Below are 230686 nucleotides of genomic sequence, written 5' to 3' on the forward strand. Positions count from 1 at the left end.
GGAGACTTCCTGGGTGAGGATGATCTTCATTGTGCGGTCACCCTTCCCTTATCGCGCGGTGGACGTGTAGGGCAGCAGCGCCATCTCACGGCTGTTCTTCACGGCCGTGGCGACGTCACGCTGGTGCTGCGTGCAGTTGCCGGTAACGCGGCGGGCACGGATCTTGCCGCGGTCGGAAATGTACTTCCGCAGCATGTTCGTGTCCTTGTAGTCCACGTACACGGTCTTGTCCTTGCAGAACGCGCAGACCTTCTTCTTCGGCTTGCGCACAGGCGGCTTCGCCATGGTGTATCTCCTGTGTGATCAAGAATGGGGAGTAACGAGCACCCCTGGTGTCCCGGCGCGGGACGCCTAGAAGGGGGGCTCGTCCGAGTAGCCGCCGCCGGAGTTGCCGGAAGCGTTGGAGCCGCCGGAGTTTCCACCCCAGTTGCCTCCGCCGCCCTGCTGACCGCCGCCGGAGGGAGCACCGGTGGCCCAGGGGTCGTCGGCGGGAGCCCCACCGCCCTGCTGGCCGCCGGGGCCGGAGCCCCAGTTGCCGCCACCCTGCTGGCCACCGCCGTAGCCACCACCCTGACCACCCTGACCACCGCGACCGGCGGTCTTGGTGACCTTGGCCGTGGCGTTCCGGAGGCTGGGGCCGACTTCCTCGACATCCAGCTCGAAGACCGTGCGCTTCACACCTTCGCGGTCCTCGTAGGACCGCTGCTTCAGCCGGCCCTGCACGACGACACGCATGCCGCGCTGGAGCGACTCGGCGACGTTCTCCGCCGCCTGCCGCCAGACCGAGCAGGTCAGGAACAGGCTCTCGCCGTCCTTCCACTCATTGGTCTGACGGTCGAAGGTGCGCGGGGTGGACGCGACACGGAACTTCGCGACCGCCGCACCGGAGTTGGTGAAGCGCAGCTCGGGGTCGTCGACGAGATTGCCGACGACCGTGATGACGGTCTCGCCTGCCATGGGTGAACCTCTCGGCGGGGATTGCTTGGCTGCTTGCTGCTACTCGAACCCTTTGACCTCTGAGCGGATGCTCAGTGGGTCTCGGGGCGGAGGACCTTGGTCCGGAGGACCGACTCGTTCAGGTTCATCTGGCGGTCGAGCTCCTTGACGACCGCAGGCTCGGCCTGCAGGTCGATGACCGAGTAGATGCCCTCGGGCTTCTTCTTGATCTCGTACGAGAGACGACGACGGCCCCAGGTGTCGACCTTCTCGACCTTTCCGTTGCCCTCACGGACGACGGAGAGGAAGTTCTCGATCAGGGGGGCGACAGCGCGCTCCTCCAGATCGGGGTCGAGGATGACCATCACCTCGTAGTGACGCATGTGGAACCCACCTCCTTTGGACTCAGCGGCCACGGTCGTTCCGTGGCAGGAGGGTCGTGATGCGTTGTTGCAACGGTGTCGAGTAAAGCAGGGCCCACTGACACTCACCGGCCGTCTATGCCGGATCGGTCGGCAGCCTGGGCCGACACCGCGCAGACCGTTCAGAGTACCCGGAGAGGTGCTTGCGGTTGAAATCCGGCGGCCGGGGGGCGCAATCTGTACACATCGGGTGTGCGCGGCACTACGAAGCGCCGCGCTCGGCAACGCCAGGAGGTGCCGCATGGCACAGGCAGTGCGACGTCAGACATCCCTCTTCGCCACGGACGGCAAGCCTCATCCCCTTCAGGACACCCTGGCCGGGGTGACCCTGGTCCTGGGCGTGCTGGCCTTTGTGTCGTCGTGGTTCCCCTCCCTCCATCTGCTCAGCTCATGGACGGGCCTGATCGGCACCCTCACGGGCGGCTACGGACAGTTCATCTCCGCGACGACCCGTGAACGTTTCATCCTGATCCTGGGGCTCGGGGCATCCGCCGCGGGCTTCTTCCTGGGCATGGCGCACGGCGGCCTCTTCGGCGGTCTCATCGGCTGACCGCCGCCGGGCGCCACCACGGCCGGGGTACCGGTGATCCACCGGCACCCCGGCCCCCCGTCCGTTCACAGCCCGGACCGCCGGCGCCCCGCGTTCCCCCGGCGGCCCCGCGCCCGCGGGCACGCAAGATCCAACAAGAGCCGGGCCGGGCGGGTCCGGCGTCCAGTGGATCACCCCAACGGCCGACGGGCCACGTCGAACAGCGACATCGAACGTGCCCATTCGGGGCGCTCCTCCAGCCCAGTAGGCTTCGGCGCGAGAGCCGGAGCCCCTGACCCATGGGGACACACCTGCCGAGGAGCGCCCCATATGAGCCTGACACTGAGGACCATCAGCCGAGAGCAGCATCTGGCGTACATCCAGTCTCTGCCGTCGGCAAGCCACTGCCAGGTCCCCGCGTGGTCGGACGTGAAGACCGAGTGGCGCTCGGAGAACCTGGGCTGGTTCGACAAGCACGGTCAGCTCGTGGGTGCCGGACTGGTTCTCTACCGCCAGCTGCCCAAGATCAAGCGGTACCTCGCGTATCTCCCCGAGGGTCCGGTCATCAACTGGTACGCCCCCAATCTGGACGACTGGCTGCAGCCGATGCTCGCCCACCTCAAGCAGCAGGGCGCCTTCTCCGTGAAGATGGGCCCGCCGGTCGTCATCCGCCGCTGGGACGCCCCCGCCATCAAGGCCGGTATCCAGGACCCCGATGTCAAGCGGCTGCGGGACGTCGAGGCGACGCATATCGAGCCCCGCGCCTTCGAGGTCGCCGACCGGCTGCGCAAGATGGGCTGGCAGCAGGGCGAGGACGGCGGTGCCGGCTTCGGTGACGTCCAGCCCCGCTACGTCTACCAGGTGCCGCTGGCCAACCGCTCCCTCGACGACGTCCTCAAGGGCTTCAACCAGCTCTGGCGCCGGAACATCAAGAAGGCCGAGAAGGCCGGGGTCGAGGTCGTCCAGGGCGGCTACTACGACCTGGAGGAGTGGCAGCGGCTGTACGAGATCACCGCGGTGCGCGACCGGTTCCGCCCGCGCCCGCTCTCGTACTTCCAGCGGATGTGGACCGTCCTCAACAACGAGGACCCCAACCGCATGCGCCTCTATTTCGCGCGGCACAACGGCGTCAACCTGTCCGCGGCGACGATGCTCGTCGTCGGCGGCCACGTCTGGTACTCCTACGGGGCTTCCGACAACATCGGCCGTGAGGTCCGGCCCTCGAACGCGATGCAGTGGCGGATGCTCCGCGACGCCTATGCCATGGGCGCCACCGTCTACGACCTGCGCGGCATCAGCGACTCCCTCGACGAGACCGACCATCTCTTCGGCCTCATCCAGTTCAAGGTCGGCACCGGCGGCGAGGCCGTCGAGTACGTCGGGGAGTGGGACTTCCCGCTCAACAAGCTGCTGCACAAGGCCCTGGACATGTATATGTCGCGCCGCTGATCCCGGCGGGACCACCGGCGCCCCGGGCGCTTCCGCCGCCGGTGGTCCCCACCCCGTAACCTCGTAGATCACGCGATCCCCCCGTTTCTGTCCACACCTTCGATACACCGCAGCCACCAGAAAGGTTCCGGGCCGGCCATGGCGCTCTCCCTGTACGTCGACACCAACCGCTGGCGGATGCACCAGAAGTCGGTGACCGACCAGTTCCCCGGGCTCGTACCGGTCTGCAAGGGCAATGGATACGGCTTCGGACACGAGCGGCTGGCGGAGGAGGCGACCCGCTTCGGGTCCGACATGCTGGCCGTCGGCACGACGTACGAGGCCGCCCGCATCAAGGACTGGTTCAGCGGCGATCTGCTGGTCCTCACGCCCTTCCGCCGTGGTGAGGAGCCGGTGCCGCTGCCGGACCGGGTGATCCGCTCCGTATCGTCGGTCGACGGGGTGCACGCCCTGGTCGGCGCCCGCGTGGTCATCGAGTGCATGAGCACCATGAAGCGCCACGGCGTCTCCGAGCAGGATCTGGCCCGGCTGACGACCGCCATCGACGATGTGCGGCTGGAGGGCTTCGCGCTCCATCTCCCGCTCGACCGCACCGACGGCTCCGACGCCGTCGAGGAGGTCATCACCTGGATGGACCGGCTGCGGTCCGCGCGGCTGCCCCTGCACACCATGTTCGTCAGCCATCTGCGCGCCGAGGAGCTGGCCAGGCTGCGCCAGCAGTTCCCCCAGACCCGGTTCCGGGCCCGGATCGGCACCCGCCTCTGGCTGGGCGACCACGATTCCACCGAATACCGCGGCTCCGTCCTCGACGTCACCCCCGTCGCCAAGGGCGACCGGTTCGGCTACCGCCAGCAGAAGGCCGCGTCCGACGGCTGGCTGGTGGTCGTCGCCGGGGGTACGTCCCACGGCGTCGGCCTGGAGGCGCCCAAGGCGCTGCACGGGATGATGCCGCGGGCCAAGGGGGTCGCCCGGGCCGGTCTGGCGACCGTGAACCGCAATCTGTCGCCCTTCGTCTGGGCGGGCAAGCAGCGCTGGTTCGCCGAGCCGCCGCATATGCAGGTGTCGATTCTGTTCGTCCCGGCGGACGCGCAGGAGCCGCGGGTCGGCGACGAGCTGGTGGCGCATCTGCGGCACACCACGACCCAGTTCGACCGCATCGTAGAGCGCTGACCGGCATCCCCTGACGAAGCCGCCCCGGGAGCCGCGTACGGCAGCTCCCGGGGCGTCTCTTATGAGCCGCTCGGCGGCACCGTACGGCCTTCGGGGTCCGCGGAGCCCCAGGCCACCTTCGGCCCCTCCGTATCGCCGTGGCCGGTTCCGTAGGCTCCTTCCCGCCCCAGCACGAAGACGTCGTCCGCCCGGTCGAGCACCCCGCCCGAGGGGTCGTCCGCCCCGTCCTGGCGCACGACGTCCCGCTCGGGCCGCAGGATGTCCCGTACGACGACCGCGCACAGATACAGCGTCCCCAGCAGATGCAGGGCGATCGCGAAGTGGTACCCCTCGGGCGGCAGGCCCTGCCGCTGGTTGCCGCTGGTGGTGTAGGCCAGGTACATCCAGATGCCGAGGTAGTACGCCACTTCGCAGGCCTGCCAGATCAGGAAGTCCCGCCAGCGCGGCCGGGCCAGCACCGCCAGGGGGATCAGCCAGAGCACGTACTGCGGTGAGTACACCTTGTTGGTCAGGATGAACGCGGCCACGACCAGAAAGGCGACCTGCGCGAACCGCGGCCGCCGGGGTGCGCTCAGGGTCAGCCAGGCGATGCCCGCGCAGGCCAGCACCGCCAGGAACAGGGAGTAGCGGTTGACCTCCTCGGCCGTGATCGCGATATCGAAGCGCTGGACGGCGATCAGCCAGACGGACCCGAAGTCGATGTCCCGTTCCTGGTTGAAGGTGTAGAACTTCCGCCAGCCCTCGGGCGCCGCCAGCATCACGTACAGATTGGCCAGCAGCCAGGAGCCCGCGGCGCCCAGGACCGCCAGTCCGTACTCCCGCCACTTCCCGGCCCGCCAGCAGAGCACCAGCAGCGGTCCGAGCAGGAAGAGCGCATAGAGCTTGGCGGCGGTCGCCAGACCGATCAGCACCCCGAAGGCGAGCGGCCGGCTGCGGGACCACATCAGCATCGCCGCGGCGGTCAGGGCGACGGCGAGCAGGTCCCAGTTGATGGTGGCGTTCAGGGCGAAGGCGGGGGCCAGGGCGACCAGGAGGGCGTCCCAGGGGCGGCGGGCGTGGGTCCGCGAGACACAGACCGCGATGATCACGGCGCAGACCATCAGCATGCCCGCGTTGACCATCCAGTAGAGCTGCTGCTGGTCCTGGATCGGTCCGCCCGAGGGGGTGAGCCAGGCGGCGATCTGCATGAAGAGCCCGGTCAGTACGGGGTACTCCAGGTACTCCATATCGCCGGGGAGCCGGTCGAAGTACGGAATCAGCCCGTCCGAGAAGCCGCGCCCGACGAAGAGGTGCGGAATGTCGGAGTAGCAGGCGTGGGTGTACTGGGAGCTGGCGCCGCGGAACCAGGCCCAGTCGTAGCACGGCATCTTCTGGACCATGCCCAGGGCGAACATCCCGATGGCGGTCAGCGCCACCACGCGTACGGGGGTCGGATAGCCGCCGCGGACGCGCAGGGCCCAGCGGCCGGCCGGGCCGCCGATCAGCTCACTGCCGGCCGCCGCGACGGAATCGCGCCGGGTGGGCCGTACATCCGGCCGGTCGTCCGGGGGCACGGTCGTCTTCTCTGCGCTGGGCATGGTGCACATCCTGCCGTACGGGTGGGGGTACGCCGCGAGGGCCGTGGAATCCGGTGCGGCCGGGTACGGGACACGGAACCGCGGGTGCCGGATGCCACGGCCCTCGCAGGGCGCGGACGGGCCGGAGGGCTACTCCTCCTGAGGCCCGCCGATCACGAGACCGTTGCTGTTGCCACCGTTGTTGTTGGAGTTGCCGCCGTTATTGGAGTTGCCACCGTTGTTGGCAGTGCCGCCGTTATTGGCGCTACCGCCGTTGTCGGCGCTGCCGTCGGTGCCCCCGTTGTTGTTGCCGCCGTCGGTGCCCCCGTTGTTGTTGCCGCCGTTGTTGGTACCGCAGCTCCAGTTGTCCCAGGGCTTGCAGGAGTTACTGGGGTCGGGGGAGTTGCCGGTGGCCGGCGGGGACTTCGACTCCTTCTGGGTCTGCTGGTTCGTCGAGGGCGGATTCGTCGAGGGCGTGTTCGACGGCTCCTCGGACTTCGACGGCGGGGGGCTGGAGGCGCCGCCGCCCCAGTACGCCTCGCCGATCGGCTCGGGCTCGGGGAACTTCAGCACCTTGGTGCCCTTGAGCGCCTTCCCCATGTAGTCCGCGAAGATGTCGGACGGGAACGACGAACCGTGGATCTTGTCCTGGCCACCGGTGCCGAACATCTCCAGGAACGCGCGCTTGGTGTTCTTCTCGTCGTCGTCGAGGCGGTACATGTCGATCGCGGTCGACAGCTGCGGGGTGTAGCCGACGAACCACGCCGACTTGTTGCCGTCGGTGGTGCCCGTCTTGCCGGCCACCTGGCGGCCCGGGACCTTGGCGTTCGTGCCGGTGCCCTTCTCGACGACGTCGACCAGCACATCGGTGACGTTGTTGGCGACGGCGGGGGAGAAACCGTCGGTCGGCTTGTCCTCGTGGCGGTAGATCTCCCGGCCGCCCTTCTTCACGTACTCCACCGAGTACGGGTCGCGCTGCTGGCCCTCGGCGGCGAAGGTGCCGTAGGAGCTGGCCATGCGGATGGCGCTCGGGGTGGAGATGCCGATGGAGAAGGAGGGCACATCGGACTTGTTGAGCGAGCTCTCCAGCAGTCCGGCCTTGACGGCGGCCTTGCGGACCTCCGAAACGCCGATGTCCATACCGAGCTGCACGAACGGGCTGTTCGCCGAGTCGATCATCGCCTCGCGGAGGTTGATGTTCTTGTAGTCCGTGTCACCGTCGTTGACCTGGAGCCACTCCTTGCCCTCCTCGTTGCGCCAGATCGACCCGTCGTAATTTTTGATCTTGAGCTTGTTCTTGCCGTTGTAGACCGTCTTGTCGGGGTCGATCTTGGTGCGCTGGGACGCCGTCTGGACCCGGCCGCCCTCCGGATCGCGCACCCCGACCTCCATCGCGGAGGCGAGGACGAACGGTTTGAAGGTCGAGCCGACCTGGGCACCGGTGTTGTCGGCGTTGTTGGTGAAGTGCTTGGTCGCGTCGGATCCGCCGTAGATCGCGACGATCTTCCCGGTCTTCGGTTCGATCGAAGCGCCGCCGAACTGGACGTGGGTGTCCTTGTCGGGACGCTTCTTCGGGTCGATGTTCTTCTTGTAGACCTTGTTGACGGACTCTTCGAGCAGCTTGACCTGGTTCTTGTTGAAGGTCGTGTGGATCTCGTAGCCGCCGAGGGAGAGGTCCGCGGCGGTGAGCTGCTTGTTGTTCGAGAGGAAGTTCGCCTTGGCGAGGTCCACGAGATAGCCGACCTGGCCGCCGAGCTTGGCCTGCTTGGCGGGGTCGAGGACCTTGGGGAAGACGGTCTTGTCCCGCTCCGCCTTGTCGAGGTGGCCGTCCTTGACCATCTCGTCGAGGACCCAGTTCCAGCGCTCGGTCACCCGCTTGGTATTGGCTTCCGCCGTGGCCGCCTCGTCGAAGTCGGTGGCTCCGGCCGGGTCGTAGTAGGTCGCGCCCTTGAGCAGGGTGGTCAGGAAGGCGGACTGGGCGACGGTCAGCTTCTTGGCGTCGACACCGAAGTAGGTACGCGCCGCGGCCTGGATCCCGTAGGAGTTCCGGCCGTAGAAGGAGGTGTTCAGATAGCCGGCCATGATCTCCGGCTTCTTCATCTCCGTGCCGACCTTTATGGAGATGAAGAGTTCCTTGAACTTACGGCTGATGGTCTGCGACTGGTCGCCGAGCCGGGCGTTCTTCACATACTGCTGGGTGATCGTGGAGCCACCCTGGGTCTGCTGGCCGCGGGCCATGTTCACCAGGGCGCGGCTGATGCCCTTGGGGTCGATGCCGGAGTCCGAGTCGAAGGTCTTGTTCTCCGCGGACTTCACGGCGTTCTGCAGATGTACGGGGATCTGCTCGATGCCCACGTTCTGCCGGTTGACCTCACCGCCGGTCGCGGCCATCTGGGAGCCGTCGGACCAGTAGTAGACGTTGTTCTCGGCCTCCGCCTGCTTACGGGGGTCGGGGACGTCCACCCAGGCGTACGCCAGCGTCGCAGCGCCCATCAGGGTGCCGAAGAAGGCCAGCGCCAGCCCGGTCACCAGCTTCCAGGAGGGCGTCCAGCGGCGCCAGCCGTCCTTGTCGTACCGCGGGTAGTCGATCAGTCGCCGTTTGCGAGGGCCGCCACCGCCCGGATCGTGGTGGCCGGCCCCGCCGGCGCGGCGCCCGCCGCGCCCGCCCCGGCCGCCTCCGGCGGCAGCGGGATCCACCCGGCGGCGGCCGCCGCGCTGGGCGGCCCGCCGGGCCTCGGCGCGGCCGCCGTAAGGACGCTCCTCGCCGTGGGAGGCGGAAGGGGAGACGGAGCCGGTGTCCCCGGTGGGGGCGGCACGGCGGCCGGATGGCTGCTGGGCATCGCGCCTGGCAGCCGCCCGTCCGCCGGTCTGCGGCGGTTTGCGACGGTGCTCGCTCATCGAACGACTACTCCTCGGGCAGGCGAAACGCCTGGAAGCGGCAGTTGACTTCCGGTCCCCCCGGCATGGATGCAGACCGGCCTCGTGAAGGGCTCGTCCGCAGTGCACCCACGGCGATGACGACTGGGGCCGTCATGTGGTTCCCGGCGGTCTGCATCCGCACAGACTACGCACGAACAAATCCATCCCGACGCTGAAGTTCATCCCAAAACAGGCAAGTTGGCCAGAACGATTTGGCGATGTGACCCCGTTCACCATGACCCCCCTTGTCGCAGGAGCCTCGCCGTCCTATCGTGCTGATGTATCGAGTCGATACATCAGCACGTCATAGAGAGTCGGGGCAGTACGAAGGGAGGCCAGGGTGAGCAGGCGCTCGGGAATTCTTGAGTTCGCTGTGCTCGGTCTCCTCCGTGAAGCCCCGATGCACGGGTACGAGCTGCGGAAACGGCTCAACACTTCGTTGGGGATCTTCCGGGCCTTCAGTTACGGGACCCTGTATCCCTGCCTCAAGACGCTGGTCGCCAACGGCTGGTTGATCGAGGAACCGGGAAATGCTCCCGACGACGCCCTGGCCGCTCCACTCTCAGGGCGCCGCGCCAAGATCGTCTACCGGTTGACGGCGGAAGGGAAAGAACACTTCGAGGAGCTGCTTGCGCACACCGGCCCCGACAGCTGGGAGGACGAGCACTTCGCGGCTCGCTTCGCCTTCTTCGGGCAGACGGAGCGCGAGGTGCGGATGCGGGTGCTGGAAGGCCGCCGCAGTCGGCTGGAGGAGCGTCTGGAGAAGATGCGCGCCTCCCTCGCCCGCACCCGGGAGCGGCTCGACGACTACACGCTGGAGCTCCAGCGCCACGGAATGGAGTCCGTGGAGCGCGAAGTGCGCTGGCTGAACGAGCTCATCGAGAGCGAGCGGGCGGGACGGGATCAGCGACGCTCCTCCCCCGGCTCCGCAGCACAGCAGCAGAACACCGCGGGGCCCGGGGACGGCCTGCCCCGGCGTGGGGACGCGGAGACCTCCGGGCCCGCCACCCCGCCGGATCCGTCCGACGGCACCGCCAACTGAGACCCCGCGGTCCGCAGGGTCTCATCCGGAATACCGAAATCACACAGGGAGCAACCGGAATGGGTTCGGTTCGCGTAGCCATCGTCGGCGTGGGCAACTGCGCCGCCTCGCTGGTGCAGGGCGTCGAGTACTACAAGGACGCCGACCCGGCCGGCAAGGTGCCGGGTCTGATGCACGTCCAGTTCGGGGAGTACCACGTCCGGGACGTCGAGTTCGTGGCGGCCTTCGACGTGGACGCCAAGAAGGTCGGCCTGGACCTGGCGGACGCCATCGGCGCCAGCGAGAACAACACCATCAAGATCTGCGACGTGCCGAACAGCGGTGTCACGGTGCAGCGCGGCCACACCCTCGACGGTCTGGGCAAGTACTACCGCGAGACCATCGAGGAGTCGCCGGAGGCCCCGGTCGACGTCGTCCAGGTCCTCAAGGACAAGCAGGTCGACGTTCTGGTCTGCTACCTCCCCGTCGGCTCCGAGGCCGCTGCGAAGTTCTACGCGCAGTGCGCCATCGACGCCAAGGTCGGCTTCGTCAACGCGCTCCCCGTCTTCATCGCGGGCACCAAGGAGTGGGCGGACAAGTTCACCGAGGCCGGCGTCCCGATCGTCGGTGACGACATCAAGTCGCAGGTCGGCGCCACCATCACGCACCGTGTGATGGCGAAGCTCTTCGAGGACCGGGGCGTCGTCCTGGACCGCACGATGCAGCTGAACGTCGGCGGCAACATGGACTTCAAGAACATGCTGGAGCGCGACCGGCTGGAGTCCAAGAAGATCTCGAAGACGCAGGCCGTCACCTCGCAGATCCCCGACCGCGAGCTGGGCGAGAAGAACGTCCACATCGGCCCGTCCGACTACGTCGCGTGGCTCGACGACCGCAAGTGGGCGTACGTCCGCCTGGAGGGCCGTGCCTTCGGTGACGTCCCGCTGAACCTGGAGTACAAGCTGGAGGTCTGGGACTCCCCGAACTCGGCCGGCGTCATCATCGACGCCCTGCGCGCCGCGAAGATCGCCAAGGACCGCGGTATCGGCGGCCCGATCCTCTCGGCCAGCAGCTACTTCATGAAGAGCCCGCCGGTCCAGTACTTCGACGACGAGGCCCGCGAGAACGTCGAGAAGTTCATCAAGGGCGAGACCGAGCGCTGATCCCCGCCCGCGAGGGCAGTGGCGCAAGGCTACGGAGGGTCCCCGGTGGTTCACCGGGGACCCTCCGCATCTGTGCCGGGCCGGTGTGTGACGCTTGACCCCATGCCCGTCGTAGGTGATCTGCGCGTACTCCTGCGCCTGACGAACTTCCGCCGACTGCTGACGGTCCGGTTGCTGTCCCAGACAGCGGACGGCGTCTACCAGGTCGCGCTCGCCACGTACGTGGTGTTCTCACCGGAGAAGCAGACCTCGCCCGCGGCCATCGCCTCGGCCATGGCCGTTCTTCTGCTGCCGTACTCCCTGATCGGCCCCTTCGCCGGGGTACTGCTGGACCGCTGGCGCCGCCGTCAGGTGCTGCTCTACGGCAATCTGCTGCGGGCCCTGCTCGCCTGCGGCACCGCCCTGCTGATCCTGGCCTCCGTACCCGACTGGCTGTTCTATGTCTCGGCCTTGTCGGTCACCGCCATCAACCGCTTCGTCCTCGCCGGGCTCTCCGCCGCACTGCCCCGGGTGGTCGACGAAGAGCGGCTGGTCATCGCGAACGCCCTCTCGCCCACGGCCGGCACCCTGGCCGCGACCGCGGGCGGCGGGCTCGCCTTCGTCGTACGGCTGGTCGTCGCCGACTCCGATGCGGCGGTGGTCCTCCTGGGGGCCGCCCTCTACCTCTGCGCCGGACTGGCCTCCCTGCGGATGGGGCGCGACCTCCTCGGCCCCGATCCGGAGCGGGTCCAGCCCCGTCTGGGGGCCGCTCTCGTCTCCACGGCCCGCGGTCTGACGGACGGGCTGCGCCATCTGGCCCGGCGGCCGGCCGCGGCCCGGGTCCTGACCGCGGTCACGCTGATGCGCTTCTGCTACGGCGCCCTGCTGGTGACCGTGCTGATGCTCTGCCGGTACGCCTGGTACGCGGACGAGCGGGACGGTCTGGCGCTCCTCGGGGTGGCCGTCGCCGTATCGGGGGCCGGCTTCTTCGTCGCCGCCGTGATCACCCCCTGGACCATCGGACGGTTCGGCCCGTACCGCTGGATGATCTTCTGTGCCGCGACCGCGGCCGTACTCGTCCCGGCGCTCGGGCTCCCCTTCGCGAAGGCGCCGATACTCGTCGCCGCCTTCGTGCTGGGCCTGGTCACCCAGGGCGTGAAGATCACCACCGATACCGTCGTCCAGATCTCGGTGGACGACGCCTATCGGGGCCGGATCTTCTCCCTCTACGACGTGCTGTTCAATGTCTCGTTCGTCGCGGCGGCGGCCGTCGCCGCGCTGATACTGCCGCCCGACGGCCGCTCGGCCCTGCTCGTGGTACTGATCGGCGCGATCTACGCCGGGATCGCCCTGATGCTCCTGCGCTGGAGCAGAACCACCCCCGCGCTTCCCCGGTCGACCGGCCGGAACGGCCGGACCGACTGAGTGGCGCGGCGCGGCGGGCGATGTTTCACGTGAAACATCGCCCGCCGCCGGACCCGGTTTCCCGCGACGGTCCCCCCATGGAAGCGGGGCATGTTTCACGTGAAACATGCCCCGCACCCGGTCAACGATCGGATCGTCATTCGCTAGCTCTGGGCGGCCCACCACTCGGTGAGCGCCTTGACCGCGTCGTCGCGCTCCATCGGCCCGTGCTCCAGCCGCAGCTCCAGCAGATGCGCATACGCCTTGCCGATCATCGGTCCCGGACCGATGCCGAGGATCTGCTGAATCTCGTTGCCGTTGAGGTCGGGCCGGATGGCGTCCAGCTGTTCCTGCTCCTGCAGCTGTGCAATGCGCTCCTCCAGTCCGTCGTAGGTCCGGGAGAGGGCAGCCGCCTTCCGCTTGTTCCGGGTGGTGCAGTCCGAGCGGGTCAGCTTGTGCAGCCGGGTGAGCAGCGGTCCGGCATCGCGCACATAGCGGCGTACCGCCGAGTCGGTCCACTCTCCGTCCCCGTAGCCGTGGAAGCGCAGATGCAGCTCCACGAGCCGGGAGACGTCCTTCACCAGTTCGTTGGAGTACTTGAGCTCGGTCATCCGCTTCTTGGTCATCTTCGCGCCCACCACTTCGTGGTGGTGGAAGGAGACCCGGCCGTCCTTCTCGAAGCGGCGGGTGCGCGGCTTGCCGATGTCATGGAGCAGTGCGGCGAGCCGGAGGACCAGATCCGGACCTTCTTCCTCCAGGGCGATGGCCTGTTCCAGCACGGTCAGGGAGTGCTCGTACACATCCTTGTGCCGGTGGTGCTCGTCGCTCTCCAGCCGCAGGGCGGGCAGCTCCGGAAGCACCCGGGCGGCCAGTCCGGAGTCGACGAGGAGGGCCAGCCCCGTCCGGGGGTGGTGGGAGAGCAGCAGCTTGTTCAGCTCGTCCCTGACCCGCTCGGCGGAGACGATGTCGATGCGCTCCGACATCTCCGTCATGGCACGGACAACCTCGGGCGCCACCTCGAAGTCGAGCTGGGCCGAGAAGCGGGCGGCCCGCATCATCCGCAGCGGATCGTCCGAGAAGGAGGCCTCGGGGGTGCCCGGGGTCCGGAGCACCTTCGCCGCGAGGTCCTCCAGACCGTTGTGCGGGTCGATGAACTCCTTCTCCGGCAGGGCGACGGCCATCGCGTTCACCGTGAAGTCCCGGCGGACGAGATCGTCCTCGATGGAATCGCCGTAGGAGACCTCGGGCTTGCGGGAGGTGCGGTCGTAGGCCTCGGAGCGGTAGGTGGTGATTTCGATCTGGTAGCCGCTCTTCTGCGCCCCCACGGTGCCAAAGGCAATTCCGACGTCCCATACCGAATCAGCCCAAGGGCGGACAATCTTCAGGATGTCCTGGGGGCGGGCGTCCGTGGTGAAGTCGAGGTCGTTGCCGAGCCGGCCGAGGAGCGCGTCCCGTACCGAGCCGCCGACCAGGGCGAGACGGAAGCCCGCTTCCTGGAAGCGGCGGGCGAGATCGTCCGCGACGGGGGCTACCCGCAGTAGCTCCGTCACCGCGAGGCGTTGCACCTGGTTCAGTGCGGAGGGAGTGTCTTCATTGGCGTTCGGCACAACAGAGAAGGGTACGTCCCCCGGGCCCGCAGGGGTCCCCCGAAGGCCGTGACGATCATGTACGGCAGTCCGCGGCACTTCCGCCCGGCGCACCTCGTTACCATGCGTGGACGCAATGAGCGACAGCGACCTGACGACAGCAGACGACGAGGGACGGACGAGCGCGTGGCCGAGGCGGCAGACTTCCGGAGGATGACCCCCGCGCCTGCCCGTCGATGGCTCCGCAGGGCCGTCTGCGTGCTCGCCGTCGCCCCCATGATCGTGGGGCTCATCGGGTCGTCAGCGCCCGCCGCCGGGGCCGCTCCGGCCGCCTCGGGCCCGAGCACGGTGGATGTGAGTCTCACCACAGTCACCCCGAGCGTGCCGGAGGAGGACGGAACGCTCACCGTATCCGGCACGGTGGTCAACAAGACCAAGGGGCCGGTGACGAGCCCCGAGGTCGACCTCCATGTGGGACCGCCGGTCAACGGCCGCACCGGCATAGACCGGGCCGCGAAGCGCACGGGGTACGACAGGGCTGCCGACGGTCCGGCCGTGGGCGGCAAGTACACCGTGAAGCTGCCCTCCCTGGCTCCGGGCATCAGCCGGGACTTCACCGTGTCGGTGCCCGTCGAGGAGCTCGGGTTCGGCGAGGCGGGCGTCTACCAGCTCGGGGTCAGCCTCTCGGGGCGGAGCCGCGGCTCGTCCTACCGGCAGGTCCTGGGCATCGAGCGGACCTTTCTGCCCTGGCAGCCCGACACCCTGGAGAAGCGCACCCGCCTCACCTACCTCTGGCCGCTGATCTCGTCGACCCATCTGACGTCCGAGGTCGGCTCCGACGAGCAGCGCACCCCGGTCTTCGAGGACGAGTCGCTGGCCAAGGAGATCGCCCCCGAGGGCCGGCTGGGACAGATGGTGGCCCTCGGCCGCGGGCTGCCGGTCACCTGGGTCATCGACCCCGACCTGCTGGCCACCGTGGACGCCATGACCCGGAACTACCGGGTGAAGGACGGCAAGGGCGGCGAGGAGACCGTTCCGGGCCGTAACCAGGCAGTTGCCAAGCAGTGGCTCAGCTCCCTGGAGACCGCGGTCCAGAACCGCAAGGTGATCGCCCTCCCCTATGCGGACCCGGATCTGGCGTCCCTGGCCCACCGCGGGACGGGCACTCTCGGGCGGCTGGCGGACGCCACCGAGGTGGCGAGCCTGACCGTGGAGACGATCCTGCACATCAAGCCGTCCGTGGACTTCGCCTGGCCCGTCGACGGGGCGATCGACTCGTCGATCGTGAAGGTCGCCACCTCCGCGGGCGCCGACCATGTGATCGCCCGCAGCGACAGCCTCCGTGACGATCTTCCGTACACGGCCTCCGCGGCCCGGCCGATCGGCGGGGGCACCACCGCGGTGGTCGCCGACGCCCGGCTGTCGAAGGCGTTCGAAGGGAACATGCTGGACAGCGGCGAGTCCACCCTCGCCGTGCAGCGGTTCCTGGCCCAGACCCTGGCAGTGGCGCTCCAGGACGAGGCCCCCGCGGGCCGCAGCATCGTCGTGGCTCCCCAGCGAATGCCCACCACATCGCAGGCGCAGAGCATGGCACGCGCCCTCCAGGGGCTCGCCGGACAGCGCTGGACGCAGCAGATCGACCTGCTCGCGGCAGCGGACGCCAGGCCGGACAGCGGGGCCAACCGCAGGACTCCCTCGGTGTCGCAGTACCCCGAGAAGCTGCGCAAGCGCGAGCTGCCCGACCGGGCCTTCGAGGAGATCCGGGACACCCAGGAGACCCTCGACAACTTCACGCTCATCCTGACCGCCCGGGACCGGGTGGAGACACCGTTCTCCCGTGCGATCGACCGGGAGATGTCCACGTCGTGGCGGGGCCAGCAGCAGGCCGCCGAGGCCTACCGCGCCGGTGTGCGCACGACCCTCGGGCGGCTCGTCGGCGAAGTCCAGCTCATCGAGAAGTCGCAGATCACCCTCTCGGGCCGCAGCGCCACCATCCCGGTGACCGTCCAGAACCGGCTGGTCCAGGACGTCGACCGGCTGGTGCTGCGGCTCAGCTCGGACAACGGAGCCCGGCTCAGCCTCGACGGCGGCAAGGGGACCGCAGAGCGCCCCATCGAGATCAAGGGCGGCCACAGCCAGTCGGTGAAGTTCGACGCCAAGGCCAACGCCAACGGCCAGGTCCGGATGACGGCGCAGCTCTACACCGAGGACGGCAAGCTCTACGGCCCTGCCATGCAGTTCACCGTGAAGGTCTCCGAGGCCACCCCCACCGTGCTGCTGGTCATCGCGGGCGGCGTTCTGCTCCTGGTGCTCGCCGGGGTCCGGATGTACTCCCAGCGCAAGCGGGCGGCCGCCCGCAACACCCCCGCCGACGGCCCCGGCACCGAGCCCGGTGGCGACGGTGACCCCGACGGTACGGAACCCCCCGGGGACGGCGGCGACGGCACCGATCACGGGCAGCCGAGTGACCCGACACCGGACACCCGTCGGGAAAGCGGCGACGGATCGCGCGCGGGTGAGAAAGTGGACCGTTGAGCGATGTCGTGGCCACCGGCCGGGGACGATGAGGTGGGGTAGCAATGAACGCGCCGTACGACGGTGACCGCGGTCAGGGCGCCGGGACGAACCCGGCGGACCAGCCGCCACCGCCGCAGCCCCCGTATGCCCACGACCCGGCCCAGCACCCCTATGCCCACGACGCGGGCACACAGCCCTACGCCTACGATCCCGCCCAGTACCAGCAGCAGGCCCCGTACCCGTACGACCAGACGGTGCAGCAGCCCTACGACCCCGGCCATGATCCGTATCTGCGGGACGCCTACGCCCAGGACCCCTACCGGGCCCAGGACCTGTCCGCCCAGGACCCGGTGGCCGAGGCGCTGTACGACCGCGCCTCCCACCCTCCGCCGCCGCCCGGCACCTACCCCGACCAGCAGCCGCTCTACCAGCAGCCCCCGCCCTCGGAGTACGCGCCGGACCCCCGGGTCTGGGCCCACACCCCGCCGCCCGAGCCCTCGGGCCCCTCCCGTCATCTCCCGTACGGCGACGACGCACGGACGACGCAGTACACGGGCGTGGACGACCTGGTCAGCAACGCGGCCGACGAACGGCCGCAGCAGGACGCCTTCGCCCATCTCTTCCGGGACCAGCAGAGCACCGGCAGGTCCGTCCCGGCCCCCGCACCCGAACCGCTCCCGGCACCGGCCGCCCCCCAGCGGTCCGGAGGACGGGTGGCCAGTCTGGCGAAGTCGAGCGCGGTGATGGCCGCGGGCACGATCGTCTCCCGCCTCACCGGCTTCCTGCGCAATCTCGTGATGGCCGCGGCGATCGGTGTCGGCGTCCTCAGCGACACCTACCAGGTCGCCAATGTCCTGCCCACGATGATCTACGTCCTGGTCGGCGGCGGTGCCCTGAACGCGGTCTTCATCCCGCAGCTCGTGCGGGCGATGAAGAACGACGACGACGGGGGCGAGGCCTATGCCAACCGGCTGCTCACCCTCGTGGTCGTGCTGCTGGCGGGCGTCACCGTGTTCTGTGTGGTGGCGGCTCCGCTGCTCGTGACCATGATGTCGCCGACGATCGCCTCCGACCCGCAGAAGAAGGAGGTGGCTGTCGCCTTCGCCCGCTACTGCCTGCCCACCATCTTCTTCATGGGCATCCATGTGGTGCTCGGGCAGATCCTCAACGCCCGTGGCCGCTTCGGCGCGATGATGTGGACCCCGGTTCTCAACAACGTGGTGATCATCGCCTCGTTCGCCGCTTTCATCTGGGCCTTCGGCGGCTTCACCACGTCGGGCGTCAACACCGCCACGATCACCCCGGAGGGTGTCCGGCTCCTCGGTATCGGGACCATGCTCGGACTGGTGGTCCAGGCACTGGCCATGCTCCCGTATCTCCGGGACGCGGGCTTCCGGATGAAGCTGCGGTTCGACTGGCGGGGCCAGGGGCTCGGCAAGGCCGCCGGACTCGCGAAGTGGACGCTGTTCTTCGTCCTCGCCAACCAGCTCGGCATGATCGTCGTCACCCAGCTCGCCACCTCGGCGGGAGCGACCGCCGAGAAGCACGGCTTCACCGGCACCGGTATCACCGCCTACAACTACGCGCTGCTGCTGTGGCAGCTCCCCCAGGCCATCATCACGGTCTCCGTGATGACCGCCGTCCTGCCGCGTATCTCCCGTTCCGCCCACGACGGCGACGCCGCCGCGGTCCGCGACGACATCTCCTACGGGCTCCGTACCTCCGCCGTCGCGATCGTGCCCTCGGCCTTCGCCTTCTTCGCCCTCGGTGTCCCGATGGCGGGTCTGATGTACGCGGGGTCGGGCGCGGAAGGCGCCCGGAACATCGGATTCACTCTGATGGCCTTCGGGCTCGGACTGATTCCGTACTCCGTGCAGTACGTCGTCCTCCGTGGCTTCTACGCCTACGAGGACACCCGGACACCCTTCTACAACACCGTCATCGTCGCCCTGATCAACGCGGGTGCGGCAGGTCTCAGCTTCCTCCTGCTGCCCGCCCGCTGGGCGGTCGTCGGCATGGCCGCCTCGTACGGCCTGGCCTACATGATCGGAGTCGGAGTGGCCTGGAGCCGGCTGCGAAAGCGGCTGGGGGGCGATCTCGACGGGGCGCACATCATGCGTACGTACACCCGGCTGTGCATCGCGTCGGTGCCCGCCGCACTCCTGGGCGGGGCCGCGGCCTTCGGCATCATCAAGCTCCTCGGCAGCGGTGCCCTCGCCTCCCTGGCAGCGCTCACCGGTGGCGGTGTCGTCCTCCTCGGGGTGTTCTTCCTCGCGGCCCGCCGGATGCGGATCGAGGAACTGAACTCCATGGTCGGCATGGTCCGCGGCCGGCTCGGCCGCTGAGACACGAGCCGGGGCGCATTTGCGCCGCGGCCGCACAACCATCGCCAGGGGCCGTGTGTCGTGCATAGCAGTGGACTGTGGGCACAATTGGCATGGCTGTTGGTTGTGCGCAACGGATGGGGAGGCAGGAACGACGGTGGCGGAACGTAGCACGGCTGCCGTCGACGTGGCCGACAACGGCGGGAACGAACCGCCGACCGCGCAGGCGGACAAGGCCACGGCCGACGGCTCTGCCGGACCCGAGAAGACCGCGGAACTGCCCGTCCCCGGCGACCAGGATGTCCCGGACGAGGCCGGCGCGGCGGAGAAGGGCGAGGAGCCCGTCCCCGCCGTCCCCGCCGTCCCCGCTGTCATCGCGGTGCCCGAACTGCACAGCGGCCACAAACTCGCCAAGCGCTACCGCCTCGAAGAGTGCATCACCCGACTGGACGGTTTCAGCAGCTGGCGTGCCGTGGACGAGAAGCTGCGCCGGGCCGTCGGGGTCCATCTGCTCCCCGCCGGCCATGCCCGGGCGCGCTCCGTCCTGGCAGCCGCCCGCTCCGCCGCCCTTCTGGGCGACCCCCGGTTCGTCATGGTGCTGGACGCGGTCGAGGAGAACGATCTCGTCTACGTCGTCCACGAATGGCTGCCGGACGCCACCGAGCTGACCACCCTGCTGGCCATGGGCCCCCTGGAACCGCACGAGGCCTACCGCCTCGTCGACCAGCTCTCCCAGGCCATGGCCGCGGCCCACCGCGAGGGCCTCTCCCATCTCAAGCTGACTCCCGGCGCCGTCCTGCGGACCTCCAGCGGCCAGTACCGGATCCGCGGCCTCGCCGTGAACGCCGCACTGCGCGGCATCACCGCCGACCACCCGCAGCGCACCGACACCGAGGCGATCGGCGCACTGCTCTACGCCGCCCTTACCCAGCGCTGGCCGTACGAGAACGACGCCCACGGCCTCTCGGGGCTGCCCAAGGGCGTCGGGCTGCTCCCGCCCGACCAGGTCCGGGCCGGTGTCCACCGCGGGCTCTCCGAGCTCTCCATGCGGGCCCTGGTCAACAACGGCGCCACGGCATCCCGCCAGGACCCGCCCTGCACCACTCCGGAGGAGCTGGTGAAGGCCGTTGCGGACATGCCTCGTATCAAGCCGCCGGAGCCGGCGTTCGCCGCCCCGCCTGAGTATCAGCGCACCACCTACCAGCAGGGCAACTACGGGCGTCCCGGTGCCGTCCGGCCCGGTGGCGCCATGCCTCCGCATGCGGTTCCGGTCCCGCCTCCGCCGCTGGAGAGCCGGGCCGGCAAGGCACTGAAGTGGACGGTCGCCGCACTGCTGATCGCCGCACTGGGACTGGGAAGCTGGCAGATCTCGGAGGAGCTGCTCGACCGCGACAAGGGTTCCGGCTCCACCCCCGAGGCTCCGCCCCAAGGCGGGGACGAGAAGCCCAAGGCGCCCGCCGAGCCGCTCACCGTCGACCACGCCTCGGAGTTCAAGCCGGGCGGCTCCGGCATACAGCAGCACGAGGCTCCCCTCACCATCGACGGTGACCCCAGGACGTCCTGGGTGACCCCCGAGTACCGGAACTACCCGAACTTCGGGAACTACCCCAACCGCCGCCAGGGCAGCGGAATCATCGTCGACCTCGGCACCGTACGAGAGGTCGCCGGAGTCGATATCGACCTGTACCGAGCGGGCCACAAGGCGGAGGTACTGGCGGCCGCCGAGAACGCCTCGGATCCGAGTTCGCTCACGGACTTCGACCGGCGGCTCACCCCCGAGCAGACGGTGGGGAAGCAGCTCAAGGCCTCCTTCGACACACCCACCCGCACCCGTTACGTGCTCGTCCGGATCACCGAACTCCCGCCCGCCGCCATGGCGAACCGCTACCGGGGCGGCATCTCGGAGATCCGGATCCTCGGGCGCTGACTCCGCTCCGGCGAACTCGTGCCCGCCGTCAGGGGGCGCCCGGGGATTCCCCGGGCGCTCTGCCTTTCCCCGGGGGAATCGTGATAGACAGACCGGGCCGGAGCTGATGCTTCCAGGCGCCGAACGGGACCGACCAGAGGGTGGAGGCCGTGACGACGGGGGCGTCCCACACAGCCAGCGACTCCGAGCTTCTCGCCCGCCATGTCGCTGGGCACCCCGACGCCTTCGGTGAACTGGTCCGGCGGCACCGCGACCGGCTCTGGGCCGTCGCCCTGCGCACCCTGGGGGACCGTGAGGAGGCCGCGGACGCGGTACAGGACGCCCTGGTCTCCGCCTTCAGAGCCGCCCACACCTTCCGGGGCCAGTCCGCCGTCACCACCTGGCTGCACCGCATTACGGTCAATGCCTGTCTCGACCGGGCGCGTAAGACCGCATCCCGGAGAACCGCACCCGTCGAGGACACCGAACGACTGGAGCAACTGCTCGAACCCCATGAGTCCGCGGAAGCACCAGCAGAACGCCGCGACCTCAACCGCGAGCTACTGGCCGCCCTGGGCAAACTCGCGCCGGAGCAGCGGGCGGCCCTGATCCTGGTGGATATGCAGGGCTACTCCGTCGCGGAGGCTGCGGAGGTGCTCGAAGTGCCCCCGGGAACGGTGAAGAGCCGCTGTGCACGGGGGCGAGCAAAGCTACTCCCCTTGGTCACCCATCTGCGCGGTACCTCCGGGGATAGCGAGGATCCCGGCCGGGGAAGGAACCGGACGCCGGGGACAGCCGTCCCACCGGCAACGGACCGAAGGAACGCAGGGCCGACCGATCCTGCTGCTGTGAAGGGCGGAGGTGGACGCACGTGACATCCACGGCCGACATGACTCAGCATCCGGATGTCTCCGAGATCTCCGATCTCACGGAGGGGCTGCTCTCCCCCGCCCGGAGTGCTCCACTGCGGCAGCATCTGGCCGACTGCGAACTCTGCGCCGATGTCCGGGCGTCTCTGGAGGAGATCCGCACACTGCTGGGGGTCGTCCCCGGCACACCACGGATGCCGACCGATGTCGCTGAACGGATCGACGCCGCACTGGCCGCCGAGGCACTACTGGATGCCGGGCGCCCCGAGCATGTTTCACGTGAAACAACGGCTGCCTTCGGGCCCGCCGAACCGGGGCCGACTGCCGGCGCCGGCACCGCGACCCGTCCGGCGGGTCATGCCCGCGGCGCCACCGGCCCCGGCCGGACCGGCGCACAGCGTCGCAGGCGCCGGAACTCGGTTCTGAGCGCCATCGTCGGCATGACCGCCGTGGGAGTGGGCGCTTTCCTCTTCCAGAGCGGGGACTCCGGCAGCACTCCGGCGAACCGAGCCATCGCCTCGCCCTCGGACCGGCCGGGAGAGTTCTCCGCATCGACACTGGAGACCCGGGTACGGAATCTGCTCGAACGTCCTGCCTCTCAGGGGGACCGGGGGAGCGCCATGACCAGCGGTGACCAGCCCGGCTCACCGACCGGCGCGGTACCGGGCACGGAGCTGGAAGGACCCACCGGCACCGGCACCGAGGTTCCTCTCTGTGTTCAGCAGGGCACCGGCCGTGCCACGACTCCCATCGCGGTCGAGCGGGGCCGGTACCGGGGCACGGACGCCTATCTCCTGGTCCTCCCGGTCATCGGGAACATCCAGCAGGTCGAGGCGTTCGTCGTCGATGCCGGTTGTACCGGCAGCTCGCCCTCGGACACCGGAGAGCTCCTGCTGACGGACTCCTTCTCCCGACGCTGACCCTTCCGAGCGCGCTGCGTGACAGTACGGGAATGCATCCCCCGTAGGATCCGTTGGGTGGGGTGAGAGCCATTGCCCCGGCCGAACAGTCAGCAGGCTGCCTGCAGAGACGAGGAAGAGACCCGTGAGCGACGTCCGAAACGTGATCATCATCGGCTCCGGACCCGCCGGTTATACGGCGGCGCTCTACACCGCACGGGCCTCCCTGAAGCCGCTGGTCTTCGAAGGCGCCGTGACCGCCGGTGGTGCACTGATGAACACCACCGACGTCGAAAACTTCCCCGGCTTCCGTGACGGCATCATGGGGCCGGACCTCATGGACAACATGCGGGCCCAGGCCGAGCGCTTCGGCGCCGAGCTGATCCCGGACGATGTGGTCTCCGTCGATCTCAGCGGTGAGATCAAGACGGTCACCGACACCGCGGGCACCGTTCACCGGGCCAAGGCGGTCATCGTCACCACCGGGTCCCAGCACCGCAAGCTCGGCCTTCCGAACGAGGACGCTCTCTCCGGCCGCGGGGTCTCCTGGTGCGCCACGTGCGACGGCTTCTTCTTCAAGGACCAGGACATCGCCGTGGTCGGCGGTGGCGACACCGCGATGGAGGAGGCCACCTTCCTCTCCCGGTTCGCCAAGTCCGTGACGATCGTCCACCGCCGGGACAGCCTGCGGGCCTCGAAGGCCATGCAGGACCGTGCCTTCGCCGACCCGAAGATCGCGTTCGCCTGGGACAGTGAGGTGGCCGAGGTCCACGGCGACCAGAAGCTCACCGGACTGACCCTGCGGAACACCAAGACGGGGGAGACCTCCGAGCTGCCGGTCACGGGTCTGTTCATCGCCGTGGGCCACGACCCGCGGACCGAACTGTTCAAGGGCCAGCTGGACCTGGACGACGAGGGGTACCTCAAGGTCGAGGCGCCTTCCACTCGCACCAACCTCACCGGCGTCTTCGCCGCGGGCGATGTCGTCGACCACACCTACCGCCAGGCCATCACGGCCGCCGGCACCGGCTGCTCCGCGGCGCTGGACGCCGAGCGTTTCCTGGCCGCACTGGCCGACGCCGAGAAGTCCAACTGACCCGAGCAACCCCCCCAGGGTCTGCTCGGGCCGCTCCCCTCACCCCACCCCAGATTGATCAAAGGAGGCCCGCCGTGGCCGGCGCGCTGAAGAACGTAACGGATGCCACCTTCGAAGAAGAGGTCCTCAAGAGCGAGAAGCCCGTTCTGGTGGACTTCTGGGCGGCCTGGTGCGGCCCGTGCCGTCAGATCGCGCCGTCCCTTGAGGCCATCGCTGCCGAGCACGGCGACAAGATCGAGGTCGTCAAGCTCAACATCGACGAGAACCCGGCCACCGCTGCCAAGTACGGGGTGATGTCGATCCCGACCCTGAACGTCTACAAGGACGGCGAGGTCGCGCAGACGATCGTCGGTGCCAAGCCGAAGGCCGCCATCGTCCGCGACCTGGAGAACTTCCTCGGCTAGTGAGCGGCGCCCACGCGCCCATGTTTCACGTGAAACATGACGGAGGGCCGCCACCCGATCGGGTGGCGGCCCTCCGTTGTTGTCCGGTCAGAGCGGCCGTAGTACCGGCTCCTTCTGCACCGCACCGAGCAGCCGGTCCAGAGCCTGCTCGACGTCCTCCTTCCAGGAGAGCGTGTTTCTCAGCTCCAGCCTCAGTCGCGGATACGAGAAGTGCGGTCGGACCGTCTTGAATCCCACCGCGGTCAGATGGTCGGCCGGGAGAAGGCAGGCGGGCTCCTGCCAGCGGGCATCGCCGAAGGCTTCGACAGCCTTGAAGCCCCGCCGCAGTACGTCCTTGGCAACGGTCTGCACCAGGACCCGGCCCAGCCCCTGCCCCTGGTAACCCGGGTTGATCCAGGACGTCATCAGCTGAACGGCGTCAGCGGATACCGGGCTGGTCGGAAAGGCCAGGGAACGCGGCACATAGGCCGGTGGGGCGTAGAGAACGAAGCCGACCGCTACCTCGTCGACATAGACGACCCGGCCACAGGATCCCCACTCCAGCAGGACCGCTGAAATCCAGGCTTCCTTCTCCAACTCGGGCCGGCCCGCCCTGACAGCGGCATCACCGCTGACCGGGTCCAGCTCCCAGAAGACACAGGAGCGGCAGCGCTTGGGGAGGTCCGACAGATTGTCCAGGGTGAGAGGTACCAGCCGACGCCCCATAGAGACCGCTCCTCCGTTCCGTCCCCGTCCGCCCGGCCGGCGGCAGCCTCAGTCGTCGGTGTCCTGTCCGCCCTGGATGAGCCCCCGCTCCAGGGCACGGTCCTCACCGGGTGCAAGGGTTCCGAGAATGCGCTCCAGATCCTCCATCGAAGCGAACTCGACGACGATCTTGCCGCGCTTCTGGCCCAGGTCGACCTTGACCCTGGTCTCGAAGCGGTCGGAGAGCCGGGAGGCGAGATCGGTCAGCGCGGGGGAGACCCGGGCACCGGCACGGGGGCCCTTCTTCGGCTTGACCGTGCTCTTGGGGTCGGACCCGAGCAGAGTGACGATCTCTTCAACCGAACGCACCGACAGTCCTTCGGCGACGATCCGGCGCGCCAGCCGGTCCTGCTCCTCGTGGTCCTCCACCGACAACAGCGCGCGAGCGTGCCCGGCCGTCAGTACTCCCGCGGCCACCCGCCGCTGGACCGTGGGCGCCAGTTTCAGCAGCCGCAGGGTGTTGGAGACCTGAGGGCGCGACCGTCCGATCCGGTCGGCGAGCTGATCGTGGGTGCAGTTGAAGTCCCGCAGCAACTGGTCGTAGGCGGCAGCCTCTTCCAGTGGATTGAGCTGGGCGCGATGGAGGTTCTCCAACAGCGCGTCCAGCAGCAGCTTCTCGTCCTCCGTCTCCCGGACGATTGCGGGGATCCGCTCCAGACCGGCCTCACGGCAGGCTCGCCAGCGACGCTCACCCATGATGAGCTCAAAGCGCTCCGGGCCGGTCTGCCGGACGACGACCGGCTGAAGCAGGCCGACCTCCTTGATGGAGGTGACCAGTTCTGCCAGGGCGTCCTCGTCGAAGATCTCACGAGGCTGCTGCGGATTGGGCGTAATCGCGTCCAGCAGCACTTCGGCGAAGTGAGCGCCGGAAGGCGTCATCAGTGCGGAAGTCTCATCCGCTCCGGTGGAGTCGATGGTGGTGTCGAGGGGGACGGCCGCCGACGGCAGGGTGGCGACCTTGGCCGCTGCGACACCACGCTGCTCGGTCAGCACCGGAATCGCCCCGGGTGAGCTCAGCGTTGCGCCGGAGGAGGCCGGCCTTTCCTGGGGAGCGCCAGGGATCAGGGCACCGAGCCCACGCCCCAACCCTCTACGTCGCTCGCTCACTGGATACCCTCCGAAATGTTCTGCCGGCTGTTCTCTGTGCCCACATGGGCATGGTGCGGGTCGTACTGAAGGCCCACCCCGCGCAGGGCAATCTCACGGGCCGCCTCCAGATAGGACAGGGCGCCGCTGGAACCCGGGTCGTAGGTCAGCACCGTCTGCCCATAGCTCGGGGCCTCCGAGATCCGGACGGACCGCGGAATGTTGGTCCGCAGTACCTCCTCACCGAAGTGGCTGCGGACTTCGTCGGCCACCTGGGAGGCAAGCCGGGTCCGGCCGTCGTACATGGTGAGAAGAATCGTCGACACATGGAGCGCGGGATTGAGATGTCCCCGCACCAGATCCACGTTCCGCAGCAGTTGGCCCAGGCCCTCCAGTGCGTAGTACTCGCACTGGATGGGGATCAGCACCTCGGCCCCGGCGACCAGGGCATTGACCGTCAGCAGGCCGAGCGACGGCGGACAGTCGATAAGGACGTAGTCCAGCGGCTGCTCATAGGCCTGGATCGCCCGCTGAAGTCTGCTCTCCCGCGCCACCAGCGACACCAGCTCGATCTCCGCACCGGCGAGATCAATCGTGGCGGGGGCGCAGAAGAGTCCTTCGACGTCCGGAACGGGCTGGACCACCTCGGAGAGCGGCTTGCTCTCCACCAGGACGTCGTAAATCGAGGGAACCTCGGCGTGATGGTCGATGCCCAGTGCCGTGGAGGCATTGCCCTGGGGGTCGAGGTCGACCACCAGCACACGGGCACCGTGCAAGGCGAGGGAGGCGGCCAGATTGACCGTGGTCGTGGTCTTGCCCACCCCGCCCTTCTGGTTGGCGACCACCATGATCCGGGTCTGCTCGGGCCGGGGAAGACCTTCACCGGCCCGCCCCAGTGCCTGGACGGCAAGCTGGGCAGCTCGGCCGATGGGGGTGTCATCCATCGGGGCCGGTGTTTCACGTGAAACATCGTCTCCGGGCGACTCGGTACGGGGACCGGGGACCGGATCGGTCATCGGTCCCGCGATGTTGGCGTCGGACCGCAAGGATTCACTCTCCTCGACTTCAGGCTCGCGATGAACAGAGCCTGCCATGCTTTCAGGGTCATGAACCAGCGAGGCCCGTGCTTCTGTGGATGAATCCAGCTCTGTGGACAACTTCGTGACCCCTCCGAGGGGCCTCCGGTTCCGAATCGGGGCGGCGGCACGCCCGCGGCTGATGATTCCGTGCAGCAGTGAGCGACGTTTCACGTGAAACACGATGCCCGGACCATGGAGCGGCGCCCGCACGACACTCCGGCATACGTACGTACGGGAGCCCTCAGCGGCGGCGTCGGGTGCGGCTGGTACGGGCGGCCTTGGCGCGCTTCGCCGCGAATCGCACACCGCCGGGGCTCTCTCCGACCTCTACCCGGACCACGGTGGAGAGGGGGTCGACCAGACCCTCACCGACCTGGAGGACTGACGTCTCCACCACACCGAGCTTGCTCAGCGCGGCTCGGGCTCCCCGCAGCTCCTCCTCGGCGGTATCCCCCTTGAGCGCCAGCATCTCGCCGTAGGGACGGAGCAGCGGAACGCCCCAGCCGGCCAGCCGGTCGAGAGGAGCCACGGCCCGGGCCGTCACCACATGAACCGGGGGTACCGTCCCGAGGACTTCTTCGGCCCGGCCCCGGACCACGGTCACATGGTCGAGCCCCAGCAGTTCGACGACTTCCTGGAGGAAGTTGGTACGCCGCAGCAGCGGCTCCAGCAGGGTGATCTTCAGATCAGGACGGACCAGGGCCAGCGGGATACCGGGCAGACCCGCACCGGAACCCACATCGCAGACCGTGACGCCCTCGGGCACCACCTCGGAGAGCACCGCGCAGTTCAGCAGATGGCGCTCCCACAGCCGGGGCACCTCGCGGGGGCCGATCAGACCGCGCTTGACCCCGGCGTCGGCAAGCAGTTCCGCATAGCGCACGGCTTCCGGAAAGTACTCTCCGAAGACCGTCCGCGCCGCTTCGGGCGCCTGGGGAAGCTCCGCTGCCTCCGTCACGGGAACCGTCCTTCCGTACCGCACTATCGCTTCATGGACCGTGGTGGCTGACTATCAGGCTGACAAAGATCGGCCCCGTCTGCGCTACAGACGGGGCCGAGGGAACGATCGGGGTCAGGCGGGGAGGACGACGACGAAGCGCTGCGGCTCCTCGCCCTCCGACTCACTGCGCAGACCCGCCGCGGCGACCGCGTCGTGCACGACCTTGCGCTCGAAGGGCGTCATCGGCTGGAGCTTCACCGGCTCACCGGTGTTCTTCACCTCGTCGGCGGCCTTGGCGCCCAGCTCGGCCAGCTCGGTGCGCTTCTTCGCCCGGAAGCCCGCGATGTCCAGCATCAGCCGACTGCGGTCCCCGGTCTCGCGGTGCACGGCGAGACGGGTCAGCTCCTGCAGAGCTTCCAGAACCTCGCCGTCGCGTCCCACCAGCTTTTGAAGGTCGCGACCGCCCGATTCACTGATGATCGAGACAGCGGCCCGGTCGGCCTCGACGTCCATGTCGATGTCGCCGTCGAGATCGGCGATGTCGAGCAGACCCTCAAGGTAGTCGGCGGCGATCTCCCCCTCCTGCTCAAGGCGGGTCAGGGTGTCGCCTTCCTCCGCGGCAGCGGAGATGGTGCCTTCCGTCACGGATGGACTCCTTCTACTACTTCTTGGACGACGGGTGCTTGGGGCGCTGCGGGCCCTTGCGCTGTCCGGACTTGGGCTGCTGACGGCCCGAGTTGGCCCGGGGCTGCTTGGACTTGGCGCTCTGGGACGAATCCTTGCGGAGCGACGGCTTCGACTCGGTGTCGTCGGAGCCGGACTCGTCCTCGGCCGCCTTGCTCGTGGGCTGCTGTGCAGCGGTGGACTGCCGCTGGGACTTGCTCTGCCGCTTCGGCTGCTGGCGCCTGGTGGTGCCGCCCTCGGCCTCGGTCTCGACGGTCTCGCTCTTCACGATCGAGCCGTCCGCCTGGGCCGCGAATCCGGCCTTGGCCAGACCGGTGATGAACTTGCGCTCGTTGTCGTTGCGGTCCGCTCCCTTGGCGACAACCGCCTGGACGACCTTGCGACGACGGCGGGAACCGATCTCGCCACGCTGCGTGGCGGACTTCAGCAGCCGGGTCAGGTAATGGTCCTGGGCCTTGCTGCCCGGCGTCGGGTTCTGGTTGATCACGTACATCTGCTGACCCATGGTCCAGACGTTGGTGGTCAGCCAGTAGACGAGGACGCCGACGGGGAAGTTGATGCCCATGACCGCGAAGATCACCGGGAAGATGTACATCAGCATCTTCTGCTGCTGCATGTACGGGGTCTTCACCGTCAGGTCGACGTTCTTCTGCATGAGCTGGCGCTGCGTGTAGAACTGCGACGCCGACATCAGAATGATCATGATTGCGGTGACGACGCGGACATCCGTCAGCGAGGCGTCCAGAGCCTGGACCTTCTCGGGGCTGTCCGTGAACTTGGCCGCCAGCGGGGCGCCGAAGATATGCGCCTGCCGGGCACTGGCCAGCAGCGGCTCGTTGATGACACCGACGACATCACCGGATGCGATCTTGGAGAGCACGTAGTAGAGCGCGAAGAAGAACGGCGACTGCGCGAGGATGGGCAGACACGAGGAGAGCGGGTTGGTACCCGTCTCCTTGTACAGCTTCATCATCTCTTCGGACTGACGCTGCCGGTCGTTCTTGTAGCGCTCCTGGATCGCCTTCATCTTCGGCTGGAGCGCCTGCATGTTCCGCATCGACTTGATCTGCTTCACGAAGAGCGGGATCAGGCAGATACGGATGAGGACCACCAGCGACACGATGGACAGTCCCCAGGCCCAGCCCGTGTCGGGGCCGAAGATCGCCCCGTAGAGCTTGTGGAACTGGACGATGATCCACGAGACGGGCGTGGTGATAAAACTGAAGAGACTGGCAATCGTGTCCACTAATCAGGCTCCTTGAGCTTTGGGCGAGGTCTCTGCGGCCGGACTCGGGGGTGCGGAATCCCCTCCCGACGGCACCGAAGGCTCTCCGGAACCGTGCCCGCCCTCTGTGCCGGCATGGCCGTCCTTGCCCCGCAGGGCATTGCGCAGCATCTCGTGCCACCGTGGACGCTTCCGCGGAGGCACATGATCCACTCCGCCCGGTGACCACGGATTGCACCGCAGGATCCGCCAGGCGGTGAGCACCGTGCCTTTCACCGCACCGTGCCGGTCGATGGCCGTGTATCCGTAGTGGGAACACGACGGGTAGTACCGGCAGACGGGCCCCAGCATGGGGCTGATCGTCCACTGGTACAGCTTGATCAGAGCCAGCAGCGGGTACTTCATCGCGCGCCCCCTCCCAGGAGCCGCTGAAATGCGGCGTCCAGGTCCCGGGCCAACTGTGCGTGATCGGCGTCGCCCGCTCCGGGCAGCGCCCGTACGACCACCAGGCTACCGGCGGGAAGCTCGGCGAGCCGGTCGCGTATCAGATGCCGCAGTCTGCGCTTGACCTTGTTGCGCACGACCGCACCACCCACTGCCTTGCTCACGACGAAACCCGCACACGTCGGGGGAGCGCTCTCCCCAGGCGCGTGCGGGTCCGGTGAACCGCTGCGTAGATGGACGACGAGAAGGGGGCGTCCGGCCCTGCGTCCCCGTCGTACCGCGGCCGCGAAGTCCTCGCGCCGCCTCAGCCGATTCTCGGTAGGCAGCACGTCATGACCTGTACGCGATCAGGCGGACAGGCTCGCGCGACCCTTGCTGCGGCGAGACGCGAGAATCGCGCGGCCGGCACGGGTACGCATGCGCAGACGGAAACCGTGGGTCTTCGCCCGGCGACGGTTGTTCGGCTGGAAGGTGCGCTTGCTCACTCGGGGGCTCCAGATGAAGATTCGTAGGTGGCGGGATATCGCCTGGCTGTCACCGTGCGCCCACGAGAAGCTCGCGTTTCGCCCGAGTGCACCGCTTCACAACCACGGAAAGTGGTCTTTGCCCATCGGAGGCAGGCGGCAGCAGCCATCGACAACTCGACCTGGTTACGGTACGCGCGGCTACGCCATCCGGTCAAACCAGCCTTCGGCCGCCCCCCGCTCACCCCGCCGCACAGGGCCCTCTGTGCACAGCCTGTGGACAACAACTTGAACCACCCGGGTCGCGCTGACTACCTTGGCTGAACTCCGAATCTTTCCTTTCTGTCCTTGACTGTCCTTCCCCCACCACCCGGACCACCCCTTCGGCAGCGTGCGGGACCTTCGAGAGAGCGTGGCTCGTGGCTGACGTACCTGCCGATCTTGCCGCAGTGTGGCCACGAGTGCTGGAACAGCTCCTCGCCGAGGGCCAGCAGGGCATCGAGCCCAAGGACAAGCAGTGGGTCGAGCGCTGCCAGCCACTGGCGCTGGTCGCCGACACCGCACTGCTTGCCGTCCCCAACGAGTGGGGCAAGCGGGTGCTCGAAGGCCGGCTGGCGCCGCTGATCAGCGAGACGCTCAGCCGGGAGTGCGGCCGTCCGATCCGGATCGCGATCACGGTCGACGATTCGGCGGCCGAGCCCGCGGCCCCGCACCAGCCGCCCCCGCCCGCCGGGCCGCTCTACGACGAACCCGGCGAGCCGGGCCCCGAGCGCTACCGCCAGAGCGATCCCTACGGGGGTTACGGCCACCGTCCCGCCGAGGACGGGCTGCCGGAGATCCGCCCCGCCTACCCCGAGTACCAGCAGCAGCGCCCCGAGCCTGGCGCCTGGCCGCGTACCCCGGAGGACCTGTCGTGGCAGCAGCCGCGCCTCGGCGGGTTCCAGGACCGGGATCCGTACGCCACGCCGGGCCGGCACCGGATGCCGCACGAATACCGCGGCCCGCAGCAGTCCGAGCGCCCGGCCTACGAGCAGCAGCGCCAGGACCGGCGGGATGCCGAGCCCCCGCAGCAGCCGCACCGGACCGGGCCGGCAGGTCTCCAGGGACCGGGGCGGCCGTCGGGCGGCGATGCTCTCGGCGGGCCGGGCGGGTCGGGGGCGTCGTCGCCCTCACCCGGCGGGCCCGGGGAGCCGCACGCCCGGCTGAACCCCAAGTACCTCTTCGACACCTTCGTCATCGGCGCTTCCAACCGGTTCGCCCACGCGGCCGCCGTCGCGGTGGCGGAGGCCCCCGCCAAGGCGTACAACCCCCTTTTCATCTACGGGGAGTCCGGCCTCGGCAAGACCCATCTGCTGCACGCCATCGGGCACTACGCGCGCAGCCTCTACCCCGGCACGCGGGTGCGGTACGTGAGCTCCGAGGAGTTCACCAACGAGTTCATCAACTCCATCCGCGACGGCAAGGGCGACACCTTCCGCAAGCGCTACCGCGATGTGGACATCCTGCTCGTCGACGACATCCAGTTCCTGGCGAGCAAGGAGTCGACGCAGGAGGAGTTCTTCCACACCTTCAACACGCTCCACAACGCCAACAAGCAGATCGTGCTCTCCTCCGACCGGCCGCCCAAGCAGCTGATGACCCTGGAGGACCGGCTGCGGAACCGTTTCGAGTGGGGTCTGACGACCGATGTCCAGCCGCCCGAGCTGGAGACCCGGATCGCGATCCTGCGGAAGAAGGCGGTCCAGGAGCAGCTGAACGCGCCGCCGGAGGTGCTGGAGTTCATCGCCTCGCGGATCTCCCGCAACATCCGCGAGCTGGAGGGCGCGCTGATCCGCGTCACCGCCTTCGCATCGCTGAACCGGCAGCCGGTCGACCTCGGGCTGACCGAGATCGTGCTGAAGGACCTCATCCCCGGCGGCGAGGACTCGGCGCCCGAGATCACGGCGGGCGCGATCATGGCGGCGACCGCGGACTACTTCGGGCTGACGGTGGAGGACCTCTGCGGCTCCTCCCGCAGCCGGGTGCTGGTCACGGCCCGGCAGATCGCCATGTACCTCTGCCGGGAGCTGACCGATCTGTCGCTGCCGAAGATCGGTGCGCAGTTCGGCGGCCGGGACCATACGACGGTGATGCACGCGGACCGCAAGATCCGTGCGCTGATGGCGGAGCGCCGCTCCATCTACAACCAGGTCACCGAGCTGACCAACCGCATCAAGAACGGCTGAGCGCGGCCGTCGGGCGGGATCCGCGGCCCTTTCGCGGCAGGAGACGAAGCGCCCCGGGACTCCGGTCCCGGGGCGCTTTTCCATGGGTGTACGGGGCTTACCGGGGCCTCCCCGGGACCTTCCCGAAGGCTTCCCGGGGCCGTCGGCCGGGCCGGCGGAGGCGGCCGACGGGGAACGGTGGGCCGACGACGACACGGCCGGTGTTCGATTACGGGCCCGGTCCGCGCGGTTCTCCACAGAACACGGGAGAATTCACCGTCCACACCCTGGGGACCGGGGAGTTGTCCCTACGGTGTCCACAGGCGGACCGAACCTCTGATGATCACAGCAGGTCAGTGGGTTGGGGATTTGTGGCCAACCGTGATCCACAGCCTGTGGACAAAGAATCCGTCCACAGGGGGCGGGAGGGGTTGTCCACCGGCCGCCCACAGGCACGGGCAGGTTGCCCACAGCTTGTCCACACCGCTGTCCACTGTTCGGCAACACAACACCCCCTCTCACCGGGTCGAGTGAAAGCCGTCACACCAGGGGGGCGGATTGGGCTGTGGGGAACCTGGGTAAAGCTGGGGACAGGACTGGGGAGAACTCCCCCTGGGCTGTGCATGGCCTGTGCAGAACTTTCCGGTGTCCACAGAGACCCCTGGTTATCCACTGCCTCCACCCACAGGCACGGTGGACAAAAAACCGCTGCTGACCTGCGAAAACAGGGTTATCCACGGTTTCCACAGGCCCTACTACTACTCCCACTCAGAGTTACCGGGAAATTCGCTTCGAAGTGGGTCCTGTGCACAACTCGACCCGACGGCCCGGCCCGCCCTTCGTCACGACTTGACCCCGAGGCGCACCCGCTGTCAGCGCCGTACGTCAGACTGGTCCCCGGCGACACAGCCGACGACAAGAGCCAGCAAGGGCGAGACGGCGACAGCAGCAGGAGGCGGTTCCGGTGAAGATCCGGGTTGAGCGCGATGTACTCGCGGAGGCGGTGGCCTGGGTGGCCCGGAGCCTCCCGGCCCGTCCCCCGGCGCCCGTGCTCGCGGGTCTGCTGCTGAAGGCCGAGGACGGCGCGCTGAGCTTCTCCAGCTTCGACTACGAGGTCTCGGCGCGGGTCTCGGTCGAGGCCGAGGTCGAGGACGACGGCACGGTCCTGGTCTCCGGCCGGCTGCTGGCCGACATCTGCCGCGCCCTGCCCAACCGCCCGGTGGAGATCTCCACGGACGGTGTACGGGCCACCGTGGTCTGCGGCTCCTCCCGCTTCACCCTCCACACCCTGCCGGTGGAGGAGTACCCCGCGCTGCCGCAGATGCCGACCGCGACCGGGACCGTCCCCGGTGAGGTCTTCGCCGCTGCCGCCGCCCAGGTCGCCATCGCCGCGGGCCGCGACGACACCCTCCCCGTCCTCACCGGCGTCCGGATCGAGATCGAGGGCGACACGGTCACCCTCGCCTCCACCGACCGCTACCGCTTCGCGGTCCGCGAGTTCCTCTGGAAGCCCGAGGACTCCGGCGCCTCCGCGGTCGCCCTGGTGCCCGCAAAGACCCTGCTGGACACCGCCAAGGCACTGACCAGCGGCGACACCGTCACTCTGGCCCTGTCCGGCAGCGGTGCCGGTGAAGGGCTGATCGGTTTCGAAGGCGCCGGGCGGCGGACCACGACCCGTCTCCTCGAAGGCGATCTGCCGAAGTACCGCACGCTCTTCCCGACCGAGTTCAACTCGGTGGCCGTGATCGAGACCGCGCCCTTCGTGGAGGCCGTCAAGCGCGTCGCCCTGGTCGCCGAGCGGAACACCCCGGTCCGGCTGACCTTCGAGCAGGGTGTGCTGATCCTGGAAGCGGGCTCCAGCGACGATGCACAGGCTGTGGAGCGCGTCGACGCCCAGCTCGACGGCGACGACATCTCCATCGCCTTCAACCCGACGTTCCTGCTCGACGGGCTGAGCGCGATCGACTCCCCGGTCGCCCAGCTGTCCTTCACCACGTCGACGAAGCCCGCGCTGCTCAACGGCAAGCCGGCCGTCGACGTCGACGCCGACGAGGCGTACAAGTACCTGATCATGCCGGTGCGGCTCTCCGGCTGACCTCAGGACCTCGGTAAGCCCCAGATCAGAGGTGTGACGACCGTGCCGCTTCGGCGGGTTCACCGGTTCCCCGGTGGACCCGCCGGGCCGCGGAGGTCCCCCCGGCGTAGGCTCGACCCAGGTCAGGTACGGAAAACGTCGGACTATGTGTAAGGACAGTGAGATGCAGCTCGGCCTCGTCGGCCTCGGGAAAATGGGCGGCAACATGCGCGAGCGCATCCGCCGCGCGGGCCACACCGTCGTCGGATACGACCGGAACCCCGATCTCGCCGATGTCCACAGCCTCGCGGAGCTTGTGGAGAAGCTTCCGGCACCCCGCGTGGTCTGGGTGATGGTCCCGGCCGGTGCCGCGACCCAGTCCACCGTCGACGAGCTGGCCGAGCTGCTCTCCCCCGGCGACATCGTCGTCGACGGCGGCAACTCCCGCTGGACCGACGACCAGAAGCACGCGGTCGAACTCGGCATCAAGGGCATCGGCTTCGTCGACTGCGGCGTCTCCGGCGGCGTCTGGGGCCTGGAGAACGGCTACGCGCTGATGTACGGCGGCGACGCTGAGAACGTCGCCAAGGTCCAGCCGATCTTCGACGCGCTCAAGCCCGAGGGCGACTTCGGCTCCGTCCACGCGGGCAAGGTCGGCGCCGGCCACTTCGCCAAGATGGTCCACAACGGCATCGAGTACGCCATGATGCAGGCCTACGCCGAGGGCTGGGAGCTGCTGGAGAAGGCCGACGCCGTCACCGATGTGCGCGAGGTCTTCCGCTCCTGGCAGGAGGGGACGGTCATCCGCTCCTGGCTGCTCGACCTGGCGGTCAACGCCCTCGACGACGACGAGCACCTCGACAAGCTGCGCGGCTACGCGGAGGACAGCGGCGAGGGCCGGTGGACGGTCGAGGCCGCCATCGACCACGCCGTACCGCTCCCGGCGATCACCGCGTCCCTGTTCGCGCGCTTCGCCTCCCGTCAGGACGACTCCCCGCAGATGAAGATGATCGCCGCGCTGCGCAACCAGTTCGGCGGCCACGCGGTGGAGACCAAGAAGTAACGGCCTTCGGCCGGGAAGCAAGACGGCTTCGGCCGGGGAGGTCGGCGTACATCCATGCACGTCACGCATCTGTCGTTGGCCGACTTCCGCTCGTACGCCCGGGTCGAGGTTCCGCTCGACCCGGGCGTCACCGCGTTCGTGGGGGCGAACGGACAGGGCAAGACCAATCTGGTCGAGGCGGTCGGCTATCTCGCCACTCTCGCCAGCCACCGGGTCTCCTCCGATGCCCCGCTGGTCCGCTCCGGGGCCGAACGTGCCGTCATCCGCGCGGCCGTCACCGAGGGCGAACGCTCCCAGCTGGTCGAGCTGGAGCTGAATCCCGGCCGGGCCAACCGCGCCAGGATCAACCGGTCCTCGCAGGTCAGACCCCGTGATGTGCTCGGGATAGTACGGACCGTGCTCTTCGCGCCCGAGGATCTCGCCCTGGTCAAGGGGGACCCGGGGGACCGCCGGCGCTTTCTCGACGAACTGATCACCGCGCGTTCGCCCCGGATGGCGGGCGTCCGCTCCGACTACGAGCGGGTCCTCAAACAGCGCAACACCCTGCTGAAGTCGGCGGCGCTGGCCCGGCGGCACGGCGGCCGCGGCGCCGATCTGTCCACCCTCGACGTCTGGGACCAGCATCTGGCCCGGGCGGGCGCCGAGCTGCTCGCCCGGCGCGGTGAGCTGATCGCCGCCCTGCAGCCGCTGACGGACAAGGCGTACGAATCGCTGGCACCGGGCGGCGGCCCGGTCACCCTGGAGTACCGTTCCTCCGCCGCGGCCGCGACCGTGTCCGATGACGAGCCCGGTAACGAGCCGGGCACCGACCCGCTGCCGCACGGCCGCGAGGAGCTGTACGCCCTGCTGATGACGGCCCTGGGCGCATCCCGCAAGCAGGAGATCGAACGCGGTGTGACGCTGGTCGGCCCGCACCGCGACGATCTGGTGCTCCGGCTCGGCCGGCTGCCCGCGAAGGGGTACGCCAGCCACGGCGAGTCCTGGTCGTACGCGCTGGCGCTCCGCCTGGCCTCCTACGATCTGCTGCGCGCCGAGGGCAACGAGCCCGTTCTGGTCCTCGACGACGTCTTTGCGGAGCTGGACGCGCGGCGGCGGGAACGGCTTGCGGAGCTGGTGGCTCCGGGCGAGCAGGTACTGGTGACCGCGGCGGTCGCCGAAGACGTACCCGGTGTGCTCACCGGGGCGCGGTACACGGTCGCGGAGGGCGAGGTGACCCGGCTGTGAGCGAAGGCACACCGTTTCCGATGCCGGGCGCGGGCGGCCCGGGGCTGCCCGGAGGACCGGCCTCCGGTTTCCCGGGGCTGCCGGGCGCGCCCGAGGGGGCCCGGGTCCCGGAGGCGTCCGGGGTGGACCTGGCCCGGGTCGCGCTGCGCGCCGCCAAGGAGCAGGCGCGGGCCCGCGGGGCCGCCGCCCAGGAGCGGCGGCAGGCCCGCCGGGGCGGAGGGCTGCGCTCCGGCGCCCGTGCGGACGGCCGCGATCCGCTGCCGCTGGGCGCCGCGATCAACAGGCTGATCACCGAGCGCGGCTGGGAGACGCCCGCCGCGGTGGGCGGGGTGATGGGCCGCTGGCCGCAGATCGTGGGCGAGGGGCTGGCCAATCACTGCGTACCGCAGCGCTACGACGAGGACGAGCGGGTCCTGACGGTCCAGTGCGACTCCACGGCGTGGGCGACCCAGCTGCGACTGCTCGCGCCCCGGCTGGTGGCCCGGCTCAACGAGGACCTCGGCCAGGGCACGGTCAAGCTGATCAAGGTGCTGGGCCCGGGGGCGCCGCGCCGCGGGTTCGGCCCGCTGCGGGCGCCCGGGAGCACCGGCCCCGGCGACACGTACGGCTGATTCCCCGCGGCGGGCTCCCGCCCGGCCGTACCCGTACGGCTTCGTACGGCTCCATACATCCGATACGGCTCCGCACTCCCCGCGCAGCCGCGGTCGCGCCCGCCCGCCGCCGGGCCGCCGGGCGGTCCCGCGGTGCCGGAGCATCCCTCCGTACTCCCTGTGAGCACCTCGCGCGGGGACGTACGCGCGGTCGCCACCGAGGCGGAGTGCGGCATTCCGGGGTGTCTCGCCGGGCCTTCCCTCACCGTGACGAGCGGTTGACAGGCCGAAGCGCTCAAAGCCCGCGTGAGCCTCTTGGAGCCCCTGCCCGAATATGGGGAGTCGGACAGGTCGGTCCGAGGGCGGCACATGAGGACTCAGCTACCGGCAAACCCCCATTCGTGTCGGCGGTACCGGTAGACTGGTGGACAATCCCGCCACCTTGCGGAACATGTCGAACGACGCAGCCGTCCCCGCCTGCCCGGAGAACGGCTTGTGCTGTGCCAGAAAGGGCGCTTCGTGGCCGATTCCGGCAACCCCAACGAGATCAACCCGTCCACTCCCGCCGACGGAGGCGGCGAGGTCACCGCCTCGTACGACGCCAGCGCGATCACCGTCCTGGAGGGCTTGGACGCGGTCCGCAAGCGGCCCGGCATGTACATCGGCTCGACCGGTGAGCGTGGGCTTCATCACCTGGTGTACGAGGTCGTCGACAACTCCGTCGACGAGGCGCTCGCCGGGCACGCGGACACCATCGACGTGACTATCCTCGCCGACGGCGGGGTCCGGGTCGTGGACAACGGCCGCGGTATCCCGGTGGGGATCGTGCCCTCGGAGAACAAGCCCGCGGTCGAGGTCGTGCTGACCGTGCTGCACGCGGGCGGCAAGTTCGGCGGCGGCGGCTACGCCGTCTCCGGCGGTCTGCACGGTGTTGGCGTCTCGGTCGTCAACGCGCTCTCCACCAAGGTCGCCGTCGAGGTCAAGACCGACGGCCACCGCTGGACCCAGGACTACAAGCTCGGCGTCCCCACCGCGCCCCTCGCCCAGAACGAGGCGACGGAGGAGACCGGCACGTCGGTGACCTTCTGGGCCGACGGCGACATCTTCGAGACCACCGAGTACTCCTTCGAGACGCTCTCCCGGCGCTTCCAGGAGATGGCCTTCCTGAACAAGGGCCTGACCCTGACGCTGACCGACGAGCGGGAGTCCGCGCGCGCCACCGCCGGCGCCGACTCGGCCGAGGAGCAGGACTCCGACCAGGCGCGCACGGTCACGTACTACTACGAAGGCGGCATCGTCGACTTCGTCAAGTACCTGAACTCGCGCAAGGGCGAGCTGATCCACCCCACGGTGATCGACATCGAGGCCGAGGACAAGGAGCGCATGCTCTCGGTCGAGATCGCGATGCAGTGGAACTCTCAGTACACCGAGGGCGTTTACTCCTTTGCGAACACCATCCACACGCATGAGGGGGGTACGCATGAGGAGGGTTTCCGCGCCGCGCTCACGGGGCTGGTCAACCGGTACGCCCGGGACAAGAAGCTGCTCCGCGAGAAGGACGACAACCTCTCCGGTGAGGATATCCGCGAGGGTCTGACGGCGATCATCTCGGTCAAGCTGGGCGAGCCGCAGTTCGAGGGCCAGACCAAGACCAAGCTGGGCAACACCGAGGCGAAGACCTTCGTCCAGAAGGTGGTGCACGAGCACCTCACCGACTGGTTCGACCGCAACCCCAACGAGGCCGCGGACATCGTCCGCAAGGCCATCCAGGCGCAGACGGCACGGGTCGCCGCCCGTAAGGCCCGTGATCTGACCCGCCGCAAGGGGCTGCTGGAGTCGGCTTCCCTCCCCGGAAAGCTCAGCGACTGTCAGTCGAACGACCCGACGAAGTGCGAGATCTTCATCGTCGAGGGTGACTCCGCCGGTGGTTCGGCGAAGTCCGGCCGCAACCCGATGTACCAGGCGATCCTGCCCATCCGCGGCAAGATCCTGAACGTCGAGAAGGCCCGGATCGACAAGATCCTCCAGAACACCGAGGTGCAGGCGCTGATCTCGGCCTTCGGTACCGGAGTCCACGAGGACTTCGACATCGAGAAGCTCCGCTATCACAAGATCATCCTGATGGCGGACGCCGACGTCGACGGCCAGCACATCAACACGCTGCTGCTGACCTTCCTCTTCCGCTTTATGCGTCCGCTGGTCGAGGCCGGTCATGTGTTCCTCTCCCGCCCGCCGCTCTACAAGATCAAGTGGGGTCGGGACGACTTCGAGTACGCGTACTCGGACCGCGAGCGCGACGCCCTGGTCGAGCTGGGCAAGCAGCAGGGCAAGCGGATCAGGGAGGACTCGATCCAGCGCTTCAAGGGTCTGGGCGAGATGAACGCCGAGGAGCTGCGCGTCACCACGATGGACGTGGAGCACCGGGTGCTCGGCCAGGTGACGCTGGACGACGCCGCCCAGGCCGACGACCTCTTCTCCGTACTGATGGGTGAGGACGTCGAGGCCCGCCGCTCGTTCATCCAGCGCAATGCCAAGGACGTTCGCTTCCTCGACATCTGAGTCGGTCCCAGCCGTCCGAGCTGACCGTACGAAAGGACAGAAGACCGGCTATGGCCGACGAGAACAATCCCGCCACCACCGAGGAGCCCGCGGGCACCGCCGCTGCCGCGGAGGAGCCGCAGATGCGGATCGAGCCCGTCGGGCTCGAAACGGAGATGCAGCGGTCGTACCTCGACTACGCGATGTCCGTGATCGTCTCGCGTGCGCTGCCCGACGTCCGGGACGGGCTCAAGCCCGTCCACCGCCGGGTGCTCTACGCGATGTACGACGGCGGCTACCGGCCCGAGAAGGGCTTCTACAAGTGCGCCCGCGTGGTCGGCGACGTCATGGGTACGTACCACCCCCACGGCGACTCCTCCATCTACGACGCCCTGGTCCGGCTGGCCCAGCCCTGGTCGATGCGGATGCCGCTGGTCGACTCCAACGGCAACTTCGGTTCCCCGGGCAACGACCCGGCCGCCGCCATGCGGTACACCGAGTGCAAGATGATGCCGCTGTCCATGGAGATGCTCCGGGACATCGACGAGGAGACCGTCGACTTCCAGGACAACTACGACGGCCGCAACCAGGAGCCGACGGTCCTTCCGGCGCGCTTCCCGAACCTGCTGGTCAACGGCTCCGCGGGGATCGCGGTCGGCATGGCGACCAATATCCCGCCGCACAATCTGCGCGAGGTCGCGGCCGGTGCCCAGTGGGCGCTGGAGCACCCCGAGGCCACGCACGAGGAGCTTCTCGACGCGCTGATCGAGCGGATCAAGGGCCCCGACTTCCCGACCGGTGCGCTGGTCGTGGGCCGCAAGGGCATCGAGGAGGCGTACCGTACCGGCCGCGGCTCCATCACGATGCGCGCGGTCGTCGAGGTCGAGGAGATCCAGAACCGCCAGTGCCTGGTGGTCACGGAGCTGCCGTACCAGGTCAACCCGGACAACCTCGCGCAGAAGATTGCCGACCTGGTCAAGGACGGCAGGGTCGGCGGGATCGCCGACGTCCGCGACGAGACCTCGTCCCGGACCGGCCAGCGTCTGGTGATCGTCCTCAAGCGGGACGCGGTCGCCAAGGTCGTCCTCAACAACCTCTACAAGCACACCGACCTCCAGACCAACTTCGGCGCGAACATGCTGGCGCTGGTCGACGGTGTGCCGCGGACGCTCTCCCTGGACGCGTTTATCCGCCACTGGGTGACCCACCAGATCGAGGTCATCGTCCGGCGGACCCGCTTCCGGCTGCGCAAGGCGGAGGAGCGGGCCCACATCCTGCGCGGTCTGCTCAAGGCGCTGGACGCGATCGACGAGGTCATCGCGCTGATCCGGCGCAGCGACACCGTCGAGATCGCGCGCGGCGGCCTGATGGACCTGCTGGCGATCGACGAGCTCCAGGCCAACGCGATCCTGGAGATGCAGCTGCGCCGGCTGGCGGCCCTGGAGCGGCAGAAGATCGTCCAGGAGCACGACGAGCTCCAGGCCAAGATCAACGAGTACAACGCGATCCTGGCCTCCCCCGCCAAGCAGCGCCAGATCGTCAGCGAAGAGCTGGCCGTCCTGGTCGACAAGTACGGGGACGACCGGCGCTCGCAGCTCGTGCCCTTCGACGGTGACATGTCCATCGAGGACCTGATCGCCGAAGAGGACATCGTCGTCACCATCTCGCGCGGCGGCTATGTGAAGCGCACCAAGACCGACGACTACCGCTCCCAGAAGCGCGGCGGCAAGGGGGTGCGGGGCACCAAGCTGAAGGAGGACGACATCGTCGACCACTTCTTCGTCTCCACCACCCACCACTGGCTGCTCTTCTTCACCAACAAGGGCCGGGTCTACCGGGCCAAGGCCTATGAGCTGCCGGACGCGGGCCGGGACGCCCGTGGCCAGCACGTGGCCAATCTGCTGGCCTTCCAGCCGGACGAGCAGATCGCCGAGATCCTGGCCATCCGGGACTACGAGGCCGCGCCGTACCTGGTGCTCGCCACCAAGGGCGGACTGGTCAAGAAGACCCCGCTGAAGGACTACGACTCGCCGCGCTCCGGCGGTGTCATCGCGATCAACCTCCGGGAGACCGAGGACGGCAGCGACGACGAGCTGATCGGTGCCGAGCTGCTGTCCGCCGAGGACGATCTGCTGCTGATCAGCAAGAAGGCGCAGTCGATCCGGTTCACCGCGACGGACGAGGCGCTGCGGCCGATGGGCCGGGCCACCTCGGGCGTCAAGGGGATGAGTTTCCGCGAGGGCGACGAGCTGCTCTCGATGAATGTCGTCCGGCCGGGTACGTTCGTCTTCACCGCCACCGACGGCGGGTACGCGAAGCGGACCGCGGTCGACGAGTACCGCGTCCAGGGCCGCGGCGGCCTCGGTATCAAGGCCGCCAAGATCGTGGAGGACCGTGGATCGCTCGTGGGCGCGCTGGTGGTCGAGGAAACCGACGAGATTCTCGCCATCACCCTCGGCGGTGGTGTGATTCGTACGCGAGTCAATGAAGTCCGGGAGACCGGGCGTGACACCATGGGTGTCCAGTTGATCAACCTGGGCAAGCGCGATGCCGTCGTCGGGATCGCACGCAACGCCGAGGCCGGTCGGGAGGCCGAGGAAGTCGACGGAACCGAAGTCGGCGCCGACGGAACCGAATCGACCCCGGTGACCTCTGAAGAGGTCAGGGGGATTGGTGTGGCCGGTGCTGGACCGGCCGAGGCGGCCGCCGAGGGCATTGAGTCCTCGGCCGGGGAGCACGAGGAGTAAGCGCGTGAGTGGAGCCACGGGAGCCGGACCGGCTGCTGCCGGAGCTGCGAAAGCCGCGAAGTCGAACGGTCCCCGTGGCTCTGCCACGGACTCCCAGGGGGTTTCGGTGACAGGAGCTGCGGACAGGTCGTCCCCGGTGTTCGACGGAAAGCGCCCGGCGGGGCAGGCCCCTGCGGGCCCGTACCACCCGCCGCAGGCGTACCGGACACCGGAGGACGGCGACGCCCACGCGGGCGTCAGGATGCCGCGTACGGGTGCCCGGACGACCCCGCGGACGCGCAAGGCGCGGCTGCGGGTGGCGAAGGCGGACCCGTGGTCGGTGATGAAGGTGAGCTTCCTGCTCTCCATCGCGCTCGGTATCTGTACGGTCGTCGCTTCGGCGGTGCTGTGGATGGTCATGGACGCGATGGGCGTCTTCTCGACCGTCGGCGGCACCATCAGTGAGGCCACCGGGTCGAACGAGAGCAACGGCTTCGACCTTCAGGCGTTCCTGTCGCTGCCGCGGGTGCTGATCTTCACCTCGGTGATCGCGGTGATCGACGTGGTCCTCGCGACGGCGCTGGCCACGCTGGGCGCGTTCATCTACAACCTCTCCGCGGGCTTTGTGGGCGGCGTCGAGCTGACCCTGGCGGAGGACGAGTAGTCCCCTTTACACATCGCCGTTCCGCTCTCCCGCTGCCGTGCGGGTGGGCGGGACGGCAGCGGTCCGGTGTTCCGGGCCGTCTTCCGGGCACGGGTCCGGGCCGCGATGGTCCGGACCCGTGCCCGGGTCTGTTTCGGGCCGGGTGCCGGGGCCTGTGCCCGCGGCCTGTTCCGGGGCCCTCGCAGGGCCCGGCGGTGGTGCGGTGGGATACGGATTTGGGAGCTGCGCCGCAGGTGCGCTAATCTTCAGAGGTCAGCGCGTAGCGCGGCGGGGCTATAGCTCAGTTGGTTAGAGCGCATCCCTGATAAGGATGAGGCCACAGGTTCAAATCCTGTTAGCCCCACATGATGGAAACCCCTGGGTGATCTCACCCGGGGGTTTTCTGCATTCGGTGCGGCTTCGACCCGTGTGCGGCCGTGTTCGACGCCGGTCCGGACGAGGCTTCGGCGCTGCTTCTCCGTGAGACCGGCCACCCGCGCGGGGCCGCCGCCCCTGAGCCGCCCTTTCCCTGCCCCGGTGGCCGTCGGCCCTGTGGGCCGGAGGTCGGGCGGGCGCCTTGCTCTCATCGGGGGCGGGTCGTAGCCTGGCATCCGGATCTGATGGGTCGTCAGATAAGGAGGGTGCGGCGTGGTCGGCACCGAGCAGGAGCACGGCGGCAGAGACCTACCCCGGGTCATCAGCGTGGACGACCACGTGATCGAACCGGCGCACCTCTTCGAGACCTGGCTTCCGGCCCGGTACCGGGACCGCGGTCCCAAGCCGTTCACCGCGGGCATCGGGGAGCTGGCGTACGTGGGTGGGAAGTACCGGTTCACCACGGATCCGGACGGCCAGCGGACCGATTGGTGGCGGTACGAGGACGAGATCTTCCCGTACAAGCGGATCATCGCCGCCGTCGGCTTCTCGCGCGACGAGATGACCCTCGACGGCATCACCCGCGAGGAGATGCGCCGCGGCTGCTGGGATCCGAAGGCCCGGCTGGCGGATATGGACCTCAACCACGTCGAGGCCTCCCTCTGTTTTCCCACCTTCCCCCGTTTCTGTGGACAGACCTTCGCGGAGGCCCGGGACAAGGAGGTGGCCCTGGCCTGTGTGCGTGCGTACAACGACTGGATGGTGGAGGAGTGGTGCGGTGACAGCGGCGGGCGGCTGATCCCGCTCTGTCTGATCCCGCTGTGGGACGTGGGGCTCGCGGTCGCCGAGATCCGGCGGAATGCGGCGCGCGGGGTGCGGGCGGTGACCTTCTCCGAGATTCCGACTCATCTGGGGTTGCCGTCGATCCACTCCGGGTATTGGGATCCCTTCTTCGCGGCCTGCGAGGAGACCGGGACCGTGGTGAACATGCACATCGGGTCGTCGTCGCAGATGCCGGCCGCCTCTCCGGACGCCCCGCCCGCCGTGCAGGCCGCGCTCAGCTTCAACAACGCGATGGCGTCGATGATGGACTTCCTCTTCAGCGGGGTGCTGGTGCGGTTCCCGGCGCTGAAGCTGGCGTACAGCGAGGGGCAGATGGGGTGGATCCCGTACGCGCTGGAGCGCGCCGACGACGTATGGGAGGAGCACCGGGCCTGGGGCGGGGTGCGGGATCTGATACCCGAGCCGCCGTCCGTGTACTACTACCGGCAGATCTTCTGCTGCTTCTTCCGGGACCGGCACGGGATCGAGGCCATCGAGAGGGTGGGGGTGGACAACGCCACCTTCGAGACGGACTATCCGCATGTGGACTCCACCTGGCCGGATACGAAGCGGGTCGCGGCGGAGCACGTCGGAGGGCTCTCGGACGAGGTGGCGTACAAGCTGCTGCGCGGGAACGCGATCCGGATGCTCGGCCTCCCCCTCGACCGGGACCGTCCCTTCGGCCGGGGCCCGGATCCGGCCCGGGACGGGCCGCGGGGCGCTGCCGCCTGACGGGTCCGGGCGCCTGCTGCCACCTGGCGGAACGGGCCCGGGCGGGGCGATCGAACGGATGGCCGTGAGCGGTACGGGCCGCCGGGGCAAGGGGTACACAGGTCACCGATCGGTATCGGTCGGTGTGTATAGTCGGGCGCCAGAAGTCCTCATACGTCAAGGAAAGACGAGGTCGCGCGGTGAAGAAGCTTCTCCTGGTCGCACTGGCCGCCATCGGCGGGCTCCTCGTGTACCGCCAGATCCAGGCGGACCGCGCCGAGCAGGACCTGTGGACGGAGGCGACCGACTCCGTACCCGCAGGCTCCGGTGTGTGAGACCCAGCGGTCGTAGTCCTCAGACTCGGCAGAGCCCCGGTCGCCGCAAGGTGCGACCGGGGCTCTGTGCTGTCCGGAGGCGGTACGGGTGGGGGCCGGGCGGTGTCGGAAGTGGCTCAGACACTGCCCAGGGCCCAGAAGCCGACGGCGTAGCAGACCAGGGCCAGGACGAGCAGGGGGATCGCGAACCTGAGGGGTGGGAGCGCCCGTTTGCGGCGGCGGGCGGCCCGGCGGATTTCGGCGCGGGAAAGGGGAACCCGCGGGCTCTGGGCGGTGTAGGTACGAGTAGGGGGTGTCCGAGGGGTTCCGTACGGCAGCGGGGTCGTCGGAGCGGTCTGCCCGTGCGGGCGGGGCGGCTCGGACGCCTGGGCCGAAAGGGGGTGTGCGCCGTGGGCGACGGCGGGTGCGGCGGGCGCGAGAGGGAGTCCGGGAGGGGCCGGCGGCGCCTTCGGGGGCGCTTCCGGTGGCGTGTGCGGTACGGGCAGAGGGGAAGCCGGTGCCGCGCCGAGCGGGGTGGCGGGAGTGGTGCCGGGGGTGCTGCCGATCGGGTGCGGCGGTGGGGTCGGCGGCTGGCTGGGTGGTGCCGGGACCATGGCGACGCCGCCGGTGTGCGGTGGCACCGGAGGTACGGGCGGGAGCGCGGGGAGGGCGGAAGAGCTGCTCCCCTGGGTGGGGCCGACGGGCCCGGCGGGGGTCGGAGCGCCGGACGGAATGCCGCTGCTGCCCGTGCCGCGCAGGCCCGGGCCGTGAGGGCCTGTGCCAGTGGTTCCGGCAGGGTGGGAGGCGGAGTCCCCTGCGGGGAAGTCTCCGCTGCCGCCCGTTCGGTCGAAGGCTCCGGACCCGCCGGGGTGGGAAGGGCCGGGGTCCGGTGCGGGGGCCGTGGTGGTGCGGCCGGTTCCGACGGTACGGGGAGGGGGTCCCTCGGGGCCGTCGGGGCCGAAGCCCTCCGGAAGCGGCTCCAGTTGGTCGAAGATCTCCACCGGCTCGTCGTCGGGGCCGGGCTCCGGGAGGGCGTCGATTGCCGCGAGAAGCGCCTTGCGGGCCCCGGCCGCGGACTTGAAGCGGTCCTCCGGATCGGGCTGGAGCAGCCCGGCCAGCACCTGCCACAGGGGTTCCGCGATCCCGAGCGGGGCGCCCGGGGTGCCGTGTTCGACGAAGTGCTCGACCAGGGCGTCCGCGTCGGGTTTCTGGCCCTGGAGGAGATAGAGGCCGACCAGACCGACGGCGAAGAGGTCCGCGGGGAAGTCGGGCTCGGCGCCGGTCATCTGCTCGGGTGCGAAGTAGCCAGGGGTACCGACCACATAGTTGGTCTCGGTCAGCCGTGGTTCGCCCTTGCGCATGGCGATGCCGAAGTCGGAGAGCCGCAGATGGGGGCGGCCCGTGCCGGTGGCCTCCAGCAGGATGTTCGCGGGCTTGATGTCCCGGTGGACCACGCCCTCCGCATGGACCGCGGAGAGACCGGCGAGCAACTGGTCGAGCAGGGCACAGACATAGTGCGGCGGCAGCGGCCCGTAGTCGCCGATCACATGTGCCAGCGAGCCGCCGCCCACCAGGTCCATGGTGAACAGGACCTTGTCGTCGTCCGCCGCCCAGCTGGCGGGGGCCAGCACATGGGGGTGGTCGATCCGCATGGCCTGCTCACGGACGAACCGCAGCAGGGTATGGGCGTCGCTCTGCTGGAGCACCTTGGCCGCGACATACCGCCGGCGCCGGTGGTCCCAGGCACGCCAGACGGCGCCCACACCTCCGTGCCCGATCGGGTCGATCAGCTCGTACCGAGCGGCGAAGACCTCACCCATGGCGCTGTGCCCGCTCCTCGTTCCCTCGTGAGGCGCCTGCCCCGCCTCGCTGCTGCCCCGCGGCCGCTCCCGGGAGCCGCGGGACCCGCCGTATCGCCGCGGGCGGTCAGCTCTGGTGCGACTCGTAGTGGGCGACGGCGTCCGCGGTGCGTCCGGCCCCGTACACCCGGAGGAACTCTGCCAGCTCGGGGTGGGTGGGGGCGAGAGAATCCGCGGCGTCGATGATGTCCCCGGCGGCGGCCACCGACCGCAGCAGTGACTGGATCTCCCGCACCACCCGGCGTACGGTCGGCGCGCCCGAGCTGGTGGTGGTCTGTCCGGTGCCGGTCAGAACGGATCCCCCCTGGGACTTCTTGATCTCTTCCATGCGGTCGGCCGCCTCGACGGCGCTGACGCTGCCGTCCGCGACCTGGCTCGCCAGTTCCTGAAGCGCCTGTACCCGCTGGACCACGGCAGGGTTGCCGATCTTGGCCCGCTGGCCGCTCATCAGCTGGGAGAGCATCGGCGCCGACAGACCGAGCACGGCCGCGAGCCGGGCCTGGTTCAGCCCCAGATCGTCGATGAGCCTGCGGAACAGCGCCCCGAGCGGCTCCCCGTACCAGTTCCGCTGCAGCTCCCTGGCTCTGGCGGTCGTCTCCTGCTGAGCGGCGTCCATGTGCGTCTCCCCATCGCTTCCCCGAGGCGCGCTTCACTGCTGCGAACCACGCCGTGCATCTTACGGAGAGTGGTCGTTCACCGGGAGTCCCAATCCCTTTGCAGGATGACGCCGAATACCCGGTATTCTGGTGCGCGGCGACGGCCCGGATCCCCGATCCGGTACCTCGCTCCCTTACCCGGGGCCTTAGCTCAGTTGGTAGAGCGCTGTCTTTGCATGGCAGATGTCAGGGGTTCGACTCCCCTAGGCTCCACAAGCCGGGAGAGGTCCCTCCGCGATGGTGCGGAGGGGCCTCTCGGCGTTTGCGCGGTGATGGCCCCTGTCGCCCGTGGCGGGGCCGTGTCCACAAGGCCCTGAGGCAGGTCCGCCGTGGAGTCGCCCGGGCAGCCCCGCACCGGATGCCGTTGTCGCGGGGACGCGGCAGGGTGGCGATGAGCAGGGTTTCTACGCCTTCCCGCGCGGACCTGCCGCCGCGCAGACAAGGACTGGTCATGGACGTCATCCGCCGCCCGTGTTCCCCTTCGAACCGTGTCCGGCGGTCTGCCGCCGCTGTGGGGGCCGGTCTGCTGGTCGTGGTTCTCGGTGGGTGCTCGGGCCTCGGGCGTACTTCCGTCGGGATCGTCGCCTACGACACCGAGAAGAAGAAGCACGTCCTGGTGAACAGCCCGCCCGTGAAGGGATGCCATGGGATCGGCGGCGCGGGGGCGGTGGCGCTGACCAACGACACCCTGGTCGATCTGATCGCCTATCCCACGGCCGACTGCTCCGGGAAGGACTCCATCTATGTGGCGACCATGACCTCCGATGTGGTCGCACCCGGAGCGGGGGTCTGGAAGAGCTACAGCTTCGTGCATTGAGCCCGTGCACCAGGGTGCATGAACCGAGAAGGCGGGCCGCCGAGTGTGCCGGGGCTGTTTCACGTGAAACAGCCCCGGTTCGCTTCCCCCGAGCCTTGCCCATAGGCCTGTCAGATGCCGAGGACCGTCAGGTCCAGTGCCGCTAGCCGGTCCGCTCCGGCCAGGGCGTCGATCTCGGCGATCCTTCCGTCCCGGATCGTGAAGGCCATGACGGAGAACGGCGATCCGTCGGGGGCCATGGACACAAAGCCCGCCGCGCCGTTGACGAGCGCCGGACGGGCATCCGCGGCGAGACGGGTGTAGGTGATCGCGTTCCGGGCCACCTGCTCGGCGCCGCGGACGATATCGCCCGGCCGCAGCCCGCCCCAGTCGGACCTGACGACCACATCCGGGTCCAGGACCGCGATCAGCCCCTCGAAGTCGCCCTCGCGGGCCGCCGCGAGGAAGGCGTTCACGACGGCCCGCTGGCGGTGGACGTCGGTTTCCGGAGCCGGGGTGCCCTGGACACGCCGCCGGGCCCTGCTGGCGAGCTGTCGCGTCGCCGCGGGGGTGCGGTCCACGATCGGCGCGATCTCGTCGAAGGGCACGGCGAAGAGATCGTGCAGGACGAACGCCAGCCGTTCGGCCGGTGCCAGGGTCTCCAGCACCACGAGCAGGGCGAGCCCCACGGAGTCGGCCAGCTCCGCCTCGTGCTCCGGATCCCGGCCCTCCGGCTTGTCGATCACCGGATCGGGCAACCGGACAACGTCCAGCGAGTCCTCCTGCCGCCGGGCGCGGGAGCTGAGCATGTTCAGACAGACTCGGCTGACGATGGTGGTCAGCCAGCCGCCCAGATTCTCCACATCGTCGGTGCCCGCCCGGCTCACCCGCAGCCAGGCCTCCTGGACCGCGTCCTCCGCCTCGCCGGTGGAGCCCAGCATGCGGTAGGCGACCGCGCGCAGACGCCCCCGGTGCTCCTCGAAGCGCTCCGCCAGCAGGTCGTTCTCGTTCATCCGTCCTCTTCCTCCGTAGCCGTGTCCCAGAGGTCTGACCACCCGGAGGCGGCCGATGTGACACGTCCGGGGAATTTTCCCGGGGCGGCCGGGGCCGATCGGATGATCCGGGAAACGGCCGGTACGACGGGGTGACGATCGGACGGGTCGCCGGGCCGGATCGTGCGCAACGTAAGGTCCCCGCTCCGGTCCCGCCACCCGGGATGGACCGTTCGGGTGGTGTTCATCGGAAGAACCGCTTAGCAACGGCGTCGGTCCTTCGCAACTCGGGATCCGTACACATCATGAGAAAGGTATGCAGATCACCCAACCGGAAAGTGAGAGGTCATGACCGCCCAGAAGGTCAGAGAGATGTGGAACGCGGTCCTTGCCGCGCTCGTCGCGCTGCTGGCGGCGCTCGGCTTCGCCGCACCCGCCGCGGCTCGGATCCAGCCCGCCGGCGCTCCGGCCGAGCCGGTGCTCCCGACGCTCGGCGCGGACTCGCCCGCCGGGGCCACCGCCGCGGCAGAAGGGGGTGCTCCGGATCAGGCGGATCAGGCGGATCCCGGCCGGCCGGCCGCGGGTCCGGACACCGGGCAGCAGGACCGGACCCGGAGCCTGATCCCGGAACGGGTCAGGGAGCTCGTCCGGGAGCGGGGAGGGGCCGTACGGTCGCTGCTGTCGACGCTGATTCCGTCCCAGACCCAGCGGTGGCACGCCGGGCCGCGCGAGAAGTCGCTCCCGCCGACCATCAAGCAGCGCATCGGCGCCGAGGCCCACGGCTCGTCCCCGTCGGTCCGCAGGATCCCGCTGTTCGACACCGACGCCCCGGACGCCGCTCCGGAGCCGGAGACCGCCGGCCGTGCGTCCGCCGCGGACGGCTCATCGGGCCACGGTGCCGGTGCCGGGACGCGTGACTCCGGCCGGACCGCCGACCGCACCGTTGTTCCGGCGGCCCGTTCGTCCTTCACCACGGCCGCGTGAGACGCCGGTTTTCGCGTACGCGGCACCCCGACGGCTCCGACAGGGCACGGCCGGCACAGCTGTCCCGACCCCGACCGGACCGGCGGCTCCGACCACCGGAACCCGCCGTACGTGAAGAACCCGCCCCGGGCGAAGAAGCCGTCGTACGCGAAGGACACGTCGTATCCGGGGTGAGCGCCGCTTACGGGCAGCGCGGGATCACCGGAGAGCATGCGGCAGCCCCCGGGCACCGGAACTCACCCGGAGGACCGCAGGTGCCGACGGCTCGGGCAGCGCCGAACACCACCGCCGGTACGCGATGCGATCAGGGACGGTCGTCCCGCTCCGCGTCCGCCTCGTCCTGCTTGGCCCGTACCTCGGGATCCAGCGCCTCCGGACTGCCGTCGACGGACGACAGCGGATCGCGGCCCGGGTCCGGAACCTCGGTCGCCTCGGGCGGCTCCACCAGCCAGTCGGGATTCGCCTGCCGGTCCCACCACTTCCACGCCACGACCGCCACGACCGCCACCCCACCGACGATCGCGAGCCCCTTGACGAGCCGGCCGGCCTTCGCCCGCCGCCGGTGTTTGCGCACCAGTCCCTGAATCTCCCCCGCCGTCACCCCGCCGCGCAGTGCGGCCAGTGCGGCATTCGACCTGACAACGGCTTCCTCGCCCACGGGCTGAGCCACGGCCACCGCGTGTTCGATCCGCGGACGGCTGTAATCCGCCGCCTGACGTGCGGCCTTCCGGGCCTCGTACACGGTCCGGTGCGCTGCCGCGTCCACCTTCGGCGGCACATGCGGCGCCACATGCGCGCCGTACTGCAGACGCGCCTGAGCGGCGGTCCGCCGCGCTGTCTCCGAGACGCGGGGCGCGATGCGCGCGCGGGCTTCCTGCGCGTAGTACACGGCGTGGTCCCGGGCCGTACCGGCATAGGGCGCCACCACCTCCGCCGCGTGGAGCACGCTCTCCTTCGCCGTATCGGTAGCGGTGCGAACGCTGTCCAAGCGGGTCACAGGAACCTCCTCATCGGTGGCTTTACGGGACACATCCGGGTGCACCCCGCTTCCCACCCCAGTTCGGTGCATGTCGTCTGATCGCCTATCCGTCTGTGGGAAAATCATGCCGTCAGGCCGGGGCCTCGGCATGCGGTGCGGGCATCCGGGTCATCCGGCCCGTACCCCGCTCGTGGCGTTCCATGGCTTTCCGGCCGCTTTTCGGCCGGTGCGGTCCATCCGTGCGAGGATTCGGGGCGACCGACAAGACCATGCGGAACCAGCGGAAGGCAGGATCGTGGCCGAGCAGCTTTACGCCACCCTCAAGACCAACCAGGGCGACATCGAGATCCGGCTGCTGCCGAACCACGCGCCCCAGACCGTCAAGAACTTCGTCGAGCTGGCGAACGGCGAGCGTGAGTGGGTCCACCCGCAGACCGGCCAGAAGACCACCGCCCGTCTCTACGACGGCACGGTCTTCCACCGGGTGATCAGCGGCTTCATGATCCAGGGCGGCGACCCGCTGGGCAACGGCACCGGTGGCCCGGGCTACAAGTTCAAGGACGAGTTCCACCCCGAGCTGGCCTTCACCAAGCCGTACCTGCTCGCCATGGCCAACGCCGGCCCGGGCACCAACGGCTCGCAGTTCTTCATCACCGTCTCCCCGACGACGTGGCTGACCGGCAAGCACACCATCTTCGGCGAGGTCACCAGCGACGCCGGCAAGAAGGTCGTGGACGCGATCGCCGGTGCCCAGACCAACCCGCGCACCGACCGCCCGGTGCAGGACGTGGTGATCGAGTCCGTGGTGATCGAGACCCGCGAGGGCTGATATCCGGCTTCCGGGAACAACCCGCCCCGCCCGTCCGTCTGGATGAGCGGGGCGGTGTGTTGCCGGGCCCGGGCCGGGGAAGCCGACGGAGAGACGCGGCGCCACCGGGCCACCGGGAGTACCGGACAGGAGTGCCGGACAGGAATGCGGGGACGGGCCGGGGCACCGGCCGCCCGCACGGAGCCGGGACGCCCGGCCGGGATGCTGAAGGACGTGGTGGAAGCTCATGGACCAGGCGCCAGGCCATCCGCAGGAGTCGCGCGGCGCGCACGGCCTGCCCGGGTGCTACCGCCATCCGGACCGCGAGACGGGCATCAGCTGTACCCGCTGTGAGCGGCCGATCTGCCCGGAGTGCATGATCAGCGCCTCCGTCGGCTTCCAGTGCCCGGACTGCGTCAGATCCGGTTCGGGTACGGGGCACGGTCCGGCTGCCAACCAGCCGCGGACCATCGCGGGCGGGGCGATCGCCGACGACTCCTTCCTGATCACCAAGATCCTCATCGGGATCAACCTCGCGGTCTTCGTCGCCGTGCTGGCGCTCGGTGACCGGTTCGTCGACGAGATGAGCCTGATCGGTCTGGCCTACAGCCCCCTGCTGGGGGAGGTCGTGGGCCTCGCCGACGGCCAGTGGTACCGCCTGCTGACGTCGGTCTTCCTCCACCAGGATCTGTCCCATATCGCGTTCAACATGCTGGCCCTGTGGTTCCTGGGCCGGATGGTCGAGCCTGCGCTGGGCCGGAGCCGCTTCCTCGTGCTCTATCTGCTCTCGGGCCTCGGCGGCGATGTCTTCGTCTATCTGCTGAGCGAGCCCAACCAGGCCACGATCGGCGCCTCGGGCGCGATCTTCGGCCTGGTCGGCGCCTTCGCCGTACTGCTGCGTCGGATGAATCTCGACCTGCGGCCGGTGGGCCTGATCATCGCGATCAGTGTGGTTCTGACGGTGGTGCGGCCGGGGGAGATCTCCTGGCAGGCGCACCTCGGCGGGCTGCTGACGGGCGGACTGCTCGCCCTGGCGATGGTGTACGCGCCCCGGGCGCACCGGAACGCGGTGCAGTGGGCCGCCGGGGCCGCGGTCCTGGTCGCGATCGTGGTGGCGCTGGCCGCCAGGACCGCTTATCTGACCTGATTCCGCCGGTCCGGGGCCGCGGACCCGGTCGGACCGGGCGGTACGGAACCGGGGCCGGGGGCCATGGACCCGGGCCGACCGGCCCCGGTCCTTCGGGCCCGGCCCCGGTCGGCCCGGTCCGCCCTCCGGCGCTGCCCGGGACTCACCGCCCGGCCCTTCGCTGAGCAGGGTTTTTCCCGGTACTCGGGATAGTTGTCCACAGCATGTGCCGAATCTTGTGCACGGTGTGGTACAGCACGGCGCCCCCTGCCGCCGCCGGGCTACTGCCCAGCGGGGACAAGGGGCGGAGGGTGGTCACCGGGATGGCGGACGGCGACTCGTGCAATCACACCGGCGTCAACCGCCGGAAGGTTATCCACAGATCGTCAGACCTTTTCCCCACTGTGGACAAGTTTGTGGACAGGTCTGTGGATAACTCGGGGGGAAGGGGCTCCGGGCGGAGCTACTTCCACTGGGTCGAGACGGCGAAACCGGCCGCGATAAAGCCGAAGCCCACCACGATGTTCCAGTTCCGGAGGTCCTCGATGGGCAGGCTGCCGTCGGTCACGTAGAACAGAACGATCCAGACAAGACCGATCAGAAACAGCGCAAGCATGACCGGTGCGACCCAGCTGCGATTGGTCAGCTTGATGTTCGTTGCTTGCTTGCCCGCCGGCGGCGTGTAGTCGGCCTTCTTGCGGATCCGTGACTTCGGCACGAGGGACTCTCCTGTCGATGCGCTGCGTGACCGCGCAGTGAACGGTGGCTGGCGCCGGGTCCGGAGGAAGCGAAGGGGACCACTGCCTCCCCCGGGCGTCCGTTAGCGTAGTGCTTCCGCGGCGCCTGGTGAGATAAGGGTACGCTGAGCAATTCTGCCGGTGGGCAGGGGCGCGGGGACAGGGGGCTGACCGGGATGTGGACGAACGGCACGGCGTACGGGCCTCCCGGCCCACGGACCGGGATCATCTGATGGGTGCCCGCCGGGTCGTGCTCCGGGCACTGACCGCCGCCGTCTTCGCCCTCGCCGGACTGATCTTCGTCACCAGCTTCAACACCGCCAAGGGCACCAACCTCCGCACCGACGACTCCCTGCTCAAGCTCTCCGATCTGGTCCAGCAGCGCAGCGACCGCAACGGCGAGCTCGACGACTCCACGGCGAAGCTCCGGAACGAGGTCGACTCCCTGGCCCGCGGCGACGACGGATACACCCGCGAGGAGGACGCCCGGTTCGGCGCCCTGAAGCGGGCGTCCGGCACCGAGAAGGTGACGGGCGGGGCGCTGAGCGTCACCCTCGACGACGCCCCGCCCGACGCCCGCGCCGCGCCCGGCTACCCCGAACCCGGGGCCAATGACCTCGTCATCCACCAGCAGGACCTCCAGGCCGTCGTGAACGCCCTGTGGGCGGGCGGTGCCAAGGGCATCCAGGTCATGGACCAGCGGCTGATCTCCACCAGCGCGGTGCGCTGCGTCGGCAACACCCTGATCCTCCAGGGCCGGGTCTACTCGCCCCCGTACAAGATCACCGCGGTCGGGGACCAGGAGCGGCTGCGCAAGGCCCTGGACCGCTCCCGGGCCGTCCAGAACTACCAGCTGTACGTGAAGGCGTACGGCCTCGGCTGGAAAGTGGACGAGCACGACACCGTGACTCTTCCGGGGTACTCCGGCACAGTGGACCTCCATCACGCGAAGCCCGTCGCCCCGTCGAGCCGAGCCGACTGAGCCCACCACCGGGCCCACCGGGCGGAGCCGGTGGCCGGGGCGGCTGCCGGAGCGGCCACACACCCTGGGGGTCCGCGGTGCCGGTGCGGCTGATCGTCCGCAGCCTCAGCGAGCTGTGCATCACGGCGGGCACGGTCACCGTGCTGTTCGTGGTCTATATCGTCCACTGGACCGGAGTGAAGGCGTCCGGTGCCACCGACGGGCAGATCGCGGTGCTCCAGGAGCAGTGGGCCCGCGGTCCGGCCGAACCGCCCGGGACCTCGGCCGCCCCCACCCCCTCGGCGGCTCCCGCGGAATCCACCGGTCCGCCGCCGGCGGCCGGATACCGGCCCGGCAAACCCTTCGCCGTGATGTACATCCCCCGTTTCGGCCGGGACTGGGACTGGCCCGTACTCGAAGGCACCGGGGTCGGCACCCTCAAGAAGGGCCTCGGCCACTACCCCCGTACCGCCGCACTCGGCCGGACCGGCAACTTCTCCGTGGCCGGACACCGCCGCACCTACGGCGATCCGTTCAAGGACTTCCCCGAGCTGCGCCCGAAGGACGCGGTCGTCCTCACCGACGGCACGGACTGGTACACGTACCGGATTGTCGAAAAGCCCTACCGAACGGTCCCGACCGATATCGGAGTGGTCGATCCCGTTCCGAAGAAGTCGCCTTTCGTACAACCCGGGCGCTACCTCACGCTGACCACGTGTGATCCGGAGTGGGGCAGCAGCCACCGGCTGATCGCCTGGGCGCGGCTGGAGGCCACCCGGCCTGTGACGCACGGCAAACCGGAAGCTTTGCGCGGCTGACCCGCAGCACCGTGCCGCCCCGTAATCTGGAGCGGTACCGAAACGAGAGGGACGGCATGTACGGCTGGATCTGGCGGCATCTGCCGGGCAACGTGTGGGTGCGTGCCCTCATCGCGCTCGTCCTGATCCTGGGGACCGTCTATCTGCTGTTCCAGTACGTCTTCCCATGGGCCGAGCCGCTGCTCCCGTTCAACGACGTCACGGTCGACGGAGCCGGATCCGGAACCGGAACCGAAGGGACCGAGGGGGCCACCCGATGAGCGAGCGGCGCGCACGCATCCTGGTCGTGGACAACTACGACAGCTTCGTCTTCAACCTGGTCCAGTACCTGTACCAGCTCGGCGCGGAGTGCGAGGTCGTACGGAACGACGAGGTCGCGCTCTCCCACGCCCAGGACGGCTTCGACGGTGTCCTGCTCTCCCCGGGCCCCGGCGCGCCCGAACAGGCCGGTGTCTGCATCGAGATGGTCCGGCACTGCGCCGCCACCGGTGTGCCCGTCTTCGGTGTCTGTCTGGGCATGCAGTCGATGGCCGTGGCGTACGGCGGAGTGGTCGACCGGGCGCCCGAGCTGCTGCACGGCAAGACCTCGCCGGTCGTCCACGAGGGCAAGGGCGTCTTCGCCGGGCTGCCGTCGCCGTTCACCGCCACCCGCTACCACTCCCTGGCCGCCGAGCCCGCGGCGCTGCCGGACGAGCTGGAGGTCACGGCGTGGACGGCGGACGGGATCATCATGGGCCTGCGGCACCGTGAACTCGCGGTCGAAGGGGTCCAGTTCCACCCCGAGTCGGTGCTCACCGAGCACGGGCACCTGATGCTGGCCAACTGGCTGGAGCAGTGCGGGGACGCGGGGGCGATCGGCCGTTCGGCGGGGCTGGCGCCGGTGGTGGGCAAGGCCCTGGTGTGACCGGGCGGGAGCCGGACCGGGGGGAGGGGATCTCGCCGTGGTTCACGGCGGGCGCCCGGGTCACCGGAGGCAGCGCCGCCGCGCACCGGCAGGACCCTCAGCAGGCCCAGCAGGCCCCACAGCCTCAGCAGCAGGCCCCGGGGGAGCCCGCACCCCTGTCCGCGCCCCCGCCGCGGTCCCGTGGCGCGGGGGACACCGCGGTCATGCCCGTGATCGGCGATACCCCTCAGGCCCCTCAGGCCCCTCATCAATCCCCTGAAGGCGCTCAGACCCTTCAAGCCTCCGAAGACCCTCGGGCACCTGAAGCCTCTGCCGTACCCGATGCTTCTGACGCCCCCGGGGCCTTCGACGAGCCGTCCGCCCCGCCCCCGGACCGCACTCCCCCGGTCCCGTCCGGTCCCGGCCGGGCCGAACGCCGCCGGGCCGCCGCCGCGGCCGCCAAGAAGGGCCGCGGCGGACGTCGGCAGCCCCCCACGGCCTCCGCCGCCGCGCCCGGAGAACCCGGCCGCCCCCTCACCCGGGTCGAGGCCCGCGCCGCCGCCCGCGCGGCCAAGGACAGCCCGGCCGTGATCGCCAGCCGGGCCATGGGCGAGCTGTTCATCACCTTCGGTGTGGTCATGCTGCTCTTCGTCACCTACCAGCTCTGGTGGACCAACGTCCGGGCCGGGATGGAGGCGGGCAAGGAGAAGCAGCGCATCCAGCAGAGCTTCACGGACACCGAGCGCGCCCCCGGCGCCTTCCGGCCCGGCGAGGGGTTCGCCATCATGTACATCCCCAAGCTGGACGTCGTCGTCCCGGTCGCCGAGGGCATCGACAAGAAGAAGGTCCTGGACCGGGGGATGGTGGGCCGCTATGCGGAGGGCCGGCTCAAAACGGCCATGCCGTCCGACCGTACGGGCAACTTCGGGGTCGCGGGCCACCGCAACACCCATGGCGAACCGTTCCGCTACATCAACCGCCTCAAGCCCGGTGACCCGATCGTCGTCGAGACCCGGGACGCGTACTACACCTACGAGATGGCGAGCATCCTGCCGCAGACCGCACCGTCCAACGTCGCGGTCCTCGACCCCGTACCTCGCGGCTCGGGATTCACGGGACCCGGCCGGTACATCACGCTCACCACCTGCACGCCCGAGTTCACCAGTACGTACCGCATGATCGTGTGGGGCAGGATGGTCGAGGAGCGGCCGCGCAGCAAGGGCAAGCCCGACGCCCTCGTAGGCTAAGGCCGGCCCGGTTGCTCTCCGGGCCGCCCGCCGCCTCACGCGCCACCAGGAAACAGACGGGAACAGGTGCAGCAGTGTCACGTGCACGCAGCCGGATCGCCGGTGTCATCAGTGTCCTCGGCGAACTGCTGATCACCGCGGGCGTGGTGCTCGGTCTCTTCGTCGCCTACTCGCTGTGGTGGACCAATGTGATAGCCGACCGGGAGGCGGCCCGCCAGAGCGGCGAGGTACGCGACGGCTGGAAGGCGAACAACGCGCCGCGCGGCCTCGACACCAAGGACGGCATCGGCTTCCTCCACGTACCCGCCATGAAGAACGGCGAGGTGCTGGTGAAGCGGGGCACCGACCCCGAGGAGCTGAACGACGGGATCGCGGGCTACTACACCCAGCCGGTCAGATCGGCGCTGCCGTGGGACGCCCGGGGCAACTTCACGCTGGCCGCGCACCGCGACGGCCACGGCGCAAAGTTCCACAACATCCACAAGATCAGGACGGGTGATCCGGTCGTCTTCGAGACGAAGGACACCTGGTACGTCTACAAGGTCTACAAGACGCTGCCGAAGACCTCCAAGTACAACGTGGAAGTGCTGAACCCGGTGCCGAAGGAGTCCGGGAAGACCAAGCCGGGCCGGTACATCACCCTCACCACCTGCACCCCCATCCTCACCTCCGACTACCGCTACATCGTCTGGGGCGAGCTGGTGCGGGCGGAGAAGGTCGACCGGGAGCGCACCAAGCCGGCGGAGCTGCGCTGAGCGGTCCGTACCGGGACCTCCCGGGTACGGACCAGTGGCAAGCGGTACGGGGAAGGCCCCGGCACCCTGGTGGGCGCCGGGGCCTTCCCCGTACTACTCCGTCACTCCGCTCCGTACCCGCTGCGGGTACGGAGGCCGGTCCGGTGTCAGTCGCTGCCGTCGCCGCCGCCGATGATCAGGCCGCCGCCGTTCCCGTTGCCACCGTTGCCGTTCCCGCCGTTGCCATTGCCGTTGCCGCCGAAGTCCTGGGTCTCGACATTGACCGGATCGCCCTGGTTCAGCTGGCTGCCGGGCTGCGGGTCCTGCTTGATGATCCGCGCGTTGTCACCGCGCGGGCCTTTGACGTCGCCGAGCTGGAGACCCTGCTGCTGCAGGGCCTGCCTGGCCTGTTCCACGGTCAGCGTCAGCAGCATCGGCACCTGCGTCTGCTGCGCCTGGCCCTTGGAGACCTTCAGCTTCACGGTCGAGCCCTTGGCGGCCTTGCCGTCGCGCGGGCTCTGCTCGACGATCTCGTTGGTCGGCTTGTCCGAGTCGATCATCTCGACCTCGACCTTGAACTCCAGGTCCTCCAACTGCTTCTGGCCCTGGCCGAGCTGGCGCGTCACCACATCGGGGACGGTCACCTGGGCCTGGCGGGCCACCGTGATGGTGACGGTGGAGTTCTTCTCGGCCTCGCTGTTGCCCTCCGGCTGCTGGCTGATGACCTTGCCGGCCTCCACCTCGTCCGATTCGGAGGTTTTGACCTCGACCTTGAAGCCCTTGCGGGTCAGCGCCTCGCGGGCGTTCTCCTCGGACTTCTCGGTGACGTCGGGCACTTCGACCTTGGGCGAACCCTCGGAGACCACGACCTGGACCGTGGCGCCCTGCTCCATCTCACCGGTCTCCGGCGTCTGCTTGCAGATGGTGCCCTTGGGCTGGTTGTCGCAGGGTTCGGTGCCGGTCTGTTCGAGCTTCACCTTGGCGTTGTCCGCCAGCGTCTGCGCCTGCGCCATGGTCTGGCCGACCAGGACGGGCACCGGCACCTTGGTCGGTCCCTCGTCGCCGCCGCCGAAGACGGAGCGGCCGATCAGGATCGCGCCGACCAGCACCAGCACGGCGGCGACGCCCAGCAGTATCGTCGAGGTGTTGGACTTCTTCGGCCGGCCGCCGCGGCGGTCGGGACGGTCGTCGTAGGTGCCGAAACCGCCGTCGTCGGGGTTCATCGGCGGCAGCATCGAGGTCTGGGCCACGGCCGGGTCGGCCTGCCGCAGCGCGGTCGTCGGCTGGTCCTGCGGACCGCCGTAACCACCGCCGTAGCCGACGGCACCCAGTGCGGCCGTGGCGGCCACGGGCTGTCCGTCGAGGCACGCCTCGATGTCCGCACGCATCTCGTCGGCGGACTGGTAGCGGTAGTCCGGGTCCTTGACCAGGGCCCGCAGGACGATGGCGTCCATCTCGGGCGTGATCTCGGGGTCGTAGACGGAAGGCGGCTGCGGCTCCTCCCGGACGTGCTGGTACGCCACGGCCACCGGAGAGTCGCCGACGAACGGCGGCCGTACGGCCAGCAGCTCGTACAGCAAACAGCCGGTCGAGTAGAGGTCGGAGCGGGCGTCGACCTGCTCGCCCTTGGCCTGCTCGGGGGAGAGGTACTGCGCGGTGCCGATGACGGCCGCGGTCTGGGTCATCGTCATCCCTGCGTCGCCCATGGCGCGCGCGATGCCGAAGTCCATCACCTTGACCTGGCCGCTCCGGTTCAGCATCACGTTCGCGGGCTTGATGTCGCGGTGGACGATGCCGTTGCGGTGCGAGTACTCCAGCGCCTGGAGGATGCCCGTCGTCATCTCCAGCGTGCGCTCGGGCAGCAGCCTGCGCCCGGAGTGCAGCAGTTCGCGGAGCGTGGAGCCGTCGACGTACTCCATGACGATGTACGGGATGGACACCCCGTCGACGTAGTCCTCGCCCGTGTCGTACACGGCGACGATCGCCGGGTGGTTGAGCGAAGCGGCCGACTGGGCCTCACGGCGGAACCGGGCCTGGAAGGACGGATCACGGGCGAGATCGGCCCGCAGCGTCTTCACGGCGACGGTGCGGCCGAGCCGGGTGTCGTGGGCGAGGTAGACCTCGGCCATGCCACCACGGCCGAGCACCGAGCCCAGTTCGTACCGGCCGCCGAGGCGACGCGGCTCTTCCATACTGTTCCAGCCCTCTCCGTCAGTCCCCACCGCACTCGTCTCCGTCACCGCACCCGTGTCCGGTCCGGCAGGTGTGCCGCTCCGGCATACGCTACCGGGCCCCTACCACCCGATCGGCCCGTCACCGTCAGCTGATACCCGACCGGTATCGCAATGCGCAGGTATCGGGGCCGGACGTGAGATGCGTCACCGTACCCGTCCGCCGGTCCTCTGGTTCCGACGACCGGGGCGGTCCGGCGGTTCCGCCGGACTCCGGAATCCGGCGGTGCGGCCGGGCAGCCGGGCCGGTCACCGCCTGCTGTCCAGCACCGCCTTCATCACGTCCTTGGCGATCGGCGCCGCCAGACCGCCGCCGGAGATGTCCTCGCGGCTCGCGCCGCTGTCCTCGACGACCACGGCGACCGCGACCGGGGAGCCGTCGTCGGTCATGGCGTACGAGATGAACCAGGCGTACGGGCGCTTGGAGTTCTTCTCACCGTGCTGGGCGGTACCGGTCTTGCCGCCGACCTTGACGCCGCCGCCGAGCGCCGCCTTCCGGCCACCGCCGTTCTCGACGACGTTCTCCATCATGTCCCGCACCAGCTGGGCGTTCTCGGAGGAGAGCGGACGGCTCATCTCCTGCGGCTTGGTCTGGGAGATCACGTCGAGATTGGGTGCCACCAGCTGGTCGACCATGTACGGCTTCATCAGCTTGCCGTCGTTCGCGATCGCCGCCGCCACCATCGCCATCTGGAGCGGGGTGGTCGCGGTGTCGAACTGGCCGATGGAGGAGAGCGCGTTGCCCGGCCGGTCCATGGTCTCGTTGTAGCGGGACATCGCCGCGCGGACCGGGGTGTCCAGCTCGTCGTTGTTGAAGCCGAACTTCTTCACCGTCTCCAGCATCTTGTCCTTGCCCACCTCGTCGCCGAGCTTGGCGAAGACGGAGTTGCAGGAGATCTGGAGCGCGAACTTCAGGCTCGCGTCCTCACAGCCGGTCACCATGTTCTTCATGGGCGTCCGGGTGTTCGGCAGGATGTACGGCTCTTCGGTGTCCGTCTTGGCGTTGATGTCGTCGACCTTGCCGTGCTCCAGCGCCGCCGCCGCCGTGACCACCTTGAACACCGAACCGGGCGGGTAGACCTCCCGCAGCGCCCGGTTCAGCATCGGCTTCTCCTTGTTGTCCTTGGAGGACAGCGTCGCCCAGGCCTTCTCGTCCGCCGTGGCACTGCCGGCGAAGGCGCCGGGGTCGTACGAGGGAGTGGAGGCGAGTGCGAGGATCTTGCCGGTCTTGGGGTCGATCGCGGCGACCGCGCCCTTCTTGGAGCCGAGGCCCTTGAAAGCGGCGGTCTGCGCGGCCCCGTTCAGGGTCGTGACGACATTGCCGCCCTTCTTCTTGTCGCCGGTGAACATGGCCATCGTGCGGTCGAAGAAGAGCTGGTCCGAATTGCCGGTGAGGATGCCGTCCTCCAGCTTCTCCAGCTGGTTGGCGCCGAACACCTGGGAGGCGTATCCGGTCACCGGCGCCCACATGGGGCCGTTGACATAGGTCCGCTTGTACGCGAAGTCCGCGCTGTCCGTCTTCACGGAGCCGGTGATGGGCTTGCCGTCGACGATGATGTTGCCGCGCTCGGCGGCGTACCGCTCGATCAGCACCCGGCGGTTCTTGTCGTGCGTGTTCAGCTTCTCGGCCTCCACGTACTGAAGCCAGTTGGCCCGTACGAGCAGGGCGAGGACGAGGAGCCCGCAGAAGATCGCGATCCGGCGCAGGGGCTTGTTCACGGGCGGACCACCTGGGTCATCTCGGCGTCGGGGGACGGGGCGGGCGCGGGAGCCGGGCGGCGCGCCGTGTCGCTGATCCGGATCAGGATGGCGATCAGCGCCCAGTTGGCGATCACGGAGGAGCCGCCGGCCGCGACGAACGGCATCGTCATACCGGTCAGCGGGATCAGACCCATCACCCCGCCGGCGACGACGAACACCTGGATCGCGAAGGCGCCGGAGAGGCCGATCGCCAGCAGCTTGCCGAAGGGGTCGCGGGCGGCCAGCGCCGTACGGATACCGCGCTCCACGATCAGCCCGTACAGCAGCAGGAACGCCATCATCCCGGCGAGGCCGAACTCCTCGCCGACCGTGGCGAGGATGAAGTCGGAGTTGGTGGCGAAGCCGATCAGATCGGAGTTGCCCTGGCCCAGGCCGGTGCCGAGGGTGCCGCCGGCGCCGAACGACATGATCGAGTTGGAGACCTGCTCACAGGCGGCGGTGGCGCAGCCGAAGGGGTCCAGCCAGGCGTCGACGCGGGCGCCGACGTGCGGGGAGACCGAGGCCACACCCACCGCGCCGGCCGCGGACATCAGCAGACCGAAGACGATCCAGCTGGTCCGCTCCGTGGCCACGTACAGCATGATCACGAACATGCCGAAGAACAGCAGGGAGGTGCCGAGGTCGGTCTCGAAGACCAGGATCAGGATCGACATCGCCCAGACCACGAGGATCGGGCCGAGGTCGCGCCCGCGCGGCAGGTAGAGGCCGAGGAAACGGCGGCTGGCCAGCGCCAGCGCATCCCGTTTCACCATCAGATAGCCGGAGAAGAAGACCGCGATGATGATCTTCGCGAATTCGCCGGGCTGGATGTTGATCGGGCCGAGGCTGATCCAGATCCGGGCGCCGTTACGGGCCGGGAAGAACATCGGCAGCGCCAGCAGGACCAGCGCCACCGCCATCGAGATGTACGTGTAGCGCTGGAGGATCCGGTGGTCCTTCAGCAGCAGCAGCACACCGACGAAGAGCGCGATCCCGATCGCCGAGTACAGCATCTGCTTGGGGGCGTCCGGGGAGAACGAGCCCCAGGCCGCCTCGGCCCGGCGGATCAGCCGCTTGGACTGGTCCAGCCGCCAGATCATCACCAGCCCGATGCCGTTGAGGACCACGGCCAGCGGCAGCAGCAGGGGATCGGCGTACTTGGCGAACTTGCGTACCACCAGATGGGCAACGGCGGCCAGCAGGGTGATCCCCGCGGTGTAGCCGAAGACGCCCGCGGGCAGTTTGCCGTCGATGGCGAGGCCCACGTTGACGTACGCGAAGACCGCGATCGCCACGGCGAGGCCGAGCAGCATCAGCTCGGTGTTGCGGCGGCTCGGTGCGTCGATCGCGCCGATCGTGGTGGTGTTGGTGACAACGCTCATGGTCGAGAAGGCCCCCTACGGCTGAGTTACTGCTTACCGCAGTTCGAGGCCAGCTTCTGCTCCTCCTCCGAGAGGGTGGGACCCGGAGCGGGAGAAGCGGTGGTCGGCGGCTTTTCGGTGGTCTTGCTGTCGCCCTCGGCGGCCTTCCGCGCCTTTTCGGCTGCGGCGGCCCTGGCGGCGGCCTGCGCGGAGGCCTCGCGGCGCTCCTCGTTCTTCCGGCAGGCGGTCGCCTGGACGGAGAGTTCGGAGATCTTCGCCTTGGCGCGTCCCAGGCTGTCCTGGGTGATCGTGCCCTCGACCTGCTTCTGCTGGTAGGGCGGTAGGTACTTGAGTTCGATCTCGGGGTGGTCCTTCTTCACCTTCGAGAGCGAAACCCAGCCCAGATCCTGGTCGATGCCCTGGTAGAGGGCGACGTGCCCGTCCTTGGTGCCGACGTAGTACTGGGTCTGGGTCCAGCGGTAGCCGCCGTAGAGCGCGCCGCCGACGACGGCCAGGGCCAAGGCGGCGCCCAGCGACCTGGTCAGCCACTTGCGGCCCGCCGAACGCGGTTTGTCGTAGTCGCCGTCGTACACATCGGCGTACGAGTCCTGGCTGCCGTCCGGGGCCGGGCCGCCGTAGCCGCCGCGGCCGCCGCTGCCGGGCGGGCCGAAGCCGCCCGCCGGGGGCACCGGACGGCCCAGCCCGGACGCGCGTCCGGCCGGGGTCTGCATGGCGCCGCCGTCGTTGAGCGGGTACTGGTTCTCCGCGACCGCGCCGACGACCACCGGGGTGTCGCTGAGCTGCCCCGCGAGCCCGTCGTCGGCCTCGGTGTCGAGGACGTCCGCGACGATGCAGGTGATGTTGTCGGGTCCGCCGCCGCGCAGGGCGAGCTGGATCAGGTCCTGGATGGTCTCCTGGGGGCCCTGGTAGCCCGCGAGGGTGTCCTCCATCGTCTGGTGGGACACCACTCCCGACAGACCGTCGGAGCAGACGAGATAGCGGTCGCCGACGCGGACCTCGCGGATCGACAGATCCGGTTCCACGTGGTCGCCGCTGCCCAGCGCGCGCATCAGCAGCGAACGCTGCGGATGCGTGGTGGCCTCCTCCTCGGTGATCCGGCCCTCGTCGACCAGCCGCTGGACCCAGGTGTGGTCCTGGGTGATCTGGGTGAGCACACCGTCGCGCAGCAGATACGCGCGGGAGTCGCCGACATGGACCAGACCGAGCCGCTGACCGGTCCACAGCAGGGCGGTCAGGGTGGTGCCCATGCCCTCCAGCTGGGGGTCCTCCTCGACCATGACGCGCAGCTGCTCGTTGGCGCGCTGCACCGCAGTGCCGAGGGCGGTGATGATGTCGGAGCCGGGAACGTCGTCGTCGAGCCCGACGAGGGAGGAGATGACCTCGGAGGAGGCGACCTCGCCGGCCGCCTGGCCGCCCATGCCGTCGGCGATCGCGAGCAGCCGGGGACCGGCGTAGCCGGAGTCCTCGTTGCCCTCGCGGATCATGCCCTTGTGGGATCCGGCGGCGAAGCGCAGAGACAGACTCATACGCACCTGCCCCGGGGAACCTGGATCGGGGTACAGCCGGTCTCTCGCCACACTGCCCACCCTCCGGTCGATAGCCCTGGCCCGCCCCGGTCCGCCGAGGGGTCCGCGGCTCGCTCGCTCCGCTCGCGCGCTGTCATTGGTCCTATCTACTTCCGCAGCTCGATGACGGTCTTGCCGATACGGATCGGCGCGCCCGGCGGAATCGGCGTCGGGGTGGTGAGCCGGGTCCGGTCGAGATAGGTGCCGTTGGTGGACCCGAGGTCCTCGACGATCCACTGGCCGTCACGGTCCGGGTAGATCCTGGCATGCCTGCTGGACGCGTAGTCGTCGTCCAGCACGATCGTGGAGTCATGGGCCCGGCCGAGGCTGATCGTCTGCCCCTGGAGCGCGACGGTGGTACCGGTGAGGGTGCCCTCCGTGACGATCAGCTTGGTCGGGGCGCCGCGCCGCTGGCGGCCGCCGGACGGCGGCGGCTGCTGCTGTTGGCGCTGCGGCGGCGGGGCCGCGGCGGCCTGGCGCTGCTGCGGCCGCGGCTCGGTGCCACGGCGCGAACCGCGCTGGGTGACCCGCGTACCGAACAGGTCACTGCGGATGACCTGGACGGCCACGATGACGAACAGCCACAGAACGGCCAGGAAACCCAGCCGCATGACCGTCAGGGTCAGCTCTGACATTGCCCCCGCTTCACCCTTCGGCTTGCCGGTAAACGATGGTGGTGCTGCCCACGACGATCCGCGAGCCGTCGCGGAGCGTAGCGCGGGTGGTGTGCTGCCCGTCCACCACGATGCCGTTGGTGGATCCGAGATCCTGGATCGTCGGGGGCGTTCCGGTCCGGATCTCGCAGTGCCGGCGCGAGACGCCGGGGTCGTCGATCCGCACATCGGCTTCGGTGCTGCGACCCAGCACCAGCGTCGCGCGGGAGATCTGGTGGCGGGTGCCGTTGATCTCGATCCAGCACCTGACCTGGGCTCCGGGCAGCGGGCCCGGTCCGCCGGGCCTGCGGTCGGAGCCTACGGCCGCCAGGCCGGGGCGTCCGCCCGGGGGCGGCGTGGAGGGCATGGGCGGAGCGCCGGGCGGGCCGCCCGCGGGACGGGACGGATAACCGGCACCGCCCCGGTCCGGGCCGCGGTCGGGCACCTGTGACGTACTCGACGCCAGGGTGCGGCTGCGGACCCGGTAGAGCCCGGTGTCGAGGTCGTCGGCCTTCTCCAGGTGGACCTTGATGGGGCCCATGAAGGTGTAGCGCTGCTGCTTGGCGTAGTCCCGCACCAGACCTGCCAGCTCGTCGCCGAGCTGGCCCGAGTACGGGCTCAGCCGCTCGTAGTCGGGGGTGCTCAGCTCGACGATGAAGTCATTGGGTACGACCGTGCGGTCGCGGTTCCAGATCGTGGCGTTGTTGTCGCATTCGCGCTGGAGCGCGCCGGCGATCTCCACGGGCTGGACCTCGGACTTGAACACCTTGGCGAAGGTGCCGTTGACCAGACCTTCGAGACGCTGCTCGAAACGCTTCAGAACTCCCATCGGGCACCTCCTCCGGCGCTGCCGTCCTCATACTGCTTACTGATCGTATCCACGCGTCGGGAAATCGGCTGGTTCCCCTTGTCTGCCCCGTCTATGAGTGTCACCTCTCACACGGATCGTAGAGGCGGCTCGCTGCCAGTGTCCCGCACCCCGGGGGGACCGGGCAGGAGCGGGGCGGACACCCGCCCCGGCGCACCCGCCGATCCTCCGCTTCCCGGCGGCGCCGGGTCCCGGGCGGGGGCGGCCGGGGCCCTTCCGCTTGGCCCCCGGGGGCGGTCGGGGCGGTCGAGGCGGTCGAGGCGTCGCCGGGGGGCGGTCGCCGGTCCGGCGTGGGGACCGGAGACCCGGGCTCCCTGGGAGAGTGTTCCCCGGGGGGACGCGTTCCCTGTTCTCCGCGCCGCATTCTCCGCGAGGGGCGCGGGCGGCGTTCCGGGCCGGATTCCGGCCGGGGCGGATCCGGTCTTCCGGGCCCCGCGCGGGAGCCGTTCGGCTCTCGGGGCGGGCCGTCCGGCTTTCCGGCCGTCCCCGTCGGAAAGCGGTGTGAACCCACCCTCCCCAGCGTGCTAATCTTCTGATGTCGCCAGGCGAACGCACCGGAAGGGGCCGAAGCCGAACGGCAACACCCAATGCGCGGGTGGCGGAATAGGCAGACGCGCTGGATTCAGGTTCCAGTGCCCGAAAGGGCGTGGGGGTTCAACTCCCCCCTCGCGCACCACGACGAAACGGTCGTCATCGTGATCACGATGACGACCGTTTCGCGTTTTCCTGCTGTGCCCTCTGTGTCCTCTGTGCCCGCTTTCCTGTGCGGGCTCCCGGGTGGTTGTGCCGTGGGCGACGTTCGACGTTCGTCGCTGTGGGGCGGGACGAAAGGGGGACGGCCTCACCGGTGCGGCGTGCTTAGGGTGCCGGGGTGGAGATGGCGATGAAGCGCGGGGCGGAGAGGCTGCGGCGGGGCTGGGAGTGGCTGATGGAGCCCGATCCGTGGTCGCGCCGCCGGCCCTGGACGGAATCGGGGTACGCGCTGCTCCTGGCGGGGGTGGCGGTCGGTGCCGGGCTGCTGATCGACGAGGCTTCCGCGATGTGGCTCGGCCTCTTCGGAGCCGCTGTCGTGGTGCTCGCACTGCTGCGGCGGCGCTTTCCGGCGACTGTGTTCCTGGTCACCAGCGCCTGTGCCGGTTCGCTGGCCGTCGGCATGCTGGTGCTGACACCGCTGGCCTGGTCGGCCGGGCGCCGGATCACATCGTCCGGGCGGGCGCTGGCCACGTTCGTCGGTTCCTATGTCGTGGTCAGCGTGGTCGGGCTGCCGTCGATGGACGCCAGTGGTTTCCCGCCCGCCTGGGGTCTGGCACTGGGCGCCCTGGTCTATCTCGCCCTGGTCATCGTGCCCGGTCTCGCGGGCCGCTATCTGGCGCAGCGGCAGACACTGCTGAACACGCTCCGGGAGCGCAATGCCCAGTTGCTGTGGGAGAGCCGGATGGTGGCGGGGCAGGCCCGGCTGCTGGAGCGGCAGCGGATCGCCCAGGACATGCACGACAGCCTCGGACACCAGTTGGCGCTGATCGCCGTGCACACGGGGGCGCTGGAGGTGGATTCCGAGCTGACCGACCGGCAGCGGGAGGCCGTGGGGGTGCTGCGGCAGGCGTCCGTGGGTGCGATGCACGAACTGCGGGAGGTCGTCGGCATCCTGCGGGAGGGCGAGCAGTCCGGAACGGCGACGGCCGGTGAACCGGAGCGGGCTGCCCGGGGCACGGCCGGGGTGGAGGCGCTGGTGGCGGCCGCCCGGGGCGCGGGCCGGGATGTGGCGCTGCGGTACGGCGGAGACCGGCGGCCGCTGGCCGCGGCGGCTGATCACGCGGCGTACCGGATCGTCCAGGAGTCGCTGACCAATGCCTACAAGCACGCTCCGGGCGCGGCGATCGCGGTGGAGCTGCGGTACGAGCCCGATTCGCTGGTGGTGGAGATCGTCAACGGTCCCGCGGAGCCCGGGCGGGCGGGGGAGGTCGTCAGCGGTGGGCAGGGGCTGACCGGGCTGCGGGAACGGGCGCGGCTGGTCGGCGGCATCGTCCATGCGGGCGCCGCCGACGGGGGCGGCTTCCGGGTGGCGGGAGTGCTGCCGTACGGGACGGGCGAGAAGGCGCCTTTCGTTGCTCCGGAGGACGACTTTCCGCGGCAGTCCGCGGACGTCTCCCCGACCGATGGTGTTCCGGCGATGAACTGGAACGTGTCGGGACAGGAGCCGGTGATGGGCGAGATGTACGGACCGCGGGGGGCGCGCCGCAGCACGCTGGGCGGGGTGGGTCTGGGGTGCGGCATAGCGATGCTGCTGGTGCTGGTCGTCGGGGCCGCGGTGGCCGTCGGGGGGTACTTCCTCGTCAAGTCCGCGGGCGACAACCTGGTGAGCAGGGAGCAGTACGACGAGATCGCCATCGGCGCGGCCGAGGAGGACGTACGGAAGGAGATGCCGTCCGGGGACTCCTTCTGGTCCTACGGCATCGTCGACGGCAAGGGGCACCCGAAGAAGCCGGTGGACTCCGAGTGCCTGGTGGTGGTCTCGGACGAGACCACCAGCGACTTCGACCGTGAGCCGGTTTTCCGGTTCTGCTTCCGGGACGGCAAGCTGATCGACAAGGCCGCGTACGAGGTGACAGTGGAGCTCTGAGGTGGTGGGGACGGGCATCGTCCGGGGTGGGGCGGACTAGGGTCTTTCTTTCGGGCCGTGCTGTGGCGGGCCGTGCTGTGGCGGGGCCGGAGGGGCGTGCTCGACAGGCCCCGGTGCAAGAGCCCCGGTCGGCTGGAGGCGCCGGCCTGAGAGGTTGGCCTGAGGGGCCCGGCCTGAGGGGCCGGCCGAACGACTGTGACGGTGAGGACGGGACATATGGCGGGGGAGCGGATCCGGGTCGTCATCGCGGACGACGAGCCGTTGATCAGGGCCGGTATCCGGATGATTCTCACCTCCGACCGGCAGATCGACGTGGTGGCCGAGGCGGCGAACGGCCGGGAGGCGGTGGAGGCCGCGCGTTCGCACGGAGCGGATGTGGTGCTGCTGGACATCCAGATGCCGGTGATGGACGGGCTGACCGCGATGGGTGAGCTGCGGAGGGTGGTCCCCGGCACCAGGGTGATCATCCTGACCACCTTCGGTGAGCGGGAGAACGTCCTGCGGGCCCTGGAGTCCGGTGGCGCGGGCTTTCTGCTGAAGGACACTGCGCCCGCGGAGCTGATCGCCGCGGTACGGGCCGCGGTCGCGGGTGACGCCTATCTCTCCCCCGGGGCCACCCGGCATGTGATCGACCAACTGGCGACGGGCCGGTCGGCCGGGCGGGCCGAGCAGGCCAGGGCCCGGATCGCGCAGCTGAGCGTCCGGGAGCGGGATGTTCTCGGTCTGCTCGGTGAGGGGCTCTCCAACGCCGACGCGGGCCGGCGGCTTCATATGAGCGAAGCCACCGTGAAGACCTATGTCAGCCGGATCCTGGCGAAGCTGGAGTGCGAGAACCGGGTACAGGCGGCGTTGCTGGCGCGGGATGCGGGGCTCGGTCTCCAGGAGTGATGCCGGGCCGGTGGCTGCCGGTCGGCGGACGGCCCGGTGTTTCACGTGAAACACCGCGCCCGGGGGTCCCCTTGCCCGGCAGGATCCGCAAGAGAAGGCTCAGCCACGGCATAGGGGCACCGGGGGACATGGCGGTACGGTCGGGGCGCCGGGAGACGGATCCCGGCCGTCGATTCCGGCCGTGGATTCCGGTGTCGGGCGGTACGGAGCGGGGAGGCGGCGCGCGATGGGCGGGGCTGAGACGGTGACGGCGGAGACGGCGGCGGGGGTGCCCGCGGCGGGTGGGGCGCGGATACCGGCCGGGGAGTTCCCGAACGGCGCGTTGCAGGACGGTGGCGGTGGCGTACGGATACCTGCCGTGCCCGGGTTCGCCCCGCGCGGCGCGGCGGTCGGCGGGGCCGATACGAGCCCGAAGCAGCTGGGGAAGGCCCTGCGCGACCGGGTGCCGCGGTCCTCCCATGCGGCCCTGGTCCTGCCCGCGGGCCGCCCGGATGCGGTGGCGGCCGTGGAGGAGTCGAGTCTGGGCCGGGTGCCGGAGCTGACGCCGATCCGGGTGGGACGGATGGCGGCCTCGCCGTTCGCCTTTCTGCGGGGCGCGGCCGGGCTGATGGCCCACGATCTGGTGGGCACACCGGTGACGGGTGTGAGCGCGCAGGTGTGCGGTGACGCCCACGCCGCCAACTTCGGGCTGTACGGGGACGCCCGGGGCAAGCTGGTGATGGACCTCAACGACTTCGACGAGACCGTGCCCGGGCCCTGGGAGTGGGATCTGAAGCGGCTGGCCGTCTCCCTGGTGCTGGCGGGGCGGGCCGCGGGTGCGGACGAGACGGTCTGCCGCAGTGCGGCCTTCGACGCCGTGGGCGCCTACCGGCGCACCTTGCGGCTGCTGGCGAAGTTGCCCGCCCTGGACGCGTGGAACGCGATCGCGGACGAGGAACTCGTCTCGCACACCGATGCCCGGGATCTGGTGGGCACGCTGGAGCGGGTGTCGGAGAAGGCCCGTAACAACACCAGCGCCCGTTTCGCGGCGAAGTCGACGGAGGCGGTGCCGGAGGCCGAGGGGGGCGGACGGCGGTTCGTCGACGCGGCTCCGGTGCTGCGCCGGGTGCCGGATGCGGAGGCCGCGGCGGTCGCCGGTGCGCTGGCGGAGTATCTGACGACGGTGGCGCCGGACCGGCGGCCGTTGCTGGCGCGGTACGCGATCCACGATGTGGCGTTCCGGGTGGTGGGCACGGGCAGCGTCGGCACCCGCTCTTACGTGGTGCTGCTGCTGGACCACCGCGGCGATCCGCTGGTGCTCCAGGTGAAGGAGGCCCGGGCGTCGGCGCTGCTGCCGTATCTGCCGGCCGCCGGGTTCCCGGTGCCGGATGCGGAGCACGAGGGTCGCCGGGTCGTGCTCGGGCAGAAGCGGATGCAGGTGGTCAGCGATCAGCTGCTGGGCTGGACCACGGTCGGCGGACGGCCGTTCCAGGTACGGCAGTTCCGGAACCGGAAGGGCAGCGTCGATCCCGCCGAGCTCTCGCCCGGCCAGCTCGACGACTACGGCCGGATGACGGGCGCCCTGCTGGCGCGGGCCCATACGCACAGTGCCGATCCGCGGCTGCTCGCCGGTTACTGCGGCCGCGGCGAGGAGCTGGACGAGGCGGTGGCCGCTTTCGCGGTGCTGTACGCGGACCGTACGGAGGCGGATCACGCAGCTCTGGTGGCGGCGGTCAAGGGCGGACGCATCGCTGCTGAGCAGGGAGTGTGACGGGAGCGGGCGGTGCGCCCGTAGGCTGGGCGGGTGACCCAGGAAGCGCCCGGCGGGCCGGTGGACCGTAACACCGACCAGAACCCCGATCAGAATCCCGATCAGAACGCAGTTCAGAACGCAGACCACGGCACGGCACCGAGCGGGTCCGGGAGCGAACTCCCGGACCGGGGCTCCGGCGCGCCGGAGGCCGGTGCCGCCGGTGGCGGCCCTGAGTCCGGTTCGGGCCCGGTGCCCGGTGCCCGGTCGGAGGCCGCTGCCGACGAGCGGCCGGAGGCGCGGCTGGAGAAGGCGGTGCGCGCCGCCGAGCAGGCGCTGATCGAGTTCGAGATCGCGGTGGAGACGTTCCGGGTCGAGGTGGAGAACTTCTCCCGGCTGCACCACCAGAAGCTCGGGCCCATGTACACGCGGCTGGACGAGCTGGAGGCGCAGATCGCGGAGGCCCGGGCGGCGCGTACGGGCGACCCGGAGGATCTGCGCAGGGCACAGGAGGCCCGGGCGGCGGTGCTGCCGATGCCGGGGGTGGACGAGCTGTTCCACGGCTGGATGGACGACCGCGGAATGTCTCCCGAGGCCGTCGCGATGCTGACCGGGCGCCCGGTGCGGGGGCCGCAGCGGGTCCGGCCGAGTGAGGAGGCCCGCAGGCTCTACCGCGAGCTGGCCCGCAAGGCGCATCCGGATCTGGCGCAGGAGGAGACGGAGCGGGCGCGGCGCGAGGAGTTCCTCACCCGGGTGAACGCCGCTTATGCGCTGGGCGACACCGAGGGGCTGCGCGCGCTGATCGCCGAGTGGGACGCCGGTCCGCTGCCCGCCGAAGCGGGCCCGGGTGCGGCCGAGGAGCTGTACGCCCGGCTGGAGTGGCTGGCCGAGCGCAAGGAGCTGCTGGTGGTGATCGCCCGGGAGCTGGAGGAGGGGGCGATCGGCTCGATGCTGCGGATGGCCCCGGACGATCCCGACCGGTTGCTGGACGAGATCGCGGAGCAGCTGCTGGCGCAGGTCGCCGAGCGGGAGCGGGAGCTGGGCGCGCTCCTGGGCTAGGGTCGAGCGGACGGTTGGTTGTTGTACGAGAAGAGGCTTGACCCATGAACTTCGCCCCGTTGCCCACGGTGACCGTCGCCGAGGTGCCGGCCGACGGGCTGATGCTGGACGTCCGCGAGGCCGACGAGTGGCAGGCAGGCCATATCGAGAGCGCGCTGCATGTGCCGATGAGCGGTTTCGTGGCGCGTTTCGGCGAGGTGACCGAGGCGGCCGAGGACGGTCGGCGTATCTATGTGATGTGCCGGTCGGGCGGTCGGTCTGCCCAGGTCACGGCCTATCTGGTCCAGCAGGGCATCGACGCGGTGAACATCGACGGCGGAATGTTCGCCTGGGAGGCCGCGGGACGTCCGATGGTGACGGACGACGGCAGCCCCGCGATCGTGGCCTGACCCGCTGAGCCCTGGGCGGGTTGGTCCGGCAGTGCAGGCGTCAGCCGAGGGGGTGGGCGGCCAGCAGATCGCCGAGGGCCTCCTCATGGGCGGCCGCGGGGCCCAGGGAGAGTTCGAGCTGTTTGGCCCGGGCGTGGTAGCGGTGCAGGGCGTATTCGGTGTCCGCGCCGAAGCCGCCGTGCAGATGCTGGGCCGTCTGGACCACCCGCCGTACGCCCTCGGAGGCCCAGATCTTCGCCACGGCGACGTCCCCGGCGACCGGCAGCGGGCCGCCGACCCCGGCGGCGTCCCGGGCGGGTGAGAGCCGCCAGGCGGCCTGCCAGAGCGTGGCCTCCATGGCCCGCAGATCGACGAAGCGGTCGGCCGCCTGGACGGCGACCGCCTGGAACGTGGCCACGGGGAAGCCGAACTGTTCGCGCTGTGCGGTGTACGCAGCGGTCATCGTCAGGACCTGCTCGCCGACACCGAGCGCAAGGGCGCAGACGCCGGTGGTGAGCAGCAGCCTCAGCCACTCCCAGGCCTCGCCGTCGTCGATCGTCCGCGCGGCCGCTACGCGGACGGAGTCGAGGGTCACCTCGGCGTACCGCTCTCCGCCGGTGGAGAACTGGTCGGCGAGGGCGACGCCCTGCTGTCCCGGTTCGACCAGGGCGAGAACGGAGCCGCCCGCGCCGCTGTGCGCGGGGATCGCGATCAGATCGGCGGAGTGGCCCCAGGGCACGGCCGTCTGGATGCCGTCGAGGATCCACTCCGGTGCCGTGCCGTCGCCGCTATCGGTTGTCTTCCGTGCGGTGACGGCGAGTTCGGCGGGATCGTGGCCCGTACGGCCGCTCGTCGCGGCCGTGACGACGCATGCGCCCCGGCCCACCAGGGGCAGGAGTCCGGCGCGCAGCCCGGCGCTGCCGTACCGCTCCACGGCCATGGCGACCGCACCGGTCTCCAGCAGGGGAACCCGGGCGAGCACCTTCGCGGACTCGCGCAGCACCAGGCAGAACGCGACGGGGTCGGGGCCCGCGCCGCCGTATTCCTCCGACAGCACCAGGCTCAGCAGATCGGTGGACGCGAGCACGGACCACAGGGGGCGGTCGAAGGTGTCGGCCACCGCGCCCGGGGTGAGCGCCGGGCTCGGTACGCCGTCCGGGGCGACCTTCGAGAACACCGCCCTCGCCGCCTCGACGGCCGCCTGCTGCTCCTCGGTGAAGGTGAAGTCCACAGCCCTGCCCTCCCGCGCATCCTGACCGGCCCCACCGACCGTATCTGACGGACCGTCAAGATAAGGCAGGGCGGCGGAAATGACCACAGCAGCGGGAGCGCGGGAGAGGGGTCGCGAGGCGGGGACCGCGGCCCGTTTGGCGGTCAGCGGTCGAAGTCCAGCTCCACCTCCGGGGTCATCGGGTGGGACTGGCACGCCAGCACATAGCCCGTCTCCGTCTCCTCCGGCTCCAGGGCGAAGTTCCGGTCCATCCGGACCTCGCCGGAGACCAGGAAGGCCCGACAGGTGCCGCAGACCCCGCCCTTGCAGGCGTAAGGGGCGTCCGCGCGGCTTCGCAGCACCGTCTCCAGGAGCGACTCCCGGTCCCGGACGGTCCAGGTGCCGGAGCGCCCGTGCAGGGTGGCCGTCAGCGCGGCCCCTTCGGGGGCGGGCAGCGGGGCGGGAGCGGGCGCCGAGCCGTCGTCGACGTGGAAGATCTCCTGGTGGATCCGGGACCGGTCGACTCCGAGCCCGCGCAGGGCCTGTTCGGCCGCGGACACCAGCCCCAGGGGGCCGCACAGGAACCAGCCGTCCACCTCCGGCACCGGCAGCAGCGCGGGCAGCAGGGCCGTCAGTCTCTCCCGGTCCAGCCGCCCGGACGGCAGCCCGGCGGACTGCTCCTCCCGGGAGAGGGCCGTGACCAGGTGGAAGCGGTCCGGATAGCGGTCCTTGAGGTCCGCGACATCGTCGAGGAACATCGTCGAGGCGGCGGTCCGGTCACTGCGCACCAGACAGAAGCGGGCCTCCGGCTCCCGGGCCAGCAGGGTCGCGATCATCGAGAGCACCGGGGTGATCCCGCTGCCGCCGACGACCGCCGCGAACCGGCCGGGGCGTGGGGACAGCCGGAACCGGCCCGTCGGGGGCATCACCTCGACCAGCTCACCGGGGGCCAGTTCCTTCAGGGCCCAGGTGGAGAACGCGCCGCCGTCGACCAGCCGGATGCCCACCCGGAGCACGGGCGCGGCGGATCCCTCGCCGTCGGCGGCCGGGGTGCAGACCGAGTACGTCCGCCGGATCTCCTCGCCGTCGATCACCCGGCGCAGGGCGAGATGCTGACCGGGGGTGTGCCGGAAGTCGGCGGCCAGTTCGGGCGGCACCTCGAAGGTGACGGCGACCGAGTCGTCCGTGAGCCGTTCGACCTCGCTGACCCGGAGCGGATGGAACATCTACAACTCCTTGAAGTGGTCGAAGGGTTCACGGCAGGAGACACAGCGGCGCAGTGCCTTGCAGGCGGTGGAGGAGAATCTGCTGAGCAGCTCGGTCTCCGTCGAACCGCACTGCGGGCAGCGGACGGAGAGCCCCACCGGGACCGGACCCGACGCCGCGTGGGGGCGGGGCGGGGCAATACCCGACTCGGCCAGCTTGCGCCGCCCTTCGGCGGTGATGTCGTCCGTCGACCAGGCGGGGGAGAGCACGGTGACGACCGACACCTCCGTCATTCCGTGGCCGCGCAGGGCGTGCTCGATATCGGCGCTCATCGTCTCCACGGCGGGGCAGCCCGTGTACGTCGGGGTGAGGGCCACCTCGACCCGGCCGGGGCCGAGGATCTGGACATCGCGCAGTACTCCCAGCTCGGCCAGTGTCAGCACCGGAAGCTCCGGATCGGGCACCGCTCCGGCGATCAGGCGCAGCTCCGCCTCCAGGCCCGAATCGCCGTCCGGGCCCGGTGCCCGCACCGGCGGGCGGACCGTTTCGTTCACCATGACGCCCCCGGGTGGCTGCGGTGGAGGTGCTGCATCTCGGCGAGCATCCGGCCGAAGGGCTCGGTGTGAATGCCCTGGCGGCCCGCGCCCGCCGTCCAGCCGCCGGACCGGGGACCTTCGGGAACGGTCAGCGTCGCCCGGGTCAGCACGGCCGTCACGGATGCCAGCCACTCGGCCTCCAGTGCCGCCCCGTCGACGACGGTCCCGGCGCCGGACGCATCCCCGGACCCTTCCGGCTCCGGCGGTCCGTACCGTCCCGGACCGTCGGCCCGGACGGCCGGGCCGATCAGTCCGCCGAAGGGCCGGAACGGCTCGTCCGTGAACCGCCACAGCGCCTCGCAGGCCCGCTGCATCCGCCGCCTGCTCTCCTCGGTGCCGTCGCCGAGCCGGAGCGTCCACTGCTCGGCGTGGTCGCGGTGGTAGGCGACTTCCTTGACCGCCTTGGCCGCGAGGGCGGTGAACGGCCCGTCCACCGCCGCCAGCCGGGTGTACAGCAGATGCTGGTAGGTGGAGAAGAAGAGCTGACGGACGATGGTGTGCGCGAAGTCGCCGTTCGGCTGCTCGGCCAGCTGGAGATTGCGGAAGGCCCGCTCCTCGCGGAGATACGCCAGCTCGTCCTCGTCCCCGACAAGGGAGAGCAGAACCCTGGCCTGGCCCAGCAGGTCGAGGGCGATATTGGCGAGGGCGACCTCCTCCTCCAGCACGGGGGCAAAGCCCGCCCACTCCCCCAGCCGGTGCGACAGCACCAGCGCGTCGTCGCCGAGGGCGAGGGCCGCTTCGCGCGGCACCCCGGTCCCGGGCGCCCGGCGGGCTCCTTCCACGGTGGCCGTCACAGGTGCTTCACCCCCTCGGGGATCTCGTAGAACGTCGGATGGCGGTAGGGCTTGTCGGCGGACGGTTCGAAGAAGGAGTCCCGCTCGTCCGGCGAGGAGGCGGTGACCGCGGTCGACGGTACGACCCAGATCGACACGCCCTCGCTGCGCCGGGTGTACAGATCGCGGGCATTGCGCAGGGCCATCTCCGCGTCCGGCGCGTGCAGGCTGCCGGCGTGGGTGTGGGAGAGGCCGCGCCGCGAACGGACGAAGACCTCCCACAGGGGCCAGTCCTTCGAACTGCTCATGCCGTCGCCTCCCGGGGGCCCGTGTCCTGCTGGTCCGTGCTTCTGTCCGTCACAGGGGCCGGCGCCGCGGCGGCCGTGTGCTTCGCGGCATGGGCCGCGGCGGCGTCCCGCACCCAGGCGCCGTCCTCGTGGGCGCGGCGGCGCTGGTCCAGACGCTGTTCGTTGCAGGGGCCGTCGCCGCGGAGGACGGCCTGGAACTCCGCCCAGTCGATCGCGCCGAAGTCGTAGTGCCCGCGCTCCTCGTTCCACCGGAGATCGGGGTCGGGGAGGGTCAGGCCGAGGCTCTCGGCCTGCGGGACGCAGATGTCGACGAACCGGCGGCGCAGCTCGTCGTTGGAATGGCGTTTGATCTTCCAGGCCATGGACTGCGCCGAGTGCGCCGACTCGTCGTCCGGCGGGCCGAACATCATCAGCGACGGCCACCACCAGCGGTCCACCGCGTCCTGCGCCATGGCGTGCTGGGCGGGGGTGCCGCGGGAGAGGCTCAGCAGCAGCTCGTACCCCTGGCGCTGGTGGAAGGACTCCTCCTTGCAGATCCGGACCATCGCGCGGGCGTACGGACCGTAGGAACAGCGGCAGAGGGGGACCTGGTTGGTGATCGCGGCACCGTCGACCAGCCAGCCGATGGCACCGACGTCCGCCCAGGTCAGCGTCGGATAGTTGAAGATCGACGAATAGCGCTGTCGGCCGGAGTGGAGCTTGTCGAGCAGTTCGTCCCGGCCGACGCCCAGGGTCTCCGCCGCGCTGTACAGATACAGGCCGTGGCCCGCTTCGTCCTGCACCTTGGCCATGAGGATCGCCTTGCGGCGCAGGGACGGCGCACGCGTGATCCAGTTGGCCTCGGGCTGCATCCCGATGATCTCCGAGTGCGCGTGCTGCGCCATCTGCCGGATCAGGGTCGCCCGATATGCGTCGGGCATCCAGTCGCGCGGCTCGATGCGCTCGTCGGCCGCCACGGCCGCGTCGAAGACCTCCTGAGGGGTGCCGCCGGGGGCGAGCGGCCCGCGCGGACCGGAGCCGTCGTCGGGCACCGACCCGTACATCTCCGGCTTATCCGCCGTCACTGACGCCATCCGAACCCCCTACCGACCGATCGTTCGGTTCATTGACTTCAATGGTGAGTCGGCGGCCCTTAAGGTGTCAACCCTGTGGATAACCGAGCTGGGACCGGCGGGATCGGGGCGGGATGGACTCCTACGAGCACGAGGGCGCACAGGGACCGGGGGGCCGTCGGCCGGACGTACCGCCGGACACCGCGCCCGCACCGTCCGACGACCGGGCCGGACGCGCCGTCGACCAGCCGGAACGGGCGGCCGGTGCCGAGTCCGGCGCGAATGCCGCCGATGGGGTGACGACGGCCCCCGCCGCCGCGAAGGGCGCCCCGGCTTCCCCGGCTGCGACGAGCGCCCCGGCTTCCCCCGACGCGAAGGCCGACGGCCCCGGTACTGCGGGGCCCCTCGGAGACGCCGAGGCGCCCCGGGCCCCCGAGGCGCAGGGCGAGGCAGCGGCGGCGCCCGTATCCGGGATCGCCGCGCTGTCGCTCCCGTACCAGATCACCGCCGCCGTCGTCCTCGGGCTCGTCGCCCTGGTCGCCGGGGTCCATCTGCTCTTCGTCTTTCTGCACGTCGCCCCGTCCAACACCGCGAGCAAGCAGTACGACAAGGGCATCGACGCCTGGGTCTATCCCGAGTTCGAGCAGAACTGGAAGCTCTTCGCCCCCAATCCGCTCCAGCAGAACATCAGGATCCAGGTGAAGGCGGAGCTGTCGACCGCCGACGGCGGCAAGAAGACCACGGAGTGGATCGACCTGAGCGCAGGCGACGCCGCGGAGATCCGCGGCAATCTGCTGCCCAGCCACACCCTGCAGAATCTGCTCCGCCGCTCCTGGGACTTCTACACGAGCTGGCACGACAACCAGAACCGCTCCACCGGCCCCCGGGGCGAGCTGGCCCAGACCTATCTGAAGCGGATCGTGATGCTCAAGCTGGACCAGCGCCACGGCCTCGGTGCCGAGGTGGAGCGCATACAGGTCCGCTCGGAAACGGATCTGGTGAAGCCGCCTTCGTGGTCGAAGGAGAAGAACGACAGCCGTCCCGTCTACCGGGTGCTGCCGTGGTGGAACGTCACTCCCGCGGACCGCCCGCTGGGAACCGGAGTCCGCGCGGCCGGGCCGGTCGGCCTTCAGAGCGGTACGGGCCTTCAGAGCGGCACCGGCTTCAAGAGCGGTACCGGCTTCAAGGACGGCGTACTGAACGGCGAGCGCACGGAGGCGGCCCGATGAGCGGCACGGCAGACGGCCCGGAGACCGAGCGGACCCGTACCACCGCCACCCCCGCCACCACCGCGGACGGCGAGACCAGCCGGACCGCCCGGGTGCTCCAGAAGATCACCTCCACCGCCCTGGGCCCCTACCAGAGCGCCGTCATCCGGATCGGTTTCTCCGGGACCTGGCTGCTCTATCTGCTCTGGGAGATCCCCAACCGCCATGAGCTGTACGGCCCGGACGGGCCGTGGAGCTGGCAGATGGCGGACCGGTTCATCAAGGGCAACGACGCCTTCACCGTCCTGATGTGGTCGGACAGCGGACTCTGGTTCGAGATCGTCTACTTCGCAGCCGTACTGGCGAGCCTGCTCCTCTGTCTCGGCTGGCGCACCCGCACCATGTCCGCGCTGTTCATGGTCGGGGTGTTGTCGCTTCAGAACCGGTCGATCTTCGTGGGCGACGGCGGCGACAACGTCATCCATCTGATGGCGCTCTATCTGCTGGTCACCCGCTGTGGCCAGGTGTGGTCGCTGGACGCCCGCCGGGCCGCGCGGAGCGCCCCGGACGCTCCCGACCGGGTGGGCCCGGTGCTCTGGGTGATCACCGGAACCCTGCTGCTCACCGCCACCCTGGAGAACCGGACGGGTCTGTTCATCCTGCTCGTGCTCTGGGGCATGTGGGTGGGCCTGGCCCTGTGGGCGCTGGCGGACCGGCTCGGACCCCGCAGCCAGCCGCGGATCCTGCTGGACTGCTGCGCCAATCTGGGCCACAACGCGGGACTCGTCGTGATCATGGCCGAAGTCTGTCTGATCTACGCCACGGCCGGCTGGTACAAGATCCAAGGGTCTCGCTGGCAGGACGGAACCGCGCTCTACTACCCCCTCAAGCTGGACTACTTCACCCCCTGGCCCGCGCTCTCCGATCTGCTGGCCTCCAACGGGCTGATGGTGATGGTGCTGACCTACGGCACGGTCGTCGTGCAGGTCGCCTTCCCCTTCACCCTCTTCAACCGGCGGGTGAAGAACGTCCTGCTGGTGGTGATGATCGCGGAGCACGCGGGGATCGCCCTCATCCTCGGCCTGCCGTTCTTCTCGCTGGCGATGATCGCCGCCGACGCCGTGTTCCTGCCGACCGCCTTCCTGCTCTGGCTGGGGGCCCGGACGGCGCGCGGCCGGGACGGTCTGCTGTCCCGGTTCGGGCGGAAGCCGGGTTCGGGCGGCGGGGGCGCGCAGCCGGGGCCCGCTCCGGTGGTGCCGGAGCAGCGGACCGGCGACGCCGGACAGCCCCGTACGCTCGTGGGGTGAGCACCACCCGAGACACCAGCACCGAAGCCGCACCGGCCGGCCCGGCAGGCGCCCCCGACTCCGTCCCTGCGGCCGGTGCGCCGGCCGGGGACGAGCCGGTGCAGCCGGTGCAGTACGACGAGGGCTACGGGCCCGAGATCGGTGTCGGCCCGCATCCGCTGCCGTGGCCCGAGGACGAGCGGTACGACCCCGAGCTGCTGGCCGGGGGCGACCGCCGCAATGTCACCGACGGCTACCGCTACTGGACGCGGGAGGCCGTCGTCGCGGATCTCGACACCCGGCGGCACGATTTCCATATCGCCGTGGAGAACTGGAGCCACGACTTCAACATCGGTTCGGTCGTGCGCACCGCCAATGCTTTCCTCGCCCGGGAGGTCCATATCGTCGGCCGCCGCCGCTGGAACCGGCGCGGCGCCATGGTCACCGACCGCTACCAGCATGTCCGGCACCACCCGGACACCGAGTCCCTGACGCGCTGGGCGGCGGCCGAGGGCCTGCCGGTCATCGGGATCGACAACCTCCCCGGCGCCGTACCGCTGGAGCGGACCGTGCTGCCGCGCCGCTGTGTGCTGCTCTTCGGCCAGGAGGGGCCGGGGCTGACGGACGAGGCCCGGAAGCACGCCGCGATGGTCTGCTCCATCGCGCAGTTCGGCTCGACGCGGTCCATCAACGCGGGGGCGGCCGCCGCGATCGCCATGCATGCCTGGGTACAGCGGTACGCGGAGATCCCCGACCCCTCCTGACGGGACGGCTCACGGCTTGGCGGCTCTGCGGGCTGCGGTCTGCGGTCTGCGGGGGTCAGGCCTGTCGGCGGACCTCGACCACCCGGAACCGGTTGGCGACGAACGCCCCGTCGCACAGGGCCGCGTTCGCCGCGGGGTTGCCGCCGGAGCCGTGGAGGTCGGAGAACGCGGCCGTCTGGTTCACGTACACCCCGCCCGTCAGGTTCAGCGACAGCTGGGCCGACTCCTCCAGACAGACCTCCTCGACCGCGCGCTCGGTCTTCTCCGACACCGTGTACGCGCCGACCGTCATCGCGCCCCGGTCGCGGATCGTGCGCCGCAGCAGCTCGACCGCCGCGTCCGTCGAGTCCACGGCGACGGCGAAGGAGACCGGTCCGAAGCACTCGGTGAGGAAGGCGGACTCGGACTCCGGCACGGCGGCGTCCACCTTGACGATGACCGGCGTACGGACGACGGCGTCCGGGAAGTCGGGGTTGCTGATCCTGCGGGAGGGCAGGGCCACCTCGCCCAGCTCCGCGGCACCGTCCAGCCGTGCCTTGACGTCCGGATTGACCAGGGCGCCCAGCAGGGCGTTGGCCCGGGCGTCGTCGCCGAGGAGGCCGCCGACCGAGGCCGCGAGGTCGTTCACCACCTCGTCGTACGACTTGTGGCCCGCGTCGGTGGGGATGCCGTCGCGGGGGATCAGCAGATTCTGCGGGGTGGTGCACATCTGGCCGCTGTAGAGGGAGAGGGAGAACGCCAGATTGGACAGCATGCCGCGGTAGTCGTCGGTGGAGTCGACGAGGACGGTGTTCACCCCCGCCTTCTCCGTGTACACCTGGGCCTGGCGGGCATGGGTCTCCAGCCAGTCTCCGAAGGAGCTGGACCCCGTGTAGTCGATGATCTTGATTTCGGGGCGCAGAGCGAGGGTTTTGGCGATGCCCTCGCCGGGGTGCTCGGCGGCCAGGGCGACCAGATTGGGGTCGAAGCCCGATTCGGCGAGGACCTCCCGGGCCGTCCGGACGGTGAGCGCCAGCGGAAGGACCGCCCGCGGATGCGGCTTGACCAGCACCGGATTGCCGGTGGCCAGGGAGGCGAAGAGCCCCGGATAGCCGTTCCACGTGGGGAAGGTGTTGCAGCCGATGACCAGGGCGATGCCACGGCCCGCCGTGGTGAACGACTTGTGCAGCTTCAGGGGGTCGCGCTTGCCCTGCGGCTTGGACCAGTCGGCGGTCTCCGGGGTGCGGGTCTGCTCCAGATAGGCGTACGTCACGGCCTCCAGGCCGCGGTCCTGCGCATGCGGCCCGCCCGCCTGGAACGCCATCATGAACGCCTGGCCGCTGGTGTGCATCACGGCATGGGCGAACTCGTGCGTCCGGGCGCTGATCCGGGCCAGGATCTCCAGACAGACCAGGGCGCGCCGCTCCGGCCCGGCCTCGCGCCAGGCGGGCACGGCCCGGCGCATCGCGGGCAGCAGCACATCCGGGTCGATGTGCGGATACTCGATGCCCAGCTCCGGCCCGTACGGCGAGATCTCGGCGCCGGCCCAGCCGTCGGTGCCGGGCTGGTCCAGGTCGAAGCGGGTGCCCTTGAGCGCTTCGAAGGCCGCGAGGCCCTCGGCGGGCGCACTCTCCCCGTACGCCTTGGGGTGCTCGGGGTGGGGGGACCAGTAGGCCCGGGTGCGGATCGCTTCGAGGGCCTGGTCGAGCGTCGCACGGTGGCCGGTCAGCCGGGTATCGGTCAGCGTCATGACGGACCAACTCCTCGTCGAGCTGGGCGGGGATGAGTGGACAGGGTTAGAGTAACCGAACGATCGGTCGGTACAAGGGGGCCTGTCGAAGCTGTGGAAAACTCATCGGGGAGGATCACCTCCATGACCGCCATCGAGCACGGGACCGCCGGTGCGTACGGCACCGTCGACGGCCGGGGCATAGCCCGGGTGGCCCCGGCCGCCGGACCAGGCGAGGGAGCGGACGGATGACCACCGCGAAGCGGGACACCTATACCCCGGAGACACTGCTGACCGTCGCGGTCCGCATCTTCAACGAGCGCGGGTACGACGGCACGTCCATGGAGCACCTCTCCCAGGCGGCGGGTATCTCCAAGTCGTCCATCTACCACCATGTGGCGGGCAAGGAGGAGCTGCTGCGGCGGGCGGTGAGCCGGGCGCTCGACGGCCTGTTCGGGATCCTCGACGAGAGCGGGGCGCAGCGCGGCAGGGCCGTGGAGCGGGTCGAGTACGTGGTGCGGCGGACGGTTCAGGTACTGGTGGCCGATCTGCCCTATGTGACGCTGCTGCTGCGGGTGCGGGGCAACACCAAGACGGAGCGGTGGGCCATGGAGCGCCGCCGGGAGTTCGACCACCGGGTGGTGGAGCTGCTGCGGGCGGCGGCGGCCGAAGGCGATCTCCGCACCGACGTGGACACCAGGCTCGCCACCCGGCTGCTCTTCGGCATGGTGAATTCGCTGGTGGAGTGGTACCGCCCGCATCCGGGCGGTGGCTGGGAGGGCGACCAGGTGGCCGAGACGGTGGTACGGATCGCCTTCGACGGCCTGCGGACAGTGAACGGGGCCGGGGCGGGGGCGGCGGGCCGGCCCGCGTCCTGACGGCTTCCGGACCGATGCGGCGGTGTCCCGACCGCCGGCCCGGGGTTCCCGGGCGCCGGGCTTCAGCAGAAGCCGTCGTCGTCCGGCGGAACGGCCGGTGCCGGGAGCCCGGTGCCCTGGTCGAGGTCGGTCTCCTCGAAGACCAGCAGCGTGCGGGTGGAGAGCACCTCCGGCATGGACTGGAGGCGGGTCAGCACCAGCTCCCGCAGGGTCCGGTTGTCCCGGGTGTGCACCAGGAGCAGTACGTCGAAATCGCCGCTGACCAGCGCGATATGCGTGGCCCCCGGCAGTTTTTCGAGCTGCTCGCGCACCGTCCGCCAGGAATTCTGGACGATCTTGAGGGTGATGTAGGCGGAGGCACCCTGCCCGGCCCGCTCGTGGTCGATCCGGGCGCTGAAGCCGCGGATCACGCCGTCGTCGAGGAGGCGGTTGATCCGGGCGTACGCATTGGCCCGGGAGACATGGACCCGCTCGGCCACGGAGCGTATCGACGCCCGGCCGTCGGTCCGCAGGATGCCCAGGATGTCCCGGTCGACGGCGTCGAGCGGGCGCGGAGCGGGCAGTTGTCCGGTTCGGGCCCCGCCGGCGGCCATTTGTTCAGCTTCCATGTCCCCCCGCTTTCCCGGTATGGACGACCTGTGCCCATCACAGGCTGTGGAGAACCGTTTGTCCACAGGCTGAGGCCGCCTGTAGCCAAATTGCGTCGACGACCGAACAATCGGTAGGTGAGGCGGACCACAGTCGGCCGTCTCCTTCGTCGCCCCCACGAGGAGGTGCTCGCGTTGCGAAAGAGCAGCAGCACGACCGTGCAGGAGCTGCCCGGGTCCGCCGCCTACCGGCCCACCCCGCCCCCGGCCTGGCGGCCCCGCACCGACCCCGCGCCCCTGCTCCCCGACCCCGAGCCGTTCCGTGTGCTGGGTACGGACGCCGCGGCCGCGGCCGACCCCGAGCTTCTGCTGACGCTCTACGCACAGCTCGTCCGCGGCCGCCGGTACAACGCTCAGGCGACGGCCCTCACCAAGCAGGGCAGGCTCGCGGTCTACCCCTCCAGCACGGGTCAGGAGGCCTGCGAAGTGGCGGCCGCGCTGGTGCTGCGGGAGCAGGACTGGCTGTTCCCGAGCTATCGGGACACGCTGGCGGCCGTCGCCCGCGGGCTGGACCCGGTGCAGGCGCTGACCCTGCTGCGCGGCGACTGGCACACCGGGTACGACCCTCATGAGCACCGCATCGCGCCGCTCTGCACCCCCCTCGCCACCCAGCTGCCCCATGCCGTGGGCCTGGCGCACGCGGCCCGGCTCAAGGGCGACGACGTGGTCGCGCTCGCCCTGGTCGGTGACGGCGGGACCAGCGAGGGCGACTTCCACGAGGCGCTGAACTTCGCGGCGGTGTGGCGGGCCCCGGTCGTCTTCTTCGTCCAGAACAACGGCTTCGCGATCTCCGTACCGCTGGCCAAGCAGACCGCCGCGCCGTCCCTGGCCCACAAGGCCGTCGGGTACGGCATGCCGGGCCGTCTGGTCGACGGGAACGACGCGCCCGCGGTCCACCAGGTCCTCTCCGAGGCGATGGAGCGGGCCCGCTCCGGCGGCGGTCCGACGCTGGTGGAGGCGGTCACCTACCGCATGGACGCGCATACGAACGCCGACGACGCCACGCGCTACCGCGGTGACGCGGACGTCGAGGCCTGGCGGGAGCACGATCCGATCCTGCTGCTGGAGCGGGAGCTGACCGCCCGCGGGCTGCTGGACGACGGACACCGGCGGACCGTCGCAGAGGGGGCCGAGGCGATGGCCGCGCGGCTGCGGGAGCGGATGAACGCCGATCCGGTGCTCGACCCGATGGACCTGTTCGCCGAGGTGTACGCGGAGCGCACCGGCCAGCTCAGGGAGCAGGCGGATCTGCTCCGCGCCGAGCTGGAGGCCTCCGAAGAGACCGGCGACGCCGGTGAGGGCTCCCACAGTCCCCACAGCCCTCGCGGCCCCCGCGGCGAAGAAGGAGACGCGCGATGACCACGGCGACAACCACGGCCCCCGGGACGGCGGCCCCGCCCAAACCCGCCACCATGGCCCAGGCCCTGCGGCGTGCCCTGCGGGACGCGATGGCCGAGGACCCGGCGGTCCATGTGCTCGGCGAGGACGTCGGCACTCTCGGCGGTGTCTTCCGGATCACGGACGGGCTCGCCGCCGAGTTCGGTGACGACCGCTGTACGGACACCCCGCTCGCCGAGGCGGGGATCCTGGGCGCGGCCGTGGGCATGGCGATGTACGGGCTGCGGCCGGTGGTGGAGATGCAGTTCGACGCCTTCGCCTATCCCGCGTTCGAGCAGCTCTTCAGCCATGTCGCCCGGATGCGGAACCGCACCCGGGGCGCGATGCCGCTGCCGATCACCGTCCGGGTGCCGTACGGGGGCGGCATCGGCGGTGTCGAGCACCACAGCGACTCCTCCGAGGCGTACTACATGGCGACACCGGGGCTGCAGGTCGTCACCCCGGCGACCGTCGAGGACGCCTACGGCCTGCTCAGGGCGGCCATCGCCAGTGACGATCCGGTGGTCTTCCTCGAACCGAAGCGGCTGTACTGGTCCAAGGCCGACTGGTCGCCGGACGCCCCGGCGACGGTGGAGCCGCTGGGCCGGGCCGCTGTCCGGCGCCGGGGCAGCAGTGCCACGCTGATCACCTACGGCCCGTCCGTGCCGGTCTGTCTGGAGGCGGCGGAGGCGGCGACGGCGGAGGGCTGGGACCTGGAGGTCGTCGACCTGCGCTCCCTGGTGCCGTTCGACGACGAGACGGTGTGCGCGTCGGTGCGGCGCACCGGGCGGGCGGTCGTCGTCCACGAGGCCACCGGTTTCGGCGGACCCGGCGGCGAGATCGCGGCCCGGGTCACGGAGCGCTGCTTCCACCAGCTGGAGGCGCCGGTGCTGAGGGTCGCCGGGTTCGACATCCCCTATCCGCCGCCGATGCTGGAGCGGCACCATCTGCCCGGGGTCGACCGGGTCCTCGACGCGGTGGCGCGGTTGCAGTGGGAGGCGGCGAGCTGATGGCCCAGGTGCTGGAGTTCAGGCTTCCCGACCTCGGTGAGGGGCTGACCGAGGCGGAGATCGTGCGCTGGCTGGTCTCGGTGGGTGATGTGGTCGCCGTCGACCAGCCCGTGGTCGAGGTCGAGACGGCCAAGGCCATGGTGGAGGTGCCCTGCCCGTACGGGGGTGTGGTGACCGCGCGCTTCGGGGAAGAGGGCACCGAACTTCCGGTGGGCGCACCTCTGCTGACGGTCGCCGTGGGTGCGGTGGACGGTGGCCCGGGCGGCGGGCCGGTGCCGGATGCGGAAGCCCGGGAGCCGGGCGGCGGCCACCGAGCTGCCGGTTCGCGTACCTCCGGTGCCGCACCGCCGGGCGGCGCCGCCGACAGTGCGGGTGCGGCCGGCGGGGCCTCGGGTGAGACGTCCGGCAATGTGCTCGTGGGGTACGGGACGGGGGCTCCGGCCGCCCGTCGCCGCCGGGTCGGGCCCCGATCCGTACGGCCCGCGGCAGGGACGCCCGTTCTGCGCGAGCCCGGTGTCGTCACGCCGGAACCGGCGGCGGTCCAAGAGCCCGTTCCCGAGGGGCCCGTGCCCGTGATCTCGCCCCTGGTGCGGAAGCTGGCCCGGCAGGGCGGTGTGGACCTGCGGCAGCTGACCGGCTCGGGACCGGAAGGGCTGATCCTGCGGGCCGATGTGGAAAGGGCCGTTCAGGCGGCCGCCGCCCCGGTCGCTCCGGCGGTCCCCGGTACGGCCTCCGAGCCGGTCCCGGCTCCCGCGGCAGCCGCGGAACCGGCGGGCCGGACGGGACAGGCAGCGGGGCAAGCGGCGGGGCAGGAGATCCGGATCCCGCTGCGCGGAGTGCGCGGCGCGGTGGCCGACAAACTCTCCCGCAGCCGCTCCGAGATACCCGACGCCACCTGCTGGGTGGACGCCGACGCGACCGAGCTGATGGCCGCGCGGACCGCGATGAACGCTGCGGGCGCGCCGAAGATATCCCTGCTCGCGCTGCTCGCCCGGATCTGTACGGCCGCGCTCGCCCGCCATCCGGAGCTGAACTCCAGGGTCGACACGGAACGGCGGGAGGTCGTGCTGCTGCCCGAGGTGCACCTCGGGTTCGCCGCCCAGACCGAACGGGGTCTGGTGGTGCCGGTGGTGCGTGCCGCGCACCGCCGGACGGCGGAGTCGCTCACCGAGGAGTTCGCCCGGCTGACGGACGCCGCCCGGCGGTCCGCGCTGACCCCTGCGGAGCTGACCGGAGGGACGTTCACCCTGAACAACTACGGGGTGTTCGGTGTGGACGGGTCGACCCCGATCGTCAACCACCCGGAGGCAGCGATGCTCGGCGTCGGCCGGATCGTGCCCAAACCGTGGGTGCACCGGGGTGAGCTGGCCGTCCGTCAGGTCGTGCAGCTCTCCCTCACCTTCGACCACCGGGTGTGCGACGGCGGTACGGCGGGGGGATTCCTGCGGTACGTCGCGGACTGTGTGGAGCAGCCCGCGCTGCTGCTGCGCACTCTCTGACGGCGACGACGACGGCGGGGCGGGTACGGATGGTCCACTGCGGCGGGCGCGGATCATACTGCTGGGTATGACTGCGACCTCGGGCGAGTCCGTCCCGGCCGAGCCCGTTCCGTACGAGCCCGTTCCGTACGACGCCGTGGTGCTCGCCGGAGGGGCGGCGAAGCGACTCGGTGGTGCGGACAAGCCGGGCATCGGGGTGGGCGGCCGGGCGCTGCTCGACCGGGTGCTGACGGCCTGCGGGGAGGCGGGTCGGACGGTGGTCGTCGGTGGGCGGAGGCCCACCGCGCGGCCCGTCGTCTGGGCCCGTGAGGATCCTCCCGGCGGTGGCCCGCTCGCTGCTCTCGACGCCGGGATCCGGCGGCTCGACACCCCGCCGGACGGTGTCGTCGTGGTGCTCTCGGCGGATCTGCCGTTTCTCGACCCGGCGACCGTACGGCGGCTGGTGTCCGCCCTCGGTGGCGCGGGCGAAAGCGGCGGGCGGGAGGGCGTCGTCCTGACCGATACCGCAGGGCGGGACCAGTTCCTGGTGGCGGCGTACCGCGCGGAGCCGCTCCGCCGTGAACTGGCCCTGCTGGCGACCGAGTACGGTTCGCCGGCCGGACTGCCGCTGAAACTGCTGGTCCAGGAGTTGGACCCGGTCCGGATCGCGGCTGGGCCGTTCGCCGCTTTCGACTGCGACACCTGGGAGGACATCGCCGCCGCCAGGGCCCGGATCAGGGAGCATGGGGCCGTGCTGGAGGAATGGATTACCGCCGTCAAGGACGATCTCGGTATCGAGCTCGACGTGGACACCAATCTGCTGCTCGACCTGGCCCGGGACGCCGCCCACGGGGTGGCCAGGCCCGCCGCTCCGCTGACCACTTTCCTCGTGGGCTATGCGGCTGCTTCCGCGGGCGACGGCGGGCCCGAGGCGGTCGCAGCGGCCGTACGGAAGGCCACCGCGCTCGCCCGGCGCTGGGCGGAGGAGACACCCGGCCCCGACGGCCCCGACTCCCCTGTCGGCCCCGGTGGCGCGGGCGGTTCCGGCGGGGGCGGTGCGTGATGGGCGCAGGACGCAGCTCCGGACGCAGCCCCCGCCCGGACCAGGAGCAGGGACAGGGACAGGACCAGGGAGAGGACGACCGGGACTGGTGCGCCGACTGGGACCGTGTTTTTGACGTTTCCGATGTTTCCGATGTTTCCGACGTTCTCGACCGGGGTCCGGACGGCACCGGCCGTGTCCCGTCCCCCGGCCACTCCGGATCGCCTTCCGGGCCGGACGGCTCCGGCGGTGGCCCGTCCCCCGCGCCGGGGCACGACCCCGGCCGCGACCCGGACTCGGGTCCGAACTCCGGTCCGGGGGACCCTCCCGGGCCGGACCCCGAAGTGCCGTTCGTCGACTTCGCCGAGGGACTGGACGACGATCCCGTCCGGCCCCCGGACCGTAAACGGAGCACCGAGGGCACCGGGGCGGGCGCGCACGACGCTGTCGAGGACGCTCTCGCGCTCGTCGGACGGCGTACCGCCGTGCCGGACGGCCCACCGCCTGCTGCCGCTGCTCCGCCGCCGTCCCGGCCCGGCGGTACATCCTCCTCACGGCCTCGGGCCGTCCCCTGGCCCGAGGCCCGGAGACTGGCCGCCAGGACCGGCCGGGAGACCGCCCGCCGGACCGGCACCGACGGCGACCGGGTCCACCGGGCCCCGCTGGAACACTCCTTGGGGCTGGTGCTCGCGGAGGAACTGCCCGCCCTCTGCGATCTGCCCTCCTTCGACACCTCCGCCATGGACGGCTGGGCGGTGGCCGGACCCGGTCCCTGGACCGTCGACGGGGACGCCCCGGTGCTCGCCGGACGCGCCGACCCGCCCCCGCTGCCGGACGGCACCGCCGTACGGATCGCCACCGGCGCCCGGATTCCGCCGGAGACCACCGCGGTCATCCGCAGCGAGCACGCGCAGCTCGACCTCACGCGGCAACTGCTCTCCGCCGACCGTGCGGTCGTCCCCGGCCAGGACATCCGACCCCGGGCCCAGGAGTGCCGTACCGGCGAGCTTCTGCTGCCCGCCGGTGCACTGGTGACCCCCGCGGTCCTCGGACTCGCCGCCGCGGCCGGCTACGACGCCCTGGCCGTCGTCGCCCGTCCCACGGTGGAGGTCCTCGTCCTCGGCGACGAACTCCTCGACAAGGGGCTCCCCCGGGAAGGGCTGATCCGGGACGCTCTCGGCCCCATGACCGGCCCCTGGCTGCGGGCGCTCGGCGCCGAGGTCGTCGCCACCCGCCGGATCGGCGACGACGAGTCGGCGCTGCACCGAGCGGTGACCTCGTCCACCGCCGATCTGCTCGTCACCACGGGCGGTACGGCCGCCGGGCCCGTCGACCACGTCCACCCGGTCCTGCGGAAGGCAGGCGCCGAACTGCTCGTCGACGGAGTCGCCGTCCGCCCCGGGCACCCGATGCTGCTGGCCGGGCTTCCGGACGGGCAGGGCCCCCGCTGTGTCGTCGGACTGCCAGGCAACCCCCTTGCGGCCGTCTCCGCGCTGCTCACCCTGGCCGCCCCGCTGCTGCGGGGACTGGCCGGGCTGCCGGAGCCCGTCCCGTACACCGCGCCCGTACGGGACGAAGTGACCGGCCATCCCCGGGACACCCGCCTGGTCCCCGTGGTCGACCACGGCGAGGTGCTCGTGCCGCTGCGCTACAGCGGCCCCGCCATGCTGCGCGGTATCGCCGCGGCCGACGGTCTGGCTGTCGTCCCCCCGGGCGGGGCCCGCCCGGGGGACGAACTGGAGGTGCTGGACCTGCCGCTGGGCCGCTGAGGACAACGGCGGGGGCTGTGGGGGTGTTTCACGTGAAACACCCCCACAGCCCCCGCCCCGGGCAATGAACAAGGCCCTGAGAGAACCAACCAGGCCCTAGTAGTCGGTTTCCTCCCGGCTGATCGTGATCAGCCGGTCCCCGAACTGCAGCGTCGCCGACTCCGGGTCGGTGTAGTCCAGCATCCGCTTCCGCCGTACGACGGCGACCACCAGGTCCGTCGCCTCCCGGGGCGATCTGCCGATCTCGTCCTGGCGTACCGGGCGCTCCGTGAGGCTCAGCCCGCGGCCGTGCGTCATCAGGTCTTCCAGGGTGTCGGCGACATGGGGGCTGGCCGTCGACACCCCCAGCAGACGGCCCGCCGAGCTGGAGCTGGTGACCACGGTGTCCGCGCCGCTCTGCTTCAGCAGCGGGACGTTCTCGTCCTCGCGGACCGCGACCACGATCGCGGCCCGGCGGTTCAGCTGGCGGGCCGTCAGCGTGACCAGGGTCGCCGTATCGTCCCGCTGGAGCGAGACGATCACCCGGGTCGCCCGGTCCAGCTCCGCCTTCAGCAGGGTGCGGGAGCGGGTGGCATCGCCCTGGACGGCGACCAGACCGTCGTTGTTCGCCGCGTCGATCGCCTTCTGCTGGGGATCGACCACCACGATCTTCTCCTTGGGCATGCCCTGGCCCTTGAGAGTCTCGACGGCATGCCGGCCCTTGGTGCCGTAGCCGATGACGACGACGTGGTCCCGCATCTTGGAGCGCCAGCGGTGGACGCGGACCTGCTGGCGAGTGCGCTCGGTGAGCACCTCCAGGGTGGTGCCGACCAGGATGATCAGGAACACCACGCGCAGGGGCGTGATGACGAAGATATTGGTCAGCCGGGCGGCGTCGCTGACGGGGGCGATATCGCCGTAACCCGTGGTGGAGAGGGTGACGGTGGTGTAGTAGGCGGCGTCGAGCAGATCGACCTTGCCGTCGGCGTTGTCGTTGTAGCCCGCCCGGTCGAGCCACACGAGCAGGGTGGTGACGGTGAGCACCAGTATCGCCATCGCCAGACGGCGCAGTACCTGCTGGAGCGGTGGGACGGCGGCTGCCGCGGGCATGGTGATGAAGCGCCCGGCCTCGGCGTCCTCCCGGGCCTCCGCCCGGGGGCGGGACCAGATGGTCCGCAGGATCGGGAACCTTCCCTCCCTGGGAGGCGGATGCTCCTCGTCCTTCATCGGGTGTCTCCTCCGGCATTGGCCGTCGTGCGGGGCATGAGTGACCATGGTCGCGGATCCGTCCGGGTAAGTCTCGCCGGGTTCGATCGGTTGTGCCGGAGCCACCGGGAACGACGTACCGGGTATGTCGTACGGCGAGGTACCGGACGGGACTGGGAGGAGCAGGCCGGACATGCGCGATCACACGATCATCGTCGGCTTCGGAACGAAGGGCCGCTCGGCGTTGCAGACGCTGATGGCGACGGGGCTGAGGAAGGACCAGGTCATCGTCGTCGACCCCAGCGGCAAGGTCATCGAATCGGCCGCTGCCGAGGGCATCGAGGGGGTCGTCGGCGATGCGACCCGCAGCGGGGTCCTGCTCCGTGCCGAGGTCCAGCGGGCCCGCCAGATCGTCATCGCGGCGCAGCGCGACGACACGGCCGTCCTGGTGACGCTGACGGCCCGGCAGCTCAACCGCCAGGCCAAGATCGTGGCGGCGGTCCGGGAGGAGGAGAACGGCCCGCTGTTGCGCCAGTCGGGGGCCGATACGGTCATCACCAGCGCCAGCGCCGCCGGACGCCTGCTGGGGCTCTCCGTCCTCAGCACCAGTGCCGGGGCGGTGATGGAGGACCTGATCCACCAGGGCAGCGGTCTCGACCTGGTGGAGCGGCCGGTGATAAAGGCCGAGGTGGGGCGGAACGTACGGGACACCGACGATCTGGTGGTGAGCGTGCTGCGGGGACATCGGCTGATCGGGTACGACGACCCCGCCGCGAGCCCGCTCCAGTTGACGGACCGTGTGATCACGATCGTCCGGGCGGGGTCGGCCGAAAACGACGGGTAGCGGCCCCGGACGCCCGGAGCGGACCTGACGGGGGGTGCGGGAGTAGCCTCGCGGCCATGTACGCGATCACGATTCCGGAACCCGGCGGACCCGATGCGCTGCTCTGGGCCGAGGTGCCCGACCCCGTGCCCGGTGAGGGCGAGGTGCTCGTCGAGGTGGTGGCGAGCGGGGTCAACCGCGCGGATGTGCTCCAGCGGCAGGGCTTCTACGATCCTCCGCCGGGCGCCTCGCCGTATCCGGGCCTGGAGTGCGCGGGCCGGATCGTCGGGATCGGCCCGAGCGTGTCGGGCTGGACCCTCGGCGACGAAGTGTGCGCCCTGCTCGCGGGCGGCGGGTACGCGGAGAGGGTCGTGGTGCCGGCCGGGCAGGTGCTGCCGGTGCCGAAGGGCGTCGACCTGGCGGTCGCCGCCGCTCTGCCGGAGGTCGCCGCGACGGTCTGGTCGAACGTCTTCATGGTCGCCCAGCTGCGGCCCGGCGAGACCGTGCTGATCCACGGCGGGGCGAGCGGGATCGGCACGATGGCGATTCAGCTCGCGAAGGCGGTCGGGGCCCGGGTGGCGGTCACCGCGGGCGGCCCGGAGAAGCTGGCGCGCTGCGCCGAGCTGGGGGCGGACATCCTGATCGACTACCGGCAGCAGGACTTCGTCGACGAGCTGCGCCGGGCCACCAACGGCGACGGCGCGGACGTCGTCCTCGACATCATGGGCGCGAAGTACCTGGACCGGAACGTCCGCGCCCTGGCGGTCAACGGACGGCTCGCCGTGATTGGGCTCCAGGGCGGGGTGAAGGGCGAACTCAATCTGGCGACCCTGCTCGGAAAGCGGGCGGCGATCACCGCGACCTCGCTGCGGGCCCGGCCGCTCGACGAGAAGGCGGCCATCGTGGCGGCGGTACGGGAGCACGTCTGGCCGCTGGTCGAATCGGGCCGGGTCCGGGCGGTCGTCGACCGGGAGTTCCCGCTGCGGGACGCGTCGGCGGCCCATGAGGCGTTGGAGTCGGGGACGCACGTGGGCAAGCTGCTGCTCCGCACCGGAAGCCCGGGGGCCTAGGCACCGGGAGCGGGGCAGGTCAGGTGCCGGAGGCGGGGCGCTGAAGCTGAGGAGGTACCCCGACCGGGGAGGGGAGGTTCCTGAAGAAGCGCAGGGACTCCTCTTCCCGGATGTGGAGGACCTGGCCGATCAGGGTGTGGGCGGCCCCGGGGTCGGGCGGGCCGTCGCCGGACTCCTTGGCGGAGGCGTAGGCGGCATACGCACGGGTGAGATCGGTCTCCGTCTGGCGGAGCAGCACCCAGGAGGTGTCCCAGCGGTAGAACTCCTTGAGCGCGGTGCTGACCGCCACCAGACAGCCGACGCCGGAGATGACCACGCTCTTGTTCGGCAGGTCCAGGATGGTGAGCAGGGGCAGTGCCGCGGCGCTGAGGATGGTGACGACACCGCTGATCCGGTAGAAGCGCCGGTGCCAGCGGGCGCGACTGTCGTAGAAGCCGATCAGTTCGCGTACGTACGCCTCGGCGTTCGTGATGAAGTCGGCGCCCGTGTCGAGCAGGCGCGGCGTTCTGGAAGCCGGACGGCGGCGGTTGCCTGTCTCGTGCACGGTGTCTCCCGGGGCAGGTCAGAAGGGTCAGAGGGCCAGACGGCCAGAAGGGGCAGCCGGTCTGCCGTGCTTCACGGCGGTGGTGCCCCGGCGCGCATCCGTTGCAGGGCGGCCAGCATCGTGGATTCGGCGGCGGCGAGGGTCCTGCGGCCTTTCAGCAGCTTCTCGGTCTCGCCGAAGCGTGCGGCGGCGTCGCGGTAGCCGAGGGTCCGCAGTGCGCCGACGCGTTCGGGTGAGAACGACATGAGCCCGGTCAGCGGGCCGAGGGGACCGGGCGGGATGATCGGCACGCTGGGCCGGATGTCGATCCGGACGAGTCCGGTCACCGCGCCGGGCGCCACCCGGGCGTCGGGATGCAGATGCACGACAACGAGAACGTCGCAGTGTTCCTTCTCGGCGAAGGCCCGTACCGGGGTACGGTCCCCGCGGCCCAGCCCGCCGTCGAGATAGGCACAGCCGTCGACCACCCGCGTCGGAAAGACGAACGGCAGGGCGGCGCTGGCCAGCACCGCCTCCCGGACCTCCGGCGCTTCCAGATCGTTCAGCCGGATGATGTCGGCCCGGGCACCACCCATCCACCGGGCGAACTCCACCAGGTACCGCAGTCGCTCGGGCACCGCCTCCCGGTCCAGCAACGGATAGGCGGCGACCCACAGCGGCCGTCCGGCCCGGATGTGCTCGGGATCCACCGCCGCGTCGACCAGCTCTTCGAGGAGCGCCAGACGGCTCTTGAGGGCCGTCAGCCGCCGGTGGAACATCTTCAGCTGTTGCGCCGTGCTCTCCACGCCGACGCCCGCGGCGTCCAGTGGCAGGCCCCGGTCCTCGGACGGCGCGACGCCCATACGGGTGGAGAAGCGCTCCCAGAACGCGGCGAGCCGTGCGACACCGTCGAAGAGTGAGTCCTCGCTGGCCAGTACGGCACCGTTGAGGGCGCCGATGCTGGTTCCGGCGATGGCGGAGATCCGGGTGCCGCGCTCCGCCAGATAGTCCAGAACGCCCAGTTCATAGGCGCCTTTGGCGCCGCCGCCCGCCAGCACCAGCCCGATCCTCAGGGGGGTGAGCGGGCCCGACGGCACCGGGCGCCGGGCAGCGGGAACGGCCGGCGGGTCCTGCTGGGCAGGTAAAGGGCGCCTGGAGACCTCCAGCGCCTGCTGCGCGATGCGGTTGAAGTCCTCCTGTCCGGTCATGCGCTGCTCCCGAGTTCCCGCAGCCGAGAGCGGCGTGAATCCGCCTCCGCGAACTGCTCCCTGATGATCTGCCGTACCAGTTCCTCGGCGCTCAGGCTCGGGGCGACGTAGTCCGAGCCGTTCCCGGTGGCGGTGCGCAGTGCCGCTTCCGCGGCGGCGTCCGGATCGACGCCCTCCACCGTGGTCGCCAGCGCCGTCTTCCGCAGCGCGGAGCTCAAGGGGCCACGGGTTCCGGTCAGTGCCTCGGGGACGCCTTCGCCCAGCAGCTCGGCGACCATGATCCGGTTTTCGTCGCCGGGGAGCGTGCGGGTCGATTCGGCCAGCAGGCCCGCGATCGGTCTGATGCCGTCGTACCACGGCTCCGGCGGGTCCTGGAGCATCCGCTCGGCCAGTTCGTACTCGACACCGGCTCCGGGCTTCGATGCGGCGTACTCCCCCGCGGGGCCGCCCGCCACCTCCCGGGCCAGCAGCATCGCCCCGGCCAACCGGCCCAGGTTCGGGTCGGGTCGCGGATGCCGCCACCGGCGCACCGCGCGGTCGACGGCCAGTGTGCTCTCCACCCGGCGCAGCCGCTCGTCTTGTTCGGCGAGGCCCCGACCGGTCTGCTCGGCGAGCTTCGCCAGCGCGATTCCCAGGTCCCGGACTCCGCCTTCGGCCCACTGGAGCCGGGCGTCGAGCCGGTCCACGCGGTGGTTCACCCGGGTCACCTCGTCGGTGACCTCGGCAACCACGAGGTCGGTGGCCGCGAGCCGGTCGGTGAGTTCGGAGATCCACGCCAGGGTGCCGCGCTGGGCACCGACCAGGGCGCCGGTGACCGCGAGGTCCCGCCGCCGGCTGTGCCCGGTGACCTGGGCGAGCAGCCGGGCGAAGAAGCCCTCGCGGGCCCTGGCCCGCGTCAGATCGTCCGCGGTGTGCAGGTCGTTGAGCAGCTCCAGCAGCAGCCGGTCGTCGACGAGCGGGACGCCGCGGGCGATGTCCGGCAGCTTCACCGGCCGGTTCCCGGGGCGGGCGGCGGGGCGACGAAGACGACGGGCTTGGTGAGAGTCTGCGGCCGGGCGCCCCGCATGACGTACGAGGGTGCGATCAGGAACTCCGGGCGTGCCCCGGGGGCCGGTTTGACGGGCCATGGTTCGTAGTCGTCCGCGGAGAGAGCGGTCACGTCGACCGGGGAGTCCAGCTCTCCGGTGATCGGCAGACCCACGACGGCGTCGCGCAGTCTCGCTGCCTTGCCGAAGGTCGTGGGGAAACCGGTCCGGAAGCCGGAAGTGTCGGTCGCCAGGTTCAGCTCTCTCAGTTCGGCGACGATCTGCTCCGGCTTTCCGGACATCGGCTGGTCGAGCGGTTCGAAGAGCAGCGCCACGAGCTTGCGGGCGATCTCCGCCCGGCGCCGCGCCAGTGCCGTATCGTCCTCGCCGGTCTGCTGCGGGCAGAGCAGTTTCACCAGGTACCGCACGTCCTGCTGCACCAGCCCGCTGTAGCTCTGGGCGAGTTCCAGGTGGCGGCGGTGGATGTCGGAGGTGGTGTGACCGCTGTCGATCGCATTGCGGACCCCCTGGTTGCGCAGGGCGTCCAGGATCAGTTGGACGTCGCGGGCGACCGCATCGAGGCGCTTGTTCAGGTCCGCTACGGCGCGGAGGACCACCGTCTGATGCTCCGCCATCCTCGATGTGAGGTGATCGGTCTGCTGCCGGAGATCGGCGGCGACCTCGTTGAGCAGCCAGTCGTTCACGGCTTCGAGGTCGCTCTGCGATACGGCGTTCCCCTGCAGAGAATATGGTCCCTCTTTATCGCTTTTACCGAAAAGCCCCATGCTGGACCCCGTTGGCTCGCCCTGCTCTTCGTCTTGGTAGGTGCCGAAACCGTCGTTCTGCATGGGATCAGCCGCCCGTCCGGCCACGACGTCCGTACAGCTCGGAGAACTCGATGGTCGCTCTGAGGCGTACACCGCCCTGCCGGTCCTGGGTCTCGACGGCTATCTCGGTGCCGCCGAAGGCGTAGTAGATGTCGAGTTTCCGCTTGTCCATGCGCGTTCCCACCGATCCGCTCACGTCCGCAGTCACGGTGCCGATCCGCTCGCAGCCCGCCTCGGTCGTGTACTGCGGGTCGTCGCTGTAGGTCGCGAACAGTCCGAGTTTGAAGCGGACCTCGGTCGACGGCACTCGCATCTCGTGGTTCCTCGTCTCACCGACCGTCACTTGAGCGCCGCGTTCGACCACGACACGGAATCGGTCGCTGCACATCTCTTCGCCCAGCTCGTTGCGGAAGTGCTTACCCGCCGGGTCGACTCCCTCGCGGAAGGGCATCGCGCACTCGTAGCCGTACGTGTACTTCGAGCGGCGGCCCCAGATGACGGCGGGGTCGTAGGCGAAGTGCACGGCGCCGCCGAGGACCGCGGACGCCGGATCGCGCGGCATCACCACCTTCACCTTGCCGCCGAACCGCTGGGCGATCCGGTCGCGCAGATAGGTGGAGCGGGAGAAGCCGCCGACCACGACGATCTGGTCCACGCCGGTCCTGGGGCCGTTGTCGACCACGATCCGGCGCTGTTCTTCGATCGTCTCCAGAATGGGCCCGACCACCGTTTCATGGAGGTCGACGATCTCGTCCGGGGTGATGACGATCTGGTACGGCTCCCCGTAGGCCAGCTCGGTCAGCCGCTCCTTCACGGGCGGGGACAGGGCCTCCCAGAGCCGTCCATGCACGTCCAGGGTGCACGGCAGGGTGAAGGTCGGTGAACCGTCGGCTCCGGTCTCGGAGGTCAGGCCGACCTTCGACCTCTCCCAGTGGTCCTCCAGCGCGGCGATCTCCCGCGGACGGGAGACGAGCAGCTTCTCCAGCTCTTCGGCCCCGAAGCGCTTCGCGAGCACCTCGGTCACGAAATGCCGGTTGATGTAAGCGGATCCCAGGCGTCCGCCGTCGGCGATGCCGATCTCGGCCAGCCGGTCGTCACCGACGCCTTCCGGGCGGATCTGGTAGCTGGTGATGTCGACGGTGCCGCCGCCGCAGTCGACCACCATGAAGCGGCTGCCGTCCGTCCCGACGTCGAGACGTCCTTCCGGCCGGCTGGTTTCCAGCAGGGTGCCGGGAGTGAGCGCGCAGTACACGGCTGCCGCCTCCGGTTCGCCGACGAGGAGGAGCCGTTCCTCGTCCGCGGGGATACCGGCGGCGGCCGCGGCATCGCGCATCACCTGCTTCTCGTGGTCCTTCCAGATCGCGGGCACGGTGATGCACCACCGGATGTCGTCGGCGCTGAAGCCGAGACCTCCGTAGTTGGTCGCTTCGATGTCCTTGAGAGCCGTGGTGTACAGATGGCGGAGGTAGGCGGCGATCAGCGCGGGCACTACCGAGGCGGGGTCGCCGGCCTCGGCCAGATTGCCGACGAAGCGCGGCACATCGGCCGGTGGGGCGTCGGCCCGCAGCGCCATCTTGAACCGGGTGGCGTATCCGTATCCGTTCGGGTTGTTGCGGCTGTTCTCGACCTGCCAGAGCTTGTCGGCCTCGTACCCGAACGCCTTCGCGTCACCGTGCACATCCACCAGGACGGACGTCAGATCCTTCGGATAGGAGATGCCGCGCTCTTCCTTGAAGGTCTGGTAGGCGATGCGGCGGTTTTCCGAGAGGTCTTGCAGATCCTGCACCGTGGCCCAGGCGAACCCGGAACCGTGGGTCCCGAAGTCGATCGCCACGACGACCTTGGCCACAAACGGCTTGCGCTGCTCCGGCTTGCCCATGATCCCCCTCCCGCGCGGGCGGCGCCGACGGACCCCACACCCGTCTGTCCCGGGACCGCGTCGCGAAAAACGATCAACGCAGCCCGAAGCGCCGCACCGGCGTGCTTATGCGTTCTTCTGCCCGACGTTATCCGAGTGCGGGGAAAAGTGTGTGCCCCTTTCTCAGCCTCTGGAAAGGTTCCGGTGGCACATCATTGATGCCCATCCGGCTCAGAAGTCACAGGAGAATCAGAGGTCAAGGGTTTCCGGGATAAAAGTGCTGATGGGGTGCCGGGAAATTCGCTGTATACGGTCGGGAATTCTCCCTCCGCTCACTGCTCCGCGACGGTGGATCTGCCGTCGGCGCCGGCCGGATCCGGCCCCACGGCCGGACGCGGCCCGGGGACGGCCGTCGGCCCCTTTCCCTGTCCCCCCACTGCCGCCAGCGTCAGGGTCACACCCACCGAAGCGGCCGCCATCAGCGACATCGCCGTGGCCGGAGAGGTCAGTTGGGCCAGGGTGCCCGCCAGCAGGGCGCCGAGGCCCTGGCAGCCCGCCATGCCGGTGCCGTGCAGTCCGAGGGCCTGGCCGGTGAGTGCGTCGGGGGTGAGGGAGAGCAGGCGTTCCTGGAGGATCAGGCTCGCCGCGTAGCCGACGGAGGCGACCGTGACGGCGACGGCGGCCGGTACGACGCCGGGCCGCAGCACGAAGAACAGATAGGGGATCGCCAGCAGCAGCCGCAGCGGGACCACCAGCCGGGAGCGGACCGCGGGCGGCACCAGCCGGCCCACCAGCAGATCGCCCGCGAACATGCCCAGCGCCGCGCACGCGTACAGCGTTCCGGCGTCCCCGGGGGCGTACGAGATGTACAGCGAAGCACTGCCGACCACCAGCCCGTTGGGGAGCCACAGCCCCAGATACGTCAGTCGGCGGGGGCGCGACGACCACAGCCGGGCGTTGCTGCGCCAAGAGGCCGAGGGCGACGGGCGGCCGGACGAGCGCGCCGGGCGGGCCGTGAGGCCGAGGCGGGTGACGAGGGCGCTCAGCAGGTGCAGTGCCACCGCGAGGAGCAGGCAGCTCTGCGGGGACAGGAGCGTGAGCAGGGCGCCGCCCGCCGCGAACCCGCCCACCTGCATCAGGCCCCAGAGCATGTTGTAGACCGAACGGCCCAGTACGTAACCGTCCTTGGACAGGATCTCGTTCAGCAGCCCCCCGCGGGCGCCCCCGCCCAGGGAGGCGACCAGGCCCTGGAGGAGGACGACGGCGAAGACCGCCGCGACCGGCAGACCGGGCAGCGCCGGAATCGCCGTGACAGCGGCGAACGCGAGGGCGAGGGTGGTCAGGAGCGCCCGCGGCGGCAGCCGGTCGGAGGCCGAGAGCAGGAAGGCGGCTCCCAGCAACTGCGCGAGCTGCGGCCCGAACATGCTGAGCGCCGAAAGGAGCGGGGAGCCGGTGGCCCGGAACACCAGCGTTCCAAGGGCCAGGCCGCCGATGGTGTGGGCCGCGCCGGAGGCGCCGAAGGAGAGCAGGAACGGGGTGAATTCGGGGGTCCGGAACAGGGTGCGGTAGCTGCGCATGCACCGCAGTCTCCGAACTCCGGGAGGCTCTGTTGAATGTTTCGCCGGTACACGAAAGGTCGTACGCATGGGCTTGTGGCAGATCGGCATCGACACCCTCGCCTCCAGCCGGTTTGCGCTGTCACCGTTCGCCGAGACCTTCGCGAGCCTGCGCCTGCTGCATACGGGGAGCGGCGCCCATCCGGGCGAAAGGGCCTGGCTGCGGGCGCAGCTGCCCGGCTACCGGGCCCGTCTGGCGGCCGATCCGGTGGCGGCGCCGCTTGTCCGGGCGGCCTTCGGCACCTCGTGGAACGCCGACTTCCTCTGCCCCGCGCCGGGCGCCGGGGAGGACTTCGAGGAGACCGTGGCCCGGGTGCGTGCGGCCGGGCCCGGCAAGGCGCGGGACGATCTCCGGGTGTCCCTCCGGGGTCCGCTTCCCGCCGCCCTGGACCGGGACGATCTGCCCGAGCGGGCGGCCGCGCTTCTGACGTATGTGTGGGAGGCGGCCGTACGGCCCCACTGGGAGCGCCGGAGACGCGTCCTGGAGGCCGATGTGGCCGCGCGGACCGCGCAGGTGAGCCGGGGCGGCTGGGCGGCCGTGCTGGACTCGCTGAGACCGGGGACGCGATGGCTCGGGGAGAGCGGCTTCCAGGTCAATCCGTGGCCGTACCCGCCGCGGGAGATCCCCGCGGGGGCCGAGCTGCTGTTCACTCCGGTGACCCCGAGGACCGGATGGGTGGCGTGGCAGGAGCGCGAGCGGTACGCGGTCTTCTACCCCTGTCTCGGGGTGCTCGCCGAGGACCACCACCGGCGCCCCGTCCCGACCGGGCTCGGGACGCTCGTCGGCAGCGCCCGGGCCGGAGTGCTGGCGCTGCTCGGAACCCCCTTGAGCACGACCCAGCTGACGGCCCTGACCGGGCAGGGGCTGGGGTCGGTGGGCCGGCATCTCCGGGTGCTGCTGGACGCGGGGCTGGTGGAGCGGCGCCGGGCCGGACGATCGGTGCTGTACGTCCGCACGGCGGCCGGGGAGGTGCTGGTGGCGGCCTCGGGCCCGGGGACTGGCTGAAGCCGTTCGACGGTGGAGCGACGGCCCGCGGCGGGGGCCCGGGACGATCCGGGCCCCTGCCGCCGCGGGCCGGGACGGTCTACAGATACGGGCCCGAGCGCAGGGCGCCGTGGGCCGGGTCGTCGTCGTGCGGGGCGCCGGGAGGCAGGGCGCGGCGCATCTGCTCCAACTGGGCCCGGGCCGCCATCTGCTGGGCGAACAGGGCCGTCTGAATACCGTGGAACAGCCCCTCCAGCCAGCCCACCAACTGGGCCTGGGCGATCCGCAGCTCGGCCTCCGAGGGCACGGCCTCATTGGTGAACGGCAGGGAGAGCCGCTCCAACTCCTCGACCAGCTCGGGCGCGAGACCGTCCTCCAGCTCCTTCACGGAGCTGGCGTGGATCTCCTTCAGCCGTACCCGGCTCGCCTCGTCGAGAGGAGCCGCCCTCACTTCCTCCAGCAGCTGCTTGATCATGCTGCCGATCCGCATGACCTTGGCCGGCTGTTCCACCATGTCCGTCACGGGGACCTCACGAGACTCGTCGTCGCCGTTACCGTCACCGCCGCCGAGAGCCATGCCGTCCTGCCCCACGACGAGGACGTGGGGACTCTCCTGCGAGCGTTCGTTCCTCGGCATATCCATGCCGCCATTCTCGCGCACCCGCGCGTCATCACGCGGTGTGCCCCCGGGCGGGAGTGATCACTCCCGCCCGGGGGCACGAATGCGCAGGTGGCCGCCGTGCCGTCCGGTCCGGGCCCCTGGAAAGGAGCCGCGGACCGGAGTCACTCCGGGTCTACCGGAGGGCCCGCTTCCGTCACCGCGGCCGGACCGGGCGCCGTCGCATCACGCCGCCCCGCTCCGGAGCTCCGCCGGTTCCGTCACGTCGTCTCGCGGCGGGCCAGCGCCCCCCGCGAACGGGTCATCAGCGCCGCCAGCAGCACCGCGCCCAGCGGGACGACGACCAGCAGGGCCCCGAGGGTCTCCCACGGCATGATGATCGGGACGTACGGGGCGGGCATCTCGTACCCGCTGTTCAGCGCGTCCTCGTACCAGGACTGTTCGTCCCGGCGCTCGGTGAGCAGCAGCCCGACCGCGGGCAGCACACCCGCCGCGGTCCCCAGCACCACACCCATCGTGGCGACCACCCCGCACTGGAATCCGCTGAGGGTCCTGCGCACCCGCGGCGGGGCACCCACCGCGGCCAGCGTCTTCAGATCGGCCTCGGCATCGGCCTGGGAGAGACCCGTGGCGATACCGGCCGCACCGATGGTGATCAGCGCGGCGAAGGCGGCCAGCGCCACCAGCACGATGCTGGTGTCGGACTCGTAGCCCTTCTCGACGGAGAGGCTGATGCTGGTCCCGATCCGGGAGAGCTCGTCCTCCAGCTTCTGCAGGTCCTTGTCGGCGACCCCGCCGTCCGTGAGGACGTAGGAGCCGTACGGCACGGCCTTCATCGCGCCCGCGGACTTCAGCGCGGCGGGCGGGAGCACGGTCTGGAAGCCCCAGGCGTTCACATCGCCGGTCACCTCGTGCACCGGGAAGGACTTGATGACGCCGGGCTCCTCCTTGCCGGTCTCCAGAGCCTTGTCGGCGGCCTTGATATCGGTCACGACCTTGATGTTGACCGTGCCGCCGTCGCCGACGTGCTGCTTCTTGAAGGTGATGGCCTTGCCGGACTTCAGGGCCTGCTCCGCCGCCGGGTTCTTGATGCCCAGAACCTTCAGCAGCTTCTCGTCCGCGACGACCACCTCGCCCTGGTACGGGCCCTGTTCGTTCTTGCAGCGCCAGTCCTTGGCCAGGGCGCGCCGCTGCTCGACGGTGAACCTGGCCGCCGGGTCCTCCCCGTTGGGCACGGCCCCGTCCGAGTACAGCGGACACTTCTTGGCCTGCGGAATCATCAGTACGTACCGGCCGCAGGCCGGGTCGTCGTCGTACATGGCGCAGGTGGACTTCCCGACGACGAGCCGGTCCACATCGGCCCGGACCCCGACCGGGATGGTCCGCTGGACCGCGGTGCGGATCGCGGGTACGTCACGGCTGTTCTCGTCGGTGACGATGACCGATCCGTGCGGGGCCTGCGCGGTGTACGCCGCCTTCTGCTGGGCCTCGTCGCTCGCGGCGTAGGTGGCCACCGCCACGGTGCCCGCGACGGCCGCCAGGACCGCCGCCACCGCCGGGGCCGTACGGCCGCGGTTGCGGACCGCGTCCCGCAGGGCCAGCCGCGGCGACAGCGGCAGAAAGCCGCCGAGCCGCCCGAAGAGCCCGACCAGGACCGGGGTGAGCGCCACGATGCCCAGCTCGGCGATGATCGCGCCGGCACCGACGATCACAAAGCTTTCGAGCATCAGCGAGCCGGCCAGGGCGATGGTGGCGCCGAGGGCCACCGCGATCAGCCCGATCACCGGCAGGACCCGGCTGCTGCGCCGGATACCGCGGCGTCCGGTCAGCGACGACAGGACGGACTGACGGGACGAGGTGACGGCGGGGACGAGCGCCGCCATCGTGCCGGTGAACACCGCCAGCAGGGCGATGCCGAGCAGCTCCAGCGGCCGGGCGTCGAAGGCGCCGAACCGCGCATCCATCATCTCCTCGAAGGTGCCCTGCAGCGTGATGCTGAGGACCACGCCCAGGGTGGTGCCGATCACCGCGGCCGCCGCGCCGAGCACCAGACCGCCGGCGAGCACGATGGCGCGGATATGGCTGCGCTCACCGCCGTTGGCGCCGACCAGGCCGAGCTGCCGGCGGGAGCGCCGGGCGCCCACGGCGAAGGCCGGTCCGGCCAGCAGACAGATCTCCAGCAGCGCCAGGCTGACGACGGTGGCCAGAGCGGTCAGCTCTTCGGCCTGGAAGCCCGGGCCGTCCATCGAGTACTTGGTGAAGCCGGGCTTCTGGTAGAGCGGGACCTCGGAGTCCGCGGGCTTGGAGAGAGTCACCGCACGGGAGTCGACGATGACGCCCCTGGTGTTGGTCTCCTTCACCATGTTCCACGTGAAACCACCCTCGACGGCCGCCAGATAGGTCGTCGAGCCGTAGTCGGTTCCCAGCTCCGCCTTCTTCAGCGCCTCGTTGAGCGGCTTGATGAAAGCGCCCGGCAGGGCGTTGATCTGGTCCGTCTTCAGACTGCTGGGCAGTTCGTAGGCACCGGTGATCCGGTACTCGCGGTCCAGGTGGCGCGCGGTCAGCTTGCCGCCCACCTTCAGACCGCTCTTCTTCAGGAACGCGGTCGTCGCGGCGACCTCGCCCTCCTGTGCGGGGAACCGGCCCTCGGTGAGGTCCATGATCCCCGCGGCCATCGGGTCCGTCGCCTTCAGCTCACGGACCTCGGTGGCCAGCAGTCCGTGTTCCGTCTCCAGCTTCGCCCGGCCGACGGTGTCCGGCAGCAGCCGGGCGTTCTTGGGGGCCGCCTTGCGGACGTCCGTCGGGCCCTCGGGGTACGGCTCGTTCTCCTTGAGCACCCTCGCGGGCTCGTAGAGCCGGGCGTCGGGGGCCTGGAAGATGGCCTCGCCACCCATGCTCGGGCTGCTGAGCCGGGCGTCCGCCGCGCCCATCTCGCGCTCCAGCGTCTCCGTCGTGGAGAGTTCGGCGCTGCGGAGGGTCAGATCGGCGGCGCTGACACCCATGATCGGCAGGGCGATCATCGCCAGGACGAGGAAGCTGCGTCCCTTGGAGCGCCAGGCGTCGCGGCGGGCGATACGGAGCGCGGCCCGCCAGGAGTGGAACCATTTCTTCACAGTGCTGCCCTCGTACGGATCATGGGTATGCCGGTCGGTGGGTGCGGTGCGGTCTTCACCGGTCGGCCGCCTGGCCCGTCAGCAGCGAGTCGGCGTCGCTGCGGACCGTCTGGTCGACGACGGAGCCGTCCCGTACGAAGACGACCCGGTCCGCCCAGGCCGCGAAGCGCGGTTCGTGGGTGACCAGGACGGCGGCGGCACCCGCATCGCAGCGGGAGCGCAGCAGGGCGAGGACCGACTCGCCGGTCTCCGAGTCCAGGGCGCCGGTCGGCTCGTCGGCGAGGACCAGTCTGCGGTCGCCGACCAGGGCGCGGGCAATGGCCACTCGCTGCTGCTGGCCGCCGGACATCTCGTCGGGGAAGCGTTCGGCGAGATGGCCGAGGTCCATCTCCTCCAGGGCCGCCAGGGCCTCCGCCTTGGCCTTGCGCGCGCTGGTGCCGTCCAGCTCCCGGGGGAGGGCGACGTTCTCGGCGGCGGTCAGGGCCGGGATGAGGTTGTAGTCCTGGAAGACGTAGCCGATGCTCCGGCGGCGCAGGGCGGCGAGCGTCTTGCGGCTCGCGGTGGTGATGTCCGTGCCCTCGACGATCACTTGGCCCGAGGTGGGCAGGTCCAGCCCGCCCGCGAGGGTCAGCAGGGTGGACTTGCCGGAGCCGGACGGGCCCATGACGGCGACGAGTTCGCCGGGGAAGACGTCGAGGTTGACCCCGCGCAGTGCGTGCACCTCGGTGGCACCGCTGCCGTGGACCCGGGTGAGCTGGACCAACTGGAGCACCGGCTGGTTCGGCTGTGACGAACGGGTCTGCTGTGACTGCTGGGGATTGGCTGTGGACATGGTGGGTTCCCCCCTTGGGCGGGCAGATATGAGCGGTCGGCCGGTGCCGTCGGCTCCGCAGGACCATGCGGGACCCGGCGGCCCCGGAGGAAGCGGTGGGGGTCGCGGGCGATGGAACGGCGGACCGGCCGGTGGTGGTACGGGCCGTGGTCGGGCGAGACCCGGTGGCGCGGTCGGCTCGCCCCGTGACGGACGCATCTGTGGTGCGGGCGCAAGGGGGCGGGAACGGTCACGCGTGCGGGCGTGGGTGGTTCGGGTGGTGCGGGTGGTTCCAGTGCGGCGGACGGTGCCTGTGGTGCGGGCGCCTTCAAGCGGGTCAAGCAGCTCAAGCAGCTCAAGCGGTTCAAGCGGTTCGAGCGTTCAAGCAGCGCGGGTGGTTCAAGTGGTGCAGATGGTGCGGGTAGTGCGAGTAGTGCGGGTGGTTCAGTGGGGCCGGGTACCGGCCCGGTGGGGAGCGGGCGGGGCGGAGACCTGGTCCCCGTCCGCCCCCTTCGCGGCCTTCCGGTCGTTCGCCGCTCTCCGATCGGCCGTGGCGGAGAGCCGGATCAGCCGGGCCTCGGAGTGGTCCAGCCAGCGCGCCTCCGCCTCGGTCTGGAAGATCAGCTGCTCCAGGACGAGCAGCCAGGCGATGTCGTCCCGCTCCCGCGAACCGTCCCCGTTCTCGATGGCGGCCAGCGCCTGCATCTTGAGCCGGGTGTAGTCCTGCATGGCCTTGACCGTGTGGTGGCGCTGGGACTGGATGACCCTGCGGATGTCCACGCCGGGTGCGCCGATCGCCATCGCCAGCTTGATGGACAGCTCGTCCCGGGGCGGGCTGGTGCGGTCGACCGGGGCCTCGAACCAGGTCTTCAGCTCGCTGCGGCCCGTCTCGGTGATGGCGTAGAGCGCGTGTCCGGCGTCGTCCTCACCGTTCTGGACGACCATGCCGTCGCGTTCGAGCCGGTTCAGCGTCGTATAGACCTGGCCGACGTTGAGCGGCCAGGTCGATCCCGTACGGGCCTCGAACTCCGTACGGAGCTGAGAGCCGTACCGGGGGCCGTGCTCCAGAAGGGCGAGTAGCCCGTGGCGGATGGACATACCGAGTATGTATACCGGGTATGCAGGTCGCCTCCAACCGTCCGCAGACGGATGTGACACGTCCGACTCAAGGGGGACCCGGGGCGGTGCGGAGAGGTACGGAGGAGGGACCCGGCGGCCCTCAGCGATGCCTCAGCCGGATCCCGAGGAAGCCGATTCCCAGGCCCATCAGGGCCAGGCCGATGCCCAGGGAGAGCGGGGAGAACTCGTGTGCCGCCGGGGTACCGGTCGCTCGCGTACGGTGCTGACCTGCCGCGGAGGGGGCGTCCCCGGTGAGGTACGGCGTGGGTTCGGCCGCGGGGTCGGTATCGCCGCGCCAGCCGTCCGCACCGTCCGGGCGGAGGAGGTCGCCGTCCGCGGCGGGGGCGGCCGGATCGGGCTCCGCGGCGGCGGTGGCGGTGTCGGTGGTGTCGGTGGTGTCGGTGGCGGACGGCGGATCGGAGGGGGTTCCGGTACGGGACTGTGACACGGACGCCTCGGCGGGCGGGTCCTCGGTATCGCCCCGGGGGCGCGGCGGAAGGTGGTGCGGCGGCCGGCCGGGCCGGATCCGCCCCTCTCCGGCGGGGTGCCCGGCGAGGGACTCGTGCGGGTCGGGCGCGGGCGCCGCGGCCCCCGTCCCGGAACCGGCGGCGTCCGGGGGCGGGCCGGTGCTGCCGGGGGGTACGGCGGTCTCCGGGCCGCCGGGACCGGCGGCCGGTGCCGCGGCGGTGAGGGTGGTGACGGCGGCGGCCGTTCCGGTCAGCAGGCCCGGTCCGTTCCCGTACGCCAGGGGGGTGGCCAGTACGGCCAGCGCGGCGAGGGTGATCGCACAGCGCGAGCGGAGTGTGGGATGCACCGGGGGGAGCCCCCTCCCGTACGGGCCGCGAGGCGGCGGCCGGCGTCCGTGATCACGGACTCAGCGTCACATGCCACGGGCCGTCCGGCATCTCGGGCGGCGCGGTTCCACACGGGAGGGGGACACGGCGCCCCGGAAGTCGACGCGGGCACCTCGCCGGTGGGGCGGGGCGCCGGGGAGGGGCGGACGGCTCCCGGTCCACTGCCGATGCGGTACGGAACCGGCCCGGCGGCCGGAGAAGCCGGGGCGCCCCCGGTCCTTACGCCGTCAGCCCGCCTTGCCCGTGGAGACCGTCAGTTCGAACTGCTGGCGCTCGGAGGCCGGGCTGCCCGCGCTCGGGAACTGCTCGACGACCGCGTCCTTCGGGTACTGCGGGTTGTCGACCTCGGTGACCTTCCAGGTCCAGCCCGCGGCCCGGAGACAGTCCTTCACCGAGAGCAGGTCCTTGTAGAGCAGGCTCGGGGCGTCGACCTTCGACGGGTCGGAGGAGTCCTCACGGGCCTCCGAGCACTTCTCGGCCTTGATGGTGCGGGTGCGGTCCGGCGGGATGGGGTCCGCGGCCTTCCCGGATCCGCTGTCCGTACCCGTGCCCGTATCCGTCCCCGTACCGCGGTCTCCCGATCCGGTGGATCCGGGCGGAGTGCTCACGACCTCCACATCCGGCGAGTCCTTGTCCAGCATGGAGCCGATGAAGCCGATCCCGAAGTTGATCGCGATGAACGCGGAGAACACGGAGACGATGCCCAGGACCACCTTGCGGCCCCGGCTGGTCCCCTTGGGCGCCGCGGGTCCGGGCCGGTGCTGCATCACCGGGGCGGGCCGGGGGGTGGGCGGGGAGGCGTACGGCGGCGGGACATGGGCGCCCATTCCGGCCCCGCCCTGCTGCGGATAGCCGTACGGCGGAGGTGCCATGCGCTGCTGCGGCGGCGGGGTGCCCGGGCCGTGGCCCCGCGAGCCGTACGGCGTCTGAGGCCCCGGCTGCTGCTGGTACGGCGCGCGGGCTATGCCGTGCGCCGGGGAGTGCGCGGGCGGCTGCTGCCGGGGGTGCGGTGCGATGTGCGGATGCGGCGGGGAGACCGGGGCGTGACTGTGGCCGTGCCCCTGACCGTGCTGCGGCGCGGCATGCGGTGGGGTGTGCGGGGACGGCGCATGCGGCGGGAACACCGCGGAGCCCACTCCGGCCCCGCTTCCGCCGCCCGGACCGCTGATCACGGAGGGCGCCGCGGGCTGCCCGCCCGCGGCCACCCGCAGACATTCGTTCCGCATGGCATCGGCGGAGGGGAACCGCTCGTTCGGGTTCTTCTTCAGCGCCCGCAGCACCAGCGCGTCCACCGCGGGCGTGACCGAACGGTTGACCGTGGAGGGCGCGACCGGCTCCTCCTGGACATGCGCGTAGGCGATGGCCAGCGGCGAGTCCGCGTCGAACGGCAGCCGCCCGGTCAGCAACTGGAAGAGCATGATGCCGACGGAGTACAGATCGGAGCGGGCGTCCACCGCCCGCCCCAGGGCCTGCTCGGGCGACAGGTACTGCGGGGTGCCGACGACCATGCCCGTCTGGGTCATGGACGTCACGCCCGACTGCACGGCCCGGGCGATGCCGAAGTCCATCACCTTGACGACGCCGCGCCGGGTCAGCATGACGTTGCCGGGCTTGATGTCCCGGTGCACCAGCCCGTTCTCGTGCGAGGACTCCAGGGCGGCCAGTACATCGGCCGCCACCCTCAGCGCCCGGTCGGCGGGCATCGCCCCGTACTGCCGGATGTCCTCCTGGAGTACGGCGCCGAGCGGGCGGCCCTCCACGTACTCCATGACGATGTACGGCACCAGGGCGCCGCCCAGTTCGTCCTCGCCGGTGTCGAAGACGGAGACGATATTGGTGTGGGAGAGCTTGGCGACGGCCTGCGCCTCGCGGCGGAAGCGCTCCCGGAACGACTGCTCGCGCCCCAGCTCCGTATGGAGGGTCTTGATGGCGACCTGACGGTCGAGCACGGTGTCGTACGCCAGGTGCACCGATGCCATCCCGCCCTGGCCCAGCAGATCGCGAAGCAGGTACCGGCCGTTCGCGACCGAGCCGCCGACATGGTGGCCCTGCGCGCCGTCCTGGCTCATGCTCTGCTTCCCCCTCGGCGTGAGCGTCCGCGGCCGGCCGGCTGCCGCCGCGCGGATCGCGGTGTGCGGTGCACGTCGTACACCCCCGCGGCCTCCGGCGGTCCCGGCGGCTCCGGTGCTCACGCGATGCCCCGTTTACGGGGCAAGTCTGCCGCAGGTGACCGGCACGTCAAGCCGGGTGCCCGTTCCGTGACCCTCCGCACGGGAAGCGTCCCGGAAGCGTTACAGGAACGCCATGTGACGGGCGTGGCCGGGCTCACAGCGGCCCCGGCGACGGGTCCGTCCCGCACGGCGGTGTCGGTGGGAGGCTGTAGCGTGAGGCAACGGAACGCCTGTCCCGGGCGTTGGGTATGAGACGGATGCGCACGCGGCGGCCGATATCGGGCACCCTGCATCCGGCGCCTGCCGCCCCGGGACCCCACCCCGGCAACAGAACACGACGGCTCCACCGAACAGACACCGAAGAGACGACGGCGAGGACTGATGGCACCCGAACCCGAAGCAGGCGTCGGCGGCGTGCCGGGATCCGGGGACCACTGGGGGCCGGGCGGTCTTGTCGGCGGCGGCCGCTATCGGATGACGTACCGCCTGGGCCGCGGCGGCATGGCCGAGGTCTATGCGGCCGAGGACGTCCGGCTGGGCCGTGAGGTCGCGGTGAAGCTGCTCCGCGCCGATCTCGCCGAGGACCCGGTCTCCAAGGCCCGTTTCACCCGTGAGGCACAGTCCGTCGCCGGTCTGAACCACCATGCGATCGTCGCGGTGTACGACTCCGGGGAGGACGCCGTCGGCGGCCAGTCCGTCCCCTACATCGTCATGGAGAAGGTCGAAGGGCGGACGATCCGCGATCTGCTGATCAACGCCGAGGCGCCCCCGGTCGAGCAGGCGCTGATCATCGTCTCCGGGGTGCTGGAGGCGCTGGCGTACTCCCATCAGCACGGCATCGTGCACCGGGACATCAAGCCGGCCAACGTCATCATCACCAACTCCGGCGCGGTCAAGGTGATGGACTTCGGCATCGCCCGCGCCCTGCACGGCGCGTCCACGACGATGACGCAGACCGGCATGGTCATGGGCACCCCGCAGTACCTCTCGCCGGAGCAGGCGCTGGGCAAGGCCGTCGACCACCGCTCCGATCTGTACGCGACGGGCTGTCTGCTCTACGAACTGCTGGCGCTGCGGCCCCCGTTCACCGGCGAGACCCCGCTCTCCGTGGTCTACCAGCACGTCCAGGACGTGCCCGTACCGCCGTCCGAGGTGCTGGACTCGGTCCCGCCGGAGCTGGACGGCCTGGTGATGCGGTCGCTGGCGAAGGACCCGGACGACCGGTTCCAGAGCTCGGAGGAGATGCGCGGACTGGTGCAGTACGCGCTCCAGATGCTCCAGCAGCAGGGCGGGCACACCGGCAGCTGGAACACCGGACCCGTCGACACCTACGGCGGCACCACCCGTGTCATGGGTGCGCCGGGCGGTCCCACGGCGGTCCACCCCGCGGTGCAGGGCGAGACCTCGGCAGGGCCGATCCTGCCGCCGGTCAATCCCGACGACGGCGGTTTCTCCGGCTACCAGCAGCAGTCCGGCGGGCGCCGCCGCCGCGGCCGGATGGTGCTGTTCGCCGCGCTCGCGGTGATCGCCGTCGTGATGGGTGTGGCGATGGCGCTGCGGGCCGCGGACACCGGCAACGAGAGCCCCGGTGACGACACCAAGGTGTCCGACTCGCCGTCGGTGAAGTCGTCGCCGTCGCCGAGCGCGGAGTCCAAGCCCTCCGAGAAGGAGGTGGAGAACGAGTCCCCGCGCTGGTCCGAGCGGCCGAAGTGGCCCAAGAACAGCAAATCGTGGCAGCCCTCGCAGTCGACGAAGCCGTCGAACGACACCAAGCCGTCGAACGACACCAGCGAGGAGCCGCCGACCCAGTCGGAGAACCCGGGCTCCGGGGAACCCCAGCAGCCCGGCCAGCCGGGCGGCAGCGACAACGGCGGTCAGCAGGGCAGCACGGACAACGGCGGCCAGCAGGGCGGCAACACCGGCGAGACGGCGTCGGGCGGCCAGGCCAGTACCGGCCAGCAGGGCGCCGCGGCGGCGAGCGGCGGCACCACCTGATCCGGCGCCCGGCCGGTCACCGCGGGTGATCCGCCCGCGGCTCAACTCCCCGCCGGGCGCGGTGTGCAGGGCGCCGGGCGGGTCCGTCAGGTGGCGAACGCCTCCCGTACCGCCTCGTACTCCCTCGTCCACCACACCGCCAGGGCCGACACCGCGGCGAACTGCGGGTCGGCCCTCCGGTCGTGGCGCTGGTAGCGCCAGCGCAGTATCCAGAAGTCGTTGAGCCGTTCCCACCACACGCGGTGGACGGCCGCGGCGAGTTCGGTGGTGTCCGCGCCGGCGGCCCGGCGGTACGCCCTGGCGTACGCCCGTACCTTCGTCAGCTCCAGTGCGCCTTCGGGCCGTACGAAGAAGATGGCGGCGGCCCGGACCGCCTCCTCGGCCCGCGGCTGGACGCCCAGCCGGTCCCAGTCGACGATCGCGGCCGGTTCGGCGCCCCGGTAGAGGAGGTTGAGGGGGTGGAAGTCGCCGTGCACCCAGCCCCCGGCGGGCGCGGGCGGCGGCCGCAGATCGGCGTGCAGCTCCAGCAGGGTGCGGCGTTCGACGAGCCGGTGCTCGGCGAGGACGTCGAAGGAGTCGCGCGGGCCGCCCGCGGCCCGGATCAGCGAGAGCAGTTCGTCGATGAGGGAGAACGTCTCCCGCGGATCGGCGCTTTCGTACGCGTCCCGCCCGCCGGTCTCCGCTCCGGTCTCCGCTCCGGTTCCCTGTGGGGGCAGTTCGCGACCGCTCCGGGCGGACCGGCCCGGCGGATGGTTCATCACCTCTTCGAGGCAGGTGTGGACCAGGCCGAGCAGGGCGCCCAGCCGGCGGCATTCGACGGTGGAGAGATGGGCGCCGTCGCGGTGGCGGCCGTCCACCCAGGGGTGCAGGGCGTAGCAGTGGCCGCCGATGACCGCGACCGTATCGCCGCGGGCGTCCGCCACCGGCGGGGCGACGGGCACCCCGAGGGGCTCCAGCCGCTGGGTCGCCCGGTGCTGGCGGACGATGACCTCGGGATCGTCGTCCAGATGGTGCTTGAGGAAGTACGCGCCCCGGGTGGTGGCCAGCCGGTAGCCCCGGTTGAGCAGGCCCTGGGAGACCGGCTCGCAGGACAGCGGTTCGCCGGGGTTGTCGTAGCGGCGCAGCAGGGCGCCGACGGGAGGGACGGCGGTGTCATATGAGCGCGGCACTCGCCAGATGCTAGATCACGCAGCGTGTCCGTTGGGCTGCTCTTCGCGATACTCCAGCGTATGCAGCGTGACGAACTGAGGTTCGACGCGCATGAATACGGGCTCGAAGGGTTCGCCGTCCGCCTGCTCGGGTTCGGCGCCGAAGAGCAGCAGCTCCTCGTCGGTCGGGCAGACGATCCGGGCGGTCCCGATGAACTGGACGGACCAGACGGACCGGCCGCCGCGGTCGAAGGAGTCCGCGCCGTAGGCGACGACGCTGCCGTTGCAGGCGCGGTGGTAGCCGAAGCCGCGGTGGATGCGGAGGACGACTCCGCCGTCGTTGACGATATGCCGGGCGGGGGCGACGAAGGGCATCGCCCGCATGCTGGTCGCCAGCCGGCCGAAGGAGACCCGGCCGAGCAGGTCGATGGCGCGGGCGGTGTCCGCATCGGTCCCGGAGTCGGTGCCGGTGCCGGTCCCGGAGCCGGTGCTCGGCGGACCGAAGGGGTCCCCCGTGCCGAAGGCGCCGGACGGGCCGGAGGTCCCGGGGCCGCCGGATATCCCGGGCAGGCCGGAGGTCCCGGACAGGCCGGGGGCACCGGGGCGGCCGGCGGAAGCGGGGGACTCGGTGGGCATGACCTCCACTCTCGGCCCCGGGACCGGTGCGCGGAAGGGGCCGCCGCCCCTGCTCGGCGGGGACGTTAGTCCCGCCCGGGCGGTGCCGGGTGGGCCGGAAAGCTCGGGTGACTGCGTCACGAAGAGTGATACCCCCTGTTGTGGCGTGGTACGCCTGCCGGTTCGCCTGCCGCTCGGCTCGACTCGACTCCTGAGCCGGGCCCCCGGGCCCGGGCCGGTTGCCCCGGCTCCCCCGGGGCGCGCTTGCTGGATTCGGGTGCGCCGCCGGACCGCCGGAGCCTCCGGCCCGCCCTGTCCGCCGGACCCACAGGGCTGCCGGGAGCCGGTCCGGCTTCCGGATCCACAGAGTCGCGGTCCCGTGGTCCCGGGAGCGGCCTCGGCCATCGGCCCCGTAAGCCGCCGTCCTTCCCGTCCCCGGGCGCCCGCCCTCGTCGCCGGGAGCGGTCAGGCCCTGGTACCTCCGCAGCCCGTACCCCTGTACGTCCCGCAGGGCCGCCCCCGGCAGCCGGTCTCCGGCGCCTTCCGCCGGTACGCCCCCGGGCCGCCCCCCGACGGCACCCCCTGCCCGAGCCGGAGGCTAGTACGTCCCGGACGGGGACGAGGACCTGCCCTCCGCCTGGAGCCGGGCCACGTACGCCGCCGCCTGCGAGCGCCGCTCCATGCCCAGCTTGCTGAGCAGGCTCGACACATAGTTCTTGATGGTCTTCTCGGCCAGGTGCAGCCGCTCGCCGATCGCGCGGTTGGTCATGCCCTCCCCGATCAGGTCGAGGATCCGCCGCTCCTGCTCCGTCAGCGAGGCGATCTTGTCGTCCCGTTTGGGACCGCCGTCCCGCAGCCGGGCGAGGACCCGCGCGGTGGCCACCGGATCCAGCAGGGAGCGCCCCGCCGCCACATCACGGACCGCCGACAGCAGCTCATTGCCCCGGATCGCCTTCAGCACATATCCCGAAGCGCCCGCCATGATGGCGTCGAAAAGCGCCTCGTCGTCCGCGAAGGACGTCAGCATCAGGCATTTGATGGACTCGTCCTGGGAACGGATCTCCCGGCAGACCTCCACCCCGCTGCCGTCCGGAAGCCGGACGTCCAGCACGGCGACATCGGGCCGCGTCGCCGGAATCCGGGCGAGGGCGTCCTCGGCCGTCCCGGCCTCGCCGACGACGACGATGTCGTCCTCGACCGAGAGCAGTTCATGAACGCCCCGGCGGACGACTTCATGATCATCGAGTAGGAATACGGTGATTTTTCCTTCTTCGCGCACGCTTGCAGTCTCACACATCGACTCTTCCCGTGCCCCGGGTGGCCGGGATACCGTGCGGTTGTTCCCGGCGGTTCACCAGGCCGCCATCCATGGCCGCGTCCAAGGCCCTGACCAGTGATTGTTCCCCCGGTGCCGCCCCATTTCGCGATTTACTTGGAAATCCAAGCAAAAATGCAGGTCAAATGGGGTTTCGCAGGAATGAGGGACACTGGGTAACGTGCTGAGGACAGGGCGCTCGCCGGGGCACCTGTCACGTCTGTTCCCGGCACCGCACCCACCCCGTGCGGGGAGCGGGAGCGGACGAGCCTCCCCGGCCTCCTGAGGCCCGGGGCGACCCCAGCCTCCCGGCGAACCCGGGGGACCGGACAGACGGAGGAGCACGCACGTGACCGTGGAGAGCACTGCCGCCCGGAAACCGCGGAGGACCGGCGGCACCAAGCGCGTGAGCGCCGCGAAGAAGGCACAGCCGGCCCGGCCGGGGCCTTCCGAGCCGCAGCTCGTTCAGTTGCTGAACCCCGAGGGGGAGCGCGTCCCGCACCCCGATTTCGATCTCGACCCGACGCCCGAAGAGCTGCGCGGCTACTACCGGGACATGGTCCTGACCCGCCGCTTCGACGCCGAGGCCACCGCCCTCCAGCGCCAGGGCGAGCTGGGCCTGTGGGCGTCCCTGCTGGGCCAGGAGGCCGCGCAGATCGGCTCCGGCCGGGCCCTGCGCGACGACGACTACGTCTTCCCGACCTACCGCGAGCACGGCGTCGCCTGGTGCCGCGGAGTCGACCCGACGAATCTGCTGGGCATGTTCCGCGGCGTCAACAACGGCGGCTGGGACCCCAGGAGCAACAACTTCCACCTCTACACCATCGTGATCGGTTCGCAGACGCTGCACGCCACCGGCTACGCGATGGGCATCACCAAGGACGGCGCCGATTCCGCCGTGATCGCCTACTTCGGCGACGGTGCCTCCAGCCAGGGCGATGTGGCCGAGTCCTTCACCTTCTCCGCGGTCTACAACGCGCCCGTCGTCTTCTTCTGCCAGAACAACCAGTGGGCGATCTCGGAGCCCACCGAACGCCAGACCCGGGTGCCGCTCTACCAGCGCGCCCAGGGTTACGGCTTCCCCGGCGTCCGCGTCGACGGCAACGACGTCCTCGCCTGTCTCGCCGTCACCCGCTGGGCGCTGGAGCGGGCCCGCCGCGGCGAAGGCCCCACCCTGGTCGAGGCCTTCACCTACCGCATGGGCGCGCACACCACCTCCGACGACCCCACCAAGTACCGCGCCGACGACGAGCGCGCCGCCTGGGAGGCCAAGGACCCGATCCTGCGGCTCCGCCGCCATCTGGAGCGGGAGGGCCACGCGGACGAGGCCTTCTTCGCCGCGCTGGAGGAGGAGAGCGACGTCCTCGCCAAGCGGGTGCGGGAGGCCGTGCGGTCGATGCCCGACCCCGACCCGATGGCGATGTTCGACAACGTCTACGCGGACGGGCACGCGCTCGTCGACGAGGAGCGCGCCCAGTTCGCCGCGTACCAGGCGTCCTTCGCGGACGCCCCCGGCCACGCGACCGGCACCGACGCGCACGGAGAGGGGCACTGACCGTGGCCGTACAGAAACTTCCCCTCGCCAAGGCGCTCAACGAATCGCTGCGCACGGCGCTGGAGACCGACCCCAAGGTCCTGATCATGGGTGAGGACGTCGGCAAGCTCGGCGGCGTCTTCCGGATCACCGACGGGCTCCAGAAGGACTTCGGCGAGGACCGGGTGATCGACACCCCGCTGGCCGAGTCCGGCATCATCGGCACCGCCATCGGGCTCGCCCTGCGCGGCTACCGCCCGGTCGCCGAGATCCAGTTCGACGGCTTCGTCTTCCCCGCGTACGACCAGATCGTCACCCAGCTCGCGAAGATGCACGCCCGCGCGCTGGGAGCGGTCAAGCTGCCGGTCGTCGTGCGGATTCCGTACGGCGGCGGGATCGGCGCGGTGGAGCACCACAGCGAATCGCCGGAAGCGCTGTTCGCCCATGTCGCCGGATTGAAGGTCGTCACGCCGTCGAACGCGTCCGACGCCTACTGGATGCTCCAGCAGGCCATCCAGAGCGACGACCCGGTCATCTTCTTCGAGCCCAAGCGGCGCTACTGGGACAAGGGCGAGCTGGACACCGAGGCGATCCCCGGACCGCTGCACACCGCCCGGGTGGTGCGCGAGGGCGACCGGATCACGCTGGCGGCGTACGGGCCGATGGTGAAGGTCTGTACGGAGGCCGCGGCGGCCGCCGCCGAGGACGGCGTCTCGGTCGAGGTGCTCGATCTGCGGTCGGTCTCGCCGCTCGACTTCGACACCATCCAGCGGTCGGTCGAGAAGACCGGCAGGCTGGTGGTGGTGCACGAGGCACCGGTGTTCTACGGTTCGGGCGCGGAGATCGCCGCCCGGATCACGGAGCGCTGCTTCTACCACCTGGAGGCACCGGTGCTGAGGGTCGGCGGTTTCCACGCCCCCTACCCGCCGGCGCGGCTGGAGGAGGAGTACCTGCCGGGTCTGGACCGGGTGCTCGACGCCGTCGACCGCGCGCTGGCGTACTGAGGAACGAGGGAGTGCCGAGATCATGACGGAGAACGCTTCGCGCTTCCGTGAGTTCAAGATGCCCGATGTGGGCGAGGGACTCACCGAGGCGGAGATCCTCAAGTGGTACGTACAGCCCGGTGACACCGTCACCGACGGGCAGGTCGTCTGCGAGGTCGAGACGGCGAAGGCGGCGGTCGAGCTGCCCATCCCGTACGACGGCGTGGTGCACGAGCTGCGCTTCCCGGAGGGCACGACGGTCGACGTCGGCCAGGTGATCATCTCCGTGGACGTGGCCCCGGGCACGGCGTCCGGGGAGGCATCCGGGGAGACGGTGGGCGGGGCCGCCTCGGGGGAGGCCCCCGCCGCACCGGCCACTGCCGCACCGGCCCCCGCGGCGCAGGCTTCTGCCGAAGAGGCGCCGAAGGGGCGTACGCCGGTGCTCGTCGGCTACGGCGTCACCGAGACGTCCACCCGGCGCAGGCCCCGTAAAACTACGGCCCCCGCCGCGCAGGTGCCGGTCCAGCAGGCCGCCGCCGCGCTCCAGGGAGAGCTGAACGGCAACGGGACCGGTGCGGGCGGCGGCGGGCTGAACGGCAGCCGGGCCCTCGCCGACGTCCCGCCGGGCGCGCTCGGCCCCCGTCCGCTGGCGAAGCCGCCGGTACGGAAGCTGGCCAAGGACCTCGGTGTCGATCTGGCGCAGGTCAGGCCCACCGGCCCGGACGGCATCATCACCCGCGACGACGTACGCGCGGTGGTCGCCGCCCCGGCCCCGGAGACCGCCCCGGCCCCCGCCGGCGAGGTCCTGCCCCCGGTGGCCCCGGTGGCCCCGGTGGCCCCGGTGCAGTCCGGTGCCCGGGAGACCCGTATCCCGGTCAAGGGGGTACGGAAGGCGACCGCGGCGGCCATGGTCGGCAGTGCCTTCACCGCTCCGCACGTCACCGAGTTCGTCACCTTCGACATCAGCCGCACGATGAAGCTGGTCGAGGAGTTGAAGACGGATCCGGATCTGGCGGGGGTGCGGGTCAATCCGCTGCTGCTGATCGCCCGGGCGCTGCTGGTCGCCGTCCGGCGCAACCCCGGGATCAACGCCTCCTGGGACGAGGCCAACCAGGAGATCGTCCAGAAGCACTACGTCAATCTGGGCATCGCCGCGGCCACCCCGCGCGGTCTGATCGTGCCGAACGTCAAGGACGCCCAGGACAAGACCCTGCCCGAACTGGCCGCCGCCCTCGGTGAACTGGTCTCGGTGGCCCGGGAGGGGAAGACCACGCCCGCCGCGATGCAGGGCGGCACGATCACCATCACCAACGTCGGTGTCTTCGGCATCGACAGCGGGACCCCGATCCTGAACCCGGGCGAGTCCGCGATCCTCGCGGTCGGTGCCATCAAGCTCCGGCCCTGGGTCCACAAGGGGAAGGTGAAGCCGCGTCAGGTCACCACGCTGGGGCTGTCGTTCGACCACCGGCTGATCGACGGTGAACTGGGCTCGCGCTTCCTGGCGGACGTCGCCGCGATCCTGGAGCAGCCGAAGAAGCTGATCACCTGGGTCTGAGTACCTGGGTCCGAGCACCCTGCTCAACAGCCCGGGGCCCGTGACCAGGCACATGGTCACGGGCCCCGGGCTGTGGTGTGTCACCGGCCGGAAGGCATCAGTCCTGCTGGGCGCCCGCCGGGAGCGTGCGGAGCTGCATGGTCTTCGCGGTCGTCGACTTGAAGCCGTAGTCCAGGAGCTTCGCGGCGTCCGTGAAGCGGTCGGTGCCGTTCAGGGCGACACCGATGTACGTCTTGCCGTTACGGGTGGCGGCGAACACCAGGCAGGGGCCGGCAGCCGTGCCCGTACCCGTCTTCACACCGACAGCGCCCGAGTAGGAGCCGAGCAGCTTGTTGGTGTTGTACCAGGTGTACGTGCGCTTCTTGCCGTTCGAAGCGGTGGCCACGGCCACGTACTTCGTCGCCTTGACGACCTCGCGGAAGACCGGGCTCGTGAAGGCGTGGCGGGTCATCAGCGCCATGTCGTTGGCGCTGGTGTAGTTCTGGCCGGCCTGGGAGATGCCGTCGAAGGAGTCGTACTTGGTGTTCTTCAGGCCGAGCGCGGCGGCCTTGCGGTTCATGCTGCCGATGAACGACTTCGTCCGGGCGGTGGTGTTGCTTCCGGTGCCGAAGGCGTCCGCGAGGGCGTAGGCGGCGTCGCAGCCGGACGGCAGCATCAGGGCCGACAGCAGCTGCCGGACCGTCAGCACGTCCCCGACCTTGAGCTGGGCGGAGCTGCCGCCCTTCTTGACGACGTAGTCGGTGTACGTCTTCTTGATGGTGATCTTGCGGTTCAGATTGAGGTTAGGCGAGGTCAGGACCGTGGCCGCGGTGACGATCTTCGTCGTGCTCGCCATCTGGCGACGGGTGTCCGCGCCCTTCTTGTAGACCGGCTTGCCGCTGGCGAAGTCCAGCATGAAGGCGCTCTTGGCGCTGACGGTCGGCACCGCCGGGGCGGCCTGCGCGGAGGTCGCGGCGAAGGGGGAAGCGGCGATCAGAAGGCCGCTGGAGAGGACGACGGTGGCGGCGCGACGGGCGCGCACGCTGCTGAGTATCAAAAGAAACGCTCCGAAAGGGACGAATGCGTCAATTGCCGTAATGCATAAGGAAAGAAAAGAAAGGGGGACCCGGGCGGCCGTGAGCCGCAAGGGGTCGCTGGGGTAGACGTTCGTGCGCGCCGAATGGATGCACGGCGCAGTGCCGTTTCTGCGGAAAAGTTTTCGAGAGCGGGGTGTTCTGCGTCACGGTGCCCCGTGTGGACCGGGTAGCCGTACGGAGGCGCGGGGTCCGCCGGTCGGACGCCCTCTGGGCATGCACCTGTGTTGTATCTAAGCTGTGCGCATGCCTGCTCCCGCCCCCGTCACCCCCGCCGCCGAACGCGTCTACGTCCATGTCAAGCAGGCCGTACTCGACCGCCGTTACGCCGGAGGGACCCTGCTCACCGAAGGCGAACTCGCCGACGAGGTGGGCGTCTCCCGTACCCCCGTCCGGGAGGCGCTGCTCAAACTGGAGGTCGAAGGGCTGATCAAGCTCTACCCCAAGAAGGGCGCGCTGGTCCTCGCCGTATCGGCGCAGGAGATCGCCGATGTCGTCGAGACCCGGCTGCTGGTCGAGGAGCACGCCGCGCGGAAGGCCGTCCCCGCATCGCCGCAGCTGCTGGCCCGGCTGGAGCAGCTGCTGGAGCAGCAGAAGCGGCAGGGCGAGGAGGGCGATCTGGCCGCGGTCGCCGTCACCGACCGCAACTTCCATCTGGAGATCGTCCGCAGCGGCGGCAACGCCATCCTCTCCAAGCTGTACGAGCAGCTCCGCGACCGTCAGCTGCGGATGGGCGTCGCCGTGATGCACGCGCATCCCGACCGGATCGCCAAGAACGTCGTGGAGCACGGTGAGATCCTCGAAGCGCTGCGGGCGGGCGATCCGGAGGCGGCCGCCGCGATCATCCACCGGCACGTGGGGTGGTTCAACAGTCTGGCGCGGGGCGACGTCCGATGAGCCCGCGGTCCGCCGCGGGCGCCCCCGGTCCGATATCCCTGCCCGGTGATCCGCCGGGCGGCCGCCGCGCCGCCCTGATCTGGGGCATCGGGGTCTCCGTCTACTGCGTCGCCGTCGTCTTCCGCACGTCCCTGGGCGTCGCGGGACTCGACGCCGCCGACCGCTTCGGCGTCGGCGCCTCCGCGCTCTCCACCTTCTCCATCCTCCAGCTGCTGGTCTATGCGGGGATGCAGATCCCCGTGGGCGTCCTGGTCGACCGGCTGGGCACCAAGAGGGTGCTGGCCATCGGGGCGGCCCTGTTCACCCTCGGCCAGCTCGGCTTCGCGCTCTCCCCCTCGTACGGGACGGCCCTCGCCGCCCGGGTCCTCCTCGGCTGCGGCGACGCGATGACCTTCATCAGCGTGCTCCGGCTGGGCGGGCGCTGGTTCCCCGCCCGGCGCGGCCCGCTGATCGGACAGATCGCCGCGCTCTTCGGCATGGTCGGGAACCTGGTCTCCACGGTCGTCCTGGCCCGGCTCCTCGACGAACGGGGCTGGGTCTTCACCTTCGGCGGCAGCTCGGTGGCCGGGGCCGTCGTGCTGGTGCTGGTGCTCTGTTTTCTGAAGGACCATCCGGAGGGGCACGAACCGGCGCCCGTCCGGCACCGGGGCGCGGGCTCCGTCCGCCGTCAGATCGCCGGCTCCTGGCGGGAACCGGGCACCCGGCTCGGGATGTGGGTCCACTTCACGACGCAGTTCCCGGCGATGGTGTTCATGCTGCTCTGGGGCATGCCGTTCCTGGTCGAGGCGGAGGGACTGACGCGGGAGACCGCCGGGGCACTGCTGACGCTCGTGGTGCTGGTGAGCATGGTGGTGGGGTTGGTGTACGGGCAGATCATCGCGCGCCACCATGCCGCGCGGCTGCCGCTGGCCCTGGGCACGGTCCTGGCCACGGCCGTGGTGTGGGGCGCGGTGCTGGCGTACCCCGGTGGCCGGGCCCCGCTCTGGCTGCTGATCACGCTCTGCGCGGTGCTCGGTGCCTGCGGTCCGGCGTCCATGATCGGCTTCGACTTCGCCCGCCCGGCGAATCCCCCGGAGCGCCAGGGCACGGCGTCGGGGATCGTCAATGTGGGCGGCTTCACCGCGTCCATGACCACCCTGCTGGCGATCGGACTGCTCCTCGACAGCAGCGGCGGCGACTATCGGGCCGCGTTCTCCAGCGTCTTCGTCCTGGAGGCGCTGGGCGTCGTGCAGATCCTCCGCCTGCGCGGCCGGACGGCCCGGCTGGAGCGGGAACGGCTGGTGGCGAGCCGGGTGGAGGCGGTCCACGTACCGGCGAAGGCGTAACGGATCCCGGACCGGCGGCGTGGCGGGCAGCGGTATCGCACGGTGCCGTATCGCCCGGTGCTGTATCGCACGGTGCTGTGACGCGAGTGCCGGTGCTCGCGCGGGAGGGTCCCGCCGGACGGCGGGCACGCGCGGGCATCGGACGGCGGCCTCGGGGCGCAGGGCCCGGGGCGCACCGCTCAGGGCAGACCGCTCAGGGTGTGACCGCGAACTCCCGCAGAATGACGGCGCCCAGCTCCTGGTCCCCGTCGACCTTCACCCGGTCCGCGACCGCGGCCGGCCGCACCCGGCCGCATGCCAGCCGGTAGTAGGTCTCCCAGTCGGTGGCGAGGGTGACCACGGGGCCCAGCGAAGGCGATCCGTCGACCGAGCCCCGGCCGTCCGCGCCGACCCGGACCGTACGGAGGAACTCCAGCGGCCCGTGCACGTCGATCACCACGGCGGAGTTGGGCGGGGCGCCCGCGTCCTTGGCGACCACCTTCGGCAGGGCCTCCAGCAGCACGTCCCGGGTGATGTGCGCACCCGGCGAGTCCAGATTGCCGGGCCGGCCCAGCGCGGCGCGCAGATCCTGCTCGTGCACCCAGGAGTCGAAGGCCCGCATCCGCATCGCCACCTCCAGGGTCATCTCCGCCCCGAGCGGCGCCCGCACCCTGGCGTCCGGCGCCCGGTTCTCGTTCCGCAGCTGCCGGGCCCGCCGGATCAGCACGTACTCCAGCTCGGCCACCATCTCCGGCGCGGTGTGATGCCGCCGTACGTCCACCTGCATCTCCATGTACCGCGCGAAGTCGCTCTTCACGTGGTAGAGATCGCGGGGCAGGGTGTGGATCGGCCGGGGGTCACCGAGGAACTCGGTCTCCAGCCCGATGACATGGGAGACCACGTCCCGGACGGACCAGGCGGGGCAGGGCGTCACCCGGTTCCACTCGCCTTCGACGAGTGGTGTCACCAGCTCCGTTATTGCTTCGAGGGAGTGGGTCCAGGCATCGGCGTAGGTCTGGAGGCTGGGATGGACGGTCACGGGACCCCTCGACGATTCTGCGGGTGGCTGGCGGTGGCGGTGGCGGGCTGGTTGCGGTGGGAGCGGGAGGCTCGACAGTAAGTTACGCCGCCGGGCCGCGGCCCGGCAGGGCTTTCGTCTCACGATCGTAGGCCCGGGTGCAAGGCCGGAACACGGGGACGGCGAGGGTTCGCCACGGTGACGGGCATTCCCTTCCCGGCTCCCGGAACCACGTGAAGCCTGCTGCAGAATGGCGCAGAGGGTGGCCCTGGTGATGCTACTCGGGCAGCCTTGGCGGTATGGAGATCAGCGTCAGCCTCCCTGAAAGAGATGTCGCGTTCCTCGACGAGTACGCGGCAGCGACGTCCGCCGAATCCCGGTCCGCAGTGATCCAGATCGCCATCGGCCTCCTCCGTATGTCCTTGTCGGAGGACGAGTACGCACAGGCGTGGCAGGAGTGGGAGCTGGACGAGGCCGCCGAGGCCTGGTCCGGTACGAGCGGAGACGGCCTTTCCGGCGGAGCACGGTGACCTCTGAGTGCTGGGTTCACCCCGGTCCGCGGCCGTGCGACCCATAAGGCATCCTCCGGTGCCCACGCCCCGGAATGCGGGGATCCGGTCATGCTGTTGGATGGAGGCATGGCTACTCGTGCACGTGTTCGCGCCCCCGAGCTGGTCGGCGGCGGCGGTTGGATCAACACCGGCGGCAGGGAACTGAAGCTCGCAGACCTCCGCGGCAAGATCGTCGTTCTCGATTTCTGGACCTTCTGCTGCATCAACTGCCTGCATGTCCTCGACGAACTGCGCGAGCTGGAGGAGAAGCACCGCGACACCCTGGTGATCGTCGGGGTGCATTCTCCGAAGTTCGTGCACGAGGCCGACCACCGGGCGGTCGTCGACGCCGTCGAGCGGTACCAGGTGGCGCATCCGGTGCTCGACGATCCGGAGCTGGTGACCTGGAAGCAGTACGCGGTACGGGCCTGGCCGACGCTCGTGGTGATCGACCCCGAGGGGTACGTCGTCGCCCAGCACGCGGGCGAGGGGCATGCGCACGCCATCGCGCGGCTGGTCGCTGAGCTGGAGGAGGAGCACGCGGCCAAGGGGACGCTGCGGCGCGGGGACGGGCCCTATGTGGCGCCCGAGCCCGTCGCGACCGATCTGCGCTTCCCCGGCAAGGTGCTGGTGCTGCCGTCCGGGAATCTGCTGGTCTCCGACTCGACCCGGCACCAGCTGGTGGAGCTGGAGCCCGACGGAGAGACGGTGGTCCGCAGGATCGGCGGGGCGGACGAGTTCAACGAGCCGCAGGGGCTGGCGCTGCTGCCCGACGGGCGGGTCGCCGTCGCAGACACGGTCAACCACCGGATCCGGGCCTACGACCCGTCGAGCGGGGCGGTCGAGACCCTCGCGGGCACCGGGAAGCAGTGGTGGCAGGGGTCTCCCGCCGAAGGGCCCGCCCTGACGGTCGACCTCTCGTCGCCGTGGGATCTGGCCTGGTGGGACGGGCTGCTGTGGATCGCCATGGCCGGGACGCACCAGCTGTGGACGTACGACCCGGAGGCCGGGACGGTCCGCCGGGCCGCGGGCACCACCAACGAGGGCCTGGTCGACGGGCCCGCGGACGAGGCCTGGTTCGCCCAGCCTTCGGGGCTCGCGGTCGCCGCGGACGGGGAGCGGCTGTGGATCGCGGACTCGGAGACCTCGGCGCTGCGGTGGATCGGCCGGGACGGCTCCGTGCACTCCGCGGTCGGCACCGGGCTCTTCGACTTCGGGCACCGGGACGGCGACGCGGCCCAGGCGCTGTTCCAGCATCCGCTGGGGGTGACCGCCCTCCCGGACGGCTCGGTCGCCGTCTGCGACACCTACAACCATGCGCTGCGCCGCTACGACCCGGCGACCGGGCAGGTCACCACGCTCGCCACGGAGCTGCGGGAGCCCTCCGGCGCGGTGCTGGCCGACGGGGACATCGTGGTCGTGGAGTCGGCGGCGCACCGGCTGACCCGGCTGCGGCTGCCGGAGGAGGCGGTACGGGTGGCGGCGGTGGCGCACCGGACGCAGCGCGCGGCCACGGCCGTCGCGGGCGGGCCGGTGGTCCTCGACGTGGTCTTCGAGGCGCCCAACGGGCAGAAGCTGGACACCCGGTACGGCCCGTCGACCCGGCTGCTGGTCTCGGCCACCCCGCCGGAGCTGCTGCGCTCCGGTGCGGGTACGGGCACGGAGCTGTCGCGGCGGCTGGAGATCGACCCGGCGGTCGGGGAGGGCGTGCTGCACGTTTCCGCGATGGCCGCTTCGTGCGACGACGATCCGGCGAACGAGTACCCGGCGTGCCATGTGCACCAGCAGGACTGGGGCGTTCCGGTGCGGGTCACGGCGGACGGGGAGGCCCGGCTGCCGCTGATCCTGGCGGGCATGGCCTGACCCGCGCGGCCCGCGGGCGGTCGTGGGGCGCTGCCCCGTGACCGCCCGCGGGTCTTCGTCAGACGTCAGGGGAGCTTGTTCGCGGCGATCGGGGAGACCGCGATGCAGGGGCTGACCGCCGCCGCGCCGCTGCTCTTCTTCTCCACCAGCACCTTGCCGTCGTGGGTCACCTTGCAGGTGATGTCGGCGGCACCGCCGGCGTCGAGGGCGGAGGGGATGACGGTGGGCGCCATGACGCCGCGCAGCGTGACCGTCTTCTTCCAGGGCAGCTGCGGCTTGTTGACCGTCTCCAGGGTCGGGTTGAGCGCGTCGCCCTTCCCGTTGGCGAACTCGATGGAGTCGACGTTCTTCCCGGTGACCTCGTAGGTCACCTCGTACTCCTTGTTGAGGGTGTCGTCGACGGCCTTGGAGGCCTCGTCCTTGACCTTGTTCTTGACGGCGTCCTCCGCCTCGGAACAGGCGGTGAGCGTCAGGACGAGTCCGGCGGCAAGGACGGCGGCAGTGGTGTGGCGCAGGGAACGGCGCATTGGAGAGAGAACCCCCGGGGTCGTGGTCGGCAGAGCCGCAGACAATCGTAAAGCGAAAGTAAAGTCAAGCTGTGGGCGGCCGGATGGCGGGGCCGCGCCGCCGTCGGCGCCGCGGCCCGTGACCGGTCAGCCTTCCAGGAATGCCACCAGCGCGTTGGCCAGCAGATACGGGTCCTGCGCGCCGCACAGCTCCCGCGCGCTGTGCATGGAGAGGATCGCCACCCCGATGTCGACGGTCCGGATGCCGTGCCGGGCGGCCGTGATCGGGCCGATGGTGGTGCCGCACGGCATCGCGTTGTTCGAGACGAAGGTCTGCCACGGCACGCCCGCCCGCTCGCAGGCCGCCGCGAACACGGCCCGTCCGGAGCCGTCGGTGGCGTACCGCTGGTTGACGTTGACCTTGAGGATGGGGCCGCCGTTGGCTCTGGGGTGGTGCGTGGGGTCGTGGCGCTCGGGGTAGTTGGGGTGGACCGCGTGGCCGGTGTCGGAGGAGAGGCAGACCGTCTCGGCGAAGGCGCGCGCCCGGTCCTCGTAGCCGCCGCCGCGGGCGTACACGGAACGTTCCAGCACGGTGCCGAGGAGCGGGCCTTCGGCGCCGGTGTCGGACTGGGAGCCGTTCTCCTCGTGGTCGAAGGCGGCGAGGACCGGGATGTACGGCAGGCCTGCGCCGCGCGCGGATACGGCGGCGAGCGCGGCCGCGCCCGCGTGCACCGAGAGCAGGTTGTCCATCCGGGGACCGGCCACCAGCTCCCGGTCCCGGCCGAGGTAGGCGGGGGGCTCGACGGGGTGGACCATCAGGTCCCAGCCGGTGACCGAACCGTCGGGGAGACCGGCCTCCTCCTCCAGGAAGCGGATCAGATCGCCTTCCAGGACCTCCCCGAGGCCCCAGACGGGCTGCATGTGCCGCTGCTTGTCGAGCTTGAGGCCTTCGGTGTTGACCGAGCGGTCGAGATGGACGGCGAGCTGCGGCACCCGCAGCAGCGCCCGGTCGACGTTGACCAGCCGCTCGGAGCCGTCGCCTAGGGTCAGCCGCCCGGCGAGCCCGAGGTCCCGGTCCAGCCAGGTGTTGAGCAGGGTCCCGCCGTACAGCTCGACGGCGATCTGGCGCCAGCCCGCGGAGCCCGCGTCGGGCAGGGGCTTGACCCGGAGATTGGGCGAGTCGGTGTGCGCGCCGACGATCCGGAAGGGGGTGTGCGGCGCGGCGCCCTCGGGCACGAACCAGGCGATGATCGCCCCACCGCGGATCACATAGCGCCCACCGGCCTCGCCGTCCCAGGCCTCGGCCTCCCGCACCTCGCGGAACCCGGCCTTCTCCAGCTTCTCGGCCGTGTTCGCGACGGCGTGGTACGGCGAGGGTGACGCGGCCAGGAACGACATCATCTCGTCGGTGTGACCGGGGCCGAAGGGCCCGGCCGCGCTGCTGGTGCTCTGCGGGCTGCTGCTCATGAACCCACTGTAACGACCACGGTCCGACCGGCTCCGCGGCCTGTGGAAAACCTAGAGCCGATCGTATTCGCCCAGGTCAATGTCGATGGTGAAGGGGGCGTCGACTTTCAGCCGGTCGCGGTGGACCCCGGTCGGTTCATAGCCGTGACCGGTGGCGGAGCGGATGTGGGTGTGGACGACGGGCCGCTTGGTGCGGGGGTCCATCTCGACGAGCCAGAAGTGGGGGATGCCGGCGGCGGCGTACTTGAGGGGCTTGGTGTCGCGGTCGCGGGACTCGGAGTCGGGGGAGACGACCTCGATGGCGAGTACGACGTCCGATGCCTGGTATCGGGTCAGTTCGTCCTCGCCGTCACTCTCGGCCGTTACCACGACCAGATCGGGCTCCGGGACTGTCTTGTGGGTCAGGATCACCGCCATCTCGCGGCGCACCCGCAGATGCTCCGGGATGGTTTGCCGCAGACCCAGCTCCAGCAGGAACATCACCAGCGAATGGAATTTGCGCTGCGGGCTCACGAAGACCAGGCTCCCGTCGATCATCTCGGTGTGAGGCGGGAGATCGAGGGCGAAGTAGTCGTCCACGGTGTAGCCGTCCTGCGGGGGCATGGGCCACGCGGAGCCGTCGGGCTGCCTGTGCTGCGTGTGGTCCCCGGCCTTGGCAGTCATGGTGATTCCTCCCATGGACGAGATCTTGGACCCAGATTTCAGCGTACCCAGTTGATACGAGGAAACCGTCACTCGAACAGGCGACACATCGGCCCGAGGCTGACGGGCGCCACAGGGATCCGCTGCTCAGCGGCCCTGTCGCGTCACGGCTTCTTCTCGTACGTCAGCGCGCCCTCCGGCAGGTCCAGCGTCGCCGGGCCGCCCCCCTGGACCTGGCGGGAGCGGTCCGCGAGCAGGGTGCCGAGGGCGGCCAGTTCCTTCGGGGTGTAGGTCTTCGACATGGCCGCCAGGCCGCCCGTGCGGACCGTCACCACCGTGGTGCCGGCCGCCGCGGACAGCAGGGTGCCGGGGCTGTTGAGGCGGGTGGTGCCCTGCTTGGCCAGGGCGGCGTCGCCGACGCGGGTGGGGAGGGCGACCTCGGTGCTGTTCTTCGGGTCCAGCTCCCTGATCTCCAGGTCCTTCAGGACCAGCGGGTACGCCGCGGTCGCCGCCGCGCTCGTCCCGTACGCGTACACCGTGAACTCGATATGGCCGGCGTCCCGGTGGGTGAAGAAGGCGCTGCTCATCTGCAGGGCGCCCTTGCACCAGGCGGAGACGCCGGTGCACATGGCCGCTTTCTTCGTCAGGTCCTCCGCGGTGGGCCGGGAGGTGAGGGACCAGTCGACGAGGTCGTCGGCGCGGGGGAGGGCGGCGACCGTCTGTTCCGGGGTGAGCCGGGCCGCGGCCGGGCCGCCCCGGTCGGCTTGGTCGGCTTGGGTCCGGCCCGGTTCGGGGCTCGTACCCGCCCGGGAGCCCGCGCCGGAGTCGGTGTCGGCGTCCCCGCAGCCGGTGAGCAGGACCGCCGTGGCCGCCAGCGCCGCCGCGAACCCGCTGAAACGTACTCGTCCCGTCGTTCCCATGATCCCCCCGTCCTATTGGCGCGATCATACGAACGGCCCGGCACCCGGGGAATCCCCGAGGTGCCGGACCGGCGTACGCATTTCGCCACAGAATCGCCACGGATGGGCAACCCGGCAGCTCAGCAGGGGTACGGGCTCAGAAGGCGGCCTCGTCGAGGTCCATCAGCGATCCGTCGACCGACTCCGCCAGCGCCCGCTCCACCGAGACGCCCGGCAGGACGTTGGCGGCGAAGAACTTCGCGGCGGCGATCTTGCCCTGGTAGAACGGCACGTCCTTCGCGGACGCCGACTCCGACCGGAGCTTCTCGGCCGCGACCGCCGCGCCGCGCAGCAGCAGATAGCCGACGACGACGTCCCCGGACGCGTACAACAGCCGCGTCGTGTTGAGGCCGACCTTGTAGATGTTCCGGACGTCGTCGCCGGTGGCGATCAGGTCCTTGGTCATCGCGCCGACGATCGCCTCCAGTTCGACGGCCGCCTTGGTCAGCGCGGCCCGGGCCGGGGCCAGTTCCTCGCCGCCCTCGCCGAGCGCGAGGAACTTCTTGATCTCCTCGGCCAGCGTGTTCAGCGCCTGCCCCTGGTCGCGGACGATCTTCCGGAAGAAGTAGTCCTGGCCCTGGATGGCCGTGGTGCCCTCGTAGAGGGTGTCGATCTTGGCGTCGCGGATGTACTGCTCCAGGGGGTACTCCTGGAGGTAGCCGGAGCCGCCGAAGATCTGGAGCGCCTGGGCCAGCTGCTCGTACGACTTCTCGGAGCCGTAGCCCTTGACGATCGGCAGCAGCAGGTCGTTGAGGGCGACCAGGGACGCGGCGTCCTCGCCCGCCGCCTCCTTGACCGCGATGTCGTCCTGGACGGAAGCGGTGTAGAGGACGAGGGCGCGCATGCCCTCCGCGTACGCCTTCTGCGTCATCAGCGAGCGGCGGACGTCGGGGTGGTGCGTGATGGTGACCTTGGGCGCGGACTTGTCCATGAAGTTGACCAGGTCCTGGCCCTGGACGCGCTCCTTCGCATACTCCAGGGCGTTGAGGTAGCCGCTGGAGAGCGTGGCGATCGCCTTGGTGCCGACCATCATCCGGGCGAACTCGATGATCATGAACATCTGGCGGATGCCGTCGTGCTTGTCGCCGATCAGCCAGCCCTTGGCGGGGTGCTGGTCGCCGAACGTCATCTCGCAGGTGTTGGAGGCCTTCAGGCCCATCTTGTGCTCGACGTTGGTCGCGTAGACGCCGTTGCGCTCGCCCAGTTCGCCGGTCTCCCAGTCGAACTCGTACTTCGGTACGAGGAAGAGGGAGAGGCCCTTGGTGCCGGGTCCGGCGCCCTCGGGGCGGGCCAGCACATAGTGGAAGATGTTCTCCGCCATATCGTGCTCGCCCGAGGTGATGAAGCGCTTCACGCCCTCGATGTGCCAGGAGCCGTCCTCCTGCCGCACGGCCTTCGTCCGGCCGGCGCCCACGTCCGAGCCGGCGTCCGGCTCGGTGAGGACCATGGTGGAGCCCCACTCCTTCTCGACGGCGAGGGCGGCGACCTTCTTCTGCGCCTCGTTGCCCTCGGCGTAGAGGATTCCGGCGAAGGCGGGGCCCGATGCGTACATCCAGATCGCGGGGTTGGCGCCGAGCAGCAGCTCCGCGTACGACCAGATCAGGGAGCGGGGCGCGGTGGTGCCGCCGATCTCCTCGGGCAGGCCGAGCCGCCAGTACTCCGAGTCCATGAAGGCGCGGTAGCTCTTCTTGAAGGTCTCGGGGACCGGGGCGGTGTGGGTGGCGGGGTCGAAGACCGGAGGGGTGCGGTCGGCGTCGGCGAACGACGCGGCCAGGTCGTTCTCGGCGAGCCTGGCCAGCTCCTCCAGGATGTTCCGGGCGGTGTCGGCGTCCATTTCGGCGAACGGACCCGTGCCGTACAGCTTGTCGCGCCCGAGGACCTCGAAGAGGTTGAACTCGATGTCGCGGAGATTCGACTTGTAGTGCCCCATGGCGACGGCTCCGTAAAGATCGAAACGCAGTACCGGTGAGTAGCTACAGCCATGATGCTACCCATCGGTAATAAGGCACAACCCCGAAGCGGTCATCTGTGACTCGTTACTCTTACTGGCATGTACGGCTATGACCAGAGTCAGGGCGCTCAGCAGCAGTACGCACCCCAGCAGCCCTACGGGGCCCAGCCGCACGGCCAGCCGTCCCACGGGCAGTCCGTGCCGGGCCAGCCGCTCTATCCGGAGCCGTCCCCGCCGTCCCTCGCCGACGCCGTCCGGGCCTTCACCACCGGTTCGCTCGCCGCGGAGGACTTCCAGCAGATCTTCGCCACGTCCAAGGTGTACTGCCCGCGCGGCGACAACCCCGGCTTCCTCGCGCTGCACAACACCCAGCAGCCGGTGATCCCCATGTTCAGCTCGCTGAAGGAGCTGCGGCGGTACGCGGGCAAGGAGTCCAAGTACTTCGTGATCACCGGCGCCGAGGTGATCGACCTGCTGCCGACCGGCTACGGCTTCGTCCTCGATATGGAGGGGCAGCACCGGATGGTCTTTGACGCCAAGGCGGTGGAGCAGATGGTCGACTTTGCGATGCGCCGGATGTACGGCTGAGAGGCTGAGACGTACGGCGCCGCACGGCGCGGGGGGCCCGGGGGAATATCCGCCGGGCCCTCCGCCGTTCCGGGTGGCAAGAAGTTCAGGATTCAACTAAAGTGGGAACCGGTAGCCCGAGGAGGTACCCCATGCCTGCAGTGACCGTCGAGAACCCGCTGACCCTGCCGCGCGTCGCCGCACCCGCCGACGCCGTCGCCCGTCCCGTACTGGCCGTGTCCACGGCCCCCACCGGGTTCGAGGGCGAGGGCTTCCCGGTGCGCCGCGCGTTCGCCGGGATCAACTACCGCCACCTCGACCCGTTCATCATGATGGACCAGATGGGCGAGGTGGAGTACGCGCCGGGCGAGCCCAAGGGCACCCCCTGGCACCCCCACCGGGGCTTCGAAACCGTCACCTACATCATCGACGGGATCTTCGACCACCACGACAGCCAGGGTGGCGGTGGCACCATCACCAACGGCGACACCCAGTGGATGACGGCCGGGTCCGGTCTCCTCCACATCGAGGCGCCGCCGGAGCACCTGGTCATGTCGGGCGGCCTCTTCCACGGCCTCCAGCTGTGGGTGAACCTCCCGGCCAAGGACAAGATGATGGCCCCCCGCTACCAGGACATCCGCGGCGGCCAGGTGCAGCTCCTCACCTCTCCCGACGGTGGCGCGCTGCTCCGGATCATCGCCGGTGAGCTGGACGGACACGCCGGTCCCGGGATCACCCACACCCCGATCACGATGATCCACGCCACCCTGCGGCCGGGCGCCGAGATCACCCTGCCGTGGCGGCAGGACTTCAACGGCCTGGCGTACGTCCTGGCCGGACGGGGCACGGTGGGCGCCGACCGGCGGCCGGTCCACATGGGCCAGACCGCGGTCTTCGGCGAGGGCGGTTCGCTGACCGTCCGCGCCGACGAGAAGCAGGACGGGCACACGCCCGAGCTGGAAGTGGTGCTGCTCGGCGGCCGGCCGATCCGGGAGCCGATGGCGCACTACGGGCCGTTCGTGATGAACACCCGCGAGGAGCTCCAGCAGGCCTTCGACGACTTCCAGAAGGGCCGGCTGGGCACGGTCCCGGCGGTCCACGGAATGAAGCCGTCGGGCCCGTCGGGCGAGTAACCGCCCGGTGCCGGGCGCGAGCCCTTCGCGCCCGTACCAGACCCCGCCGGGTCGTTCCCCCCGACGGCCCGGCGGTCAGCCGCCCATCCGGTCCCCCGCCGGGTGGGCGGCGTTTTTCCGTTCGGGGCGGTACGGGTGCGGGGCGAGGGTCCCGGTACGTGCCCCGGCCCCGTACCGCCCGGCTCGTGCCCACCCGGACCCGGGCGGGACCGGCGTCACGCCCCGTCCGGGCCCCGCACCGCTGCGGGGCCCGCCCGGGGCCGGGCCGCCCGGCCGACCCCGGATCCGGGCCGGGGGCCGCTGTCACCCGTACGGGCGCCTCCCGCGCGCCCGCCCGCCCCGGTCGTGATCGCGTGGGAGCGTGCACACCCTCCTGCCCGAACCGGTACGGCGGCTCGCCGCCTGGTGCGCCGTCCTGCTGCTGGTCGCCGGGGTCGGCGCGGTGGGCATCTGGCTGGTCATCACCTTCCGTATTGCCGTCACCCCGCTCCTGCTGGCGATCCTCGGCACGGCCCTGCTCGGCCCGCTCTACCGCAGGCTGGTCCGGATGAAGGTCCACCGGTCCCTCGCCGCCGCGCTGACCTGCGTCGCCGTCGTCGCGGCCGTCGGCGGGGCGATGTACATCGTCGTCGGCGCGCTGATCGACAACGGCGCTCAGATCGTCTCGTCGCTGCGCAGCGCGGCCAAAGGCGTCACCGACCACTTCGGTGCCGCGGGCACCGACCTCGTGGACCTCGCCCGCAACGGCAAGGAACTGCTGGCCAAATTCGGCGGAACGGCCGCGTCCGGGGTGATCAGCGGGCTGAGCGTGGCCGGCCAGGCGATCGCCACCGCCGTGCTCGCCCTGCTGCTGATCTTCTTCTTCCTCCGGGACTCCGACAAGGCCGCCGGATTCGCCCGCTCGGTGATCCCGGGACCGGCCGGGGAGACCGTGGAAGCCATGGGCCGGCGGGCCTTCGAAGCCGTCGAGGGCTTTATGCGCGGGACGACCATCATCGCCCTCATCGACGCCCTGCTGATCACGATCGGACTGCTGATCCTGCGGGTCCCGGGCGCGGTGGGCCTGGGTGCGCTGGTCTTCGTCGGCGCCTATATCCCCTACCTCGGCGCCTTTCTGTCCGGCGCGGTCGCCGTCCTGGTCGCGCTGGCGGACCGCGGCTGGGTGATCGCGCTCTGGGCGCTCGGCGTGGTGCTGGCGGTGCAGGTGCTCGAAGGCCATCTGCTCCAGCCGATGATCCAGAGCCGGACGGTCCAGATGCACCCGGCGGTGGTGATGCTCGCGATCACGGCGGGCGCGGGCGTCGCGGGCATCCTCGGCATGCTGCTGGCGGTGCCGGTGACGGCGGCGGCCTTCGGAATCGTCGGCGAGCTGCGGACCCGGTACGGCACGGCGGACGAGCCCTTGCCGGGCGGGCCCGGGCCCGCGCCCGGGGCCTGAGCGCCGCCGGACGGGCGACGCGCACTCCCGGACTCCATCGGGATTACTTATAGTATTGGATCTTGTGCAAGGTGTGACTACTCTCCCGGAGGTCAAGTGGTCCAAAACTGCACAACTGGAGATTTCGATGGCACGTTCTCGTATCCGGCTGACCCTGCTGGGCTCGGCCGTGGCGCTCACCGCGGGCGCTCTCGTACCCGCCCAGCTCGTCGGGGCGCAGCCCGCCGCGGCGGCGTCGTACGACTGGGTGGCGCTGGGTGACTCGTACACCGCCGGGGTCATCCAGGCAGCCGGTGATGTCTTCGAGATCCCCCGGGACGGCTGCGAGCGGACCGACCAGTCCTATCCGCAGGTCATCGACCGGGACCTGTCTTCGCTTATCGAGCTGACCAATGTGAGTTGCGGCGCCGCCACCATCGAGGACATCACCTTCCGGGCCCAGGAGCCGATCGGCCGTCATCTGCCGCCCTTCTCCGAGGACCCGGACTACCCCTTCCCGCCGGTGCCGCCCCAGTCCGAAGCGGTCGGGCCCGGCACCGATGTGATCACCGTGGGCGCGGGCGGCAACACCCTCGACTTCGGCGGAATTCTCTCCAAGTGCCTGGAGCTGGGCTCGGGCAGCGGCGGCACGGACACGCCGTGCAAGGACGAGCTGGCCGCCGGTATCCCCGCCAAGTTGACCAAGGTGGGCAAGGACTACAACGCGATGCTCGCCAAGCTCCACGAGAAGGCCCCGCAGGCCAGGATCCTGGCCGTCGGCTACCCCACGATCATCCCCGCGGATACCTCCAAGTGCCGCTACAACGACGTGCACCAGTTCTTCTCCATCACCCAGGGCGATCTGGACTGGCTGCGCCGGGACGTCCTGGAGCCCCTGAACAAGACCATCGAGAAGTCGGTCGGCACCCAGGACAAGGCCGACTTCGTCGACCTCTACGCATCCTCCGCGAACCACAGCGTCTGCGATGCCCGCAAGTGGGTCGAGGGCATCCTCGACAGCGACGACCGGCCCGCCCTGGTGCACCCCAACGCCGGGGGCCACCGCAACGCCGCCGACCAGGTGACCTCGGCGATCCTGAACGCCATCAGCCCGAGCTGACCCGCACCGCGGCACCCCACCCCGGCCAGGGGCCGGGGAACGGCCAGGGGTCCCGTACGGCCGCTTTCGCGGTGGTACGGGACCCCTGGTCCGGTTACTGCCCTGCTACGGCTACTCGGCCGCCTGCGACGGCTTCGCGACCGGCTTGCGGAGCTGGAGGTTCAGCTCCCGCAGCCGCGTCTCGTCCAGCTCCGTCGGCGCCCCCATCATCAGGTCCTGGGCGTTGCCGTTGAGCGGGAAGGCGATCGTCTCGCGGATGTTCGGCTCGTCGGCCAGAAGCATCACGATCCGGTCGATGCCCGGGGCGATACCGCCGTGCGGCGGGGCGCCGAGGCGGAAGGCGCGCAGCATGCCCGCGAACGCCTCCTCCGTGGTCTCCCGCTCGTAGCCGGCGATCTCGAAGGCCTTCAGCATGACCTCGGGCTCGTGGTTCCGGATCGCGCCGGACGACAGCTCGATGCCGTTGCAGACGATGTCGTACTGCCAGGCCAGGATGTCCAGCGGGTCCTTCTCCTCCAGGTCCTGCATACCGCCCTGCGGCATCGAGAAGGGGTTGTGGGAGAAGTCGATCTTTCCGGTCTCCTCGTCCTTCTCGTACATCGGGAAGTCGACGATCCAGCAGAAGCGGAAGACGCCGTCCTCGAACTGGCCGGCCCGCTTGGCGGCCTCGACCCGGACCGCGCCCATGATCTTGGCGACCTCGTCGCTGTCACCGGCGCCGAAGAAGACGGCGTGCCCGGCGGCGAGGCCGAGGCGCTCGGTGAGGACCTTGACGTTCTCCTCGGTGAGGAACTTGGCGATCGGGCCGGACAGCGCACCGTCCTCGCCGACGCGGACCCAGGCCAGGCCCTTGGCGCCCTGCTCCACCGCGTACTCGCCGAGCTGGTCGAAGAACTTCCGCGGCTGGGCGGCGACGTCCGGCACCGGCAGCGCGCGCACGTGCTTGCCCGCGAAGGCCTTGAACTCCGAGCCCTCGAAGACGTCGGTGATGTCCACCAGCTCCAGCTTGGCGCGGAGGTCCGGCTTGTCGGAGCCGTACTTCAGCATCGCCTCGCGGAACGGGATCCGCGGGAACGGGGACGTGACATGGCGTCCGCCGCCGAACTCCTCGAAGATCTCCGTCATCAGCTTCTCGACCGGCTGGAAGACGTCCTCCTGCTCGACGAAGCTCATCTCCAGGTCGAGCTGGTAGAACTCGCCGGGGGAGCGGTCGGCGCGGGCGTCCTCGTCGCGGAAGCAGGGCGCGATCTGGAAGTACCGGTCGAAGCCGGAGATCATCAGCAGCTGCTTGAACTGCTGCGGGGCCTGCGGCAGCGCGTAGAACTTGCCGGGGTTCAGCCGGGACGGGACGACGAAGTCGCGGGCGCCCTCGGGGGAGGTCGCGGCGAGGATCGGGGTCGCCATCTCGTTGAAGCCGAGCGCCGTCATCTTGTGGCGGATGGCCGAGATCACGGCCGTACGCAGCATGATGTTGCGGTGCATGCGCTCACGGCGCAGGTCCAGGAAGCGGTACTCCAGCCGCCGCTCCTCGTTGACCCCGTCCTCCGCGTTGATCGTGAAGGGGATCTGGGCGGCGGCGCCCAGCACCTCGACCGCGGAGACCTCGACCTCGACCTCGCCGGTGGCCAGCTCGGGGTTGATGTTGTCGGTGCCCCGGCTGACGACCTTGCCGTCGATCCGGACGACGGTCTCCTTGGTGAGGTGGCTCAGCGCCTCGTTCGCCGCGGTGCCGGGGCGGGCCACGAGCTGGGTGATGCCGTAGTGGTCGCGGAGGTCGATGAAGAGGATGCCGCCCAGGTCTCGGCGATTGTGCAGCCAGCCGCTCAGCCGGACGTCCGTGGAGACGTCAGAGGCGCGGAGCTCGCCGCAGGTGTGGGACCTGTACCGATGCATCGTCGTTCATCCAGTCTTGTGGTGGTCGGGGCGGGTCGCGCCGGGTCCGTAGGGCCGTGGCCGGTCGCGGGGCCGGGCCGGTTGCCTGGTGCCGCCGGACCGTGGTGCGAGACCCCGTACCTGAGCACGGGGCTCTAAAGAGGTTACCGCCCGCCCCTCCCGTCCCCCATCGGCTTATACCTCCCGGCGTCCGCCGCGGACCGTGCGCCCGGCGCACTCCCGGGCCCGCGCTCCGCCTCGTACCCCGGGGGTCGGTGGACACCGGATCGGAATAAAGTGAGCAAATGCGCACTGAGGACGTCCTGGCCGCCATCGCGACCGGCCTGTGGCGATGGGACAACGCGGGCGGGACCGTCACTCTCGACGCGGAGGCCGCCCGGCTGCTGGGACTGCCGGGGGAGCCGGGCCCTTCCTCCTCGTATCCGGAGAACGCCGTCCGCGCCCGGATCCACCCCGTCGACTGGAACGAGATCAACGGCGTCGTCTCCCTCGCCATCGCGGAGGGCACGGTCGCGGAGGGCCGGCTGCGGGTCGTCGACACCGAGGGCCGGGTGGTGCGGACCGTACGCAGCCGCTCCAAGCCCGTCGCACTCGACGGCGGCTTCGAGATGATCGGCATGCTCCAGGAGGTTGCCGAACCCGCCGAGGGCACCGCGGCGAAGTCCCCCATCACCGGTGACTGGCGCCGCTCCCGGGAGGCGTTCCTGCTGGACGCGGGCCGCGCCCTGGCCGAGGCCCGGTCCACCGCCGAGGTGCTGCGGGTCGCCGCGTCGCTGTCCATGCCGGGGTTCTCGCCGGACGGGCTCGCGGTCTTCGGCGCCGCCGGGGAACGGCTGACGATCATCGGCCACCACGGGCACCAGAGTGCCGGGGGCGACCCCTTCTCCGATATGCGGCTCGATACCGACCATCCGGCGGCCGAGGTGGTCCGCACCGGCCGCGCGGTCTATCTGCCCAGCCCCGACGACTACGCCCGCCGCTACCCCACGAGCTGGCCGCTCGCCCAGAAGCTGGGCCGCCGCTCCTGGGCGTACCTTCCGCTGATCGTCGCCGGGCGCACGATGGGCGCCTGGATGGCCGCGTACCGGCACCAGGTCGTCTTCACACCCGACGAGCGGTCGGTGCTGACGACCGTGGCCCGGATGCTGGCCCAGGCGCTGACCCGGGCGGGGGTCGCGGAGACCGAGCGCGAGCTGTCCGAAGGCCTCCAGCGGTCGATGATGCCGGTCATCGGCCCGGCGATCCCGGGCACCGCGGTGGCCGCGCGGTACGTCCCCACCGGCGGCGGGCTCCAGGTCGGCGGCGACTGGTACGACATGATCCCGCTGCCGTCGGGCCGGATCGCGCTCGTCATCGGAGATGTCCAGGGCCACGATGTGCGGGCCGCCGGACTGATGGGCCAGCTCCGGATCGCACTGCGGGCGTACGCCTCCGAGGGCCACCGCCCGGACGCGGTCCTCTCCCGCGCCTCCCGCTTTCTGCACGGCATCACCGAGGCGTCCGGATCCTCCGACTCCGGATCGCGCTTCGCGACCTGTCTGTATCTGGAGTACGACCCGGCCAACGGCTGTGCCGAGATCGCCCGCGCCGGGCATCCGGAGCCCGCGGTGCGGATGGCCGACGGCACGGTCATCATCCGCCCCACGGAGGGCGGGCTGCCGCTCGGTATCGACCCGGACTCGGACTATCCGACGACCCGGCTGGAACTGGCGCCCGGCGAGACGATGATGATCTGCACCGACGGCCTCCTGGAGACCGGCGGCCACGACCTGGACACCGGCTGGGCCCGCCTCCGCGAGGTCCTGGAACGCCACCCGTCGACCGGCTCCCTGGAGGAGCTGGCCGACTCTTTGGTGTCCGCGGTGCACGGGCCCGTATCGCACTACACGGTCGGCCCCCTCGCTGACCGCCGCGAGGACGATGTGGCGCTGGTCCTGCTCTCCCGCGAGGGCGAGCCCGGCCCGGCCGAAGAGGCCCCGCGGCGTACCGTGATGACGATCGCCCAGGCCGAACCCGAACGCATCGCCGTCGCCCGGCAGACCGTCCGCGAACTGCTCCACGACTGGGCGGACCCGGAGCAGGTCGACGCGGCGGTGCTGATGGTCTCCGAGATGGTGACCAATGTGCTGGTCCACACGGACGGCAACGCGCTGCTGACGGCACAGATCGCCACCGCGACGCCCGCCCCCCGGGTCCTGCGGGTGGAGGTCGCCGACGCGAGCGACGAACTCCCCCACAAGCGCCGCCCCGGCGAACTGGCCTCCTCGGGCCGCGGTCTGGTGCTGATGGAGATGCTGGCGGACGCGTGGGGGGTGGACCCGCGGGGCGAGGGCAAGTGCATCTGGTTCGAGCTGCACGAGTCGGAGCGGAAGGGGTAAGCCGGAGAAGGCTACGCTCGGCGGACGTACCCCCGGGTGCCGTCGATCGCCTGGTCTTCGCCGGGCGCGGACGCCCTTCCACGATCTGCCCTCCCGGAGCGGGGGCGATTCAGGCACACTCGGGCGATGGACTTCGGGGCGGGGATCGACGAGATCTGCTGGGCCGGCGGGGCTCTCCGGGCTGCGGTGGGGCGTACGGCCGAGGGGCTCGGGCTTGTCCTGCCGGAGCCGGACAGGGAGTCGGGTCGCCTCGCGGAGTACGCCGACAGGGCGAGAGGCCGGCGCGCGATGGTGTATCCGCCCGGCAACAGGTGCCGGACCTTCCAGGTGAGCCTCGACGACAACGGCACGCGCATGGCCTACGGAAAGACCGCGGATCTGGCCGAGGCGGTCAGGGCGACGGCGGCGTGGACGGGCGGCGCGGGACTTGAGGAGACCAGGGCGCAGACCCCGTTCGTCCGGTTCAGGCCCTGGGCCCTCGTCCACGAGCGGGAGCCTTTCGGTGCCGTCGAGTTGACGTGGCAGGCCAAACTCGACCGCATCCACATGCCACCGAACGATCGGCACCTGCGCCCCCACGCGCTGCTGGCGGCGGCGTACGCCCGGCCGGTGCTTCGCCGGTTGATGCCGGTCAACAGCCACTTCAACCTCTGGTTTTCCACCAGGGTCGAGGAGTCCTGGAAGGCGAGGGTCGGGCCGGTCGTCTGCCCGTACGACGAGGGTTTCTACGGGGTGCAAAGCAAAGGCGAGCGGATTGCGCGCACCGAGACGCCCGAGGAAGCCGTCGCCCTCCTGGTGGCCGCACTCCCAGAGGGCCTCGGGCCCGCGAGCTGAGGCGGCGAAGAGGACCGAGGACGGTGCGCGGGGCAGCCGGGTGCGCCCGGCGGACGTACCCTCGGGGTATGGCTGTTGAGCACCTCGGTGACCGGCTGGCCCGCCTGCGGCGGACGGCCGGTCTCACTCAGGAGGGACTCGCGGAGAGGGCCGGTGTCTCCGCCGATGTCGTCCGCAAGCTCGAACAACGACGCAAGCACAGCGCCCGGTTGCCCACCCTGCACGCGCTCGCGCACGGGCTCGGAGTGGAGCTGGCCGGCCTGCTCGGAGACCCGCCGGGGGTGCCGTCGACCGGCGCGGCGGACCCCCCGCAACTGGTCGCTGTCCGACGGGCCGTCATGCCGCCGCTGTTCGCCGTCCCCCGCGAACCGGAGGGCGCCGAAACGCTCTCCCTGCCCCTGCTCCGCCGGGAGATCGCCGCCGGGTGGACGCTCTACCACGATGCGGAGTTCGGCCGCCTCATGGACGTGCTGCCGGGCATCGTGAACGACGCCTGGTTCGCGGCGTCCGTGGGCAGTGCCGAGGACCGCGCGCGGGGACAGGCCGCGCTGGGCAAGGCGCTCCAGCTCGCGGGTCATCTCGCGATCCGGCTGGGCAAGACGGATCTGGCGCTCTCCGCGCTCGAACGGGCCATGGACGCGGCCCGCGACTCGGGCGATCCGCTGCTCGCCCCGATGATCAGCAACTCCGTCGCCTGGAACTACCAGCGGCAGAACCGCCTGGACGACGCCGAACACCTCGCGGTCCACGCCGCCGACGCCGCGGAACGGGCCGGGGGCGACACGGCCGAAGGGGTCCGGGTGTGGGGCGGCCTGGTGATGTCCGCCGCCACCAGCGCGGCCCGGCGCGGCGACTACGACACCGCGAACCGGATGATGCTCGACGCCGAGACCGCGACCCGGCGGCTCGCCGCGCTGCCCTCGTCCGACGACGGCAGGATGGTCTCCGTCTTCAACCGCTCGTCGGTACGGATCGAACGGGTCCGCCTCGCCGTCCAGCACGCGCGCCCGGCGGAGGCGCTGGCCCTGGCCAAGGGGATCCGCCTCAGCCCCGGCACCCCCGTCTCGTGGCGCACTTGGCTGCTCCTCGACATCGCCCGCGCCCAGGTCGACCTGGGCAACCCCGAAGGCGCGGTCGCCACCCTGGAGAAACTGCACAGGATCGCCCCTGCATGGATGCGGCACCACACCCTGGCGGTGGCGATCGTGAACGACCTCGGGGCGGGCCCGAGACACCCGCCGGGCCTGCGGCGCCTCGCTGAGTTGCTGGGTCCGGCGATCTAGCGCCGCCGCCGGGCGGATGGTGAGGGTACGACCCGGTCAGAGCGTGACACCGGACAGTTTCGCCAGCTTGAGCAGCTGCGGATTGCTGCGGCGGTGCAAGGACGCCACTACCCGGAGTACCTCTCGCCCCATCGGGTTCAGCTTTGCCATCTGAGGGGCCGCGCCATAGGCGGCGGCGAGGCTCTCCAGTGCCCCGTCACGGTCACCGACATCCACTTGGGCCCGGGCGATGTTGATGCGGGTGGCGGCGGTACGTGTGGGGGTCAGGCCGGCCAGAACGGGGTCGATGCCGTCGGCGAGGGACAGCGCCTCGCGTGGCGTACCCAGATCCAAGCGGGTGGCCAGCACATGAGTCGCCGTGTTCATCGAGCCGAACAGCATGGCGGAGCGGTTCCACTCCGTCCCCAGCTCCTCCGAGACCCGCCGGGCGGAAGAGATATGACGCTCCGCCTCCCGCCTGCCCTCCTGCTTGTCGGCCAGCCGTCCGGCCAGCGTCATGCCGCGCAGATTGAGAACACCGACGGCGAAAGCGCGCTCCTGCCCCGACAGCCCTGCTTCCGCGTCGGCCACGGCCCGGTCGACCAGGGCCAGCCCGCCCTCGTAGTCCCCGCCGTTCAGATACGCCCCGGCCCGGTCCCGCGCTGCGATGGCGACGCCGAGCGGGGTCGCCTTCTGTTCGACGGCCCACCGCTGGCGGGTGACGGCCAGTTCCGCCATGTCCATCCAGCGGTGGCGGGCGGCGACCCAGTAGACGGCGCTGTAGACCTCGGCCAGGGCCATCCAGCCCTGTGCGGAGTTCGCCCCGTACGCATGGGTCGTCGCGTCCCGGAGCAGTCCGGGCAGCAGTCGCATCAGCGCACGGACCTCGAAGCCGTCGCGGTACTGCCCGACCTGTTCCAGGCGGGCGCCGATATGCGCCTCGGCCACCGTGTTCCGGCCCGGGACGTCGTAGTCCCGCAACGCTGAACGCAGGGCGGACAGGGATTCCTCGTCGTCCTGCTGAACGCGGACCTTCCCCAGCACTTCGGCCACGGTCAGACCCATGGCTTTGGCCACTGCGGCGGCGGTCGCATGGGTGAGGGCACGGTCCCCCACCTCCACCTTCGACAGTAAGGAGACGGAGACATTGGCTTTGTGGGCCAGCCTGATCCGAGACCAACCACGCTCCTCCCGGAGCGCGGCCACATTCGCTCCAGGTGGCCGTTCACTGGTGCCCATAGGAAGCAGCCTGCCCTGAATGACTCTTGTTGGACCCATGGGCCGCAGCCCTTTGCCGCACGAGACCGCGCTGATCCCGGACAGGCGCCAGTTGCCCCGGGGAAGCGGATCTCCTTGTTCGCGTGTCCTTCGTTTGTGTGACTACTGTGGCGCGCGAGAGGCATACGTGGCTCGGTTCGGAGGTTCCGCCTGATGTGAGCCCGGTTTGCCGCAAGGACCGTGTCTGGGCGGGTGTGTATGCGAGCGGCCTGGTGATGAGCGGACAGGACGAGTTGCCTGCCGGTATCCCGATCGGGGGCCGCCTGGCCCTCTGGCGTACACGACGAGGTCTGACCCGGAGCGAGCTTGCCGACCGTGCCGGGATACCGGCCGTACACATCGAGCAGTGGGAGAGCGGCGCGGACTGGGTGGACCGACACGGTCCGCTGGCCGCTCTTGCAGCAGCCTTGAGGTTGGATCCCGGCCTGCTGACCGGGCAGCCGTATCCGGCCGTGGGAAGCAAGCACGCATCCGTCCGGGCCGTGGCCTTCCAACTGCGGCGGCAGCTCTTCCAACGACAGGCCACCGACGACGGGCCCGAACCGGACGGCGATTTCGCGCACCGCGTCCGGGTTGCAGTGACCGCCGAAGAGGCCGGGGACGAGTACCTGCTCGCCCGCGGGCTGCCTGGGCTGATCCGGGCAGCCGACCGGACGGCGGCGAATGCCCCTGGTTCTCGGACCGACGACCTATGGGTACGAGCCCAAGTTCTTGCTGCGGGCCTGCTCAGGCGCCTGGGGTATCGGGACCTGGCAGGGATTTTTCTGCACCGAGCCCGCTCCGCCGGGGCTGAGGCAGGGCTTGTTGTCGCCGAAGAGATAAGGCTGTTGATCGACCTGGGTCTGCCGGAGCCCGCGTTGGCTCGTGCGGACCGGGCCGGGGACGTCGGGAGTTACGCCGAGCTCACGACCCTGACAGCCTTTGCCGAGGCCATGGCCGGACGTTCGCTGAGGGCAGCGCAGTTGCTGTCCGAGGCTGCCCGGCGGGCCGAGGACGAACGGTCCATCGCAACCACGACGGCGGCCCGCGCCGTGGTTGCCCTCGAATACGGGGCCCCCGAGGAGGCGGCCGAGCATGCCCGGGCAGTGGACCTGTCGGCGCTGCGCCCCTCGGAGCGTGTTCACTTGCTGCGGGCCGCGTCGGCTGCCGCGGCTCGCCTAGGGGACATCGGCTCGGCAATCGCGGCCTTGGCCGAGGCGGACGCAGCCACACCGCTGAGGTTCCGGCTCGACCCTTTCGCCCGGGAACTCGTTGTCGCTCTCTCCACCCGCACCGGTGGTGGGGACCGGCACGATGCGCTGCGGGTTCTGACCGAGCGGATCGGCCTGAGCTGAATCCGTCGCTTGGGCCATCAAGCCCGGGATGTCACCGTTCCGCCCTACGCTGGGGTCGAGTCCATCACGAGGGGTGGGGTGGTCATGCAAACGGACCCCAGCGACAACATCGGCCAAAGGTTACGAGCGGTACGTCGCCAACGCGGGATGTCACTGCGGACCCTGGCCGGACTGGCCGGCCTGTCCCCCGGCTTCCTGTCGATGGTCGAGAACGGCCATCGCCATCTGGACCGTACGGGACACGTCGTTTCGCTTGCCGAAGCCCTTCAGATCGCACCGGTCGAACTGACAGGCATGCCTCTTGCCCCTGCCGACGTGGGCATGGATTCCGCCCACGCGTCGATCCCGAGCCTCCGGCTGGCGCTGATGGGCATTCCACCGGACCCTTCGCGCGACCGGCGCGCTCACCCTCCAGTGCCGGTTCCCGCCCTTGCCACACGGGTCCGGGAGGCGAACCGCCTCTACCACGCAGCCGAATACGGGCATCTGGCGGATGGACTGCCCGGGCTTCTGAACGATCTGCACACCGCCGCCCAAACGGCCACGGGCGCCGGCCGGGCCGTGCTGCTCGGTCTGCTGGCCGACGCATACCACCCGGCCTGCACCTTGCTGTTGAAGAACCTCGGCTACACGGATCTCGCGTTCATCGCGGTTACGCGGGCCGCCGAAGCCATCGCCGAGCTGGACGATCCGGTCCGGACGGCACTCTCCGGTTTCTTCCACGCACATGTCCTGATGTCCGCCGGAAGCCCCGACCAAGCACTGGACCGCGCCGGACAGGCAGCCGATGTCGTGGGACGTCACCTCGCCGGACCCGGCGCCTGCGCACTGCTCGGGGAACTGCATCTCATGCAGGCCACATGCCTGGCCCTGGACGTCCACCGGTCCGGCGCCGACCGCACCCGGGAAGTCGGAGAGCATCTGTCGGAGGCCGGTGATCTGGCCGAGCGCGTCGGTGAAACCAAGGCGTGGCATCTGAACTTCGGCCCCACCAACGTCGGTATCCACCACGTCAGCCTCAACACCGAACTGGGCCTCCACGGCAAAGCCGTAAGCGTCCGGCCCGGCCTGAATCCGCAGATCCTGCGAGCCCCTGGACGCCAGGCTGCGTTCCACGCCGACCTCGGCCGTTCACTCACCCAGCTCCGTGGCCGGGACACCGAAGCGGTTGTCGAACTGCTGGAAGCAGAACGGGTCGCGCCTCAGCGCATCCACGCCAATGCTTCCGTACGCGGCGCTGTTGCCACGCTGCTGGAGCGCCGACTGCCCTCGCACACTGCCCGGGACCTGCGTGGGCTGGCCCATCGGGTCGGCCTTCAGCCCTGAAGAAGGCCCGGCACCGGAGGAGGTTCACCACGGTGAACACATCAGCGTAACCATGCTCTTACCTTCCGTAACGTGATCCGGGTGGAAGTCCCATCCGGCAGGAAGGGACAGGCCCAGCCATGGCCGAGCAGCTGATGCACCATGAACCTCGGGCAATGCCCGCGCCCGGGAACGACACCGCGACAGGGCTGGACGGTCTCCGCCGAGCGCTGGACGCGCTCGCGTGCTGGTGGCTGCGGGACCGGGTCGTGGTGGCCCGGCTTGCCGGGGACGTGGGGCCGCTGGTGTGGGACGTGCTCAAGGGGTCCGGGGTCTGGGAAACCCTGCCCGTGCACTCCCGCGCCGCGCTGTACTGGTGCGTCGCGGACGGGCGGGCGATCCGGCGGGCGTGGCCGGTCGACGTGAGCGTGGAGGAGTACCGGCCCCGGGTCACCGCCCTCGTCATGGACGTGGCCTACTTCGCGGCCGTCTGCGACCCCGAGGGGGCCGGGCGCTGGCCGGAGGCCGACCCCGAGCGGACCCGCCACGCCCTCCTCGCGGTCGAGCTGCTGCGCCAGTTCGGGAAGCTCCCCGTGGCCTGGCGGGCGGCCGTCCTGCGGGAGCTGCACCGCGCGGCCCGGCTCCGGGATCCCGCGCGGCGCACCCTCGCCGAGGTGCTGGCCGAGGCGAGCGCGTACGCCATCAAAGGGGAGGACCCGCCCGGGCCGGAGTACGCGGATTTCCGGACTGTCGACGCGCCCGAACTCGTACAACGCATCGCCCGCTTACCGCGCGGCTGGCGAGGCGAGGCGTTCCGGAGGATCGCGGCCGGGGGCGACCCGATGGCCGTGGAGGCGGCGGCGCGGGAGGCCATCAGGGCCGTCTGCACCACCCCGTAAACACTCAAGCGCCCCGAACGGAACCGTTGGAGCGGTCCGCCGGGGCTTGCCGAACAGCTTTCCTGAAGGAGCTGAACGACCGTGTTCGACCTTATCGTTCGGGCCGTCGAATGGGCCCGGTTCTTACTCTTTCCCCTCGACCTCTTCCCCGTCCCCGAGCCCCCGGTCCGCACGGACCCCTGGCGCCGCCCGTGGACCAGCCCCACGCAGGAGGAGGCGCAGGCGATCCTCCGCGCCAGGGAGGAGGCGGCCCGCGGGAAGCGGAAGCTGTACTACCTGCCGCCGGGTGTGTTCCTCCCCCTGACGGGAGCCCGCCGATGACCCGCGACGGTCTCACCACCCCCGTACCCCCGCCGTCCGGCGGCCCCTGCGTGGTGTGCGGCCACACCTCGCCCGCTGCCGTGGAGGTCGGCTACATCCAGCAGACGAGCGGCCCGGGAATCGTGCAGTACGCCTGCCCCGAGCACGCGGCTGCGTATCTGCCGGGTCCTGTGCCCGACGAACTGGACTTATGCAGGGTGGCTAAAAGCGGGCATATGTGAGCTTGGACACTATAAGGGTGGCCCGGTCCTGCTCGGTCAGGGGACAGCTGTCGGTAGCGGCAATCCATGTCAGCGGCCGCTCCTAGACTGGCGGGGCCGCCACGAGAGGAAATGATCACAAATGCGCCGCGAACGCTTCCATGCCTTTGCCCTGGAGGCCCTCGGAAAGGGCCCGGACGTCCGGGGAGCCGAGCCGTGGGACCGTGGTGATCACACGGTGGGTTTGCATGTGACGTTTTCCACCGGTGCACAGGTCTGGATCAGTATCACCACGGCGCTTGCCCCCGGTGAGAAGCACGAGAGCGCGGAAGCGCCGGTGCACGCTGAGCCGCCGGCCGAAGTACCGGTCCCCGAGCTCTACCAGGACGGTTCCACCACCCCTGAGAAGGTCAAGCATTACCTTGCTGCGGTGATGGCGAACTCCGGATGCGATGAGATCGCCCTCGTCTACCCCTACGCCGATGACGGGCATCCCGGGTTCGGTCTGCAGTTCCACAACGGCGCCAAGGTTTTCTGCCTGCTCGTCCACTCCGCCCGGCCGGGCCAGTCTCCTGGTGCCAAGTACGAACTCCAGGCCGCCTTCTAGCGGCTCACCGCCGACCGAGGCAGGCTGAGCGGCGGAGTACCAGGTACCACCACATCAGTGCATCGTTGATGAAGGGAGTCCTGATGCAAGACTGCATTCACCACCGCTCCGGTGCCCGCTTCGAGCCGGGCACCTGCGAAGGCAACTGCCCCGTCTGCGGGGCCATTGTTGGCGCGCCGCCCGGTTCACCGACCACCTCTCACCAGGCCGCTGGATCGCGTGATACCTGTCCGGGTTCCGGCTCGCCCGCTGTCTAGCGACACGATCACCACAGGTGTACGCGTGCCCTCGGTTCACCGCCGAGGGCACGCTGCTTTCTTGGGTTCGTTGTGGAGCTCGGTTTGACACCGGCTGGGCCCGGTTCCGCGAGGTTCTGGAACGCCATCCGTGTGCTGATGGAGATGATGCCGGCGGACACGTGGAGGGCAAGAGCATCTGGTTCGAGCTGCACGAGTCGGACCGGGTCGAGTAAACGGGCCAGTTCCCTACAGGTTTGCTGACCGGGCCATCTCGACGAGCCCGGACCAAGCCGAGGGGGAAAACATGATGACGGGTCCGTCGGGGCGCTTGCTGTCCCGAACGGGGACGGCGGGTGGGAAGCCCTTACCGAACTCGATGCAATTGCCGCCATTGGTGCTATAAGAGGACTTGTGCCAAGTTATGGACGATCTGCTTTGATTCATCGCAAACTCTCCAAGTGGGCACTCATGCGCTCGGCCGATGGCTCCGGCGACAGCGTGTACCTGATGAGCGGATCATATGCATGGATGGCGGCTGTGACTTCCTCCCCGTCCAGTGCAGCCGCCCTGGGAAAACCCGTCCACGTTGAGGACGTCATGAGGGTGCTTGCCCCCGAACTCCGGATGCGGTGAGATCGCCCTCGTCTACCCCTGCACCGATGACGGGCACCCTGGATTCGGGCTCCAGTTCCACAACGGTGCCAGGGTTTTCTGCCTGTTCGTCCACTCCGCGCGGCCGGGCCAGTCTCCCGGTGTCAAGTACGAACTCCAGGCTGCTTTCTAGTGATTCACCGGGCGGTGTGCGGGTGTCCTCGGTCCGCCTGGCGAGGGCATCTGCCGTTTGGCCTGCCGGAGGCCATCTCCGGGCCCGTACCCGATGAACTTCCCCCTGGACTATACGGCACCGTATAACTAGGCTGATGGTGTTCTATACGCTGCCGTACAAGCAGGTGGGGGGACAGCATGCCTCGGTTCAAGTGCGGGCCAGGGAAGTCCGATTCGAGGGTGGGCGTCGTGACAAGCGCGGTGGGCGTGCACCAGGTCCCCGAGCCCGTGTGGGACCTCGGCGGCCTGCCGGTGCCGGACTACGCCGACCACTTCGCTCTGACGACGGACGCCACCGCCGGACCGGAACGCTGGGCTCGGGCGATGTTCGGGGACGAACCCGACCTCGCCGCGCGGTTCATCTGGCGGGGGCTGCTGGGGCTCCGGCTCAGTCGTGGGGTGTCGGCGGACACCGTGGCGGGGTGGAGGATCGCCGCCCGAGGCGAGGACTGGATCCGGCTGGAGGCCGCCTCCTGGTTCCTCGACGGCGTACTCGTCGTCCGGGCGCCCGAGGGCGAGATCTCGCTGAGCACCTTCCTGCACTACCGCCGCCGCCCCGGCCGCGCGATATGGCCCCCGCTCTCCGCCGTCCACCGGCGGCTCGCCCCGGGACTCCTCCGCACCGCCGAAGTGCGCATCCGGCGCTCGTCCCAGGGGGTTTAGTGCCGTGACCGGGAACCTTCACCGAGGTGGTTGGTCCGCGCCGCCGACAGCCGGGCAACGTTTTGCATGCCGTGACATCGTGCTGCCATGACCTTTGAAGTTCGCCCGGCATCGGTGTTCGAGGACGTCCGGTCCCTGGTCGGTCCGAAGTCGCCCGGCGCCAATGTCTGCTGGTGCCTGAGCTACCGGCTTCCGTCGAAGCTCAACAACGAACTCCGTGGGTCGGCCCGTGGTGAGTACGTTGACCGGCTGTGCCGCAACCAGCCCCCTCCCGGGGTGCTCGCCTATGACGGCGACGAGCCGGTCGGCTGGGCTGCCGTGGCCCCGCGCTCGGACACGTCTTTTGCCCGCAGCCGCACCATCCCGCACGTCGACGACCTGCTGGTGTGGTCCCTGTGGTGTATCCGGGTACGCCCCGGTCATCGCAGGCAGGGGGTCTCGCACGCCCTGATCGCCGGGGCGGTCGAGTTCGCCCGCTCTCACGGTGCACCGATCATCGAGGCGTATCCCCTGGACAACGGGGACGCGCAGGTGGACACGACGATGGCGTACGCCGGGATCCGGAAGAACTTCGAGCGCGCGGGATTTAGCCACGCGGCCGACACCACCTCGGTACTGGCCGGCCATCCCCGGGTCCTCATGCGGCTCGACCTGCGCTGAGAGACGTCTCATCGGTCTCGGATGCCGCCTCATGGGCCGGCCGCCCCACCGGATGCCCTTCTCGCCACGTACGTCGGCCTGTTCACGGTCCTGGGCGGCTCCGGTAGAACTGATCGAAGACGTGCGGTGCGTCGGCCGGGTCGACTTTCAAGCTGTATAGATCGTGGGACGCCACGAAACCTGGTCCTCGGCCAGCCCGTCAACGGTCAGGTTTCCCAACCAGAGCTGGTCACGGTTGGCATACGTCGATTCGAACCGGACACGCATTCCGCCGGGTTCCAGTCTCCAGCCGTTCGCGTCGAACTGTGCGATACGGTCGCTGCCGCACACGAACGCTCGGGTGGCCTGAGTCAGTACCCATTGGGCCAGTTCGGCGTCGCCCGCTGTGGGCCGTCCGCAGTCGCGGGCCATCTGCCACAGGTGCTTCCAGTCAACTCCGGAAGTCAATGGGCCGATGACGGCCACCTCTCCGATTCGCCGTGCGTCAAGGTGGTGCGTGGCATAACCGAATACCACGCCGAACAGGGCGAACACTGTGACCCTGCTGGTGCCGGTCAGAACCTCGTCGGATGTCATGGGTGGTGCCTTTGCTCCAGGCGGGACCCGGGTACCTGATACGCGCCCGGGTCCCTTGTGCGGGCAGATCACGGCAGAGCGCCGTGTGCTGGGAGCGGGTCAGCAGCCGTCGCCGTCGCCGCAGCAGGCAGGCGGGTTGCACTCGGCCGTGGTGCTCCACAGATGGGCGTCGACTTCAAACCCGGCTGCCCTGATCCGGTCGGAAACGGTCCTCATCAGTCCGTGTGTCCGCACCCCGGTGTTCGGGACGTGGTGGACGAAGTAGCCGAACTGCTCCTGACACCAGGCGGCGTACTGCTGGGTGTGGAGCATGAACGAGTGCCAGCCGGGGTCCACTTGCTTGCTGGGCGCCATGTCGAACGCCTTCTGGCTGCCCAGGACGTACACGAAGGCGATGGCCTGGTCCATTACCTGGTCGGCCGCGGTCGGTTCCAGATCGTATTCTTCCGCGCAGAACGCTGCGAGGCTCTCGAAAAGCTTCGCACTGACGAGGTCGCGCCCGTGCCGTAAGGCGGCGGGACTATTCAGCATCGTCGTCACGTCAGACTTCCCTCCGGTCGGCGGTCGGCGGCCTTCGCTCTCGCCGAATGCCTGATTCTGGCGGGGTGGGAGGGTGAGTACTAGGAGATTTCCTGTTCTTTCAAGAAGTCGTCCCGGATGCTTGCGGTGAAGTCCCGCATGCTTTCACCTGAAAGGGCGATTCTGCCGAAGGTGTCGAACTTGGCCGCGTACAGCTCGATATCCCGAATCTCGGTGGTGGTGATTTCTGCATGAGGGATCTCGACCATGGCGAGCCGGCCGTCGAAGAGAGTGAAGGAAGATGTGGGCAGCTCGGGCATGGGTGCGCTCAACGGGACGGCGGCGATGGCAACGTTCGGCAGTCTGGACATAGTGATGAGCTTGTCCAGTTGCGCAGCCATCATGGGAGCCGGAATCAGTCTCCATCTGAGCACCGACTCGGTAATCACGAATCGGAAACTCCGGGATCGGGCGTAGAGAACCTCCTGTCGGCGGAGGCGTGCGCCGATCATTTTCTCCAGTGCGTCGTCGGACAGCTCCGAACTCTGCTGAACCGCCCGGATGTACTCGGGGGTCTGGAGCAGGCCGGGAATGCAGGAAGGCTGGAAGACCCTGAGCAGGGTTGTTCCGGCCTCTATGGCCCGAATATCTTCCTGGTGCTTGTGCAGACCCGTGCGCCGATAGACGCGCCACGCTGTGGACTCCGTGGCTGCCCTGCGGGCTGCCTCGGCCAGGTTCGCCTTTATTTCGGCGGGTACCTCCAAAGCCTCCAGGATGCGCTCGACGTCGAGGACGGAGGGGGTCAACGCCCCGTTCTCAATCTTGCTCAGCTTACTCGGGGACATGGCTGCGCTGCGGGCAACTACTTTCGCCTGCTTTCCGCAGGCTACTCGCATGTCCCGCAGCGTCTTACCCAGGTCGGCCCTGTTCACATGTCCCCGTACCGCTCCCACCATTCGGCGAACGGCACGGCTCTGCTCAGCGCGAGGTCCCGGTGGGCCGTCCACTCCGCAGGGTCCGGGTGGGATTCGGCCCCCAGGAACCTGCCGGACTCTCCGTAGTTCATCGAGACCACGGAGGATTCGTCGAACATCCAGAAGTCCGGAATGCCTTCCAGCGGGTTCGGCCGGTCCGTGATGTCGAGGATGAAGAACTCCTCTCCGGCAACTGCGTTCTTCCGGTAGCCCCAGCCGAGTTCGAACCGGAGGTAATCCGTCAGGGGGCGCGAGAGGATATGGACGCGGTACATGCGCTTACCGGAGTCGACGTTGCCCCGTACCTCGTCGGCCCATTCCTGGTTGTAGTCGTCCGGTTGGGGCTCACCGGCCAGAAACGCACGGATCATCTCCGGGTCGGACGATCCGCTGTAGTCGTCCAGGGTCTCCAGCCGGAAGGCTTCCCGGCGGAAGTCGGAGAACAACTTCTCGAACTCAGCGGACGAGATGCTCACGGACGTACCTCTCGATGATCTCGGCGGGGATGCGGACCACGGTCTCGCCGACCGGTATGTCGGTGCCGACCACAGCCCCCGCGTTCTCTACGTCATAGCCCTGGACCAGTAGGTCCCCGGACCCCTCCACGCGGTACAGCGTGGCGCACGTTCCCTTCTCGCACTCCCCGACCAGCCGTGTCACAGCCATTCCGTCCCCCTTGTCGCGAGGTTCTGGATTGTGTCCTGTTCGATGCTCCCGACCCGGTGGCTGCGGGGTCAAGGAGTCACAGTTGAGAGAACAGGAAACCGGTACGGTCGGCCGGATCGCTTCGGTGGCCGCACCTTCTGGTGGACGGGGCCGGGGCCCGTCCGGGAGGTCTCGCCTCACCGGTGGATGGTGCTCGACAGGCAGGTCCAATCCGGGCACATGATCGGAAAATGGTGCAGGGTGAGGCGAGTGATGTCTGCTCAAGGCCACCGCGGCCCGGCCCGATCTGCTAGGCCGTGTCCGCAAAGCAGCACCGCCCGCCCGAAGGGCGTCCAGAGGCAGGCGGGACTTCGCGGACACGACCCGGAGGACGGAAGGGGGACTGCGTGCCGCGCCGCCCGTCGAAGCAGTGGGCCGGAGTTCCGGAGTCACACGAGGCGATGCACGGCTGTCATCGGACCGTGTCCGGTTCCCGGGCCGGCGAGGGCATGGCCGTCAGCCGGGTGACGGGCGACCGGAAGAGCGCGACCACGACGGCGGCGGAGCCGATCGCCGCGACCGTCAGCGCGCCGCGGGCGCCGATGGCGCCGGAGAGCAGGCCTCCGGCCAGGCCGCCGAGGGCGCCGCCGCCGAAGAGCAGGGTCCGGAAGGAGGCCGTCATCCGGCCCATCAGCTCCTGTGGCGTGCTGATCTGGCGCAGGCTCACGATGATGACGCCCGCCACCCCCAGCCCGAGGTAGGTGGTGAGGAACGAGAGGACGAAGAGCCCCACCATCACGGGCCGGGGCCCCGCGGCCACGGCGACCAGGACGGGGCCGAGCAGCAGTGCGGACTGGGACACGAGGTAGACGCGCCCGAGCGGGAAGCGCCGGATGATCCTGCGGGAGATCGCGGCTCCGGTCAGTCCACCGAGAGAGGCCGCGGCGAAGATGCCGCCGATGGTCGCCGGGCCGAGCCCGAGATCGCCCGTTCCGTACAGCAGGAACATGGTCCAGACGGAGATCATCGAAAAGTTGCAGCAGAAGCCGATCAGCGCGAGGGACCGCAGGACGGGGTTGCGGAAGACCCAGCGCAGACCGTCCCGGAGTTCGGCCCGCAGCTGCCGCCGCTCGGCCGGTTGCGCGGGCCGCGGTTCACGGCTCCGGATGAGCAGCAGCGAGACGATGGACACCAGATAGGAGACGGCGTCGACGATCAGTGCGACGGGCGCGGTCAGCGCGGCGACGAGTACCCCGGCGACCCCGGGGCCTGCCACATCGGCCGCGGAGGCTCCGGCGCTGAGTTTCGCGCCCGCTTCGACGTACCGCTTGGGGTCACGCACCAGGCTCGGCACGTACGACATCCAGCTGACGTCGAAGAGTACGGAGGCGGTGCCGACGGCGCAGGCGATCACCATCAGGGTCACCATGTCGAGGGCGTCCAGCCAGTGGAGCAGCGGCACCAGGGCGAGCAGGGCCATCCGGACCGTATTGGCGCCGATCATCAGACGGCGCCTGCGGGACCGGTCCACCCAGACCCCGAAGAGCAGGGCGAGGCCGAGATAGGGCACGAGCTGCAGGAAGCGCAGCACACCCACCTGCTCGTCGGTGGCCTGGAAGGCGCTGATGGCGGTCAGTGGCAGGGCGAGGTTGGTGACATGCGCGCCGACCAGCGAAAGGGTTTCGCCGAACCACAGTTTGAGGAAGTCGCCATGGCGCCAGAGGCTGCTGTCGCCGGACGTATCCGGGCCGGGTGCGCCGGCCGTCAACGCGGCCCCCGCAGGGCGTCCCGCGAGGGGTGCAGGATCTCGGATACGGCCGCGGCGACCTCGTCCACTTCCTCCTCGGTGTTGTAGTAGTGGGGAGACAGGCGCAGGCACCAGTCGACGTTCTTGGTGCCGAAGTCGAACTGCGCGAACTCGCGGAAACTCAGGGCCGAGTTGATGGAACGCGCGTCCACGGCGGCTTTGAACTGCTGGGGCTCCCAGCCGTCGACGGCGAAGGTCACCAGGGCGCCGAGCCGCGGCCCCCGGTCCAGGACGCGTACCCCGGGAATCGGTTCGAGCGCCCGGCGGAGCCGGGCCGCCAGCGCGGGCGTCCGGTGCGCGATGGCCTCGATGCCGATATTGCGGGCGTAGCGGACCGCTGCGGCGCTGCCGAGCACGGTGGCGTAGGGGAACTCCCACTCCTCGAACCGGGCCGCGGAGTCCACGGCCCGGTAGCGGTCTGGTGCCGTCCAGCGGGCGCCGTGCATATCTATGAAGAGCGGTTCGTATCCCGCGCGCAGGAAGCGGTCGGAGACGTAGAGGAATCCGGAGGCGCGGGGGCCGCGCAGGAACTTCCGGCAGGTGGCGGTGAGCAGATCGCAGCCGATCCCGGCCACGTCGATCGGGTACTGGCCGACCGACTGGCAGGCGTCGACGAGATAGAGCAGGTCCAGTTCGCGGCAGTGGCGGCCGATCTCTGCGACGGGTGAGACCAGACCGGAGTTGGTGGGGATATGGGTGGCCGACACCAGCCGGGGGCGGAGTGATCGCATCAGCCCGGCCATCGCCGCCACATCGACCCCGCCTTCGGGGCTGTCCGGGGCGTGCACGATGCTCACGCCGAACCTCTTGCGCAGCGACAGGAAGGCGATCTGGTTGGAGACGAAGTCGTCGCGGGTGGTCAGGATGGTGTCGCCGGGGGCGAACGGAATCGCCGAGAGAGCGTTGGCGTAGGCGTGGGTGGCGCTGCCCGCGAAGGCGATGTTGCGGGGTGCGGCGTTGATCAGCGCGGCGACCTCGGTGTGGAATTCGCCGATCTCGGCGGCCCGGGCGGCGGACGCCTCGTAGCCGCCGATCTCCGCTTCCAGCTTCAGATGGCCGAGGACCGTGTCCAGGACGGGGGTCGTCAGCAGCCCGCAGCCCGCGTTGTTGAAGTGGGTGACATTCCGGCAGCCGGGGGTCTCGGCCCTCAGGGCCTCGATGTCCCAGTCCCGGTGAAGTGCTTCCGAACCTGATGCGATAGCGCTACCATGATCCTTCATGTCTGACAGTAGCACTTCTGAAGAGTTGGCGGCCAGGCTCCGTGAACTCCTCACCGGGCTGGCTCCCGGTGACCGGCTGCCCAGCAGCCGGGAGTTGATCCAGCGCTACCGGGTCGGTCCCGCCACGGTCGCGCGCGCCATCGCCCTGCTCGCCGCGGAGGGCGCGGTGGTCACCCGGCCCGGCAGCGGCACTTATGCCGCACAGCGCCCCGGGCCCCGTACGGAGGTCACCGACACCGCGTGGCAGACGGTCGCGCTGACCGACCGCGCCGTCGACACCCGGCTGATCGCCGATGTCCCGCCGGCGCCCGCGGGGACGATCACGCTGGACGGCGGCTATGTGCACCGGTCCCTCCAGCCGGTCCGGGCGCTGAGCGCGGCGCTGGCCCGGGCCGCCCGCCGCCCCGACGCCTGGGACCGTGCGCCCGCGAGCGGACTGGCGGCACTGCGTACCGTGTTCGCCGCTGTCGCGGGTGGCGGGGTGACGCCCGAGGACGTCCTGATCACCGCGGGCGGGCAGAGCGCCCTGTCCATCGCGTTCCGTGCGATCGCCGGACCGGGCGATCCGGTGCTGGTGGAGTCGCCCGGCTATCCGGGCGCCGTCGCCGCAGCCCGCGCCGCCGGGCTCCGCCCGGTGCCCGTACCGGTCGACCAGGACGGTGTCCGGCCCGATCTGCTGGCCGATGCCTTCGCGATGACCGGGGCGCGGCTGTTCTACTGCCAGCCCGCATTCCACAATCCGACCGGCGCGGTGCTGGCACCGGAGCGGCGCAGGCAGGTCCTCGATGTGGCCAGGGCCACCGGCGCCTTCGTCGTCGAGGACGATTTCGCGCGGTATCTGGGGCACGGCGGTCCGGTCCCGAAACCCCTGATGGCCGATGACCACAACGGCACCGCCGTCCACATCACCTCACTCACCAAACCCGCGGCGCCCAGCCTGCGGATCGGTGCCCTGATCGCCCGGGGCCCGGTGATGGAACGGCTGCGCGCGGTCCGTCTCGTGGACGACTTCTTCATCGCGCGGCCCCTGCAGGAGGCCGCCGTCGAACTGCTCGGTTCCCCCTCCTGGGAACGGCACGTCCGGACCCTCGCCGAAGAACTGCGCGGACGCTGTGCCCTGCTGGCCGGGGCGATCGCCCGCGAGGTCCCGGAATGGACACCCGCCGGCCTGCCCGCCGGTGGCCTGCATCTCTGGTACCGCCTGCCCGCCGGTACGGACGACACCGCCTTCGCCGCGGCGGCCCGCCGGCACGGTGTGGCCGTCAGCCCGGGCGTCCGCTACTTCGCCACCGAGCCGTCGGCTGCCCATCTGCGACTCGGCTTCGCCGCCACGAGCGACGGCGCCGAACTGGCCGAGGCGGCACGCCGACTGGGCGCCCTCGTACGGGGCGAGGCCGCCACCGGCGAATGACGGCTCACCACCCGCGCCGGGCCCGGCTGCCCGCTTTACGAGTTGGAGAAGAAGAAGTGACTTGCCGCGGTGCCGCGCCCGGGCGGGATCGGCCCGGGCCCGGGGCGGAGGGCGCGCGCCGGCCCCATCACCCGGAAATTCCTTCCCCGGTGAGGCAACCGGATCGGTGGTCCATCCCCTTCTTCTCATACAGAACACATGGGGACGAGTACGGGGGACAGCAGGGTGGGGACCTTGAACAGCGATGGGCACCTCGTGGCGCCGGAAGGTGCCCGGGGGCCAGGCGTGTGGTGCGCTGCCCGGCCGGCCCGGAATCCGCCGTATCCGGGGGACGTCCGGGGCCGAAGTTCCGGCTGGCTCTGACCGTTTCCCGGGCCGGCCACCGCAGTCCACGGCCAACCCTCACGCCTATCCGCCGCCAACATCCTCTGGAGCCTCTGTGCGCCCGATATCCATACGCCCCAACCGTTCCTCTGTGCGCCGCCGCACCACTGCCGTCTGTCTGGCCGCCGTGCTGGGGCCGCTCGTACTGACCGCCTGTTCCGGGGGGAGCCCGGCCGAGAAGGCCGACGGCAAGGCCGCCGCGGGGGCAGTGAAGGCCGAAGGGGCGCCCGCGACCGTCGCGGTGACGCCGAGCGGGACGGGGGTACGGGCCGGGGCGCCGGTGAAGGTCACCGCCAGCGGCGGGACCCTGACCTCCGTCACCGTCACCGACGGCAAGGGCGCCGCGCTCTCCGGCGCACTGTCCGCGGGCAACACCGTGTGGACGTCCGAACGACCGGCCGCGCCCGGGGCGACGTACCGCGTGAGCGCCAAGACCCGGGGTACGGGCGGCGCCGAGGGCACGAAGGAGGCGTCGTTCTCCACCGCGGACGCCGGCAAGGTCAACACGGTGGTCCTGGCCCCCGTCGGCAAGACGATCGGCATCGCCCACCCGGTGTCGATCGCCTTCACGAAGCCCGTGAAGAACAAGGCCGAGGTGGAGAAGGCCCTCAAGGTCACCACGGACAACAACACCGAGGGCTCCTGGGGCTGGGTCAAGGACTTCCACGGCAAGGACCGGATCGACTGGCGGCCCAGGAACTACTGGAAGCCGGGCACCAAGGTCACCCTCGATGCCCGGCTCAACGGCGTCGACTCCGGCCCGTCCGGCGGTTTCCTCGTCAAGGACTACCGGCTCTCCTTCGCCATCGGCCGCGCCCAGGAGGTGAAGGTCGACCTCGACCGCAAGCAGCTCGCCTTCCAGCGCGACGGGAAGACGGTCCGTACGATCCCCGTCTCCGGCGGCGACCCCGACCACGGCGACAAGGCGTCCTGGCGCGGTATCCAGGTCCTGATGAGCAAAGAAGGCACGGTCAGGATGCGGTCCCAGAGCGTGGGCCTGGGCGACGCCTACGACAAGATGGTCGGCTACTCGATGCGCCTGACCTGGTCGGGCGCGTACGCCCATGCCGCTCCGTGGAACTCCGCCTACTTCGGCAAGGCCAACAAGAGCTCCGGCTGCATCGGCATGAGCACCGCGAACGCCCAGTCCTTCTACCAGGACATCCAGGTCGGTGACCCGTTCACGGTGACCGGCAAGGACACCAAGGGCCTGCCGCCGCAGGGCAACGGCTTCAGCAACTGGAACCTGTCCTGGGAGGAGTGGCAGCAGCGCAGCGCCCTGAACTGAGCCCGAGCAGCGGCTTCCCATATGCTCATGGAATGGTGCAAAGCGCGGCAGGTGACGTCGACGGCTATCTGGCTGAGGCTCCGGAGGAGCGCAGAGCCGTGCTGACCGAGCTGCGGCGGCTGTGCCGGGCGGAGCTGGCGGGTTTCGACGAGGTCATGGCGTACGGCATGCCCGCGTACGAGCGCGACGGCACCGCGGAGATCGCCTTCGCGAGTCAGAAGCAGTACATCTCCTTCTACCTCCTGCGCAGCGACGTCCGCGAGGCCTTCGAGGAACGGCTGGCCGGGCAGGACATGGGCAAGGGCTGCCTGCGGTTCCGCAAGCCGGAGCGCGTCGACTTCGGCCTGCTGCGCGATCTGCTCAGGGCCACCGCGGCCCGGCCCGGCACGGTCTGCTGACACCGCCGGGCCGCCGGACCGCCGGGCGTCCTCAGGCGGGGACGGGTGTCCGGTGGTACCGGCCGGTCGACAGGGACCAGGTCAGGTTGCCCCGCATCCACGACTCCAGGCCGTCGAGGTAGCGGCCCAGCTCCGGGCCCGCCGTGACCCGGGGCCGGAGTGCGCAGTAGGCGGCGACTTCGGCGTCGTGCATGTCCGCGGCCGCGTCGATCGCCTCCTGGACCGTGCCGCGGTCCCGGCGGTGCAGCAGGATCGGCAGGTTGACCGGATGGTTGCTGCGGTCGGCCTCCTTCTCGTACGAGTGGATGTCATTGGCCCAGCAGACGACGTTGACCGCTTTCGTCGTCAGTGCTCTGACCTCCGGACGCGCCAGCTCGGCCGCCGGGAGTTCGAACCGGCCGATGACGTCGATCAGCGCCAGACAGGTCGGTACCGCGCCGGTGTGGACGCGCATGGCCGTGTACTCCTCGACCGTGGGCCACACCGCATCCGCCCGGTTGCCGGCCTCCCACACCTGGGCGAACCAGTAGCCCAGCACCGAGGTGACGAACCGGTCGACCTGGACCCGGGTGCCGACCGCCGCCAGCCGCCGCCGCAGGTCCCGCAGCGCCGAGGTGAAGGGGTCCTCCTCGTCGACCCGGGTCCCGGGCTCCTGGAGGATCCGCAGGAAGGACGCCAGGCTCCGGGCCATCGGACCGGGCCGGGCGCCCGCCCCGGTCTCCTCGGAGCGGACGTCGTCGAAGGCGAACAGCCACATCTGCCAGTCGGCGTGGAGCTGCACCAGTTCCGTATCGGCGTGCGGTGTCGTACGGGACGCCTGCCAGCCGATCTTCGACCGGCCGAAGCGGCCCCGTACGGCGGTATCGGTGAGGAGTCCGTACGCGTCGAGCCACTCCAGGGACCTGCGGTCGATCTCGGCGGCTTCGGGATGGACCTGGTCGGGGAAGGGGCAGTACAGCTTCGGCATCCGCAGTGCCGTCGTCCTCGCCGATGTCATGAGAGCGCTCCGTGATCAGTGGTGCCACGGCCCTGCCTGGGACGGACGATCATCGGCAGGCGGTCCGGTTTGGGGATGATCGCCGGCTTGGTGCGCACGGTGGTCCCGGGGGCGGGGGCGAGCCGGTGGCGTGCGGTGACGGCGGCCACGGCGGCGAGCATCTCGGCCCAGGAGAACGTGTCACCGATGCATTTGTGGACACCGGCGCCGAACGGAAGCCAGGTGTCCCGCCGGACCGGCCGCTCGCCGGGCGACCAGCGGCCGGGGTCCAGCCGCTCCGGATCGGGGAACAGCTCGGGGTCGCGGTGGAGTGCGTAGAGGCTGTACGCCACCTCGGCACCGGCGGGCAGCCGGACGCCGCCCAGCTCGACGGGGTCGGTGGTGCGCCGGATGAGCATGAGGAACGAGTGCAGCCGGGCGACTTCCTTGAGGAAACGGTCGGTGTAGTCCAGCGCGGCCAGCTGATCCGGCCCGACCGGCCCCCGGCCGACGACCGCGTCGACCTCCTCCTCGACGCGTTCGCGGATCTCGGGATGACGGCCCAGCTCATGGAAGGCCCAGGTCAGAGTGGAGGCGGTGGTATCCACTCCGGCGTTCAGCATGGTCACCGCCTGATCGCGGATCCACTGGTCGCTCCTCGGTGCGCCGGTGGCCGGGTCCCGCAGGGAGAGCAGGAGCGCCAGCAGGTCCTGCCGGTCGCCGGGCCGGGCGCGGCGTTCCGTGATGATCCGGTCGAGGGTGGCGTGGATCGCTTCGGCTGCGGCGGCGAACCGCCGGTTCACCGGGAGCGGTGCCGCCGTCAGCGACGGCGGCAGCACCGCGCGCATCATGGCTCCCTGGCTGATCACCTTCACCACGTCCGCGAGTTCGTGCTTACCGGCGCGTTCCAGATCGCAGGAGAACAGCGCCTCGGTGAGATTGGTGATCGCGAGGTGGTACATCGCCTCGTTGACGTCGACGCGTTCGCCGGGGTGCCAGGACTCCGCCAGCTTGCGGGCGTTGTCGCTCATGATCGCGGTGTAGTGGTCGAGTCGGTCACGGCGGAACCCCGGCTGAATCATCCGCCGGTCGGTGCGGTGCCGTTCCCCGTCCGAGGTCACCAGCCCCTCGCCGAAGACGGCACCGGCGCGCTGGAAGATCGTGCCGCGCTCGAAACTGCCGGACTGCGCGACCAGGACCTGGTGGACCAGCTCCGGGTCCGTGACGAAATGCAGTGTCATCCGGCCCAGGCCGACCCGGACCACCTTCCCGACCGTCCGCAGGCCGAGCAGGAACTCCAGCGGGTCGCGCCACAGTTGCCAGGCGTGCCCGATGAGCGGAAGCCGGCCGGGGGCCAGGGGGGTTGCGGTTGCCGAACTCATAACGCGGCTCCTTCGGGAGGCCGGTGGGGGAGACGCCCGCGCCCGCGGTCCCGAACCGCGGCCACGGACCGCCTCAGCCGCCCCTACCCGGGCGGAGCCTGACGGGACCGCGGACCCGCGGGAACCCCGCGATCGTGTGAGTGCTCCGTACGGGTGAACGAGACGGTTTCCGGCCGCCGTCTGTTTCCCTGTCCTCGCACCTGCGCCGTCAGCTCGCCGCGGGCGCCGATGAGGCGGGAGAGCAGGCCTCCGGCCAGGCCTCCGGATGCCGTCGTCCGGCCCATTCGGGGCGAGGGGGCGCAGGACGGGGTTGCAGGACGGTCCGGCGCAGACCGTCCCGGCGGCGGGCCGGATACGCTGCCGGGCGTGGAAGCGGTGAACGGTGGTGGCGCGGCGGCGCCGGAGCGGCTGAGGGCGCTGGCCGTCTCCCTGCGGCGGGTCAACGGTGAGATCAACCGGCTGACGGACGCCTTCGCGACAGCCCATGGACTGCATGCGACGGACATGAGCGCGCTCGCCGCGGTCCTGGACGCGGAGCAGCCGGTCACCCCGGGGATGCTGCGGACGCGGCTGGGCCTGACGTCCGGCGCGGTGACCGCCTGTCTGGACCGGTTGGAGCGCGCCGGTCATATCCGCCGTACCCGTGATGAAACGGACCGGCGGGTGGTCCGGGTCGAGTACGTGGACGAGGCACGGTTGGCGGCGCGGGCCTTCTTCCGTCCGCTGGCGGTGGCGGGGGAGCGCGCGCGAGGACGGTTCGATGACGAGGAACTCGACGTGGTGCTGAGGTTCCTGGACGCCTTCAGCGAGGAGATGGCCGGGCTGGAGGAGCCCCCGGGCCCGTCGGTCTGACGGAGCGCGGGGTGGGTGCGGCCGGGGGCGATGGCATCACCTACGATCCGAATGTCTCACTCCATCAAGATAATCGGCCCGTCGGTCGTTCGTCAGTCGCCCGTCGAGACAGCGGATGTGTCCTCCATGCCCCGAACCGCCCGCCCCGCCCGGTCCTCCCGTGCCGCCCGCTGGCTGATCCCGCTGCTCCTCCTCGCCGCCTGGCTGGGTGTCGGCGGGGTGCTCGGCCCGTACGCGGGGAAGCTCGGCGAGGTCGCCACCAACGACCAAGCGGCGTTCCTGCCCCGTACCGCCGAGTCGACCCGGGTCATCGACATGCAGGAGGACTTCAGGCAGAGCGACGCCGTGCCGCTCGTCGTGGTGTGGACCGCGCGCGGGGGCGGCCCGCTGCCGGAGACGGCGCGCGCGGACGCCACCGCTGCCCTGAAGGGGATCGACGGCTCACCCCTGCTCGCCGGAAACCCCTCCCCCGCCCTCGCCTCGGACGACGGCCGCGCCCTGCGGGCGGTGGTGCCGCTGAGGACCGGTCTCGACGACGGCCTGGCCGACGCGCTGGACGAGATCGGGGCCGAGGCCCGGACGGTGCCGGGGACCGCCGTCCATCTCGCGGGCCCGGCAGCTGCCCAGGCGGACCTCAAGAACGCGTTCTCCGGGATCGACGGTCTGCTGCTGGGCGTGGCCCTCGCGACGGTGCTCGTCATCCTGCTGCTGGTCTACCGCAGCGTCCTGCTGCCGCTGCTGATCATCGTGGCCGCCGTGTTCGCGCTCGCCCTCGCCTGCGCGGTGGTGTACGCGCTCGCCGAACGCGGGATCGTGCGGGTCGACGGCCAGGTCCAGGGCATCCTGTCGATCCTGGTGATCGGTGCGGCCACGGACTACGCCCTGCTCCTGACGGCCAGATTCCGCGAAGAGCTGGAGCGGGGGGACGACCGTACGGCGGCGATGCGGGCCGCCCTGCGCCGCTCGGCCGGGCCGGTGCTGGCCAGCGCGGCCACCGTGGCGCTGGGACTGCTCGCGCTCCTGCTGAGCGATCTGACCAACAACCGTGCGCTGGGGCCCGTCGGTGCCATCGGTATCGTCTGCGCGGTCGCGGCAGCGCTCACCTTCCTCCCCGCCGTGCTCGTCCTCCTCGGCCGCGCGGCCTACTGGCCCGCGCGGCCCCACCGGGAGGATCCGGCGACGGCGACCGGCTCGCACCGGCTCTGGCGCCGGGTCGCCGACCTGGTGGACCGGGCACCGCGCCGGGTCTGGGCGGCCACGCTGGCGGCCCTGCTCGCCTGCGCCGCCTTCGCCCCGAACCTGACCTCGCGCGGAGTGCCGCTGGACGAGACCTTCGTCGGCGACGTGCCGTCCGTGGCAGCGCAGGCCGTACTCGGTGAGCACTTCCCGGGCGGCTCGGGCAGCCCCGCCGTGGTGATCGCACGCGCCGAGGCACTGGAGCCGGTCACCGCCGCCGCCCGGCAGGTACCGGGCGTCGCCTCCGTCCTCCCGACGACCGCCGGGGGCAGTCCCGGTGGCCCGCCGCTGATCGCCGAGGGCCGGATACGGCTGGACGTCACCCTGGCCGACCCCGCCGACAGCGAAGCGGCCGAACGGACCGTGGCCGCACTGCGGGACGCCGTCCGAGCGGTGCCCGGCGCCGACACGCTGGTGGGCGGGGTCACCGCCCAGCGGATCGACACCCAGCGGACGGCGGCGGCCGATCGCACCCTCATCGTGCCGGTCGTCCTGGCGATCATCCTGATCATCCTCACGGCACTGCTGCGCTCCCTGCTGATGCCGCTGCTCCTGGTGGCGACGGTCGCACTGAACTTCTTCGCCACCCTCGGCGTCGCGTCCCTGGTCTTCACCCACCTTCTGGGCTTCACCGGCACGGACGCCTCGGTACCGCTCTACGGATTCGTCTTCCTGGTGGCGCTCGGGGTGGACTACAACATCTTCCTGATGTCCCGTGTCCGCGAGGAGTCGATCCGCCTCGGCACACGCGAAGGCCTGCGCCACGGACTGGTGGCAACCGGCGGGGTGATCACCTCGGCCGGAGTGGTCCTGGCGGCGACGTTCGCGGCACTGGGGGTGATCCCGCTGGCCTTCCTGATCCAGATCGCCTTCATCGTGGCGTTCGGCGTCCTCCTGGACACCCTGGTCGTCCGCTCCCTGCTGGTCCCCGCCCTCGTGCGGAGCCTGGGCGAACGTGCCTGGTGGCCCGGTGACCCGGCCGGCTTCCGCCGTCCGCAGGCCGGACGGGACTCCGGCGGGACCGCCTAGAAGACGGAAGGGGAACTGCGCCCCTTCAGCCCGTCGGCGGGCGGTCGAGGATCAGATCGCCCGCGCGCTGGAGGACTTCCAGCCTGGTACGGCCGTTGTGGTCGGCGGCCAGGGTGTGGCGGCCCACCGTCATGCAGAAGGCCAGCAGACTGCGGGCCTCCACCTCGTCGGGGTCGGCGCAGAAGGTGCCGATCATCTCCCGCAGCAGCTCCATGCGCCGGTTGTCGACCCGGCGCAGGCGCTCCGCCACGGACGGATCGCGGCGGGCCCAGTCGCGGACCGCGAGGTCGACGGGGAGCAGCTCGTCGGAGAAGGTGAGCAGGCCCGCCCGCTGGGCTTTGGTCTTGGGGTCGCCGCCCTCGCGCTCGACCTGCGCGATCACCTCGTCGGTGCTCTCCCGCTCCCAGGTGTCCAGCATGGCCGTCAGCAGGGCGTCGCGGTCCGCGAAGTACCCGTAGAAACCGCCCTTGGTGACGCCGAGCCGTTTGGCGAGCACCTCGACGCGGACGGCGTCCGGGCCGCCGTCGGCGAGGGCCCGCAGGCCCTCCTCCACCCAGCGGTCACGGGGTGTGCGAGCTGCGCCCACGGTGTGCTCCACCTCACTCGGGAGCCGGATATACGGTGCCGTATATCGGGCTTAGGGTTGTGCTGTACGCCAGCGTATAAGAGGGAGAGGGCGGACCGTGCCATGAGGCTTCCCCGTACGGCACACACCGAACAGCCGTGGCGGATCCACGCCGTCGCCCCCGACTTCCGGGTCGAGGACGTGTGGTCCTTCCGCACCCCCGGCGCCGGGCCCGGCGACTTCCCCGTGATGCTCGCCGCGATGCGCGCGGACGGCGGTTTCGCCCGGCAGCCGCCCGTGGTGCGGTTCCTCTTCGCGGTCCGCTGGAAGCTGGGCGCGCTGTTCGGCTGGGACCGGTCGGAGGCGGGCCTCGGGGGCCGGGTCGGGTCACTGCGCGGGCGGCTGCCGGACGATCTGCGGAACACGGTCGGCGCGCCGGAGCCGGACGGCAGTCCGTTCACCCCGCTCTACGATCTGCCCGGCGAATCCGTCCAGGAGCTGGCGAACGGCACCGGGCACTCCCTGATGCACCTGGGCTGGGCGCCCGCGGCCGGAGGGGCCGGGGAGTACGAGCTGCGGATGGCGGTCCTGGTCAAGCCCAACGGGCGCTTCGGCAGCCTCTACATGGCCCTCATCGCGCCGTTCCGCCATCTGGTCGTCTATCCGGCGCTGACCCGGATGTGGGAGCGGGCCTGGCGCGAACACGGGCGGGCGAACGCCGGTGGGAGCGCGCCCGGTGCGCCCGGTGCGACCGCGGAGGGGTGAACGCCGGGCCGGGCCAGGGGGCGGTGCGAACGGATGCGGTGGGGCGTCCTCGACCCCCGTACGAGGACGCCGCCTCCGCAACCGCCCGGCCTACTTGCGGTTGTAGAGCCGCATCGTGATCGTTCCGAAGACCGTGACCAGCGCGACCGACCAGCCCAGCGTCCAGGCGATGTCCGCCGCCGGCCATTCGCCCGCCATCAGTTCGCGTACCGCCGAGGCGACGTGCGTCACCGGGCTGTTGTTCACGAACGCCTGGAGCCAGCCCGGCATCGTCTTCGGGTCGACGAAGATGTTGCTCAGGAAGGTCAGCGGGAAAATGATCATCATGCTGACGCCCATGACCGACTTCTCGGTGCGCAGCATCAGGCCGAACATCGTCCAGACCCAGGAGAAGGAGAAGGCGAAGACGAGCAGTAGCGCCACGCCGAGGACCACTCCGACGAACCCGCCGTCGGGGCGGTAGCCGATCAGCATGCCGACGGCCAGGATCACGACCGATCCGATGCAGTAGCGGATGAGGTCGCCCAGGAGATAGCCGACCATCGGGGCCGGACGCCAGATCGGCAGCGTACGGAAGCGGTCGAATACACCCTTGCTGATGTCGGTGTTGACCGCGATGCCCGTGTACATCGTGATCATCACGATGCTCATGGTCAGGATGCCGGGCAGGAGGAACTGGATGTACTCCTGGGTGGATCCGGCCAGCGCCCCTCCGAAGAGGTACGTGTACATCAGCACCATCATGATCGGGAACGCCGTTACGTCGAACAGCTGCTCCGGCACATGTTTGATCTTGAGCATGGCCCGCCAGCCGAAGGTGACGGAGGCGGAGATCGCGCTCGGTCTCCGCGGCCGCTCCTGTCCCACCAGCAGGGCCGCGAGGTCCTCCGCCTTCGGGGTCTCCAGAACCAGGTCGTCGAGATCCTTGGCGGTGTCGCTCTTCGTCGTCGCGGTGGTCATGCCGCCGCCCCCTTCGTGCTCGCGTCGGCGGTGCTGCTGCTGTGGCTGTTGTGGGTCGTCTTGTCGGTCAGGGCGAGGAAGACCTCGTCCAGGCTGGGCTGCCCCAGCGAGAAGTTGTCGACGGTGATCCCGGCCCGGGAGAGCTCCGCGAGGGCCCGGCCCGCGTGCTCGGCCGCGTCCCCGCCCTCGACGAGGCCGCCGACCCGCGCGGTGAGCGCGACCGGGTCGGAGTCGAGCTGCACCTCGCCGCCGAGCGCCGCGGCGAGCAGCTTCTCGGCCTCGGGCCGCTGGTCCGCGTGGCGCAGGCGCAGATGGACGCTGCCGGAGCCGACGGACGCCTTCAGCTCGCCCTTGGTGCCCTCGGCGATCACCTTGCCGTGGTCGATCACGGCGATCCGGGACGCCAGCTGATCGGCCTCGTCCAGATACTGCGTGGTCAGCAGGACGGTGGTGCCCTGGGAGACCACCGCGCGCACGATGTCCCAGACCTGGCTGCGGCTGCGCGGGTCGAGCCCGGTGGTGGGCTCGTCCAGGAACAGCAGGTCGGGGGTGTTGAGGATGGACGCGGCGATGTCGATACGGCGCCGCATGCCGCCCGAGTAGTTTTTGATCTGCCGCCCCGCCGCCTCGGTGAGGCCGAAGGCGTGCAGGAGCTGTTCGGCGCGGCTGCGGGCTGCGGCCTTGGAGTGGCCGAGCAGACGGGCGAGCAGCAGCAGGTTCTCCGTACCCGTGAGGTCCTCGTCGACCGATGCGTACTGGCCGGTCAGGCTCACCCGGCTGCGTACCGTGTCGGCGTCCTTCAGGACGTCCTTGCCGAAGACCCGGGCCTCTCCGCCGTCCGGCCGGAGCAGGGTGGCCAGCATCTTGACCGTGGTGGTCTTTCCGGCGCCGTTGGGGCCGAGGACGCCGTAGACCGTGCCCGCGGGGACCGCGAGGTCGACGCCGTCGACCGCGCGGTTCTCGCCGAAGACCTTCACCAGGCCTCGGGTCTCGATGGCCAGTTCTGTACTCATTCGTCAGTCCTTGTGTTTCTTGTGTTCCTTGATGAAATCGAAAACTTCTTCGGGGCCGCTGTGGAGGATTCGACTCGTCCGGTGCGGGAAACTCATCGCCGCCGGGCGTTTCCGCCGGGATGTTCTGGGGCCCCGGCTGCGGGCGAACGGGTTAAAAACGGTATCAAAGTAAATAAACAGCGGGGTGTGCTTCAGGAGACGTACGGGCGGGCTGCCCGCGCCTCGCGCAGTGCCGTACCCCACCGGCCGAGCCGGTCGAGCATCAGGGCGATGGGCCGGTCACGGCCCGTCAGCGGTTCGTCAGCGGTTCGTTGAGAAGGTTGATCGCGACGCCGTTGCGCAGCGCCACGGTGTGCAGTCCGGTGAAGACGGAGCGCAGATGCTCCACCGCGTGCAGCCCGCAGGATCCGTGTCCGTAGCTCATGAACGCAACCGGTTTTGTCTGCCACTCGTCGTAACAGGACAGGCGCGAGACGTGGTCGCGCGGCCGCCGGATCGGATCCGGCGGCCGCGCGAGGGGTAGCTGCGGTGGGGGGCTCGGTGGGGCCCCGGGGGTCAGGGCCCCCTGGTGTGGAAGACGTAGAACGACGACACGCCCGTGACCGCGGCGACGATCACCCCCAGCCAGGCCGAGCTGAGGATGCTGTCGCCGGTCAGGCTGTGCAGGAAGCCGACGGCCGCTCCGGCCAGTGCGCCGTAGGCGGCGGCCCGCACCTCCTGGATCAGCCGGCCCTGGATACGGCCGATGCCGTAGGCCAGCGCCGTGAAGACGATGCCCGCGACCACGCCGTACAGGACGTCCCACCAGCTCACCGGGGATCCGGTGCGGTGCAGGAAGCCCGCGTAGAAGCCGAAGAAGGCGCCGAGGGCGAGAGGGATCGCCCAGGCGGCGGAGATGTGGTGGCGGACGGGCAGTGCTGCTGGTGCGGCCATGGCGGGACGCTCCTTCCCACGCGGGTCCTCCGAGCCCCCGGCCTCGGTGTACGGCACCCGGTCCTGTTCCCAGGGCACACCAGCGGTCCGCGCCCGGCAACTCGTACGGCCGGTGGTGCGGTGGATTCGGTACGGGGGCGGGGGCGTGGCAGGCGCGTACGGCCCCGGAGTGTGCGGGTCCGGCGCGCCCGGGTGGCCGAGCACCGGTCGCGCCCGCGGCCCGGGGCGCTTTCCCTGGAAGGGTGCGGAGCCTCCTGTCGACCGTCCTGATCGCCCTCGTCGCCGTACTGACCCCGCTGAGCGCGCTCGCCGTATGGGCCGACCGGGAGATCGGAGACACCGACGGGTACGTCGCCGCGATGGCCCCGCTCGCCGCCGATCCCGAGGTGCGGAACGCCGTCGCCGACCGGATCACGGACCGGGTGACCGCCGAGCTGGTGAGCCGCGGGGGCGGATCCGGAGAGGACGGTTCCGGGGAGGGCGGTTCCGGCAGCGGGGCGGCCGGGGACGCCGAGCTGCGGGAGCTGGTGCACGACGCCGTCCTGTCGTTCGCGGCCACGGAGGCGTACCGCACGGCCTGGAACACCGTGAACCAGGCCGCGCACACCGCCGTCGAGAACGCGCTCACCAGCTTTGACGGCAGAACCGCCAGTGTGGATCTGGCACCGGTGGCCGAGCAGTTGAAGGCCCGGCTGAGCAGGGACGGAGTCCCGTACGCGGACCGGATCCCGGTCGGTGACACCCGGACCGTGGTGCTGGAGTCCGACCGGCTGGGCGCGGCGCGCGGGGTGTTCGACGGTCTCCAGCACGCGGGCATCGCCCTGCCGCTGCTGACCGTGGTACTGGCGCTGTGGGCCCTGCTGCTGGTGCCGCGCGGGCTGCCCGAACTGGCGCTGGCCCTGGCGGTGGGCGGGGCGCTGCTGCTGGCCGCGGTCGCGCTCGTACGGCAGCTGACGCTGGGGGACCCGCCGATGGCGCTGAACCGGCCGGCCGCGGGGGCGGCCTTCGATGCGCTGACCGCGTCGCTGAGGCTGACGTCGTGGGCGCTGATAGGGGGCGGGGGGCTGGTGGCGGCCCTGACCGTCCGCAACCGCCGTAAGCGGCGGAAATTGCTGGAAAGCGGTGGATGAGCAGGCGCGGGAGAACGGGATGGAGCGGGAGAAAGCGGAGGGAGGCACTCAAGAAGTGGCTAGTTGATGCCATGGGCGACCGGGCGGCCCGGATGTCGCGGACACTGGTGTTCGACATCGCGGACGATCGAAGGGCTTCGTACATGGACAGCGCCAGCGCCAGCGCCACCTCGACGGCGGCGGATGACGCGGGGGATCAGGAAGAGCGGCTCCATGACGATCCCGACCGCCCCCGCCGGGGGGCCGGGCGCCGGATCGCGGCGTGGTGCGCGGCGCTGCTGCTGATCGTGCCGACGGTCGTCGTCGCCTGCCGGGTCGCGGACACGGACGCGGTGACCCCGATTCCGCAGCTCCTCGCCTTCCTGCCGTGGCTGCTGGTGCCCGCCGGCGCGGCGCTGCTGCTGGCGGCGCTGGCCCGCTGGATCCCGGGCCTGATCTGGGCCGCCGTCGTCCTCGCGATCACCGGCTGGTTCGTCCGGCCGTACGACATCGGGCTCGCGGACAAGCCGTCCGGCAAGGCGGTCGCCAAGCTCGAAGTGCTCACGTCGAACGTGGAGTTCGGCAACGGCACCGCGGGGCTGCTGGAGCTGATCGAGAAGGAGCAGCCCGATCTGGTCTTTGTGACGGAGTGCGCCGAAGCCTGCTCGCAGGGGCTCGCGACCCGGATCCCGCTGTCCGACTACCCCCACCGGAACGTGGTGGAGGGCAAGCTCGCCTTCGGCTCCGCGATCCTCAGCAAGTACCCGCTGAAGAAGGGCGCCGGTATCGAGTCCACCCTGGCGATGCCGGGCTCCGTCGCCACCATCGCGGGCCAGGAGGTCCAGGTCCAGCTGGCGCACCCGCTGCCGCCGGTCCCGAGCGGTATGGACGACTGGCACCGGGAGCTGGGCCGGATGAAGAAGTACGCGGCAGGGGTGAGGGACGTTCCGACGATCTTCGCCGGGGACTTCAACGCGGGCCAGGACCATGCCGCCTTCCGGCGCATATTGGACGCGGGCAAGCTGCGTTCGGCAGCCGCGCTCGGGGGCGCGTCCCGGACGCCGTCCTGGCCGACGATGGTCGGCCGCCCGCTGGGCACGCAGATCGACCATGTGCTGATCAGCAAGGAGTTCTCGGTCCGCAAGGCCCGTTTCGTGGAGCTGGACAACACCGATCACCGCGCGCTGCTGACGGAGCTGGAGCTGCACGAGAAGCGGTAGCAGGGGGTGGGGCCGGTCCGGGCGGGGGTTCGCGCGGCGGTTCAGTCGGTGCCGGGCGGGGTCCGGCCGTGGGTGTCCAGGTGGCGCTGGGCCAGGCGTTCCATCTCGCGGCGGTCCCGCTTGGTGGGGCGGCCCGCGCCCCGGTCCCGGACGGCCACCGGGGCGGTGAACTCCCTCGGCGGGGGCGGCGGGCTGTTGTCCTCGTAGCACTGGACGGCCACGGGCGCGCCCACCCGCTTGCGGATGATCGTGGAGATGGTGACCAGCCGCTCACGGCCCTCGTGGAAGAGCCGGACCCGGTCCCCGGGCTTGACGGCGGTCGCGGGCTTCACCCGCTCGCCGTTCACCCTGACATGCCCCGCCTTGCAGGCGGCGGCCGCCTGGGACCGCGTCTTCGTCAGGCGTACGGACCAGATCCACACATCGACGCGTGCGGACTCGCCGGACGGCGGCGGTGCGGTGGACTGACCCTGGGATGCCATGCCTCCGACCCTACGCCCGGGGAGGGGAAGGACGGCGGGGAGTTTCCGCCCGCGCCGCACCGGAGTGACGGGGGTTCCGTGCGTACGGGACCGGACAGGGCGGTACGGGGGCCGGGCCCGCGCCCGGCCCCCGTACCGCCCGACGGGTCAGACGCCGATACCGCGGCCGTCCTTGCGCCAGACCGCCACGACCGCCGGGCGCACGATCCGGCCCGGACCGTCCGGCCAGACACTCGCCGGCTTCTCCACCGACGCCCCGTCCAGCTCTCCCGGATGCTGCACGGCGACCAGGACCCGGCGCTCCTGAATCACCGGACCGCAGGTCTCCGCCCCCTTCGGCACGGTCAGGAACTGCTTCAGCTCACCGCGCCGCTCACCGTGCACGGCCACCCCGAACAGACCGTCGTGCGAGCCGAGCTGGTTGCCGTCCGTGGAGATCCACAGATTGCCGTGCGGGTCGAACGCCACATTGTCCGGGCAGGAGATCGGGCTGACCTTCTCCTTCGGGAAGCCCGCGAAGTAGGTGGACGGGTCCTTGGGGTCACCGGCCACCAGGAACAGCCGCCAGGCGAATCCGTCGCTCGTCGGATCGTCCCAGTTCTCCGCCAGTTCGAGGATCTGGCCGTGCTTGTTGAGGTTCCGCGGATTGGCCTCGTCCGCGCCGGGCTTGCCCGCCTTGCCGCGGTCGGAGTTGTTGGTCAGCGCCACATACACCCGACCGGTGCGCGGCGAGGGCTCCACGTCCTCGGGCCGGTCCATCTTGGTGGCCCCGACCTTGTCGCCCGCGAGCCGGGTGAAGACGTACACCTCCTCGGCGGTCATCCCCGGGACGTGCGAGACATTGCCGGTCGCCAGCGGGATCCAGACGCCCGAACCGTCGAACTCGCCGTCGTTCGGCAGCTTCCCCGTGCCGTCGACCTCCGCCGCCGGGCTGTCCCCGGACAGCTTCGCCACATACAGCGTGCCCTCGTCGAGCAGGGTGCGGTTGTGCTCGCGGGCGGCGCGCGAACCGCCCTTCATCATCCGCTTCGAGGAGACGAACTTGTAGAAGTAGTCGAACCGCTCGTCGTCGCCCATGTAGACCACCGGACGGCCGTCGTCCGTCAGTCTCGGCTGCGCCGCCTCGTGCTTGAAGCGGCCCAGCGCGGTCCGCTTCCGGGGCGTGTAGTCGGGGTCGTACGGGTCCAGCTCGACGACCCAGCCGAAGCGGTGCGACTCGTTGGGCTCCTGCTTGACGTCGAAGCGCTGGTCGAACCGCTCCCACTTGCGTTCCGAGGCGCCGGTGCCGATGCCGTACCGCTTGTCGGTGGTGCTGGAGCCGTTCGCGAAGTACTGGTTGAAGTTCTCCTCGCCGTGCAGCGTCGTCCCCCAGGGGGTTTCGCCGCCCGCGCAGTTGTTGAGCGTGCCGAGCACCCGCCGGCCGCTCGGGTCCGCCGAGGTCCGCAGCAGCGCGCCCCCCGCGGCCGGGCCCGTGACCAGGAACGGGTCGGTCGCGGTCAGCCGCCGGTTGAGGTGGTGCCGGGTCACCGGAGTCAGCCCGCCGGACTTCCGCTCCTCCTCGACCACGACGACCGACAGACCGTGCGCCGCCCAGGCGATCTCCACCTGCTCGCGGGTCGGGTTCTCGGGGTCGTACCCCCGGAACATCAGCATCTCGTCCGTGTACTCGTGGTTGGCGACCAGCACCTGACGGCCGCGCTCGCCCGGCAGCGGGAGAAGCGAGAGGAAGTCGTTGTTGTAGCCGAACTGGCCCGCCTGCGCCTTCGCCGACTGCCGCCGCTCGTCGAACTTCGGTGCCCCCCGCAGGATCGGGTCGCCCCAGCGGATGACCAGGCCCTGGGTATAGCCGTCGGGGACGGTGACCTTGTCGTCCCGGTTGGGGGCGACGGGCTTGAAGCGCAGCCCCCGGGCGCCGTCCCCGCCGCTCCCGGAGCCCGGTTTGTGCCCGTGCCCGTGGCCCCGGTGGCCCACCGGGGCGGCGACCGCCCCGGCGCCCCCGCCCGGCCCCGTGACCGTCGCGGCCCCGGCCGCGGCGGCCACCGTCACCACGGCGGCGGCCCGCACCATCGAGCGGCGCGACAGGGCGCCCGCGATGATGTCACCGGCGTACTCGTTGTCGCTGGTGTTCGGGACCTCCTGGAAACAGGCGTCACCACAGCGGTAGCGGCAGGTCAGGGCGGAACGGCCACCCGCGTGCGGAGTGGCGCTCAACAACGGCAGCAGCTTGCGCACTTCGTCCTCCTCCGGCGCGCACCGCGCCGACAGCGTGTCGGAATGTCTCCGGGCGTGACGTTAGGGGGGAACGTGTGCAAAGTGGCGGACATCGGATGAACGGCGGATGAATCCACAGCGTGCGTATGACGTGTCTCGGCCAAGGGGGGTGCGCCGGGTGGGGCGGGGGCGGGCCGTGGTGGGCCGCGGCGTCCGGAGGGTTCGGTGGGTCCGGGGCGTGTCACGGGCGGCGGCTAACCTTACGTGTCCGCCCTGACCAGGACACGACCGGGACAGCCTGGTCCAAGCGCGGACAATCACCGCACTTGACTGATGCGAAAGGGCTCACTCATGGGCATTCGGAGTTTGCTGCGCAAGGTGTTCGGCCGTGACCGCTCGGAGCCCAGCGAGTCGGCGACGGTTCCGCCCCAGGCGGACCGTAAGGATTCGGCCACGGTGACGTCGGCCGCCGTGAGTTCGCCCGAGGTGAGTTCGGCTGCGGTGAGTTCGCCTGCGGCGGAGCCGGAGCCGGTGGCGGAGCCGAAGGGGCAGGGGGAGCCGGAGGCCGTACCCGCGGCCGGGGTGGACTCCCCGGAGGAGCGGGCGGCGGATCTGGTGTCGGCGGCGTTCGACAAGGCGCGCACCACGGTGGCGCTTCCCGCGCAGACGAGGACGGAGCCCGAGCCGGAGCCGAAGTCGGCGGAGGAGCCGGTGTCGGAGGCGGAGGCGGAGAAGCCTGAGGCCGTCACGGAGCCCGAGCCCGCGCCGGAGGCGGTGGTAGCGGAGGAGCTGAAGCCGGACTCCGAGCCCGAGCCCGAGCCCGAGCCGGAGGCGGAACCGGTGGCGGAGGCGGTCACGGAGCCCGCGCCGGAGCCCGTGGTACCGGAGGAGCCGGAGCCTGAGGCGGAGTTGAAGCCGGAGGAGCCGGAGGCGGTGACGGAGCCCGAGCCGGTGGCGGCGGCCGAGTCGGCGCCGCCCCGCGAGGCCGATGCCGCTGTCGAGCCCGAGGTGGCGGTGGAACCCGAGGCCCCGCAGGCCGAGCCCGAGCCGGAGGCGGAGACGCAGCCGGTGGCAGTGGAGGAGCCGGAGCCCGAGCCGGAGGTGAAGCAGGAGGAGCCGGAGGCGGTCGTCGAGCCCGCGCCGGAGCCCGAGCCCGAGGTGGCCGTGGAGCCCGAGGCTGTCGTGGCCGCCGACGAGGCTCCTGCCGCCGAGGCCGAGGCTGAGCCCGTTGCCGTCGCAGTGGCCGAGGGAGAGGAAGCGGAGGCGGAGGCCGCTCCGGCGGCCGTCGTGGACGAAGTTCCCCCCGCGGGCGATGAAGCCCCGGACGCGCCGGACGCCGCTCCGGCCGAGCCGACCGCGGTCGACGGCCCTGCGCCGGTGGCGCAGGATACGCCCGAGCCCGAGCCCGTTGCCGTCGTTGCCTCCACCGAGGCCGAGGCCGAGGCCGGGGCCGGGGCCGCTGACGTGGACGCTCCCGCTGAGCAGCCCGTTGCCGCCGAGCCCGCTCCCGCAGAGGCCGCCGAGGTCGAGACGGAGCCCGAGCCCGAGGCTGCTGCCGCCGAAGCGGACGCTCCCGCGGAGGCCCCGGAGGCAACCGAGGAGGCCCCCGCGGCCGAGGCTGCTGCTCCGGCCGCTGCCGAAGCCGAGGCGCCCGCCGCCGAAGGCGACACCGTGCCCGCCGCTGCCGCGGAAGTCCCCGCCGTCGCGGTCGAGGCGCCCGCCGAGCCCGCCGCCCCCGCGGCTAACGCTGCCGCCGTCTCCGTACCCCCCGCCCTCACCGGCGCGGCCACCGCCGCAGCCGCGGCCGTCTCGCGGGCCGGGCTCGACGGGGTGCGGGCCCGGGTGTATCTCGTGCTGGACCGGTCCGGGTCGATGCGCGGGTACTTCAAGGACGGGAGCGCCCAGGCGCTCGGGGAGCAGACGCTGGCGCTGGCCGCGCAGTTCGGGCGGGACCGGGTGCAGGTGGTGTTCTTCTCCACCGAGGTCGACGGGACCGGCGAGCTGACCGGCGCCTCCTACGAGAACCGGATCGACGAACTCCACGCCTCCCTCGGACGGATGGGGCGGACCAACTACCACCTCGCCGTCGAAGAGGTCCTCGCCCTGCACGCGAAGGGCGACGACCCCGCCGCGCCCGCGTTCGTCGTGTTCCAGACGGACGGCGCCCCCGAGTCCCGTACCGCCGCGACCGCCGCGCTGACGGCCGCCGCGGAACGGCCTGTCTTCTGGCAGTTCGTGGCCTTCGGGGAGCACGACGCCAAGGCCTTCGACTATCTGCGGAAGCTGACCACGGAGGGTGCCGGCGGTCCGTCGAACGTCGGCTTTTTCCACGCGGGACCGGCGCCGAAGGACCTCTCCGACGCCGAGCTGTACGACGGGCTGCTCACGGTCTGGCGCCTCTGACGGTCACCCGGGCCGGACGACACGGCCCAGGGGCCCCGCCCCGGCCCGGGAACCCGGTCCGCCCTCCCTGAGGGCGGACGCCCGTACCGGCAGGGACACGGTGACGGCCAGCCCGCCCGCCGGTCCCGGCCGGGCCGTCACCGTCCCGCCGTGCGCCTCCGCGATGGAGCGGACGATCGACAGGCCGAGGCCCGCGCCCGGCCCCAGCCGGTCGCGGCCCTCGCCCCGCCGGAAGGGTTCGAAGAGGGCCGGCACATCCGCCGCCGGGATCACCGGGCCCGTGTTCGTCACGGTCACCGCGCCGCCGGAGACCACCACGTCCACCGTCCCGTCCGGCACGTTGTACGCGACCGCGTTGGCGACCAGGTTGCGGACGAGCTGGGCCAGCAGCGGACGGTTCCCCCGGACGACCGGATGCCGCACCGACCGGCCGCGGATCCGGACGTTCCGTACCTCCGCACGGACATCGTGCCGGGCCGCCTCCTCCGTCACCACCTCCGCCAGGTCGACGTCCTCGCAGTTCTCCAGGCCGCGTTCGCCGCGTGCCAGCATCAGCAGCCCTTCGATCAGGCGCTCGCTGCGGCGGTTGCTGTCCAGCAGGACCTGCTTCGTCGCCGTCAGCTCCTCCGGCGACGAGGACGCGTCGAGCCCGACCTGGATGGCGGTGCGCTGGGTGGCCAGCGGGGTGCGCAGTTCGTGGGAGGCGTTGGCGATGAATCTGCGCTGGCTGTCGAAGGCCCTCTCCAGCCGTCCCAGCAGCGCGTCCAGCGTTTCGCCCAGCTCCTTCAGCTCGTCGTCGGGCCCGTCGTCGGGGCCGATCCGCTCGTGCAGGGTCCGGGCGGAGAGCCGGCGCGCCTTCGCCGTCATCTCGTGCACCGGGCGCAGCACCCGCCCCGCCGTCCACCAGCCGACCGCGACCGCGCACAACGCCGTCACCAGCAGTGCGGCGACCGACCAGTAGAGCATCTGGCGGGACGCGGCGTCGGTGACGTTGTCGGTGAGCCGGTCCGCGAGGAGGGGGTCGAGCGCCGTGACGGCGGTGGAGTCGACGGTTCCGGGGCCCGCGGTCCCGCCGTTCTCCCGGTAGTCCTTGAGGACGGACGGCAGATACTCCGACCGTTCGGCGATCGCCGCCGCCTCCGTCTGCGTACCGGCGCTGGAGAGCAGGTTGACCACGGTGAGCAGGGCCCCGCCGAGGACCAGGAAGACGGCGCCGAAGGCCAGGGCGATCCGGGTACGGGCCGACAGCGGGCGGACGATCCGGCCGATCCGCGCCCGCACTTCCGTCCACCGGCCGGTCTGCCACCGCATCCGCCACCCGGTCCGCCACCGCGCCTGCCACCGCCCGGCCCGGGAGTCGTCGCCGGGCCCGCTCACAACGCGTACCCCGCGCCCTGCACTGTACGGATCAGCGAGGGCTCCCCCAGCTTCGACCGCAGTTTGCTCATGCAGACCCGGACCGCGCCGGTGAACGGGTCGGTGTGCGCGTCCCAGGCCCGCTCCAGCAGCTCCTCCGCCGAGATCAGCGCGCCGTCCGCCTCCAGCAGGATCTGGAGTACGGCGAACTCCTTCGGCGACAGGTCCAGGTCCCGCCCGTCGCGGTCGGCGGTCCAGCGGACGGTGTCGAGGCGGATGCCGTGCCGCTCCAGCCGGGGCGGCACCAGCCGGGCGCTGCGGCGGCGCAGGGCCCGCACCCGGGACACCAGCTCGGGGAAGTCGAAGGGCTTGCCCAGATAGTCGTCGGCGCCCAGGTCGAGCCCGGCCACCCGGTCCTCGGCCGCGGTGGCCGCGGTCAGCATCAGGATCCGGGTCCTGGCGCCGGAGTCGACCAGCTGCCGGGCGACTTGGTCGCCGTGGACCCGGGGGAGGTCGCGGTCGAGCACGACGACGTCGTAGTCGTGGAGTCCGAGGTAGGCGAGCGCGGCGTCCCCGCTGTACACCGTGTCCACGGCGAATCCGGCCCGCCGCAGCCCGGTGGCGATCAGCTCGGCCAGGACCTGTTCGTCCTCGGCGACGAGTATGCGCATGGCGCTGTCCCCATCCGTTCCTGTTTGCGGCTTGTCTCCCCCAAGGATGCGTGCTTTCTATCCCGAACGGCGTTTCGCCGATGTTTCCCCCGGGAGTGGGCGGGCCGGGGACCCGACCGGACCGGTGCCCCGGAGGAGGAGCGCGGGACGTACGGGATTGGGCTGTGCCGCCCCCCGGCTCGTTGCCCGAACACGACTGAGTCCCGTACGGCATACCTTCGCAGGGGTGCTCGGCCGGACCCCGGAATCCTCAGAACTGGATCTTGGCCATTCTGGCGAGCTTGGTGAGGCGGGGGTTGCTGCGCTTGTGCCTACTGATCAGAACGCGCAGCAGTTCCTGTGCCGTCGGGTGAACCTTGGCCAACTGCGGGCCCAGTTTCCACGCCTGCTCCAGATGCTCCAGAGCCTTGTCCCGATTCCCGAGGGCAAGTTCCGAGCGGGCGATGTTCATATGGAGTGGACTGATTCGTGTGGCAGGCAGTGTTATCTTGCGCGAGTTCTTGGTGAGTTCGGCCAGAGTGGAGACGGCATCCTGATGCCGATTCAGGTCACCTGAGGTGGCAACGATGTGGACGGCCGTATTCTCGGGACCAAAGTGAATTCCATGGCGATTTGCTTCGTTATGGAACTCCTCGGCCAGGCTCCAAGCGCGTTGGATGTGCTGATCTGCTGTGTGCCGTTCCTTGGCCCGACCTGCGAGAGTGAGGCCCCGCAGATGCAGAATGCCAAGTGCGTAGGCTCGTTGTCGCCCGGTTGTGGAGGCCTCTACCTGTGTGATGGCCCGGTCGACCACGGACAGGCCGTCGCCGAATTCTCCGTGATTCAAATGCACTCCCGCTTCGTCGCGGGCTGCAATGGCCAGGCTTACGGGATCTGCTTGCAGGGCTGCGATCTTCTGTTTTGTGACTGCCAGATCGGCCAGAGTCATCCACCGGTGACGGGCGGCCAACCAATACACCGCAGAGTATGCCTGGGAGACCATGGCCCATGATTCCGGGGTATTTACCGAATGAGCATGGGCTTGTGTCTTCGCTACAAGATCCGGCAGCCTTGCGAGTAGGTTCGACAAATCCCCATCACCTCGCAGGACCACCATGTCCCGCAGTGATAAAGACAGTTCTTCTGCGGAGACGGTCTGATCTCCTGGGATGTCGAAGCGCCTGACTGCTGCGTAGAGAGATTTCAGTGATGTCTCGGCGTTCAATGGTACGGGGGCGGTCCCCAGGACTTCTTCCAGCGGAAGCCCCAGCGCCCGCGCAAGGGAAGCGGCCACCCCCTGCGTCAGGGTCCGCTGCCCCCGCTCTACCTTCCCGAGTTGGGACGTGGAGACCCCGGCTGCTGCTGCCAGCCGGTCCTGCCCCCATCCCTTTTCTTTCCTGAGCCTGGCGACATTCGCCCCCGGCCCGGGGACTCCCAGAATCGTTCCCACCGGCACTCCATCCCTCGCACCTGCGGACCCATGCTCACAAGGTACGACTACCCCCGCCCCCGGCCTGTGCACTTCTTGTGCACTTTCACTCCACCGATCGACCGTTGACTGGTTACTGAGAGCCAATGGTTCGTGGCGGAGGGTTCGGTGTCTGTGCCGGCCGACCGGGCGGGCCCGGCAGGGACAAAACGCACAGTCGCAGAGGTGCTGATGAACTGGACGTTCAAACGGGAACCGGACGATGACACTCGCATGCACTCGGCGTGCATCCCGGGAGCTCAGGCATCGCCGTCGATCGCCGTTGCCGTCATCGCTCGGCCCGTGGACGGGCGGATCGTGCTCGTACGCCGCCGCGTCCCCGAAGGAAAGCTCGTGTGGCAGTTCCCCGGAGGGAAGGTCGAGCCGGGGGAGACCCCCGAGGACGCGGCGGTCCGGGAGACACGGGAAGAAGTCGGACTCATGGTCTCCGGCCGAGCTCGCATCGGGGACCGTATCCACGACCAGACCGGCCGTCACATCGTCTACATCGCATGTGACGTCGTGTCCGCGGTCGCTGACGTCGCCGCACCCCGGGAGATCGCTGACACGGCATGGATCCCGCCCTCTCTTCTCGACACCTTCGCCCCCGGCGTCTACGAGCCGGTCCGGCAGTACCTCGGCATCACCGCCACCGCTGCAAAGGAGTCACCATGACCGTGTTATCCGAACGTCCGCTCGCCGTCCACGGCATCCGGACGCTGGAGCTGGAGATCACCGGTAAGTGCCAACTCTCCTGTTCCCACTGCCTGTCGGAGTCCGGCCCCCAGGCGACGCACGGGGAGATGACACCCACCGACTGGCGGAATGTGATCACCGACGCTGCCGCACTCGGGATCCCGCGGGTCCAGCTCATCGGGGGTGAGCCGACTGTTCACCCGCAGTGGCGTGACTTCACGGGCCATGCCCTGGGCCTGGGGCTCGACGTCGAGGTGTATTCCAACCTCTTCCACGTTGCCCGGTCCTGGTGGGAAACATTCCAGCGGACCGGAGTCACCCTGGCGACCAGTTACTACAGCGACGACCCGGACGAGCACGACAGGATCACGGGCAAGCGCGGATCGTACCTCCGCACTCGGGTCAACATCGAGGAAGCCCTGCGACGCAGGGTTCCGGTACGCGTCGGCATCGTCGCGGTACTGCCCGGTCAACGGGTGGACGAGGCGCGCACCGAGCTGGAGGCCATGGGTGTGCGGCGTATCAACACGGACCGGGCCCGGGCCATCGGCCGCGCGATGCTCCCGGGGCAGTCGCCCGCGCTGGACGAAATGTGCGGAGGATGCACCCGCGGGCGCGCTGCGGTCCTGCCGAACGGTGACCTCGTCGGCTGTGTACTCTCCCGCGACTTTCCTGCGGGCAACGTCCGGGAGCATCGGCTCCACGAGCTTCTCGTCGGCAGGGCGTGGGCCGAACTGTCGGCGAGCATTCCGCTGCGGCGCTCCGGCGGCAACCCTTGCAACCCTGACTGCAATCCGTCCAAAGACGGGTCCGATTGCGCCCCTGCCGAGCAGGAAGCCTGTGACCCCGCTTTCGAATAGAAGGGCCCGGCATGGAGTGGGAAACCAGGGCGGAAGCCCTCGCGGACCGGGTGACCGACCCGGACTCGCGCTGGCTTGCGCCCGTAGCGAGGGTGCCCCGGCACCAATTGATCCCCCGCTGGTGGGAGCGCGACCGTGATGGGCGATGGGCCCTGCGGATCGGCGCGGACGAGCCCGCCGTCTGGCTGGAGGCCGCCTACCGGGACCAGTCGTTGGTGACGAGGGTGGGCACCCTCCACGCGGACCACGCCGAGCCGGGTGACCGAGCCGAAGGACGTCCCACGTCGTCGGCGACCATGCCGGGCCTCGTCGTGGCGATGCTGCGGTACGCCCGGCTCGGAGACGGACTCGACCTTCTCGACCTCGGGACCGGGGCGGGCGGACTCGCAGCGTACGCCTGCACCCGAATCGGGGCACGGCACGTCACCAGCCTGGACGTGGACCCCTATCTCACCCGTGCGGCGGCGGAACGGCTCTCGGGACTCGGACTGAACCCCCGCTTCCTGACGCTGGACGCCACCAAGGACGTTCCGGGCTCGTACGACCGGATCATCGCCACGGTCGGCATGCCGCCGGGTCCCGGACTCCGGCCCCTGCTCGGAGCACTCCGTACGGGCGGACGGCTCGTCACCGCACTAGACCGCATGGGCGTGATCATCACGGGGTGGAAGCGCGCTGATGGTGATGTGACGGGAGTTGTGGAACGGGCGCCCGCAGGCTTTATGTCGGCCCGATCGGGGTCCGACTACGTATCAGGGCCCGGCCTGCTTGCGATAGCGGAAACGGCCGACGGCGAGACCGTCGGTGTCGGCCGGTATCCGGTGCTCGACCTCCCGAACACCTGGGAGCTGCGTTCCCTGCTCGAACTCGCCGTCCCCGGTACGGAAGCCGGCTTCCACGAACAGGGGCGGATCCGCACCGCCTGCCTGGCCCACCCGGACGGTTCCTGGGCTCGGGCGACAGCCGAGTGGACCGACCCGCCCACTGTCCACCAGAGCGGTCCCCGGCGGTTGTGGGACGTCCTCGAACGCATCAGGACCCGGCTGAACACCGAGGGCCGGTTGCCGCTGCTCGGAGCACGGGTTCGGATCACACCGGACGGCGTCTGCCATTTCTCCCGAGGCCGGTGGAAGGCAGTCATCGGGGCGTGAGGACCCGGTTCGGCGAACGGCCCCCAACGGTTCGCCGAACCGGCGTGGCACTCCCGACCGGAAAGCGCGGGCAAGGGCAGACGTGCCCTGTCCCGGGTCGACGGACTTAGGACTCCGCCCCGGTCCGCCCCCGTACACGGGTACGGCTTCCTCCCGAAGCGGTGAGGTGCCACATCCTGCCCCGCCGGTGCGCTGCCCCCGTGGCGCATGGGCGGGGTGCTCGACCTCTCGGTCCACCCCCGTACAGGCGGACCGCAGCAGTAAACGAAAGCGCCCCGAGAGACCGCGTAGGACCGGTCTGCCCGGGGCTCGCCGAGACAGCTAGCAGAGAGCTGAACCGACATGCGAGACCTTATCGTCCAGGCGTTCTCATGGGCGCTGCACATGTTGCTTCCCGCCCGGGGCCGACACCGTGGCCCCAGCCGTTCCGCGGCCGCCTCCACCTACTCCATTCCTCCCTCGCCGTGGTCCCGTCCGTGGACCGGGCCGAGCTCGGACACCGCCCGCTCGATCTTCACGGCGGACGAAGCGCGGAGTCTGACCCAGGAACAGCGGGAGCGGTTCTACGCGACCGCATGGGCGGAACTCGGTTGCGACTACCCGTACCTCGCCGAGGGCGTGCACCAGGTCCCTGCGGAGGTGCACGCATGACCCGTGAGGCACTGCTTGGTACCTCCGAGCCGTTCATGCCACCGTGCGTCCACTGCGGACGCACCACCGCAGCACCTGTCGTGGTAGGGGAAATGGCGCGCACGAGCGGGCCGCCCATGGTCCAGTACGCATGCCCCGCAGACGCCGCGCGCTACGGCGCCGGGCCGTCTCCCGAGGACGAGATCGACCAGGTGCCATTCCTCGACGCCCCACCCGGACAGGGCGGCCCGGACACAGATGAGGGGCTGACCGGAAGCGCCGGGAGCCCCGCTTAGTTGACTGCTCACCCTTTGCGCATGAATGATCACTGAGCGTTCGAGCTGACCGGCCCCTTCTTATGGGCCTCGACGACAGGGCACATCCATGTCTTCAGCCATGCGCAGGACGACGAAATCCCCGGTGATGCGGCGGCTGGCTGCCGCAGCCGTCGCGCTGGGCGGCTGCCTGGCGCTCGCCGGTCCGGCAGGCAGTGCCGGTGCGGCGCCCGCCGAACCCGTACCGACCGTCTTCTTCGGCGATTCCTACACTGCCAACTTCGGTATCGCCCCCTACCAGGAGGGCGACAGGACCTTCTGCTTCCAGGCGAAGGAGAACTACCCCGCCGTCGCCACCCGCCGCCTCGCGGACAAGAGCATCACGCTCGACGTCCAGGCGGACGTCTCCTGCGGCGCCGCCCTCGTCCAGAACTTCTGGCAGGAGCAGGAGCTGCTGCTGCCCGGGATGAAGGTCCCGCCGCAGCAGGACGCGCTCAAGCAGGACACCGGGCTGGCCGTGGGCAGCATGGGCGGCAACACACTGGGCTTCAGCCGCATCCTGAAGCAGTGTTCGGCCGAGCTCCGGGAGCACCCTCTGCTGCCGGGAGAGCCGGTGGACGGGGACCAGCCGGCCTCCACCTGCGGTGAGTTCTTCGAGACCGGTGACGGGAAGCAGTGGCTGGACGATCAGTTCGAGCACGTCACCGGGGATCTGGAGGAGCTGCTCGACCGCATCGGCTACTTCTCCCCCGACGCGAAGCGCGTCCTGGTCGGCTACCCGCGGCTTGTCCCTGCGGACACCGCCAAGTGTTCGACCGCGGCACCGGGTCAGACGAAGCTGCCGTTCGCCGATATCCCTCGGGACGCCCTGCCGGTCCTGGACCGGATCCAGAAGCGGCTGAACGACACCATGAAGAAGGCCGCCGCCGATATCGACGGCGGCGCCGACTTCGTCGACCTCTACGCCAACACCGGCGGCAACACCGCCTGCGACGGCGCCGACCGGGGCATCGGCGGCCTGCTGGAGGACTCCCAGCTCGATTTCGGCGCCAAGCTCCCCTGGTACGCGCACCCCAATGACAAGGGCCGCGACATCCAGGCCGCCCAGGTGGCCGACAAGGTCGAGCAGATCCTCAACCGGTAGAAGGGCATACGGCCCCGGGTGCCCGGGGCCGTATCCGCCGTCCGTTGTCCGACCCCGGCTTACGTCAGCCGGAGCTCCGCCAGCGGCGACGCCGTGCCGTCGGCACCGGTGGCCCTGGCTTCCGCCGATGCGGTCATCGCCCGGGCCAGCTGGCCGCCCGCGCGGACGATCCGGTCCGGCAGGGTGTCCGTCAGCGGGTCGCCGCTGCCGCCCCAGTCCTCGGACGCCGCGTACACCCCGGTCGGCACCGGCTCGGCGCGCAGATACGTGAACAGCGGGCGCATCGCGTGCTCCAGTACCAGCGAGTGGCGGGCCGTACCGCCGGTCGCGCCGATCAGGGTCGGCTTGCCGGTCAGCGCGCCCACGTCGATCAGATCGAAGAACGACTTGAACAGACCGCTGTACGAGGCGGAGAAGACCGGCGTCACCGCGATCAGCCCGTCGGCCTCCACCACCGCGGCCACGGCCTCTTCCAGCACGGGCGGCGGGAAACCGGTGACCAGGTTGTTCGCGATGGGGACGGCCAGCTCGCGCAGTTCGACGACCTGGACCTCCACCTCCGGTGCCCCGGCCGTCTCGGCCAGGGACCGGCGTACGGCCTCGGTCAGCCGGTCCGCGAGCAGCCTGGTCGACGACGGCACGCTCAGTCCGGCCGAGACGACCACCAGCCTCATGGTCATGTTCTTTCCTCCTTGCGTTCTCACTGCGCGTTCTCTGGTGTGCGCTTTCCCACCGCGCGTTCTGTCGCTGCGCGCTTTCCCGCTGTGCGTTTCCTACTGCGCTTCCGTACGGCGCGGGTCCGCGGTCCGGTGGGCGGACTCCGGGGTCAGTCCCGGTCCCGCCCGGTGACCGCCGGGTGCAGCGGCGCGCTCTCCGGCACGCCCTCCGGGCGCAGCGCGGCGAACTCCTTGCGCAGCACCGGAACGACCTCCTCGCCCAGGATGTCGAGCTGCTCCAGGACCGTCTTCAGCGGCAGTCCGGCGTGGTCCATCAGGAACAGCTGCCGCTGGTAGTCCCCGACGCCCTCACGGAACGACAGGGTCCGTTCGATCACCTGCTGAGGCGATCCGACGGTCAGCGGAGTCTGCTCGCTGAAGTCCTCCAGCGAGGGCCCGTGGCCGTACACCGGCGCGTTGTCGAAGTACGGACGGAACTCCCGCACCGCGTCCTGCGAGTTCTTCCGCATGAACACATGCCCGCCGAGCCCCACGATGGCCTGCTCGGGCGTGCCGTGCCCGTAGTGCGCGTACCGCTTGCGGTACAGCTCGACCATCTTCTTCGTGTGGGACATGGGCCAGAAGATGTTGTTGTGGAAGAAGCCGTCACCGTAGTAGGCGGCCTGTTCGGCGATCTCCGGGGAGCGGATGGAGCCGTGCCAGACGAACGGCGGGACGCCGTCGAGGGGGCGCGGGGTCGAGGTGAACGACTGGAGCGGGGTACGGAACTTGCCCTCCCAGTCGACCACGTCCTCCCTCCACAGCTTGTGGAGGAGCGCGTAGTTCTCGATGGCGAGCGGGATGCCCTGGCGGATGTCCTGCCCGAACCACGGATACACGGGACCGGTGTTGCCGCGGCCCATCATCAGGTCCACCCGGCCGTCGGCCAGATGCTGGAGGTAGGCGTAGTCCTCGGCGATCTTCACCGGGTCGTTGGTGGTGATCAGGGTCGTCGAGGTGGACAGGATCAGCTTCTCGGTGCGCGCCGCGATGTACCCGAGCAGGGTCGTCGGCGACGACGGCACGAAGGGCGGGTTGTGGTGCTCGCCGGTGGCGAAGACGTCCAGACCGACCTCTTCCGCCTTCTGGGCGATGGCCAGGGTCGCCTTGATCCGCTCGTGCTCGGTCGGAGTGCTGCCGTTGGTGGGGTCGGTCGTGACATCACCGACGGTGAAGATCCCGAACTGCATGGCGTTCGCCTCCCGGCTCCGGTCCCTCGGCGGGGCCGTTGGTTGAATGTTGAACTAACCCTATCAACGGGTCCCCCCAACGGTCTATTCCAGACTCCCCCAGACCTTGGCTCCGGCGCCTCTCATCCGCCTGTGACCAGCAGTTTTGCCACGGTGAGCAGCCCCCGGACGGTGTCCGGCGGCAGCTGTTCAAGATCCCAGAAGCGGTACGGGGCCTGCAGCTCGCGCGGCACGATCACCACCTGGTCCGGCCGGATCCCGGCCGATTCCGCCACCGTCGCCGGGTCGCTCGCTCCGCTCCGCAGCGGCTCGGTCACCACCAGCAGCAGCCCGGCCGACAGCTCGTCCCGGCCGCTGTGCCGCAGCCCGGCCAGGATCCGGTCGGCTTCCGCGAGCTGCCCGGTGCGGGCGAACACCAGCAGCCGGTCCGTATGGTTCAGCACCACATCAGCACCACTACCACCGCCGCCGCCACTACCACCGCTACCGCCGCCGCCGTCCAGCTCGCCGTTCCAGTCCGTCAGGACGAAGGAGTAGTACGGGGCGGTCAGCCCCAGCACCCGCATGTACTCCTGCGGGTGGCTCGGATTCACCCGGAACGTGAGGTACCGGTGGTGCGCCACGACTTCGAGACCGGCCGGCAGGACCGTCGTACGCGCCCGGATCTGCTCGTACGAGGCCCCGTCCGGCAGCGCCGCGAACTCCTTCCACGACGCCGGATTGCGCCCCTCCACCAGACACTGCTCCAGTGCGCCCCCGACCGGCGAGCCGTCCAGTGCCAGCACCGGCTCCCCGCGCACCGCGGCCAGCAGCGACCCCAGCGCGGCGGTGAACCCGGCCCGGCCGTCGTACATCCGCCCGCCGACCAGCGTCAGCCGCAGACCGTACGGCAGCGGGGCCCGCAGCGACTGCAGCAGTGCCCGGTCCTCGGTCCGGCGCGGCCCCCCGCGGCCCTGGAACCGGCCCAGCCGGATCAGCCGGTCCCGGGGGGCGGAGCGCGGCGCGGCCAGGGCCGGACGGCCGGGACCCGGATCGTGAACGGGGTCGGCGGGGCCGTCCCCTGCCTCGTCGCCTCCGGGCCCCCGGCGCGCGGACGTGGCGCCCGTCCCGCCCGTGTGCTGCACCTGGTGCATCGCCAGATAGCGGGAGAGCAGGTCCGCCAGCTCGCCCGCGGTCGGCCGGTTCGCGGGATCGGCGTCCAGACACCGCAGCACCGTCGAGCGCAGCAGGTCCCAGGTGTCGCCCTGCCATTTGTGCATGCCCTCCGGCAGATGCCGGGCCGGCTCCCCGGCCCGGGTGCTGATGATCTGGAGCAGCTCGCCCAGTGCGTACACGGTGTCCGCGGGCACCGGCACCGGTCCCGTCCCCGCGTACTCGCCGTCGACCGCGCAGTCCGACAGGTCGCCCAGCACGATCGACCGGCGCAGGACGAAGACGCTGTCCGCCGTCAGCGCCGCCGGGACCAGCCCGTTCACATGGCAGACGTCGACGGCGCTGGCCAGCTGCCAGGCCGCGAAGAGCCCCGGCAGGGTGTCGAAGGGCGCCTGCCCGGCGTAGGCCGCTTCCTCGACCAGATCGCTGATCCGCGGCGGCCGGGCGTCCGGATCGTCGTCCTCGGCGATCCGGGACATCGCCAGCCACGGCACCTGCCCTTCGGTGCCCCGGTCCAGGAGCACCGGGGCGTAGCGGCCGTCGAGCCGGGTGAGCGCCTCCGCCTCGGTATCCAGCAGCCGGACCGTGGCCGCGGGCTGGTCGGGCCGCGGTACGCGCAGCACCGCGGCCCGCCGCTGCCGGTCCTGCCCCCGGTAGACCAGGGTGCGCCGGCCGGGACGCCGGTCGGTCAGCCGGTACGGGCCGAGCCGCACCGGGTCGTCCGGGAGCAGTGGACGCCAGCCGCCGTCCCCCGCGGTGTCCGTACGCCCGGCCGGGTCCGACGGTGGTGCGATCCGCCGCGCGGAAGCGTCCAGCGGCACCCCGAACCGGCTCAGCAGCTTCTGCTCGACATGGGTGAACGGGCGGCGGCCCGCCGGCAGGTCGGCATGGCCCGACGGATGCGCCAGCCAGGCCGGGAAGTCGGGGGAGCGGCCCGCCAGCCGCTCCAGCTGCTGCCCGATCCGGCGGCCGGTGAGCAGCAGTTCGGCCTGCGGCACCGCGTCCAGCAGCGCCGTCCTGGACTCCTCGGTGAAGTCGAACACCCGGTGCTTGGCCGGGAGCGGCTCCCCGGCCGGGACCGGTGCCGGATACGGCCGGAGCAGGCCGCCGAGGAAGACCTCCGCCAGCTGCGAGGTGTCCGCCCGCCACGGCACGGCCTCCTGCACCAGCCGCATCACCGGCACCGACAGCGGGGCCACGGCCGCCAGATGTGCGGCGAGCCGGTACGCCTCCGGGGTCGCCGCGTCCCGGAAGTGCTGGGCGCTGGTCAGCGTGGCCGCGGCGGCGACCGGGGCCCGGACGCTGGGCCGGGCCAGTAGCGGCAGTTCGGCCGTCGCCCCCGGTGACACCAGCAGCTTCGACCAGCGGCCCAGCGACGGCGGGGTGGCCTCCAGGACCGGTACGGGCACCCCGTCGAAGACGGCGAGGTCCCGCGGCAGCACCGGATCGGAGATCTCCCAGGAGGTGTTGGCGCCGCCGGTGGCCCGGGTCGTCACCACCCAGCGGTCCGCCTGGATTCCCGAGGCCTCCCACATCTCCGGCGGCAGGGTGTGGACGACGGCGACCGGTCCCCGCGCGGCCCACGAGCGCAGCAGTTCATGCATTCCGCCCGTCCGCCAGGCGGTGCCCATACCGTCGCTGACGACCAGCACCAGGGTCCGGCCGGAGGGGTCGTTGACGCCGGTCAGCGGCAGCTCGGAGCTGTCCTCGCGGAAGGGCCGGGCCCGCAGCCGGGGCCCGCCGCGGGCCCGGGTGTCGAGGCCGTGCACCCGCAGCGATGCGAACGCCCCGAGCCGTACCAGCAGTCCGCGCAGTTCGGCGCCGAGCCGGTGCCACAGCAGCATCGACAGACCGTCGTCGACCAGGAGGACGAGCCGCAGCCAGCGCTCCCGGACCGGGCGCTGTACGACATCGGGCACCCGGGTCTCCGCGAGCGCCGCCACCGTCCGCTCGATGTCGATCTCCAGCCGGTCGCGGTCGGCCCCGCGGTACCGCAGCGGGCGCAGCGACCGGCCCAGTTCGAGCTGGTCGGTGAGGGCTTTGCTCTCGGGGACCAGGACCGGCAGGGCGCGCAGGGGCCGTCCCGCCGGGGAGGCGGGGCGCCGCAGTTCCAGCTCGGGTCCGGCCCGGGGCGCCGGCCGCTGCCGGGCGGCCGCGTAGAGCGCGGGCGCGCCGGGGTTCGGGCCCTCGCGCTCCCCGTCACCGGCCGTGGGGTCCTCGCGCGGCGCGGGCCCCGGCGCCTCGTCCCCGGCGGGCGGCGGCACCTCGGCGGCGGGCGCGGCGAGCGGGGCGCCCGGGTCGGCCGGGGGCAGCAGCCGGGCCAGCCACAGCACGTCGAGCACCTGGTCCGCATCCAGCTCCCGGTCGACCGCGCGGAACACCCCGAGCAGCTCCCCGAGCCGGGCCCCGGGGGGTTCCGGTGCCCCGACCGGTGCCCCTTCCGGTGCCCCTTCCGGTGCCCCCGCCGGTCCCTGCTCCACCGCCATCGCCGTCCGTCACCCCCGCCCTACATGGACCCGGTGAGCTGGTGGAGCACCGCGTCCAGCAGTCCGTCGGCGTCCAGGTCGACCCCTCCGACGCGCAGGAAGACCGCGTTCAGCAGCTGGTCGGTGGCCAGTTCGCCGGGCGCCCGGCGGCGCAGGAACGTCTCGATCAGATCGTCGGCCTCGCGGAGCGCCGCCTCGCCGAGATGGGCCGCGACGATGGCCCGGAGCTGCTCCTCGCCGGGCACCGGCAGATAGAGCTGCACACAGCGCCGCAGGAACGCGGGCGGGAAGTCGCGTTCCCCGTTGCTGGTGATGACGACGACCGGGAACTCGTCGCACTGGACGATGCCCTGGCGGATCAGGACCGTCCCGTGCCGGTCGGCGGTCTGCACCTCCACATCGGCGGACTCCTCCGGCAGCCGGGTCAGCTCCGGGATGTCGAAGACGCCTTCCTCGAAGACCGTCAGCAGATCGTTCGGCAGGTCGACGTCGCCCTTGTCCATCTCGTCGACGAGCAGCGCCCGCGGCCGGGACGACGGCACCAGGGCCGTACCGAGGGGGCCGAGCCGGATGAACGTGCCGATGGACGGTTCGGGCCGCTCCTCCGCCCGGCTCCCGGGCCCGGCGTCCCCGCCGCCGTCCCGGTGGAGCGTGGTCTCCCGGAGCCGTCCGATCGCGTCGTACTGGTAGAGCGCGTCCCGGACCGTGGACCGGCTGTTGACCGGCCACCGCAGCAGGGTGCCGAGCTGCAGTTCGTACGCGATGGCCCGGGCCAGCGACGATTTGCCGGTCCCGGCCGGGCCGGTGACCAGCAGCGGGCGGCGCAGATGGAGCGCGGCGTTCACCACGTCCGCGTGCTGGGGCCGGATGAGGTACGGCAGCGCGGTCCGGCGCCCGGGGCCTTCGGGACCGGCCGCCGGATCGCGGGACTCCGGTCCGGCCGGGGTGAAGCGGCGCCACGGCGGGGCGGCCGGGAAGTCGACGGCCCTGGCCCGCCCGTCGCCGCGGAACAGCCGCCAGTCACCGCCGCCGTCCGCCGGCCGGCCTCCGCCCGCGTCCGCCGCCTGGCCGGGTCCTGCCGATGGGGTGTTCATGCGCTCTCCATGGGTTCGGACAGATGGAGCCGGGGTACGGTCCGGTCCGCGTCGGCCCAGGCCAGCACGGGCCGCCCCGGATACTCGACGGGCAGGTACAGCGTCTTCGCCCGGTACGAACGGACCCCGTCGGGCAGTTCGCGGGTGGCGACCCGCGCCATCTGCCCCGCCGCGTGGGAGTCCTCCCCGGCCTTCCGGTCCCACATCACCACGGGTACCCCCACGGCCAGACAGAGCTGCACGATCTCGTCCCGCAGCTCTGTCCGGCCGTGGGGCACCTCCACCGACACCCGTACCGCGTCGAGCCGTTCCATCAGCGTGCCGTAGATCTCCTTGCGGCCCAAGCCCTCGTCCGAGAAGACCAGGGTGGTGCCGGAGTCGAGCTGCTGCCAGCGCCGCCGCCACTCGGGCCGGAAGCGTTCGTGCCTCCGGAGGAGTTCGGGGCAGTTCACGACCAGCGGGAATTCGGCGCCCAGCATGCCCGGCACCAGATCGCCGGGGCTCATGCCCTCCCATTCGTCGATGGGCAGATTCAGCCCCGACGGATCGACCAGCACCTCCACCAGCGGCTTCTGTTCGGCGACCGACGCCGGGTCGAGGGATTCCAGAACCCGCAGCAGCTCGCGCGCCGCCTCGGGGCCGGTGTAGGAGCCGGTGGCCGAGTCCGACACCTGGCGCGGGCCGCCGCCCTCGTCGCACCAGATCCGCAGCCGGTGCCGGTCCTGGCCGTGCGGGGTCACCTGCACCAGGACCCGGACCCGCGCGGTGCGGCCGCGCATCGCCCGCTGCCAGTCCTTGGCGTCCGTACGGCGTTCGTTGAGCGCCGAGCGGGGGATGCCGAGCCGGGCCGCGACCGAGTCCGACCAGATCCGGAACCTGCCGTACTGCGGTGCGGGGCAGAGGACGGCGAAGTACTCGACCGCCCGGAGCAGGGCGGGCACCCGGAAGCCGTCCTCGTGTCTGCGGCCGTCCCCGTGGAGTGTCTCCAGCTGGTCGATCAGCTCGTCCAGGGTCGGGGTCCACCCGGCGGCGGCGTCGCTCTCGCCGGGCCGATCCCCGGCCGTATCCGGGCCCGTGCGGTGGGGATCCGGCCCCTTCCCGGGGGACAGGGGCGGCGCGGCCAGGGGAAGCGCGGCCCTGACCGCTTCCGCGAAGCGGGACCGTACGGCCGGTTCGGTGTCGTGGAGCAGCCGGTGCAGTCCGCGGTGCTCCTCCGGGGACAGCAGCCTGGGCACCGGGGACAGCGCCCCGGCCGCCAGGACCCGGTCCGTGGAGCCCGGGTCCGACTGCCTCGACAGCCCGGTCAGGGCGGCCAGCGCCCGCGGCTCGGAGAGCAGGAACCGGGTGAACGCCTCCACCGGCGGCTCGGCCGCCGGTGACGGGCGCGGCAGGTCGAAGACCGGTGCCAGCCTGGCCAGGTACTCGGAACGGCGGTAGGACGCCGGCATCAGCCGGCCGAGCGCCTCGGTGAGGAGGGCGTACGCGGGATCGTCGTCGTCGACGGCCGCCGCCCCGGCCGGGGGCAGCGCCCCCACGGACCGCAGTTCGGTCTCGATGTGCTGCCAGGGGATGACCCAGCTCCGCCGGACCAGATGCTGGGGGCTGTACGCCTCGGGCTCGCCGTCCGGGCCCCGGGGCGGCATGAAGTGCGCCACGACCAGTCCGGCGAAGGCCCGATCGTCCGGTGACCAGAGCGGACCGCCGCTGTAGCCGCGGTCGACCGCCATTCCCGTCGGTGTGCCGTCGATATAGCCGATGTACTGGCCGACATGGCCGACGGCCGCGTCCGCGAAGGTCCCCGGCTTCGCGGTCCCGTGCCAGAGCCGGATCCGCTGCCCTTCCGTCAGCGCCGTCGTCGCCGGCCGCCGCACCGCCTCGGACGGCCTGCCCTCGGTGCTCGGAGGGGGGAAGCGCAGGACCGCCAGGTCGCCCAGCCACTCCCGGGACCGCGGCGTCACGGGGCCGCCCCGCGGGGACCGGGGCGGCAGCCAGTGCGCGACGCGTGCCGGGCGGTTCACCCGGCCCCAGGGGACGGGGACGGAGACGGAGATCGTGACCGGCCCGGGCGTCCGGGTCTCGAACATGCCCCGCCCCAGGGCGTCGTTGATGACATGGGCGCAGGTCAGAACGGTGCCGGGGCCGAGCAGCAGTCCGCCGCCAGCGGTCCTGCCGTCGTCGCAGCGGTGGACGCTCGCGAGAGAGTCGAGCGGCGACTCCGGCGTCTGCGTCGTCGGGACGAACCAGCCCATCGGCTACTCCGGTCCGGCGGCCGCGCCCGTACCGGAGGGGGAGTCGGGGTCCGTGCCCGTGCCTGCGCCTGTGCCCGGGTCGGCTGCCGGGGCTGCCGGTAGGGGCTGCCAGACCGCGGTCACGGTGAGGTGGGCCTGGCCCGTACCCCCGACGATGCCGAGCTTCAGATCCTGGCCGATCTGCGCGCCGAAGGTGACGCTCACCTCCGACGGCGGCTGCGGGACCGAGGTGACGGTGTGGTGCACCTCCTCCAGCAGTGCGCTCACCGGCCGCAGGGCGCCGCGGAGCGCGCCGCCCGCGTAGGTCGCGAACCGGCCGGGCTCCCCGCGGTCCCGGTCCCCGCGGGCGACCGGGACGGCCGGGCCCATGCCCGGCGGCAGCTCGTCGTCCTCCTCCGGTCCGTACGGCCCCGGGTACGGGCCGGCGGGGTCTTCCGGTGCCGTGACGGGGGCCGGGCCGGGGGCGAGCAGGAACCGGACGGGCGTGCCGTCCTCGAACTGGAACTCCGCGGAATGTGCCACGCGGCCATTGTGCCCAGCGGGCCGCCGCGGGATCCCCGCATTCGGACAACTCGTCGGTACGGGAACCGGGTTGACCTGCCGGGTCAGCCGGGTGCGGTGCCCGCGGCGCCGGGGAACAGCTGCCGGAACATGTCCGCCGAATCCGTACCGGACCGTCCGAAGGGGGCGTCGAAGTCCCAGACCAGGAAGAGCAGGAACGCGATCAGTGCGCTGAAGAAGCCCGCGAGGAGCAGCTCCTGATAGCTGCGGCCGATGTTCATGGTGAAGATCAGCCCGACCGTCACCAGCGCGCCGATGATCAGCCCGAACCACACCACCCCGGGCAGGGTCGCCGCGGCGCTCTGGATCCGGGAGTTGCGGGCTTCGTCCACGATCGCCACCCGGTCCAGCATGGGCTGGTAGGCCTGGGCCTGGAGTTCGCCGCGGGGCACGTGGCCCGCGACGTCGTCGCGGATCTCGTCGAGCAGTTCGCCGCCGCGGCCGTTGACGTCGTCGCCGTCGACCATCCGGGGCCACTCCTGGCGGACGACGTGCGAGACGTAGGCGTCGACGTCGTTGGAGAGCCGGGCGCGGTAGTCGGCGGGGAACACCTCGGCGCGCTGCACCAGTTCGTGGAGGGCCTGGGCCTCGCGCCGGGCCTCGTCCTGGGCGACGCTGCGGGCCTCCCAGACGCCCGCGATGGCGAGCCCGAGGACGATGGCGTACACCACGCCGACCATCATCGTCATGTACTCCAGGACGTCCGGCGTCTCCACGCCGTCGTCGCGGAGATCGTCACCCCTCGCCTCCTTGAGGCTTCTTCGGCGCTGGTTGAGGAGGGTGACGGCGACGACGACCGCGGTGGCCGCGGCCATGACGATTCCGAGGACCAGCCATTCGGACATGGGGTGTCTCCAGTTTCAGCGGCTCCGCCGCGGCTTGAGCAGCGCGGCGGCGAGCACGGCCGGGGTGGTGGTCACCAGAACGAGGACGACCAGGGGCATGCCTTCGCGGCCGGTCTGCGACGCGGGCGGCCGGTAGGCGGGCAGCTCCTGTGCGGCCCGCACGGGCCGGACGGGAGAGCGCGACGGGGTGGGTGAGGGCTTCGGCGGCGGAGTGCGCCGGACCACGGGCGGTGGTACGGGGGCGGGCGCGGCGATCCGCTCGGGCGCCGGAGCCGGAGCCGGGGGAGGCGGCGCCGGGGGAAGGGGCGCCGGGGTCGGCTCGGGCGTCGGCTTGGGGGTGGGTTGGGGGGTGGGGGCCGGTGTGGGCTTCGGTGTCGGGCTCGGGGTGGGAGTGGGCGTGGGCGTGGGTGTGGGGCTCGGGGTGGGAGTCGGGCTCGGCGTGGGGGTGGGTGTGGGCGACGGGGTCGGCTTGGGGGGTTTGGTGGGCTTGGGTGGCTTGGGGCAGTGCTTCAGCACCTGCACCCGGACCGATACCGAGATCTTCGGCGGGAACGGCCCGGTGGCACCGGCCTGTACGGAGAGGCAGATCAGCCCCGGCACCTGCAGATGGATCCGGGCGCCGACGGAGCCCGGAATCGACGCTCCCGACAGCCCGGATAACTCGGGCAGCTCAGGCAACTCGGGCAGCTTCGCCCGGTGCGCCGGAGTCCGTTCGGCGGTGGACCGGGCCGCTTCGGCTGCCCGGGGGGTCGGCGCGGGCCGGGGGCCGGGGCGCTCCGGGGCGCTCTCCCCGGGAGCGGGCACCGGGAGCAGGGAAGGGGCCGGCGCGGCGACGGCCGTACTACCCCCCTGTAATCCGAGAAGGACCGTCGCGATCGTCACTGCGCTCAACTGCTCCCATCGGGCCACATCAGCACGTTATGGGCGCAGCAGGGACACAGGTAGCACTATCACTTCGACTGATGAATAAGACATTTGTCGGATCGGACACCCACATGCGCATCACCGCTGTTCCACGGTGTGCGATGCGCCCCGGCGCCGGGGCGCGCACGCGGTGGGATCCGGACGGAGCACTCCGGGATGCGGGCAGCGGTGGCCCGTGAGACGTTCGCCGGGTGAGTGAATCACTGATCGACCTGGCGCGCTCCGGGACCGGCTACGCGGTCGCCGGACTCACCGTCTGCGCCCTGCTGTTCATGACCGTCGCGGCCCTGCGGCTCTCCAACGCGGGCCGTACGGAACCGTCCGACGAGGCGCGGTCGCTGCGGCTCGCGCTGTACGGCGGGGTGCTCGCCGCACTCTCCCTGGGGCTGTTCGTGACGGTGATATAGCGGAACGGGCGGCCGCGGAGAGCGGCGGCGGGCGGGCCGGACCCGCCCACCTCCCCGGTCAGAGCCAGCCGTTGCGGCGGAAGCTGCGGTGGATCACCACACAGGCGGCCGCCATGATCCCGAGGACCAGGGGATAGCCGTACCGCCACTTCAGCTCCGGCATGTGCTCGAAGTTCATGCCGTATACCCCGCACACCATCGTCGGTACGGCGATGATCGCGGCCCAGGCGGTGATCTTGCGCATATCCGCGTTCTGGACGACGGTCACCTGCGCCAGATGGGCCTGGAGTATCGAGTCCAGCAGTCCGTCGTATCCGGCGATCTGCTCGTTGAGCCGGACGAGATGGTCGACGACGTCGCGGAAGTACGGCTGCATGTCCGGGTCGACCGGCGGTTCGGGGCGGGTCGCGAGGCCGAGCAGCGGGCGCTCCAGCGGGCCTGCCGCGCGGCGGAGTTCCAGCAGTTCGCGTTTGAGCTGGTAGATCCGTCCCGAGTCGCCGCGCTGGGACCGTTCGCTGAAGACGACGTTCTCGACGGCGTCGACGTCCTCCTGGACCGCGTCGGCGACCGCGAGGTAGTCGTCGACGACCTGGTCCGCGATGGCGTGCAGCACCGCGCCGGGGCCCCGGGCGAGCCGCTGGGGCGAGGATTCGAGGTTCTCGCGCAGCGGGCCCAGTGAGCCGTGCCGCCCGTGCCGGACGGTGATCACGAAATCGGGTCCGGTGAAGACCATCAGCTCGCCCGTGTCGACGACTTCACTGGTCGCCGTCAGCTCTTCGTGGGCCACGTAGACGCAGGTCTTGAAGACCGCGAAGAGGGTGTCCCCGTACCGCTCGACCTTGGGGCGCTGATGGGCGTGGACGGCGTCTTCGACGGCCAGCGGATGGAGGCCGAACGTCTCCGCGTAGACGGCGAATTCGAGGTCGGTGGGCTCGTGGAGGCCGACCCAGACGAAGCCGCGCCCGCGTTTGCGGACCTGGCGGAGGGCGTCCGCCGCGGTGCCGTCGCAGGGCCGGCGCCGCCCGTCCTCGTACACCACGGCGTTGATCACCGAGCTGCCGAGCGGGGAGCGCCGTGGATGGGAGAGGTCGACCTTGGGCCGGTAGGCCCGGCGCACGGCGTGCCGGATGCGGCGGATGACGGGCACGGTGGCGCTCCTTCTGCGGGGCCCCGGGAGGGTCCGGGGCCGGTTCTGCGGGGCCGCCGGAAGATCCGGGGCGGGTTTCCTGCGGTTTCAGTGCCCCGGCGACCGTCCGGCCATGCGTGCCGGTCGGGCACCGGTGTCACCGGTGGTGACGACGGTAGGGCGGGCGGGGATCCGGAGGGCCGCCGTTCAGCGGTCGTTGAGGGTGAGGGGCTCCGAGACCGCCGTACCCCCGGTGACGTACTCCACTTCGTAGTGGACGAGGGTCGTCGCGCTGCTGAGGTACGGACCGGCCATCCGGACCGTGACGGCCGCCCCCACCCGGTGTCCGGGGACCCGCAGCGGTTCCCTGTGGAGGCCGTCCCGGGTCCGCCAGTGGACGGTGACGACGTCGTTCGCGGCCATGCCGGGGTAGGGGGCGATCCGTACGGTGAGGGCGCGGGTGTCCTCGTCGTCGTAGAACCCGTCGGGCGCCTCCGGTACGCAGGGCGCCGGAAGGAGTGCGGGTAGGGGTACGGGTGCGGGCTGCGGCCGGTCGGCGGGGTGCGTCATGACGGCGGTCTTCCCGCCGCGGGGCTCCCGGGAACAGTATCCGGATCCGCACTCCTCACTCCTCTTGGTGGTCTCACGGCCCGAACGGGGCCTGCGGGGTCCACTCCACCGGCTTCCCGGTCGCCTTCGGATGCCCGCCGGGCACTGTGCGGCACGGCGATTCGGCGTCGACCCGGAGCAGGCCCGCGGGCAGGCTCCACTGGAGGGAGACGACGTCCCCGGTGTCCGGGTCCTCGTAGCGCGCGCCCACCCCGCCGCGCCCGCCGGCCTCGTCGTCGTACGCGAACCCCGCCTCCCAGCCGTCGGCCCGCAGCCCTTCCCCGGCCCGGCGCAGGGCCTCGCGCGCCGCGGCGCCGTCCATCCCGCCGTAGGCCCAGATATGGCGGACTCCGACCGCCGACCGGTCGGTGCGCTCCGTGGAGACGGCCGCCCGGACCGGGCAGCGGGTGGAGCGCAGGGTGTTGTCGCCCGGGTCCGGAGGGGACGCGGGGAGCCCGGCGGCGCGGAGATCGGCGTGGACCCGCCGGGAGCGGTCCTGGAGCCGCTCGGCCGCGGTGTCCGGATCGGCGGCCGGATAGGGCCGGCCGCGCCACAGCCGGTCGGCGACGGGCCCGGTGGTGAGGACGGCGGTGCCCGCCGCCCCGAGGACGAGGGCGGCGATGACCGCCGCGACGGCCGCCGTACGCGGGCGCGGACGCCGCTGTCGCTGGATACCGGTGCGCATGGGCCGACGGTAGGGCCGGCCGGTGCGGCGGCGCCTGAGTAGACGTACTCATCCCCGGCGGGCTGCCGGTGGGTGCTTCCGTGCTCCGTCGGCTCCTGACGGGTTCTTCAACGGCTCTTCAAAGGTTCTTCAACGGTTGGGGCCTACCGTCCTCGTGTCCGGCCCGGGAGAGCCGGGCCGTCGGGGAGGTGGAACGGCTGTGGGAGACGGACCGGACCGCATCACGGGGGCCCCGGCGTCCGTGCCGCACGGGGGCGGCCACGGATGGACGGCGGACCCGGGGTGGGGTGTCGGACCGGGCTGAACCTCTCTTCCGGATCCGGCGTGAGCCCGTCGGGATCCGGAGGAGACGGCCCGCGGGACGGGGGAAGAGCGCCCCCGGACCCGTAGGCCCGGCCCGGCACCCCGGTTTCCCGACCGACCCCCACCGGTAGCAGCCTGTTCCTCACCCTCTTTCCGCCCCTCCACCGCCCTCCCGGTGGTGGGGCGGCACCTTCGGAAGCCCGGCCGGCCGCCGCCCGGTCGGGCTTCTGCATGCGCCCCCTCGTGCCCGTACCGCTTTCGCAGACCCCGTACGGGTTCTGAGGGCCGGGTCCTTCACAGGCGGTCCAGGACGACGGTGAACGTCGTGCCCGTGCCCACCGCGCTCTCCACCCGCACCGTGCCGCCGTGGTCGTGGACGATCTGACGGACGATGGACAGACCGAGGCCGCTGCCCCCGGTCAGCCGGCCGCGGGCCGCGTCGGCCCGCCAGAAGCGGTCGAAGAGGTGCGGAAGGTCGTCGGCGGGGATTCCGTGGCCGGTGTCCCGGACCCGGATCACGGCCTGCGGACCACGGGCTTCCAGGGCGAGCGTCACGCTGCCGCCGGACGGTGTCGCCCGGATGGCGTTGACGACCAGATTGCCGACGGCCTGGCGGAGCCGGTCCGGATCGGCGTGGACCAGGACCGGCGGTCCGTGGTCGGCGGGTTCGACGAGGAGCGCGACCCCGGTCGGTTCGGCCCGCGCGAGCTGGGCGGTACGGCAGGTCTCCAGCAGCTCGCCCAGGTCCGTCTCGCTGCGGTGGTACGTGAGGGCGCCCGCTTCCGCGAGCGCCAGCTGCTGGAGGTCGTCGACGATCCGCTTCTGGAGCATGACCTCCTCGTGGAGGGAGTCCAGCAGCTCCGGGGTGGCCTCCACATAGCCGTCCTGAAGGGCCTCCACATAGCCGCGGAGATTGGCCAGGGGGGTCCGCAGTTCATGGGCGATATCGCCGGTCATCCGGCGCTGGCGCTCCTCGGAGCGCTGGAGCGAAGCGGCCATCCGGTTGAAGTCGCGGGCCAGTTCCGCGATCTCGTCCCGGCCGGTGACCGGGACCCGGCGTCCGAGGTCGCCCTCGCCGAGGGAACGGGTCGCCTCCGTCAGCGCCCGGACCGGACCGAGCACGGCCCGGCTCAGCAGCAGCGCGGCCGCCGCGACGGCCAGTGCCACGCCCGCCGCGACGCCCGCGGCCGGCTTCGCCCCGGGGGAGGGCGGCGGCTCGTTCCCCACCCCGAGCCGCACGGTGAGCCGGGGCGGTACGACGCCCCGGACGTTGTCCCGGAACACCTGCTGGAGGCAGGGGTCGATGCCCGCCGTATCGCGGCCCATGCACGCCTGGGCCGTGTCCCGTACCGACGCACGCGCCTCGGGCACCTTGGCCCGGGGACACTGGGGGCGGGACGGATCGGTCCGTACCGACGGGGTGCCGCTCGGGGTGAAGCTGACCACGGGATCGGCCCCGGAGCGGGTGAGACAGGCCGCGTACCGCATACCGGTGATGTACGCGCCGATCTCGCGGAGCGTGGTCTCCATCCGGTGGACCCGGCCGGTGGCGGCGGGCGGGCGGAAGTCGGGCAGCGCATCGACCAGGACCGGAGTGCGGTCCCCCGGCGGGCGCGGTGCGCGGCCGTCCAGGGCGTCGGAGTCCGCGAGCAGGTCACCGTCCCCGGTGGTGACGTGGATCCGCTGCCCGGTGTCCCGGGCCAGGGCGTGCACGGCGGTCGCGACGCCCTCCCAGGTGCCGTGGGTGGCGCCGTACTGCCGCAGTCCGGCCGTGATCCGGATCTCCTCGGCCAGACCGGCGGTCACGCTCTGCTCCACGGCGTCGGTCGTCTGCCGCCAGGTCAGCCAGGCGGTCGCGGCACTCGCGGTGCAGGCGACGAAGAGCAGCAGGACGAGGGCGCGGAGGCGGAAGCTCACGGGGTGAAGTCACCGGCTCCGGGGAAGGGGGCGGAGCGCGGGCGGGGCTGCGGGGCGCGGTCGCGGACGGCACCGGAGCAGGAGGCCTCGGTCCTGGAGCCCGCCGACCAGGGGCCTTCGGACCTGGAGTCCCCGGTCCAGGACGCCGCGGCCCAGGAGCCGGGAAGCTCCGCCGTGCCTTCAGGCACTCGGGACCCCTCGGGCTCCGGGTCGTCCTCCTGCGGCGCGATGAGGCGGTAACCGCGCCCGTAGACCGTCTCCACGACCCGGGGGAAGCGGCCGTCGGCCTTCAGCTTCCGCCGCAGGTTCATCACGTGCGCGTCCACGGTCCGCACCAGGACGCCCTGGTCGAAGCCGAAGACCCGGTCGATGATCTGGGCCCGGGTGAACACCCGGCCCGGTGACTGCGCCAGGACGTGCAGAATCGCGAACTCCTTCCCGGTCAGCGGGATCGGCACCCCCGCCAGCCGCACCTCGTACCGGTCGGGGTCGATCTCCAGCACCCCCACCCGCAGCACCGCGGCGGCGGGCGGTACGGCGTTCGCGCGGCGCAGCAGGGCGCGCACCCGGGCGGCCAGCTCGCGGGGGCTGTAGGGCTTGGTCATGTAGTCGTCGGCACCGAGGTCGAGGCCGAGGAGGAGGTCCTCCTCGGTGGCGCGGGCGGTGAGGAGCAGGATGGGCACCGGGGATTCCATCCGCAGTACGCGGCAGACGTTGAGGCCGTCGACGAGCGGCATCATCACATCGAGGACGATCAGGTCGGGCCGGGTGGTTCTGGCCCGGTCGATGGCGCTCCGGCCGTCGGTGACGACCTGGACGTCATGGCCCTCGCGCTCCAGATAGATCCGGATCAGCCGGGCCTGCTTGACGTCGTCCTCGGCGACCAGAATGCGTGACGTCACGACGGCTCCTCCCCTGGTGAACTCCCCCGTCACTGACGGATGTCCCTCCGCTACCGGGCGACTCTACGGTTCGGAAAGCGAACAAAAAGGGCGGGCTTCACGGTGACTTCATGATTGGCGGTACGGGGGTGGTCCAGCGGGTGGTCCGGTGGCGCTCTCCGGCCCGGTGTTCCGGTGGGTTCCGCCGGGATTGTCGGTGCGTGATGGTGAGGAAATCACGGCGAGGGGGGTTAACCCGAGAACGGTTCGGCCCGGCAGCCGGATGGGACGGGCGGTCCGTTCCCGGAAGGCTGGATGCATGATCGGAAACCGCGGCACCAGCAACGTCCACGGCACCACCGACAACCACGGCACCACCGACAACCACGGCACCACCGACAACCACGGCACCACCGACAACCATGGCACCACCGACGACCACGGCACCACCGACAACCACGGACCGGCGGGGCACCCCTTACGCGGCAGCGGCCGGGCGCGTACCGCCCTTCTGCTGTCGGGCGCCACCCTGGCCTCGGCCGTCCTGACCGGCGGCACCACCGCCCAAGCCGCGCCCGCCCCCGCCTCCGGCGCCCGGGCCGCCGTGCCCGTACTGACCTGGACCCCCTGCGTCCAGCCCGGCGGCCCGCCGGGCCAGGAGTGCGCGCAGCTCACCGTCCCCGTCGACTACCGCGCACCGCACGGCCCGACGATGCAGCTGGCCGTCTCCCGGATCCTCAGCACATCGCCCGGGGAGCGGCGGGGAACCCTGGTCGTGGTGCCCGGCGGACCGGGCAACTCGGGGGTGCAGCGGCTGACGCAGAAGGCACCGGCGCTGCAGGTCCAGCTCGGCGGCGCTTACGACCTGGTGGCCTTCGACCCGCGGGGTGTGGGCGGCAGTTCGAAGGCGGCCTGCGGGATCGACGAGAAGGACCGGAGGGTGGACAAGCTGCGCTCCTGGCCGGGCGCGGGCGGCGATATCTCGGAGAACGTGGCGCGGTCGCGGCGGATCGCGGAGGCCTGCGCCCGTAACGGCGGCGCCGCGGTGCGCAGCCTCAGCTCCCTGAACCAGGCCCGGGACCTGGACCGGTTCCGGCAGGCGCTGGGCGAGCAGAAGGTGTCGGTCTGGTCGAACTCGTACGGCAGCTATGTGACCGCGATCTACGCGGAGCGCTTCGGGCACCGCACCGACCGGGTGGTCCTCGACAGCAGCGGCGACCCGGACCACCGGCGGGTCGCCCGCCGCTGGCTGGCGAACGCCGGACCGGCGGTGGAGGAGCGGTTCGCCGACTTCGCGGCCTGGGCGTCCGACCCGGCCCGGGAGGCGCCCGGGCAGGAGCCGGGGCTGCGGCTCGCCGCACGGCCCGAAGAGGTCCGGTCGCTGGTCGTCGCACTCGCCGAACGGCTGGAGCGGCAGCCGAAGGAGCGTACGGACACCGCAGGCATCGCCCTGGACGGCGCGATCCTGCGGCACACCCTGTGGGGCGCGCTCTACAACGACAACTCCTTCCCGGTCCTGGCGAGGCTGATCCGGGACGCCCGGGACCCGGCGGCCGTCGTGGCGATACCGGGCGATGTGAAGAAGCCCCTCTCCGACCAGGATGCAGCCGTATTCATGGGGGTGATCTGCAACGACGTGACGTGGCCCGGTTCGGTCGCCGGATACGAGCGGCGGGTCGCCGCGGACCGGGCGCGGTATCCCCTCACGGGCGGTCTGCCCGCGAACATCGCGCCGTGCGCGTTCTGGCAGAACCCGGACCGGGAGAAGCCGGTCCGGATCACCGGTGAAGGGCCTGCCAACATCCTGATGATCCAAGCCCGCAGGGATCCGGCGACCCCGCACTCCGGAGCCCTGGCGATGCAGCGGGCACTGGGCGACCGGGCCCGGCTGGTGACGGTCGAACGCGGCGGCCACGGGGTCTATCTGGGGATCCGGAACCCCTGCGGGGACGCGGTGGTGACGAAGTTCCTGCTGACGGGGGAGCGGCCGGAGCGTGACATTTCCTGTGGTGGTTGACGCATAGAGATACGGGGGGTCCGGCCCCGGCCCGGCACGGGGGTGCGGGCCGGGGCGGGACCCTCCCTCCCGGACGGGGTCACCCTCCTGTGCCGGGCCCAACAAGCTGTGCCGGGACGCGTTTTGCCCCGCTCCCGGTATACGACCGGAGGGGGAGATCGTCCGCGGATTCTTTACGTCTCCCGGGCGACCACGTCCCTACCAGCGCCTGATCCCTTCCCGCGGCGGCGGACGGAAGGGTGGTTGGTGTCACCCACCACCCCCCTCTCCGGAAACGGAGCATGTCCCATGCAGAAACGACGGGTCCTTGCGCCCGCCCTTGCCGTCGGCGTGCTGGCAGGTCTCGCCCCGGCCCTCGGTGCCGCCCCCGCGATCGCCGCCCCCGCCGACGCGGGGACGCAGCAGACCGCCCCGGACTGGAAGCGGTGCGATCCGCCGCTGCCCGCATCCGCCCGGTGCGCCACGCTCAAGTTGCCGCTGGACTACCGCAAGCCCGGCGGCCCCACCGTCGACGTCGAGATCTCCCGCCGTACCGCGGGCGACCCGGACCTGCGCCGGGGCATCCTCCTCCTCAACCCGGGCGGCCCCAGCGGCTCCGGGCTCGGCATGCCGTGGGACACCGAGGCGCCGCTGCCGAAGGCGGTCACCGACCGGTACGACGTGATCGGCTTCGACCCCCGCGGTGTCGGTGCCAGCACCCCCCTCACCTGCGAGCTGCCGCCGGAGCAGCGGCAGCCGTGGCTTCCGTACAAGCCCGAGACCTTCCAGCGGACCGTGACGGAGTTCCGGGGCGTCGCCGAGAAGTGCCGGGCGAAGTACGGGGACGACATCCTCCACTTCAACACCCGCAACACGGCCCGGGACATGGACGCCATCCGTGCCGCGCTCGGCGAGCGGAAGACCAGTTTCCTGGGGTACTCGTACGGCACGTATCTGGGCGCCGTCTACGCCGAGATGTTCCCGCACCGCACCGACCGCATGGTGCTGGACAGTGCCGTCGACCCCGATCTGGCCTGGCAGAAGGACACCCATCTGTACGCCACGGAGGGGCAGCGCGCCTTCAGCCGCTGGACGGAGTGGGCGGCGAAGAACGCCGACCGGTACGGTCTCGGCACCACGCCCGCTGAGGTGTCCCGTACCTTCTGGAAGCTGGTCCGGCAGGCCGACCGCAAGCCGGTCCTCATCGGCGAGCACCGCTACGACGGCGCACAGCTCCGCTCGGCCCTGCGGCCGGCCTTCTACTCGCTGAAGGAAGCGTCCGAACTGGTGGTCTCGGTGCGGAAGGCGGCGGCGGGCGAGACCGTGCCGGGCTTCCCCGGCGCCGGTATGGCCATGGACGACAACGGCCACTCCTCCTTCACCGCCATCACCTGCGGCGACGCGCCCTGGACCCGTAACGTCCAGGGCTACCGCGCCGCCGCCGAACGGAACGCCGCCCGCTACCCCCTCTACGGCGACCATGCGTTCAACGTCACGCCCTGCACCTTCTGGGACAAGCCCGTGGAGAAGCCCACCCGGGTGCGGAACGGCGTCGGCGCGCTGATCCTCCAGAACGAGTGGGACTCGCAGACCCCGCTCATCGGCGCGCAGGGGCTGCGGTCCCATATGAAGAACGCCCGTCTGGTGACGGTCGACGAGGGCGAGGGCCACGGGGTGTACCAGGCCAAGCGGAGCGCCTGCGCGGATGATCTGACGACGGCCTATCTGGTCGGCGGCACCCTGCCCGCGAAGGACGTGACCTGCGCGAAGGACCCGGCCCCGGCCGGCGGTTCCGCGGAGCCGGTCCACCCGGCGATCGCGGAAGCGGCCCCGGGCACCTTGCGCTGACGCGAGCACCGGCCCCGGGCACTCTGCGCTGACCCGAGCACCGGCCCCGGGCCCGTCCGCAGCCGTGCGGTACGGGCGCGGGGCCCGTCCTCACTCCTGCTCGGGGAGCGCCCGCAGCAGTTCGGCCGTGCACGGCAGGTTGTTGTAGCGGAGCACCTCGTTGAAGTCGACGTTGATCACGCTGCCGTCACCTGCGTGCGCGGCGACCGCCAGGACCACCCGGCGCTGGTCGGCCGTGAGCGGGGCGCCGTCCTGGTAGGCCTCCTCGGGGAAGACGATGTCGAGCAGGGACCGGGCCAGGGAGGGGGCGGTGAACGAGTTCGCCCCGTCCAGCAGGGCGCACATCTCGTCCAGACAGCCCTGGGAGTGCTCGGGCGGCAGCTGGGACAGCACGTCGAGCGCATCGGCGGACGCGGAGCCCTCCGCGAACCAGTGCGCCCCGTAGCCGTCCAGGCCGGTGGTGTCGCCGACGGCGGAGGTGAGCAGCGGCAGCGCGTTCGGCAGCGGGTTCCCGCCGATCCGGACCCAGGTCAGCGCGGCGCAGAAGGCGAGCAGCGGATCCTCGTCCCCGAGGAACGGCTCCACCAGGGCTCGGGTCTCGTCGCCGGGCGCGAGGCCCAGGCAGAGCAGCAGATCACCGAGGTTCTCCCGGTCCCGCTCGCCGCCTTCCGGTGCGGCCTCGGCGGCGAGACGGTCCCGCAGGGCGGCCGCGGCGGCCTCGCCCGGGGCGGCGGCCAGCAGATGGAACGCGGTCTGCTGGGCCTCCCGGGAGATGCCGGGGCCCCCGGCGGCGAGCCGGGCCCACGTCGGAGTCGCGGCGCCGAGCCGGGTGCAGATCTCGTGGTAGGCGGGCTCCACGCCGTTCTTCCCGAAGAAGTCCGCGGGATCCTCCGCCCCGGCGGCCTCGGCGTACAGCCTCTTCAAATCCCCGGCGGCACCCAGGCTGCCGTCCCGGGTGACGACATGCAGCAGGAAGTTCAGCAGGTCCTCTTCCTCGGGCCGGGCCTCCAGCAGCGCGATCACGAACCGCAGCGCCGGACCGGCGATCTCGGAGATCGTGTGCTGGTGCAGCACGGTGTCCCAGATCGTGCCCAAGGCGTGGCCGGAGGCGAGCGGGTCCGGAACGGCGAGCCCCTTGAGCAGGAAGGGGAAAGCGTCACTGCCGCCGAAGAAGGTCTCGTAGTCACTCCACTCGACGTCGTCGACGCCCGCGAGGGCCTCCGGCACCGGCATGGTCCGCCAGGCGTGCACGGCGTGCGCGAACTGCCCCAGGTCGCCGCTGCGCCGTACCTCCAGCCCCTCGAAATCGGTCACGGCGCGTTCGGTGCCGTCCGGGCCGTCGACGCCGTACAGCTTCCACCGCCCCACCGGCCCGCCCCGGAGACCCGGCAGGACCGCGCCCTCCGCGATCACCGCGCCGGAGGCGTCCAGACCGCGCCACCACTCGACCGGCTCGTCGTCCACCACGATCTCGGACGGTACGACTTCGGCCAGGCGCGTCCCGTCCTCGTCGAACCACACCTCGGACACCAGGTCCTCGCCCCGCGTGGTGCGCTCGACCTTCACGGCACCGTCCTTGGAGAAGCGCCGCTGGACGAACGCGCCATCGTTTTCGGGCAGTGCCTCGGTCTCTTTCTCCAGTTGCCCCCGGTCGTACTTCCGGTACAGCAGGACCATGCCGTCGGGGCCGTACGTCCACTCCTCGGACGGCCACTCGTGCCGCCACGCCACCCACTCGCGGCGCCGGGCCGGGCGGCCGTCCCTGAACTCGACCACGATCGGCTCGACCCGCGCCTCGCTGAACGACATGTCCTTCCACAGCCGCCAGGTGCCGAGGGCGGCGCCGGTCGCCGGGTCGACCTCACCGACGGCCCACGACTTCAGACCCGCGATCCACACGGCGTCGTCCGGGACGACCTCCAGCCGCTCGGGCTCGTCGCGCGGATCCGTGAATTCGCCCCGGGGCGCGCCGGTGTCCCCGCTCAGCAGCCGCAGGGCGAGGGCGGACCGCCCCTCGGAAGCGGCGTGCAGCGCGGCGCCCGGCGAGCTGCCGAGCCCGAGGGCGAGACACTCCTCCACCGCCCGCTCGTCCCCGGCCAGGTCCGCCTCGACGAGCGGATTGCCCTGGCAGCCGGCGGTCGTGTTGATCCGGGCCAGCTGCTTGCCTTCGAGGTCGTAGTACTCGGCGGCCTTGAACCGGCCGTCGCTCTCCCAGAACCGGTGCAGCCCGACCTTCGGCTCCTCACCGCCCGGCTTGAAGCGCTGGAAGTACCAGTGCCGGTGCCGGGTGGCGTGCTGGGCGCCCTCCGGCACACCGGCAGGGAGGGGAGGTATCGGCTCCCCGTCGAGATCGACCTCGGATCCGTCGGCGGTGTAGAAGCGCTGCCGGACGAAGTACCCGTCCTCGTCGAAGTCCTGGACCAGACGCCGGATCGACTCCGGCAGCTCGGCCATGACGGTCTCCTGGGACGGGGCGTCCGCGCGGTGGAGCACCATGGTGGTCCGCTTCCCGTCCTCCCACGGCCCTTCGCTCGCGACGGATCCGTCGTCGTGGTAGCGGAATTGCGGCCCGTGCATCTTCCCGTCGACCCAGGTGCTGGTCTCGACGAAGGTCCCGTCGGCCCGCCAGCAGCGCCACTCCCCGGTCTTCCCCCGCTCCCCGGTCGCCCCCAGGGTCCACCCCGGCTCCTCCTCGTCCCACCCGGCCTCGGCGGGCACGCCGTCCGGTCTGCCGGGGGTGGTGGCTTCGTCCATGGTCATGCTCCTCGTTCCTGCCCTGCCGCGTACCGCGTTCGGCCGCGCGCGAGTGAACCGTCCACCGATGTGCCCCCGTGGCCGCTTGTGCGTGCGATCGGTGATGCGACGGGATGCTAGGCCCACCCACCGACAAGGCGGTACAGGGGTGGACTTCGACGGGTGCGGTGGTGGTGCGTCCGCAGATGCAGCAGGGGGCGGTGACGGGGTCCGGGGGTTTGGCCAGGAGGCCTTCGAGGTTCATCCGACCCAGGTCCAGGCGGGTCCGGGGCGGGAGGCGCGTACGGCGACGGGCTGTTCGAGCCGGATCCCGTACGGCGCGACGATGAGCCTGCGGCGGCGGGCCCGGGCTTGGAGGATGGCCTGTGCCTGGTGTTGGTCGGGGCTGGTCCAGGGCCGGGTCCAGGGGTCGGTACGCGGTGGCGGTGCCGGGACGAGGGTTGGCGGGTTGAGGAGAGTCCGTAACCGGTTGAGGGCCCGGTGGATAGGGTTTCGCATACGACGGATCAGCTCCTTGCGTAGCTGGTCGGTTGAGCCCCGACGGACCGTTGCTGCGGTCTGTCGGGGCGTTTGTGTGTACGTGGCTTGGGCGGTCCCGGCCCCGTGCCGGGGGTCGTATGCGGGGCCGGGACCTGTGTCCCGTACGCGGGGCATTGGGGGCTGCGGCGCGTACGGGAGCCTTCAGCGGCCGGTGCGCTGGGGGATCTTGCGCGGGGCCGGGCACTCGGGATGCGCGTAGAGGGAGGGCCGCGCCCCGGACGCGGAGAACCCGAGCATCACGAGGTTCTCCTCGGACCGCTCGACCGGCCGGTCGCAGTAGACGCAGTACTCGGGATCCGGAACGGCGGCGGGCTCATTGCCCATGGTCGTCCTCCGGGCTGTGTCGGCAGCGGGGGCAGCGGCAGGGCGGGAAGCGCAGCGGCTCGGGTGGGAGGTCGCGGGCGGCGTCGGCATGGACGACCGTGTGCGGTCCCCAGGTCCGGCCCGAGTCCCGGGAGACACGAAGCGTCATCAGAACTCTCTGTCCGCCGTCCGGAGGGCACCTGCCGGACAGTCGGCCGTCGTCGGTGATGGTCACGGAAACACGATGGACCGGACACGCTCCGTTGCGCGGCGTCGCTGAAGGCGACATTCCGGCGGCATGGAAGGCGTCAAATCGGTGTCATTGCCGGGTCGGTGGGCGTACCGTGCTCGCATGGCGACCCCGAACAGCGCGCTCCGGGCGGTCCGTATGGGCCTGCTCATGTCCCAGGACGACTTCGCCCGCGCGGTCCGCGAGGCCGGAATCCGCGCAGGCCAGCCCAACGATGCCAACAAGCGCCTGGTCCAGAGATGGGAGTCGGGCACGACCACCGCACCACGCGCCGTCTACGCCCGTGCCCTCGAAGCGGTCACCGGACTGCCCATCGACGCCCTCGGCTTCGACGGGATCGTGATAGCCCGTGTGACCGACACCGGACCCGCCGGAGACAGCGAGCCGAGCAGCCCCGGCACCTCACCGACCGCACGGGCCACTCCTGCGGCCATGCCCCACAACGCCCCGGCCACGGCCCACCGCAACTACTCGGGCGTCTGGCTGTCCCGCTACGAGTACTACTCCAGCAGCCGTGACGCCACCCACACCGGACTGCACTATGTGGTGATCCTCCAGCACGGCGACCGTCTCACCGTCCGCAGCCTGCCCGGCTCCTCCGACTCCCCTCTCACCATCGACCTCCACGTCGACGGCCATGTCGTCACCGGCACCTGGACCGAGCAGACCGCAGCGGACGGCTACTACCGGGGCGCCCGCTACCACGGGGCCGTACAGCTCCTCGTCGAACCGACCGGCCGCCGCATGGCCGGCAAATGGGTCGGCTTCGGAAAGGACTTCGACATCAACACCGGCCCCTGGACACTGACCTTCGAAGACGCCTCCACCACGAAGGCCACCCTGGCCTCCTACGACAGAAAACCCGCCGCTGACAGCTGACATCCCATGCCACTACGGGAACTTGCACCCCTGATCGGACGGAACTGACGTGCTGGTTTTCGAGGTCAAGAACGACGAACTCATGGAGTCCGTCGACCGGCAGGCGGCCAGGGCCGGTGTCACGGACGCGGCTATCGTTTCCCTGAGCTGGGCGGCACCCTTCCTCGAAGTGGAGACCATCGTCGCGGAGGCCGATGTGGCCGCGGCGCCGGCGGATGTGCGCTCGGTGCTCACGAGCCTCGGCATCGACGAGGGCGATCTGACACGAGAGTTGTACACGGACGCCGTACGGGCGCGCCGGTGAGCGGAAGGGTGACACGGCATGGTGACCATGGCTGTGACGGGGCATATGGACCTGACCGAGGAGAGTGTGGCTCTGGTCCGTGCTGCCCTGCGGGAACTGCTTGCCGGGCGGGGTAACGGGCTGACCGGGGTGTCGTGCATCGCGGCCGGTGCCGACAGCCTTTTTGCCGAGGCCGTGCTGGAAGCGGGCGGGCGGCTGGTGGTCGTCGTGCCGTCGCGGGACTACCGGGCGGCCAAGGTGAAGCCGGGGCACGCGGAGCTCTTCGACCGGCTGCACGGGGCCGCGGCCGAGGTCGTCGTCCTGCCGAACGAGACCGCCGACCGGACCGCCTACGAGTCCGCCAACCGTGAACTGCTGGCCCGCGCCGAGCGGCTCGTCGCCGTATGGGACGGCACGCCGCCCTCCGGGAAGGGCGGCGGCACCGCCGATACGGTCCTCGAAGCGCAGGCTGCCGGTATCCCCGTGGACATCGTCTGGCCCGAAGGGGCAAGCCGACGCGGCTGAGTGCAATGTGAACCTCTGGACACGAGCGTCACCGAACTCCTGCGAGCCACCGCGTGAAGGGCACCATGAATCCGACCCTCGGCGTGATCGTTCTGACCATGGGGGACCGTGAGCCGGAACTGCGCGCTCTTCTTGATTCGGTGGTCGGGCAGGACGGTGAGGCTGCCTCGGTGGTCGTGCTGGGGCAAGGTGTGGGGCTACCCGACTTGCCGGTCTGGGCGGAAGGTGTCGAGCTTCCGGAGAATCTCGGGGTCCCGGGCGGCCGGAACGCCGGGGTCGAGTGGCTGCGGCAGCACGGCGGCGTCGATGTGGTCGTGGTACTCGACGACGACGGGTTCCTCCCCCGGACCGACACCCTGCAACTGGTCAGGGAAGCATTTGCCGCCGAGCCCCGGCTGGGGATCGTGAGCTTCCGTATCGCCGACGAGGAGGGCCTCACCCAGCGCAGGCACGTACCCCGCCTGGGTGCCTCCGATCCGTTGAGGTCCGGGCCGGTCACCACCTATCTCGGCGGGGGCCATGCCATCCGTATGAGCGTGATCGACGAAGTCGGGGAGTTCCCCGCCCCGTTCTTCTACGCGCACGAGGAGACCGACTTCGCCTGGCGTGCCCTGGACGCCGGTTGGGACATCCACTACCGCGCCGATATGGTGCTCCGCCATCCCCGTACCGAGGCGTCCCGGCATGCCGTCTACTACCGCAATACCGCCCGCAACCGGGTGTGGCTGGCCAAGCGCCGTCTGCCCGCGGTCCTGGTGCCGGTGTATCTGATGACGTGGGCGGCGTACACCATGAAGCAGAGGCCGCCGAGGGAGGGCCTCAAGGCCTGGTGGTCCGGATTCTTCGAAGGCGTACGCACTCCGTGTCCGCCCCGCAGGCCCATCCGATGGCGCACGGTCCGGCGGATGACCCGCCTGGGACGCCCACCGGTGATCTGAACGGACTTCCTACTCGGGTTCGGGTGCCGTGGCCACCAGGAGGATCTGCGCGGCCTGGGTGATGTTGTCCGCGTGGACGGCGCGTGCCATGGCTTCGCGGGCGGCGTCCGCCCCCGTGTCCGGAGGGACCAACAGCAGCGCGAAGTGGTCGTTGTCGCCACGGGTGATGAGGACCGTGTCGTCCCCGACCGGGTCGGAGTCGAGGTGGACCACCTGGTCGTCCACGATCAGGCGGGTCGGGACCTCGTCCCAGGCGGACGAGTCCACGCCCACCCTGGTGATCGGCCCCAGATGCTCACTCAACACCCTGATCAACGCGGGCAGCTCGGTCTCGATATCGCGGGTCCGCGGCCACCACGCGCCGTCCAGGAGACCCTCCCGGGACCGCTTCGTCTCCAGCCGCAGCAGTGCCGCACCCGGTTTGACCGCCCGGTGGATCGCATCCGGCAGAAGCAGCGGCGGGGGCGTGTGAGAACTGTCCGAGTCGGCCATGGGATCCGTCCCTCTACCGGGCGCGGCCCGCGTCACCGCAGATCCGCACCGATGTCGACATCGGTGCCCGGTCGGCCGCGGGCACGAGCCCGTCGTCGTTTCACGATACTCCCCCCAGGCGGAAAATACCTGGTCGCGCCGGTCGTGGGCGCCCTGACAGGCGTACCCTGAAGACACCGGGAGTACTTCGCACACCCACTTCCACGCGGGTGTCATTTCCGGCGATCGCCTACGCCGGGCCGTCGACAGACAGCCCAGAGGCAGGTCCGCACCATGACCACCATCCTCGACCGGACCGTGCCCCGCGACCTCGCCACAGAGCTCCCGGCACGCTTGTCCCTCACACCGAAGACCACCCTCGCCGGTCTGCTGGACGGCGCCTGGTGGCCCCGCTCCCGCGATCTCGAAGCCGAGCTTCCCCCACTCGCGGCGGCACTCGACGGGGTCTGGGGGCGCATCACCCGCGTCGCCGTGAACCCCACCCGCTGGCCCGTCGTCCCGCGCACGGTCGCCATGGGCGGGCGCAAGATCCACGTCGGCTGGTTCACCGAACAGGACCCCGACAAGCTCCTTCTGCTCTCCTACACCGCCGGCCGCTGGGACCTGCTCGTCATTCCGCCCGAGACCGCACCCGCAGCCGCCGCCCGGCTGATGGCCGCCGCGGCGGTGCCGGGCAGCGTCCTCACCGCGGGCGTCCTGATGGCCGACGAAGGCGTCATCGGGCGCGGTATCCGGGACGCCGTGCGCCGGGAGTCCACCTGGGAGGACGAAGGCGGGGCCTTCCTGACCTCCTCCGGGAATCCGGCGGGCCGCTCCGCCCTGCCACCGCCCGGAAGCGGCAGCTGAGTTCCACCTGCGCCGCATCCTTGCCGCCCACCCGAAGGGACATCCCGCATGAAGCACATCGAGACCCGGACACTGCCGTCGCCCGGACACGCCGAGGTCCGCATCACCGCGCGCACCCCCGAAGCCGCCCGAGCTGTGGCGGAGGCGCTCCGCCGCTGCTTCGCCGGAGCGGAACAGCGCAGCTATCCCGGACCGAACGGTGACACCCTCCTCCACCTCACCGTGGACACGGCCGCCACCCCCGGCCCCGCCCGCTCCTGGCTGGCCGCCAGCCGGACCGCCGGTGACCACTCCGACGAGACCTCGGAACGCGTCGCGGCGGCCACGGACGGCCGGCACCGCTGACTGCCGGACCGGCGTCCCCGCTACTTCCCCGCCTTCATCAGCTCCACCAGTCCGGAGAAGCTGTCCGCCGCGCCGCCCTCCGCGATGCCCCGGCGGAAGAGGTCCACCACCGCCTGCGGCAGCGTCGTGTCGACTCCGGCGTCCTTCATCGTGTGCAGCACATGCTCCACGCTCGCCGTTCCCATCGCGAGGCGGTCCACATCGCCCTCGTGGTTCCCCGCGTCGATGCGCTCCGCGTAGAACGGGGTGAACATGTCCAGCGACGCGAACGTCTCCCGGGCGTGCGACAGCACATCCGCCGCCTTCAGGCCGTGCGCGTCGGCCAGGGCGATCGCCTGCCAGTAACTCAGCATCGACGTCCAGAACATGGTCATCCCGATCTGGTACATCAGTGCGGCGAGACCCGGGTCCTCGCCCCGGTAGTCGGGCCGGGTCAGCACGCCCAGGGTGTCCCGGTGGCGGTCGAAGGCGTCCCGCGGGCCGCTGTAGAAGGTGTACGTCCGCTCCGGGGCGCCGATCCCGGACGGCGGGGTGGTGACCCCGCCCGCCAGGAACTCCGCGCCCGCGGCGGTGACCCAGCGGGCGCCCTCGCGGGTCCGCTCCGGGGTGTCCGAGCTGAGGTTGACGACCGTCCGCCCGGCCAGCGCGCCCGCCACCGGCTTCAGCAGCGCGTCCATCGCGTCGTAGTCGGTCAGGCTCAGGATCACCAGCTCATTCGTGCCGAGCGCCGCTTCGATGCTCTCCGCGAGCCGCGCGCCCCGGGCGACCAGGGGTTCGGCGCGGGCCGGGGTCCGGTTCCAGACGGTGACCTCATGGCCTCTTTCGAGGAACGCCTCGACCATGGCGGCTCCCATGGGGCCCAGGCCGATGACGGTGACGGGGGCGGGGGTGGATGCGGACATGGGGGCTCCTTCGCCGGCTCTGCCAGGACTAAAACGAGCGCTCTATTCAGCGCGGTGCCGTGACTGTAGCACGACACTAGAACGAGCGCTCTAGTGAGGAAGGGATGGGTGTGGCGCCAGGGGGTGCAGGATGGTGCCAATCGGTGGCGCGTGGCGCCAATGTGTGGCCCGAGGGGTGCCCAGGGGCTTCCGGCTGAGCTGCCCTATGGGCGGCAAGGGTGCGTTTTTGCTGGTCAGTGCGGTCTGGTGCCAGCAGGGCGCAGGGTGGGCGCCAAGGGGCTTGCGTGTGGCGCCATAAAGGTGCCATGATGACGTCATGGACCTCACACCGTACGTCGAAACCGTTCGCCGCGAGTTCGCGGCGGCCTGCGAGGCCGGCGGGGAAGACTCCCGAGAGCTGGCGGAGCGGCTGAACGCCCCGCTGGAGGCGGCGACCCGCCTGGCCATGCTTCACGTGCTCTCCGCCGCCATGGACGAGATCACCCGCGAACTGGCGCCCGGCTCGGTCGACGTACGGCTGCGCGGGCTCGACCCCGACTTCATCGTGACGCTGCCGACCGCACACGACGACGCCACGCTCACGCCCACGCCCCTGCCCGCCGAACCGTCCAGGGCCCCCGCACCCGCCGAAGGCGACGACGGCAGCACCGCCCGCGTCAACCTCCGGCTCCCCGCCTACCTCAAGACCCTGGTCGAGGAGGCCGCGGCCCGCGAAGGGCTGTCGCTCAACGGCTGGCTGGTACGCGCCGTGTCCGCCCGGGTCGACCGCGGACCCGGGACGGCCCGGCCGCCGGAGACGACGCCCCGGGGCAGCGGAAAGAGCCTCCACGGCTGGGCCCGCTAGGCCCTGTCCGGGCGCCCCGCCCCACCCCACGACTTCACCTTCGTCACGTCCCGCCGACCGGGACGCCACCCCAGCACCCCAGACTCACGAGGACGGGACAGCCATGCCTGCTTACGCCACCGCCCAGCCCATCTCGGTCACCGCGCACGTCGAGGGCGGCTCCATCCGCTTCACCGCGACCGACCGCACCGACACCGTGGTCGACGTCCGGGCCCGCGAGCCGAAGAAGGAGCTGGACGCCCGGACCGCCGAGCAGACCGAGGTCTCGTACACGAACGGACTGCTCACCGTACGGACGCCCAAGCCCGGCATCCTCGGCCGGACCGGAATCGTCGACGTCACCGTCGAACTGCCCACGGGCTCCCGGATCGACATGACCGGCGCCTGGGCCCAGGTGGTCGGCGAGGGGCGGCTCGGCGAGGTCCGGGTGAAGACCTCCTCCGGCGATGTCCGCCTCGACGAGACCGGCCCGCTGAACCTGACCGCCTCCCACGGCTCCCTCAGCGTCGACCGGGTCGAGGGCCTCGCCGAGATGACCACCAGCTCCGGCAGTCTGCGCGCCGGCCTCCTCGACGGCCCGGCCGTCCTGAAGAACTCGCACGGCACCACCGTCGTCGGCGCCGTGACCGGCGAACTGCGCGTGAACGGCGCCAACGGCGATATCGAGATCCGGCGCGCCGAGGACTCCGTCACCGCGGTCACCGCGCACGGCACCGTCCGCGTCGGTGAGGTGGCCCGCGGCACCGTCCAGCTGGAGACCTCCTACGGCGCCATCGACGTCCGCGTCCGCGAGGGCTCGGCCGCGTGGCTCGACCTCAACTCGGGCGCAGGCCAGGTCCGCAACACCCTCGCAGAGTCCGGCGCCCCGGAAGGAGCCGAGGAAACCGTCACGATCCGCGCCCGCTCCCGCTACGGCAGCGTCGACGTCCTCCGCGCCGCCCAGGTCTGACCCCGCGCGCCGCACCCCCGGTGCACAGCGCGCCCGAACCCCACCCCACCCCACCGCTTCTTCGACCCGGAGTCCCCCATGTCCTCATCCGCCATCCCCGCCCCCAGGCGAGCGGACGCCCCGCCGTCGGCCGCCGGAATCTCCGCCACCGGACTGCGCAAGTCGTACGGCGAGAAGACCGTCCTCGACGGCATCGACCTCTCCGTCCCCGCAGGAACCGTCTTCGCGCTCCTCGGCCCCAACGGCGCCGGGAAGACCACCGCCGTCAAGATCCTCTCCACGCTGATCTCCGCCGACGGCGGACAGGCCCGGGTCGCCGGACACGACCCGGCCGCCGAACCGCAGGCCGTACGCGCCGCGATCGGCGTCACCGGACAGTTCTCCGCCGTCGACGGCCTGATCACCGGTGAGGAGAACATGCTCCTGATGGCGGACCTGAACCATCTCCCGAAGCGCGAGGGCCGGCGCGTCGCCGCCGAACTGCTGGAGCGCTTCGACCTCACCGACGCCGCCAAGAAGCCCGCCTCCACCTACTCCGGCGGTATGAAGCGGCGCCTGGACATCGCGATGACCCTCGTCGGTGACCCGCGGATCATCTTCCTCGACGAGCCGACCACCGGCCTCGACCCCCGCGCCCGCCACAACATGTGGCAGATCATCCGCGGGCTGGTCTCCGGCGGTGTCACCGTCTTCCTCACCACCCAGTACCTGGAAGAGGCCGATCAGCTCGCCGACAGCATCGCCGTCCTGAACAACGGGAAGATCGCCGCCCAGGGCACCGCCGACGAGCTCAAGCGGCTCATCCCCGGCGGGCACGTCCGCCTCCGCTTCTCCGACCCCGCCGCCTACCGGAACGCGGCCTCCGCCCTGCGCGAAGCGGCCCGGGACGACGAGGCCCTCGCCCTCCAGCTCCCCAGCGACGGCAGCCAGCGCGAACTGCGCTCCATCCTCGACTGGCTGGACTCGGCCGGTGTCGAAGCGGACGAACTGACCGTGCACACCCCCGACCTCGACGACGTGTTCTTCGCCCTGACCGGCGCCGGAAAGACCCAGGAGATTGCCCGATGAGCGCCCTCGCCCTCGCCGTCCGCGACACGTCCACGATGCTCCGGCGGAATCTGCTGCACGCCCGGCGCTACCCGTCGCTGACGCTGAACCTGCTGCTGACGCCGATCATGCTGCTCCTGCTGTTCGTCTACATCTTCGGCGACACCATGAGCGCGGGCATCGGCGGCGCCGCCGACCGGGACGCCTATATCGCCTTCCTCCTGCCGGGCCTGCTGCTGATGACCATCGGCAGCACCACGATCGGCACCGCGGTCTCCGTCTCCATGGACATGACCGAGGGCATCATCGCCCGCTTCCGCACGATGGCCATCCACCGCGGTTCCATCCTCATCGGACATGTCATCGGCAGCGTCCTCCAGTCGATCATCAGCGTGGTCGCCGTCGGCGCGGTCGGTGTCGCCATCGGCTTCCGGTCCACCGACGCCACGCCCCTGGAGTGGTTCCTCGCCTTCGGTCTGCTCAGCCTGTTCGCCCTGGCGCTCACGTGGATCGCCGTCGGCATGGGGCTGGTCAGCCCGAACGCCGAGGCCGCCAGCAACAACGCGATGCCGCTGATCTTCCTGCCGCTGATCTCCACCACGTTCGTCCCGCTCGACGCGATGCCCGGCTGGTTCCAGCCGATCGCCGAGTACCAGCCCTTCACCCCCGCCATCGAGACCGTCCGAGGACTCCTCCTCGGCACCGAGATCGGCCACAACGGCTGGCTGGCCGTGGGCTGGTGCCTCGCCCTGACCGCGCTGGGCTACTTCTGGTCCAAGTCGGTCTTCAACCGCGACCCCAAGTAGGTCCCGGCCGGCAGGGAAAGGGAAGCAGGCAGGCGGCGGGCTCCGGTGCGGACCGGGGACTGCCGCCTCCGGCCGTTCCGTACCGTACGTACGCCGGTAACCGCCCGCTCCTTCAGCCGCTCACCGCGCGGAGGTTACCGCCACTTCTGGTAGAGGCCGTTGTTGACAGTGTGCGTGTAGACCCGCTTGGCGGTGTTGCTGTCGAGCATCAGCCCGGTGGCGACGTTCTTGAAGGTCCTCATGTTCTGCGCGTCTATGGAGATCTCCCACATCTGGTAGGAGCCGCCGTTGCAGCTGAGGGTGTACGCCCTCCCCGAGGTGTTGCTGTCGAGACAGAGGCCCGTCGCGACGTTCCGCACCGTGTAGCTGGAGAAATTGGGAGTGTAGGCGACGGTCCACGTCTGGTACTGGTTACTGATATCGCAGACGTTGGTGTAGGCGCGCCCGGAGCTGTTGCTGTCCAGGCAGAAGCCGGTCTGGACGTTCTGGATCAGCCTGGTGGTCGACGCGAGGGTCGCCGCTTGCGCCTGCGATGCCGAGGCGAGGACTCCGGCACCGGCCAGAGTCAAGGAAGCCACAGCGGCGGCAAGGCGATTTTGCGTAAACATGGTTTTCCCTTCAACGGTTGCTCGGGCTGACGCGTGGAAACGTAGCCGAGGCCGATCGGAGGGAACAGAACACTTACAGCCAGTGCGTTTTCGGCAAGCAAATCCCGTGCTGCATACAGGAATTGGGGTGTCGGGACACTCTGCGAGCCGACGGGATCCGGACAGCAGGGTTTCTCTTCAGTGCGCGCCCCGGAGCGTATTCATCCGCCCGATGCGGACTCCCTCCGGCTGCCGTACGAGGCGCGCATGGCGGGCCCGGGTGCCGTTCCCGGCCGCCGGGCGGCTGCTCGTCCGGCCGAGCCGCGCGCCCGGGACCGCCGACGGGGTGCTGCCGGGCCCGGCAGCCCGCGCGGACGCCCTGTCCCCCGGCCCGAACACACCCCGCGCCCCGGCCGCCAGCGCCCGTACCCCGGCCGCCAGCGCCCGTACCCCGGCCGCCAGCGCCGACCCCAGCCGCTTCACCACTGCGACGACAACGCCGACCTGCCTGCTCCCGGAACGCGCGTTCATGAGCCCGACCTCCCGTATCGCGGTGTGTGCCGTCGACATCCGTATCCATACGGTCGACACCTACGAGATGCTCCGACCCCTCCATTTCGTCGCACCCGCGGGCTGTGAGCCGGGTCACTTCGGTCAGGGCCGCCCGGCCGCCGCCCGTACGATCGCCTCCTCCAGCGACGCGAGCCGCTCCACCAGCCCGCCGTACGGATCCCGCTCCGCATCCCGGGCCCGCGCGTACGCCTCCTGCACCGCGGCCCAGCGCACCGCCCCCGCCTCGTCGAGCGTCCCGCGCAGCGCCGCCAGCTTCAGCAGGTTCGCCTCGGTGTCCCCGGGCAGCGCCTGCGCCTCCGCCGTGTAGTGGTCCGTGACCACCGCCGCGACCTCCGCCTCCGTCATCGCCGGGCTGAGCCGCTGCACGATCCGGTTCATATTGCGGTACGAACCCTGGAGCCGGAACGGCGGTTCGGTACGGGCCGCCTCCGACACCCCCGCGGACGCGATGTACGCCGAGTTGACCGAGAGGACCGTCTCCCGGGCCGCCAGCACCTGCCGCAGCACCCCGAGGATCCGCTCCAGTTCCCCCGCGGCGTACGGATGGAGCAGCCCGTCGCGGCGGGCCACCGGGTCCCCGGCCGCGAGCCGTACCAGCAGCTCCACGTCCGACCGCTCCCGCCCGGCCAGCGCCGCCAGTTCGGGGTGCGAGGTCAGCGCGTTCTCCACGAAGCTCAGCCGGAACGCCTCCTCCTTCCCGCTCAGTACGTCTCCGAGGTTCCACACGTCGGCCCGGTTGGCCAGCATGTCCGGCAGCCGGAACCTCTCGCCGGATCCGGTGTACGGATTGCCCGCCATCACCACCGCGAACCGCTTGCCCCGCAGATCCCGCCCGCCGAGGGTGCGGCTCGCATCGCACAGCGGCAGGAACTTCTGGAGCAGTTCGGGCGAGGTGTGCTGGATGTCGTCCACGTACAGCAGCACGTTGTTGCCCGCCGCGACCGCGAAGGCGATCTTCTCCAGCTCGGCGCGGGCCGCCGCGTCCGGCGCCTGCTCCGGGTCGAGGGAGACCGTGCCGTGCCCCAGCGCCGGACCGTCGACCTTGACCAGCAGCAGCCCGAGGCGCTCCGCGACGTACTCGACGAGCGTGGTCTTGCCGTAGCCGGGCGGCGACAGCAGCAGCAACAGGCCGCCGCTGTCGGTCCGTTTGGCGTCGCCCGCCGCGCCGAGCTGCCGGGCCAGGCTGTCGCCGACGAGCGGCAGATACACCTCGTCGACGAGCCGGTTGCGGACGAACGCGGACATCACCCGCGGCCGGTACTCGGCCAGCCGCAGCCGGGCCCGTTCGGCGTCCACGAGCCGGGACCGCAGGGCGCGGTAGGCGCGGAATCCGGGCACGTCCCGGCCGGCGAACACGGTGGTACGGGAGAGGAACTCGTCCAGCCCGAGGTCCAGCGCGCCCCCGCTGATCCGGGGGTGGTTGCCGAGCAGGCCGTCGACGGTCACGGCGGCGGGGCCTTCGGCGTCGTAGCGGTCGAGGTCCGGATACAGCTCCAGGGCCACGGCTTCGGCGAGCACCCCGGGCGGTACGTCGCGCCCGGTGGAGCGGGCGTAGGAGGTGAGCCAGCCTTCGGTGATCCGCCGAACCGTCCCGGGCTCATCGCCCTCGTGGCCCGTCCCGCGGTACGCCCCGTCCACGGTTTCCCGGAAGGCCGCCACCAGCGTCCGGGCCGCCGGGCCCGTCACAAAGCCGCGGCCGCCCGCCAGCTCCTCCACCAGATACCCGGCCGTCTCCTCCGCCGAATCGTTCCCCGCCGTACCGCCCGACGCGCCCTCCGACCCGGCGATCGCCTCCGCCAGCTCCTGGTGCAGCGCCCCCAGCGCCGGAGACGGCCCGAACCGCTCCCGCGCCGCCACCAGCGACACCGCCTCCCGCGTCCACCGCGCCCGGTCCGCCGCGTCCGCCCCCGCCCAGAACGCCTGGGCCCGCGCCCGCTCCCCGCCCCCGTACCGCAGCAGCCCGCACACCGCCCACAGCCCCGCCGCCGCCCGCAGCACCGCAACCGCGTCGTGGTCGTGGACCCCGCGCTCGTACCCCTCGTCGTACGCCTCCGCCACCGCCCCGGCCACCAGCTCCGCCGGATCCCCGCCCGCGACGGCCGCGGGCAGCAGCCGGGCCGCCAGATACTCCGCGCGGTAGACCTCCGGCGACTCCGACGGCAGCGACCGCCCCCAGTAGGGCCGCGCCGCCGCGAACTCCGGGCCGCCGCCGACCGGCCCCCGCCAGTCCGTGCCCGTCAGCGCGAACACCATCCCGTCGCCCTGCGGCAGCAGCGTCAGCTCCGGCTCCCGCGCGGTGACCGCGAACGCGTGCCGCCCCAGCCGGATCGTGCCCCCGCCGTCACCGAACAGCTCGCGCCGGTCCCGCAGCGCCCGTACTGCCTCCGCACGGGCCGCCTTCAGCCGCCCCTCCACCTCCTCGGCCCGCACCGGATCACCGAGTTCCCGCAGTTCGGCGGCGGTCCGCCGGATCCGGGCGACCATCGGGTCCGAACCGAAGTACGCGTGCAGCGCATCGCTGCCGTCCAGCGCCGCCGCCCGCCGGGCCACCGCCTCCAGCACCCGGCGCGCCGACTCCGCGAGCCGCTCCGTGCGCCGCGCCCGCTCGTCGTCCAGCGACTGGCGGCGCGCCGAGAACGCCTCGTACACCTCCGTCCGCTTCCCCGCGATCTCCGCCAGGAAGCCGTCGTGGTCGGGGAAGCGGGACTCCAGGTTCTCCAGCTTCAGCAGCAGCGCGGCGAGCCGCTCGTCGCAGTCCTCCGGCGTCCCGGCCGCCGCCAGCCCGCCCGTCACCGACTGGGCGAGCAGGGCGAGTTCCGCCGCGAACTCGGCCCGCCCCTCCCGGTCCGCCAGCTCCCGGCGGCGGCCCGCGAGGGCGGCGCGGGCCCGGTTGACCAGGGCGGAGACGGCCGCGATGCGCTCCAGGATGCCGGTGCGGACCGTGGTGTCCCCGATGTCGAGCCCCGCGACGACCTCGGTCAGTTCACCGAGACCGGCGGCGCGCGCGTCCAGCCCCGCCACCACCTCACCGGCCTCCGCGGCCGTCGTCAGCCCGGCGGCCCGGTCCGCCAGCGCCGTGATCTCCGCGCGGTAGCCGTCGAAGGCCTCCTCGCGGGCGAGGAACGCGATCGCCCGGCGGCCCGCCGAAGCGGTGTCCGCCGCGACGTCGTCCGCGAGCGCGTCGATCGCGCCGGTGTCCGCGTACCGCAGCTCCTTCAGCGCCAGCAGCCGGCCGCGGGCCGACCGGAGTTCGGTGATCCGCCCGATCCACTCCTCCGCCGATGCCGGGGACTCGCCGCGCACCCGCCGCACCAGCCGGGCGATCGCCGCGGCCTCCCCGGCGAGTGCCTCCGCGGCCTGCCGGGTCAGCTCTCGTACGGCCGCGAACTCCTCCACCGCCGAGGCCGCGGTGGTCCGGATCTCCTCCAGCGGGCCGCGCAGCCCCCCGGCGTCCGCGTCGCCCAGCCACGGATGCCGGTCGGCGGTCCGCTCGCAGTCGGCGGCCAGCGCCTCGTAGAGCCCGGCCGTCGGCTCGCCCGCCGCGGCTTCCACGGCGCCGCGCGCGACGGCGAAGGCATCCGCGACCGCCCGCACCAGGGACGCGTTCCCGATCCGGGCGAGCGGGCCGTCCGGATCCCCGGCGGGGGCGTGTTCGCCGTGTTCTTCGGAGATGTACGGGCTCCGCCAGATCTGCACCTCGTGGGTACGGGACGGCTCCCCGCCGTCCGGCGCGGCGAGCGCCACCAGCGTGCCGTCGTCGAGCAGCGCCCAGCCCTCGCAGCCCAGCGGCGCCACGACCTCCTTGCGGACGGTGTCGTACGGCAGCAGGACGCACCGGCCGCCGTCCGGGGCGCGGAACGCGTAGAGCACGCTGTCGCCGCCGGGGGAGCGGACGGCCCGCTCGAAGGCGGCGTCCGGGTGCGGATCCTCGAAGGCCTTGGCGGATCCGGACCCGGCGGACCGGACATAGCCGCCGGGGAAGACGACGCCCTGGTCGTCGGGGAGCCGCCGCAGCGCGCCGCCCGCACCTTCGAGACGGGTCACCGAGCCGGTGAGGGTGTGGACGACGAGCTGCCGCACGGCGTCCTCGTTGTACGGGCGGACCCGCAGCAGCACCAGGGGTCCGACGCGGGCCCAGGACACGTCCGCGTCCGCGAGGGCCTGGAGAGGCTCGGCGACCGGCTCGGAGAACACGCCATCGGGGGCGGTGCTGTCGGCGGTGCCGTCGCTGGTTTTCACGGTCAGCGTGCCGCCGGTCGTCGACACGTACACGCCGCCGGTGATCCGGATCTGCGGATGGCGGCCCGGGACATGGTCGTCGCGGCCGGTCGCGGTCCAGACGATGTCGTCCGGCGGCGGCGCGGCGGCGAGATCGCGCTCCCCGCGCCCGTCGAGGAATCCGAGCGGCGAAAGGGACCAGCGCAGAACGCGTACGTCGTCGTTCTTGCCGGTGCGGAAGACGGCGAGGAGCCGGTCGTGGGTGACCAGCAGACGCGCGGGCCTGGCGCCCTGGAAGAAGCGGCAGAGAGCGGCGAACTCGGTCCGGAAGGCGGGGTCGTCGAGGAGCCCGGGGACGGCGTCCTCGGGGAGCGGGGCCAGCTCGCGGTCGTACAGCGCGAAGACATCGGCGGGTTCGGTCGTCGGGGAGAGCGCGGCGGGCGCGTCGCGGAGGAGGAGCAGCGCGCCGCCGACCGCGACGAGGTCGCGGGGCGTACCGGGTGCCGCGGTACGGAGCCGACCGGTCCCGGCGAGGGAGAGTTCGGCGCTCCCGAAGGCGGCGGTACGGGCCCGGTCGAGCGCCCCCGCCCGCTGCGCCAGCTCGTCCCCGCGGGCCCGCAGCCGGTCCCGCAGCACCTCGTAGGTCCCCGCGTCCATGGTTCTCCTCCGTGTCTTTCGTACCTCCGCGGCCCGGCGCGCCCGCGGTGGTGCCCGCGGCTGCCGTCCCCCGTGGCGGCAGCCGCGGAACTCTCCAGGTGGGTGGGGCCCCGGGCTCTCCGGTCGGGCCCGCGGCTGCCGCCCCCCGCGCGGCAGCCGCGAAACCCTCCCTGCCCGGGGCCCGGGCTCAGCCCGTGCCGTTCAGCCCGCTCGTCCCGCTCAGGGCGCTCGTCCCGCCCAGCCCCGCCAGGGACTTGTCCGCCAGGCCCAGCCGCCGGGCCGCGTCCAGCAGCTGCCCGAGCTGTCCCTCCGCGCCGCCGCCCGAGCGCATCAGCTGCGTCAGGAACGCCGACACCGTCAGGTTCTGCACATCGGCGGCCGACACCGACCCCAGCACCGACGCCAGGTCGTCCGGGAAGGCCCGGGAACCGTCCAGCCACGGCCCGGCGAGCTGCTGCACGGTCGACGACTTCTCCACGAACCCGTCGACGCCCTTCCCGAGCGCGATCGCGCCGACCAGCCGGTCGAAGAAGACCGACTCCCCGCCCACGATGTCGATATCGGCGTTCTCCAGCCCCACCGAGATGAGCTGCGCCTGCGCCTCCGCGACCTTCCGCTGCGTGTCGAGCCCCGCGAGCCGTACGTCCCGCTCCGCCTCCAGCCGCAGCCGGTACTCCTCGTGCCCTCGGCCCGCCTCGTCCAGCGCGGCCATCGCCGCCGCCTTCTCGGTGAGCCCGGCGGCCTCGGCCGTCAGCTTCTCGCGGACGCCGTCCGCCTCCGCCTTCAGCCGCTCGGCGAGCGCCGCCGCCTCCGCGCGGCCCGCGCGCTCGATGACATCGGCCTCCTTCTCGCGGACGGTGACCGCGGCCAGGCCCTCGGCCGCGGCCTCCGCCCGTACCCCCTCCGCCAGGCGGATCTTCGCGCGGGCGTCGAGTTCGGCGGACTTGTTGCGGGCCTCCGCGAGGGTCAGCTCCTCGGCGGCCCGGTGGACGGCGGACTGCTCGGCGGCCTCCGCGGCCTTGATGTCGCGGACCAGCTGCTCCTGCGCCGCCGCCTCCGCCGCGATGACGACCTTCTGCCGCCCCCGCTCGGCCTCCTCGACCGCGCGCAGCCGCTTGATGGACTCCTCCTGCTCCGCGACGGTACGGTCCACGGCGACCCGCTCCCGGATCACCTCTGCGATCTCGCGGCGCTCCGCCTCGACCTCCTTCTCGGCGGAGATCCGGGTCAGCTCGGTCTCCCGCTCCCGGGCGATGACCTCCAGCAGCCGGTCCTTCTCGATGCGCTCGTTCTCGATGGCGATGACCCGCTCGCGGTTCTTCGCGGCGACGGCGACCTCACGGGTCTGGTTCTCGCGGTGGACGCCGAGCTGCTCCTCCGTCTTGAGGAACGCGGTCTGCGCGCGCAGCCGCTCCTCCTCCACCACCCGGGCCGTCTCGGCCTCCTCGCGGGCCCGCGAGGTTTCGATCTCACGGCGCTGCCGGATCTCGGCGTCGGTCTGGCGGCGCTCCAGTTCGAGGATCGCCTCGCGGGCGTCGACGTTCTGGCGGGTGATCTCCTTCTCCTCGTCGCGCAGGTACTCGTTGGTGCGGACGTGTTCGACGGCGGTCAGCTCGGTGATCTTGCGGATGCCCTGGGCGTCGAGGATGTTGTCGCGGTCGAGCTGGGCGAGCGGGGTCTGCTCCAGATAGTCGATGGCCGCGTCTTCGAGGCTGTAGCCGTTCAGATCGGTGCCGATGACCTGGATGATCCGGTCCCGGAACTCGTCGCGCTTGGTGTAGAGGTCGGTGAAGTCGAGCTGTTTGCCGACGGTCTTCAGGGCCTCGGAGAACTTCGCGTTGAACAGTTCCTGCAGGGTGGCCTGGTCGCTGGCGCGGGCGGTGCCGATGGCCTGCGCGACCTTGATGACGTCCTCGACGGTCTTGTTGACGCGGACGAAGAACGAGATGCGGATATCGGCGCGGATGTTGTCGCCGCAGATCAGGCCGTCGCGGCCGGTGCGGGAGATCTCGATGGTCTTCACCGAGATGTCCATGGTCTCGGCCTTGTGGAGGACGGGCAGGACGACCTGGCCGGTGAAGGTGACGTCGACCTTTCTCATCTTGGAGACGATCAGGGCCTTGCCCTGTTCGACCTTGCGGAAGAGCCGGCCGAGTACGAGGACGGCGACGACGACGAGGAGGAGGACGAACGCGACGAGCAGCGCGGCGCCCAGGGTGATGGCATCCATGAGGAAATCTCCGGAGTTTCGGAGCGGAAGGCGCCCACGGGTCCCGTGCGGGGACGTCAGGAGGGGGCGACCCAGAAGAACTCGCCGGCGGAGTCGTACGCGTACAGCAGCGCGGAGCTGCCGGACGAGAGCGCGTACGCGTCCTCGGCGGACTGGCGGACCTGGACGACGGCGGTGGAGCCGTCCCGCGCGGTGACCTCGGCCTGGCCGAAGCCCGCGTCCACCCGTCCCGTACGGATGGTGCAGGTCAGCCCGATGAAGTCGTGGCGGGACGGCCCGGGTTCGTCGGGGAAGAGGGTGGCCAGCGGGCGGACGAGCAGGCGGGTGAGCCACCAGGAACCGCCCAGGGCGGCCACCAGGACGAGGGGCCCGAGCGCCGCGGCGAGCAGGACGGATCCGGTCAGGCTCAGAAACCAGCCCAGGGCGATGAAGAGGGAGGCCGAGACGGTCACGGGGACGCCGCCGAGCCCGAGGGCGGAGGCGTCGAGATCGCCGTCGAAGCCGTCGTGGCCGACGGCGCCCAGCAGGACGAGCAGCCAGAAACCGAGCACGACGACGAGGGCGGAGGTGAAGAGGAGGGTGGGGAAGGCGGCGACGTTTCGCAGGAACTCGTCCATGCCGTACCCTCCTCTCCCTTTCCTGCCCCCGGCCAACGAGACCGATCATGCTGGGGGAATGTGCCCCTCCGCATTGCCGTCGTCCGGCAGTCTTTACGCTTCCTTAATGCCGGTGGCGCACCACGAGGGGGAAGAGATGCTGGAGAGCGGATACATCCGGATACTGACCGACGCCTGCGCGACGGGCCGCCGTCTCACCCGGGACGAGCGGGAGTCGCTGCGGGCGGGCGGTGAACGGGCGGCGGAGGCCGGTACGGGACTGCGGGAGCTGGTACGGGGGCAGCTGGCGGCGGCCGAGTCCCTGCGCACCGG

The 230686-nt window shown here is 70.9% G+C and carries 199 protein-coding genes, 3 tRNA genes and 3 pseudogenes (2 of these 205 cut by a window edge); 102 read left to right on the top strand and 103 right to left on the bottom strand.

Annotation, left to right across the window (positions count from 1 at the left end):
• From rplI to rpsF, 4 genes are all read right to left on the bottom strand, one after another.
• Window positions 1-30: the beginning of a 50S ribosomal protein L9 gene (rplI, locus tag B7R87_RS15810; protein ID WP_006348077.1), read on the bottom strand. The gene continues 417 nt to the left of window position 1, outside the view; 30 of the gene's 447 nt are visible here — the first part of the coding sequence; the start codon lies at window positions 28-30; its stop codon lies off the left edge, out of view.
• 18 nt (window positions 31-48) lie between these two features.
• Window positions 49-285 (bottom strand): 30S ribosomal protein S18, encoded by a 237-nt coding sequence (gene rpsR / locus B7R87_RS15815; RefSeq protein ID WP_006348076.1) that lies wholly within the window; start codon window positions 283-285, stop codon window positions 49-51.
• Window positions 286-351: 66 nt separating this feature from the next.
• Complete coding sequence (locus B7R87_RS15820; protein WP_006348075.1) at window positions 352-957, bottom strand: single-stranded DNA-binding protein; 606 nt, start codon at window positions 955-957, stop codon at window positions 352-354.
• Between the two features lie 71 nt (window positions 958-1028).
• Complete coding sequence (gene rpsF, locus B7R87_RS15825) at window positions 1029-1319, bottom strand: 30S ribosomal protein S6 (protein ID WP_005482942.1); 291 nt, start codon at window positions 1317-1319, stop codon at window positions 1029-1031.
• 280 nt (window positions 1320-1599) lie between these two features.
• Here rpsF and B7R87_RS15830 point away from each other — a divergent pair, with 280 nt between their 5' ends.
• The 3 genes from B7R87_RS15830 to B7R87_RS15840 all read left to right on the top strand — a co-directional run bounded on the left by B7R87_RS15830 (window position 1600) and on the right by B7R87_RS15840 (window position 4506).
• Complete coding sequence (locus tag B7R87_RS15830) at window positions 1600-1908, top strand: hypothetical protein (protein WP_006348074.1); 309 nt, start codon at window positions 1600-1602, stop codon at window positions 1906-1908.
• A 309-nt stretch (window positions 1909-2217) separates the two neighbouring features.
• A complete protein-coding gene (locus B7R87_RS15835; RefSeq protein WP_006348073.1) occupies window positions 2218-3336 on the top strand; it encodes a lipid II:glycine glycyltransferase FemX in 1119 nt (372 codons plus the stop codon).
• A gap of 138 nt (window positions 3337-3474) precedes the next feature.
• Window positions 3475-4506: an alanine racemase gene (locus B7R87_RS15840; protein ID WP_006348072.1), complete on the top strand. Its 1032-nt coding sequence runs from the start codon at window positions 3475-3477 to the stop codon at window positions 4504-4506.
• Window positions 4507-4565: 59 nt separating this feature from the next.
• Here B7R87_RS15840 and B7R87_RS15845 read toward each other — a convergent pair whose 3' ends face one another.
• Entirely contained in the window at window positions 4566-6083 is a 1518-nt protein-coding gene (locus B7R87_RS15845) for a glycosyltransferase family 87 protein (RefSeq protein WP_006348071.1), read from the bottom strand.
• 129 nt (window positions 6084-6212) lie between these two features.
• Window positions 6213-8960, bottom strand: coding sequence for a transglycosylase domain-containing protein (locus B7R87_RS15850; protein ID WP_130584990.1), 2748 nt, complete (start codon window positions 8958-8960; stop codon window positions 6213-6215).
• A 361-nt stretch (window positions 8961-9321) separates the two neighbouring features.
• Between B7R87_RS15850 and B7R87_RS15855 the strand changes: the two genes are divergently transcribed.
• The 3 genes from B7R87_RS15855 (at window position 9322) to B7R87_RS15865 (ending at window position 12569) form a co-directional block, all read left to right on the top strand.
• Window positions 9322-10023 (top strand): PadR family transcriptional regulator, encoded by a 702-nt coding sequence (locus tag B7R87_RS15855; RefSeq protein WP_040915549.1) that lies wholly within the window; start codon window positions 9322-9324, stop codon window positions 10021-10023.
• 59 nt (window positions 10024-10082) lie between these two features.
• A complete protein-coding gene (locus tag B7R87_RS15860; protein WP_006348068.1) occupies window positions 10083-11165 on the top strand; it encodes an inositol-3-phosphate synthase in 1083 nt (360 codons plus the stop codon).
• A 102-nt stretch (window positions 11166-11267) separates the two neighbouring features.
• Window positions 11268-12569 (top strand): MFS transporter, encoded by a 1302-nt coding sequence (locus tag B7R87_RS15865; protein WP_006348067.1) that lies wholly within the window; start codon window positions 11268-11270, stop codon window positions 12567-12569.
• A gap of 143 nt (window positions 12570-12712) precedes the next feature.
• Here the strand turns inward: B7R87_RS15865 and B7R87_RS15870 are convergent, their stop codons facing one another.
• Window positions 12713-14155 carry a CCA tRNA nucleotidyltransferase gene (locus B7R87_RS15870; RefSeq protein WP_006348066.1) on the bottom strand — a complete coding sequence of 481 codons (1443 nt, stop codon included), beginning with the start codon at window positions 14153-14155 and terminating at the stop codon, window positions 12713-12715.
• 255 nt (window positions 14156-14410) lie between these two features.
• Here B7R87_RS15870 and B7R87_RS15875 point away from each other — a divergent pair, with 255 nt between their 5' ends.
• The 7 genes from B7R87_RS15875 to trxA all read left to right on the top strand — a co-directional run bounded on the left by B7R87_RS15875 (window position 14411) and on the right by trxA (window position 24149).
• Complete coding sequence (locus tag B7R87_RS15875) at window positions 14411-16669, top strand: DUF6049 family protein (protein WP_040915554.1); 2259 nt, start codon at window positions 14411-14413, stop codon at window positions 16667-16669.
• 44 nt (window positions 16670-16713) lie between these two features.
• Window positions 16714-18996: a murein biosynthesis integral membrane protein MurJ gene (gene murJ / locus B7R87_RS15880; protein ID WP_006348064.1), complete on the top strand. Its 2283-nt coding sequence runs from the start codon at window positions 16714-16716 to the stop codon at window positions 18994-18996.
• 136 nt (window positions 18997-19132) lie between these two features.
• Window positions 19133-20902: a protein kinase family protein gene (locus B7R87_RS15885; protein WP_006348063.1), complete on the top strand. Its 1770-nt coding sequence runs from the start codon at window positions 19133-19135 to the stop codon at window positions 20900-20902.
• A 149-nt stretch (window positions 20903-21051) separates the two neighbouring features.
• Window positions 21052-21756 carry an RNA polymerase sigma factor SigM gene (gene sigM, locus B7R87_RS15890; RefSeq protein ID WP_040915552.1) on the top strand — a complete coding sequence of 235 codons (705 nt, stop codon included), beginning with the start codon at window positions 21052-21054 and terminating at the stop codon, window positions 21754-21756.
• Entirely contained in the window at window positions 21753-22670 is a 918-nt protein-coding gene (locus B7R87_RS15895) for an anti-sigma factor family protein (RefSeq protein WP_130584989.1), read from the top strand. The genes sigM and B7R87_RS15895 overlap by 4 nt, the downstream gene beginning before the upstream one ends.
• 124 nt (window positions 22671-22794) lie before the next feature.
• Window positions 22795-23745 carry a thioredoxin-disulfide reductase gene (gene trxB, locus B7R87_RS15900; RefSeq protein WP_006348059.1) on the top strand — a complete coding sequence of 317 codons (951 nt, stop codon included), beginning with the start codon at window positions 22795-22797 and terminating at the stop codon, window positions 23743-23745.
• 74 nt (window positions 23746-23819) lie between these two features.
• Window positions 23820-24149, top strand: a complete 330-nt coding sequence (gene trxA / locus B7R87_RS15905) for a thioredoxin (protein ID WP_006348058.1) — start codon at window positions 23820-23822, stop codon at window positions 24147-24149.
• Between the two features lie 87 nt (window positions 24150-24236).
• On the opposite strand, the gene B7R87_RS15910 is transcribed toward trxA, so the two are convergent.
• From B7R87_RS15910 to rpmH, 9 genes are all read right to left on the bottom strand, one after another.
• A complete protein-coding gene (locus B7R87_RS15910; protein WP_006348057.1) occupies window positions 24237-24854 on the bottom strand; it encodes a GNAT family N-acetyltransferase in 618 nt (205 codons plus the stop codon).
• 48 nt (window positions 24855-24902) lie between these two features.
• Window positions 24903-26000, bottom strand: coding sequence for a ParB/RepB/Spo0J family partition protein (locus B7R87_RS15915; protein ID WP_078902249.1), 1098 nt, complete (start codon window positions 25998-26000; stop codon window positions 24903-24905).
• Window positions 25997-27073 (bottom strand): ParA family protein, encoded by a 1077-nt coding sequence (locus B7R87_RS15920; RefSeq protein ID WP_078902248.1) that lies wholly within the window; start codon window positions 27071-27073, stop codon window positions 25997-25999. Before B7R87_RS15920 ends, B7R87_RS15915 begins: the two co-directional genes overlap by 4 nt.
• 226 nt (window positions 27074-27299) lie before the next feature.
• Window positions 27300-28016 (bottom strand): 16S rRNA (guanine(527)-N(7))-methyltransferase RsmG, encoded by a 717-nt coding sequence (rsmG, locus tag B7R87_RS15925; protein WP_006348054.1) that lies wholly within the window; start codon window positions 28014-28016, stop codon window positions 27300-27302.
• 114 nt (window positions 28017-28130) lie between these two features.
• Window positions 28131-28643, bottom strand: coding sequence for a Jag family protein (locus B7R87_RS15930; protein ID WP_006348053.1), 513 nt, complete (start codon window positions 28641-28643; stop codon window positions 28131-28133).
• Window positions 28644-28659: 16 nt separating this feature from the next.
• The gene (yidC, locus tag B7R87_RS15935; protein ID WP_006348052.1) at window positions 28660-29928 is read right to left on the bottom strand and encodes a membrane protein insertase YidC; all 1269 of its coding nucleotides are present in this window, start codon (window positions 29926-29928) and stop codon (window positions 28660-28662) included.
• Window positions 29929-29931: 3 nt separating this feature from the next.
• Window positions 29932-30312 (bottom strand): membrane protein insertion efficiency factor YidD, encoded by a 381-nt coding sequence (gene yidD / locus B7R87_RS15940; RefSeq protein WP_006348051.1) that lies wholly within the window; start codon window positions 30310-30312, stop codon window positions 29932-29934.
• Window positions 30309-30680 carry a ribonuclease P protein component gene (gene rnpA, locus B7R87_RS15945; protein WP_040915545.1) on the bottom strand — a complete coding sequence of 124 codons (372 nt, stop codon included), beginning with the start codon at window positions 30678-30680 and terminating at the stop codon, window positions 30309-30311. Before rnpA ends, yidD begins: the two co-directional genes overlap by 4 nt.
• An 18-nt stretch (window positions 30681-30698) precedes the next feature.
• The gene (rpmH, locus tag B7R87_RS15950) at window positions 30699-30836 is read right to left on the bottom strand and encodes a 50S ribosomal protein L34 (RefSeq protein ID WP_006348049.1); all 138 of its coding nucleotides are present in this window, start codon (window positions 30834-30836) and stop codon (window positions 30699-30701) included.
• Between the two features lie 398 nt (window positions 30837-31234).
• Between rpmH and dnaA the strand changes: the two genes are divergently transcribed.
• The 11 genes from dnaA to B7R87_RS33600 all read left to right on the top strand — a co-directional run bounded on the left by dnaA (window position 31235) and on the right by B7R87_RS33600 (window position 46120).
• Window positions 31235-33040 (top strand): chromosomal replication initiator protein DnaA, encoded by a 1806-nt coding sequence (dnaA, locus tag B7R87_RS15955; protein WP_078902247.1) that lies wholly within the window; start codon window positions 31235-31237, stop codon window positions 33038-33040.
• A gap of 943 nt (window positions 33041-33983) precedes the next feature.
• On the top strand, window positions 33984-35114 hold the full coding sequence (gene dnaN / locus B7R87_RS15960) for a DNA polymerase III subunit beta (protein WP_006348047.1): 1131 nt from the start codon (window positions 33984-33986) through the stop codon (window positions 35112-35114).
• A 163-nt stretch (window positions 35115-35277) separates the two neighbouring features.
• Window positions 35278-36156: a phosphogluconate dehydrogenase (NAD(+)-dependent, decarboxylating) gene (gnd, locus tag B7R87_RS15965; protein WP_006348046.1), complete on the top strand. Its 879-nt coding sequence runs from the start codon at window positions 35278-35280 to the stop codon at window positions 36154-36156.
• Window positions 36157-36210: 54 nt separating this feature from the next.
• Window positions 36211-37380, top strand: coding sequence for a DNA replication/repair protein RecF (gene recF, locus B7R87_RS15970; RefSeq protein WP_006348045.1), 1170 nt, complete (start codon window positions 36211-36213; stop codon window positions 37378-37380).
• Between the two features lie 20 nt (window positions 37381-37400).
• The gene (locus B7R87_RS15975; RefSeq protein WP_130585024.1) at window positions 37401-37991 is read left to right on the top strand and encodes a DUF721 domain-containing protein; all 591 of its coding nucleotides are present in this window, start codon (window positions 37401-37403) and stop codon (window positions 37989-37991) included.
• 474 nt (window positions 37992-38465) lie between these two features.
• Complete coding sequence (gyrB, locus tag B7R87_RS15980; protein WP_040915540.1) at window positions 38466-40529, top strand: DNA topoisomerase (ATP-hydrolyzing) subunit B; 2064 nt, start codon at window positions 38466-38468, stop codon at window positions 40527-40529.
• 50 nt (window positions 40530-40579) lie between these two features.
• Window positions 40580-43255 carry a DNA gyrase subunit A gene (gyrA, locus tag B7R87_RS15985; RefSeq protein WP_006348042.1) on the top strand — a complete coding sequence of 892 codons (2676 nt, stop codon included), beginning with the start codon at window positions 40580-40582 and terminating at the stop codon, window positions 43253-43255.
• Window positions 43256-43259: 4 nt separating this feature from the next.
• Window positions 43260-43898 (top strand): DUF3566 domain-containing protein, encoded by a 639-nt coding sequence (locus B7R87_RS15990; RefSeq protein WP_063838396.1) that lies wholly within the window; start codon window positions 43260-43262, stop codon window positions 43896-43898.
• 269 nt (window positions 43899-44167) lie between these two features.
• Window positions 44168-44241: transfer RNA gene (locus tag B7R87_RS15995), tRNA-Ile, on the top strand.
• 284 nt (window positions 44242-44525) lie between these two features.
• Entirely contained in the window at window positions 44526-45806 is a 1281-nt protein-coding gene (locus B7R87_RS16000; RefSeq protein ID WP_006348040.1) for an amidohydrolase family protein, read from the top strand.
• 179 nt (window positions 45807-45985) lie between these two features.
• On the top strand, window positions 45986-46120 hold the full coding sequence (locus B7R87_RS33600; RefSeq protein ID WP_003958712.1) for a DLW-39 family protein: 135 nt from the start codon (window positions 45986-45988) through the stop codon (window positions 46118-46120).
• 116 nt (window positions 46121-46236) lie between these two features.
• Here B7R87_RS33600 and B7R87_RS16010 read toward each other — a convergent pair whose 3' ends face one another.
• Both B7R87_RS16010 and B7R87_RS16015 read right to left on the bottom strand, forming a co-directional pair.
• Entirely contained in the window at window positions 46237-47919 is a 1683-nt protein-coding gene (locus B7R87_RS16010) for a serine/threonine-protein kinase (RefSeq protein ID WP_006348039.1), read from the bottom strand.
• Between the two features lie 106 nt (window positions 47920-48025).
• Window positions 48026-48574, bottom strand: coding sequence for a helix-turn-helix domain-containing protein (locus B7R87_RS16015; RefSeq protein ID WP_006348038.1), 549 nt, complete (start codon window positions 48572-48574; stop codon window positions 48026-48028).
• A gap of 180 nt (window positions 48575-48754) precedes the next feature.
• Here B7R87_RS16015 and B7R87_RS16020 point away from each other — a divergent pair.
• Window positions 48755-48827 (top strand) — tRNA-Ala (locus tag B7R87_RS16020).
• A gap of 238 nt (window positions 48828-49065) precedes the next feature.
• Window positions 49066-49431 (top strand): hypothetical protein, encoded by a 366-nt coding sequence (locus B7R87_RS16025; protein ID WP_006348037.1) that lies wholly within the window; start codon window positions 49066-49068, stop codon window positions 49429-49431.
• Window positions 49432-49541: 110 nt separating this feature from the next.
• Here B7R87_RS16025 and B7R87_RS16030 read toward each other — a convergent pair whose 3' ends face one another.
• The gene (locus B7R87_RS16030) at window positions 49542-50423 is read right to left on the bottom strand and encodes a sigma-70 family RNA polymerase sigma factor (RefSeq protein WP_006348036.1); all 882 of its coding nucleotides are present in this window, start codon (window positions 50421-50423) and stop codon (window positions 49542-49544) included.
• A 327-nt stretch (window positions 50424-50750) separates the two neighbouring features.
• Here B7R87_RS16030 and B7R87_RS16035 point away from each other — a divergent pair, with 327 nt between their 5' ends.
• Window positions 50751-51386, top strand: coding sequence for a DUF6344 domain-containing protein (locus B7R87_RS16035; RefSeq protein ID WP_130584988.1), 636 nt, complete (start codon window positions 50751-50753; stop codon window positions 51384-51386).
• A 304-nt stretch (window positions 51387-51690) separates the two neighbouring features.
• Here B7R87_RS16035 and B7R87_RS16040 read toward each other — a convergent pair whose 3' ends face one another.
• Window positions 51691-52383 carry a DUF5324 family protein gene (locus tag B7R87_RS16040; protein ID WP_040915529.1) on the bottom strand — a complete coding sequence of 231 codons (693 nt, stop codon included), beginning with the start codon at window positions 52381-52383 and terminating at the stop codon, window positions 51691-51693.
• Window positions 52384-52660: 277 nt separating this feature from the next.
• Here B7R87_RS16040 and B7R87_RS16045 point away from each other — a divergent pair, with 277 nt between their 5' ends.
• Window positions 52661-53194 carry a peptidylprolyl isomerase gene (locus B7R87_RS16045; RefSeq protein ID WP_006348033.1) on the top strand — a complete coding sequence of 178 codons (534 nt, stop codon included), beginning with the start codon at window positions 52661-52663 and terminating at the stop codon, window positions 53192-53194.
• A gap of 226 nt (window positions 53195-53420) precedes the next feature.
• Complete coding sequence (locus tag B7R87_RS16050) at window positions 53421-54320, top strand: rhomboid family intramembrane serine protease (protein WP_006348032.1); 900 nt, start codon at window positions 53421-53423, stop codon at window positions 54318-54320.
• 442 nt (window positions 54321-54762) lie between these two features.
• On the opposite strand, the gene crgA is transcribed toward B7R87_RS16050, so the two are convergent.
• Window positions 54763-55017: a cell division protein CrgA gene (gene crgA, locus B7R87_RS16055; RefSeq protein WP_006348031.1), complete on the bottom strand. Its 255-nt coding sequence runs from the start codon at window positions 55015-55017 to the stop codon at window positions 54763-54765.
• Window positions 55018-55268: 251 nt separating this feature from the next.
• Between crgA and B7R87_RS16060 the strand changes: the two genes are divergently transcribed.
• The 6 genes from B7R87_RS16060 (at window position 55269) to B7R87_RS16085 (ending at window position 59700) form a co-directional block, all read left to right on the top strand.
• On the top strand, window positions 55269-56018 hold the full coding sequence (locus B7R87_RS16060; protein ID WP_045852968.1) for a DUF881 domain-containing protein: 750 nt from the start codon (window positions 55269-55271) through the stop codon (window positions 56016-56018).
• Window positions 56019-56095: 77 nt separating this feature from the next.
• Window positions 56096-56815: a class E sortase gene (locus B7R87_RS16065; protein ID WP_006348029.1), complete on the top strand. Its 720-nt coding sequence runs from the start codon at window positions 56096-56098 to the stop codon at window positions 56813-56815.
• A 56-nt stretch (window positions 56816-56871) separates the two neighbouring features.
• Window positions 56872-57075, top strand: coding sequence for a hypothetical protein (locus tag B7R87_RS16070; RefSeq protein ID WP_006348028.1), 204 nt, complete (start codon window positions 56872-56874; stop codon window positions 57073-57075).
• Window positions 57072-57719 (top strand): aminodeoxychorismate/anthranilate synthase component II, encoded by a 648-nt coding sequence (locus B7R87_RS16075; RefSeq protein WP_006348027.1) that lies wholly within the window; start codon window positions 57072-57074, stop codon window positions 57717-57719. The genes B7R87_RS16070 and B7R87_RS16075 overlap by 4 nt, the downstream gene beginning before the upstream one ends.
• Window positions 57716-58945, top strand: coding sequence for a class E sortase (locus B7R87_RS16080; RefSeq protein WP_391117650.1), 1230 nt, complete (start codon window positions 57716-57718; stop codon window positions 58943-58945). The genes B7R87_RS16075 and B7R87_RS16080 overlap by 4 nt, the downstream gene beginning before the upstream one ends.
• A 74-nt stretch (window positions 58946-59019) precedes the next feature.
• On the top strand, window positions 59020-59700 hold the full coding sequence (locus B7R87_RS16085) for a class E sortase (protein WP_006348025.1): 681 nt from the start codon (window positions 59020-59022) through the stop codon (window positions 59698-59700).
• Between the two features lie 146 nt (window positions 59701-59846).
• Here B7R87_RS16085 and pknB read toward each other — a convergent pair whose 3' ends face one another.
• From pknB to B7R87_RS16115, 6 genes are all read right to left on the bottom strand, one after another.
• Complete coding sequence (pknB, locus tag B7R87_RS16090) at window positions 59847-61871, bottom strand: Stk1 family PASTA domain-containing Ser/Thr kinase (RefSeq protein WP_006348024.1); 2025 nt, start codon at window positions 61869-61871, stop codon at window positions 59847-59849.
• A gap of 288 nt (window positions 61872-62159) precedes the next feature.
• Entirely contained in the window at window positions 62160-63629 is a 1470-nt protein-coding gene (locus tag B7R87_RS16095) for a penicillin-binding transpeptidase domain-containing protein (RefSeq protein ID WP_006348023.1), read from the bottom strand.
• Complete coding sequence (locus B7R87_RS16100; RefSeq protein ID WP_006348022.1) at window positions 63626-65032, bottom strand: FtsW/RodA/SpoVE family cell cycle protein; 1407 nt, start codon at window positions 65030-65032, stop codon at window positions 63626-63628. Before B7R87_RS16100 ends, B7R87_RS16095 begins: the two co-directional genes overlap by 4 nt.
• Window positions 65033-65058: 26 nt before the next feature.
• The gene (locus B7R87_RS16105) at window positions 65059-66558 is read right to left on the bottom strand and encodes a PP2C family protein-serine/threonine phosphatase (protein ID WP_130584987.1); all 1500 of its coding nucleotides are present in this window, start codon (window positions 66556-66558) and stop codon (window positions 65059-65061) included.
• 146 nt (window positions 66559-66704) lie between these two features.
• The gene (locus B7R87_RS16110) at window positions 66705-67232 is read right to left on the bottom strand and encodes an FHA domain-containing protein FhaB/FipA (protein ID WP_130584986.1); all 528 of its coding nucleotides are present in this window, start codon (window positions 67230-67232) and stop codon (window positions 66705-66707) included.
• A 10-nt stretch (window positions 67233-67242) separates the two neighbouring features.
• Entirely contained in the window at window positions 67243-68079 is an 837-nt protein-coding gene (locus B7R87_RS16115; protein ID WP_130584985.1) for an FhaA domain-containing protein, read from the bottom strand.
• Between the two features lie 628 nt (window positions 68080-68707).
• On the opposite strand from B7R87_RS16115, the gene B7R87_RS16120 reads away from it, so the two are divergent.
• The 6 genes from B7R87_RS16120 to B7R87_RS16145 all read left to right on the top strand — a co-directional run bounded on the left by B7R87_RS16120 (window position 68708) and on the right by B7R87_RS16145 (window position 74803).
• A tRNA-Leu gene (locus B7R87_RS16120) sits at window positions 68708-68794 on the top strand.
• A 201-nt stretch (window positions 68795-68995) separates the two neighbouring features.
• Window positions 68996-70738: a sensor histidine kinase gene (locus B7R87_RS16125; protein WP_100249157.1), complete on the top strand. Its 1743-nt coding sequence runs from the start codon at window positions 68996-68998 to the stop codon at window positions 70736-70738.
• Window positions 70739-70954: 216 nt separating this feature from the next.
• Entirely contained in the window at window positions 70955-71626 is a 672-nt protein-coding gene (locus B7R87_RS16130) for a response regulator (RefSeq protein ID WP_006348019.1), read from the top strand.
• Window positions 71627-71852: 226 nt separating this feature from the next.
• Window positions 71853-73376 (top strand): DUF2252 domain-containing protein, encoded by a 1524-nt coding sequence (locus B7R87_RS16135; RefSeq protein ID WP_078902244.1) that lies wholly within the window; start codon window positions 71853-71855, stop codon window positions 73374-73376.
• 33 nt (window positions 73377-73409) lie between these two features.
• Window positions 73410-74414 carry a hypothetical protein gene (locus B7R87_RS16140; RefSeq protein ID WP_006348017.1) on the top strand — a complete coding sequence of 335 codons (1005 nt, stop codon included), beginning with the start codon at window positions 73410-73412 and terminating at the stop codon, window positions 74412-74414.
• Window positions 74415-74458: 44 nt separating this feature from the next.
• A complete protein-coding gene (locus B7R87_RS16145; protein ID WP_006348016.1) occupies window positions 74459-74803 on the top strand; it encodes a rhodanese-like domain-containing protein in 345 nt (114 codons plus the stop codon).
• Between the two features lie 40 nt (window positions 74804-74843).
• On the opposite strand, the gene B7R87_RS16150 is transcribed toward B7R87_RS16145, so the two are convergent.
• The 6 genes from B7R87_RS16150 to paaA all read right to left on the bottom strand — a co-directional run bounded on the left by B7R87_RS16150 (window position 74844) and on the right by paaA (window position 79948).
• A complete protein-coding gene (locus tag B7R87_RS16150) occupies window positions 74844-76013 on the bottom strand; it encodes an acyl-CoA dehydrogenase family protein (protein WP_006348015.1) in 1170 nt (389 codons plus the stop codon).
• 143 nt (window positions 76014-76156) lie between these two features.
• Window positions 76157-77218 (bottom strand): 2Fe-2S iron-sulfur cluster-binding protein, encoded by a 1062-nt coding sequence (locus tag B7R87_RS16155; RefSeq protein WP_006348014.1) that lies wholly within the window; start codon window positions 77216-77218, stop codon window positions 76157-76159.
• On the bottom strand, window positions 77219-77755 hold the full coding sequence (gene paaD, locus B7R87_RS16160; protein ID WP_006348013.1) for a 1,2-phenylacetyl-CoA epoxidase subunit PaaD: 537 nt from the start codon (window positions 77753-77755) through the stop codon (window positions 77219-77221).
• Window positions 77749-78588, bottom strand: a complete 840-nt coding sequence (gene paaC / locus B7R87_RS16165; RefSeq protein WP_006348012.1) for a 1,2-phenylacetyl-CoA epoxidase subunit PaaC — start codon at window positions 78586-78588, stop codon at window positions 77749-77751. Before paaC ends, paaD begins: the two co-directional genes overlap by 7 nt.
• Entirely contained in the window at window positions 78585-78875 is a 291-nt protein-coding gene (gene paaB / locus B7R87_RS16170; RefSeq protein ID WP_006348011.1) for a 1,2-phenylacetyl-CoA epoxidase subunit PaaB, read from the bottom strand. Before paaB ends, paaC begins: the two co-directional genes overlap by 4 nt.
• Window positions 78872-79948, bottom strand: a complete 1077-nt coding sequence (gene paaA, locus B7R87_RS16175; protein ID WP_045852967.1) for a 1,2-phenylacetyl-CoA epoxidase subunit PaaA — start codon at window positions 79946-79948, stop codon at window positions 78872-78874. Before paaA ends, paaB begins: the two co-directional genes overlap by 4 nt.
• Window positions 79949-80061: 113 nt before the next feature.
• On the opposite strand from paaA, the gene B7R87_RS16180 reads away from it, so the two are divergent.
• From B7R87_RS16180 to B7R87_RS16190, 3 genes are all read left to right on the top strand, one after another.
• Window positions 80062-81156 carry a DUF5819 family protein gene (locus B7R87_RS16180; protein ID WP_187144552.1) on the top strand — a complete coding sequence of 365 codons (1095 nt, stop codon included), beginning with the start codon at window positions 80062-80064 and terminating at the stop codon, window positions 81154-81156.
• Window positions 81153-82442, top strand: coding sequence for an HTTM domain-containing protein (locus B7R87_RS16185; RefSeq protein ID WP_006348008.1), 1290 nt, complete (start codon window positions 81153-81155; stop codon window positions 82440-82442). Before B7R87_RS16180 ends, B7R87_RS16185 begins: the two co-directional genes overlap by 4 nt.
• Window positions 82443-82540: 98 nt before the next feature.
• On the top strand, window positions 82541-83185 hold the full coding sequence (locus B7R87_RS16190) for a TrmH family RNA methyltransferase (RefSeq protein WP_100249154.1): 645 nt from the start codon (window positions 82541-82543) through the stop codon (window positions 83183-83185).
• Window positions 83186-83240: 55 nt separating this feature from the next.
• Here the strand turns inward: B7R87_RS16190 and paaN are convergent, their stop codons facing one another.
• Window positions 83241-84914 (bottom strand): phenylacetic acid degradation protein PaaN, encoded by a 1674-nt coding sequence (paaN, locus tag B7R87_RS16195; protein WP_006348006.1) that lies wholly within the window; start codon window positions 84912-84914, stop codon window positions 83241-83243.
• Between the two features lie 227 nt (window positions 84915-85141).
• Between paaN and B7R87_RS16200 the strand changes: the two genes are divergently transcribed.
• The gene (locus B7R87_RS16200) at window positions 85142-85771 is read left to right on the top strand and encodes a TetR/AcrR family transcriptional regulator (protein WP_006348005.1); all 630 of its coding nucleotides are present in this window, start codon (window positions 85142-85144) and stop codon (window positions 85769-85771) included.
• A 62-nt stretch (window positions 85772-85833) separates the two neighbouring features.
• On the opposite strand, the gene B7R87_RS16205 is transcribed toward B7R87_RS16200, so the two are convergent.
• The gene (locus tag B7R87_RS16205; protein ID WP_006348004.1) at window positions 85834-86364 is read right to left on the bottom strand and encodes an Lrp/AsnC family transcriptional regulator; all 531 of its coding nucleotides are present in this window, start codon (window positions 86362-86364) and stop codon (window positions 85834-85836) included.
• 189 nt (window positions 86365-86553) lie between these two features.
• On the opposite strand from B7R87_RS16205, the gene pdhA (B7R87_RS16210) reads away from it, so the two are divergent.
• From pdhA (B7R87_RS16210) to B7R87_RS16230, 5 genes are all read left to right on the top strand, one after another.
• Window positions 86554-87777 carry a pyruvate dehydrogenase (acetyl-transferring) E1 component subunit alpha gene (pdhA, locus tag B7R87_RS16210; RefSeq protein ID WP_045852965.1) on the top strand — a complete coding sequence of 408 codons (1224 nt, stop codon included), beginning with the start codon at window positions 86554-86556 and terminating at the stop codon, window positions 87775-87777.
• Entirely contained in the window at window positions 87774-88805 is a 1032-nt protein-coding gene (locus tag B7R87_RS16215) for an alpha-ketoacid dehydrogenase subunit beta (RefSeq protein WP_006348002.1), read from the top strand. Before pdhA (B7R87_RS16210) ends, B7R87_RS16215 begins: the two co-directional genes overlap by 4 nt.
• Window positions 88805-90304 (top strand): dihydrolipoamide acetyltransferase family protein, encoded by a 1500-nt coding sequence (locus B7R87_RS16220; RefSeq protein WP_040915512.1) that lies wholly within the window; start codon window positions 88805-88807, stop codon window positions 90302-90304. Before B7R87_RS16215 ends, B7R87_RS16220 begins: the two co-directional genes overlap by 1 nt.
• Window positions 90305-90371: 67 nt before the next feature.
• On the top strand, window positions 90372-91346 hold the full coding sequence (locus B7R87_RS16225) for a DUF6457 domain-containing protein (protein WP_006348000.1): 975 nt from the start codon (window positions 90372-90374) through the stop codon (window positions 91344-91346).
• Complete coding sequence (locus B7R87_RS16230) at window positions 91346-93094, top strand: molybdopterin molybdotransferase MoeA (RefSeq protein ID WP_006347999.1); 1749 nt, start codon at window positions 91346-91348, stop codon at window positions 93092-93094. The genes B7R87_RS16225 and B7R87_RS16230 overlap by 1 nt, the downstream gene beginning before the upstream one ends.
• A 96-nt stretch (window positions 93095-93190) precedes the next feature.
• On the opposite strand, the gene B7R87_RS16235 is transcribed toward B7R87_RS16230, so the two are convergent.
• Window positions 93191-94300 (bottom strand): potassium channel family protein, encoded by a 1110-nt coding sequence (locus tag B7R87_RS16235; RefSeq protein ID WP_006347998.1) that lies wholly within the window; start codon window positions 94298-94300, stop codon window positions 93191-93193.
• A 157-nt stretch (window positions 94301-94457) separates the two neighbouring features.
• On the opposite strand from B7R87_RS16235, the pseudogene B7R87_RS16240 reads away from it, so the two are divergent.
• Window positions 94458-95123: pseudogene (locus B7R87_RS16240) on the top strand (potassium channel family protein); the annotation flags it as partial.
• Between the two features lie 56 nt (window positions 95124-95179).
• On the top strand, window positions 95180-96172 hold the full coding sequence (locus tag B7R87_RS16245; RefSeq protein WP_006347996.1) for an NAD(P)H-quinone oxidoreductase: 993 nt from the start codon (window positions 95180-95182) through the stop codon (window positions 96170-96172).
• 19 nt (window positions 96173-96191) lie between these two features.
• Here the strand turns inward: B7R87_RS16245 and B7R87_RS16250 are convergent, their stop codons facing one another.
• The 6 genes from B7R87_RS16250 to B7R87_RS16275 all read right to left on the bottom strand — a co-directional run bounded on the left by B7R87_RS16250 (window position 96192) and on the right by B7R87_RS16275 (window position 103190).
• Window positions 96192-96716 carry a DUF4231 domain-containing protein gene (locus B7R87_RS16250; protein WP_006347995.1) on the bottom strand — a complete coding sequence of 175 codons (525 nt, stop codon included), beginning with the start codon at window positions 96714-96716 and terminating at the stop codon, window positions 96192-96194.
• A 71-nt stretch (window positions 96717-96787) separates the two neighbouring features.
• Window positions 96788-97903, bottom strand: coding sequence for a patatin-like phospholipase family protein (locus tag B7R87_RS16255; RefSeq protein WP_006347994.1), 1116 nt, complete (start codon window positions 97901-97903; stop codon window positions 96788-96790).
• Complete coding sequence (locus tag B7R87_RS16260; RefSeq protein ID WP_006347993.1) at window positions 97900-98892, bottom strand: hypothetical protein; 993 nt, start codon at window positions 98890-98892, stop codon at window positions 97900-97902. Before B7R87_RS16260 ends, B7R87_RS16255 begins: the two co-directional genes overlap by 4 nt.
• The gene (locus B7R87_RS16265) at window positions 98889-99632 is read right to left on the bottom strand and encodes a hypothetical protein (RefSeq protein WP_006347992.1); all 744 of its coding nucleotides are present in this window, start codon (window positions 99630-99632) and stop codon (window positions 98889-98891) included. The genes B7R87_RS16260 and B7R87_RS16265 overlap by 4 nt, the downstream gene beginning before the upstream one ends.
• A 148-nt stretch (window positions 99633-99780) precedes the next feature.
• The gene (locus B7R87_RS16270) at window positions 99781-101634 is read right to left on the bottom strand and encodes an Hsp70 family protein (RefSeq protein ID WP_006347991.1); all 1854 of its coding nucleotides are present in this window, start codon (window positions 101632-101634) and stop codon (window positions 99781-99783) included.
• A gap of 311 nt (window positions 101635-101945) precedes the next feature.
• Window positions 101946-103190: an MFS transporter gene (locus tag B7R87_RS16275; protein WP_006347990.1), complete on the bottom strand. Its 1245-nt coding sequence runs from the start codon at window positions 103188-103190 to the stop codon at window positions 101946-101948.
• 67 nt (window positions 103191-103257) lie between these two features.
• Here B7R87_RS16275 and B7R87_RS16280 point away from each other — a divergent pair, with 67 nt between their 5' ends.
• A complete protein-coding gene (locus tag B7R87_RS16280) occupies window positions 103258-104235 on the top strand; it encodes a helix-turn-helix domain-containing protein (protein ID WP_006347989.1) in 978 nt (325 codons plus the stop codon).
• A gap of 79 nt (window positions 104236-104314) precedes the next feature.
• Here B7R87_RS16280 and B7R87_RS16285 read toward each other — a convergent pair whose 3' ends face one another.
• From B7R87_RS16285 to B7R87_RS16310, 6 genes are all read right to left on the bottom strand, one after another.
• Complete coding sequence (locus B7R87_RS16285) at window positions 104315-104857, bottom strand: bacterial proteasome activator family protein (RefSeq protein WP_006347988.1); 543 nt, start codon at window positions 104855-104857, stop codon at window positions 104315-104317.
• A gap of 236 nt (window positions 104858-105093) precedes the next feature.
• A complete protein-coding gene (locus B7R87_RS16290) occupies window positions 105094-107946 on the bottom strand; it encodes an ABC transporter permease family protein (RefSeq protein WP_006347987.1) in 2853 nt (950 codons plus the stop codon).
• Between the two features lie 55 nt (window positions 107947-108001).
• Window positions 108002-108778 (bottom strand): ABC transporter ATP-binding protein, encoded by a 777-nt coding sequence (locus tag B7R87_RS16295; protein ID WP_045852964.1) that lies wholly within the window; start codon window positions 108776-108778, stop codon window positions 108002-108004.
• Between the two features lie 423 nt (window positions 108779-109201).
• Window positions 109202-109855 carry a PadR family transcriptional regulator gene (locus B7R87_RS16300; RefSeq protein WP_006347985.1) on the bottom strand — a complete coding sequence of 218 codons (654 nt, stop codon included), beginning with the start codon at window positions 109853-109855 and terminating at the stop codon, window positions 109202-109204.
• A gap of 121 nt (window positions 109856-109976) precedes the next feature.
• The gene (locus B7R87_RS16305) at window positions 109977-110690 is read right to left on the bottom strand and encodes a hypothetical protein (protein ID WP_130584983.1); all 714 of its coding nucleotides are present in this window, start codon (window positions 110688-110690) and stop codon (window positions 109977-109979) included.
• 267 nt (window positions 110691-110957) lie between these two features.
• A complete protein-coding gene (locus B7R87_RS16310; protein WP_130584982.1) occupies window positions 110958-112799 on the bottom strand; it encodes a protein kinase domain-containing protein in 1842 nt (613 codons plus the stop codon).
• A gap of 483 nt (window positions 112800-113282) precedes the next feature.
• Between B7R87_RS16310 and B7R87_RS16315 the strand changes: the two genes are divergently transcribed.
• Window positions 113283-114896 carry a protein kinase domain-containing protein gene (locus tag B7R87_RS16315; RefSeq protein ID WP_006347982.1) on the top strand — a complete coding sequence of 538 codons (1614 nt, stop codon included), beginning with the start codon at window positions 113283-113285 and terminating at the stop codon, window positions 114894-114896.
• A gap of 86 nt (window positions 114897-114982) precedes the next feature.
• Here the strand turns inward: B7R87_RS16315 and B7R87_RS16320 are convergent, their stop codons facing one another.
• From B7R87_RS16320 to B7R87_RS16330, 3 genes are all read right to left on the bottom strand, one after another.
• Window positions 114983-116065, bottom strand: coding sequence for a phosphotransferase (locus B7R87_RS16320; protein ID WP_006347981.1), 1083 nt, complete (start codon window positions 116063-116065; stop codon window positions 114983-114985).
• Between the two features lie 15 nt (window positions 116066-116080).
• Complete coding sequence (locus B7R87_RS16325; RefSeq protein WP_006347980.1) at window positions 116081-116680, bottom strand: pyridoxamine 5'-phosphate oxidase family protein; 600 nt, start codon at window positions 116678-116680, stop codon at window positions 116081-116083.
• Window positions 116681-117257: 577 nt separating this feature from the next.
• Window positions 117258-117938, bottom strand: coding sequence for a response regulator (locus tag B7R87_RS16330; protein WP_006347979.1), 681 nt, complete (start codon window positions 117936-117938; stop codon window positions 117258-117260).
• A 385-nt stretch (window positions 117939-118323) separates the two neighbouring features.
• On the opposite strand from B7R87_RS16330, the gene pdhA (B7R87_RS16335) reads away from it, so the two are divergent.
• The 3 genes from pdhA (B7R87_RS16335) to B7R87_RS16345 are packed head-to-tail and all read left to right on the top strand — an operon-like array spanning window position 118324 to window position 122046.
• Window positions 118324-119529, top strand: coding sequence for a pyruvate dehydrogenase (acetyl-transferring) E1 component subunit alpha (pdhA, locus tag B7R87_RS16335; protein WP_006347978.1), 1206 nt, complete (start codon window positions 118324-118326; stop codon window positions 119527-119529).
• A gap of 2 nt (window positions 119530-119531) precedes the next feature.
• The gene (locus B7R87_RS16340) at window positions 119532-120512 is read left to right on the top strand and encodes an alpha-ketoacid dehydrogenase subunit beta (protein WP_006347977.1); all 981 of its coding nucleotides are present in this window, start codon (window positions 119532-119534) and stop codon (window positions 120510-120512) included.
• Between the two features lie 22 nt (window positions 120513-120534).
• The gene (locus B7R87_RS16345) at window positions 120535-122046 is read left to right on the top strand and encodes a dihydrolipoamide acetyltransferase family protein (RefSeq protein WP_006347976.1); all 1512 of its coding nucleotides are present in this window, start codon (window positions 120535-120537) and stop codon (window positions 122044-122046) included.
• A gap of 97 nt (window positions 122047-122143) precedes the next feature.
• Here the strand turns inward: B7R87_RS16345 and B7R87_RS16350 are convergent, their stop codons facing one another.
• The gene (locus tag B7R87_RS16350) at window positions 122144-123067 is read right to left on the bottom strand and encodes a D-alanyl-D-alanine carboxypeptidase family protein (protein WP_006347975.1); all 924 of its coding nucleotides are present in this window, start codon (window positions 123065-123067) and stop codon (window positions 122144-122146) included.
• A gap of 298 nt (window positions 123068-123365) precedes the next feature.
• On the opposite strand from B7R87_RS16350, the gene B7R87_RS16355 reads away from it, so the two are divergent.
• Both B7R87_RS16355 and B7R87_RS16360 read left to right on the top strand, forming a co-directional pair.
• A complete protein-coding gene (locus B7R87_RS16355) occupies window positions 123366-124016 on the top strand; it encodes a GntR family transcriptional regulator (protein ID WP_006347974.1) in 651 nt (216 codons plus the stop codon).
• Entirely contained in the window at window positions 124013-125341 is a 1329-nt protein-coding gene (locus tag B7R87_RS16360; protein ID WP_006347973.1) for an MFS transporter, read from the top strand. Before B7R87_RS16355 ends, B7R87_RS16360 begins: the two co-directional genes overlap by 4 nt.
• A 193-nt stretch (window positions 125342-125534) precedes the next feature.
• Here B7R87_RS16360 and B7R87_RS16365 read toward each other — a convergent pair whose 3' ends face one another.
• On the bottom strand, window positions 125535-126359 hold the full coding sequence (locus B7R87_RS16365; protein WP_006347972.1) for a maleylpyruvate isomerase family mycothiol-dependent enzyme: 825 nt from the start codon (window positions 126357-126359) through the stop codon (window positions 125535-125537).
• A 278-nt stretch (window positions 126360-126637) separates the two neighbouring features.
• Here B7R87_RS16365 and B7R87_RS16370 point away from each other — a divergent pair, with 278 nt between their 5' ends.
• Together B7R87_RS16370 and B7R87_RS16375 are read left to right on the top strand one after the other, a co-directional pair.
• Window positions 126638-126868: a ribbon-helix-helix domain-containing protein gene (locus B7R87_RS16370; protein WP_006347971.1), complete on the top strand. Its 231-nt coding sequence runs from the start codon at window positions 126638-126640 to the stop codon at window positions 126866-126868.
• Between the two features lie 108 nt (window positions 126869-126976).
• Window positions 126977-128752 (top strand): NHL domain-containing thioredoxin family protein, encoded by a 1776-nt coding sequence (locus B7R87_RS16375; RefSeq protein ID WP_006347970.1) that lies wholly within the window; start codon window positions 126977-126979, stop codon window positions 128750-128752.
• A gap of 65 nt (window positions 128753-128817) precedes the next feature.
• Here the strand turns inward: B7R87_RS16375 and B7R87_RS16380 are convergent, their stop codons facing one another.
• The 5 genes from B7R87_RS16380 to B7R87_RS16400 all read right to left on the bottom strand — a co-directional run bounded on the left by B7R87_RS16380 (window position 128818) and on the right by B7R87_RS16400 (window position 134256).
• On the bottom strand, window positions 128818-129279 hold the full coding sequence (locus B7R87_RS16380) for an MmpS family transport accessory protein (protein ID WP_006347969.1): 462 nt from the start codon (window positions 129277-129279) through the stop codon (window positions 128818-128820).
• 126 nt (window positions 129280-129405) lie between these two features.
• A complete protein-coding gene (locus tag B7R87_RS16385) occupies window positions 129406-130725 on the bottom strand; it encodes a M18 family aminopeptidase (protein ID WP_006347968.1) in 1320 nt (439 codons plus the stop codon).
• 51 nt (window positions 130726-130776) lie between these two features.
• On the bottom strand, window positions 130777-131388 hold the full coding sequence (locus B7R87_RS16390) for a Uma2 family endonuclease (RefSeq protein WP_006347967.1): 612 nt from the start codon (window positions 131386-131388) through the stop codon (window positions 130777-130779).
• A gap of 143 nt (window positions 131389-131531) precedes the next feature.
• Window positions 131532-132287 (bottom strand): hypothetical protein, encoded by a 756-nt coding sequence (locus tag B7R87_RS16395; protein WP_006347966.1) that lies wholly within the window; start codon window positions 132285-132287, stop codon window positions 131532-131534.
• Window positions 132288-132423: 136 nt separating this feature from the next.
• Window positions 132424-134256: an acyl-CoA dehydrogenase gene (locus B7R87_RS16400; RefSeq protein WP_006347965.1), complete on the bottom strand. Its 1833-nt coding sequence runs from the start codon at window positions 134254-134256 to the stop codon at window positions 132424-132426.
• A 120-nt stretch (window positions 134257-134376) separates the two neighbouring features.
• On the opposite strand from B7R87_RS16400, the gene B7R87_RS16405 reads away from it, so the two are divergent.
• From B7R87_RS16405 to B7R87_RS16420, 4 genes are all read left to right on the top strand, one after another.
• A complete protein-coding gene (locus tag B7R87_RS16405) occupies window positions 134377-134865 on the top strand; it encodes an SseB family protein (RefSeq protein WP_006347964.1) in 489 nt (162 codons plus the stop codon).
• A 131-nt stretch (window positions 134866-134996) separates the two neighbouring features.
• A complete protein-coding gene (locus B7R87_RS16410) occupies window positions 134997-135977 on the top strand; it encodes a pirin family protein (protein ID WP_040915493.1) in 981 nt (326 codons plus the stop codon).
• Between the two features lie 361 nt (window positions 135978-136338).
• Window positions 136339-137415: an AI-2E family transporter gene (locus B7R87_RS16415; protein WP_006347962.1), complete on the top strand. Its 1077-nt coding sequence runs from the start codon at window positions 136339-136341 to the stop codon at window positions 137413-137415.
• Between the two features lie 127 nt (window positions 137416-137542).
• Window positions 137543-138514 carry an SGNH/GDSL hydrolase family protein gene (locus B7R87_RS16420; protein WP_006347961.1) on the top strand — a complete coding sequence of 324 codons (972 nt, stop codon included), beginning with the start codon at window positions 137543-137545 and terminating at the stop codon, window positions 138512-138514.
• 111 nt (window positions 138515-138625) lie between these two features.
• On the opposite strand, the gene aspS is transcribed toward B7R87_RS16420, so the two are convergent.
• On the bottom strand, window positions 138626-140407 hold the full coding sequence (aspS, locus tag B7R87_RS16425) for an aspartate--tRNA ligase (protein ID WP_006347960.1): 1782 nt from the start codon (window positions 140405-140407) through the stop codon (window positions 138626-138628).
• Window positions 140408-140691: 284 nt separating this feature from the next.
• Between aspS and B7R87_RS16430 the strand changes: the two genes are divergently transcribed.
• The 3 genes from B7R87_RS16430 (at window position 140692) to B7R87_RS16440 (ending at window position 144902) form a co-directional block, all read left to right on the top strand.
• On the top strand, window positions 140692-142785 hold the full coding sequence (locus B7R87_RS16430) for an ATP-binding SpoIIE family protein phosphatase (RefSeq protein ID WP_006347959.1): 2094 nt from the start codon (window positions 140692-140694) through the stop codon (window positions 142783-142785).
• A gap of 126 nt (window positions 142786-142911) precedes the next feature.
• Window positions 142912-143619, top strand: coding sequence for a DUF6193 family natural product biosynthesis protein (locus B7R87_RS16435; RefSeq protein WP_006347958.1), 708 nt, complete (start codon window positions 142912-142914; stop codon window positions 143617-143619).
• Between the two features lie 68 nt (window positions 143620-143687).
• Window positions 143688-144902: a helix-turn-helix domain-containing protein gene (locus tag B7R87_RS16440; RefSeq protein WP_006347957.1), complete on the top strand. Its 1215-nt coding sequence runs from the start codon at window positions 143688-143690 to the stop codon at window positions 144900-144902.
• Window positions 144903-144938: 36 nt separating this feature from the next.
• Here the strand turns inward: B7R87_RS16440 and B7R87_RS16445 are convergent, their stop codons facing one another.
• Complete coding sequence (locus B7R87_RS16445; RefSeq protein ID WP_040915473.1) at window positions 144939-146120, bottom strand: helix-turn-helix domain-containing protein; 1182 nt, start codon at window positions 146118-146120, stop codon at window positions 144939-144941.
• Window positions 146121-146314: 194 nt separating this feature from the next.
• Between B7R87_RS16445 and B7R87_RS16450 the strand changes: the two genes are divergently transcribed.
• The 5 genes from B7R87_RS16450 (at window position 146315) to B7R87_RS16470 (ending at window position 150825) form a co-directional block, all read left to right on the top strand.
• Entirely contained in the window at window positions 146315-147493 is a 1179-nt protein-coding gene (locus tag B7R87_RS16450; protein WP_233168845.1) for a helix-turn-helix domain-containing protein, read from the top strand.
• Window positions 147494-147577: 84 nt separating this feature from the next.
• Window positions 147578-148819 carry a helix-turn-helix domain-containing protein gene (locus tag B7R87_RS16455; protein ID WP_040915485.1) on the top strand — a complete coding sequence of 414 codons (1242 nt, stop codon included), beginning with the start codon at window positions 147578-147580 and terminating at the stop codon, window positions 148817-148819.
• A 155-nt stretch (window positions 148820-148974) separates the two neighbouring features.
• On the top strand, window positions 148975-149697 hold the full coding sequence (locus B7R87_RS16460) for a hypothetical protein (RefSeq protein WP_100249150.1): 723 nt from the start codon (window positions 148975-148977) through the stop codon (window positions 149695-149697).
• 81 nt (window positions 149698-149778) lie between these two features.
• A complete protein-coding gene (locus B7R87_RS16465) occupies window positions 149779-150018 on the top strand; it encodes a hypothetical protein (protein WP_006347952.1) in 240 nt (79 codons plus the stop codon).
• A gap of 342 nt (window positions 150019-150360) precedes the next feature.
• Window positions 150361-150825: a hypothetical protein gene (locus tag B7R87_RS16470; RefSeq protein ID WP_006347951.1), complete on the top strand. Its 465-nt coding sequence runs from the start codon at window positions 150361-150363 to the stop codon at window positions 150823-150825.
• Between the two features lie 485 nt (window positions 150826-151310).
• On the opposite strand, the gene B7R87_RS16475 is transcribed toward B7R87_RS16470, so the two are convergent.
• Window positions 151311-151508, bottom strand: a complete 198-nt coding sequence (locus tag B7R87_RS16475) for a DUF397 domain-containing protein (RefSeq protein ID WP_006347950.1) — start codon at window positions 151506-151508, stop codon at window positions 151311-151313.
• 570 nt (window positions 151509-152078) lie between these two features.
• Here B7R87_RS16475 and B7R87_RS16480 point away from each other — a divergent pair.
• Together B7R87_RS16480 and B7R87_RS16485 are read left to right on the top strand one after the other, a co-directional pair.
• A complete protein-coding gene (locus B7R87_RS16480) occupies window positions 152079-152552 on the top strand; it encodes a DUF2867 domain-containing protein (RefSeq protein ID WP_233168846.1) in 474 nt (157 codons plus the stop codon).
• Window positions 152553-152639: 87 nt separating this feature from the next.
• Window positions 152640-153212 (top strand): GNAT family N-acetyltransferase, encoded by a 573-nt coding sequence (locus B7R87_RS16485; protein ID WP_006347948.1) that lies wholly within the window; start codon window positions 152640-152642, stop codon window positions 153210-153212.
• 147 nt (window positions 153213-153359) lie between these two features.
• Here B7R87_RS16485 and B7R87_RS16490 read toward each other — a convergent pair whose 3' ends face one another.
• From B7R87_RS16490 to B7R87_RS16520, 7 genes are all read right to left on the bottom strand, one after another.
• The gene (locus B7R87_RS16490; protein ID WP_006347947.1) at window positions 153360-153788 is read right to left on the bottom strand and encodes a hypothetical protein; all 429 of its coding nucleotides are present in this window, start codon (window positions 153786-153788) and stop codon (window positions 153360-153362) included.
• 99 nt (window positions 153789-153887) lie between these two features.
• Complete coding sequence (locus B7R87_RS16495) at window positions 153888-154319, bottom strand: glycine-rich domain-containing protein (RefSeq protein ID WP_202488089.1); 432 nt, start codon at window positions 154317-154319, stop codon at window positions 153888-153890.
• A gap of 89 nt (window positions 154320-154408) precedes the next feature.
• Window positions 154409-155239: a helix-turn-helix domain-containing protein gene (locus B7R87_RS16500; protein ID WP_040915470.1), complete on the bottom strand. Its 831-nt coding sequence runs from the start codon at window positions 155237-155239 to the stop codon at window positions 154409-154411.
• Window positions 155236-155757, bottom strand: a complete 522-nt coding sequence (locus B7R87_RS16505; protein ID WP_006347944.1) for a DUF6879 family protein — start codon at window positions 155755-155757, stop codon at window positions 155236-155238. The genes B7R87_RS16500 and B7R87_RS16505 overlap by 4 nt, the downstream gene beginning before the upstream one ends.
• The gene (locus B7R87_RS16510) at window positions 155738-155947 is read right to left on the bottom strand and encodes a hypothetical protein (RefSeq protein ID WP_040915467.1); all 210 of its coding nucleotides are present in this window, start codon (window positions 155945-155947) and stop codon (window positions 155738-155740) included. The genes B7R87_RS16505 and B7R87_RS16510 overlap by 20 nt, the downstream gene beginning before the upstream one ends.
• Window positions 155948-156398: 451 nt before the next feature.
• Window positions 156399-157694, bottom strand: a complete 1296-nt coding sequence (locus B7R87_RS16515; RefSeq protein WP_006347942.1) for an MFS transporter — start codon at window positions 157692-157694, stop codon at window positions 156399-156401.
• The gene (locus B7R87_RS16520) at window positions 157691-158953 is read right to left on the bottom strand and encodes an aminotransferase class V-fold PLP-dependent enzyme (protein ID WP_006347941.1); all 1263 of its coding nucleotides are present in this window, start codon (window positions 158951-158953) and stop codon (window positions 157691-157693) included. Before B7R87_RS16520 ends, B7R87_RS16515 begins: the two co-directional genes overlap by 4 nt.
• Between B7R87_RS16520 and B7R87_RS16525 the strand changes: the two genes are divergently transcribed.
• From B7R87_RS16525 to B7R87_RS16535, 3 genes are all read left to right on the top strand, one after another.
• Entirely contained in the window at window positions 158952-160364 is a 1413-nt protein-coding gene (locus B7R87_RS16525) for an aminotransferase-like domain-containing protein (RefSeq protein WP_040915465.1), read from the top strand. The two genes, B7R87_RS16520 and B7R87_RS16525, sit on opposite strands and share 2 nt — an antisense overlap.
• 475 nt (window positions 160365-160839) lie before the next feature.
• Window positions 160840-162036: a L,D-transpeptidase gene (locus B7R87_RS16530; RefSeq protein WP_006347939.1), complete on the top strand. Its 1197-nt coding sequence runs from the start codon at window positions 160840-160842 to the stop codon at window positions 162034-162036.
• 32 nt (window positions 162037-162068) lie between these two features.
• The gene (locus B7R87_RS16535) at window positions 162069-162434 is read left to right on the top strand and encodes an iron chaperone (protein WP_040915463.1); all 366 of its coding nucleotides are present in this window, start codon (window positions 162069-162071) and stop codon (window positions 162432-162434) included.
• 31 nt (window positions 162435-162465) lie between these two features.
• Here the strand turns inward: B7R87_RS16535 and B7R87_RS16540 are convergent, their stop codons facing one another.
• Entirely contained in the window at window positions 162466-163431 is a 966-nt protein-coding gene (locus tag B7R87_RS16540; protein ID WP_130584981.1) for a terpene synthase family protein, read from the bottom strand.
• A complete protein-coding gene (locus B7R87_RS16545) occupies window positions 163428-164792 on the bottom strand; it encodes a cytochrome P450 (protein ID WP_006347936.1) in 1365 nt (454 codons plus the stop codon). The genes B7R87_RS16540 and B7R87_RS16545 overlap by 4 nt, the downstream gene beginning before the upstream one ends.
• Window positions 164793-165158: 366 nt before the next feature.
• Here B7R87_RS16545 and B7R87_RS16550 point away from each other — a divergent pair, with 366 nt between their 5' ends.
• Entirely contained in the window at window positions 165159-165644 is a 486-nt protein-coding gene (locus B7R87_RS16550; protein ID WP_006347935.1) for a MarR family winged helix-turn-helix transcriptional regulator, read from the top strand.
• A gap of 126 nt (window positions 165645-165770) precedes the next feature.
• Window positions 165771-167909 (top strand): MMPL family transporter, encoded by a 2139-nt coding sequence (locus B7R87_RS16555; protein ID WP_006347934.1) that lies wholly within the window; start codon window positions 165771-165773, stop codon window positions 167907-167909.
• Between the two features lie 25 nt (window positions 167910-167934).
• Here B7R87_RS16555 and B7R87_RS16560 read toward each other — a convergent pair whose 3' ends face one another.
• Complete coding sequence (locus B7R87_RS16560; RefSeq protein WP_100249149.1) at window positions 167935-168495, bottom strand: TetR/AcrR family transcriptional regulator; 561 nt, start codon at window positions 168493-168495, stop codon at window positions 167935-167937.
• 102 nt (window positions 168496-168597) lie between these two features.
• Here B7R87_RS16560 and B7R87_RS16565 point away from each other — a divergent pair, with 102 nt between their 5' ends.
• Complete coding sequence (locus tag B7R87_RS16565) at window positions 168598-169239, top strand: DUF2867 domain-containing protein (RefSeq protein WP_006347932.1); 642 nt, start codon at window positions 168598-168600, stop codon at window positions 169237-169239.
• A gap of 90 nt (window positions 169240-169329) precedes the next feature.
• On the opposite strand, the gene B7R87_RS16570 is transcribed toward B7R87_RS16565, so the two are convergent.
• The 4 genes and pseudogenes from B7R87_RS16570 to B7R87_RS16585 form a co-directional block, all read right to left on the bottom strand.
• Window positions 169330-170199 (bottom strand): ABC transporter permease, encoded by an 870-nt coding sequence (locus tag B7R87_RS16570; protein WP_006347931.1) that lies wholly within the window; start codon window positions 170197-170199, stop codon window positions 169330-169332.
• Entirely contained in the window at window positions 170196-171212 is a 1017-nt protein-coding gene (locus B7R87_RS16575) for a daunorubicin resistance protein DrrA family ABC transporter ATP-binding protein (RefSeq protein ID WP_006347930.1), read from the bottom strand. The genes B7R87_RS16570 and B7R87_RS16575 overlap by 4 nt, the downstream gene beginning before the upstream one ends.
• Window positions 171213-171403: 191 nt before the next feature.
• Window positions 171404-171669, bottom strand: a pseudogene (locus tag B7R87_RS16580) (NADPH-dependent FMN reductase); the annotation flags it as partial.
• Between the two features lie 98 nt (window positions 171670-171767).
• Window positions 171768-172145 carry a hypothetical protein gene (locus B7R87_RS16585; RefSeq protein ID WP_040915478.1) on the bottom strand — a complete coding sequence of 126 codons (378 nt, stop codon included), beginning with the start codon at window positions 172143-172145 and terminating at the stop codon, window positions 171768-171770.
• A 242-nt stretch (window positions 172146-172387) separates the two neighbouring features.
• Between B7R87_RS16585 and B7R87_RS16590 the strand changes: the two genes are divergently transcribed.
• Window positions 172388-173275 carry a hypothetical protein gene (locus tag B7R87_RS16590; RefSeq protein WP_006347927.1) on the top strand — a complete coding sequence of 296 codons (888 nt, stop codon included), beginning with the start codon at window positions 172388-172390 and terminating at the stop codon, window positions 173273-173275.
• Between the two features lie 143 nt (window positions 173276-173418).
• Window positions 173419-174474, top strand: a complete 1056-nt coding sequence (locus tag B7R87_RS16595) for an endonuclease/exonuclease/phosphatase family protein (protein ID WP_040915477.1) — start codon at window positions 173419-173421, stop codon at window positions 174472-174474.
• Window positions 174475-174515: 41 nt separating this feature from the next.
• On the opposite strand, the gene B7R87_RS16600 is transcribed toward B7R87_RS16595, so the two are convergent.
• On the bottom strand, window positions 174516-174956 hold the full coding sequence (locus B7R87_RS16600; RefSeq protein WP_006347925.1) for an RNA-binding S4 domain-containing protein: 441 nt from the start codon (window positions 174954-174956) through the stop codon (window positions 174516-174518).
• 147 nt (window positions 174957-175103) lie between these two features.
• Window positions 175104-177188, bottom strand: a complete 2085-nt coding sequence (locus tag B7R87_RS16605) for a PhoX family protein (protein ID WP_006347924.1) — start codon at window positions 177186-177188, stop codon at window positions 175104-175106.
• A gap of 330 nt (window positions 177189-177518) precedes the next feature.
• Here B7R87_RS16605 and B7R87_RS16610 point away from each other — a divergent pair, with 330 nt between their 5' ends.
• Entirely contained in the window at window positions 177519-179570 is a 2052-nt protein-coding gene (locus B7R87_RS16610) for a VWA domain-containing protein (RefSeq protein ID WP_164516009.1), read from the top strand.
• A gap of 3 nt (window positions 179571-179573) precedes the next feature.
• Here B7R87_RS16610 and B7R87_RS16615 read toward each other — a convergent pair whose 3' ends face one another.
• From B7R87_RS16615 to B7R87_RS16625, 3 genes are all read right to left on the bottom strand, one after another.
• Window positions 179574-180881, bottom strand: a complete 1308-nt coding sequence (locus tag B7R87_RS16615; protein WP_078902238.1) for a sensor histidine kinase — start codon at window positions 180879-180881, stop codon at window positions 179574-179576.
• Window positions 180882-180943: 62 nt separating this feature from the next.
• Entirely contained in the window at window positions 180944-181597 is a 654-nt protein-coding gene (locus B7R87_RS16620; protein WP_006347920.1) for a response regulator transcription factor, read from the bottom strand.
• A gap of 250 nt (window positions 181598-181847) precedes the next feature.
• A complete protein-coding gene (locus B7R87_RS16625) occupies window positions 181848-183026 on the bottom strand; it encodes a helix-turn-helix domain-containing protein (RefSeq protein WP_233168847.1) in 1179 nt (392 codons plus the stop codon).
• Window positions 183027-183278: 252 nt separating this feature from the next.
• Here B7R87_RS16625 and B7R87_RS16630 point away from each other — a divergent pair, with 252 nt between their 5' ends.
• From B7R87_RS16630 to B7R87_RS16645, 4 genes are all read left to right on the top strand, one after another.
• Complete coding sequence (locus B7R87_RS16630; RefSeq protein WP_045852958.1) at window positions 183279-183719, top strand: NUDIX hydrolase; 441 nt, start codon at window positions 183279-183281, stop codon at window positions 183717-183719.
• The gene (locus tag B7R87_RS16635; RefSeq protein WP_006347917.1) at window positions 183716-184600 is read left to right on the top strand and encodes a radical SAM/SPASM domain-containing protein; all 885 of its coding nucleotides are present in this window, start codon (window positions 183716-183718) and stop codon (window positions 184598-184600) included. The genes B7R87_RS16630 and B7R87_RS16635 overlap by 4 nt, the downstream gene beginning before the upstream one ends.
• Window positions 184601-184611: 11 nt before the next feature.
• Window positions 184612-185751, top strand: a complete 1140-nt coding sequence (locus tag B7R87_RS16640; protein WP_040915446.1) for a methyltransferase domain-containing protein — start codon at window positions 184612-184614, stop codon at window positions 185749-185751.
• A gap of 1026 nt (window positions 185752-186777) precedes the next feature.
• On the top strand, window positions 186778-187800 hold the full coding sequence (locus tag B7R87_RS16645) for an SGNH/GDSL hydrolase family protein (protein ID WP_233168848.1): 1023 nt from the start codon (window positions 186778-186780) through the stop codon (window positions 187798-187800).
• A gap of 59 nt (window positions 187801-187859) precedes the next feature.
• On the opposite strand, the gene B7R87_RS16650 is transcribed toward B7R87_RS16645, so the two are convergent.
• The 8 genes from B7R87_RS16650 to B7R87_RS33125 form a co-directional block, all read right to left on the bottom strand.
• Window positions 187860-188480 carry an FMN reductase gene (locus tag B7R87_RS16650; RefSeq protein ID WP_006347913.1) on the bottom strand — a complete coding sequence of 207 codons (621 nt, stop codon included), beginning with the start codon at window positions 188478-188480 and terminating at the stop codon, window positions 187860-187862.
• 146 nt (window positions 188481-188626) lie between these two features.
• Window positions 188627-189706 carry an LLM class flavin-dependent oxidoreductase gene (locus B7R87_RS16655; protein ID WP_006347912.1) on the bottom strand — a complete coding sequence of 360 codons (1080 nt, stop codon included), beginning with the start codon at window positions 189704-189706 and terminating at the stop codon, window positions 188627-188629.
• A 122-nt stretch (window positions 189707-189828) separates the two neighbouring features.
• Complete coding sequence (locus B7R87_RS16660) at window positions 189829-193344, bottom strand: SAV_2336 N-terminal domain-related protein (protein WP_157997781.1); 3516 nt, start codon at window positions 193342-193344, stop codon at window positions 189829-189831.
• A 20-nt stretch (window positions 193345-193364) separates the two neighbouring features.
• Window positions 193365-194438, bottom strand: a complete 1074-nt coding sequence (locus B7R87_RS16665) for an AAA family ATPase (RefSeq protein WP_233168849.1) — start codon at window positions 194436-194438, stop codon at window positions 193365-193367.
• Window positions 194435-196687 (bottom strand): VMAP-C domain-containing protein, encoded by a 2253-nt coding sequence (locus B7R87_RS16670; RefSeq protein WP_006347909.1) that lies wholly within the window; start codon window positions 196685-196687, stop codon window positions 194435-194437. The genes B7R87_RS16665 and B7R87_RS16670 overlap by 4 nt, the downstream gene beginning before the upstream one ends.
• 3 nt (window positions 196688-196690) lie before the next feature.
• Entirely contained in the window at window positions 196691-197209 is a 519-nt protein-coding gene (locus tag B7R87_RS16675) for a CU044_2847 family protein (RefSeq protein WP_006347908.1), read from the bottom strand.
• Window positions 197210-197292: 83 nt separating this feature from the next.
• A complete protein-coding gene (locus tag B7R87_RS16680) occupies window positions 197293-198093 on the bottom strand; it encodes a bestrophin-like domain (RefSeq protein WP_006347907.1) in 801 nt (266 codons plus the stop codon).
• A 15-nt stretch (window positions 198094-198108) separates the two neighbouring features.
• The gene (locus tag B7R87_RS33125) at window positions 198109-198897 is read right to left on the bottom strand and encodes a hypothetical protein (RefSeq protein ID WP_130584978.1); all 789 of its coding nucleotides are present in this window, start codon (window positions 198895-198897) and stop codon (window positions 198109-198111) included.
• Window positions 198898-199208: 311 nt separating this feature from the next.
• On the opposite strand from B7R87_RS33125, the gene B7R87_RS16690 reads away from it, so the two are divergent.
• Window positions 199209-199424, top strand: coding sequence for a hypothetical protein (locus B7R87_RS16690; protein ID WP_006347906.1), 216 nt, complete (start codon window positions 199209-199211; stop codon window positions 199422-199424).
• 58 nt (window positions 199425-199482) lie between these two features.
• On the opposite strand, the gene B7R87_RS16695 is transcribed toward B7R87_RS16690, so the two are convergent.
• The 5 genes and pseudogenes from B7R87_RS16695 to B7R87_RS16715 form a co-directional block, all read right to left on the bottom strand.
• Window positions 199483-200571, bottom strand: a complete 1089-nt coding sequence (locus B7R87_RS16695) for a magnesium and cobalt transport protein CorA (protein ID WP_006347905.1) — start codon at window positions 200569-200571, stop codon at window positions 199483-199485.
• Between the two features lie 186 nt (window positions 200572-200757).
• On the bottom strand, window positions 200758-201120 hold the full coding sequence (locus B7R87_RS16700; RefSeq protein WP_006347904.1) for a hypothetical protein: 363 nt from the start codon (window positions 201118-201120) through the stop codon (window positions 200758-200760).
• A 73-nt stretch (window positions 201121-201193) separates the two neighbouring features.
• Window positions 201194-201844 (bottom strand): hypothetical protein, encoded by a 651-nt coding sequence (locus B7R87_RS16705; protein ID WP_130584977.1) that lies wholly within the window; start codon window positions 201842-201844, stop codon window positions 201194-201196.
• A gap of 597 nt (window positions 201845-202441) precedes the next feature.
• A complete protein-coding gene (locus B7R87_RS16710; RefSeq protein ID WP_006347902.1) occupies window positions 202442-204064 on the bottom strand; it encodes a sensor histidine kinase in 1623 nt (540 codons plus the stop codon).
• 200 nt (window positions 204065-204264) lie between these two features.
• Window positions 204265-204966, bottom strand: a pseudogene (locus tag B7R87_RS16715) (response regulator transcription factor); the annotation flags it as partial.
• Window positions 204967-205264: 298 nt separating this feature from the next.
• On the opposite strand from B7R87_RS16715, the gene B7R87_RS16720 reads away from it, so the two are divergent.
• Together B7R87_RS16720 and B7R87_RS16725 are read left to right on the top strand one after the other, a co-directional pair.
• The gene (locus tag B7R87_RS16720) at window positions 205265-206962 is read left to right on the top strand and encodes an alpha/beta hydrolase (RefSeq protein ID WP_006347900.1); all 1698 of its coding nucleotides are present in this window, start codon (window positions 205265-205267) and stop codon (window positions 206960-206962) included.
• Between the two features lie 288 nt (window positions 206963-207250).
• Entirely contained in the window at window positions 207251-208789 is a 1539-nt protein-coding gene (locus B7R87_RS16725) for an alpha/beta hydrolase (RefSeq protein ID WP_006347899.1), read from the top strand.
• Between the two features lie 90 nt (window positions 208790-208879).
• Here the strand turns inward: B7R87_RS16725 and B7R87_RS16730 are convergent, their stop codons facing one another.
• From B7R87_RS16730 to B7R87_RS16740, 3 genes are all read right to left on the bottom strand, one after another.
• Window positions 208880-211549, bottom strand: coding sequence for a toxin-antitoxin system YwqK family antitoxin (locus B7R87_RS16730; protein WP_006347898.1), 2670 nt, complete (start codon window positions 211547-211549; stop codon window positions 208880-208882).
• 234 nt (window positions 211550-211783) lie between these two features.
• Window positions 211784-212041 carry a hypothetical protein gene (locus tag B7R87_RS16735; protein WP_078902236.1) on the bottom strand — a complete coding sequence of 86 codons (258 nt, stop codon included), beginning with the start codon at window positions 212039-212041 and terminating at the stop codon, window positions 211784-211786.
• Window positions 212042-212224: 183 nt separating this feature from the next.
• Window positions 212225-212407 carry a hypothetical protein gene (locus B7R87_RS16740; RefSeq protein WP_006347897.1) on the bottom strand — a complete coding sequence of 61 codons (183 nt, stop codon included), beginning with the start codon at window positions 212405-212407 and terminating at the stop codon, window positions 212225-212227.
• 331 nt (window positions 212408-212738) lie between these two features.
• On the opposite strand from B7R87_RS16740, the gene B7R87_RS16745 reads away from it, so the two are divergent.
• The 4 genes from B7R87_RS16745 (at window position 212739) to B7R87_RS16765 (ending at window position 215261) form a co-directional block, all read left to right on the top strand.
• Window positions 212739-213515: a helix-turn-helix domain-containing protein gene (locus B7R87_RS16745; RefSeq protein WP_006347896.1), complete on the top strand. Its 777-nt coding sequence runs from the start codon at window positions 212739-212741 to the stop codon at window positions 213513-213515.
• A gap of 49 nt (window positions 213516-213564) precedes the next feature.
• On the top strand, window positions 213565-213819 hold the full coding sequence (locus B7R87_RS16755) for a hypothetical protein (protein WP_006347895.1): 255 nt from the start codon (window positions 213565-213567) through the stop codon (window positions 213817-213819).
• 18 nt (window positions 213820-213837) lie between these two features.
• Window positions 213838-214323, top strand: a complete 486-nt coding sequence (locus tag B7R87_RS16760) for a hypothetical protein (RefSeq protein WP_040915423.1) — start codon at window positions 213838-213840, stop codon at window positions 214321-214323.
• A gap of 65 nt (window positions 214324-214388) precedes the next feature.
• Window positions 214389-215261 (top strand): glycosyltransferase family 2 protein, encoded by an 873-nt coding sequence (locus B7R87_RS16765; RefSeq protein ID WP_006347893.1) that lies wholly within the window; start codon window positions 214389-214391, stop codon window positions 215259-215261.
• Between the two features lie 9 nt (window positions 215262-215270).
• On the opposite strand, the gene B7R87_RS16770 is transcribed toward B7R87_RS16765, so the two are convergent.
• Window positions 215271-215753 carry a DUF5994 family protein gene (locus B7R87_RS16770; RefSeq protein ID WP_006347892.1) on the bottom strand — a complete coding sequence of 161 codons (483 nt, stop codon included), beginning with the start codon at window positions 215751-215753 and terminating at the stop codon, window positions 215271-215273.
• A gap of 273 nt (window positions 215754-216026) precedes the next feature.
• On the opposite strand from B7R87_RS16770, the gene B7R87_RS16775 reads away from it, so the two are divergent.
• A complete protein-coding gene (locus tag B7R87_RS16775; RefSeq protein ID WP_006347891.1) occupies window positions 216027-216599 on the top strand; it encodes a DUF5994 family protein in 573 nt (190 codons plus the stop codon).
• A 48-nt stretch (window positions 216600-216647) separates the two neighbouring features.
• Entirely contained in the window at window positions 216648-216944 is a 297-nt protein-coding gene (locus B7R87_RS16780) for a hypothetical protein (protein WP_006347890.1), read from the top strand.
• Window positions 216945-216964: 20 nt separating this feature from the next.
• On the opposite strand, the gene B7R87_RS16785 is transcribed toward B7R87_RS16780, so the two are convergent.
• Complete coding sequence (locus B7R87_RS16785) at window positions 216965-217846, bottom strand: NAD(P)-dependent oxidoreductase (protein ID WP_006347889.1); 882 nt, start codon at window positions 217844-217846, stop codon at window positions 216965-216967.
• Window positions 217847-218162: 316 nt separating this feature from the next.
• Between B7R87_RS16785 and B7R87_RS16790 the strand changes: the two genes are divergently transcribed.
• The 4 genes from B7R87_RS16790 (at window position 218163) to B7R87_RS16805 (ending at window position 221492) form a co-directional block, all read left to right on the top strand.
• Window positions 218163-218690, top strand: coding sequence for a hypothetical protein (locus tag B7R87_RS16790; protein ID WP_006347888.1), 528 nt, complete (start codon window positions 218163-218165; stop codon window positions 218688-218690).
• A 103-nt stretch (window positions 218691-218793) separates the two neighbouring features.
• Complete coding sequence (locus tag B7R87_RS16795) at window positions 218794-219639, top strand: DUF4097 family beta strand repeat-containing protein (protein WP_006347887.1); 846 nt, start codon at window positions 218794-218796, stop codon at window positions 219637-219639.
• 78 nt (window positions 219640-219717) lie between these two features.
• Window positions 219718-220707 (top strand): daunorubicin resistance protein DrrA family ABC transporter ATP-binding protein, encoded by a 990-nt coding sequence (locus B7R87_RS16800; RefSeq protein ID WP_006347886.1) that lies wholly within the window; start codon window positions 219718-219720, stop codon window positions 220705-220707.
• A complete protein-coding gene (locus B7R87_RS16805) occupies window positions 220704-221492 on the top strand; it encodes an ABC transporter permease (RefSeq protein ID WP_006347885.1) in 789 nt (262 codons plus the stop codon). Before B7R87_RS16800 ends, B7R87_RS16805 begins: the two co-directional genes overlap by 4 nt.
• 134 nt (window positions 221493-221626) lie before the next feature.
• Here B7R87_RS16805 and B7R87_RS16810 read toward each other — a convergent pair whose 3' ends face one another.
• The 5 genes from B7R87_RS16810 to B7R87_RS16830 form a co-directional block, all read right to left on the bottom strand.
• On the bottom strand, window positions 221627-222070 hold the full coding sequence (locus tag B7R87_RS16810) for an RICIN domain-containing protein (protein ID WP_006347884.1): 444 nt from the start codon (window positions 222068-222070) through the stop codon (window positions 221627-221629).
• 207 nt (window positions 222071-222277) lie between these two features.
• Window positions 222278-222610 (bottom strand): hypothetical protein, encoded by a 333-nt coding sequence (locus B7R87_RS16815; RefSeq protein WP_157997782.1) that lies wholly within the window; start codon window positions 222608-222610, stop codon window positions 222278-222280.
• 123 nt (window positions 222611-222733) lie between these two features.
• Window positions 222734-227527, bottom strand: coding sequence for a DNA repair ATPase (locus tag B7R87_RS34135; RefSeq protein WP_130584975.1), 4794 nt, complete (start codon window positions 227525-227527; stop codon window positions 222734-222736).
• Between the two features lie 187 nt (window positions 227528-227714).
• Window positions 227715-229757 carry an SPFH domain-containing protein gene (locus tag B7R87_RS16825; RefSeq protein WP_130584974.1) on the bottom strand — a complete coding sequence of 681 codons (2043 nt, stop codon included), beginning with the start codon at window positions 229755-229757 and terminating at the stop codon, window positions 227715-227717.
• A 56-nt stretch (window positions 229758-229813) separates the two neighbouring features.
• Window positions 229814-230374, bottom strand: coding sequence for a DUF1449 family protein (locus B7R87_RS16830; protein ID WP_006347879.1), 561 nt, complete (start codon window positions 230372-230374; stop codon window positions 229814-229816).
• A gap of 106 nt (window positions 230375-230480) precedes the next feature.
• Between B7R87_RS16830 and B7R87_RS16835 the strand changes: the two genes are divergently transcribed.
• Window positions 230481-230686 carry the start of a PucR family transcriptional regulator gene (locus B7R87_RS16835; protein ID WP_006347878.1) on the top strand. The gene runs 862 nt beyond the window's last position, so the window shows 206 of its 1068 coding nt (coding positions 1-206); its start codon is at window positions 230481-230483; its stop codon lies beyond the right edge, outside the window.

The sequence above is a fragment of the Streptomyces tsukubensis genome, assembly GCF_003932715.1.
GTDB lineage: Bacteria > Actinomycetota > Actinomycetes > Streptomycetales > Streptomycetaceae > Streptomyces > Streptomyces tsukubensis.

What these genes read in the sequence shown, in the direction of transcription:
- B7R87_RS16325 (WP_006347980.1), bottom strand. Translation starts at nt 116,680, where the DNA reads ATGCCCACCGAGTCCCCCGCTTCCGCCGGCCGCCCCGGTGCCCCCGGC.
- B7R87_RS16405 (WP_006347964.1), top strand. Translation starts at nt 134,377, where the DNA reads ATGTACGGCTATGACCAGAGTCAGGGCGCTCAGCAGCAGTACGCACCC.
- B7R87_RS16380 (WP_006347969.1), bottom strand. Translation starts at nt 129,279, where the DNA reads ATGCGCCGTTCCCTGCGCCACACCACTGCCGCCGTCCTTGCCGCCGGA.
- B7R87_RS15860 (WP_006348068.1), top strand. Translation starts at nt 10,083, where the DNA reads ATGGGTTCGGTTCGCGTAGCCATCGTCGGCGTGGGCAACTGCGCCGCC.
- B7R87_RS15850 (WP_130584990.1), bottom strand. Translation starts at nt 8,960, where the DNA reads ATGAGCGAGCACCGTCGCAAACCGCCGCAGACCGGCGGACGGGCGGCT.
- B7R87_RS16630 (WP_045852958.1), top strand. Translation starts at nt 183,279, where the DNA reads ATGCACTCGGCGTGCATCCCGGGAGCTCAGGCATCGCCGTCGATCGCC.
- B7R87_RS16645 (WP_233168848.1), top strand. Translation starts at nt 186,778, where the DNA reads ATGCGCAGGACGACGAAATCCCCGGTGATGCGGCGGCTGGCTGCCGCA.
- B7R87_RS15910 (WP_006348057.1), bottom strand. Translation starts at nt 24,854, where the DNA reads ATGGGGCGTCGGCTGGTACCTCTCACCCTGGACAATCTGTCGGACCTC.
- B7R87_RS16575 (WP_006347930.1), bottom strand. Translation starts at nt 171,212, where the DNA reads ATGAGTACAGAACTGGCCATCGAGACCCGAGGCCTGGTGAAGGTCTTC.
- B7R87_RS15830 (WP_006348074.1), top strand. Translation starts at nt 1,600, where the DNA reads ATGGCACAGGCAGTGCGACGTCAGACATCCCTCTTCGCCACGGACGGC.
- B7R87_RS16730 (WP_006347898.1), bottom strand. Translation starts at nt 211,549, where the DNA reads ATGACCATGGACGAAGCCACCACCCCCGGCAGACCGGACGGCGTGCCC.
- paaB (WP_006348011.1), bottom strand. Translation starts at nt 78,875, where the DNA reads ATGAGCAGTTCGAAGGACTGGCCCCTGTGGGAGGTCTTCGTCCGTTCG.
- B7R87_RS16650 (WP_006347913.1), bottom strand. Translation starts at nt 188,480, where the DNA reads ATGACCATGAGGCTGGTGGTCGTCTCGGCCGGACTGAGCGTGCCGTCG.
- B7R87_RS16345 (WP_006347976.1), top strand. Translation starts at nt 120,535, where the DNA reads ATGACGGAGAACGCTTCGCGCTTCCGTGAGTTCAAGATGCCCGATGTG.
- B7R87_RS16570 (WP_006347931.1), bottom strand. Translation starts at nt 170,199, where the DNA reads ATGACCACCGCGACGACGAAGAGCGACACCGCCAAGGATCTCGACGAC.
- B7R87_RS16245 (WP_006347996.1), top strand. Translation starts at nt 95,180, where the DNA reads ATGTACGCGATCACGATTCCGGAACCCGGCGGACCCGATGCGCTGCTC.
- B7R87_RS16110 (WP_130584986.1), bottom strand. Translation starts at nt 67,232, where the DNA reads ATGTCAGAGCTGACCCTGACGGTCATGCGGCTGGGTTTCCTGGCCGTT.
- B7R87_RS16615 (WP_078902238.1), bottom strand. Translation starts at nt 180,881, where the DNA reads ATGCGGTGGCAGACCGGCCGGTGGACGGAAGTGCGGGCGCGGATCGGC.
- aspS (WP_006347960.1), bottom strand. Translation starts at nt 140,407, where the DNA reads ATGCATCGGTACAGGTCCCACACCTGCGGCGAGCTCCGCGCCTCTGAC.
- B7R87_RS16130 (WP_006348019.1), top strand. Translation starts at nt 70,955, where the DNA reads ATGGCGGGGGAGCGGATCCGGGTCGTCATCGCGGACGACGAGCCGTTG.
- B7R87_RS16060 (WP_045852968.1), top strand. Translation starts at nt 55,269, where the DNA reads ATGGGTGCCCGCCGGGTCGTGCTCCGGGCACTGACCGCCGCCGTCTTC.
- B7R87_RS16780 (WP_006347890.1), top strand. Translation starts at nt 216,648, where the DNA reads ATGAAGCACATCGAGACCCGGACACTGCCGTCGCCCGGACACGCCGAG.
- B7R87_RS16410 (WP_040915493.1), top strand. Translation starts at nt 134,997, where the DNA reads ATGCCTGCAGTGACCGTCGAGAACCCGCTGACCCTGCCGCGCGTCGCC.
- B7R87_RS16700 (WP_006347904.1), bottom strand. Translation starts at nt 201,120, where the DNA reads ATGACGCACCCCGCCGACCGGCCGCAGCCCGCACCCGTACCCCTACCC.
- B7R87_RS16705 (WP_130584977.1), bottom strand. Translation starts at nt 201,844, where the DNA reads ATGCGCACCGGTATCCAGCGACAGCGGCGTCCGCGCCCGCGTACGGCG.
- B7R87_RS16135 (WP_078902244.1), top strand. Translation starts at nt 71,853, where the DNA reads ATGGGCGGGGCTGAGACGGTGACGGCGGAGACGGCGGCGGGGGTGCCC.
- murJ (WP_006348064.1), top strand. Translation starts at nt 16,714, where the DNA reads ATGAACGCGCCGTACGACGGTGACCGCGGTCAGGGCGCCGGGACGAAC.
- B7R87_RS16025 (WP_006348037.1), top strand. Translation starts at nt 49,066, where the DNA reads ATGGACGTCATCCGCCGCCCGTGTTCCCCTTCGAACCGTGTCCGGCGG.
- B7R87_RS16015 (WP_006348038.1), bottom strand. Translation starts at nt 48,574, where the DNA reads ATGGACGCCGCTCAGCAGGAGACGACCGCCAGAGCCAGGGAGCTGCAG.
- B7R87_RS16270 (WP_006347991.1), bottom strand. Translation starts at nt 101,634, where the DNA reads ATGGGCAAGCCGGAGCAGCGCAAGCCGTTTGTGGCCAAGGTCGTCGTG.
- B7R87_RS16420 (WP_006347961.1), top strand. Translation starts at nt 137,543, where the DNA reads ATGGCACGTTCTCGTATCCGGCTGACCCTGCTGGGCTCGGCCGTGGCG.
- B7R87_RS16540 (WP_130584981.1), bottom strand. Translation starts at nt 163,431, where the DNA reads ATGACATCGGCGAGGACGACGGCACTGCGGATGCCGAAGCTGTACTGC.
- B7R87_RS16585 (WP_040915478.1), bottom strand. Translation starts at nt 172,145, where the DNA reads ATGGCCGCACCAGCAGCACTGCCCGTCCGCCACCACATCTCCGCCGCC.
- B7R87_RS16790 (WP_006347888.1), top strand. Translation starts at nt 218,163, where the DNA reads ATGGACCTCACACCGTACGTCGAAACCGTTCGCCGCGAGTTCGCGGCG.
- B7R87_RS16385 (WP_006347968.1), bottom strand. Translation starts at nt 130,725, where the DNA reads ATGAGCAGCAGCCCGCAGAGCACCAGCAGCGCGGCCGGGCCCTTCGGC.
- B7R87_RS16370 (WP_006347971.1), top strand. Translation starts at nt 126,638, where the DNA reads ATGGAGATCAGCGTCAGCCTCCCTGAAAGAGATGTCGCGTTCCTCGAC.
- B7R87_RS16390 (WP_006347967.1), bottom strand. Translation starts at nt 131,388, where the DNA reads ATGACTGCCAAGGCCGGGGACCACACGCAGCACAGGCAGCCCGACGGC.
- B7R87_RS16740 (WP_006347897.1), bottom strand. Translation starts at nt 212,407, where the DNA reads ATGGGCAATGAGCCCGCCGCCGTTCCGGATCCCGAGTACTGCGTCTAC.
- B7R87_RS16745 (WP_006347896.1), top strand. Translation starts at nt 212,739, where the DNA reads ATGGCGACCCCGAACAGCGCGCTCCGGGCGGTCCGTATGGGCCTGCTC.
- B7R87_RS16225 (WP_006348000.1), top strand. Translation starts at nt 90,372, where the DNA reads ATGACTGCGACCTCGGGCGAGTCCGTCCCGGCCGAGCCCGTTCCGTAC.
- B7R87_RS16220 (WP_040915512.1), top strand. Translation starts at nt 88,805, where the DNA reads ATGGCCCAGGTGCTGGAGTTCAGGCTTCCCGACCTCGGTGAGGGGCTG.
- B7R87_RS16030 (WP_006348036.1), bottom strand. Translation starts at nt 50,423, where the DNA reads ATGAACGAGAACGACCTGCTGGCGGAGCGCTTCGAGGAGCACCGGGGG.
- B7R87_RS15835 (WP_006348073.1), top strand. Translation starts at nt 2,218, where the DNA reads ATGAGCCTGACACTGAGGACCATCAGCCGAGAGCAGCATCTGGCGTAC.
- B7R87_RS16300 (WP_006347985.1), bottom strand. Translation starts at nt 109,855, where the DNA reads ATGTCCATCCGCCACGGGCTACTCGCCCTTCTGGAGCACGGCCCCCGG.
- gnd (WP_006348046.1), top strand. Translation starts at nt 35,278, where the DNA reads ATGCAGCTCGGCCTCGTCGGCCTCGGGAAAATGGGCGGCAACATGCGC.
- B7R87_RS16680 (WP_006347907.1), bottom strand. Translation starts at nt 198,093, where the DNA reads ATGTCCGAATGGCTGGTCCTCGGAATCGTCATGGCCGCGGCCACCGCG.
- B7R87_RS16665 (WP_233168849.1), bottom strand. Translation starts at nt 194,438, where the DNA reads ATGAACACCCCATCGGCAGGACCCGGCCAGGCGGCGGACGCGGGCGGA.
- B7R87_RS16285 (WP_006347988.1), bottom strand. Translation starts at nt 104,857, where the DNA reads ATGGATATGCCGAGGAACGAACGCTCGCAGGAGAGTCCCCACGTCCTC.
- B7R87_RS16280 (WP_006347989.1), top strand. Translation starts at nt 103,258, where the DNA reads ATGGGCTTGTGGCAGATCGGCATCGACACCCTCGCCTCCAGCCGGTTT.
- B7R87_RS16035 (WP_130584988.1), top strand. Translation starts at nt 50,751, where the DNA reads ATGACCGCCCAGAAGGTCAGAGAGATGTGGAACGCGGTCCTTGCCGCG.
- B7R87_RS16100 (WP_006348022.1), bottom strand. Translation starts at nt 65,032, where the DNA reads ATGAGCGTTGTCACCAACACCACCACGATCGGCGCGATCGACGCACCG.
- B7R87_RS16525 (WP_040915465.1), top strand. Translation starts at nt 158,952, where the DNA reads ATGTCTGACAGTAGCACTTCTGAAGAGTTGGCGGCCAGGCTCCGTGAA.
- B7R87_RS16115 (WP_130584985.1), bottom strand. Translation starts at nt 68,079, where the DNA reads ATGGGAGTTCTGAAGCGTTTCGAGCAGCGTCTCGAAGGTCTGGTCAAC.
- B7R87_RS16725 (WP_006347899.1), top strand. Translation starts at nt 207,251, where the DNA reads ATGCAGAAACGACGGGTCCTTGCGCCCGCCCTTGCCGTCGGCGTGCTG.
- B7R87_RS16490 (WP_006347947.1), bottom strand. Translation starts at nt 153,788, where the DNA reads ATGACATCCGACGAGGTTCTGACCGGCACCAGCAGGGTCACAGTGTTC.
- B7R87_RS16395 (WP_006347966.1), bottom strand. Translation starts at nt 132,287, where the DNA reads ATGGGAACGACGGGACGAGTACGTTTCAGCGGGTTCGCGGCGGCGCTG.
- B7R87_RS16485 (WP_006347948.1), top strand. Translation starts at nt 152,640, where the DNA reads ATGACCTTTGAAGTTCGCCCGGCATCGGTGTTCGAGGACGTCCGGTCC.
- B7R87_RS16375 (WP_006347970.1), top strand. Translation starts at nt 126,977, where the DNA reads ATGGCTACTCGTGCACGTGTTCGCGCCCCCGAGCTGGTCGGCGGCGGC.
- B7R87_RS16360 (WP_006347973.1), top strand. Translation starts at nt 124,013, where the DNA reads ATGAGCCCGCGGTCCGCCGCGGGCGCCCCCGGTCCGATATCCCTGCCC.
- B7R87_RS16660 (WP_157997781.1), bottom strand. Translation starts at nt 193,344, where the DNA reads ATGGCGGTGGAGCAGGGACCGGCGGGGGCACCGGAAGGGGCACCGGAA.
- B7R87_RS15820 (WP_006348075.1), bottom strand. Translation starts at nt 957, where the DNA reads ATGGCAGGCGAGACCGTCATCACGGTCGTCGGCAATCTCGTCGACGAC.
- B7R87_RS15840 (WP_006348072.1), top strand. Translation starts at nt 3,475, where the DNA reads ATGGCGCTCTCCCTGTACGTCGACACCAACCGCTGGCGGATGCACCAG.
- yidD (WP_006348051.1), bottom strand. Translation starts at nt 30,312, where the DNA reads ATGAAGTACCCGCTGCTGGCTCTGATCAAGCTGTACCAGTGGACGATC.
- B7R87_RS16720 (WP_006347900.1), top strand. Translation starts at nt 205,265, where the DNA reads ATGATCGGAAACCGCGGCACCAGCAACGTCCACGGCACCACCGACAAC.
- B7R87_RS16145 (WP_006348016.1), top strand. Translation starts at nt 74,459, where the DNA reads ATGAACTTCGCCCCGTTGCCCACGGTGACCGTCGCCGAGGTGCCGGCC.
- B7R87_RS16640 (WP_040915446.1), top strand. Translation starts at nt 184,612, where the DNA reads ATGGAGTGGGAAACCAGGGCGGAAGCCCTCGCGGACCGGGTGACCGAC.
- B7R87_RS16470 (WP_006347951.1), top strand. Translation starts at nt 150,361, where the DNA reads ATGCGCCGCGAACGCTTCCATGCCTTTGCCCTGGAGGCCCTCGGAAAG.
- B7R87_RS16440 (WP_006347957.1), top strand. Translation starts at nt 143,688, where the DNA reads ATGGCTGTTGAGCACCTCGGTGACCGGCTGGCCCGCCTGCGGCGGACG.
- B7R87_RS34135 (WP_130584975.1), bottom strand. Translation starts at nt 227,527, where the DNA reads ATGGACGCGGGGACCTACGAGGTGCTGCGGGACCGGCTGCGGGCCCGC.
- B7R87_RS16495 (WP_202488089.1), bottom strand. Translation starts at nt 154,319, where the DNA reads ATGCTGAATAGTCCCGCCGCCTTACGGCACGGGCGCGACCTCGTCAGT.
- B7R87_RS16430 (WP_006347959.1), top strand. Translation starts at nt 140,692, where the DNA reads ATGCGCACTGAGGACGTCCTGGCCGCCATCGCGACCGGCCTGTGGCGA.
- B7R87_RS16760 (WP_040915423.1), top strand. Translation starts at nt 213,838, where the DNA reads ATGGTGACCATGGCTGTGACGGGGCATATGGACCTGACCGAGGAGAGT.
- B7R87_RS16520 (WP_006347941.1), bottom strand. Translation starts at nt 158,953, where the DNA reads ATGAAGGATCATGGTAGCGCTATCGCATCAGGTTCGGAAGCACTTCAC.
- pknB (WP_006348024.1), bottom strand. Translation starts at nt 61,871, where the DNA reads ATGGAAGAGCCGCGTCGCCTCGGCGGCCGGTACGAACTGGGCTCGGTG.
- B7R87_RS16610 (WP_164516009.1), top strand. Translation starts at nt 177,519, where the DNA reads ATGGGCATTCGGAGTTTGCTGCGCAAGGTGTTCGGCCGTGACCGCTCG.
- B7R87_RS16185 (WP_006348008.1), top strand. Translation starts at nt 81,153, where the DNA reads ATGAGCGGCACGGCAGACGGCCCGGAGACCGAGCGGACCCGTACCACC.
- B7R87_RS16635 (WP_006347917.1), top strand. Translation starts at nt 183,716, where the DNA reads ATGACCGTGTTATCCGAACGTCCGCTCGCCGTCCACGGCATCCGGACG.
- B7R87_RS16655 (WP_006347912.1), bottom strand. Translation starts at nt 189,706, where the DNA reads ATGCAGTTCGGGATCTTCACCGTCGGTGATGTCACGACCGACCCCACC.
- B7R87_RS16600 (WP_006347925.1), bottom strand. Translation starts at nt 174,956, where the DNA reads ATGGCATCCCAGGGTCAGTCCACCGCACCGCCGCCGTCCGGCGAGTCC.
- B7R87_RS16155 (WP_006348014.1), bottom strand. Translation starts at nt 77,218, where the DNA reads ATGTTCCATCCGCTCCGGGTCAGCGAGGTCGAACGGCTCACGGACGAC.
- B7R87_RS16315 (WP_006347982.1), top strand. Translation starts at nt 113,283, where the DNA reads ATGGCACCCGAACCCGAAGCAGGCGTCGGCGGCGTGCCGGGATCCGGG.
- B7R87_RS16275 (WP_006347990.1), bottom strand. Translation starts at nt 103,190, where the DNA reads ATGCGCAGCTACCGCACCCTGTTCCGGACCCCCGAATTCACCCCGTTC.
- B7R87_RS16355 (WP_006347974.1), top strand. Translation starts at nt 123,366, where the DNA reads ATGCCTGCTCCCGCCCCCGTCACCCCCGCCGCCGAACGCGTCTACGTC.
- gyrA (WP_006348042.1), top strand. Translation starts at nt 40,580, where the DNA reads ATGGCCGACGAGAACAATCCCGCCACCACCGAGGAGCCCGCGGGCACC.
- B7R87_RS16105 (WP_130584987.1), bottom strand. Translation starts at nt 66,558, where the DNA reads ATGAGTCTGTCTCTGCGCTTCGCCGCCGGATCCCACAAGGGCATGATC.
- B7R87_RS16075 (WP_006348027.1), top strand. Translation starts at nt 57,072, where the DNA reads ATGAGCGAGCGGCGCGCACGCATCCTGGTCGTGGACAACTACGACAGC.
- recF (WP_006348045.1), top strand. Translation starts at nt 36,211, where the DNA reads ATGCACGTCACGCATCTGTCGTTGGCCGACTTCCGCTCGTACGCCCGG.
- B7R87_RS16535 (WP_040915463.1), top strand. Translation starts at nt 162,069, where the DNA reads ATGGTGCAAAGCGCGGCAGGTGACGTCGACGGCTATCTGGCTGAGGCT.
- B7R87_RS16765 (WP_006347893.1), top strand. Translation starts at nt 214,389, where the DNA reads ATGAATCCGACCCTCGGCGTGATCGTTCTGACCATGGGGGACCGTGAG.
- B7R87_RS16255 (WP_006347994.1), bottom strand. Translation starts at nt 97,903, where the DNA reads ATGACCGGACAGGAGGACTTCAACCGCATCGCGCAGCAGGCGCTGGAG.
- B7R87_RS16295 (WP_045852964.1), bottom strand. Translation starts at nt 108,778, where the DNA reads ATGTCCACAGCCAATCCCCAGCAGTCACAGCAGACCCGTTCGTCACAG.
- B7R87_RS16555 (WP_006347934.1), top strand. Translation starts at nt 165,771, where the DNA reads ATGCCCCGAACCGCCCGCCCCGCCCGGTCCTCCCGTGCCGCCCGCTGG.
- B7R87_RS16795 (WP_006347887.1), top strand. Translation starts at nt 218,794, where the DNA reads ATGCCTGCTTACGCCACCGCCCAGCCCATCTCGGTCACCGCGCACGTC.
- B7R87_RS16805 (WP_006347885.1), top strand. Translation starts at nt 220,704, where the DNA reads ATGAGCGCCCTCGCCCTCGCCGTCCGCGACACGTCCACGATGCTCCGG.
- B7R87_RS16215 (WP_006348002.1), top strand. Translation starts at nt 87,774, where the DNA reads ATGACCACGGCGACAACCACGGCCCCCGGGACGGCGGCCCCGCCCAAA.
- B7R87_RS16230 (WP_006347999.1), top strand. Translation starts at nt 91,346, where the DNA reads ATGGGCGCAGGACGCAGCTCCGGACGCAGCCCCCGCCCGGACCAGGAG.
- B7R87_RS16235 (WP_006347998.1), bottom strand. Translation starts at nt 94,300, where the DNA reads ATGAAGGACGAGGAGCATCCGCCTCCCAGGGAGGGAAGGTTCCCGATC.
- B7R87_RS16400 (WP_006347965.1), bottom strand. Translation starts at nt 134,256, where the DNA reads ATGGGGCACTACAAGTCGAATCTCCGCGACATCGAGTTCAACCTCTTC.
- B7R87_RS15920 (WP_078902248.1), bottom strand. Translation starts at nt 27,073, where the DNA reads ATGGCAGGCTCTGTTCATCGCGAGCCTGAAGTCGAGGAGAGTGAATCC.
- B7R87_RS16620 (WP_006347920.1), bottom strand. Translation starts at nt 181,597, where the DNA reads ATGCGCATACTCGTCGCCGAGGACGAACAGGTCCTGGCCGAGCTGATC.
- B7R87_RS16435 (WP_006347958.1), top strand. Translation starts at nt 142,912, where the DNA reads ATGGACTTCGGGGCGGGGATCGACGAGATCTGCTGGGCCGGCGGGGCT.
- rpsF (WP_005482942.1), bottom strand. Translation starts at nt 1,319, where the DNA reads ATGCGTCACTACGAGGTGATGGTCATCCTCGACCCCGATCTGGAGGAG.
- B7R87_RS16445 (WP_040915473.1), bottom strand. Translation starts at nt 146,120, where the DNA reads ATGGGCACCAGTGAACGGCCACCTGGAGCGAATGTGGCCGCGCTCCGG.
- B7R87_RS16180 (WP_187144552.1), top strand. Translation starts at nt 80,062, where the DNA reads ATGGACTCCTACGAGCACGAGGGCGCACAGGGACCGGGGGGCCGTCGG.
- B7R87_RS16545 (WP_006347936.1), bottom strand. Translation starts at nt 164,792, where the DNA reads ATGAGTTCGGCAACCGCAACCCCCCTGGCCCCCGGCCGGCTTCCGCTC.
- paaN (WP_006348006.1), bottom strand. Translation starts at nt 84,914, where the DNA reads ATGACGCTGACCGATACCCGGCTGACCGGCCACCGTGCGACGCTCGAC.
- B7R87_RS15865 (WP_006348067.1), top strand. Translation starts at nt 11,268, where the DNA reads ATGCCCGTCGTAGGTGATCTGCGCGTACTCCTGCGCCTGACGAACTTC.
- B7R87_RS15845 (WP_006348071.1), bottom strand. Translation starts at nt 6,083, where the DNA reads ATGCCCAGCGCAGAGAAGACGACCGTGCCCCCGGACGACCGGCCGGAT.
- rpsR (WP_006348076.1), bottom strand. Translation starts at nt 285, where the DNA reads ATGGCGAAGCCGCCTGTGCGCAAGCCGAAGAAGAAGGTCTGCGCGTTC.
- B7R87_RS16050 (WP_006348032.1), top strand. Translation starts at nt 53,421, where the DNA reads ATGGACCAGGCGCCAGGCCATCCGCAGGAGTCGCGCGGCGCGCACGGC.
- B7R87_RS16070 (WP_006348028.1), top strand. Translation starts at nt 56,872, where the DNA reads ATGTACGGCTGGATCTGGCGGCATCTGCCGGGCAACGTGTGGGTGCGT.
- B7R87_RS16125 (WP_100249157.1), top strand. Translation starts at nt 68,996, where the DNA reads ATGGCGATGAAGCGCGGGGCGGAGAGGCTGCGGCGGGGCTGGGAGTGG.
- B7R87_RS16670 (WP_006347909.1), bottom strand. Translation starts at nt 196,687, where the DNA reads ATGGGCTGGTTCGTCCCGACGACGCAGACGCCGGAGTCGCCGCTCGAC.
- B7R87_RS16830 (WP_006347879.1), bottom strand. Translation starts at nt 230,374, where the DNA reads ATGGACGAGTTCCTGCGAAACGTCGCCGCCTTCCCCACCCTCCTCTTC.
- B7R87_RS16595 (WP_040915477.1), top strand. Translation starts at nt 173,419, where the DNA reads ATGGACAGCGCCAGCGCCAGCGCCACCTCGACGGCGGCGGATGACGCG.
- B7R87_RS16205 (WP_006348004.1), bottom strand. Translation starts at nt 86,364, where the DNA reads ATGGCCGCCGGCGGGGCCCGAACCGGACAACTGCCCGCTCCGCGCCCG.
- B7R87_RS16455 (WP_040915485.1), top strand. Translation starts at nt 147,578, where the DNA reads ATGCAAACGGACCCCAGCGACAACATCGGCCAAAGGTTACGAGCGGTA.
- B7R87_RS16510 (WP_040915467.1), bottom strand. Translation starts at nt 155,947, where the DNA reads ATGGCTGTGACACGGCTGGTCGGGGAGTGCGAGAAGGGAACGTGCGCC.
- B7R87_RS16565 (WP_006347932.1), top strand. Translation starts at nt 168,598, where the DNA reads ATGAGGCTTCCCCGTACGGCACACACCGAACAGCCGTGGCGGATCCAC.
- B7R87_RS16200 (WP_006348005.1), top strand. Translation starts at nt 85,142, where the DNA reads ATGACCACCGCGAAGCGGGACACCTATACCCCGGAGACACTGCTGACC.
- B7R87_RS16775 (WP_006347891.1), top strand. Translation starts at nt 216,027, where the DNA reads ATGACCACCATCCTCGACCGGACCGTGCCCCGCGACCTCGCCACAGAG.
- paaD (WP_006348013.1), bottom strand. Translation starts at nt 77,755, where the DNA reads ATGGTGAACGAAACGGTCCGCCCGCCGGTGCGGGCACCGGGCCCGGAC.
- B7R87_RS16815 (WP_157997782.1), bottom strand. Translation starts at nt 222,610, where the DNA reads ATGAACGCGCGTTCCGGGAGCAGGCAGGTCGGCGTTGTCGTCGCAGTG.
- B7R87_RS16460 (WP_100249150.1), top strand. Translation starts at nt 148,975, where the DNA reads ATGCCCGCGCCCGGGAACGACACCGCGACAGGGCTGGACGGTCTCCGC.
- B7R87_RS16735 (WP_078902236.1), bottom strand. Translation starts at nt 212,041, where the DNA reads ATGCGAAACCCTATCCACCGGGCCCTCAACCGGTTACGGACTCTCCTC.
- B7R87_RS15875 (WP_040915554.1), top strand. Translation starts at nt 14,411, where the DNA reads ATGATCGTGGGGCTCATCGGGTCGTCAGCGCCCGCCGCCGGGGCCGCT.
- B7R87_RS16475 (WP_006347950.1), bottom strand. Translation starts at nt 151,508, where the DNA reads ATGAATCAAAGCAGATCGTCCATAACTTGGCACAAGTCCTCTTATAGC.
- B7R87_RS16310 (WP_130584982.1), bottom strand. Translation starts at nt 112,799, where the DNA reads ATGAGCCAGGACGGCGCGCAGGGCCACCATGTCGGCGGCTCGGTCGCG.
- B7R87_RS16010 (WP_006348039.1), bottom strand. Translation starts at nt 47,919, where the DNA reads ATGGGTGAGGTCTTCGCCGCTCGGTACGAGCTGATCGACCCGATCGGG.
- paaA (WP_045852967.1), bottom strand. Translation starts at nt 79,948, where the DNA reads ATGGCGTCAGTGACGGCGGATAAGCCGGAGATGTACGGGTCGGTGCCC.
- B7R87_RS16770 (WP_006347892.1), bottom strand. Translation starts at nt 215,753, where the DNA reads ATGGCCGACTCGGACAGTTCTCACACGCCCCCGCCGCTGCTTCTGCCG.
- B7R87_RS15975 (WP_130585024.1), top strand. Translation starts at nt 37,401, where the DNA reads ATGCCGGGCGCGGGCGGCCCGGGGCTGCCCGGAGGACCGGCCTCCGGT.
- B7R87_RS16825 (WP_130584974.1), bottom strand. Translation starts at nt 229,757, where the DNA reads ATGGATGCCATCACCCTGGGCGCCGCGCTGCTCGTCGCGTTCGTCCTC.
- B7R87_RS16785 (WP_006347889.1), bottom strand. Translation starts at nt 217,846, where the DNA reads ATGTCCGCATCCACCCCCGCCCCCGTCACCGTCATCGGCCTGGGCCCC.
- B7R87_RS16800 (WP_006347886.1), top strand. Translation starts at nt 219,718, where the DNA reads ATGTCCTCATCCGCCATCCCCGCCCCCAGGCGAGCGGACGCCCCGCCG.